The sequence below is a fragment of the Oxalicibacterium faecigallinarum genome (assembly GCF_014635705.1).
Taxonomy (GTDB): domain Bacteria; phylum Pseudomonadota; class Gammaproteobacteria; order Burkholderiales; family Burkholderiaceae_D; genus Oxalicibacterium; species Oxalicibacterium faecigallinarum.
The window spans coordinates 1,885,531-2,057,881 of the sequence record NZ_BMDI01000001.1 but is presented as its reverse complement, the minus strand read 5'-3'; the positions used below and the strand labels follow the sequence as shown (position 1 = coordinate 2,057,881).

Here is a 172,351-nt window from a genome sequence, read left to right as displayed (position 1 = left end):
ATGACGCCGATGATGTCGACGATCTTGTTGGCCGATTCCTTGATCGAGCCCATGGTTTCCACCACTTGCGACACCACGCTGCCACCCTGCACGGCGACTTCCGACGCGGTCATCGCAAGCTGGTTGGACTGCCTTGCATTGTCGGCATTCTGTTTCACGGTCGAGGTCAGCTCTTCCATCGACGATGCGGTTTCTTCCAGTGAACTGGCTTGTTCTTCGGTACGGGATGACAAATCCAGATTGCCGGTCGCGATTTGCGTCGAGGCGGTCGCGATTGTGTCGGTGCCTGTTCGTACTTGCGACACGATGCGTACCAGGCTTTCGTTCATGTTCTTGAGGGCCTGCAGTAGCTGACCGGTTTCATCCCTGCTATTAACGACGATATCGCCGGTCAGATCGCCGCTGGCAACTTTTTCTGCCAGGTTCACGGCCTCGTTCAATGGTCGCGTGATGCTTCGCGTCGCAAAAACACCGAACAGGATACTCAACAGTACGGCGGCAATCGATAATCCGATCAACATCTGCTTGGCATTTGCCGCATCTCCATGCGCCTGCTCACCGGCCTTGATCATCAAATCGCTTTGCACGCCGACCAGTTTGTCGAGATTTTCCATGTAGACGAGTTGCGCAGGACGCAATTCTTCAAACATGAGCTGGGCAGCTTCTTCAAGAAGCCCGCCCTGTACCAGAGTCACAAAGCGATCCTTCAGTGGCACGAACTTGGCGCGCGACTCCAGCAAACCATTCATGTACGTGCGTGCCTGCGGGATTGCTATCGTTTTGTCGAGCGCATCAATAGTGGGACCAATAATGCCCGACAGGCGATTGATGTTATCGAGCTCTGCCCTGACCTGGTCTCGATTGGTCATGAGCAATGCATTCCGCATGCTTCGTGCGGTTTCGTTGAGCGAGTCTTTGATGGTATGCGCTTGCACCGTTTTCGGATAACGGTTGTCGATCAAGGTAGAAATTCCATCGTCGAGCAAGGTGATGCGCGTGAAGGCGATTACCGCCAGAACGATCAGAATGGCGACGACGCAGCCGAAGCTCAATGCCAGACGCTGGCCAATTTTCAGATTTTTCATGATGCTTTTACGGAGGAGAGAAATGGAGTTGGACGTATAAAAATGTACGTCACTGTGACGCGAAACTCTGACCCTGGAAAACACACCCGGTCGTTTCCAGAGGGCAAGTATTCGCATCGTAGGGCCCACGCGCCAAAACACATATCCCATATTTATGGGGTATGACTGAGGAAAAGCACGTAGCAACCCGCGCTGCGCCAGACACTGTTAAGCTGTGCGCCGCAACAGATTCCCTCTTTCGTCACCATGTTCCAGCTTGCCGCACCCGCCACCCATGAAATCGAAATCAAGAAAAGCCGCTTCATCGGCCATCTTGTTCCGGTGACGTCGCGTGCGGAAGCCATGCGCGTTCTCGCCGAGCTACGCAACGCGCATCCGGCTGCTGTGCATTTTTGCTGGGTATTGATCTGCGAAGGCGACTCCGGCCTCGACGATGATGGCGAGCCGTCCGGCACGGCGGCGCGACCCATGTACAACGTGCTCGTACACAAGCAGCTCTCCAATGTACTGGCCGTGGTCGTGCGCTATTGGGGCGGTATCAAACTGGGCGCGGGAGGCCTGACACGCGCGTATGGTCAGGCGATTTCGGAAGCAAGCAAGGACGCCGAGCTGATTCCGGTGGAAGTCATGTGTGAACGCCGTTTCGTGCTGTCGTTTGCCGACGAGTCCACCTTGCGTCGCCTGCTGGAACAAGAAGGGGCCAGCATCCTTGACGCGACCTACGCCAACGCGGTGACACTCACGGCCCGCATCAGGGTGAGGCAGGCCGATGCCTTGTGTGCACAAGCCATCGATCTGCTACGTGGCAATTTGCAGGTCATCAAGGAAAACGCGCCGGACCAGGCCATATAGCCAGGCCGGCGCGCAGTCGTCCTGTACCGCCAATGATCGCGATCAGATCATTTCAAGCGGCTCCGGGCCGTCCGGCGGTGGAAACGCCGCATCCAGCTCTTCCAGATCCTCTGCCGTCAATTCCAGTTTGAGCGCAGCATGGTTTTCGCGCACATGCTCAACGGATGACGCCTTGGGAATCGCAATCACGCCTTGCTGACGCAGCACCCATGCCAGCGCGACCTGTGCCGGTGTGGCGTAGTGACGATCGGCGATTTCCTGCACCTCGGGATAATGCGCAAGCCGTCCCTGCTCGATCGGCGAATAGGCCATCAACGGCAAACCGCGTTGCTGTGCCTGTGGCAGCAAGTCGAACTCAATGCCGCGACGGGTCAGGTTGTACAGCACCTGATTGGTAGCCATCGCCTCACCTCCGGATGCGCGGGCAAGCTCCTGCATGTCGCGCACATCCATATTGCTGACGCCCCAGCGTTTAATCTTGCCGGCATCCTGCAACTGCTCGAATGCAGCAATCGTTTCGGCAAACGGCGTACGACCACGCCAGTGCAAGAGGTACAGATCGATGCAATCGGTGCCCAAACGGCGCAGGCTGCGCTCGCACGCTGCAATCGTGCCATTGCGCGAAGCATTGCTTGGCAATACCTTGCTGACCAAGAAAACTTCATCGCGACGGCCTTGGATGGCTTCGCCAACCAGTTCTTCCGACAAGCCGTCGCCATACATTTCCGCGGTATCGATCAGCGTCATGCCGAGGTCCAATCCTTCGCGCAAGGTCGCAATTTCCGCTGCACGGCGACTTGGATGATCGCCCATGTACCACGTACCTTGACCAAGTACGGGAACAGATTCACCCGAGGGAAGTTTTGTAGTGCGCATGCATATCCTTTCTGAAACGTGCAGGAGGCTGACCATTGCCGGACGACGATTGACTTACAATGACGTCCATCGATCATCAAACGCAGGTCTGCAAGGCCGCCAGTGATCTTCGATTATACGTAATTGTTCTTTTGCTCATGCCTGCATGCGCGACCGCCACCACCATGACCACATCTTCTTCCCCTGTCCCGCTCGTCCCAGACACCGGCACCTTGCGCACCTGCCATCCGGATCAACTGGACTGGCTGCCGTGGGCAATGCCCGGCGCCTACTTCAAACTGCTGCATGCCGATGCAGCCAGCGGCCGTTTTACGCTGATGATCAAGTTTGATGCGGGCGCGGCAGCACCAATCCATCGCCATGTGGGCGCGGTTGAAGGCTACATGCTGGAAGGCGGTTTCCACTATCGCGACGACCCGGAACATCCGTTCAATGCAGGTTGTTATCTGTACGAACACGATGGCGCAGTGCATCAGCCGGTCAGTCCGAACGGTGCGGTCATGTTTGCCGTTTTTCACGGCCCGGTCGAAGGACTCGATGATGCCGGCAACCTGACCGGCCGGGTAGGCTGGAAATGGCATGTCAAAAAATGGAACGAAGCCGGGCATGACTACGTACCCATGAATCTGGATGCTGCATCCTGATGCATCCAGATCGCTGCTCCGCATCGCAAACCGCCAAAACGCCCCATTTCGGCACACTTCAGGCAATACGCACCTTATAATTCCGGGATCATCCAACCCGGGACCGCGCATGCTTCGGACATTTTTGTTCGCGACGGTCATCCAACCTGACTGAATATGCGCCTTTCATCGGAAAAATCCCGGCTGCTGACATGGATCAGCATTCTCCTCATCATCGGTTTCTTGACCACCATTATTGGCAGTTACATTGTCTCGCGCGACACAATCCGTCAGAACGTGGTCGAGCAGGCCTTGCCGCTGACCAGTGACAATATCTATTCCGAAATCCAGAAGGACATTCTGCGGCCAGCCTTTATTTCATCGCTGATGGCCAGTGATACCTTCCTGCGTGACTGGATTCTTGCAGGCGAGGCCGATCAGACACAGATCTCGCGCTATCTGAAAGAGGTCAAGGAAAAGTACGGCATGATCAGCGCCTTCATGGTGTCGGACCGGACCGATCATTATTACTACGCCGATGGCCTGCTGAAAACCGTGCGTGAAGACGAGCATCGCGACGAATGGTATTTCCGCGTACGCAAGATGAAGACCGATTACGAGATCAATGTCGATATCGACATGGCCAATCGCGATGCAATGACCATCTTCATCAACCATCGCGTGCTGGACTACAACGGCAATTTCATCGGTGCGACGGGCGTCGGCCTGACACTCGATACCATGACCGACATCATCGACAGCTATCAGGCGCGTTTTCATCGCAATATCTATTTCACCGATCATGACGGCAAAGTGATGCTGGCCGGTAAATCAATGACAGAGCGTGGCCGGATTACCGACATGCCTGGCGTGGCTTCGATTGCCAGCAGCATTCTCAATCGCGACGTTCGACCGACACAGCTTGAGTACCGCCACAACGGCGAAAGTGTTCTGATGAGTTCGCGCTTCATCCCCGAACTGGACTGGTATCTGCTGGTCGAGCAGAACATCACCGATGACGTCCTGCCGGTGCGTAAAGTGTTTGCGCTGAACATTGCCATCAGCGCCATTGTCTCCATCCTGATTCTCGTACTGACACTGTTTGCCGTGAACCGCTATCAACAGCGGCTGCGACTGATTGCCGGCACCGACTCCCTGACCGGCCTGCTCAATCGGCAGGCGTTCGAACTGGTGTTTCGCCAGGCCATGCTCGATGCCGAACGGCGTGGCAAACCCTTGTGCGCCATTCTGTTCGACATCGATTTCTTCAAAAACGTCAACGACCAACACGGCCACCTGGCTGGCGATCGCGTGTTGCAGCAGATTGCCGACATCACCCGTAATGCGTTGCGCGAGAGCGATATCGTGACCCGCTGGGGTGGTGAGGAATTTTTGATTCTGCTCAAAGATTGTCCGCTTGAGCAGGCGCATACTCTGGCCGAGAAGCTGCGCCAGACGATTGCCGACCACACCTTTGTACTGGATAGCAAAAACGTCAAGCTCAGCATCAGTCTTGGTATTACGCAGTACTCTTCGCGCGAATCCTTGCCGGCGTTTTTTTCTCGTGCCGACAAGGCACTCTACGAAGCCAAGAGCAAGGGCCGCAATCAGGTTGCCGTGTCGTTCAGCGATAGCGAAGACCGGCGTATGTAAAAAACGGCGTGTGCCGGCAATCGTACGGAAACAGCGCTACACTTGATTCTTTGGGCAAGAAGCCCATTTTCATCTCATGAATTTGCACACCACCATGACGTCGAACACGGCGTTGTCTGAAACGCAAATCGCGCAGTTCACACGCGATGGTTTTCTTGTATTTCGCGGCATGGCCGATCAGGCGACATGTGAACACATGCTTGCCGTCGCCACCCGACAATTGCAGGAAGCAGCGCAACCGCTGGAGTTCGAGGCCGAACTTGGTTACGCTGGCGCCCCCTCCTCGCTGGAAGCCGAAGGTGGCCGCACTGTCAGACGCCTGCGTGACGCCTATCATCGTGACGTCTGCTTTCATGACTGGGCAGAAAATCCGCGCATCGTCGACAAGGTGCGTCAGTTGGTCAATGAACCGGTTTGCCTGACGCTTGCCCATCACAACTGCGTGATGACAAAACACCCGCAATACGGCACGGCAACCGGTTGGCACCGCGATATTCGCTACTGGTCTTTCACGCAACCGGATCTGATCTGTGTGTGGCTGGCGCTTGGAGAAGAAACCTCTGACAACGGCGGCTTGCGCTTTATTCCCGGCTCGCATCGTCTGCAGATTCCACGCGATCAGCTGGATGACTTGCTGTTCCTGCGTCCGGAGCATCCTGCGAATCAGGCGCTCTTCGAACAAGGGCAGGCGCTCGAGCTGCATCAAGGCGACGTCGTGTTTTTTCACAGCCTGTTATTTCATGCGGCTGGCGTCAACACGTCGAGCATGGTCAAGAAATCCGTGGCGTTTGCCTATCACGGCTGCAGTAATCAGCCGCTGCCCAACACACGTTCATCCGCATCGGCCGACATTCGCTTATCGAATTAGGCGCTGATGGCAGCAGATACAAAAAAGCCCTTCATTGAAGGGCTTTTTTCCTGTCCGTTATTCCTTAGGTGTACTGGAAGGCTTGCGCGAGGATTCGGGCAGGGATTTCTGCGTTGCGTCGTTATCGTCTCGACGCACCTCCTCCACTCCCGGCATGCCGCGGCGATCGGTATCAATCTGACCGCTTTCGATATCGTCATGTGCCTGTCGCATGTCGTCGCGCGGACCGCTACGTTGACTGTCAAATGATTCGTCATGCTCATGGGGCAGACGCGGCGAAGAACTATTCTCGCCCTTTTCCGGTGTCATGCCCTGACGGTCATCATGATGCCGATCCGTCGACACCTGCGCTTCCGGCATGGCCGTCTGCTCCTGCGGATGTGGGTTCTTTTCCTTGGCACTCATTGCATCCTCCTTCATAAAACGGGTGAGAAGCTGTAGGGAACATTTGGTCTACTGGTGAATAGTAGAACCTCTTGCCTCGCCTTAATTCCCCATTCTTCCCAAGACATGCACGGCAAAGTGGGGTGCCGAACAAAACAGAATCTCACGCATCCTTCACATCATCGCAAGCAAACCCTGCTAGAATCACGTCTGAACTTTGGGGAGTAGCCGTTTCCTGTCTCCCAGGAAAATCTGTATCAACACATTTGGCCCACATGGCCATGGTGCAGATGGTCGCAAGACTTGGCGAGACCATGGATCGAATTGCGACCGGAAGTGGCCGGGGTCGCCGTTTGATCCTTGGTATTCGCAATCCCGGCCCGGAAAGTTTTTACCCCATGGAAGCATTTCTCGTCTCTACTGGCATCGTCGCTCTCGCAGAAATCGGCGACAAAACTCAGCTCCTCGCTTTTCTCCTTGCAGCAAAATTTCGCAAGCCCTTGCCGATCACGCTCGCTATTCTGGCGGCGACACTGTTCAATCACGCCTTCGCCGCGGCGATTGGTACCTGGCTGACCAGCATGCTCGGTCCGGAAACCTTGCGCTGGGTACTCGGCATTTCCTTCATTGTGATGGCGGGATGGATTCTGATTCCGGACAAGATGGACGAAGACGATGCCAGGCTCGCGAAATTCGGCGTGTTTCTGACCACGTTCATCGCCTTCTTTCTCGCAGAAATGGGCGACAAAACGCAGATCGCCACCGTAGCACTGGCGGCGCGTTTTGATTCCTTCCTGTGGGTTGTCGCCGGCACCACATTCGGCATGATGTTGGCCAACACGCCGGCGGTATATCTGGGTGACAGGATCGCCGGCAAGATGCCCGTCAAACTGGTGCACCGGATTGCCGCTGCAATCTTTGCGGTTCTAGGCGTTGCAACCTTGTTGGGTGCAGGCGCACGCTTCGGCTTCTAAAGCCCCTTCATTGTCGTGGTCAGAGCGCAATACGCGCCCTGGCTGCGGCATATTCACGCTTGAAACGATCGACGATATCGGCCACCGGCTCGATGGCGTCGATCAAACCGACGCCCTGCCCCGCACCCCAGATATCCCGCCAGGCCTTGGCGCCGGTGTTGCCGCCCGAACCGAAATCGAGCCTGGATTTATCTGCCGTCGGCAGATTGTCGGGATCGAGTCCCGCATTGACGATCGACTGGCGCAGGTAGTTGCCGTGCACTCCCGTAAACAGATTGCTGTAGATTACGTCGCCCGCGGCTGCATCCACCAAACCCTGCCGATACGCTTCACCGATATTGGCTTCCGGCGTCGCCAGCCAGCGCGAGCCGATATAGGCCAGATCCGCGCCCATCGCCTGTGCTGCCAGAATCGCATCGCCACTCGCGATCGCGCCGGACAGAATCAACGGTCCATCGTAAAACCTGCGCACCTCACCGACCAGCGCGAATGGTGACAAGGTACCGGCATGTCCACCCGCGCCGGTTGCCACCAGAATCAAGCCATCCACCCCGGCTTCCAGCGCCTTTTCTGCATGCCGGATCGAGATCACGTCATGCAGCACAATCCCGCCATAGCTGTGAATCGCATCCAGCATGTCGGCAGGTGGCGCACGCAACGAGGAAATGATGATTGGCACGCGATGCCGTACGCAGACTTCCACGTCATGCGCAAGGCGTTCATTGGATTGATGCACGATCTGGTTGACCGCAATCGGTCCCACGATCGCATCAGGATGTGCCGCCTTGTATGCAGCCAACTCGGTCTGAATATCGGTCAGCCAGATATCCAGCGTCGCCGCCGGACGTGCATTCAGTGCAGGAAAAGAACCAACAATGCCTGCCTTGCATTGCGCCAGCACAAGCTCGGGGCCGCTGGCAATGAACATGGGCGCCGCAATGACAGGCAGCGCCAGATTTTGCAGAACGGCTGGAAGGGTATGCGACATCGATGGTCTCCTCGGCGTTGTCCATTATCACGCCGGAGAGAACATCGACAGTGACGATGATTACAGGAAGCGGTCGAGCATCTTGCGGCTCGGCTTATCCAGCTTGAACAGATCGCGGATCAAGTATTGCACACCATGCGCATCGGCGATCAGCAGCGAGGCATCGCCGATACGACGAATGTCTTCTTCACCTTTCAAAATCAGCGTCGCATCGCCGCGATTGGTGGCAACTTCCCACGTACTTGGCGTAGCAAAGGCCGACACACGTTTGATGCTGCTGATCTCGGGCAGAAACTCCCGGCTTGCAAGCTCTTCGCGGATCAGTTGCTGTGCGTCGAGCGAGGCATCATCCAGACGTTCAAGCCAGACCAGTTCATGGCCTTCCTGACCGACCAGTGCAATCCCTTCTTCGGGTGCCGCAATCGGAAATGCACGCACCGGCACCACGCCTTCATGCACTTGTCCATCGATCTCGCAAAGCAGTTTGCCGAATGCATCACGGCGCAAGGTGAACGGCATCATGCTTCGTCTCCTTTCGGAATACCAAGCAGTTCGGCTTCGGCGGCCTGACGCTGCTGGGCTTGGTACAAGATGTAATAGGCGCCCTGACGTTCGAGCAGTTCGTCATGCGAACCAATCTCGACGATGTGACCGCGATCCATGACGACGATGCGATCGGCACGGCGCAAAGTGGACAGGCGATGCGCAATGGCGATCGTGGTGCGCCCCTTGACCAGATTGTCGAGCGCCTTCTGAATCTCGCGCTCGGTCGTGGTATCGACCGCCGATGTCGCTTCGTCGAGAATCAGAATGTGCGGATCGATCAGCAAGGCACGTGCAATCGAAATGCGCTGACGTTCGCCGCCCGACAAGGTCTGACCACGCTCACCGACCATCGAATCGTAACCGTGCGGCAGACGCAGGATGAATTCATGGGCGTTGGCAGCGCGTGCGGCAGCAATGATTTCGGCACGCGTGGCATCCGGTTTGCCATAGGCAATGTTGTCGGCGATGGTGCCGAAGAACAGGAACGGCTCCTGCAATACCAGACCGATGTTGCGACGATATTCGGGAATCGAAATGGCACGGATATCAACGCCATCGACCATGATGCTGCCTTGCGAGATATCGTAGAAACGGCAGATCAGATTGACCAGCGTGCTCTTGCCCGAGCCGCTGTGACCGACCAGACCGATCATCTCGCCCGGCCTGATATCGAGATCAAGCCCGCGAATCACGGCACGGTTGCCATAACGGAAACCGATATCGCGCATCGTGATGCGTCCTTCGACCTTTTTCATCTTTACCGGATTGGCCGGCTCCGGCACCGACGACACGTGATCCAGGATATCGAAGATACGCTTGGCGCCGGTCGCGGCTTTTTGCGTGACCGAGACGATGCGGCTCATCGAATCGAGACGCGTGTAGAAACGGCTGATGTAGGCGAGAAAAGCCGTCAGCACACCAACGGTGATGCTGCCGCGCGAGACTTGCCAGATACCGAACGCCCACACCACCAGCAAACCGATTTCGGTGAGGAAGGTAACGGTCGGCGTGAATAGCGACCACACCTTGTTGACACGGTCATTGACCAGCAGGTTGTGCTGGTTGGCATCGCGAAAACGTGCGGCTTCGCGCTTCTCTTGCGCAAACGCCTTGACCACACGAATACCGGGAATCGTGTCGGCCAGCACATTGGTCACTTGCGACCAGATGCGGTCGATCTTTTCAAACCCATTGCGCAGCTTGTCTCGCACGACATGAATCATCCATGCGATAAACGGCAGCGGCAGCAATGTGACGAGCGCCAGCCACGGATTGATCGAGACGAGAATTGCTGCCGTCATCGCGATCATCAGGATGTCGGTGAAGAAATCCAGCAGATGCAGCGAGAGGAAGACGCAGATGCGATCGGTTTCTGAACCAATACGCGTCATCAGATCGCCGGTACGCTTACCACCAAAGTATTGCAGTGACAGACGCAGCAAATGCTCGTACGTCGTCGTGCGCAAATCGGCGCCAATGCGCTCCGATACCAGTGCAAGGATGTAGGTCTTGGCCCAGCCCAGGCCCCATGCCACCAACGCAGCAATGAACAAGCCACCGAGATAAAGCGACACCAGCTCCATATCCAGCGGCGCACCGTTCTGATACGGGATCAGCACGTTATCCATCAGCGGCATCGTCATGTACGGCGGCACCAGCGTGGCGGCTGTCGATGCCAGCGTCAGAATAAATCCAAGCAGCAACTGGCCGCGATATGGCTTGGCAAAACGCCATAGTCGAAACAACGATGCGGTGGACGGCGACTGTTCTTCGACATTGCTGATGAAGTCGGCTTCGTCCTCGTCCTTGTCGTCCTGTTCTTCCGAATCGACGGCATTGCCCGCAAGCGCTGCCTGCCGCTTTTCAAACTGGGTGATCAGCAATAGGGCTTCCGGATTGTGGCCGAGGGTATATCGCCAATTTGCCAGTTTTGCCGAGCTGTCATGCAATTCCAGCGTGCCAACACCGGCGTGGTCATGATGGCGCAACGAGAAATCGGGCTGCAACGCCCATTGTTGCCACAAAGCATCATTTCCCGTGCGACCAAACAGGCGCTGACTGGTCAGCACAACTTCGCCCCGGACGAAGCGCAGGTTGCCATCAAGATCGAGCGTCAGCCGCGCCAGCACCGTTTCATCCGGGGCAAGCGCAAGCGAGGAGACAGACGGTAGCGGCGCAGAGGCAGTATTCATGGAAAGACTGTTTTCCTTGGGGCAGACATGCCCGTTCTAGCAAAAATGGCGGCCAGTATAGCCCCAGGTTTTGCACTTGTTGCAGCCATTTCGCCACACTCAAAAATATTCCGTAAACATGTAAACCAATGGCTCGTCTGTGCGTTATTGCACACCTGAGAAGCCGCATTTTCTGTGGCCTCACTTATAAACGTTAAAAAATGAACAATAAAACCATCGATATTCTCGATGTCCTGCATCTGCGGGGACCCAATATCTGGACGTACCGTCCAGCTCTGGAGGCATGGGTAGACATCAACGATCTGGAAGATTTTCCTTCCAACACCATTCCCGGCTTTTACGAACGCCTGACCGCGTTCCTGCCGACGCTGATCGAACACCACTGCGGTGTCGGCGAGCGCGGCGGTTTCCTGATGCGCCTGCGCGAAGGCACCTGGCCCGGCCACATCATGGAACACGTGATGATCGAGCTGCAAAATCTGGCCGGCATGCAAAGCGGTTTTGGCAAGGCACGTGAAACCTGTAAACGGGGCGTTTACAAGGTTGTCGTTCGCGCCCGCCACGAAGAAGTCAGCCGCGCTGCGCTGGTTGCAGCACGTGATCTGGTGATGGCCGCTATTGAAGACAAACCATTCGACGTGCAAGGCACGGTCGATCATTTGCGCGATATTCTGGAATCGGTCGCACTGGGCCCCAGCACCGCCGCCATCGTCGAAGCCGCCGCCGAACGCAAAATTCCTTCGATCCGCCTGTCGTCCGGCAATCTGGTGCAACTCGGCTATGGCGCGCGTCAACGTCGCATCTGGACCGCAGAAACCGATGAAACCAGCGCGATTGCCGAAACCATCTCGCGCGACAAGGAACTGACCAAGACTCTGCTGCAATCCTGCGGCGTGCCCGTACCGGAAGGCAGCATTGTCGATACAGCCAACGCTGCATGGGAGGCCGCGCAGGATATCGGACTACCCGTCGTCGTCAAGCCGCTGGACGGCAACCACGGCCGTGGCGTTTCCATCAATCTGAACACCGAAGCCGAAGTCCGCGCTGCCTTCGAACTGGCCGAGCACGAAAGCAGCGACGTCATCGTCGAGCGTTTCGTCCGCGGAGACGAACATCGCCTGCTGATCGTCGGCGGCAAACTGGTTGCCGCGGCACGTGGCGAAGAAGCCTGGATCACCGGCGACGGCAAATCCACCGTCATGCAACTGATCGAAAGCCAGCTCAACAGCGATCCGCGCCGTGGCAGCAGCGAAGCGCATCCGCTGAATCTGATCCTGACCGATCCGGATGACGATCCACGTCCGGTTCTGCTGCAACTCGAACGTCAGGGCTTTACCACCGAATCCGTACCGAAAGACGGCGAGCGCGTTCTGGTACAGCGCAATGGCAATGTCTCGTGCGACGTCACCGAACTGGTCCACCCAAGCGTCGCCAAGGCTGCTGCGCTGGCTGCCGAGGTTGTTGGCCTGGATATCGCCGGTGTCGATCTTGTGATAGAAGACATCGCGCGTCCGCTCAGCGAACAAAGCGGTGCGATTGTCGAAGTCAACGCGGGCCCTGGCCTGAACATGCATCTGAAACCAGCCGATGGCGAAGCCCGTCCGGTCGGCAAGGCAATCGTCGATCACCTCTTCAAGGAAGATGAAAACGGCCGCATCCCGATCGTCGGCGTCACCGGTTCCAACGACACCACGCTGACCGCACGTCTGGTTGCCTGGCTGCTGCATCTGCAAGGCAGCTATGTCGGCTTGGCTTGCCGCGATGGCCTGTTCTTCCGTCAACGTCAGGTGCACAACCGCCCTTCCGACAACTGGGAACGCAAGCGTCAGGTGCTGCTCAACCGCATGGTTGAAGCCGCGGTCTTCGAAAACGGCGCCAAAACGATCTTGTCCGAAGGTCTGGCTTACGACTGGTGCGATGTCGGCATCGTCACAGATATCGCCGAAGACGACATTCTGCCGTCGTTCTACGTCAACGATGCCGACCAGATGAGCCGCGTGATTCGTACGCAAGTGGACGTCGTACTGCCGAGCGGCACCGCTGTGCTGAATGCAGACGATGCACGCGTTGCCGATCTGGCACCGCTGTGCGACGGCAATGTACTGTTCTTCGGGACGTCGGCACAGTCGCCGGTGCTGGCAGCCTACCGCGCCGAAGGCGGCAATGTCGTTTATCTGGATGGCGATGAAGTCGTCCTGGTTCTGGGTGAGGAACAAACCCGCATCGTGCTGCCGGAAGCCACACTGGAACTGAAACCGGTCGCCCTGCTGGCCGCGATCGCTGCAGCGTGGGCGCTCGGCATCAGCAGCGATCTGATCCGTGCCGGACTCGACACCTTCATGCAACCGGCCGACCATCTGGCCGCCTGATCCAATCGTACTTAAGAATAAAGAGACTACGAGCACCCGCTCAAGTAAAGGAAGAATAAAAAATGGAAATCTCTCGCGTCCGCGCCTTGCGTGGTCCCAATCTCTGGAGTCGCCACACGTCCATCGAAGCCGTGGTGACTTGCCTGCCCGAAGAACAGAACATCGCGCTGCTGGCTGGCTTTGAAGAGCGACTGCGTGCGCGCTTCCCCGAGATCAAGCTGCTCGACACCGCGCGGCCAGGACCGATTTTTTCCATGGCCGATGCACTGGAATCCGCCGCTCTGTGCCTGCAATTGCAAGCCGGCTGCCCGGTCACGTTCAGCCGTACCGTCCAAACCGTGGAAGCCGGTACTTATCAAGTCATCGTCGCCTACACCGAGGAAGCTGTCGGACGTCTTGCCCTCGATCTGGCATTCAAGCTGTGCCAGTCTGCACTCGACGATACCTTGTTCAATCTGGCAACCGCACTGGCTTCGCTGCGCGAACTGGATGAAGACGTCCGTCTTGGCCCGTCAACCGGCTCCATCGTCGATGCGGCCGTCGCACGCGGCATTCCATTCCGTCGCCTGACCGAAGGCAGCATGGTGCAGTTTGGCTGGGGCAGCAAACAACTGCGCATTCAGGCTGCAGAAACCGGCTTTACCAGCGCCATCTCGGAAGCGATCGCGCAAGATAAGGAAATGACCAAGACCTTGTTGGCCGCTGCAGGCGTGCCGGTGCCGGACGGTCGTTCGGTCTCGACCGCTGACGATGCGTGGGCAGCCGCACAGGAAATCGGCGCGCCGGTCGTGATCAAGCCACGCGATGGCAATCAGGGCAAAGGCGTGGCGGTCAACATGAAGACCGAAGAAGAAGTACGTATTGCTTTTGCTGAAGCCTTCGAAATCTGTGAAGACGTCGTGATCGAACGTTATCTGCCAGGGCAGGATTACCGCTTGCTGGTCGTCGGCAAACAACTGGTTGCTGCCGCCCGTCGCTCACCACCGGAAGTCGTCGGCGATGGCGAAAACACGATTGCGCAACTGGTTGCCATCGTTAATCAGGATCCGCTGCGCGGCGATGGTCATGCCACACCGCTGACCAAGATCCGTCTCGACAGCATCGGTATCGCCACGCTGGAAAAGCAGGGCTACACCATCGACAGCATTCCCGCCAAAGGTGTGCCGGTCCTGCTGCGTAACAATGCCAACCTTTCGACTGGCGGCACGGCAACCGATGTGACCGACGACGTCCATCCGGAAATGGCGGCACGCGCGGTCGAAGCGGCACAGATGATCGGCCTCGACATCTGCGGCGTCGACATCGTTTGCGAGTCCGTACTCAAGACCATGGAAGAACAAGGCGGCGGTGTGGTGGAAGTCAATGCCGCGCCCGGCCTGCGCATGCACATCAAGCCATCTTTCGGCAAAGGCCGTCCGGTTGGTGAAGCCATCATTTCGACCATGTTCAAGGAAGGTGACAACGGCCGCATCCCGACCGTTGCGGTTACCGGCACCAATGGCAAAACCACCACTGCACGTCTGGTCGGTCACATCCTGACGGCCAACAAGTATCGCGTCGGCATGACCAGCACCGATGGCGTGTATGTTGAAAACCAGCGCATTGATACCGGCGATTGCAGCGGTCCGCGTAGCGCGCGCAATATTCTCATGCACCCGCAGGTCGACGCAGCCGTGTTTGAAACGGCACGTGGCGGCATCCTGCGCGAAGGCCTGGGTTTTGATCGTTGTGACGTCGCCATCGTCACCAACATCGGCGTTGGCGATCATCTCGGCCTGAACTTCATCACGACCGTCGAGGATCTGGCGGTCGTCAAACGCGTGATCGTACAGAACGTTGCACCAACCGGCATGGCTGTCTTGAATGCCGCTGACCCGATCGTTGCCAACATGGCTGCCAGCAGCCCGGGCCGCGTGACCTTCTTTGCACAAGACGTCAATCAGCCTGTGCTGGCCACGCATCGCGCGCAAGGCAACCGCGTACTGTTCATCGAGAACGGTCACATCGTTGCTGCCGAAGGCAGCTTCGAACATCGCATTCGTCTGGCCGACATTCCGATCACGCACAATGGCTTGATCGGCTTCCAGATCGAAAACGCCATGGCCGCCATCGGTGCGGTCTGGGCACTCGGCATCGACTGGGCCATCGTTGTTGAAGGCCTGCGCACCTTCAACAATGGTGCCGATACCACACCAGGCCGTTTCAATGTCTTTACACACATGGGGGCGACCGTGATTGCCGATTACGGTCACAACCCGGATGCGATTGAAGCGCTGACGCGTGCGGTACAGGCATTGCCCTCCAAACGCCGCTCGGTCGTCATCAGCGGTGCCGGTGATCGTCGGGATGATGACATCCGTCGTCAAACCGAAATTCTCGGCGAAGCGTTCGACGACGTGATTCTGTACGAAGATCAATGCCAGCGCGGCCGTGCCGATGGCGAAGTCGTCAAGCTGCTGCGTGAAGGGCTGGCCAAGGCATCCCGTACGCAATCGATTGACGAGATTCGCGGCGAGATGCTGGCGATCGACACCGCCCTGTCGAAACTGAAGTCCGGTGATCTGTGCCTGATTCTGGTCGATCAGGTGGAAGAAGCGCTGGCGCACATCGCAGCACGTGTCGCGGCTTGATGCACTGATAGGTACAAGCAACCACAGACAAAAGGCGAAACCATAGCGGTTTCGCCTTTTTTACATCAGGGCTTTGAGTTCAATTAGTAGTAGCAAGGTGCCCGGCACCACGGCCCATAAGGCGCACTGCATCGTGCATTGCGGCCACGCATTGACGCATGCAACAAACACGCTTCCAATCACCATCCATGCAATGCACACCAACAAGGGACCCTGTGCCGGTCCGATCAGGGGAACGGACATCCCCAATTGAAACAGGGCCAGAACCAACGCAAGAGCACGACCATATTGACGCAACCAGTCAGCTAGACGTATGCGGTCACCGGCCCGTGTCTCGCTGCCAGCGAACCAGCATGCCACGCTGCTGCACGCCAGAAAAAGAAAGCCGATGGGCGCGGTCATTGCGGCAACTCGCTGTTATCCGTATCGCGTCGCGTCGCAAACCCCAGCAGAATTGCGCATAGCAAGACTGAAACCGCGCCAGCTGCGCTGCTCAGATTGACAGACTTCCACGCGATCAACGCCAGCAATCCGGCGGAGAGCAACCAGCATCCGGATGCAATACGTGGAAACCATATCGATACAGACAACCCCGGCAGCATCACAAAAAATGCGATCAACATGCCGATGCAGCCGATGGCTTTCTGTTGATCACCCACACCGAGATGCGACAAGCGAAATGCTTCGATCATGCAGATCGAGAGTACCCACCAGGATAAACGTCGCGACCAGTCAACCGCCTTGGGCAAGGTCGCCGCAGGGGCTTGCGGTCGGCTGCTCTTTTTCAGCGATCGCGCCTGCAACCGATTCGCCGAGAACACAAGCAACGCAGCCAGCACGCTCAACGCACCAGCCATCTCGATCCCAAGCGGCGCCCCTTGCATCACGCCCGCCACACCCGTGACGATCAGGGATGCGGCCATCATGCCCAGGCCTACCTTCCAGCGTACGATGCTGTCAGAGAGCAAGGCAACGACCACGCTCAGTAACAGCCAGACAGCAAGAACCCACCATGCGCCCATACCATTGCGGGCGGCCAGTAACTCAAACCCGCGTCCAAACATGACCGCCACGATCGCGAGTGCGGCAAAGGCGGGGATCAATGCGGCATGCAAACCCGTCATGATGCGTTCAAACATGCTGCGCTCCCACCACACCGGCACGATTGCGTTGCCTGAGCTTGCGTCGTTCGATCCACAACAGCGTGCCGCTCAGTGACAAGAGTGCCGGGCTTAACCCAATCAGGAAATACAACCACTTCAGCACGATGCCGCCGTAATCGCCAAAATGCAGCGGCTCCATCAAGCCATTGAACTGGCTCCAGAAACCATTCTGCCGCGGATCGTTTTTTTCCTTGAACCTGCCACCCTGATACGTGATGCGCGCATTGCTGAACCACAGATCATCGACCTGACCAAAGAAAGTCACGCTGGCATTCGGCTTGCCCACATCACGCAATGCAATCCGATTTGGCTGCAGGCCAGGCATATCGTGCTGCGCCTGCTTTAACAGCGCACCAACCGACGCCATTTGCATCGGGCGATCCAACGCGTTGTTACGCATCATCATCGCTGCCGGCCGGGCACCGCCACCACCACTGACATAACTGTATGAGCGCTCGAACACCGGCGCCAACCCCAGCCATGCGCCGGTAAAAGCAATCATCAAATGAAAGACAAGTCCCCACACGCCCAGACTTTTATGCAGATCAGAACCCGTCACACGCAGACTCTTGCGCCAGCGTGCCGTAAACAGCTCCTTGAGAATCTTGCGATGAATGACGAAACCCGACACGATCAGGAAGAACATTGCCACGCCAAGAAAACCGACGATCCAGCGTGGCCCGAAAAACAGGAAGACATGGATCATGCGGAAGAACTGGCCTAGTTCGCTATCGACAGGGCCAACAACCTCTCCGGTATCCGCCCGCACCGCAATCTTCATCCGTTCCGGATTGTCAGCGCGCTTGATAAATGCAGTCCATGCCGGATTGATCCCATCGGGATACCACAGGCTTTCGACTTTGCTGCCTGGGTAGTACTCAGCCAGATTGTTGAGTACCAGATCTGGCCCGACCGGTTGTGCTACATGTGGCAAGGCGCGCAAGGACGGATTGGCCCAGAGATCGATTTCGTTTTTGAACACGACCACCGAGCCAGAAAAGCACACGATGAAAAGCAGCAAGCCGGTCACAATCCCCGCCCACGAATGCAGGGCGTAGAGAATGACCAGCGTACGACGCGAAGCAGCCATCAGAAATCGAAGACGGTTTTCAGCATGACCGTGCGCGGGTCGCCAAGAGGAATGACATTGTTGTTGAGTGCGCCTGCGTAATAGTCTTTGTCAAAAAGATTCTTCACATTCAAGAGAACGCGATAGCCATCACCCTGATAGCTAACATTGGCATCAGCAACCGTATAGCCTGGCACTTCGAAAGTTAAACCAAGATTTGTCTTGGAGCTTTCATGTCGCATACCCAATCCTGCACCCCAACGCTGCAATTTGCCAGAAAACTTGTAGTTAGCCCACAGACTCGCTGCACGCTTAGGAACGTTCTGCACGCGGTGTCCAATATTGGCAAGCGTCGTATCCTCCGTGATAACGGCATCGATGATTGAAACCGCACCTTGCAGGCTCCAGCCATTGCGCAGATCGGCAAACACTTCTGCCTCATAACCCTTGCTACGCTGTTCGCCAATTTGTACATAGGCGTTGTTATTGTTTGGGTCAGTTTGCGACACATTTTTTCGCGTCAGATCGTAATACGCCAAACTTCCCTGCAAACGCCCATCATCTGATTGCAGTTTGACGCCTACTTCTGTTTGCTTTCCCTGTTCAGGTTTCAGCAAAGCACCGGCATCGTTCAAATCTGTGTTTGGCAAAAAAGAGGTTGCGTAACCTATGTACGGGGCAACGTTCGGCGTCGCCTTATACATAAGCGCAATGTTACCTGTATTGGCTGTATGCTTTTCTTTTGTTCTAGTGTTTGCAAGGTAATTCTGCAAATCGGTATCGATGCGATCATGGCGCAAGGCTAGATTTACGTTGAGTCGTTCATTGAAATCGATTTGATCGCGCAGATAAAATGCGTCAGACGAAAGCTTAGTATTGCTCAGTGTGCGAGTTAAGCAATTTGTGTATGTAAGGTTTCCGTATGTCGGGTTGTACACATTTAAAGTATTGATGTTACAACGTCTAGTATCGTTATAAAGCGTATCTCGATTGATATCCACGCCAACCATGACGGTATGCTTTGCTCCGCCAAAATCGAAAGTACGCTTCACATTACTGTCCAGCGCCGTAGCGTGCTCCCAGATATCCTGGAAAGTAGCTTGCCTTGGTAACAGTCCGCTCAAAGGCAGTGTTCCATTGATGAAGCCCGCCCTTCCCTGCACGTCCATATCGAGATAACGGAAATTCTGGTTGAACGTCCAGCCGGAATCGAAGCGATGCGTAAGTGCATAGCCGATGGTTTTCTGGGTTGCTTCGTATGGTCCGATGCTTGGATCACCGATATACAAACTGCGGCGAATCGGGCCGTTCGGACTTGGCAAAATCGAGCCTCTCACAGGCAAACCCTGTTGACGTATGTATTCCCGGGTGCCATAAGAAGCCAGTAACGTCAGATCAGTTCTTGCGCCCAGATCCAATGACAGCGATGGTGCAATGTAGCGATTCTTAAAGTAGACAAAGTCGGTCTGATCATCTGAATCAGATGCCATGCCATTGATGCGGAACGCTGCCTTGCCGTTCTCGGAATTCAAGGGACGACCAAAATCGAATGTTCCCTGCCGATAACCGTAGCTACCGACAGTAAAACCAACCTGGTTGAACGCATCGAGGCGCGGACGTTTGCTGACCATATTCACGATGCCGCCCGGCTGCATTTGCCCGAAGTTAATGGACGCCGGTCCTTTGACGATTTCAATCTGTTCAACGCCAGATACTTCCTGCGCGATCCAACTCCCCTGCCCCAGTTTCAGGCCATCTACGTAAATCGACTCCGAAGCACGTTGTCCGCGAATGTTGAAATCATCCCAACCACGACGGCCAAAGCCACCGGATGACACCCCTGCTGTCGTTTGCAGCGCTTCATTCAGTGTTGTGGCTTGTCGTGAGTCGAGCAGTTCACGCGTTAGTACGGTAATCGATTGCGGTGTTTCAAATAGCGGCTTGTCCGACTTTGTGCTGGAAGTCGCTTTTTGCGTCACAAAGCCGGGGACAATCGCCTCGCTAGAAACGTTAATCGCAGGGAGAACATCATCAGTAGCTTGATTGTCTTGCTGCGCAGCCGCAGCAAAAGGAAGCAAGGTAAAACCAACCAAGGTGACACGAACCGCAGTTGCCATCGGGCGCAGCGAAAAAAAAGAGGAAGACATGAAAAGTAACGCTTAACATAAATGAGAAGCGTTATTATTTCATGTCAGGGACGGCATTGCTACTGAAAGATTGGCGTCGCTTGCCTTGCTACGTTATTCAGGCATGCTCGGGAGACGGTGGTATTTCCGGGGGCACACGATCCGGCGGGATCTCAGGTTGATCGGGGCCCGGAGGCGTCACCGGATCTTGCTGCGGCACGGGGATTTCCGGCTCGCGAACCGGCGGATCAATCTCCGGCTTGGGATCAGGAATAACGGGAATCTCTGGTGGAATCGGGGTGGGTGTACTCATGTCAGCTCCTGAAAGTGTATGACCATTGGATCGTCCCCAGTCTGACCCGCCAGCGTCCGACAAAGTTGCGCCTCTGTTTCTTCAAAGCATCAAGCCGGCCGTCTAACCTTTTTTCTTACATCACATCGCAAAGCCATCCTACAGATTGCTCCAGCCTGACTGCGTAGACTGGTTGCCAATGGTCGTCCGCATCGCGGTCGGCATCGCAGAGGAGTGAGGAACATGGAAAAGAGTGATCGCAAGCAAAGCCGCATCAGTAGCCGTCGTCAGGGATCGAGCAATTCTTCCATTCGCCAGACCCTTGCCACTCACGGCACGCAGTTCGCGCATATCACGCTTGGCGTCCGCCATGCAGGCGGTCCGGATTATCGTGATCCGGAAAATCGCTGGGTCAAGTCGGATCATCCGAATATTGCTGCATGACGATTGCAACCTGACCTCGCAACCTCATTTGATAAGACGACTTGTCTGTCGTCCCTTTCAAGGAGATTGCCATGCCACAAGCAACCTGGAGTGCCAAACGCGAAAGACAATTTCAGCATATCAAGTCTGCTCTGAAGAGTCGTGGTGGCTCTCGTGCCAAACATGCTGAGGAAATTGCCGCACGTACGGTCAACAAGGAACGTGCACAACATGGCGAAGCGAAGACCGCTAGCCCATCCACATTGAAAAGTACGCCAGCACCACGCCGTGGCGGATTACGTTCTCACCGTGGCGCTGCAGGCCGCACTTATGCCCAGCTTTATAAGGACGCACAGGCCCGCAATATTCCAGGCCGTTCAACCATGAACAAGGCGCAACTCGAACGTGCCTTGGGCGCAGCCATCAAGCGCACACGATAAATCTAAATCTGGCGGTGTTTGTCGCCTATCCGCTTGCGACACGCACCGCTGCCATTTCTCAATCATCCCATCCCGCGGCGAGCTGCTGCAGGATTGTGTTCAACCTCATTCAAGGAGTGCATCATGCAAACCCTCAAAACCGTGATGAGTCCCCATGTCAAAGTCATCAGTCCTGAAGCGACGATCAGTGAAGCAGCCAAACAAATGCGCGACGGCGGTTTCGGCATGCTGCCCGTGGGCGAAAACGATCGCATGATCGGAGCCATCTCCGACCGCGATCTGACTGTGCGTGCGCTGGCAGAAGGCAAATCAGGCAATACAAAAATACGCGAGATCATGTCGCCCGGCATTGTTTGGGCCTATGAAAGCGACTCAGTGGAAGAAGGCGCCCGCGTGATGTCCGAACATCAGGTTCGCCGTCTGCCCATCGTCAACAGTGAAAAACGATTGGTGGGCATCGTGTCCCTTGGAGACTTCGCCGTCGAAAGTGCCGACCTGCATGCAGTAGGCGCTACCTTGTCGGAGATTTCCGTCCCGGCATTTAAATAGGACACGGGAGTGCAGCACTGCCGGTTCAGCAAGGTTTGCAATGACTAGTCACCGAATACGAGTGTCAGTAAGTACGTTGGTAACGCAGTACTGGCACACCTTGCGGATTCAGTAACACCAGATGGGCGCCTTCAAAACGCCAATGCGTGCTCGCACGTAGCGCCTTTCCATACTCACTGGCAAGCTCCATCTGTGGTTGTGGACAAGCCATTCTGGTGGAGATCCAGCCCTGCGCCGAATGTTCGATGGTGCCGTTGGGCAGAAAGGCAAATCCGCCAGCCATCCGGTTACAACCATCCAGGCCGCTGACTTTGCCCTGTCCGTCGATTGCGAGAAACGGCCGCACTTCTGCTGTCAACGCTCGCGAGCCAAGCATGATCAGATTCCACTGTGTCATGTTGATGCCATCCGGCGGCAACTCAGTGCCGCCGCAACCTTTGTACTTCATGCCATCGAGTTCCATCGCCACGGCATGCGTAAACAGTGCGCCGCTCATGTCATTCTCACAGCGCATGGTCGTCACATTGATCTTCAGGTCCGTACCGCGCAGCTCCCAACCGCTTCGGACATTGGTAATTTCATGCAGGGAGCGCGTCACCGGCGCATGATCCGGCCGCTCAATGACTGCGGTTTGGTCTGTAATGAGAATGTGCCAAAACGGCTCATTACCAGAGGCTTGATAAGGGGATGGGAACATGAGGCTCTCGCGCGGTGCGGCACAGGCGGATAGCAGTAACGTTAATGCAATTAATATTGCGCGCATGAGAATCTCCTCGTTTTGGAATTTGATGAATGCATGATAAAGACCATCCAGATTGAATTTAGTGCCGCAAAGAAAAAGCCGGCTAATGCCGGCTCAGTTTCACACTGCTTTGTTTTATTAGAAGCTGTAACGAACACCAGCAGAAATCAAATTCGCTTTCAGGTAAAGGCCTTCACCTTTAGCGACTTTTCCAAAATTCTCGTATTCCACCACTACTGCAATATTCTTGGAGAAACCGTAAGAAGCGCCAACGCCGAACATTGGCGTTGTACGCGATTCACTAACAGAGTCACCATAACCTGTGTCATGTACTTTTACGCGATTAAATGCAACACCAGCTTTCGCAGTCAAAGCGAATGCATTGCTAAGAGGAAGATTGCCCGTTACTGCCGCGTAAAGAGCGCGTGGCTTTGATTGCACTTCTCCCGACGCTGTGCCATCGTCATATGCGACCTTACCTTTGCCGAAGCTGACATAACCGCCTTCAATGCCGAGATTTTGGTTGAAATTGTATCCGCCGTAGATCTTGTAACCAGTGCTGCTGTCTTTAATAGAACCAGTGGCATCTTCGATACCAACTTTTTGCTTTGCATTACCTACGTTGATACCAACATAGCTAGTTTGTGCCGAAGCCACAACAGGCAAAGCCATCATCGCGCCAACCAATACTGCCAACATCTGTTTCTTCATTTTCTATTCCATTAATTTAAGGCAACGTTGCCGCGCGGAATATTAGTTTTCACATCTCACCCTGCCCATCCCATAAACAAGGGATTTTCTTTTTTTAAGGCTCTATGAATAAAGCGGGAAACCCGCAAGACAGAACAGTGTCTCACTAGCAATAACGCATTTCGCCGTGTTGTTTTCCGGCCGCGTCCCAACCACAATAACAAGCGCGAGAGATGTATGTCAGCCCCTTCCTTTCAATCAGACTGCCCGCTGTTTTTCATCATGAATGCCGGTTCCGGTCGTAACGACAAATCAGAGACACACGACATCATCGAGCGTGTGATGCAGGAAGCGGGGCGACCTCATCGAATCTGTCTGGTCGACGACGCCGGCGATCTGTCTCGGGTTGCGCGGGAAGCTGTAGAAGCAGCCAAAGAATGTGGTGGTGCGGTGGTCGCGGTAGGTGGTGATGGTACGCTCAATGCCGTCGCCAATGCCGTCATCGGCAGCGGTTGCGCTTTCGGCGCGCTGCCACAAGGCACATTCAATTATTTCGGACGTACGCACGGCCTGTCGGAACAGATCGAGGATGCCGTACAAGATCTGTTGCACGCAACGCCGCAGGCTGTCCAGGTTGGCATGCTGAACGACCGCATTTTCCTCGTCAACGCCAGCCTCGGCCTGTATCCGCAGGTGCTTGAAGAACGCGAAACCTATAAACAGCAGTATGGTCGCAGTCGTCTCGTTGCAGCCTGGTCCGGGCTGGCCACAGTCTGTCACGGTTATCGACAATTACGTATCACGCTGGAAGCGCAAGGAAACACGTCCACACTGCGTACGCCGACACTCTTCATCGGCAACAACCGCCTGCAACTCGAACAGATCGGCATTCCCGAATCCGAGTTGATCGAGGATGGTCAATTGGCGGCGATTGCCGTACGACCAGTTGGCACACTCGCCCTGTTGTGGTTGATGGTATGGGGCGCCTTCGGCAAACTGGGTGAAGCGGACAACATCATCAACTTTGGTTTTTCGCGCCTGACGGTCAAACCTTCCAAGCTCTATCACGTGCGTCGCATCAAGGTCGCCATGGATGGCGAAATTGCCTGGATGAACGCGCCGCTGGACTTCCGAGTGTCGCCCGAACCCTTGTATTTGCTGAAAGCGGCAACGCGCCCGCAAGCCGAAGAAAGCGCAAACGCATGACGGTCATCCTGCATATCTCGGATTCGCATTTTGGTACCGAACGCGCACCGGTCGTCGCAGCCTTGCAACGCCTGTCCAGAGAGCAAGCGCCGGATCTCGTCATCCTCTCGGGTGACATCACGCAACGCGCCTTGCGTACCGAGTTTGAAGCGGCGCGTGACTTTATCGACCGACTGAAAGTACCTTCCACGCTGGTTATCCCGGGCAATCACGATATCCCGCTGTTTGATCTGGTGTCGCGCTTTTTTACCCCGTATGGTCGCTATGCACGCTCATTCGGCACCGAACTGGAACCTGTCTACACATCGCTCGACGTGCTCGTCATCGGCGTCAACACCACGCGCCGTTACCGGCATGTACAGGGCGAAGTCTCGCGCGCGCAGCGCGACGATGTCGCAACCAGACTGCGCCGGGCTCAGCCTGCTCAACTACGCATCGTCGTGACCCATCAGCCTGTGCATGTAACCCGACCCGAAGATCGGGAAAACCTGCTGCGCGGGCATGAAGAAGCAATCCGTACCTGGGCGGCGGCCGGTGCCGACCTGATTCTGGGCGGCCACATTCACCGACCATCCATCTCGCCACTGCATGCCAGCATGCCGGACTTGCCGCGTCGCATGTGGGCAGTACAAGCCGGCACTGCGCTGTCTTCCCGCATCCGCTTTGACGCCGGCAACTCGGTCAACATCATCCGCTATCAAGCCAGCCAACCGGCGCATTGTCTGGTGGAGCGCTGGGATTATGCAGACAAGGCTGACGCATTCCGTCTGACGACCGCCGAGCAACTGGCACGCGACACATAATCTGTCGCATCACCGCACAAGGATTGACGGCTTGCGTAGCGGCAAGATATAACGTCGGCATGACACCCGCCCATCGCATCGCCCTCAGTCTGGCATTCATCACGCCTCCCGCATTTGCCGGTAATTACGCGACGTGCATCCTCGATAAGGCACCCGGCACGCCGTACAATGCGGCCGCCAATGCGGTGCATCAGTATTGCATTGCACAATACCCGGATGGCTACAGTGCGGTGGTACATGGCTCAGGCGGAAGCTGGCTCTCTGCTTCTTACAAGAGCGGCGCGGAATGCATTCAGAAGAAAACCGTTGATACGCCGAGCCAGCGTGCCGTCATCATGATCGGCGTGGCCTGCCGTCGTCTGTACGATGGTCAGTCGCAATAATTCATTGATTGCTGACAGGGCTAAGGCAGCCGTTCGACTGCAGGCTTGCAAGATACGTTTGAACTGCCAGGAACAAAACGCGTGCTGATTTGACTGGTGCGGCTGGCTGGAATCGAACCAGCGACCCTTGGCTTCGGAGGCCAATACTCTATCCACTGAGCTACAGCCGCATGGGAGAACGTGCGGAGGCCTGAAGGATACCGTTTTTCAGGCAGGCCGTCCACGTTAGTGCCAGTGCCCACGTTCCCAGATCGATTGTTTTGTGTCTATAATCGGTCAGTTTTGCGAAATCTTGCAGTCGATACTCCTCGGCGAGGTCCCTGACCCGCTTATTTTGATTTCAAAATTATATTGAGGGAACAATGAGCGACGCACATCATGAAGAATCCGCAATCAAAACCCCCAAGCAACTCATCGTGGCCGTCGTAGCCGGCTTTCTGGTTCCGATCGTCTGTATTGTCCTGCTGGTTATCTTTGTCACCAATGACAAACAGGTCGGCGCTGGCTCGGACAATTCTGCCGCTGCCATCGAAAACCGCATCAAACCTGTCGCAGACGATGGCTTTACCCTCAAGGAAGAGAACGCACCGCAAGTTCTGAAAACGGGCGAGGAAGTCTACAAAATGGCGTGCGCCATGTGCCATGCAGCCGGTGTGGCGGGCGCGCCCAAGCTTGGCGATGCCGCCGCGTGGAAAGACCGGATTGCGCAAGGCTATGACACGTTGGTCAAGCATGCGATCGAAGGTATCCGCATGATGCCGGCAAAGGGTGGCCATCCTGAACTGGATGACAAGGAAGTCGCGCTGGCAACTGTCATGATGGCAAACAATGCCGGTGCCAAATTTGCCGTGCCGGCAACCAAACCGGCTGATGCAGCCGCTACTGCACCTGCCGCGCCAGAACAACCCGTTAAACAGTAATCAGGGCACGCATAAGTAAAAAGCCGACTTGAAGTCGGCTTTTTACATTGAGGCGGTGTGAATATGCCGCCGCAACAATCAGTTTTTCTTCTTTTTGGAAAAGAAGTACAAACCCGCTCCCAATGCGGCCACCAACGCCGCGCCGCGCAAAACTGGTTTGAGCACAGAGCGACGGGACAGAAACGTAATGCCGCTCAATACATACGGTGCCATGCGCTGAATTTTGGCCAGCGACAGACCGCCACTCAGATTGATCAGATCGGACACATTGGACAATGCAGAATGCGCTCGCGCGCCCACCAGACTCAGTGCCGTCTTGGCCAATGCCTCACGCCCGAGGTTGGAACGCACGACGTTTCTCGATTGGCCCAAGCCAGCCCTGTAAGCGCGGCATTGGAGAATGAGACGTTCTTTTTGCTGCGCCAGTGTTTCGACCGGCTCAATGGATTCAGGCTTAGACATGCGATTCTCTTCCATTAGGACAGCGCATCATGATCATTGCGCAGTTCTTCCATCGTCGCCGGCATCGAGAACTTGCCTTGCTTGATCAACGACTGGATGTAGAGGAACAGCGCAATCGCCACGACCGTTGCCACCAGTGCCATGATGAGCAAAATCTTCCAGCCTAGCGAAGGCCAACTGAGGTACACGATGAGCGCCGACCAATAGGCCACCGCAAACCATGCAACGATAACGCCCAGTGCGAACAGGATCGCCAGTCGGGCAGCGTTGGCGCGGATCTCGGCCAGCTCCAATGCAGCCAGCTCGACGCGGCTCATCAGCAGACCAAAGGCGTTGCGGATCAGGCCCGCCACGCCACCCATCAGGCCGGAATCGGCGTTCTGAGAACGTGTGGTTTGGCGCTCCATGATAGCTCCAGTTTACTTGCGTGAGATGAGAAAGCCGAACAGCACGCCGACGCCCGCTGCAATGGTGACAGCACGCCATGGGTTTTCATGGACGTAGTCATCGGTCTTGACGGCAATTTCCTTGCCTGTTTCGAGGGCGGCAGTTTGTACTTCGTGTGCTTTCACTACAGCCGTATCCAGCAGTTGCAGGCCGCGTGCACGCAGTTCTTCAGCGCGTTCGCCGGTTGAGCTGGTCGCTTCGCGAAACAATTCCTGCGCGTCTTTCACCAGGGTTTTCATATCGCTGCGCGTGGTTTTCAAGGTAGATGCTTTCATGGATGGCCCCTTTTTTAGAAGCGGTCTTTGTATCCTCAGACGAGGACAAAGCCGGCAGTTGAAATAGAAGATTGCGTATGGATCATTTTGTGACACGTACAGACTTGTTTAGTTGCAATACCCAACTCGCATCGTCTTGCACGTGCTTACACACACGTCATACAGATTTGTAACTAGTTTTACCACACCTTGTTAACAGTTGAACAGGCGCTACCGTACAGAAAGGTGAAATAAATGCGATCAGATCCCTGGTGTGCAATCCGAACAGTGCTCGATGTCATTGACCTGCTTGAGCAGATTTTCCTTCAGATCGCGCAAGGCTGTACGCACCCCTTCCTCGATGACCGGATGATAAAACGGCATATCCAGCATCTGCCCGACTGTCAGTCCGCTCTGGCAGGACCACGCGAGCAGATGGGCGAGATGCTCGGCACGCGGCCCTACCATTTCCGCACCGAGGAAACGATGCGTGCCACGCTCGCCATAGAGTTTCAGCAGTCCGTGATTCTGACGCATGACACGACTGCGGCCCTGATTGTCGAAGGATACCGTCCCGGTCATATAGCTGTTCTGTTCCAGATCACGCGCCGTTTTGCCGACCGATGCAATCTGCGGATCGGTGAAGGCAATGCTCAAGGGCAGACGGCGCAGGCCGTCGGCAACCTCCGGAAAGCGCGCCGCGTTGTCGCCGGCAATCCGGCCTTCATCCGCTGCCTCGTGCAACAAGGGGCGGTCATTGGTGACATCGCCAGCCAGGAAGATCGCACTCTCGCCACATTGCATCGTCAGCGAATCGAATAAGGGAATGCCTTTGTCATCCAGTTGCAAGCCCGTCACTTCCAATCTCAACTGATCCACATTCGGTCGACGGCCGGTCGCAGCCAGCACGAAGCGAAAGCGCTCGGTACGCGTCTTGCCATTCGCGTCGCGTGATTGCAGTTCGACCTCGTCACCAACCAAATGCGTCGACAGGACCTCGGTTTGCATGCGCAAATCGATATCGGCACCGATGCTGTCAATCGCCTTCTGATTGACAGCCTCATCAGCAATCTGCGCCAGCCGGTCGCCACGTCCGAAGACAGCGACGCGCACGCCAAGCCGATGCAAGGCCTGCCCCAGCTCGAGACCGATCACACCGGCACCGATCACAGCAACCGAATCCGGCAGATCTTCCCAGTCAAACACGTCATCATTAACGATCAAATGGGTGCCCAATTCGCGCAAACCGTCGGGAATTGCCGGACGCGAACCGGTGGCAATCACGATCCGCGCTGCCTGCACTTCCACATCGTCACCAACCTGCAGACGATTAGGCGCGAGAAAACGTGCCTGTCCCCGCAGACGGTCTGCTTCCGGAATGCCATCGACACTCTCCAGTACGAATCCGACAAAGCGGTCGCGCTCGGAGCGCACGCGTTGCATCACGGCCTTGCCATCGATCTGCATGTCAGCGACATGGATGCCAAAGCCATCTGCGGTTGCCACTGCGTGAGCAGTTTCTGCCGCAGCGATCAGCAGTTTGCTTGGCATGCAGCCGACACGCGCGCACGTAGTGCCATAGGCACCGCCCTCGATCAGCAGCACATGCTTGTCATGCGTACGTGCGGCGCGATATGCCGACAGCCCGGCACTGCCCGCGCCAATCACGGCAACGTCACACTGGATTACTTTCATGTTGTCTCCTGCCTTCCAGATCATGCTGCGCTACATGCAGCCGGACATCAGTCGTTGACGCGCAACTCGGCAATATCGGCGATGGTGCCGAGCTGAATCGTCACCGGATTGGCCGATGCATTTGCCTGCATCGGCCGCCAAGCAAAACGCCATTCGGCTTCATCCGCATGCGGCCGCTCCTTGGAAAACAGGCGGCCGAGCGGACTGGGCTTGCCATACGAAATCGCTGCGTCAATCCCGGCCCAGTTGGGGAGAATTCGCTGCACCACACGATGTACACGTTCACCAAAACGCTCGGCATCGTGAATCACCAGATAGGCATCGGCAGACTGTTTGCCTTCAAACAGCGCGCCATCCGGCTTTTGCGCCAGGCTCAGGATCAGGTAGGGATGATCGCCAGCAGCATGGGCCGGCAATTGAGGAGGAACCAGTCGAAACTCGCCCGCTGTCAGGGCGCGTTCCAGTTTTTGCCGATCCGAAAAGTAGTACAGTTTCGGCGGACGATTATTATCTATCGTGGTCATATGCGATCCAAAAAAGAAGAGTGATCAAGTGACCAAGTCTGCCCATTTAAGCAGAATATGCGGCAGGCAGCAAACCATCGGCGATCAGGGTCCGGCAGACTGCATGGACAAATAAAAAGCGGCCCGCAGGCCGCTGTGGTTCGATCGAAAAAAGTCGACAAAACCGATTAATAACCGGGACGGCCCGGTTGATTCATACGTGCGCGCTCTTCCATCTCACGCCGCTGTTGATCGATCCGCTCGCTGTTGCTGCGATTCTGTGCATCGATCGAACCACCAGCACCAACACGTGCGCCGGTACCAACCCCTGTTTGACCGCTCATTCCCGGCCGGGCGCTTGTTCCCTGCTGCGTGGTGCCTTGCGTGGATGCATCCACCCCTGCGCCGCCTGTCACCCCTACACCGGAATTGACGCCGGCACGAGAACCAGCAGCACTGCCCGTATTTGCGCCTGCACCGGCACCCACTCCTGTATTCACACCCGCACCGACACCGGTAGAGGGGGCACTACCCGCATTGCCGCTTCCCACACCTGCGCCCGCCCCTGCGCCGACGCCCACGCCAACACCTTGCGCAACGGCAAGCGCCGAGACGGAAGTCAGGGCGATAAAGCAGAATGAACGAATCGTTTTGTACACATGCATGATGGTCTCCTTTCGTCAATGTCGCAGTTGGAGAGCCCTCTCTGCACGCACGTTCCCTCAATCAAACCCGCTATGTGCGAAACATCACGCTGATGACCGACTTGCCTCGTTCTCTGTCAGACAGTCTAGCGATATCGCAAGCGATACCACAGTATGCCGATCCATTCATGCATGGCGTAGCTGCTCTGCACAAGCCAGCCCGTGCGAGGAACAAAGTCACCCGGCAACACTGGCGTCACCGTATAGAAGGCGGTGGGCGCGGGGGTAATCTGCAAACCCTGACGTTCGAATATTTTGACTGCGCGCGGCATATGCATGGCGTCGGTCACCAGCAAGACGCGTCGGACATTTTCCTTCTTCAACATGTCGGCACTCTGACTTGCATTCTCTGCCGTATTGTCTGATTCGCCTTCCAGCCATTTGACCGGCACACCAAAATCTTCGCGCAAACCACGTGCCATGATGACGGCTTCCGATTCCTTCGCACCATCCGGCTGGCCGCCGGTCACCAGGATTGGCAATCCGGTGCCACGATGCAAGGCAGCGGCATAACGCATGCGACGCAAGGTCGGCGACGACGGACTATCCTGATGTCCATACTCGGGGGCGTTGGCCAGACGACCACCACCCAACACGACGATGGCCTGCGCGTCGCCCTGATACGGCAACGGCAATGCAGGATGCCGGTTTTCCAGCGGCGCTGCCAGCAGCATCGCACCCGGACGCGTAGACAGTAACGCCAGCATCAGCAAACTGCCCACCGCAAGTGTCATGCCGAACCGTGGCCAGCGTCGTTGCACAAGCAAACCCAGGCCGCACAGAAGCAGCATGTTGAACGGCGGCAGCAAGACCGCGCCCAGCAACGTATTGATCAGCCAGCTTGTGCTCATAAACGCTCCGGAAGCGAATTGGGGCTTACTCGTTCATCTGTGGTTCGGCAATGGTACGCAACTGGAAACGTCCATCGTTGTTGAACAGCCAGGTTTCAATCACCTCCACACGCCCGCCGCGCAAGAGTGCAGGTGCCGGTTTTGGAAACGGCGCCGTCTGTTTGACCGACGCCAGGGCTGTGGCTTCCGTCACGCGATCCCGGTTGGAACGCATGATCTCGCTACGCACCAGACTGCCGTTCGCGTCCACCACATATTTGACGACCACGACCGAACGCAACAAGGCCTGTGGTCGGCCGATGAAAACCTTGGTGGAGTTGACAGCGACGATGCGATGCGCCAGTGCCAATTTGTATTCGCCCAGCGTATCCGCGGTCGAAGTGCCATCCCGTGTCGTTTCCGGCACGGTCGGCTCCAGCTTGCCTGCACAGCCAGCCAGAACCAGCACGCACAAACCCACTACGCAGCGCCGCAATTGCATGGTGCCCATGATGCCTGTCTCCTTCTTTTTATGCGTGATGCAGGCAGTGTATGCCTGTCACGGCTACTTATTCGAATGCCTGCTTTTGCCTGAATTGTTCGGTTGCAGCAACCAGTGCGGTAGCCGTCCCTGGTTCCATCGCAGCATGGCCTGCATCAGCAATCAGATGCAGTTTTGATCCGGGCCATGCATGATGCAACCGCCAGGCAGAGACGGGAGGACATACCACGTCGTAGCGGCCTTGCACGATAACCGCGGGCAAATGTGCGATGCGACCGATCTGCCTGATCAACTGGTCTTCTTCCATGAAACCATGATGCAGAAAATAATGGGCCTCCAGCCGGCCAATCCCTAAGGCAACACTGTCTTCTTCAAATGCGGACAGCATTTCGGGATGGGGTTGCAGAAATAGGCAGCTTCCCTCATAGCGACTCCAGTCGCGCGCCGCCTGTACCGATTCTTCATGATCCTCGCCAAACAGACGACGCTGGTAAGCCTGCAGCAAATCGCCGCGCTCTTCCAATGGTATGCGCGCTACAAAGGCCTCATGCGCTTCAGGAAAGAATTGCCGCATGCCGTACAGAAACCAGTCTATCTCGTCCTGCGTACAAAGAAAGATACCGCGCAAGACAAAACCCAGACAGCGCCGGGGATGCGCCTGCCCGTAAGCCAGTGCCAGTGTTGCGCCCCATGAACCACCAAACACCAGCCATTGCTCGATGCCCAGCATGGAACGCAGGGATTCGATATCGTCGATCAGCCAAGGAGTGGTGTTGTCGCGCCATTCCCCCAGCGGCGTGGACTTGCCCGCGCCACGCTGATCAAATAACACAATCCGATAGTACGCAGGGTCGAAAAAGCGACGATGCATGGGAGAAATACCCCCGCCCGGTCCGCCGTGCAGAAAGAGCACAGGCACGCCCTGTGGATTTCCACACTCCTCCCAGTAAAGCGTGTGACGCGCGTCAACCGGCAAGATGCCGTGCCGATAAGGCTGCAGCAAAGGAAACAAGGGCGGAACAACAGAATTCATGGCTGCTCTCAAGATGGGATATTGCATTGTACCCAGACCACGCGACGACCAGCGTGGGTTGCCGCACGCGAACTTATCGCATGCACATGCCTCATACCGACATGTTCACCGATGTCCGGCTGTACATGACAGTGCACCGGACACACATGCGTCAACGCGCAATGGGAGTACGACATGCACTTATTGAACGACTGGCTACTGGCCGGTATTCCGCTTGGCAACTGGCTCAACGCCGTCATCATCGCCACCCTCGCTTATCTGGCGATGGATCTCGTGACCCGTTTTTTAACCCGGCGACTGACCGTGCTGTCATCACGTACCAGCAGCCGCATCGATAATATTGCCGCGGATGCACTCTCGCATACCAAGCGCTGGCTCCTCTTTTTACTCGCCATCGTGATCGGTCTCGGCACACTCAGCCTTCCGGAAAAAATCGACCTGCGTCTGAGCCAGCTTGGCGTGATTCTGGTCGGCATCCAGATCGCCATCTGGTTCAACAGTGGCATCTCGGCATGGATGCGCAGCGTCGTCAATCCGGAGACCACCCCGGATCTGCGCAATCGCGCCACGACCACCACGATTGCCTTTCTGGTACGCCTGCTGGTGCTGGTCACCATTTTGCTGGCCGTACTCGCCAATCTGGGTGTCAACATCACCGCTTTCGTAGCCAGCCTTGGCATCGGCGGCGTAGCAGTGGCACTGGCATTGCAGACCATATTGAGCGATCTGTTTGCCTCGCTGTCGATCGCCTTTGACAAACCGTTTGAAGTCGGCGACTTCATCATCGTCGATGAAGTGATGCTCGGCACGGTGGAATACATCGGCATCAAGACCACGCGCCTGCGCAGCCTGGGCGGTGAACAACTGGTGCGTTCAAACGCCGAACTCTTGAAGTCGGTGATCCGTAATTACAAGCGCATGTCTGAACGCCGTGTGGTCTTCAGCTTTGGCATCCGTTACGAAACACCGATCGAACAGGTCGGTGCGCTTGGCGGCGTGATGAAAGAAATCATCACCGGTATCGAGAACACACGCTTTGATCGCGCACATTTCCAGAAATTCGGGCCGAGCAGTCTTGATTTTGAAGTCGTCTACATCGTGCTCAGCAGCGACTTCAACGTGTATATGGACATCCAGCAGAAGATCAATCTGGCGTTGATGCGTGCCTGTGCCGAACGCGACATTCATTTTGCACGCCCCACCACCATCATGCATCTCGGTTCAGAGGTACGCGTATCCACTGCGGAAAATCCGGGTGCAGCGAAAACGGACGAGCTGCCGGAAGGCAGCAAACTGGTGTGAGCGCGCTGGCAACGGCGGTTTAGCGATCCGCTACGACGCGCGCCGCCAGTCGATGGCGGGCGATGTCGAACACCCAGTTGAAACAAAACGCATAGATCATGAAAAAGATCGAGAACGTCACGTCCAGCAGCAGGGCCTCGACAACGGAAATCGACAGCCACCACGCCGTCAACGGCAAGGCAATCGCCATGAAGAAGGCCTCAAATCCCAGCGTATGCACCACCCGCATACGCACCGTGCGTTGCCAGCCGTAGTGATGCTCAACCATTTCGTAGAAGTGGTTGTAGATCATGTTGGAGGCCATGGCGCACAGCGCCAGCAAGACGGCCAGACCGCCGAAGTGCAGCATGTCCATGCCAAACCCGATTGACATCAACGGCACAAGAATAACGAGAGCACACACCTCGAACAGAACGGCGTGGAGAACGCGACGAAGCAGCGTATTAATGACAAAACCCTAGTAAGAACAATAGAGGAACGCCATTATAGGCGGCCAGTCCATTGGCTGCCGACGACAACCCAGGCTGCCCTATTTGCAAAAATGCATCGCATAAAAAAGATTATGCAAATAACGGTGACAATCAAAAGAAACTGCTTTATACTCCTCCCTCTTCAGACATGTTGGCAGTGACATCCAACGAGTTTGACTGGGTTGGCTAACCTGATATGGGTGCTTAGCTCAGTTGGTAGAGCGGCGCCCTTACAAGGCGTAGGTCGGGAGTTCGAGCCTCTCAGCACCCACCACCGGTCAAACAGATATCTGAAAAAAGTTACGTAGTTAGGAGTGGTAGTTCAGTTGGTTAGAATACCGGCCTGTCACGCCGGGGGTCGCGGGTTCGAGCCCCGTCCACTCCGCCAGTTAAAAGAAATGCCCGCGCAAGCGGGCATTTTCATTTTCGGCGCCACATTCATTTATAGAACGCGCTCGGCGGCATGCCAAACTGTCGCCTGAACATGGCTGCAAACGCACTCTGGCTTTTATAGCCGTGATCCAGCGCCACATCCAGAACCTTGGCACCGCCCGCCAGTTGTTCAAGCGCCTGCAACAACCGCGCTTGCCTGCGCCATTCACCCAACCGCATGCCGGTTTCATTCTGGAACAAGCGATGCAAGGTACGTATCGACATATGCAGTCGTGCGGCCCATTCATCCAGCGTGAGGGTCGAATCCGGCGCACGCATCAACGCAACACAGAAACTGCGCAACCGTTTGTCATGCGGCAGAGGCAGGTAAAGCGGCAGAACCGGTACCAGACGCAACTCCTGCAACAACAACTGTGTCAGGTGCCAGTTTCTGCTGCTCTCCTGGTCGTGAAAGTCAGCATCCACCGCAGCCACGATCAACTCGCGCATCAGCGGCGTCACCTCCAGCACACAACTGCGCAACTGCTGATGCGGCACGGCATCAGGCGCGACAAATACCGTGCGCATGTGCACGTCGCCACACATCCGGATCTGATGGATGACATCCGGCTGTAACCACACACCACGCGTGGGCGGCACCACCCATACGCCACCTTCGGCCTCCACACGCATCACGCCGTGAATCGCGTAGAGCAACTGCGCGCAGCGATGACTATGCGGCGCGATGACGTGTTTATCCACATAGTCCACCGCGACTGCACGGATCGGCGAAGCAGGCGTCAGTACGTCTTCAGGTAATTGCATAGGGGCAGAGAATTTGGCAGTTTTACGACAGGTATTGTCATGGTATCGCGAGACGGCCAGTATCACCTGCGCCGATGATGGTGGCGTCAATCAAGGAGTTCTGTATGCCCGCCACATCATTGCTTTACCCGTTTCTCGCGATCCTGCTGTGGGCAGGCAATGTCATCGTTTCGAAGATGGCAGCCTCCGCCATCTCGCCGACCGCCATCACGTTCTATCGACTGATTCTGGCGCTCGCCTTGTTAAGTCCATTTGTCTTGCGACCACTGATCAGAAACTGGGCAAACGTCCGTTCGCATCTCGGCAAAATGTTCGTCAGCGGCTTGCTCGCCATGGCGGTTTTTCAAAGCTTTTCCTATCGCGCGGCGGAGACCACAACCGCCACCAATATGGCGATTGTCACGGCACTGATTCCCATGCTGACCGCCATCCTGAGCGTCGTCATGCTGGGCGAAGCACTGACTGTCGGCATGGCCGTTGGCGGCACGCTGTCCTTTGCCGGCTTGTTGTATCTGGTTGGGAAAGGCGATCCTGCCGCGATTGCCGGCAGTGGCCTGCATATCGGAGACGTGTTGATGCTGCTCTCTGCAACATCCTATGCGCTGTATAGCGTGCTGCTGCGGAAATGGCGCCTGAGCATTCCGGCCTGGCAATCGGTGTACATGCAAGCCGTCGCCGCACTCATCATCATGCTGCCCATGTTTATCATGCTGCCGCAAGGCGCCGCCAACCTGGATGCGCAAACCCTGCCGCTCATCGCCTACGCCGGCATCGGCTCATCCATCTTGCTGTCGTTCTTCTGGATTCTCGGCGTCAAACACCTGGGGCCAAATCGCTGCAGCATTTTCATCAACCTGCTACCGGTGCTGACAGCCTTGATGGCGATTACTTGGCTGGGCGAGGAAATGCATGCCTATCACGTGATTGGCGGAAGTCTGAGTTTGGTGGGAGTGCTGCTGGTGCAAACCGTACATCGTCCGCTTTTCTCACCCCAGCGAAGATTGAATGGTTAAGCATCGATGGAAGTCAGCCTACGTAATACCAGCAATCGGTCAAACGGGGCTCTTCAGGGTATGCCGTATTTCAGGTGAATGATCGGGTAAGGTCGACCTTGCCCATCAAGCGCTGAGCGACCCGTGCGCTTGAAGCCCATTTTTTCGTAGAAACCCAATGCTTGCGGATTCTGCTCATTCACATCCGTTGTCATAGCGGGATGACGCGCAAGACCGTGCCGAACCAGGGCGGCGCCAATGCCTTTTCCCCGGCATGCAGGATCCACAAACAAGGCCTCCATGTGTCCGTTGTCGATGAACATGAAGGCCAAGGGATAATCGTTGGCATCTACCGCCAGCAACAGCGGAACTTGCGGCAGAAAATCGCACACCATCGCGTCAATGGCCTGGCGGTCTTGTTGGGTCAGAAAATGATGGGTGGCATCAACCGCGTGACGCCAGATTTCGATGGTGCGTTCACCATCATCAGGACGTGAAGTTCGAATGGTTATCATCGCTTGATTATGACTGCCGCGAAGGAACTTGTCAGCGTTGGCAGTTATCAAGCCTGTTTTTGCCCGCCTTGTTTGATTGCACAGCGCCTTGTGTGGTGTCTAGACCATGTGTCGAAAGCAGACACTGCTTAAGTCCAAACCAAGCAACTCAGACCAATGCCTTGATCCCCAATATCAGTGCCGCAACGACCATCACCCCCGCAAACATTTTTTGCAAAGGCTGCACCGGCACATGGGGCTGACACACGCGGCCAAATAAAGTGCCTGCCGCTGCCGCCCCGACGAACATCCATCCCGTCATGCCAATCGATGCGGCACCAAGCAACATGGTCACGGCAGAAAAGCCGGACACCAACGCAATCACCATCAATGATGTCGCGACGCTCGCATGCAAGCTCGCATCACTGATGCGGCGCAGGCCCGGCACGATGACAAAACCACCACCTACGCCGAACATGCCGGTCAGCATGCCTGCCGTACTGCCCACACCCGCCAACCAGGACGCACAGCGACGTGTCCAACGGAAGCGCCCCGTATCCGGGTCAAGCAGACAATCGCATTCATCACGTATGACAACATCGCGCGATGCACCGCGAAACATGCGCCACGCAAGATAGATCATCAACATGCTGAACAGGACAACGCTCCAGCGCGCAGGAAGATAATGCATGAGTACGCTGCCAATTGGTGCGCAGGCAATGCCGATGGCTGCAATCCACAGTGCGGCGCGATAGCGGACGATGCCGCGCCGCAAACCATCGAGACTGCCGAGCAAGGCAGCCAAGCCGATTGCAATCAGAGAAATGGGACGTGCATCTGTCAGCGAATAACCCAGCGCCAGCATCAACGCCGGCATCGCCAGTACGCCGCCGCCAGCACCCGTCAGGCCGAGCACCATGCCGACGGCCCCGCCCAATGTCATCGCCATCAACAACATGGAAGGTTCACAGCAGGTCGAGCGGAATTTTCAGATAGCGCACGCCATTGTCTTCCGGCTGCGGCAGATTGCCGGCTCGAATGTTGAGCTGCACGGCTGGCAGCATCAGCACAGGAAAATCAAGCGTGGCATCGCGTGCCTTGCGCATGGCGATGAATTCATTTTCAGCAATGCCATGACGCACGTGGACGTTGCCGGTACGTTGTTCTTCTACAGAACATGACCATGCGGCTTGTCCACGTGTTGATGGTGGATAGTCGTGGCAGAGGTAAAGCTGCGTGGACGCCGGCAAGGCAAGAATGCGCTGGATCGAGCGATACAGTGTGCTTGCATCCCCGCCGGGAAAATCGCAACGCGCCGTACCCACATCCGGCATGAACAAGGTATCGCCAACAAAGACAACATCCTCAACCAGATAGGCGGTATCGGCTGGCGTATGGCCAGGCACATGCCAGGCACGGGCCGGTAATTCACCGATCATGAATTCTTCATCAGGGCCGAACAGATGATCGAAATCGCGGGCGATGCCATAAGGTGTCTTGCGAATGTTATAGACCTGACCAAACAGCATCTGCACATCGCGAATGCGTTCACCAATTGCAATGCGCCCACCGAGCTTGCCGCGCAAGTACGGTGCGGCAGAAACATGGTCGGCATGGGCATGCGTTTCGAGCAGCCATTGCACCTGCAACTGTTGTGATTCGACATACTCGACAATGCGGTCCGCCGAGCTGGTTGCGGTGCGACCGGACCGATTGTCGTAATCAAGTACAGGATCGACGATGGCGCAGGCAGTCCCGATGCCGGCGTGGATCACATGACTGACCGTGGCCGTGACCGGATCAAAAAAGGATGCTACCTGACGCATCATCGTATCTGCACGGATCAATAGGTTTTGTACGCAAGGTACTTGCCGCTCATGACGATTTGTACGCGATCACCATTTGGATCCGGCAGGCGGCTCATGTCCATCTTGAAGTCGATCGCGCTCATGATGCCATCGCCGAATTCTTCATGGATCAGCTCTTTCCAGGTGGTGCCGTAAACCTGTACCAGCTCGTAGAAGCGATAGATGGTTGGATCGGTTGGAACCGACGTTGGCAGCGAGCCGCGGTAAGGCACAACCATCAGCCATTTCTTTTCTTCTTCGGTCAGACCGAAGATGGTAGCGATGATGCCTGCCGCATTGGGGTCAAAGGTCATCTGACCCAGGCAACCAGCAGTAACCCATTCTTTGCTCAAACCGACTTTGGCAGCGATATCCGACCACTTGAGGCCTTTGGCAACTTTGGTGGAAATGATTTTTTCGGTAACTTCGAGGCGACTCATGTTTTGACTCCTGAGGATCTATCTTTGGTTTCAAGGTTATGCAATACGATGCAGGGGAACGGCTGCAGCGACTGCGGGCTTACTTTCGGATTTATTTTCAGACTCACCATCGGCAAGTCCGGGTTCAACGACCGGTGGATGTGCTGGCGCACGTCCGCCGGACAGATGCTTGGAACGCGTCACCAGGAAATCAACCAGGTGATTGCGAATCTTGTAGTACTGCGGATCGTGATGCAGCGTGGCACGCTGACGATCCCGCGGCATGGTGTTGCGCACGATCTCGGCCACACGGGCACGTGGACCATTGCTCATCAGCAGAATCTTGTCGGCCAGCAGCACGGCTTCATCGACGTCGTGCGTGATCATGAAAACCGTCTGCTTGGTCTCGGCACAGATACGCAGCAGCTCATCCTGAATGGTGCCGCGCGTCAGCGCATCGAGCGCACCAAAGGGCTCATCCAGCAACAACATCTTTGGTTCGATGGCAAAGGCACGTGCAATACCCACACGCTGCTTCATGCCGCCAGACAAGGCCGATGGCTTCTTGTCGATCGCGTGGGTCAGGCCAACCAGTTCGACGTACTTTTCGACCTGCTTGTTGACCTTGTCGGCATTCCATTCGGGCCATTTGCTGCGCACCGCAAAAGCGATGTTCTTGCGTACCGTCAGCCATGGCATCAGTGCATGGCCCTGAAACACGACACCGCGCTCCAGACTTGGCCCGGCGACTTCACGTTCATCCATGAAGACGTGGCCTTCGCTGGCACTTTCCAGACCGGCAAGCACATTCAGGATCGTGGTCTTGCCACAGCCGGAGTGACCGATGATGCAGACAAACTCGCCCCGCTGAATCCCGAAGTTGACACTGTCGAACACCGGCTCGGTGCCACCGGGGTACGTCTTTTCCAGTCCTTCGATTTTCAGGAAGGGCTTGTCTTGCTGATTGAATTCAGTCGGCATAAGTCACCACCTTCTGCGCTTTGGCAAACATCAGGTCGAGCAGCATGCCCACCAGACCAATCATCAGAATCGCAAAAATCACGTTAGTCAGAGAAAGGTTGTTCCATTCGTTCCAGACGAAGTACCCGATACCCGTCCCGCCAACCAGCATCTCTGCTGCCACGATCACCAGCCACGCGATCCCCATGCTGATACGCATGCCGGTCAGAATCGTCGGTGCCGCTGCCGGCAGGATCACTTCAAACGCCTTGCGCACCGGATTGACCTCCAGCGTGCGGGCCACATTGAGCCAGTCACGGCGCACACCGGCCACACCGAAGGCGGTGTTGATCAGCATTGGCCAGATCGAACAGATGAAGATCACGAAGATGCCGGACAACGATGCATCCTTGATCGTGTACAGCGCAATCGGCATCCAGGCGAGTGGCGAGATTGGCTTAAGCAACTGGATAAACGGATCAAGCACGCGATAGATCAGCGGACTCATTCCGATCACAAACCCGAGCGGAATCGCGACAATCGCTGCCAGCAAGAAGCCCAGACCGACACGTTGCAGTGAATGCGCAATCTGGATCCCGATCCCTTTATCGTTCGGACCGTTGTCATAGAACGGATCGGACAACTGCGCCACGATGGTGGAACCCATGTCACCCGGTGTCGGGAAGGCAGACTTGGTATACGTTGCCGTTGACACCGGGTCCTTGCCCATCAGCTTGGCGTATTCGATCTGCTCCGGCGTCAGCGTCGGTGCTGCGGTCTTGGTTGGCAAGGTTGCGATATGCCAGACACCAATCACCACCAGCAACACCAGCAGTGAAAGCACCGACGACTTGATCCGTGACAAGGAGGAGGATGTCATGGTCATGCTCGTTTGATCGAGAAGCTGTTCAGATACGCTTGCGGCTTGTCGGCATCAAACTGCTTGCCCATGATGTTGAACTTCGGATAAGCCGAACCAGTCGGGACGTCCTGGCCGAGTTCTTTCATGTACTTCTTCGCATCGGTCAGCAGGAACACCTTCTCGGCGATCTGCTTGTAGTCGACATCGCCCTTGATGTAACCCCAACGCTTCATCTGCGTCAGCATCCACACTGCCATGCTCTGCCATGGCATCGGGTCGAAGTCGGCACGATCCGGTACATTCATCACATTGCCCAGACCATCGGCGAAGCGGCCAGTCAGTACTTGAGCGACAACCGCTTCCGGCTGGTTCAGATAGGCTTGTGGCGAAATCACCTTGGCGATCAGTTCGCGATTCTTGGCCTGGCGCGCCATTGCAGCAGAGGTCAGCACGGCGCGATACAACGCGGCGAAGGTATTTGGATTCTGCTGAATGAATTCGGTCGAGGTACCGAATGCACAGCAAGGATGACCATTCCACAGATCCTTGGTCAGGACGTGGATGAAACCGACTTCCTCGAACACCGCACGCTGGTTGAATGGATCAGGGCCGAGGAAACCATCGATGTTGCCGGCGCGCAGATTGGCCACCATTTCAGCCGGAGGCACCACACGCAGTTGCACATCACGATCCGGATCAAGGCCCGCTTCCGCCAGGTAGTAGCGCAGCAAGAAGTTGTGCATCGAGTATTCAAACGGGATCGCGAACTTGAAACCTTTCCAGTTTTTCGGATCACGATTGTTCTTGTGCTTGAGGCTCATCGTGATGGCCTGGCCATTCACGTTCTGGATCGTTGCCACGTTCATCGGCTGTGCATTGGAGCCCAGACCTTGCGAGATCGCCAGCGGCATCGGCGACAGGAAGTGGGTTGCGTCATATTCGCGGTTCATCATCTTGTCGCGAATCAGTGCCCAGCCTGCGGTTTTCAGCACTTGCACATTCAGGCCCTGCTTGCTGTAGAAACCAAGCGGATGCGCCATGATCAGTGGCGTCGCACAGGTAATCGGAATGAAACCGATTTTCAGATCTTTCTTCTCAAGCGAGCCGCCTTTTTCCTGCGCCATGGCTTGCATGCTCGCAATCGGCAGCACACTGGAGATTGCTGCCATCGCCGTACCTTTGCCAACGGCACGCAGAAAACGGCGACGCACTTCATCTTGCGGGAACAAGGCCTTGACCAGGGTCGCTTCGATGAACTCGTTCGAATACGCTTCGAACTCTGCGGTTTCGCTACGTGCTTTCAGCGTGTCGATCGCAGACTGCGTGCTTGCATCATGTGCTTCCTGCGTGTCATGCTTGCCGCAGCTGCAACCCATGTGAAGCGGTTTGTCGGCGTTGAACGGATCAAAGAAACGGCTCATGGCTTTCTCCCTGTGATTGATGATGTCATCTTAGGAGTCGGCCGCTTTCTGCACTATCGTGCAGGCCGTAGAGTTTACGTAGTGCTGTTACGACAGCGTGTAGTGCTGGCACTACAAAGTCTTCTGCATAACAAAAAAGGACGGCATCGCCGTCCTTTTACATTGAAGCCAAGAGGAGCACGCTCAGTCCGTCATCGACGATTGCCGCATCGCAAAGAGCGCCAATTCCACATCATTGCGCACACCGGTTTTTTCCAGAATGCGTGCGCGATAGGTACTCACCGTATTCGGTGACAGCGATAACTGCGTAGATATCTCGCCAACACTCTGCCCTTGTGACAGCAATTGATAGACCTGATGTTCGCGATTGGATAACAGTTCCTGAATCGGCCGATCACCCTGCTCGATCGGGCCTGCGCCCACGGAGAATGCGAGCAGCTCCGCCACCGATGGCGTGATGAACAAACCGCCTTGCGCCACCTTGCGGATCGCCGCAATCATCTGTTCCGAATCCGCGCTCTTGTTCAGATAACCGGCAGCACCAAGTTTGAGACTGAAGACGGCGTACTGCCGATCCGGATAGGTACTCAGAATCAGCACCGGCAATTTGGGAAATTCGCTCTTGAACTGCTTGAGCATATCGAGCCCGTCACGCTGCGGCATCGCGATATCCAGCAAGACGACATCCACGCCTTGCGTCTTCGGCGTCTTGCCTTCGTTGAGCTCGCGCACCTGACGTATCGCGTCAATGCCATTGCCGGCTTCGCTGACAACATCGATATCATCCGCATCGGCAAGAATCTGGCGGATGCCTTGCCGCACGATCAGATGATCGTCGCAAACGAGAACCTTGATTACGCCCTTGCCCATGCTTATGTCTGCTCCTCTTGAATCATCAATGGCATGACCAGTTTGACGCAGGTGCCCTGCCCCGGCAGGCCGTTGATGGTCAGCTTGCCGCCAAAGTAACCGGCACGTTCACGCATACCAACGACACCATAACTTTGCGGACTGTTGAGTTCTTCCCGTGTCGCGCCCACGCCGTCATCATAAACCTCAATGTACAAGACAGGATCAGGCGGTTGATCGACGAGAATGCGGATCGTGATCGCATCGGCCTGCGCATGACGGGCGATGTTACTGAGGATTTCCTGAAAGATGCGGAAGATCGCCGTCGCCTGCCCACGATCCGGATTGCCGACGCCGCTGGCCACATGCATCTGGATATCCGACGCCACTTCGGCACTCTTGATGAATTCCTGCATCTGCCAGCTCAACGCCGCCCACAAACCCCGATGATCGAGAATGCTCGGACGCAAATCCGTGATGATGCGACCGACGTTGTCGACGGCAGTATCGATCAAGGTTCCCATGTTGTCGCACTTCTGCTGAAGCGGAGGCTTGTCATCGAGACGCTTCTCCAGCCAGTTGACATCCATCTTCAGCGCCACCAGCAGGGAGCCGAGTTCATCATGGATTTCGCGTGCGATGCGTGTGCGTTCGGTTTCACGCACGGTTTCCAGATACGCCGCGAGTTCGCGCAAATCGGCCAGTGCCTGGGTCAGTTCTTCGGTGCGTTCGGCCACGCGACGTTCGAGTTCGTCATTGGCTTGCTTGAGCAGTGACTCTGCCCGTTTGCGTTCGGAAATGTCCTTGATCGTGGCGACGGCACCGAGAATGACTTCGCCCTCTGCCGTGTGTTCAACAATCGGATGCGAGGTGTATTCGGCCTGAAAGGAAGAGCCGTCCTTGCGCCACAGGACTTCATCTTCGATATGACAAGGCAGGCCATGACTGAAGGCGTGGAAGATCGGGCAATGCTCGACCGGATAATGACTGCCATCGTTGTGCGAGTGATGGATCAGGTGATGCATGTTCCGATGCAGCGCTTCATCCGGCGTATAACCGATCATGTCGGCAGCAGCACGATTGATGAAAATGCAGTTGCCCTGCATGTCCACACCGAAAATGCCGTCGCCGGTTGAGGCGAGCAGCAGGTCAAGGCGATCGCGCCATAGTTGCGCACCACGTTCAGCCTGCGACAGATGCTTGTGTGTCTGCAGATCGACCTGAATGCTGGCAGGCGTGGTGGCGCTCATGCTGCACACACCACATCTGTCTGCAAGGTGATCCCGTCAAGATGTCTGAATAGCGTCATTGTCTGTATATCCTTGCTTTCCATTCTTTTCGGGATCACCTTCTGCCCGCTCAATGCGGTGGCGGAATAGTGAAACTGCGTGATCCCGTTTTTACGCGTACCGGCGGGCGTCGACTGACATACGGCTCGGCTGACGCACCGACAATCGTGGCAGCAATCACTGCTGCCTGTCGTGCGATGGGTTCGATATAGCGATGCGTTTCACCATTGATGCTGATGCAGTCACCCAGCGCATGAATATTGTCGACGCTGGTACGCAAAGTATCGGCATGGACGGCGATGCCTTCATCCCACACCAGTCCGGCACTTTGCGCAAGTCTTCCCGGCGTTTGCAAACCGGTTGCCGAAACAACATGATCCACATCGAAAATACGACCGTCCTCTGTCACGACCTGACGGTCATTTCCCTCTGCCAGAACTTGAGCAATACGCATGCCACCAAAGAACTGTAAAGGCAGAGCGCGCCATGCATCCAGTAAGGCTTGTGCCTCGACCGGGCCCGCCGCGGCCTGCAACGGTAGCGCGTGTTGATCCAGCAGCAACACGTGGTAACCAGCCAGCGCAAGATCATTGGCAAGCTCACAACCCACCAGACCGGCACCCGCGATCAGAATACGCTGCGGCGCGTCGACACGGACGTCGCCAATGCAGGCCCGAAAGCGCGCATAGGCTTGCAGGTCGTTGATGCGCCAGCACAAGGCTGCGGGCATGCCTGCCACTGCACGCGGCGTGGCGCCATGCGCCAAAATCAGATGGCCATAGCGCAGAGTACCGCGTGTGGTACGCAAGGCAGACGCATCACGCGTCACGCTGATTGCATGCGTGTGTGGCAGCAGCCGTACGTTCAGACGCGCGGTAGCATCGTTTGCCTGCTCGCGCACCATTGCTTCCATCTTCATGCCTTTTTGCAACGCCACGGACAGCATCGGCTTGTCATAGACATCACCGCTGCAGGCGGCAACCATGGTGATCGGCATGTCTGCATCATGTTCACGCAAGGCACGCGCCATCTGCCAGCCGGCGCAACCGCCGCCAACGATGACGACACCGGCAGCACCGCGACGTCCATACGCAACGGGCGCTGAGGCGGCAATGCGCTGCAAAGGCTTGTCTTCCCAAGGCTCGAAGTCGGCCTTGGTCACGCCACACAATGGACACGACCAGTCATCCGGAATCTCTTCAAAGCGCGTACCCGGTGCCAGTCCGCTATCGGGATCGCCTTCGGCTTCATCATAGATCAAGCCGCAGGCGCGGCAGATGTATTTGCGCCACGGCTCGGTCTTGGCCAGGGCGGCAAGCGTGGTCGCGCTCATGCCGGCAACTCCGGCGCGGACAGACGCGCCATCTCTTTACGCAAATGCTTGAGCGCCGGTGTGACGATGGCGACAAAGTGCGATTCACGCACACGACGCTGCACGGCGGACGACATCAGATATCCACGAGCCCCCTGATGCAGCAAGGCGGATTGCGCGGCACGCAAGGCAATCTCCGATGCATGTGCGCGTACATCGAGCACATCGATCAGATACTGTTTGTCGGTCTCAAAGGGTGTGCGCGCCAAGGCCATCACACGTGCGTTCAGGGCATCGAGCTCTGCCTGCAAGGCATCCGGACGGTCTTCAAGGAACTGATTGACGTGACCGAGTTGCTGCTCGACTTCCCACATCGAATCGATCGCGCCTTGTGCCACACCGATGCCCATGCCGCATTGCAGAATGATGAAAGCGGCACGAATGCGTGCGATGAAAGGACGCACGGGATCGGCAATCATGTTGTGCGCGCCGACAAAGTAATCCGTCAGGCGCACGCCCCAGGTACCGGTGCCTTCCATGCCCGCAAACGAGGGACAATCCCGCAGTTCGGCGTTGGTTGCTGCGCAATCGACAATGAACATCAGTTCGTGTTGCTCTTCACCTTCAACCGCAGCGATCGCACCGAAGTAATGGTCCTTGCCCAGGTTGCTGACCCACGGCAGCGTGCCGTTGACCAGATAGCCGCCATCCGTCTTGCGCGCACGCAGCAGCAAGGGTTCGATGCCTGCAAAGTTCTTCATCGGATTACTGAGGCCGGTACCGCCCAGTGTCTGTCCGTGCAGATGCGCATGCAGCAGCGCGCCCTGCAGCGAAGGATTGCCCGACTCTTCCATGTAAAGACCACACACATCGTGGCACCACATCATGAAGCCGGTTGCGCCGCAGACACGCGAGACTTCGGCAATCGCCTGAATCGCCGCGCCATAGTCGACGCCGCCTGCTGCCATGTGCGCCTTGAAGGCACCCGCTTCGCCCAGCTGCATCAACACCGATTTTGGATAGGTACCAATGCGATCGATATCTTCCACCACGGCAGCGAGCGGACCGGCGGCAACCTGTCGGACGGCGGCCAGCATGGCTTCCTGCCCCGTGGACATTACCGATGATAAAGCGGCGCTCTTCGATTGTTCAAGTACGGCAGACATGACAGCTCCTTCCCGCTCAGTCAGCGAGTGAAATCTCGAACGGGATCGGATTGCGCATCGTGTTGGCAACCGGTGAATAGAAGTTGGCGTGTTGCACGATCTTGTCGAGGTCTTCACGCGAAGCATTGCCCTCGATCAGCACCTTGACGCGAATCGCCTGAAAACCCATGTCAGCCGGTGCCATTTCCGCACCGCCGGCACCCCAGGCTGCCGGATTGCCGATATCGCCCTCGAGGAAAATTTCGAGCTTGCTCAGTGACACCTGACGCTGCGTGGCAACTGCGGTGATACCGACGGCAAGACAACCACCGAGACCCGACAGCACGATCTCGCCCGGTGCCGGCGCGGTGTTCTGGCCGAACAGATGCAGAGGTTCATCAACCACGACCGGATGATGATCGGCCACGTAGCTGAAAGAACGGTACTGACCTTCCATCACGGTATGGACCTTGTTGGTACCGCGGGACTTGGTGTTGTTGCGGCCTTTTTCCGCAAAGGCGAGCAAGCCCTCGCGATCGATCGGACGCAGGCTGGCGGTGACGGTTTTGGTGGATTCTGTTGTGGTGGTCATGCATATCTCCTGATGGATAAAAGAGGAACGGACTACGAGGACCTAACTCTTTTCGCAAGGGATGTGCCACCCGAGTCGTCACCATCAAAAATGCGGGCAGATACGGCGCAAAGCCGCATGGATATTGACGTCATGGGATTTTTTGCCGTCAGGCAAGGACCTGCAATGCAGGTCGCGCTCAGACACTTTGTCGACATTTTGTCGACAAAGTGTCGTGATCGAAGTCGTTACTTCCTAGGTATCGGGATGCAGCTTGCGCCAGCGATAGCCAAACTGACGGGGCGTCAAACCCAGAGACTGGGCTGCACGTGACTGGTTGCCGCCATGGCGCGCCATGGCCTGACGCAAGGTCTCTGCCTCATGGGAAGTGTGCTGCAGATATTCGCGCACCAGCGGCACCTCCGACTCAGCCACTGCCGCGATTGCCGGCAACGGCATCACGGCGCGCGGCAACAGGCGCTGTACCTCTTCCGCGGTGACCAGCGACTGATCCGTCAGCAGCACCAGCCGCTCTATCACATTCGACAGTTCGCGGATATTGCCGGGCCAGCTCTGTTCGGCCAGCACATCCAGCGCCTCGGTCGACAGATGCACATTGCGCTGGTTGGCTTGGTTGTTGCGATTGAGGAAATGCAAGGCCAGCGCGCGAATATCATCGCGCCGCTCGGCCAGTGAAGGCAAATGAATCGGAATCACGTTCAGGCGATAGAACAGATCGCGCCGGAAGCTGCCACGCTCGACTTCGACCGCCAGATCGCGATTGGTCGCCGCGACCAATCGCACATCGATCGGCACTTCACGTTTGCCGCCCAGGCGCACAATCGTGCCTTCCTGCAGCGTGCGCAAGAGTTTGGTCTGCATCGCCAGCGGCATCTCACCAATCTCGTCGAGGAAGATCGTGCCGCCATCGGCCTGTTCGAACCAGCCGGCGCGACTGGTCGCCGCACCGGTGAACGCGCCGCGTTCGTGGCCGAACAACTCGGATTCGAACAACGTGTCCGGAATCGCCGCGCAGTTGACCTTGATGAACGGCGCATCGCGACGCGGACTCGCCATATGCAAGGCACGCGCAAACAATTCCTTGCCGGTACCCGATTCGCCAAGCAGCAATACGCTCGCCGTCGCTTGCGATACCCGCTCCAGCTCATCCAGCGCGCGCAACAAGGCAGGCGAACTGCCAATGATGCCGTAACGTGCAGCAGCAGAATCCAGCGCACGCGACAGCATCAGGTTGCGGGCTTCCAGCTCACGGGTTTTTTCTTCTACCAGGGATTGCAGTTGCAGCAATTGCCCAGCCAGCGTCGCCAACATCTTGAGTAGTGCCAGATCATCCGACAGCAAGGCCTTGCGACGGCGGATGCGATGCACACCCAGCACACCGACCACACGGCGATTCATCTCGATTGGAATCGCTATGTAAGCCACGATCTCTTGCGGCAGCCGCGCGCGCTCGACGGCACGCGCAAGAAACAAGGGCTCGGCATCGATGTTCTGGATCACGGCTGCCTGACCGGTTGCGAGCACGGTACCGGTGATGCCCTCGCCATGGGCGTAGCGACCACGCGCGGCTTCTTCCGGCGTCAGGCCGTAGGCATAGCGAATCGAGGAAGACGGATTGCTTGGCAAGCGCGTCTGGCTGCCGAGTTTTTCAATGCCATCGATCAGCACGATGCGGCCGCGGTTGAGACCAAGCAGTTCGGACAGCAAATGCAGCATTTCCTTGAACACCACTTCCGGCGCCAGACTTTGTCCGACCAGTCGCATGACTTCGCCCAGCAGCACACGTTCCTGCTCGCGCCACGATGGTTCGGAGCGTACAGGCGATGTTGGGCGTGACTTGGCAGGAACGGACATAGTTGGTGTGACAATGCGCAATGATAGACGTGCAGCTTGGCGAAACAGGCAATGCCTCACATCATACGACGAGTCGTCTATTGCCTTGTCAACACGTTGCAGACAAGCAGCAAACGCCCGCCACACGGCGCTTTCCATCTGTCCCTTCTGTTACCATAACGGTCCGGATGCGCACGGCGCACCGCCCTTGCCTGATCACCTGCGCGCTCGCGCAAATCGATTCCGGGCAAAGGACACGTACTGATATGAGTACCGACATGAGCACTGACACCAAAGAATTCATCCGCGAACCCATCCCGCTGCCGGAAAAACCGGGCAAGGTCCTGCTGCACTCGTGCTGCGCACCGTGTTCGGGCGAAGTGATGGAAGCGATGCTGGCCAGCGGTATCGATTACACGATCTTCTTCTACAACCCGAACATCCATCCGGAGAAGGAGTATCTGCTGCGCAAGGAAGAAAACATCCGCTTTGCCGAAAAGCATGGCGTGGATTTTATCGATGCTGATTACGACACCGATAACTGGTTTGCACGTGCCAAGGGCATGGAAGATTCGCCGGAACGTGGCGAGCGTTGCACGATGTGCTTCGATATGCGTTTCGAACGTACCGCGCTGTACGCGCATGAACACGGTTTCCCGGTCATCACCAGCTCGCTCGGCATCTCGCGCTGGAAAGACATGAACCAGATCAACGGTTGCGGCGTGCGCGCGGCAGCCAAGTATCCGGGCATGCTGTACTGGGAATACAACTGGCGCAAAAAAGGCGGCTCGGCACGCATGATCGAAATCTCCAAACGCGAGGATTTCTATCAGCAGGAATACTGTGGTTGCGTCTATTCACTGCGCGATACCAACCGCCACCGCCGTGAAAACGGCCGTGAAAAGATTTCATTCGGCGTGCAATTCTACCGATCCAATCCGGCGAAATAACCGGGCGACGCCGTTCCCGAGCGGAAAACCTGTTTTTCCGACAACCATTACACGACCTTACAACGTCATAAATCTTTGCGCGAGGGTGGCTTGAGCCGCTAAAATTGAGGGCTTTTGGCAACAACTGCCAATAGTTTCCTCAGTGCAATTTTCTCGATGTTGTCGCGCCGTAGCCGGAACCACAAGACATCATGAAAACCTGCGCTGGATCGTGTGCTCACCCCCTTGGCTCCAGCCATGAAATTTAAACGTTCCTTTCTCCCGCGTTCCGCACCTGCTGCGGACAATGATCCTGTTGACGCCGTCCTGATCGGCGGCGGCATCATGAGCACGACGCTGGCAACTTATCTGCAGGAGCTGGAACCGACATGGCATGTCCACCTGTTTGAACGGATGGACAGCGTTGCCATGGAGAGCACCAATGGCTGGAACAATGCCGGCACCGGTCACTCCGGTTTTGCCGAGCTGAACTACACACCTGAACTCGAAGACGGCTCGATCGATACCAAACGCGCCATCGGCATTGCCGAGCAGTTTGAAATCTCGCGCCAGTTCTGGGCGCATCAGGTTGGCGCTGGCCGCCTGCCTTCGCCATCCGACTTCATTCACCCGACCCCGCACATGAGCTTTGTCTGGGGCGAGGCCAACATCAACTATCTGCGCAAACGCCACGCAGCCCTGATCAAGAACCCGCTGTTTTACGGCATGCAGTATTCCGAAGATCCGGAACAGATCCGTCAATGGGCGCCGCTGATGATGGAAGGTCGCGATCCGAATCAACGTATCGCTGCGACCTGGATGCCATTGGGCACTGACGTCAACTTTGGCGAGATCACCTGCCAGCTGATCCATGCGCTGGAGCGCAACGACAATTTTCATCTGCATCTGTGCCACACCGTACGCCGTCTGCGCCAGAATGCCGACAAGACATGGGATGTCACGGTCTACGATCTGAAGACGCGCAAGACGCGCTCGATCACGACGCGTTTTGTTTTCATCGGTGCCGGTGGTGCATCGCTCAAGCTGCTGCAGCTATCCGGCATTCCCGAAGCCAAGAACTACGCGGGCTTTCCGGTGGGTGGCCAGTTCCTTGCATTTGATTCGCCATCGATCGCCGAGCGACACGAAGTCAAGGCATATGGCAAAGCCGCCGCTGGCTCGCCACCAATGTCGGTACCGCATCTGGATGCACGCAAGCTCGATGGCAAGCCGGCCGTCATGTTCGGTCCGTTTGCGCTCAAGAGCTCCAAGTTCCTCAAGGAAGGGTCGCGCTTCGACCTGCTATCGTCGGTCAATCGCCATAACCTCGGCAGCATGCTGCGGGTCGGCAGCAAGAACCTGAACCTCGTCAAATATCTGGCGCAACAGGCGACGCTAACCGATGACGATCGTCATGCCACGTTGCTACAGTATTTCCCGCAAGCGAAGCTGGAAGACTGGAAACTGGTCACCGCCGGACAACGCGTCCAGGTCATCAAACGCGATCCCAAGAACGGCGCCGTGCTGCAGTTCGGTACCGAAGTCGTGATGGCGCAAGACCTGACCATCGCCGCGCTGCTGGGCGCCTCCCCTGGTGCATCGACCGCGCCAGCCATCATGATGGCGCTGCTGGCCAAGGCTTTCCCGCACAAGATGGCGGACGGCTGGGAGTCGCGCATGAAGCAGATCGTGCCGTCCTACGGTCGTACCCTGAACGACAACACCGCGCTGACCAACGAAATCCGTGGCCAGACCAGTCAGGTGCTGCAATTGCCGCATCTGGAAGTACCGGCGGATTTGCAGTCGCAACCCGCTACCGAGTCGGCCATGCCCGATATTGGCGACAAGACCATGCAGGCGATGTAAAGCCCTGCCCAGTGGGTGTTTGTTCCAGCACCCACCTGCAGTCCTTTCCTTACAGAAATTCCCTATCTGTCGCCAAGTCACCAAAGTCACTGGCGATCAAAGGGGCTTTGTACGTTAACTTGCAAGCAGCGCTAGAATGAAGACCCTCGCCGGTCAGCCCGGCGAGGAACAAGGCTTTCCGCAAAACGGTCATAAGCCACCTTCCTTCAACATCAATGGCATACCCTGCTCATGAAAACAATATTTAAAACTCTATTTGGCTTGCTACTGATCCTCGTCATTGCAGCCGCACTTTTCCTCTATTGGCCCCTTTTCCCCAAATCGCATCCTGCAGCAGAGAACGACCAACCCGTCGATGCCGTCATGATTGGCGGCGGTGTCATGAGCACCACGCTCGCGACCTATCTGCAAGAACTGGAACCCGACTGGAAGATCGAGATGTACGAGCGCATGGATGGCGTTGCACTCGAAAGCTCGAATGGCTGGAACAACGCCGGCACCGGTCACTCCGGCTTCGCCGAACTGAACTACACACCGGAACTTCCGGATGGGTCGATCGAAACCAAGCGCGCCGTCAACATTGCCGAACAGTTTGAAGTTTCGCGTCAATTCTTCGCGCATCAGGTCAAGGCCGGTCGTCTTGGCGCGCCGTCCGATTTCATCAACCCGACACCGCACATGAGCTTTGTCTGGGGCGATGACAATATCGCGTATCTGAAGAAGCGCCATGCCGCGCTGATCAAGAATCCGCTGTTCTACGGCATGCAGTATTCCGAAGATGCGCAGCAGATCGCCAAATGGGCACCGCTGATGATGGAAGGTCGTGATCCTGCGCAGAAGATCGCCGCAACCTATATGCCGCTGGGCACCGACGTCAACTTTGGCGTCATCACCAACCAGTTGATCACCTCGCTGCAACGCAGTCCGAACTTCAAGCTGCATCTGAGTCATGAAGTGCGCGGTCTGCATCAGAATGATGACAAGACCTGGAACGTCACCGTCTACGATCTGAAGAACAATACCGAACGCACGATCAAATCCAAGTTCGTCTTCATCGGTGCGGGTGGTGCGTCACTCAAGCTGCTGCAGGCTTCGGGCATTCCCGAATCCAAGGACTATGCCGGCTTCCCGGTTGGCGGCCAGTTCCTCGCGTTCCAGTCACCGGCAATCGCGGACCGGCATGATGTGAAAGCCTACGGCAAGGCCGAAGCCGGCTCGCCACCGATGTCGGTGCCGCATCTGGATGCGCGCAAACTCGACGGCAAGCCTGTCGTGCTGTTTGGACCATTCGCACTGCAGAGCACCAAGTTCCTGAAAGAAGGTTCGTGGTTCGATCTGTTCTCGTCCGTCACGCATGACAACGTCTTCGGCATGCTGCGCGTCGGCAGTGAAAACCTGGATCTCGTCAAATACCTTGCACAACAAGCTGCCTTGTCGGACGACGATCGTCACAAGGAGTTGCTGAAGTACTTCCCGCAAGCCAAACGCGAAGACTGGAAACTCGTGACCGCCGGTCAACGTGTGCAGGTCATCAAGCGTGACAAGGAAAAAGGCGCGATCCTGCAATTCGGTACCGAAGTCGTGACCGACAAGGATGGCACCATCGCTGCCCTGCTCGGCGCATCTCCTGGCGCATCCACCGCGCCGCCGATCATGCTGACCGTGCTGTCGAAAGCCTTCCCGCAAGAGATGGCTGCAAGTTGGGAAACCCGTCTGAAGGACATCATTCCTTCCTACGGTAAAAAGCTCAACGACAGCCCTGCACTGACCAACGAAATCCGTCGCTTTACCAGCGCAACCTTGCATCTGCCGTATCTGGATGTCCCGGGTGCGGGTGAGCCAGAACCGGTCAGCATGCCGGATGAAAAACCAAGCGAAGATCGCGTCAACAAAGCCATGCAGGCACTGTAATCGCTGCCTGTATCAAGCAAAACGGCACTGGGTTTCCAGTGCCGTTTTTTTATGCAGCAACATTCAACTCTCAAACAGACGCTGCTGTTCGGCCGGACGCATCGCCGTCGCATCTTTGGGAGAGAGCGAACCGATACGCACGCCCAGCAGACGAAAACGCCTGTCCAGCGGCACGCGGCGCAGACATTCGCCCGCGGCCTGACGAATCGCAATCGGATCGTCGGTCGGCCACTCGAGTGTGCTGTCGCGCGTGACGATACTGAAGTCGGTGTAGCGCAACTTGATGCCGACGGTACGGCCGACGACATTCTTGCGCACTAGATCGCCGGCGACACGCTCGCACAGATGCGTAAACAAGGCAGACAGTTCTGCACGGTCTTGTCTGGCGTGGAGATCGCGCTCAAAGGTGGTCTCACGGCTGACGGATTTGGGTTCCGAGTAGGTAACGATCTGACGCTCGTCGATGCCTTGCGCTACGCGCATCAGCCATGCGCTGTAGCTGCGACCAAAGTTTTCCTGCAACACGCCGGCATCGCAGGCGGCAAGTTCAGCGATGGTGTGAATATTCAACGTCGCCAGTTTTGCCGCCGCCTTGGGGCCGATCCCATTGATCTTCTTGACCGATAACGGCCAGATGCGCGTCGGAATTTCTGCAGCCGTCAGAATGGTCAACCCGTTGGGCTTCTCAAGATCGGAACAGATCTTGGCCAGCAGTTTGTTGGGCGCTAATCCGATCGAACACGACAACCCCGTAGCCTCATGCACAGCTTGCTTGATGCGCCGGGCAATGCCTTGCGCGTCATCCTTGTATGCATTCAGATCAATATAAATCTCATCAATCCCGCGATTCTCGATTTCCGGTGCAATCGTCGCAACGGCTGACTTGAAAAGACCCGAGTAGTGACGATAAGCCGTGAAATCGGTCGGCAGCAAAACGGCATCGGGTGCCAGCCTGGCCGCCTTCATGATGCCCATCGCAGAAAACACGCCGAGTGCACGTGCTTCATACGTCGATGTCGTCACCACCCCGCGGCCCACATAATCGCGCAGCCGCTTATAGACGCGCGTGCCATCAGGTTGCACTATCGGCGCCGCATCCGAACCACCGCCAATCACGACCGGCTGCCCGCGAAGCTCTGGATACCGCAATAACTCGACCGATGCGTAAAACGCATCCATATCAAGATGTGCAATCAAACTGCCATGCGAGGACATGATGAGAAAAGCGGCTGTCGAAGGAAACGAACAGACGATATTCTACTGTATATAAATACAGCTATCGTGTTTGACATTGACATAAAGCAAAAGGCGGAACCGCCAGAACGATTCCGCCTTCATGCAGGCCCTAGCCTGTTTTGCCTTAACGCGTGGTGCCAGGCACAACCGGGCTGTCCATGGTCGATGGCTTGCCGGTCACCGGATCGATGGCTGGCGTTTGACGCATTTCTTTCAACTCTTCCTTACGGGTTTCGCGTGCGTCTTTTTTCTCGGCTTTGTATTCTTGCTTGGCCGCTTTTTTCTCGGACTTGTATTCGTCCTTGGCTGCTTTCTTTTCTGCCTTGTATTCAGCCTTGGCTTCCTTGTTCGCTATACGTTTTTTAACGTAAGGATCGTTAGTCTGATTCAGGCGCGACTGATCGGTATAAGCCGGATCATTCGGATTCGAAGGTGCAGATGCGGCAGGCACGACGATTTGTGCCGGCGCACTTGCCGGTGCCGATTGCGCGGCAGCGAATTGCGAAAACATGGCGAGGGCCGTACCGGCCAGAATGGTGTTGAGTTTGGTCATATCGACTCCTATTCTTTTGATTTAACCGACGAACGATTCGTACGGCAGTCGGAGCATCACCGAATGACAGCACCCGGCAATGCGCTTTCTTAAAGACCCCCTACAACATCCGGAGTTCAGGAAAGTTGCCGCTCGGCATCATCTATCCGCATCCGTTTGTTCGTTGCCTCACATAATCGATTTGGATGGGCTGCTTTCTTTTCATATCCTTATGCCGTCATCCACATCCCCAGTGACACCACCGCAGCGACCAGCGCCGTCCCTGTGACGATGCTGAGACGACGATAACGTTTTTCACTCTCGATAGCAGCGCGTTCAAACATCATCACGGTTTGCTGCAGCTGCTGGGCCAGCTCCTGAATATTGCCGGCATTCTGAGAGGCCGCGTTCTGCAACTCGCTGATCTGATCCTGCAAAATCAGTTCATCACTATTTGCCGAGGTCTTGTCTACCTTGCGGCTCTTGAACATCGGTTGTGCCGCCGTGATGATGGTGCCGACATGCGGCAGAATCGCCTTGATGGTCGGCAATAGCCATGCATACATGATGAATTCCTTGTTGATGAGTGAATGAAGCTGCATCTGGCATGTCGAAGCAGCATGTCCTGCTCTATTGACCTGTAATCATGACAGACGTTGCATGATGAGTTGTCTTCCGGCTGTCGAGCGTCGTACTTTTCAGTTATAGTGCAGGCACTTTGCTGGCATGCCCTGTGCATGCTTTCCTCACCTCCGCAGATTGAATTTTCCCCATGCTTGATCCTAACGAATTACTGTCGCCGCTCGAAGGCTATATTGTCGAAGACCTGAGTAATGCCGACATCGCTACCACCGGCAAAATTGTCGCCTCCATTCTTGGCGAGCTGGAGGAACCCGTGCTCAAGATGCTATCCGTTGCGGGTGACTCGGCCAATGACATTGCCACCGAATTTTTCCCTGACCCTGACGATGAAAGCACACCGGGCACGCTGATCTTCTGGCCACGCACACGCACCAGCGATACCAACACAAAAGAAGACGCCTTTAATGCCGAGTATTCCCTGCGCCTGGCCGTTTTTCTGTCGGAGCGCGAAGACGAAGACGTGATCTATCCAGCCGGTTTCAGCATGGTGCTCAAGCTGAACGAAAGTGCCTGCGAGCTGGCCAAGGATCTCCCACCCGCAGTGTACGAACGTCTGGAATTTCAGATGAAAGGTGGCAAGCTGCCAGGCGGTTTTGAATTTCTCGATGACAGCGAGCACATTCCTGTATTGCCGAACATGCGCCGCCAGTTTCTGAAAGCGATCACGCGCGCGCATTCGGTCACGGCGAAGAAAAAATCCAAGGAATTTGAATCCGTGATGGCCCATTACATCTGGGATAACACCGAACCGGATGAACACTTCGCGTCCGTATTGTCGACGCTGGCCACCCTGTTTGTCGCACTGCATCACCAGTCGAAACAGTAAGCCGCTCTGCCCAGTAAAAAACCGCGAGGCTGCAAAGCCATCGCGGTTTTTTTATTATCTCGACCTCTCAATGCACGGTCGATGCAGGTTCAGGTTTTTTCTCCTGCACCAAAATCCAGGGTCGCGCGACGACGGCCCACAACATCGCATCTGCAGCCAGCCAGTCACGTGCCTGATCGTCGGTCGCCTTGCAGATGCGCTTTTCATTCAGCCATTGCTCGACCGCCGACTTGTCATCGACGGTAAAGCGCGCCGCCACATCGACCAGGTCAAGCTCATTGCTGACATAGATCACATGACCGCCGGCAAAATAGCGTAGCAGTTCGCTCCAGGCAATCTGCGAGGTTTCCATATTGAGTTTGGCGTGCAGCAGTTGCTGCTCTTTATCGGATGCTTGCATGGTGTTCGGTAAAAAAATTGGCTCAGTAATGCGGTGGTGGTTCGTTGAGCGGTGTTTGCGCAGTCGCTTCGCGCAATTCGACCAGTCGATGTACCAGCGCCGCGCAGAGCGCTTCCAGTTCTTCAATCTTCCGTTGCTGCTCATACACCGTCTTGTTGAGTGTATCGAGCAGGTCTTCATGGCTCGTCAGCTTGAGTTCGATATCGACGATGCGTTCTTCGTTCATGCTTTGGGTTTCTCTGTTTTCTCTGATAACGCATTGGCTTGCCCGCTCAGTTGCGTGGTCAATGCCTGATGCTTTTGCATGGCATCGCGACGGAAATTGCGGGCCGCCGCATGATAAAACGGTTTGGGACAGAACTGTCTTGAAATGAATGAGGCCAGCAGGGTCGTCGCCAGCAGCAGCAATGTGACATCCTGACTGCGCGTCATTTCCATCACGATCACCGCAGCCGTGATCGGCGATTGTGTCGCCGCGGCAAGGAAACCCGCCATCGACAACAACACGATCAGCCGTCCATCCGCCGCACCCGGCAGCAGTGCAGCGATATTGTCGCCGATGCCCGTGCCAATCGCCAGCGACGGCGTAAAAATACCGCCCGGAATACCGGCAAAGTAGGAGAGGATCGTGGCCCCCAGTTTGGCCAGACCAAATAACATGCTCTCAAGCGGTTGCCCGTTCAGCAAGGCGGCGGACTGTTCATAGCCGGTACCATACGTTGCCCCGGCCGTCAGCAAACCCAGAAACGCGACCAGCAAACCGCATAGTGCGGCAAGCCACACCGGATGCCGCTGCGCCCAGCCACGCGCAACCGAGGGCAACCAAACCATTGGTCCTGCCAATAAGGCTTTGGCAAACAGCCCGCCCAGCACGCCATTGAGTACGGCGCACAACAACACAGCCTGCCATGATCCATGCGCCGTGAGCATGGCTTCATCAATATGAAAGTAGGGGTTATTGCCAACCAATGCGAGAGCAATGAAACCGGCGCTCAGCACCGCGGCAATCACCAGCCGATCCCAGCGCACCACGCTACCGCGCCCGAGCTCTTCAATCGCAAACACCACACCGGCCAGCGGCGTATTGAAAGCGGCAGCCAGACCACCGGCAGCGCCCGCGGCAATCAGTGCATCGGGACGAAACCCGACGGCAAAGCGACGCCGCTTTTGCCACCAGTTTCCCCACGCCAGCATCGCCGCGGCACCGACCTGCACCGATGGCCCTTCGCGTCCGATCGAGGCGCCAGCCAGCAGGCCGGCTGCCGTCAGCACGATTTTCCACAAGGATTGCTTTAACGACACCAGCGTGGTCTGTGCCTTGCCTGCCGGCATCGACATCGCGGCAATGACTTGCGGAATACCGCTACCACGCGCTTCCGGCGCATGGCGCAACGTCAGCCAGCGAATGGCGGCAAAGGCGATCGGCAACATCAGCAAGGCACTCCACCCATGCGCGTGCGTGATTTCGCGATTGAAGTGCAGCATGGTTTCAGCCAGCCATGCAAACCCGAGCGAGAACAGCGCGACCACCGCCGCACCACCCAGAAAGACGGCAATGCGCCAGGAATGACGCGAGACGCGACGCGTGTGACGTCCGCGCTTTTTGCGCGGCGTTGATCGTGCTGTTAACGGAGAAGGGGTCGGAGCAGAATCAGTCATCGGTCATGACATGCGACAAGCGGCGTGCAAAAAAGAATCAAAAAGCGACGCATGATCCATGCCATTGCCATGGCCGATCAGGCGACCTTGGGCTTTTGCAGCAAAGCCTTGAGGTTGGCGAGCCGGTTTTGCGGCGTGATGACTTCCTCTTCGGTCGGCACGGCATCGCCTTCATCCAGCTTCATCTCCTTGATAAACCGCGAGACATCGCAATGCACGTATTCACGCGCACGCTTGCGCTTTTTACACCACGTCACATGCAGCGAACGTTGGGCACGCGTGATGCCGACATACATCAGTCGACGCTCTTCCTCGATACGCGCACCGAGCGTGTCAACCGGCGCATCGGGATCGCCCTTGTGCGGCAGGATGCCTTCTTCCACGCCAACCAGAAACACGTGGGGAAATTCCAGCCCCTTGGAGGCATGCAGCGTGGACATGCGCACCGCATCCGGCTCTTCATCCTTGCCTTCGAGCATGGTCATCAGCGCCACCATCTGCGTCAGATCGAGCAGACTGCGCTCATCCTCGGTGCCATCTTTGCCGCCGCTGCCTTTTTCCTTCAACCAGGTCGTGAAATCGATCACGTTTTGCCAGCGTGCCTGCGCCTGCCTGTCGTCAAAGTTATCGTACAGATAGGCTTCGTAATTGATTTCCTTCATCATGTCATCGAGCAGCGATGCGGCATGGCCTTCGCGATGGGCGTGGGCTTCGAGATTGTTGATGAAGGTACAGAACTCGCGCAACGGAGCCAGTTGCCGATCTGCCAGCTTGGCTTCGAGCCCGCCCTTGAAGACAGCCTCGAACAGCGAGCATTGCCATTGTCCGGCAAAAGCGCCCAGTGTCTCCAGCGTCGATTGTCCAACGCCGCGCTTGGGTGTCGTCACCGCGCGGATGAATGCAGGATCATCATCTTCGTTCGCGATCAGTCGCAGGTAGGCAATGATGTCCTTGATTTCGGCTCGATCGAAAAAACTCTGTCCGCCGGAGATCGTGTAGGGGATGCGTTCCTTGCGCAGTGCCTGCTCGATCACGCGCGCCTGATGATTGCCGCGATAGAGGATTGCGTAATCGGAAAATTTGGCGCGTCGCTCGAACTTGTGTGCCGACAGCATGATGGCAACCTGCTCGGCCTCCTGCTCGTCGTCCTGCATGCCAAGCACCTTGACCGGATCGCCAAGGCCATGCTCGGACCACAAGGACTTCTCAAACAGTTTTGGATTGTTGGCAATGACCGAGTTGGCTGCCTGCAGAATGCGTGTACTCGAACGGTAATTCTGCTCGAGCTTGATCACCCGCAGATCGGGAAAGTCGACCTGCAACTGCTTGAGGTTTTCGATCGTCGCACCACGCCAAGCGTAGATCGCCTGATCGTCATCGCCCACGGCCGTAAACATCGGCTTCTTGCCCAGACCCGTGACCAGCAACTTGACCAGCTCGTACTGACAGGTGTTGGTGTCCTGATATTCATCGACCAGCAGATAGCGCAAACGACGCTGCCATTTATCGCGCACCGCTTCATTATTGCGGAACAGCTCGACCGGCAGGCGAATCAGGTCATCGAAATCGACTGCCTGATACGCCGACAGCGTGGCGACGTAACTCGCGTATACGCGTGCTGCTTGCGCCTCGTCTTCATCCTTGGCTTGCCGCAGTGCGGTATCGGGATCGATCAGGCCATTCTTCCACAAGGACATCGCGGTCTGGATACGACGAATCAATTGCTTGTCGGTCGTAACGGCGAGATCCTGCACCAGCGAAAAACAGTCGTCGCTATCCATGATCGAAAAACGATCCTTGAGGCCAAGCTCCTTGGCTTCCTGCCGCAGGATCTTGACGCCCAGCGAGTGAAAGGTACTGACCGTCAGTTGCTTGGCTTGTTTGGGTTCCTTGAGCAGCTTGGCGATGCGCTCCTGCATTTCCAGCGCAGCCTTGTTGGTAAAGGTCAGCGCGGCGATGTTTTTGGGGTCGTAACCGTGCTGCTCGATCAGACTGGCAATCTTGGTCGTGATTACGCGCGTCTTGCCCGAACCGGCGCCAGCCAGCACCAGACACGGCCCATCCATGTAATGGATGGCTTCGCGCTGTGGTGCATTCAGACCATGAGTGGAAGCGTGTGCAGAGGATGACATCGGGGGTGATCAGACGGACAACAAAGGCATAGCAAAAGAAATGCACAAGCGCTTCATTGTATCAGCGCGCCGGCTCGCACCTCATTGCTTGTTGCTCTGTCAATACAACCATGGGCATCAGAAAGCACCAGCGCGTACTGACACGCATTGTTCCCCCGCAGCGACACAGTACAATGTCATCAAACTCTCGACTGTGATCGCACCATGCAATTTGAACATCTGATTGAAATCAACGACCCGCTTAACCCGCTGATTGACACATTGACGCGCGATCAGTTGTGGCGCGGATTAGTCATGCGCGCAGAATCGCCCAAGCTGTTCGTGCCTTGGCTGGATGACTGCACGCTGGAGCCGCGTGACGACACCAGCGTCGCACGCGTGCTGCGTTACAACGATCTGCACGTGCACGACACCGTGACATATGTGCCGCAACAGAGCGTGCATTACAGCGTGCCTGCACAGGGCGATATTCCGGACTCCAGTCTGGTCGTCAGCATTGAAGAACCACAACCGGGCGCGCTGTTTGTCCGCTTTGTGTATGACAGCGGCAAGACCGAAGACGATATGGACGCGTTCTACAACGAGTTCCGCCGTTCGGCCTATCAGGAAGCCGATGTCGACACCATCAAGATCATTCGCCAGCTGGCGGAAGAGGGTCGGCTGGCACCGCCGATGTGATCGAACCGTTAATGGACCCGCCATAAAAAAACGCCGGACATACCGGCGTTTTTCATTTGGTGCCTGTCTTGATTGGCAATCAGTCTGGAACCTTGATCGAGTTCTTGACGGATTTGACCGATTTGGCCTTCTTGGCGGTTTCTTCCGCCAGATACTTCAGCCAGTCATTCTTCACTTCACCAGTCAGAGTGACTTCGCCATCCTTGGCAGCCACGGCGATCTTGCTGCCCTTGAGCTGATCTTCCTTGGCGATCGCGGCTTCCACATCTTTCTTGGTTGCGGCGTCAGCCGGCGATGCCGCCGCAGCTGGTGCAGCGGCCGGTTTCATTTCTTTCTTTTCTTCTTTTGCTGTCGATGCACAACCTGCGAGAAACGATGCAAAGACGGCCAGTGCCAAAGCACGTTGAATCTGCTTCATGATGCTCCTCCAATATTGATGTTGTCTGACTTTGTAGTTTTATTTGTTACGAAGACCAATAGCCTTCGAAAATCAGTATTCCACAGGCGTTGAAAAAAAGGCGAGGCGGCTTTCAAAATATTTGCGCAGCGCACTCGCCTGTCTCTGGCAGGCGTGGCGGGCCTGTCTCCTGGCCGCAACAACTGGCTGGTGCGGTAGCGAACGGACATCATCCGAACCGGGTTTTAAGGTGCGCTGTACGGTTTCATGCATGCAGCCAGACTGCATGTGCATAGATGCATCCCGTTGAAATACCAACGCAAGGAGAGGCAGACATGACAACCATCATCGCCGGGCGCTTCGCCCAGCAAGACGCAGTACAACACGCCATTGCCGCGCTGGAACAGGCTGGTGCGCCGCCCGCGCAGATCACGTCGTTTTACGTCAACCCGGCCGGCCAGCATGATCAATACCCGGTCGGCGGTGACCGCGACGAGTCGCCTGGCGCGGAAGACGTCGACAAGGGCAGCGTCGCAGGCATGGGTGTGGGCGGTGCCGCCGGTGCCGCGGCAGGGGCAGCCACCGCCCCGGCAACCGGTCCTTTAGGTGCAGTCGCTGGCGCTTTAGTGGGCGCTCACATCGGATCCCTGATCGGTTCGCTGTCACAAACGGATGAAGACAAGGACATTCCGCCAGTCCGGCAATCCGGCATGCTGGTTGCCGTCAGCGTGACTGATGCCGAAGAGGAGCGGCGGGCCATTGAAACCTTGCGCGCCGCGGGCGGTACTTGTCTGGAACGGGCACAAGGTCAGATCGTCGATGGCGACTGGATCGATTTTGATCCGCTGTCTTCGCCGGATTTCGTCAGCGCATCGAAGTAAAGGTCCTATCGACTGCGTTATTCGGGAATGAAGCCCGAGCTCGCCAGTCCGGTAATGATCATGTCGATGGCGATGGTGCCGATCAGCAGCGCCGACATCCGGCCGACCAGATCGATGTAGCGATCGGTCATGGCAGCATGACGTTCCTTCAGTTTGTCGTGCAGCACCTTCATGACCACCAGTATCGTGACTGTCAACGCCAGCGTGCCAATAATCACGGCGGCAGCCCCGCCCAGCGGCAAACGCGTGCCGATCACCACCGAGGCACTGACCGTGCCCGGACCGATCATGATCGGCATCGCCACGCTCCCTGCCATCGCACTCGGGTTGTCGCGCATCGCTGTAATCGCATGCGCACCGGAGAATACGTAGCGCAGGCCGATCAGCAGGAAAATGATGCCGCCAAAGATCTGGAACGAGGCAAAGCGCACTTGCAGATAATCGCGGAAGAATGCCTCACCACCCCATGCGAACAGGATGAACACCGTTGCGCTGATCAAGCTGCCACGTACCAGCACACCCGAAAATATCCGCGTCGGCAGCCCGCGAATCAGATCGAGCAGATAGATGCTCATCAGAAACGGGTTGAAGAGCGCAAAGAACAGCGCGAACGAACGCAGATACGGATCTTCCATCAGACTCTCGGACAGACAACGCCATGACGCGACGCGTCACGGCACAAATAAAAACCGGCGCATGCGAGCGCCGGTTGCATACAGGACAGACTCAATCCACATCCAGCGGTTCAGGACTCAAGGGCTGAATCCCTTCACGTGCAGCCACGAACTCCGGCCGTGGCACCAGCCCGTTGATCGGTGACTGCAACTGATTGTCGATACTGTTATAGACAAAGAACACGTTGCTGCGCGGGAACGGCGAGATATTGCTGTTCGAGCCGTGCATCGTATTGCAGTCGAAGAAGATCACCGAGCCAGCCTTGCCCGTACATGACTTGATGCCACCCATATCCGCCAGATAGCGCAGCAGAATTTCATCCGGCACGCCGACTTCCTGCTTCTTCAATGACTTCTTATAGTTTTCATCCGGCGTCTCGCCCATGCACGACACATAGTGCTGGTGCGAACCAGGAATCACCATCAGCGGACCATTGGCTTCGCTGTTATCGGTCAGCAGGATCGAGCAGCTCAAGGCACGCATGGCAGGCATGCCGTCTTCGCTATGCCAGGTTTCAAAATCGGAATGCCAGTAAAACTCTTTGCCATTGAAGCCTGGCTTGTAGTTGATGCGCGATTGATGAATATAGACTTCGCTGCCCAGAATCTCGCGTGCCACGTTCAGCACGCGCGGGTCACGCACGAGATTGGCAAAGATGTCGTTGAGGCGATGCACGTTGAAGATCGAACGCACTTCGCCACTACCCGGCTCGGCAATCACTTCCTTGCGGCCGGCATTGGTGAAGTCTTCGCGCATGTGCTGCATGGCATCAAACAGGAATTCGACTTCGTTCTTGTCAAACAGATCCGGCATCAGCAGAAACCCGTCCTGCTCGTAGGCGGCACGCTGTGTGGCATTTAATCGTGTGACTTGTGGCTCACTGCTTTTGCGGCCGTACACGATCGGATCCTGACGCGCCAGAATCGCGGCGCTCTTGGGTGTCCGTGTGGGGTAAACGTCCTGTGAAAGCATGGTAAGTCTCCTTTACGTTTTGGCGGCAGCGGCGTCGGTAGTGGTGCTTGTTACGGTTTTTTCAGCTGCCTGTTTCTTGAATTCGCTGGCCGAGGCATACACGCCGTGTTCGTCGTGCACCTCGTCGCCGACCAGCGGCGGATTGAACGTACAGATCAGATGCAGATCCGTGTCGTCGGCGCGCAGCCAGTGCTCATCGTGCTTGTCGAGGGCGTACAGCGTACCCGGTTCGATCTTGAACACTTCGCCGCTGCCCACCAATTCGACCGAGCCGGTCCCCTGTACGCAATAGACGCCTTCCAGGTGGTTCTTGTAGTGGATGTGCGTTTTGGTCCCGGCATAGATCACCGTGTGATGCATGGAGAAACCCATGTTGTCGTCTGCCAGCAGCAAACGACGGCTGCACCAGGTCGGCGCCTTGACGTCACGGGATGTATCGAGAATGTCTTTCAGTTTGCGTACGATCATGCGGTCACCTCATTGCTGTTCGCTTCCACCTCATTGGCGGATTTTTCATTGACGGCTTCTGCCACGGCCTGTTCCAGAATGTCGAGACCGGCGAGCATCTTTTCGGATTCGATGGTCAGCGGCATCAGAAGCTTCACGACTTCATCCTGTCCACCGGACGTTTCGATGATCAGACCATTCTGGAAGGCGATGCTGGTGATGCGGTCAGCCAGTGCCGGATCGGCACACGCAATGCCTTGCATCATGCCGCGGCCGCGACGCGTCAGTTGTGCATCCGGATAGCTGGTTACCAGCTTGTCGAGGAAAGCTTCGATCACCTGTCCTTTTTTCTGGACCGAACCCTGAAACTTGTTATCGCTCCAGTAGGTTTCAATCGCCTTGGCCGACGTTACGAACGCAAGGTTGTTACCGCGGAACGTGCCGTTATGCTGACCCGGTTTCCAGATATCGAGCTCCGGCTTCATCAGCAGGATGGCCATTGGCAAACCGTAACCGGACAGCGATTTCGACAAGGTCACGATGTCGGGTTTGATGCCGGCAGGCTCAAAGCTGAAGAAGGTACCGGTACGACCGCAACCCGCCTGAATGTCATCGACGATCAGCAGGATTTCATGACGCTGGCACAGTTGCTCCAGTTTTTTCAGCCAGTTGAAGCCGGCCACATTCAGCCCACCTTCGCCCTGCACGCATTCGACGATCACTGCTGCCGGCAGATCGACGCCGCTGCTGGGATCGACGATCAGCTTGTCGAGCATCGCAATGGTGTCGATGTTCTGACCAAAGTAACCGGCATACGGTGCACGATGTACATCGTTGAGTGCGGTACCGGCGGCATCGCGGAACTTGCGGTTACCCGTTAGCGCCAGCGAACCCAGCGATACGCCGTGAAAGCCGTTGGTAAACGAGATCACGTTTTGACGACCAGTTGCATTGCGCGCCAGTTTGATCGCCGCTTCCACCGCATTGGTACCCGTCGGGCCGGTGAACTGCACCTTGTATTGCAGCTTGCGCGGCTTGAGAATGTGCTCTTCAAACGTCTGCAGGAAGTGCTTCTTGGCGCTGGTTGCCATGTCAAGGCCGTGGACGATGCCGTCTTCGGTCAGATATTCAATGGCCGCCTGCTTCAGGATCGGGTTGTTGTGACCATAGTTCAGCGTGCCGGCACCTGCCAGAAAGTCGATATATTCCTGACCGCTTTCATCGGTCAGCACGGCGTTCTGCGCTTTCGAGAAAATGGTGGGGAAAGAGCGGATGTAGCCGCGAACTTCAGATTCAAGTCGATTAAAAATGCGCATCATGATTCTCCTTGTTGGATGTTTTTGATGGAATGGCGGACGCTGCCACACCGGGGTGCGGCAGCAAGAATTAGGATCAGGAGCGAACCGGCCAGGGCCCGATGCGGTACAACCACTCTTCTTCGTGGTCGCCCTTGCCGAAGTCGCTTGCCGCAAAGTGCAGGCCGGCAGCAATCTCGACACCATAGCGTGTGGCAAAACTGGTAAACAGCTTGCGCGAGGCGATGTTGCTGGGGCTGATGGTCGCTTCGACCGTACGGATTGCCGGATGCGAACCGCTGGCAGACAGACAGCGATCAATCAGGTTATCCAGCATCTGAGACGCCAGTCGCTGGCCTTGCATGGTGGGATCAACCGCAACCTGCCAGACAAACAGGGTGTCCGGTTTGGTTGGCGGGACGTATGCGGTGATGGCACCGACGATGCGTCCATCCACCTCTGCAACCACGCACGTGTCTGCATAATGGTCGCACTGCAACAGGTAGGCGTAGCGCGAATTGAGGTCGAGCGGCGGGCAGTGCGCAATCAGATCATGCAACGCTGCGCCGTCCCGGCGGGCCGGCATACGCAACACGATCTGTCGTGTAGGAGCCGGGGTAAGTACTCGTGCGGTCATGCTTTCTCCTTGTTGAGAAAAAGCGATCCCCGCGACAAAGTTTGCCGCAGTTACACTCATTCAAAAAAAGGAAATCAGAAAAACGCCGTGTACCAGCCAGGCGACTTACCTGCTTGAAACCTTATGCAGGCTCTGCCGGTATTTTGGCTTCCAGCAAAGTAGCAAACTGTTCCAGTGACACAACGAGTGCCTGCCGGTCTGATTCTGGCAATGCACCAAGGGCACTGCCAAACCCGTTGGGCAAGGCCGATGGTGCATTGGCCAAAACGGTCTGACCGGCTGCTGTCACCGCGACAAAAACATTGCGGCGATCGCGCGTGTCACGCTGGCGATGGACCAGCCCTTTTTCTTCCAGACGATCAACGATACCGACGACCGTGCTTGGACTGAGCTGGATAGCGCGCCCGATTGCCTTGAGCGTGCTGGGTCCCATCTGGGCTATTGCAAGAAGTGCCACAAGTTGTGGCGATGTGATGTTGTGGGTGACGGCCAAACGTTTCGAATGGTGCTCAACGCACTGCGCAATCCGGCGAACGCTTTGCAGGATGCGAATCGAGTCATTTACGGCAACAAGTTGAGCGATGTCATTCATGAACGCGAGTGTAGCGATATCTGTTGTTTCTGTGTCGCGCCGCTTCACAACTACCTCACATTTTCCTGTTTTTCTGATGTCCCTGTTTATAAAAGAGCAATTATTATACGTCGGATGTCGATTGATGTCAAATCATTCGAATGCAAATGAATTCGTATGAAATGATTGCAATGCGTTTGAGCGTGTTTTGCCGCGCGACGCCGTTGTCAACGCTGCATGGCGATATGGGGGATCTCGTCTTCCAGATAAATGTCGGATACGCGCGCAAACCCGAAACCGGTGTAAAACCGTTCCAGATGAGCCTGCGCCGAAATGCGTATCCGATGCCTGGGAAATTGCGCCTCGGCCCGGCGAATACCTTCGTTCATCAACGCGCTTCCCCAACCCTGACCACGAACCTCCTCGGCAGTCAGCACACGGCCGATCGCGATTTCGTCGTAATGCGCCCCGGGCGGGATGCAGCGCAGATATGCACGAAGTGTGCGTACGCCATCCACCCTCTGCCATCCGAGCAAATGATGGGCTTCGAGATCCAGTGCATCAATGTCTGGATACAAACAGGTTTGTTCGAGTACAAACACCTGCTGGCGCAGTCGCAGCATTGCGTGTACGGCGCGCCCATCCAGCTCGTCCAGTGGCGCCCATTGCCAGTCGATTGGCGCCATTATTTTGCGCAGCCTTCCAGACCACACGCTTGCAGTTTCAAACTTTCGATGCGCTGCTCGGTATGATCCGCCAGACAGGTGTACTGCAGCAGCGGCCAGATTGATCCGGATGCATCACGTGGGCCAATGCTGGCCAGACAGTCCTTGTCACGGAACTGCACCCATGCACGCTGCGCATTGCGCAGTCGCTGCTTGCCTTTCACGTCCTTGCTGTTCATGGTCACGCGATATTGCTGGTTGAGCGCCTTATCGGCTTGGGCATAGCGATGGCTGGCGCAGATGTTCATCGACAGCTGCGTCTTGTTGCAATCCTTGAGTGCCTCCTGCGTTTCCGCATCCAGTGCCATTGCCGACACGCTCGATAGCATCAAGGCTGCAGTGCAGCTGACGGTTACCAATCGTTTTTTCCACGATGTCATGTTTTTCCTCACTTGCTACGTTGCGATTACAGACAATGGACGTTCGATCCGGCAATCCGTTCCGTCAACCACGTCGCGTCAGATATCAACCGGATCGACTTCCAGTGACCAGCGCGCACGCGTCTTCATGGGACGCAGCGCCGCCATCCAGTCTTTGAGAAATCCCTGCAGCACAGGACGCGACGGACATTCCACCAGCAATTGCGCGCGATCAACGTTTGCCACACGCGTCATCGTCATCGGAATCGGATCATTGACGGTAATGCCATCGTGATCGATGCAGGCCGCTGCCGCATGCAAAAAGTCCAGCGCAGTTTGGAGTTCGCGCGCCTCGGCACGCAACAGCGCCTGGTACATGAACGGTGGAAAATTGGCTTGTCGACGCTCTTCCAGCAACTCGCCTGCAAAGGTATCGTAATCGTGCACGCGGACCGCGGCAAACAAGGGATGGTGCGGAAAGCGCGTCTGGATCAGGACTTCAGCCGGATTACCGCCATCCTTTTGCGCTGCACGACCGGCCCGACCGGCAACCTGCATCAGTTGCGCAAACAGGCGCTCACTCGCACGGTAATCATGCGAAAACAATGCCGTATCCGGGTTGAGCACCCCGACCAGCGTCAGGTTACGGAAATCATGGCCTTTGGCCACCATTTGCGTACCGATCAGGATATCGACCTCACCGCGATGCACGGCATCAAATGCCTGCTGCGCACTGCCCTTGAGTCGCGTGGAATCTGCATCGATACGCATGATGCGCGCGTCCGGAAAAATCCCGTGCAAGGTTTCTTCCACGCGCTGCGTCCCCTGCCCGAGCGGTTTCAGATCCACATTGCCGCAGTCGGGACAGGCATGCGGAATCCGCTGCTCCAGCCCGCAGTGATGGCAGCGCAGGCGACGATCACGTTTATGCAGCACCATGAAGGCACTGCAGCGCGTGCAGTTGCTGATCCATCCGCAGGCATCGCAGTGGATGACCGGTGCATAGCCACGACGATTGAGAAACAGCAGGGATTGCTCACCGCGCTCCAGTCGTTTGCGCACGGCTGCCAGCAGACTGGCACTGATGCCGTCGGTCACGACTTCGCGCGGCGCCTTGCGCTCCAGATCGATCAGACCGACCTTCGGCAAGACCGCATCCTGCACCGCGCGCTCACGGAGTTCCAGCTTGCGATAGCGCCCCGACAGCACGTGCTGCCAGGTCTCCAGTGACGGCGTAGCCGAGCCGAGCACAATCGGGATGTTCAGTTGATGCGCGCGCCACACCGCCAGATCGCGCGCCGAATAGCGCAAACCTTCCTGCTGTTTGTAGGATGGATCGTGCTCTTCATCGACGATGATCATCTTCAGATGCGGCATGGACGACAGGATTGCCAGACGCGTCCCCAGGACGATGCGGGCTTGCCCGTTGTGCGCAGCCAGCCAGTGCAACAAACGCTCGCCTTCGGCCAGACCACTATGCAAGGTGGCCACCATGACCTCCGGAAAGCGCTGTCGCACATTGGCTTCCAGTTGCGGCGTCAGATTGATCTCGGGCACCAGGATCAGCACTTGTGCCGGTATGCCATCCTCTTTTTCACGCGCCAGCACCTGCGCGACGGCATGCAAGTACACTTCAGTCTTGCCACTGCCCGTCACCCCGTACAACAGCGTCGGCACGAATTCTCTGGTATTGGCCAGCGACGTCGCGGCGGTCTGTTGCGCATCGTTCAATCGCGGCGTATCGCCTGCCGTGGCGGTCTGCGCGCTGCCCGCTTTGGCCAGTTTTTTGATGGCCTTGTCGAGCGATACGGTCTTAACCGCACGCAAGTTCTTGGGCAGACCCGGCAAGGCCACCTCGCCCAGCGGCCGCTGATAATACTCGGCAGCGAATCGACACAATGCAATCCATGCCGGGGATAGCGGCGGTAGCTGCATCCGGACTGCAAGCGCCGTCTTGAGCTTGTCGCGTGGCAGATCGCTTTCCGTTTCGATACCAACGATCAGGCCGACCACTTCGCGATGTGCAAACGGCACCAGCACAAGCTGCCCGATCTCCGGACGCTCGCCCTCCTCCGCCTGCCACAGATAGTCGAATGAAATGTCAAGCGGGGAGTCGAGCGCGACTTTAAGGATGCATTCGCTCACAGAGTTAAGGTAAATCCTGAAGAAATGTTCTAACTACACGTTTCATAAGCGCTTTTTTAACTATCCACATTCGCTGTGGATAACTTTGTGTATAAGCTTGACTTGACAGCCCATACAGCAAGGAAACGTGCGGGTTTCAATAAATTGCTCAAAACGAGAGCAGAAATACGTTCTTTTAAAATCAATGACTTACGAAACCATTTTGGACCGAGAAAAAATTTTTTAAAAATTTTTTTACCATCTCGGAACCTTTATTTCGTGTGAATAAGTATGCGTCGCGCATGCAAGTTATTTTTTGCTTTATTGAAATTCTTACAAAGCCATGTCGACATACTCCGACAATCAATTTTCATTATGGAATTGTTTTGCCAGCGGTGCATATTGCAATCGCACACGAACTTGAGCTGAAAACTCAATAGCGACGCTAACTAACGGTTTCATAACCACTTTTTCAGCTGTCCACATCTTCTGTGGATAACTTTGTGAACAACCTTGTGGATTCCCGATATGCAATGCACAACCATGCTTGGATGGTTTTTTGGCAGTGGAAACCTCCAAAAAATATTCTTTTAAAATCAATAAATTACAAAAATCTTCCCAGAGGAGATGTTTAACGGATAGCAATCGTTCTCATTAGGACGAATGCACCATTTTGTGAATAAGCATAGAGCGGACGCGCATAAATGTAGCCTCCATGCAATTTTTACACGCCGAATTTCATCAGTTTGCTTACCCACCATTTGGAAGATCGACGTTTCACGACCTCAAGTAGATTCTTAACAATTGCGCTAAGTTTTCGATTCTTAAGTCATTTTTTGGCTATCCACAAATCTTGTGGATAACTTTGTGGGTAACCCGTCAAAGCCGTCCCCAACCCCTGATTTCATGCGGGTTTCAATAAAATGCCAAAACAAAAAGCAAAAAATTAATCCAATAAAATCAATGGCTTGCAAAATCAGCTTTGTACGATAAACCACATAAGTCGCGCGCAGTGATAGTGCTTACCCACTCCCAGCTTCTGTGCATAAATCGCAGAAGCTTGTGTGAAAAATGTACGTTGCACCGCATCATCGACGCAATACGCTAAAAAACAGTGCATTTTTTCAGGCAACAAATCATGTTTCCATGAAACAATTACACGATCGGTGTACGTCAAGCGACATGAAACGGGCGACTAAGCGTGTGTACGGCCTCTACCAGCGCAGTCACCGCCTCCGGTGGCGTGAATTGCGAGATGCCATGCCCGAGATTAAAGACATGGCCGGAACCCGCCGTGTGCGCGCCGTAGGCCTGGAGTACGTTGGCGACTTCTTGGTGAATCCGCTCCGGTTGTGCAAACAGCACGGTCGGATCCAGATTGCCCTGCAAGGCGACCTGATCGCCCACCTTGGCACGTGCGGTCTTCAGATTGACGGTCCAGTCGAGTCCGACCGCATCCGCACCAATGCCCGCGATTTCTTCCAGCCACAAACCGCCCCCTTTGGTGAACACGATGCTGGGGATACGTCGGCCATCTTTTTCCTTTTGCAAGGCGCGCACGACATCCTGTGTGTATTTGAGCGAGTACTGCTGGTAGATACCATCGGCCAGCGCACCGCCCCAGGTATCAAAAATCATCACAGCCTGTGCGCCGGCATCGATCTGGGCATTGAGGTATGCCGCAACCGTCGCGGCGTTGGTTTCCAGAATGTGCTGCATCAGATCGGGCCGGTTGTACAGCATGGCTTTGACCGTACGGAAATCGTCCGATCCGCCGCCTTCCACCATGTAACAAGCCAGCGTCCACGGACTGCCGGAAAATCCGATCAGTGGCACGCGACCGGACAGCGCCGAGCGAATCTGGGTCACGGCATCAAACACGTATTGCAATGACGACATGTCGGGTACGGCCAATGCCCGGACCTGTTTTTCATCGCGCAAGGGACGCTCGAACTTGGGCCCTTCCCCTTCCACAAAGTACAAGCCCAATCCCATGGCGTCCGGCACGGTCAGAATGTCGGAGAACAGAATGGCCGCATCCAGTGCATAGCGGTCGAGCGGCTGCAAGGTCACTTCGGTTGCGAAGTCCGGATTTTGCGCAAGACCAAGAAACGATCCGGCACGCGCCCGCGTTGCGCGATACTCGGGCAAATAACGACCTGCCTGACGCATCAGCCACAGTGGCGTGTATTCAACGGGTTGGCGTAACAGTGCTCGCAGGAAGGTATCGTTCTGGAGAGGTGCGAAGGTAGGCATCAAGAATGGCGGCGGATGAGTGAACCGCTATTATGACGTGCAAAGGCCCTGTGACAAAACGCAGGGCCTTCTCTTTTCGGCAGAAAGACCGGAAGACGATCCGGTCGATCCTGTCTTTTACCTTGCTTGCCGCCTTTTACTTCACTGCCTGCGCGCGCGGCGTGCGTCCACCCAGGATGAGTTGCAACACAACGGCCACCACGATGTTCAGCGTCAGCGCCAGCAAGCCGGTGTACACCGTATAGCTGGCATCACCGATGACCAGCGTATGAACCGGCTTGATACCGTCTGCAAACGCCATCCAGGTCCCTGCACCCAGACCGACCGCCCAGCCAGCCAGCAAGGCCGGTGCGCGAAACCACTGCAGGAACAGACCGAACACGACGGCAGGAAAAGTCTGCAGAATCCAGACACCGCCAAGCAGTTGCAGATCGAGCGCAAACTTGGTTGGCAGGAACAGAATGAAAACAAGCGCGCCGACCTTGACCAGCAAGGACACGATCTTCGCCACTTTCTGTTCACCAGCATCATCGATCGCCGGATTCACGTAAGGCTTCCAGAAGTTACGCGTGAACAGATTGGATGCACCGATCGACATCACCGCGGCCGGCACCAGGGCACCGATCGCGATCGCCGAAAACGCAAAGCCGCTGAACCAGCTCGGGAACAAGGCATTGAACAAGGCCGGCACCACATCGCTGTTGTTCGTAACCGAGATCCCTGCAGCGTGTGCCATGAAACCGAGCAGCGCAATCAGACCCAGCAGAATCGTGTAGGCAGGCAGGAAGACCGCGTTCTTGCGAATCGTATCCGCGCTCTTGGCCGCAAAGATCCCCGTCAGCGTATGCGGATACATGAATGCCGCCATCGCCGAACCCAGCGCCAGCGTCGCATAAGGCAGGATTTGCTGCGGTTGCAGGAACAGGCCGGTCGCACCGCCTTTGGCGGTGAACGCATCACTCGCCGACGAGAACACCACGCCGTAACCACCCAGCTTCATCGGTACCAGAACGACAGCCACCAGCACCACGATGTAGATCATCAGGTCCTTGACGAAGGCAATCAATGCCGGTGCACGCAAACCAGCCGAGTAGGTGTACAGCGCCAGCACGATAAAGGCAGCGGCGATCGGCAACTCACCCGTCAGACCCAGCGCCTTGATGACGACTTCCATACCGACCAGTTGCAATGCGATGTATGGCATGGTCGCGACGACGCCGGTCAAGGCAATCGCAAATTCCAGCGGACGCGAGTTATAACGACCATAGACAACATCGGCCGCCGTCACGTGTCCATCGCGATGCGCAACTTTCCACAGCTTTGGCATGATCGCAAACACGATCGGATACACGATGATCGTGTAAGGCAGCGCAAAGAAACCATAGGCACCGACGGCATAGACCAGCGCCGGTACCGCAATCACGGTATACGCCGTGTAGAAATCGCCACCGACCAGAAACCAGGTAATCCATGTACCGAAGTTACGACCACCCAAACCCCATTCGTCGAGGTGATCACCCTTGTTGTTCTTGCCGCTCTGCCAGCGCGATGCGGCAAAGCCCAGCACCGTGACCAGCGCGAAGAAGAAAATGAAGACGCCGAGCGCCGTCCAGTTGATATGCCCTTCCATCATTCTTCTCCCTTGCTTTTTTCGTGGCGATACACGATCCAGATGAGAAGAGAGGTCAGCGGCACCCAGGCAAACTGATACCAATAGAAGAAAGGAAAGCCAAACAGCGTCGGCAGTTCATGGTTATAAAAGGGCACCCATAAAAGCCCGATGAATGGGAGTAGTAACAGAATTCGCATGGCGATCTCCTTGGTCCTTTTTTAATCGGGTCACCATGCAGCGGCAGACGACCCATTTTCAAGTTGGACACGCAGGATACAGAGCAAATCCTTACAAGTCGAAATTTTAGGGGAAGATGTTGATATTTAACGTGTATTTAATAAATTTTAAATGAAATTATAATGATGGCGTCAGCTTCGGGTCAGCTTGGGCAGGTAGGGGAATCAGGGTGTTGTCACCAGATCGCCGCGCTCTTCCTCTGCGAGACGGCGAATGTACGAGGCGAACTCTTCATCTTCACCACGCAGCAATTGCGGCAGCAAGTAATAGAAATCCTCACGGCGACACCATTCACGCATGTAGTCATCCCATGAATGCCAGCGTTTTTGCGCGACGCCCGTCAGATCCGGCTCGTAGGCCACGATGTAGGCGCGTTCAAACAAGGCAATCAGCATCTCGAAAATGATCAGCGTACGTTCGCGCTGGTTATCGCTCAGATCATTTCGCGCCTTGGCGCTGCGCAATCGCAGATCCGGATTGTCGAGCACGATCTTGAGAAAGTCGTTATACGCATTCTGCAGCAACTGATAGGCCTCTTCATCCTCGGCATCGCGCTCCTTGCGCTGCTCGTGGAAGAAAAGAAAAATCGCAAAAGGCAGGCCAAGCGTCGCCACGATATAGCTGGAGACTTCCCAGAACGCCGCATCAAGAAGGAACATAAAAGGCACGCAATGAATGAGATAGGAACAGTGTAGCGCTCGCCATCAGCAAAGGCCACGCAAGGATCACGGCAGGCAAAGGCAGGACAGAAATGAAAAATGCAGCCGAATGGCTGCACAGGGAATTGGTGCCGGTATATTTTCGAACCGCCGGCTCCGGTGATGATGAAGCGATTCTAAAAGCAGCAAACAAACCCCACCATCGGCGCATTTCTGATTACGATGTAGGAAAAGCGGCAGTCATCAAGGAGCAGGCATGGAACAGGCGTATGACATTCTGGTCATCGGCGGCGGCATCAACGGTGCTGGCATTGCACGCGATGCCAGCGGGCGCGGCCTGTCGGTAGTGCTATGTGAAAAAGATGCACTGGCCGCACACACGTCCTCGGCCTCGACCAAGCTGATTCATGGCGGTCTGCGCTATCTTGAGCAATATGAATTTGCGCTGGTGCGCAAGGCATTGATCGAACGCGAAGTGTTGATGCGTATCGCACCACACATCATTCACCCGCTGCGCTTTGTCATGCCGCATGATCAGAGGCAGCGTCCGGCATGGTTGATTCGCCTTGGTCTGTTTTTATACGATCACCTCGCCAGACGCGCGTTGCTGCCCGGCTCGGCCGGCATCGATCTGCGCCAGCACCCGACAGGGCACCCGCTCAAACCGGGCTTTGTCAAAGGCTTTGCCTATTCCGATGCATGGGTGGATGACACACGACTGGTTGAGTTGAATGCACTGGATGCCAAAGAACGCGGCGCTACGGTGCTGGCCCACACACGGTGCATCGCGGTCACACGTCGCAAAGATCACTGGCTGGCCGTGTTGCAATCGTCAGACGGGCAGCAGCAAACCGTGCGCGCCAATGCACTTGTCAATGCGGCCGGTCCGTGGGCTGCGCAGTTCCTGCACGACACGGTGCATGGCCGTAGCGGCAAATCGCTGCGCCTCGTCAAAGGCAGTCACATCGTCGTACGCAAACTGTTCGATCACGATTACGCCTATATTTTCCAGAACAGCGACGGTCGCATCGTCTTCGCGATTCCTTATCAACACGATTACACACTTGTCGGCACCACGGATGTCGAATATCGCGGCGATCCCGATCACGTTGCCATCACGCCGGAGGAAACGGATTATCTGTGTACGCTGATCAATCGTTATTTCACCAGGACGATTTCTCCTGCGGATGTCATACACAGTTTTTCCGGCGTACGCCCGCTGGTAAACGACGATGATCACCAGCGCACCACAGCCGCTGCCGTGACGCGGGATTACAAGCTTGAGCTGGAGAAATCCGCAGCGCCTGTTCTCACGGTATTTGGTGGCAAGCTGACGACTTATCGCAAACTTGCAGAAGAAGCCGTCGATCTGCTCGCCCCACTGCTCGGCAATAACCACGCACGCTGGACGGCCCATGCCTGCCTGCCCGGCGGCGATCTGGCCGGGGAAACGCCAAGCAATGCCGCCGTCACCGGCTTCGATCAGTACAGGGAGCGAACCCAGACACGTTATCCATGGTTGCCGCCTGCACTGCTAGAAACCTATCTGCATCGCTACGGTACGCGCATCCATTGTCTGCTTGCTGGCAAGAATTCGCTGGAAGACTTGGGAGAAAAATCAGGAGCAGGCGTATACGAAGCAGAACGTGCATTCAGGCAGCGTTACGAATTCGGGTAGCGCGACACAGAGCACCTTGCTCGCGTCTTGCCATACTCGACACGTCCGAGCGGCCTGACTCGATAAATTGACGCATCGTGCAAGGTTAGCCATGTCAGCAAATGCGTTATCCAAGTCAATACCGTAGCGCTTCTGTCGCTCCACCTTTTTTCAGGTAAATCCTCGGTATTCCTACATCGATTGCATCGGTTTTCTGATTGGCCCTCATTTCTCCACTAACTAAGATGGGAACATGACTTCAAGCAAGGAGAACATGATGGCAAAAGAAACTCTTGATCTGGACAAACTTGCCGACGCCGACCGTCGTCTTGGGACCGGTCATGGCACTGGCGCTTTGGGACCCAGCGATCGTTCGGACAGCGGTAGCGACATGGCGGGGCTGACCGACTTTGATAGTGATACCGATTCCAATGGCACTGGCGAACGTGCCAGCGTCAATATGCGGGAAACCGGTGAAGCCGAAGACATTGACACGGATCGTATTGACATCAATCTGGACGACGATAAGGAAGGTGAGTCTGTCGTTCCCGCTGGCAGAACGAAGCCTGAAGCGGATGTCGAAGTCTGATTGTTTTAGTGGCGCATGAAAAAAGCGGGCACGTGCCCGCTTTTTCTTTTCCAGCCATCCTGACGTCTTAAGCAGCCTTCTGCTCGAGCACATGCACATGATCGCCAACGGTATCGATAGCGATCTTGCGCGGTTTCAGCGCTTCCGGAATTTCACGCTTGAGTTCGATGTTGAGCAAACCGTTGTCAAGCTTGGCACCAACGACACGCACATGGTCGGCAAGCTGGAAGGTGTGCTCAAAGTTGCGCGAGGCGATGCCACGATGCAGGAAATTGCGAGTGCCTTCCTCCTGTGCCTTGCGACCCGTGATCTTCAGCGTATCGCGCTCGGTTTCGATCTCGATTTCAGAACGGTCGAAGCCGGCAACGGCCATGGTGATGCGATATTGGTCTTCGCTGACCAGCTCGATGTTGTAAGGCGGATAGCTGGGCTGGGCATCGCGTTGTGCCTCGTCGAACAGTTGAGCCAGACGGTCGAAACCGATAGCGGAACGATAGAGTGGGGAAAAGTCAAAAGTACGCATGGTTATATCCTTTCAAGTTACAAGCGATAAAGTTGGGCGGACCTCCATTGAGCATCCGCTGAGTCGGATATAAGGCAGGAAAAAACATTTTCAAGAGCTTGAAAAGCACGAAAGCGCAGGCATGGCTGAGTAAGGCGCTCTTGCCGGATTTTCGACGGAAAGCTGCCGTGGACGTGCCATTGATTTTTCGTACGTGCCGGATAAAGGCAGGACTTTTCCATGTTTTGCAGCGAAACCAGTCTGGACGCCGCAAAAAACCTGCATCTTTAAACTTCTTTACACAAAAGCCTATTGCGCGCCGGCATCTGTTCCCGGACAATGCAGATGATAATTGTTTTCATTTGTGAATTATCCGCATCACGCCGGTTTGAGCGGAAAACAAGAATCCACCGTCTTTCTGTTGGCCCATCCCTGTCCTGACGCCGCCCGCTCCCTTGGCTGCAGCACGCACATGGCTCGACGCGCAGTCATTTGTCATTCATCAAGGAGTTTGTCTGATGCAAGTTCGCTATTCCTTTCTGTTAGGCGCTGCCCTGACCACTCCGGTCGTCGCCGCAGACCTCAACGTCAAGGTCGAGATCCCACGCCTGACCGTCGCCGAATATCACCGCCCTTATGTCGCCTTCTGGATCGAGGATGCCAACCAGGGTTTCGTGAAGAATCTGGCCGTCTGGTACGACATCAAGATGAAGAACAAGGAGGGCGAGAAGTGGCTCAAGGACATGCGCCAGTGGTGGCGTAAAAGCGGTCGCGAACTGACCATGCCCGTCGATGGCGTAAGTGGCGCAACGCGCGCTCCGGGTGAGCACACACTGTCGTTCAACGGGGCAAAAACCGGACTCGACAAATTACCTGCAGGCGAATATCAACTGGTCGTGGAAGCCGCACGGGAAGTCGGCGGCCGCGAACTGATCCGCGTCCCGTTCCAGTGGCCGGCCAAATCGGCGCAAACGGCTGAAGCCCAGGGCGAGCACGAGCTTGGCAAAATTTCCCTTCAATTGAAACCCTAAGTCCTGAGGAAGCAAGAATGAAAAAAATGTCCATCCTGCGCACTGCCGCAGTCGCCCTCTCGCTCACCATGGCTGTTCCAATGGCTGCGCATGCACACCGCACCTGGTTGCTGCCATCGTCGACCGTGCTGTCCGGCGAAGCACCGTATGTGACGGTCGATGCAGCCGTTTCGAACGAAGTGTTCTATTTCGATCATCGTCCTTATTCGCTGGAAGGCCTGACCATCACCGATCCCGATGGCAAAACCGTGGATGCCGAGAACAAGGCGACCGGCAAATTCCGTAGCGTATTCGACGTCAAGCTGGCACAGCCCGGCACCTACCGTATCGGCTTTGCAACCGACATGCTGTTTGCGACCTACAAGCAAGGCACCGAAGCCAAACGCTGGCGTGGTACTGCGGCCAACTTCGCCAAGGAAGTGCCTGCCGATGCCAAGGACGTCAACGTCAGCCTGAATCAGAACCGTCTGGAAACCTTTGTCAGTGCCGGCAAACCAACCGCAATCAAGCCAATCGGCAAAGGTCTGGAGCTGGTGCCCGTTACCCATCCGAACGATCTGTTTGCCGGTGAAGCCGCAACCTTCCAGTTCATGGCCGATGGCAAACCGGCAGCAGATATCGAAGTGACCGTGGTGCCAGGCGGTATCCGTTATCGCGATCAACTGAACGAGATCAAGGTTAAAACCGACAAGGACGGCAAGTTCAGCGTCAAATGGCCAACGCCCGGCATGTACTGGCTGAATGCAGGTACCGCACGCGGCCCATCCAGCGAAGTCGGCACGCTCGACAAACCGGTACGCCGCGCCAGCTACACAGCGACTGTCGAAGTGCTGCAACCTTAACGAGGCTGCCCCTCGTGCCCGTCACCCAGTCTGGTGACGGGCATTTTTCTTATTGGTTCGAAATTGACGCGTTCAGGATGCATTCTGTTTCAGGCGAGATTCCTCAAATGAGAACAATTCCTATTTGATGATAGAATAACGCCCGTTATGGAATCCACCGCATCATCGCCGCAAGCGCACCTGCCCAATCAACGCCGAGCCTGGTGGCTCAGGCAGCTCTATCAATGGCACTGGATCAGCGCGGCCATCAGCCTGCTCTGCATGCTGATCTTTTCTGCAACCGGCATCACGCTCAACAATGCCGAGCACATCGAAGCCAGACCCGAAATCAAGATGCGCACCGCGCAACTGCCGGAGAAACTGACCGGTTTGCTGGCCAGCTGGGACAACCCCGACAAGGGCAAGAACCCGGCATTGCCGGTCGTCGTCAGCGACTGGCTCAAACAGAACCTGTCTGCCGACGTACGCCAGCGCGATGTGGACTGGTCACCTGATGAAATCTATATCAGCATGCCGCGCCCCGGTGGCGACAGCTGGCTGCGCATCGACCGCGAAAGCGGCGAAGTCGAATACGAGACGACCACGCGCGGCTGGATTTCCTATCTCAACGATTTGCACAAAGGCCGTCACACGGGACTCGCATGGCGCTGGTTGATCGACTTTTTCGCGGGAGCCTGTCTGCTGTTTGCATTGACTGGTCTGTTCATCCTCAAGATGCATGCGGCCAACCGCCCTTCCACCTGGCCGCTGGTTGGTATCGGCGTTGTATTGCCGATCGTGCTGGCCATGCTGTTCATTCATTGATCCATTACTTCACGACTCTTCCTATGTACAAGCGCACTACCCTGTTGCTCGGCACGGCTTTGACGTCTACTGCGTTTGCCGGCGATCTCGATGTCAAGATTGAAGTTCCTCTTCTGACCGTTGCTGCCTACCACAAGCCTTACGTTGCCATCTGGATCGAAGGTCAGGATCAACGCTTTGTACGCAACCTTGCGGTCTGGCATCAGCTCAAATCAAAGGGCAATGAAGGTGACAAGTATCTGAAGGATTTGCGCCAATGGTGGCGCAAGAGCGGTCGCGATTTGCAAATGCCCGTCGATGGTTTGAGCGGTGCGACACGTGCGCCCGGCACACATACTATTTCGTTCAACGGCACCAAGGCCGGCTTGAATGATTTGCCAGCAGGCGAATACCAACTGGTAGTCGAAGCTGCGCGTGAGGCTGGCGGTCGTGAACTGGTCCGCGTGCCATTCCAGTGGCCGGCCAGATCGGCCAAAACCACGCAAGCCAAAGGCGATGCCGAACTGGGCGAGATTGCGCTCACCGTAAAACCATAAGGAGACACCGACGATGATGAAGCCCTCTTTGCTGCGCATGACCATCGCTGCCGCCGCGCTGTCTTTGACGTTGCCAATGGTCGCACACGCCCATCGCGGCTGGCTGCTGCCATCGAGCACCGTGTTGTCCGGCGCAGAATGGATTGCCGTCGATGCCGGTATATCCAATGATGTGTTTGCATTCAAGCTCGGCCCACTGCCGCTGAACAAGCTGCGCATCATCGGCCCGGATGGCAAGGAGATCGCGCCAGAAAATCTGAGCAGCGGCAAGACACGCAACAGCTTCGAATTCAGGCCATCGGCGCAAGGCACATACAAAGCCAGCGTGACCAATGAAACGCTGGTCGCAACCTACACACAAGGCAAGAACAACAAACGCTGGCGCGGCAAGGCCGAAAACTTTGCCAAGGAAATTCCGGCTGATGCGACCAACGTCAACGTCTCGCTAGCCCAAGCACAGTTTGAAACCTTCATCACTGTCGGCAAACCAAGCGATACAGTGCTGAAGCCAAAGAATGTTGGCCTGGAACTGGTACTGCAATCGGCACCGAATGATCTGTATGCAGGCGACACCACACAGTTTCAATTTCTGATCGATGGCAAACCAGCTGCCAATCTGGATGTGTCTGTCATTCCAGGTGGTGCTCGCTATCGCGACAAGCTCGGTGAAATTCGTACGCGTACCGATGCCAGCGGCAAGTTCAGCGTGACGTGGGCCAATGCCGGCATGTTCTGGCTGAACGCGAGTGAAGATAACGGCGAACTGCAAGTATCGGGGCCAGGATCAGCAGTAGCAATCACGCCATCGCATGCATTGCCAGTCGGCACCATCGACAAGCCAACCCGTCGCGCCAGCTACACGGCAACACTGGAAGTTCTGCAACCGTAACGACATCTCTGCGGCTCGTTGACTATGTCGACGGCCGCAACGTTCTTCCATGCGTCATACCTACGTTCCCATCCTCGATGTTCCGCCCGAGCCACCCGTTCTTGGTACGGTCGTGCAGGCCTTGCAAGGCAACACTATGGGAACAAGCTGGAGCGTCAAGCTGGTCACGCGCGCATCACGAAAGCTGACCGATGTGCAGCAAGCTATCCAGCAGCAACTGGATCTGGTGATTGCGCAGATGAGTACGTGGGAAGCGGGCTCCAACCTGAGTCGCTATAACAACGCACCAGCAGGTTCATGGCACGAGTTGCCGGATGCCTTCTTTCGCGTACTCGATTGTGCTCTGCAAGTCGCGCGCGAAAGCGATGGTGCTTACGACCCGAGCGCCGGCCTGCTCGTCAACCTGTGGGGATTCGGCCCTGAAAATCGCTATGATCAACCCGGCTTTGTATCGCCTGATCAAATAACCCTGAACGATGCGCGCACACTCTGCGGCTGGCAACGTGTCACACTGGATCGCGCACAGCGACGCGTGCAACAACCGGGCGGGCTGTTCCTCGATTTTTCTGCCATTGCAAAAGGATTTGCCGTCGATCTGGTTGCGCAAGCAATCGAATCTCTTGGATTTGAAAACTTTCTTGTTGAAATCGGCGGCGAGTTGCGCGGCCACGGCATCCGTCCTGATGGTCAGCCATGGTGGGTCGTCATTGAGCAACCACCGCATCAACATGGGACGACGGATGAGCATTTGATCGCACTCTACCGCTGCACGATGGCGACCTCCGGCGATTACCGACGTTTCTTCACCCGTGGCACAACCCGCTACGCGCATACCATCAATCCACGCACTGGCGAACCTCTCGTGCATGCACTGGCATCTGTGACCGTTGTTCATCGTGAATGCATGCTGGCCGATGCCTGGTCGACTGCGCTCGGTGTCATGGGTGCCGAAGAGGGATTGGCCTGCGCCAACCGCCTTGGATTGGCTGCGCTGTTTTTGACACGTGACGAAGACGTCCTGCACGAACAATCAAGTCTTGCCATGAAAGCGATGTTGCAGTGAACTGGGATAACAACACGCGACTCGCCGTCGCTCTTCTGTTCGTGATTGGTTATCTGCTGATGTGCGGCGGTATCTGGTGGACACGTCATCGCGCACGCAAACAACGCGCGCTGCTCGCTGCAGGCGATCGGCAATCGTGGCTGATTGCCTATGCGAGTCAGACTGGTTTTGCAGAACAACTGGCACAACGCACCGTTGAGATTTTAAAAACTGCGGGCATCAAGACGCGTCTGGCGGTGCTGTCCGATATCGATGCGAGCGATCTTGAACAAACAGAACGCGCGTTGTTTGTCGTCAGCACTTACGGTGAAGGTGCACCACCCGATAATGGCGTGGCATTCGCCAGCAAGGTCGTGTCATCCGGACAGGCAACGCTCAATCAGCTGCACTTTGGCATGTTGATGCTGGGTGATAGCAGCTATTCGCAGTTCTGTGGCTTCGGCCGGGACCTGACAACCTGGCTCAAGGCGCGTGGCGCACAACCGTTGTTCGACAATGTGACCGTCAACAGCAATGGCGATACCAAGAAATCGCTGCAGGCATGGCAACATGAGCTCAGTCATATCGCCGGCACCAACGACGCGCCGGACTGGGAAGGTCCGACCTATCAACAATGGATCTTGACCGCGCGCCGTGAACTCAATCCGGGCAGTGCCGGCAATCCTGCGTTTCATATCGAGCTGCAACCACCGCATGATGTTGTAGCCGATTGGCAAGCCGGCGATCTGATCCAGGTTCTCGCACCAAGTGATCTGCATAAGCCACGCGATTATTCGATTGCCTCGATCCCATCTGATGGCAGCCTGCATCTGCTGGTACGCCAGGAAAAACATAGCGATGGCACGCTTGGCATTGCATCGGGTTGGCTCACACATACGGCTTCCGTCGGTGCGATCGTCGATATGCGTTTGCGCACCCATGCCAATTTCCGTATTGGCGAAAATCGGGATCGGCCTTTGATACTGATCGGCAATGGCACCGGACTGGCTGGCTTACGCAGTCATCTCAAGGCACGGGCCGCCTCTGGCAAGGCGACACGCAACTGGCTGATCTTTGGTGAACGTCAGGCCGAATATGACTTCTTTCACAAGGAAGACATTTTGCGGTGGCAGGACAGCAACGTACTGGAACAAGCCGATATCGTTTTTTCACGCGATGGTGAGCGCCGTGAATATGTGCAGGATCGCTTGTTAAGCAAAGCGAGTGAAGTACGACGATGGATCGAGGATGGTGCCGCAATCTACATCTGCGGGAGTCTGCAAGGCATGGCCAGTGGTTTGAACGATGCGCTTACAGAGATTCTTGGTGAAGAAACATTGGCGAGATTAACGATGGAAGGTCGTTACCGCCGCGATGTGTATTAAGGCATGATGCAATCACGCCACGCATCAGATCTGCGCCCATTGGCGCAGCAGGTTGTGATAATGACCGGTCAATCCGAGTACCTCTGACGTATCGCCAATCTGCGCTCGCAGTTTTTGAATGTTCTGGTCCAGCTCATACAACATCGTACGCCTGCCATCATCCGGCACCATACTCTGCACCCAGAAAAACGAACAAACCCGCGCACCGCGCGTAACGGGTTCTACCTTGTGCAAGCTGCTCGATGGATAAAGGATCATGTCACCTGCAGGTAATTTTACTTCATGCTCGCCGTAGGTATCTGACACGATCAGCTCACCGCCGTCGTATTCTTCTGGTTCGCACAGGAACAAGGTGCAGGAGAGATCCGTGCGCAAACTCAAAGTCGTCCCCGGAATGGTTCGAACCGATCCATCCACATGGAACCCGTAATGCTCGCCGCCTTCATAGCGATTGAACAGTGGCGGCACATAACGCAACGGCAAGGCTGCGGATACGAACAATGGATTCTTGACGAGTACAGACAGAATTGCATTGCCGATTTCCTTACCGACTGTTGAATGCTCGTCCAGCTGACGATTCTTCTTCACTTGCGCGCCCTGCTGCCCTACCGTGGTTCGTCCATCAATCCAATCGGTGGCATCCAGCGTTGCACGGATTTTTAGTACTTGCTCCAGAGTCAATACACCTGGTATATGAAGCATCATGAATCTGCGCCCGATATTTAATTTCAAATGACAAAAATCCTCGCCGAGTGACGAGGATTTCAGTCGAGGACATAAGTTTAAAACTTTAAGTTTGCTGTCAGCAATGCATTGCGCGTTTCACCTGCACGGTAGCGATAGCCATTGTTGTTGATGGACGTGATATATCGCTTGTCAAACAGATTGTTCATATTGAATTGCAGCGAGAGATTTTTGTTGACCTCGTACGAGACCATGGCATCTGCAACCCAGTAATCTGGAATGACCGTCAAACCCGTTGTTGGCGCAATCACATTGCTGCTGCGAGCCGAAGTATCGACGTAGCGCGCACCACCACCGATGGTAAATCCACCACCCAGTTTATACGTGGCCCAGGACGTGAACGTTACTTTTGGCGAGAACACGATCAGGCCACCCTGATTAGCCGCCGTTCCACGCACGATCTCGGCATCCATAACCGCCAGACCTGCACTCAGATTGAGATTCGGGGTAAGTTGCCCAACCAATCCAAGTTCAACGCCATCTACGCGACGCTTCCCAATTTGTCGAAATATCGCAGGCGTTCCACCGTCTGATACAACCTCGTTCTCGTTTTCAGCACGAAATATCGCTGCGGTAGCGGATACCTTGCTATCAAACAACTCCCACTTTGTACCAATCTCAATATTGGTACCTTTTTGCGGCACCATGGTTGAATTTGCCTGGTTGGTCGCCGTTGCAGATAAGCCGTTGTTTGCACCACCCGGTGGCTGATATGAAACAGAGTAACCCGCATAAACACTGCCGTTTGAAGCCGGCTTGAATACCGCGCCAACTTTCCAACTCAACAAACTATCACTTAGGGACTGATCTGGATTCACCGTCAGGGTATTCGTGGTCGTATTAAAGCTGGCCGAATCGGTTTTCGTTTTGAAACGATCCCAACGAATTCCTGCGTTCAGCATCCATTGTTCGGACAATTTGATCGTGTCAAAGGCGTATAACGCGGCAGTTGTAGTATTACCGTCTGTATACGTTCCGCGATATTGCGGTATCGCTACTGCACGATTGATATCAGGGGAGTACAAACCGGTAGTGCTAGCCACAGTTACTGGCGTTGCTTGATTCTGCCTCTCATAGATCAACTCAAAACCAGCTGACAACGTGTGTTTGATCGAGCCTGTGTCGAGTTCAGTCGTCAGGTTCGTCTGGTTGGTCAGAATTTCATTAACCTGATGACGCCCTTGTCGGGAAGTCGCTACCGTATAAGTGGCAGGGTTATTCGATGGCGTGGTCGCGGAATTAATACCCATCGTTAGCAGATCCTGCTTCGAACGTCCGATACGCGTGGTGTTACGTATCGTCGTTCCAGGTGCAATATCATGCTCTACCTTTGCGGTGAACATATCCACTGTCACATCATCATGGTCGCCATGTACTCCGTAGTAATTCCTTGAGTTTACTGCCGGACCACCTTGCAACGCCCCATATGCATACCCTGGCATGCCAAATGTCGAGATGCCACCATCAGCGATACTATTTTGTTGAATATGCAGGTAGTTCAAGGTGGTACGTGTGGAGGTACCCAAACCAAATGCTAGTGATGGTGCAATACCCCAGCGTTTGTTCTGAACTTCACTACGCCCCGGAACATCGTAATCCTGTGCCATCACGTTTAAACGGAATGCAGAACCGGGCACACCAATGTCAAGCTTGCGATTCAGGTCTACAGTCGCTCTTTGACGATCGTGCGAACCGACGGTCAAACTGCCACTAGCAAAATTTTCATTCTGAGCGTTCTTCGAAACCAGATTCACGTATCCCGAGGAAGCACCACGTCCATTGTCAGAACCGGATGGTCCTTTTACGACCTCAATTTGCTCAAGATTAAAAGTGTCACGAGAGATCGCTCCCAAGTCCCGAATACCGTCGACGAAGATAGCGCCGCTGGTATCGAATCCACGCATAAAAATTGAATCGCCGGTTTGCGTGTTGCCGTTTTCCCCAAGCTGCATAGTAATACCAGGCGTATTGCGTAGTGCTTCACTCAAAGTCGTCGCATTCTGCTGTTGGAAGATTTCTTTCTTGATTACAGCAATGGTTTGCGGTGTATCTACCAATGGTTGGGTAAATTTTGGTGATGCCACAAAGTCCGCTTTGTATGTTTCTGTTTGGCCGCTAACCCTCACTTCGGGCAAAGTAGTATCAGCAGGTGTTTGCTGCGCAAATGTCGCACCAGGAAGGGCCATAATCGCCAATGCAACGGCTGCAGAAGTTGGATTTAAATGTCGCGCGGCTGGATGTTTGCGACTCTTGATATGAGACATGGAGGACTCCTCGATTAATGGATGTTGGCTGGCGACTACTTACCGGCACGACATTCGTCGGGAGGTAACTCGTTAGCTGGCTACTTGATACAAATGGAAACAAATTGATTGTTGCGAATAATATTGATTCTCATTATCTGGGTCAATTTGCATGTGACGGCAGCGCAGTTTTTGTTGTAAAAGCTTGTTAAGGATTCGTTATTAATCGTTCTTATTCAAATCATGGCAGCGCGAATCCCATGCCTTCTTTTATTCAGAATCCGGCGCTTTCTTGGTAGTATCAACTCGTGTGAACAACTAACTCACTCTTGTAACTTTGCCTTCCATGCGCATCCGCACCCGGCTTCTTGTCCTCTTCCTGTCTGTTCTGATTCCCGCCTTCATCACCGCCGGCATTGGCATTTCCTATGTGTTTTCAGAAACACAAGAAGCCAATCGGCAAAGCATGCGCGAAATCGCACAGGCATTGGCTTTGGTTGTGGACAGGGAAATGATGAAGCGGGAGGCCGTGTTGAAAACACTGGCAACCTCGTCCGCTCTCGACGACGGCGACCTGCAGCAGTTTTACCTGCAGGCCAAACGCGTCGCGCCCACGATTGAGTCGTCCATCATGCTGAGCGATCTGCATGGCAACGTGCTCCTCAATACGCGACTGCCCTATCAGGCGAACCGTCGGGATCCGAATCCGCTCATCAAATCGCTGCGCGAGCAGGCAGAACCCGATGAAACGATCATCTCCGATATGTATGAGTCCACCATTACCAAGCGGCTCAGCTTTCTCATCCAGATCCCGGTCAAGCGTGACAACCAGATCATCTATTTTCTGGAGATGAGCGTCTTTGCGAGCGAATTGCAAAGCGTCTTCCAGGAACAACGCTTGCCCAGCACATGGAACGGTTCCATTCTTGATCGCAACGGCATCATCGCGGCACGCAACCGCAATGCGGACAAGTTCGTCGGCAAGAGTGCGCGTACCACGATTGTCCGTTTGATGCAGGAGAGTTACGAAGGCTTCAATAACGACGGACAAGCACTGACGGGCGAAGCCGTAACGGCATTCTTCAGCCGCGCCCCGCGTTCCGAATGGCGCTTTCTTATCAGCGTGCCGCAATCCGAGTTCAAGCGTAGCGCTTACAACGCGATCATGGTTGTAGGTATTCTGTCCCTGCTCTTCTTCGGACTCGCCGTCGCCGCCGCCTTCATTCTTGGCCGCAACGCCACCAAGGCCGTAGAGAAGCTGCAGGAATCCGCCGAGAAACTCGGCAAGGGCGAACCCGTCGTTGTCAGCCGCTCTGGCGTGTACGAGTTCGACGCCGTCAGTCAGGCGATGGCCAAGGCATCCGAGTCACTCAGTCAGACGCATACCGAACTCGAACGACGCGTCAATGAAGCCGTTGCCATGTCCGAGCGCTCCCAGCGTGCCCTGCTGCAAGGACAGAAGTTGGAAGCATTGGGACGGCTCACCGGTGGTATCGCCCATGATTTCAATAACGTGCTGCAAACATTAACTACCGGTCTGCAAATCTGTTTGCTGAACATCAGTGGCGAGCGCGAACGCACCTTGCTGCAATCCTGCCAGCGCGCCGTCACAAGGGGCGTTGAACTTGCGCGCAAGCTCATGGCGTTCGGTCGGGTACAGGATGCACGACTTGAAACATTGAATGTCGGCGAACAGATGCGACAGGCGACGCCGCTACTCACTGGCACGCTGCCAAGCAATATCGAGTTCAGGCTGCATCACGATCACGATCTCTGGCTGGTCACGATCGACCCTTTACAGTTTGAACTGGCCTTGCTGAACCTGACCATCAACGCGCGTGATGCCATGCCGGACGGTGGCACCATCAGCATCGAAGCGTGCAATGAACGTCTGGCGATGAGCGAGCACGAACTGCCAGCCGGCGAGTACGTGCGTATCCGTATCACGGATACAGGCACCGGTATGAGTGAGGAAGTATCTGCGCGCGCCTTTGATCCATTCTTCACGACGAAAAGTATTGGCGAAGGCTCGGGCATGGGCTTACCGCAAGCCTATGGCTTTGCCAAACAAAGCGGTGGTTCCTTGCTACTCGACAGTCGTGAAGGCATGGGTACCAGCTTTACCTTCTATCTGCCTCGCACAAAATTGACGTCCGCGCTGCCCAAACTGGACGCAAACACGGAGCATCCGTATCTGCTCACCGGCTCGCTGCTGTTCGTCGAAGACGATGCGCTCGTCAGAGAGACGATCGTACCCGCACTGTCTCTGGCCGGACTCGATGTACAGGTCGCCAAGTCAGGCGACGAAGCATTGCAAGTCCTCGAGTCCGGGAAGACCTTCGACCTGGTTTTTTCTGATGTTGTCATGCCAGGTACCATCAATGGCATCGATCTCGCGCAGATTGTCCGTGCGCGATTTGCTTCAACGCGTATCGTGCTCGCAACCGGCTATTCCGAACGCCGCGTCAATCTGCCAGATGTGCGCATGCTGGCGAAGCCCTACAGCATGGACGAGCTTGTCGTGGCACTGAGTAGTGAATTGCAGCGCGACAACGATCGCGCCTCCTGACCGTTTTCTCAACGCTTGTCTGTCTCGACGTTTGCTGTCAGACCACCTTCAGCTTGGCGTAATCCGGATTGCCAGCTGGATAGGCAAGATCCAGGCTTTCCAGCGTTTCAAGCACGAGAGAGGCAATCGCCAGATTGCGATGTGTTTTTGAATCAGCGGGAATAACGTACCAGGGTGCATGCGGCGCATTGGTGGCATTGATCGCGTCTGTGTAACACGTGAGGTAATCAGGCCAGTACTGACGCTCTTCAAGATCTTCCGGTCTCAGCTTCCAATGCTTGTCCGGGTCGACGATTCGCTCTTCCAGACGTGCCTTCTGTTCCTTGTTGGAGATATGCAGAAAGCATTTGATGATAACGGTGCCGGTTTCTGCCAGCATGCGCTCAAAGTCACAAATGTGCGCATGACGACGCTTGCACTCTGCCTCATCAATCCACTCATGCACACGCGTAATCAGCACGTCTTCATAATGACTGCGATTGAAGATCGCCAGCTCACCATTACCCGGCACGTGGGGATGAACGCGCCACAAGAAGTCGTGACTCTTTTCTAGTTCCGTTGGCGCCTTGAACGAGGTGCAACTCACGCCAAGCGGATCGATCTGCCCAAACACGCCTCGTACGGTGCCATCTTTTCCGGATGTATCCATACCTTGCAGCACGATCAGAATCTTGTGCTTGCGCTGTGCATAGAGAATGTCTTGCAAGGCCGAGATACGCTGCGCCATCTCCAGCACCGTTTGCTTGTCGGTCGCCTTGTCGCCGCTCGACAAGGGTTTGCGTCCGGCGTCCTCTTCTTTGATTTTGTAGTTCTTAGGCGCACGCAGCAGCTTACGAACGTCCGGCATATTCTTCTCCCGATTACATTCCGATTCTTTAATGGCGTATCGCGTGGTCAATCTTCGTACAGCGGTCTGCCACGACAGCAATGCCGGCCGCACGTACTTTATCGATGGCAACCTCATTCACGATACCAAGCTGCAACCAGAAACCCTTGGCATGGATGGCGATCGTTTCGTCAGCAATCGGCTCGACCTGGTCTGGCTTGCGGAACACGTCCACCAGATCAATCTGCACGCCTTGCTCGGCCAAGGCCGCTGCTGCCAAGGTCAACGTGGCATAGCAATGCTCTCCGAGAATGCTGGTGCCAGCACTGGCCGGATTGATGGGAATAATCCGATAACCATGACGCTGCAAGTACGCCGCCACCTCGTGACTCGGGCGATCCGGTTTGGGGGAAAGTCCAACCACGGCAATGACGCGCGATTCGTTAAGCAGCTTGGTGATGACGTCAGGATGTTGATTGATCATGATGAGAATCTTGAGTGAAAAAACAAAAAGGGCAGCCGTAGCTGCCCTTTATTGTATGCGGAATAGCAATCAGCGTTTTTGACGCAGACGCTGAATCGCTGCCAATTGCGCCACGGCACTGGCCAGTTCGGCCTGTGCCTGTGCGTAATCGATTTGCGAATCCTTGCTAGCCAGTGTTTCTTCAGCCAGTCGTTTTGCTTCTGCTGCCTTGGCTTCATCCAGATCGCCACCACGAATGGCGGTATCGGCGAGAACCGTTACCACTTCGGGTTGCACTTCAAGGATACCGCCCGCGACGAACACGAATTCGTCTTCCGTCTTGCCCGGCACCTTGATGCGTACCGCGCCTGGACGAATGCGAGAGATCAGCGGCGTGTGGCCCGGCAAAATACCGAGTTCGCCTGCTTCACCCGGCAGCGCAACGAATTCCGCCTGACCGGAGAAGATTTCTTCTTCGGCTGAGACGACATCTACGCGCATTGTGTGTGCCATGTGAGAACCTTTTATTTCGTGCAGAAATCGATCCACAGATCGATGCGACTGCCGGTGTGATGAAGTTCATCGCACCGGCTTCAACCATTAGTTGAGTTTTTTCGCTTTTTCGATTGCTTCGTCGATCGTGCCAACCATGTAGAACGCTTGTTCTGGCAGATGATCGAGTTCACCCGATGCGATCATCTGGAAGCCCTTGATCGTATCTTTCAGCGACACGTATTTACCAGGTGCGCCGGTAAAGACTTCCGCAACGTGGAAAGGCTGCGACAGGAAACGTTGCATCTTACGTGCACGTGCCACCAGCAGCTTGTCTTCCGGAGCCAGTTCGTCCATGCCCAAAATCGCGATGATGTCACGCAATTCCTTGTAGCGTTGCAGCGTACGTTGAACCGAACGCGCGGTTTCGTAGTGTTCCTGACCGACAACTTGCGGGTCCAGTTGGCGCGAGCTCGAATCGAGTGGATCGATTGCAGGGTAAATACCTTGCGAAGCAATGTCACGCGACAGAACGACGGTCGAATCCAAGTGCGCAAAGGTGGTTGCTGGCGATGGATCGGTCAAGTCATCCGCAGGAACGTAGACGGCCTGGATCGACGTGATCGAACCGACTTTGGTCGAAGTAATACGCTCTTGCAGCTTACCCATTTCTTCCGCCAGCGTAGGCTGATAACCCACGGCGGAAGGCATACGACCCAGCAGTGCGGAAACTTCGGTACCTGCCAGCGTGAAACGGTAGATGTTGTCAACGAAGAACAGAACGTCACGACCTTCGTCACGGAACGCTTCTGCCATGGTCAGACCGGTCAGCGCGACACGCAGACGATTGCCTGGTGGTTCATTCATCTGGCCGTAAACCATTGCCACTTTGGAGTTGGCCGGGTTTTCCAGATCAACCACTTTAGCGTCCGACATTTCGTGATAGAAGTCGTTACCTTCACGAGTACGTTCACCCACACCAGCAAACACGGACAGACCCGAGTGTGCCTTTGCGATGTTGTTGATCAGTTCCATCATGTTGACGGTCTTGCCCACACCTGCACCGCCGAACAGACCAACTTTACCGCCTTTAGCAAACGGGCAGACCAGGTCAATAACCTTGATGCCGGTTTCCAGCAAATCGGTCGATGGCGACAGTTCATCGTAAGCAGGTGCTTTACGGTGGATCGATGCGGTTTGCTCATGGCTGACCGGACCGCATTCGTCGATCGGGTTACCCAGCACGTCCATAATACGACCCAGCGTTGCCTTACCGACAGGAACCGTGATCGGATGACCCGTGTTGCTGATCGTCATGCCACGGCGCAGGCCGTCGGAGCTACCCAGAGCAATGGTACGGACAATGCCGTCACCGAGCTGCTGCTGAACTTCCAGCGTCAGTTCAGAGCCTTCCATCTTCAAGGCGTCATAAATCTTAGGCATCGCATTGCGCGGGAATTCAACGTCCACCACAGCGCCGATACACTGAACGATTTTGCCATCAGCCATTTTCGTTCCTTCAATAGATAAAATTTAAAATCTGGTTGTTGCAAACAGCATCACTGATGCCGTCTGCAATCACATTAAACCGCTGCCGCACCCGCGACGATTTCGGACAGTTCTTTCGTAATCGCTGCCTGACGCGTCTTGTTGTAGACGAGTTTCAGTTCGCTGATCACGCTGCCGGCATTGTCGGTCGCTGCTTTCATCGCCACCATACGCGCCGATTGCTCGGACGCCAGGTTTTCCGCTACGCCCTGGAATACCAGTGCTTCAACGTAACGCATGAGCAAATCATCGATGACGGTCTGTGCATCCGGCTCGTAGATGTATTCCCACGACATTGCATCGGAACCCTCATCCGCCGTCAGCCGATCTGCCGACAAAGGCAGCAGCTGTTCCATCCGTGGCTCCTGTTTCATCGCATTGATGAATTTGGTGTACACGAGATAGACGGCGTCGAGACGACCTTCTTCGTATGCGTCCAGCAACACCTTGATCGGTCCGATCAGCTTTTCCAGATGCGGCGTATCGCCGATCTGGGTCACTTGCGAAACAACCGGTGCGCCGATTCGGTTCAAGAAGCTCAGCCCCTTGTTACCGATTGCAGCGATTTGCACTTTCTTGCCTTCCGCTTCGAGCTCGCGCAGCTTGGTGGTCACGGCACGCAGGGTGTTCGTGTTCATGCCGCCGCACAGACCCTTGTCGGTCGTGACGATGATAAAACCAACCGTCTTCGACGCATCCGACTTCACGAGGAAAGGATGCGAGTATTCCGGATTGGCTTGCGACAGGTTGGCCGTGATGTTACGGATCTTGTCGCTGTATGGACGGGCCGCCAGCATCCGGTCCTGCGCCTTGCGCATTTTGGATGCCGCGACCATTTCCATCGCCTTGGTGATCTTCTTCGTATTTTCTACGCTCTTGATCTTGCCACGTATCTCTTTGCCTGCAGCCATGAGGGTTTACTCCTTCGCTACAGTCAGATCAAAACGATTTTTTGAAATCGGCAATTGCATCTGCCAATGTCGCTTCGTCGTCTTTCTCGAGCTTCTTGGTGTCTTCGATTTTTTGCAGCAGAGCAGCGTGGCTGGACTTCATGAAGCCATGCAGACCCGACTCAAAACGCAATACATCTTTGACTTCGAGGCTGTCGAAGAAACCCTTGTTGGCGGCAAACAGCGAAACCGCCATCAACGAGATCGACAGGGGTGCGTACTGCGCTTGTTTCAGCAGTTCGGTCACACGTGCGCCGCGGTCCAGCTGTTTGCGGGTTGCTGCGTCGAGGTCCGAAGCGAACTGTGCAAATGCTGCCAGTTCACGGTACTGCGCCAAGTCGGTACGGATACCACCGGACAGGCCTTTGATGACTTTGGTCTGTGCTGCACCACCCACACGCGACACCGAGATACCTGCGTTAATTGCAGGACGGATGCCGGAGTTGAACAGGTTGGTTTCCAGGAAGATCTGACCGTCGGTAATCGAAATCACGTTGGTTGGAACGAATGCGGAAACGTCACCAGCTTGCGTTTCGATGATCGGCAATGCGGTCAACGAACCGGTTTTACCTTTGACTTCACCTTTGGTGAAGGCTTCAACGTAATCAGCGTTGACGCGTGCTGCACGTTCCAGCAGACGGCTGTGGAGATAGAACACGTCGCCAGGGAATGCTTCACGACCTGGTGGACGACGCAGCAGCAGCGAAACCTGACGGTATGCAACCGCTTGTTTCGACAGATCGTCATAGACGATCAGTGCATCTTGACCACGATCACGGAAGTATTCGCCCATGGCGCAACCGGAGTAGGCCGAAACGAACTGCATGGCAGCCGATTCCGAAGCCGACGCGGCGACGACAATGGTGTATTCCATGGCGCCGTTTTGTTCCAGTGCGCGCACGATGTTTTTGATCGACGATGCTTTCTGACCGATTGCAACGTAGATACAGGTAACGCCCTGACCTTTTTGGTTGATGATGGTATCAACAGCAACGGCAGACTTACCGGTTTGACGATCGCCAATGATCAACTCACGCTGACCACGACCGATTGGCACCATGGCGTCGATTGCCTTGATACCGGTTTGCAGTGGTTCGTCAACGGATTGACGTGCAATAACGCCTGGCGCGATCTTTTCGATCGGTGCGGTCAGTTTTGCATTGACAGGACCTTTACCGTCGATTGGCTGACCCAGCGCATTGACCACACGGCCACGCAGTTCAGGACCAATCGGCACTTCCAGAATGCGGCCCGTGCATTTGACGGTATCGCCTTCGGAAATGTGCTCGTATTCACCCAGAATAACGGCACCGACGGAATCACGTTCCAGGTTCAGCGCGAGGCCGAAGGTGTTGCCCGGAAATTCCAGCATTTCACCTTGCATGACTTCCGACAGACCGTGGATGCGGCAGATACCGTCGGACACGGAAATCACCGTACCTTGATTGCGAATCTCAGCGCTGTCGCCGAGCCCTTGAATCCGGCTCTTGATCAGCTCGCTGATTTCAGACGGGTTGAGTTGCATATAAACTCCTAAAATTTTCTCTGTAGCTTGGGCTTGAGGGCACGGACGATCAGGCCGTCAGCGCAACATGCATGTGTTGCAGCTTGGCGCGCACCGAGGTATCGAGCACTTCATCACCGACAACGACGCGCACACCACCGATCAACGTGTTATCCACGGTGACAGATGGATTGAGCTTGCGGCCGAATTTCTTTTCCAGCAAAGCGACCAGATCGGACACCTGCGCCTGCGACAGCTCGAATGCGCTGACGATCTCGGCATCAGCAGCACCTTCTTCCGCATTTTTCAATGCGTGGAACTGTTCAGCGATTTCGGGCAGCAGGGTCAGACGATCATTTTCAATCAGCATGCTGATGAAATTTTTCGCTTCTGCACCAACCGGCGATTTCAGTGCCGCGGTGAACACGGCAGCGATATCAGCATCCGAAACTTTCGGGTTGTTTGCCAGCGCATACACTTCTGGAAGCGCAGCAACCTGACCCATTTCGGTAACCAGAACGGACCAGCCGTTCAGATCAGCAGATTTCGCCACACGGAACAGAGCTTCGGCGTAAGGACGGGCAATCGTTGCGAGTTCTGCCATGATTACAGCTCGGTTTTCAGTTGGTTCAACAGATCGGCGTGAGCCGCAGCATTGACTTCACGTTTCAGGATCTGCTCGGCACCCTTGACTGCCAATGTGGCAACCTGGTCACGCAGTGCTTCACGGACCTGGGTAACTTGCTGATCTGCATCTGCCTTGGCAGCAGCGATAATGCGTGCCGCTTCTTCAGATGCCGTCTTTTTCGCTTCGTCAATGATGCTCTGACCACGTGCTTCAGCATCGCTGATACGCTTTTGGCCAGCTTCCTGTGCTGCGGCGACTTCTGCCTGGGCACGCTTTTCAGCGATAGCCAGATCGGACTTGCCGCGCTCTGCTGCAGCCAAACCATCCGCGATCTTTGCAGCACGCTCATCGAGTGCCTTCATCAGTGGCGGCCACACGAATTTCATCGTGAACAGCGCCAGGACGAAAAAGACCACGAACTGTGCAAACAAGGTTGCATTTAAGTTCACAGTGATTTCCTTCTCAAGAATAACAAGTGCCGAACACGGGGTTCGGCAGAATGAGAATCGACAGTAACGTTAATTACGCGACGAACGGATTTGCGAATGCGAACAGCAGGGCAACACCAACACCGATCAGGAATGCAGCATCGATCAGACCAGCCAGAACGAACATTTTGGTTTGCAGTGCGTTCATCAGCTCTGGTTGACGAGCGGACGATTCCAGGTACTTACCACCCATGATCGCGATACCGATAGAAGCGCCGATAGCACCCAAACCGATGATAAAACCACAAGCCAGTGCAACGAAAGCGACGTCAGTCATGACAATTCCTTCAAAGTTAAAGTTAAAACAAATATAAAAAACGAAACCTACTTACTACAACAATCTTGATCAATGCCCTTCATGCGCCTGGCCGAGATACACCAGCGTCAGCATCATGAAAATGAAAGCCTGCAAGAATACGATAAGGATATGGAAGATTGCCCATATCGAACCGGCGATCACGTGGCCGATAAAACCGAATGCCGTTGCCATACCGCCCAGCAGCGCGATCAGCATGAACACGAGTTCACCTGCATACATGTTGCCGAACAGTCGCATTGCCAGCGAAATGGTTTTCGCTGCGTATTCGATGATGTTCAACAGCACGTTCGCTGGTGCCATCCAGATACCGAATGGTGCAGCAAACAATTCGTGCAGCCAGCCACCGATGCCTTTGATCTTGATGCCGTAGTACAGCATGAGAGCAAACACACCCAGCGCCATGCCCAGCGCGCCATTCAAGTCAGCGGTAGGCAGAATACGGTGGTGATAAAGTGGATCGCCATACTCGGCACCCAGACCCGTCCAAGCAAACACGCGTGGCAGGAAATCAACCGGAATGAAGTCGAGGCAGTTCATCAGCGCGACCCAGACGAAAACCGTCAGAGCCAGCGGCGCGATGAAAGTACGATTGCCGTGAATGATGGATTTGGATTGGTCATCGACCATTTCAACCAGCATTTCCACCGCGGCCTGGAAGCGGGTTGGCACGCCGGAGGTGGCTTTACGTGCAGCCAGATACATCACGAACAAACCGATCACGCCCATCAGGACCGACCAGAAAATCGTGTCGTAGTTGATAATCGAAAAATCGACCACACTATTCTGGTGTGCGTTCGACAGATGTCCGAGGTGATGCTTGATATATTCTGTCGCAGTAGGTGCGTGATCAGCAGCCATTGTCAGTGCCTAAATAATAAGATGATGTAACTTTTCAGTACCACGATGAAGGCAGCGACGAGCGCCAGCACATTGACATCCTGGTAAAAATGAACGACTGCCCACAAGGCAGCAGCCGTTACGCCAAGCTTTACAAATTCCCCGACGAAAAACACGTTGGGGCTGACGGATTTGCTCAGTTGCGCCGCAATATATAAACGCAAGGCAAACAGACCGTTAGGCACCACGCAGCACAAGCCACCCAACAAAGCAGAATAGAACCCTGGAAGACCGGCGATCCATCCTGCGATCGCACTACAGATGACCGTTGCCGCAAATTGCGTAATGACGACGGGCAGCATGGCAGGTCCAGATGTGCAGTCCAGCGGGAAAAAGCGTTCCGCTTACTGAGTTGAAATTAAAACAAACTCTCGCGTTCCGTGAAGCAGCGGGATTATAAGTGCTTTCCAACGACAGCGTCAAACGTTTGCGGTGCAATAAAACGAGATGTTGTCGGCTTATTGCACCGTAACAACGCCGCATCCGGCACGTTGTTCATTTTTATGGTGCAAGCCCTTCCGTGACGGATTAATTTACTTTAAGAAACTATTTGCCACCACGCAAACGCGCGATGAGGTCGTCGAGCGCGTCGAGATTGGCAAAATCCACGGTCAGTTGCCCCTTGTTTTTCGCGCCCAGTTTGATGGCAACGGTGGTAGCCAGTGCGTCGGACAGTTCTTCCTCCAGTCGGGTGATATCGCGCGACTTTTCCTTCTGCCGTGGCTTGGCGCCTGCGTTTTGTTCCACGGTGGTCTTGGTTACCAGTTTTTCGGCATCCCGTACCGACATACGCTTGGCAACGATCTGGTTGGCCAGCGAAATTTGCGTGGCGGAATCAACCGCCAGCAAGGCGCGTGCATGCCCCATATCGATATCGCCGGCCATCAGCATGGTTTGGACTGGTTTGGCCAGATTCAGCAAACGCAGCAGGTTGGAAACCGCACTACGCGAGCGACCGACCGCGTTGGCTGCCTGCTCGTGTGTGAAATTGAAGTCCGCGATCAGGCGATGAATACCTTGTGCCTCTTCCAGGGGATTCAGATCTTCGCGCTGAATATTTTCAATCAGCGCCATGGCTGCCGTGGCTTCGTCGTCAACTTCCTTGATCAGCACCGGCACCTCGGTCAAGCCGGCCAGTTGCGACGCGCGGAAGCGACGTTCACCTGCAATGATTTCGTAACGCTGGCGCGGACCCGATGACGTAATCGGACGAACCAGAATCGGCTGCAGCAGACCTTGCGCCTTGATCGAGGCCGCGAGTTCGTTCAACGCACCTTCATCCATGCGCGTACGAGGCTGATACTTGCCGGCCTGCATATCCGTCACATGCAACGTGGATGGCGCACCGGGAATGGCGGCCACTGCTTCATTGAAATCGCTGCCACCGCCCAGCAAGGCATCGAGGCCGCGTCCCAGCCCCTTTTGTTTTTTTGTTGCCATGGTATTCGTTGTTCCTGTCTGAAAAACGCCGCGCGCCGCATTGCGTTACGCGGCGGATGATGAGTGGGTTACAGCGTCTTGATCCGTTCGATCATCTCGGCACCGAAAGAGATGTAGGCCTGTGCACCTTTGGATACCGGATCGAAATTGATGCCGGGCATGCCGTAAGACGGTGCTTCGGCCAGACGCACATTGCGCGGAATAATGGAACGGAACACCTTGTCACCAAAGTGTTGCTCCAGTTGCAGTGATACCTGCTGCGACAAGGTCATGCGCGGATCGAACATCACCCGCAACAGGCCGATGATCTTGAGATCGGGATTCAGCTTCGCATGGACTTTCTTGATGGTGTTGACCAGATCGGATAAACCTTCCAGCGCATAGTATTCACACTGCATCGGAATGATCACACCGTGCGCAGCGCACAAACCATTCAAAGTCAGCATCGACAAGGCGGGCGGGCAATCGATCAGCATGAAATCATATTCGGCGTCGACCGCGGCCAGCGCATCTTTCAATCGCCGCTCGCGATTGTCGAGTTCGACCATCTCCACTTCTGCACCGGCCAGTTCGCGATTGGCGGGTAACACATCGAACTGTCCTGTTTCCGAGCGTGCACGTGCGGTAGCAACGTCCGCCATGCCAAGCATGACTTCATAGATCGAGGATTGAAGTGCAGCCTTGTTGATGCCCGCACCCATGGTGGCATTACCTTGCGGATCCAGATCGACCAGCAATACACGCTGATTCAGTTTGGCCAGGCCTGCTGCGAGATTGACTGCTGTGGTGGTTTTACCGACACCGCCTTTTTGATTGGCGACACAAAAGATTTTTGCCATGTTCTCGTTCTAATTGGTGATCGATGCGACGCCAGGCCGATCGGAAAAGTATCAGTGGTCCTGCTGTGTCTTCTTCAGTTTGGATGTATCGAAGCCCTGCTCTGTCGCCCGATTCACAATGGCGTCATAGGTCGCATCCGGCAAGACCGGCGACCGCGACAGGACCCACAAGTACTCACGCGAAGGCTCGCCAACAACGGCATAGGAATAATCATCAGCCAGATCAATGATCCAGTAATCGGCCCAGACAAAAGGTATCCAGCCAAGCCAGTCCGGCGCAAAGCGTACTTTCAGACGTGCATTAGTCGCCGGATCGGCCACACGCGCCCGCCCGATCGCCTCGTCGGTGGAAGCATCTTTTTGTTTGCAACGATTGATGACATCGATATCGCCGTCACTTCGCTTGCGATATTGCGCCGTGACGTTTCCTGTGCATTGCTCCTGGAAGCGATTGGGAAAACGTGCAATCTCATACCAGACACCGACATACTTTGCGAGATCGACTTTAGGCACGGTGCGCACTTCCTGCGCACTAACGCCATTCGAAAAACACGCTGCGAGCATTGCACCGATCACCAGAATCCGCTTCATGACGTTTCCCTCTCGATGAAAACCAGATGACGCTCCGCATGTAAACTCGGCACATGCAGAGCACGTACTTCCTTCACTTGCCAACCTGCAGGCAAGCGCGCCACTTCTTCATTCGGTGCCACGCCTTTCAGCGCAATGAATCGTCCGCCGTCTTTCAACAGGTGATGCGACCACGTTACGAAATCATTGAGCTCGGCAAACGCACGCGATGTAATCACATCGAATAATTGTGGTGCCTTCCATTGTTCCACGCGCCCGGTTTGTACCTGTACATTCGACAAACCCAACTCTGCTTTCACTTGCGTCAGAAATGCCGTCTTCTTGTGCACGGTATCGATCATGGTCAGACGCAATGCAGGTTGTGCTTCCTTGGCCCAGATCGCCAGCACGATGCCAGGCAAGCCGCCACCCGCGCCAACGTCCAGCACATACTCTGCACCTTCGAACGCTGTGCACGCAGCGAGCGAATCCAGCAAGTGTTGCACCACCATCTGCGACGGGTCACGTACCGCCGTCAGGTTGTAGACGGCATTCCACTTGATCATCAGAGCAAGATAATCAATCAGCTTTTGCAACTGCTCTGTACTCAGTTGCAACGACAACGCACGCGCACCCTCTTCCAGCTGCGCCATCAGCGCGGTTTGATCCAATGATTTCATGCGGCTGCTTCGGATGGAGGAAGCGCTGCAAATTCCTTGAAGCCACCTTTTTTCAAATGCACGAGCAGCAGCGAAATCGCCGCAGGCGTCACACCAGAAATCCGTGAAGCCTGACCCAGTGTTTCCGGCTTGTGATTACACAGCTTTTGACGCACCTCGAACGACAGGCCTTTGACTTCCATGTAATCAAAAGCCGCCGGCAGTTTCAAATTCTCATAGTGATCATGGCGCTCGACTTCCTTGGCTTGGCGATCAATGTAGCCAGCGTATTTCAACTGAATCTCGACCTGCTCGCGCACCGCTTCATCCGTAATGCCTGGACCGCCCAAGGCTTGCCCATCGATACCCGTCAGCGTAATCAAGGATTCATACGTCACATTTGGGCGACGCAATAGGTCAGCAAGTGCATACTCCCGCTCAATCGCTTTACCCAACACACGTTCTGCTTCTGCTTGCGCAAGAATACGTGGATTAACCCAGGTTGAACGCAAGCGTTCGAGTTCTTTGGCCACGGCTTCGCGTTTGCTTTCAAACGCAGCCCATTGCGCGTCACCGACACAGCCAAGCTTGCGGCCAATTTCCGTCAAGCGCATATCGGCGTTGTCTTCACGCAGACTCAAGCGATACTCGGCACGGCTGGTGAACATGCGATACGGCTCAAGCACACCTTTTGTTATCAAGTCATCAACCAGTACACCCAGATAGGCTTCGTCACGACGCGGTGTCCAAGCATCGCGTTCCTGTACCTGTAATGCCGCGTTGAGTCCGGCCAGCATGCCTTGGGCAGCCGCTTCTTCGTAACCGGTGGTGCCATTGATCTGTCCGGCAAAGAACAACCCTTGAATAACCTTTGTTTCCAACGATGCTTTCAAACCACGTGGATCGAAGTAGTCATATTCAATTGCATAACCAGGACGAAGGATGTGCGCGTTTTCCATGCCGCGCATCGAGCGCACCAGATCCAGCTGCACGTCGAACGGCAAGCTGGTGGAAATGCCGTTTGGATAAAACTCGTTGGTCGTCAGCCCTTCCGGTTCCAGAAAGATCTGGTGCGAATCCTTGCTGGCAAAGCGATGGATCTTGTCTTCAATCGATGGGCAATAACGCGGACCTACACCTTCGATCACGCCGGTGTACATCGGGCTGCGATCCAGTCCGCCACGAATGATGTCATGCGTCTTTTCGTTGGTATGCGTAATCCAGCAAGGCATCTGCTTGGGATGCATCGCGGCATTGCCCATGACGGAAAACACCGGCACCGGATCCAGATCACCCGGTTGTTCTTCCATCACCGAAAAATCAATCGTGCGGCCATCGATACGAGGTGGCGTACCGGTTTTCAGACGTCCTTGCGGCAGCTTCAATTCTTTCAGGCGCGCAGACAAGGAAACGGCTGGCGGGTCACCTGCACGGCCGGCCGAATAGTTATTCATACCGACATGGATTTTCCCATCAAGGAAAGTCCCTGCCGTCAGCACAACTGCCTTGGCTTGAAAACGAATACCTACCTGGGTAACCGCACCAACGACACGATCCCCTTCGACAATCAAGTCATCAACTGCCTGTTGAAACAACCAGAGATTTGGCTGATTTTCGAGACGGGAACGGATCGCCTGCTTATACAACAGCCGGTCGGCTTGGGCTCGGGTCGCACGGACAGCCGGTCCTTTGGACGAATTAAGAATGCGAAACTGGATACCCGCCTCGTCGGTAGCAATGGCCATTGCTCCACCCATCGCATCTACCTCTTTGACCAGGTGTCCTTTCCCAATCCCGCCAATGGATGGATTGCACGACATTTGACCAAGCGTTTCGATATTGTGCGTGAGCAGCAGTGTGGCTTGCCCCATACGTGCAGAAGCCAGCGCGGCCTCCGTACCGGCATGACCACCACCAACAACAATGACATCGAATTGAGTAGGAAAGAGCATGATGCCCCTCGAGGAGACGTTAAACAGAGGCGAGATTATAAAGTCTTTTCGAGATGATTTCCGCCAAGGCGTATGCTTTCATCCAAAAGTACGACACTGTTTCACGTGAAACAGTAACCTATTTCAAAAATGCATCCCAGCCTGTCTTGATAATCAGCGCCGTCACCACGAACAAAAATAGAATACGGACAAAGCCACTGCCGTACTTCACAGCGAGCCGGATACCAATCAAGGAACCTGTCACGTTGCAGATTGCCATCAACAAACCGAGTTGCCAAAGCAAATGGCCGCTATAGCCGAACCATAACAACGCGGAGGAATTGCAGGCGACATTCACAATCTTGGACACTGCAGAAGCACCAAGAAAATCAAAGCCAAAAAACCGGACAAACAAAAAGACCAGAAAGCTGCCTGTACCCGGCCCGAAGAAACCGTCGTAAAAACCGATTGCGCCGCCAATCATGACAGCAACCAACTTCTCGGCACCCCCGGAATGTACCGGCGCATGTGTCTTGCCAAAATCCTTTTTACGAAAGGTATAAATAGCGACAGCAAGCAAAATAAGGGGAAGCAATTTCCGGAAGAAATCGCCCGATACATGCGTAACGGTGTAAGCACCGGCAAAGGAAAGTACAAAGGCAGATAATGCAGCGGGCACCGCCGCGCCCCAATGCACGCGAAATCTTTTTGCATAGCCGTGCGCAGCAGCAGCCGTTCCCCAGACACTGGCTAACTTGTTTGTCCCGAGCAAGGTTGCAGGGGTAGTATTTGGCAAAGCAGAAAATAATGCGGGCACCTGAATCAGCCCGCCGCCACCTACTACCGCATCGATCAATCCAGCCAGAAGTGCCGCCACCCCCAACAATATGTAATCAGTCATACAACAAGCTGATTAGGTTTCACGTGAAACATTCCTCTATCCATCATTTACTTACTTACTTGCTGGTTGGCATTGCAAACTCGGCACCCTTCTCGATCGATGCGGGCCATCTCTGCATAATGGATTTGTAACGTGTATAGAAGCGAATACCCTCTTCGCCATAGGCATGCAAATCCCCAAACATGGAGCGTTTCCATCCACCGAAGGAGTGCCATGCCATGGGAACAGGAATCGGCACATTGACGCCTACCATCCCCACTTCGATACGTCGTGAAAACTCGCGTGCTGTATTACCGTCCGAAGTAAACAAGGCAACACCATTGCCAAATTCATGGCTGTTGATCAGATCAATCGCCGCGCCAAGATCCGGCACATGGACCACACACAAAACAGGGCCAAAGATTTCATCGCTATAAATGGACATGTCTGGCGTCACCTGATCAAACAAACTGCCACCGAGGAAAAAACCTTCTTCATGACCCGGCACCACCAGACCGCGTCCATCTACCAGCAATTTAGCCCCTGCGTCCACGCCTTGCTGAATGTAATTTTCAATTCTGGATTTGTGTGCCGCCGTCACCACGGGCCCCATCTCGGCAGCGGCTTCCATACCATTCTTGATCTTGAGAGCCTTGATGCGTGGAATCAAGGCGTCGATCAAACGATCACCGATCGAACCAACAGCCACCGCAACCGATACCGCCATACAGCGTTCACCCGCCGATCCATAAGCCGCACCCATCAAGGCATCAACAGCCTGATCAAGATTGGCATCCGGCATCACCACCAGATGATTCTTCGCACCACCCAAGGCCTGAACGCGTAGCGGATAACTGCCACGTCTTGCGGTACCCGTTGCATAAATATGCTCGGCAATCGGCGTAGAACCAACAAACGAAACCGCACGCACATCCGAATGAGTCAGCAAGGTATTCACTGCGGTCTTATCACCTTGCAACACATTGAACACGCCGTCCGGCAAGCCCGCTTCTTTCAATAACTCTGCCACCATCAGGGACGGAGATGGGTCACGCTCAGATGGCTTGAGAATAAAAGTATTGCCGGTGGCCAAGGCAACAGGTGCCATCCACATCGGTACCATGAAAGGAAAATTAAACGGGGTAATCCCAACCGTAACGCCTAATGGTTGGCGCAAATTCCAGTTATCGATGCCACCGCCGATATTGTCCGTGAACTGCGTTTTCAGCAGATTGGGAATGCCGCATGCAAACTCCACGACTTCCAGTCCGCGCGTCACCTCTCCTTTTGCATCTGAAAATACCTTACCGTGTTCCCGCGTGATCGCAGCTGCAAGATCATCATGATGACGTTCAATCAACTCTTTGAACTTGAACAAGATGCGGCTGCGTTTGAGTGGCGCGGTATCTGCCCAGGATGGTGCTGCATTTTTTGCAACAGCGACAACTTGTTGCACCGTGCCCTGCTCGGCCAAAATAACTTCAGCAGACGCTTTGCCCGTTGCGGGATTAAATACTGTCTGCTTGCTTCCGCCATCCGTAACGCGTCGACCATCGATAAAATGCCCAATGACAGGAAGCGAATTATTTGACATAGCCATCCTCGATAAGGAATAGAAAAGAGTCCCAAACAGGGCAAACTGGAGGGAGAAAAGGATATCAAGGTTATCACGGTGCCTTGTTTTCGCCATCTGCATTCAGTGCGTCGAACCTGTGGATAACCTTCTGTAAAAAGCGGGGATAGCTTGTGAATACTCATTGGGAAAAGCCGGATCAAAAATTTATGCAGAAACTATCCCTCGCTCATACACGGCTTGTTCAGGTATTTATAAATACGGTAAATGATTGATTTCTATGAGGTTAACTCGCTTATCCACAGAAATATGCCTACGTTAACTACTACTACTATTCATATATACAAACAAAAAAATTAAAAACCAACATCACAGAAGTCACGTACTGACGTACGAAAAACCCGTTTCTTTCTTCGAAAAAGACTGAATGAAAAAATTGAATGACAGTTGAAATAAAAAACCGGCTACAAGAGCCGGCTTAATGAGTTATCAGATTTCTTATTTGGAAGATTTCGCCTTCTTCCCTGGTGGTGGTGCAACAGGCTTTTCCTTTGCCTGCTTCAACAGTACAGCGCACTGACTTTCTTCTTCACTGCCAACACTAATTAATGGCAACAAAGCCGTGATCGGTGCCACGACACCTAGCGCAACCGCACCACCAGCCTTCAACGCGAGCACACCTTTATCGACCCCAACACCAGGGTTTTTAAAGGTACCGTTGACATACAAAGGTGCACGCAAGGACACGATACGCAGCCCTTTACTGACTGGCCGAATGGTCAAATTCAATTGTTCTGTCGCGAGATTGATGTCTCCTGTTACATACATCACTGCATCTTGCGTATCAACAATCAGGGTTCTGGTCTTGACCAACCCGTTTTCAACCGCCAGATCCGTTGCCATGCAGTTCAATTGAACCTGCTTGTCGCCAAACAGGGTGGAAAGAACAATATTCCCTACATTCAGACCGATTTGCTCGAGCAGCAGTTTGCTGATCGTGCCGTCATTGATCAATGCCTTGATTTCGCCATTAGAGCCGGCTAGAAACGACGCAATGGAGTCACCGGTAGCTGAGAGCGAGGTATCCGCATTGACTTCACCAAAGCTTGCCTGCATGGGTTGGAAGGTTGGAAACAATTGCTTCAGTTTCAGACCACGTGCCGATACTTTCGCTTCCGCCTTGATGGTCGGATTGCTGCCGTCCATTTTGATATTGGATGTCAATGTGCCACCAGCCATCCCAAACTTGAGAGGCATCAGTGTCACGACACTGTCTTGCAATTTGAGATGTGTGCTCAGATTATCAATCGGGAGTGCTTCGTCCTTAATAATCTTGCGACCGGTAATTTGAACATCCGCGTCGATACTATTCCAGCGATCGGTCGTAAATTTCTCAACCGGCAATATCTTGTCGCCTGGTTGGGTGGTGCTTACCCCGCGCTCGCGCTTGCTTTCGTTGGAATCGGCACCGATGATCGGACCAAGATCCGCGAAGTTCAGAAGATTGGAAACAACCGTGCCTGACAATAATGGGCGTGGCTGCTTGCCTTCATACGTCAGTGAGCCGCCGATGTCGCTACTGCCCATTTTTCCCTTGAAGTTCTCGTAAGTCCATTTGCCACCCAACTCGTTGGTCGTGCCGATCAATCTGCCTTCTGTTGAATACTCAGGTGTCTTTGGCAACGTTATACCGGTCAAGGGATACAGATCAGCCATGCTGGGACCGGACAACTTCAATCGCATATCAACAGCAGCAAGCTCTTGTGGTTTGGTTACGGTACCGCTCACGGCAATCGACGTCTTGCCAACATTCAGGCTAGCCTGAATAGGAAATGGCTTTTCCACATTCTTCAGCGCCAGCAGCTCACCGACTTTGCCATCACCACTGATACGGGCTCCGTTAAACGAGCCAGAAAGTTTCCAGCCAATCACGTAACGATCATTCTTATCGGGATCAAGCGTATCGATATTCGCCTTGGCATTGATATTCTTGATCTCGTCCTTTAAAGCGATTTCGCCCTTGTAAAACAGCAGGCGCTGCAAATCCAGTGTCCACTCGGAAGGACCGTCATCGCTCTCCTTGAAAGTCCAGTTGTTTCGCCCATCTTTCAATCGCTCAAGAACGACTTTTGGATCGTCCAGTTGCAGGGACGGAATGACGATATTTTTTGCGAGCAAAGGAAAGGGATTAACAGAGAAAACGATGTGCCCCACTTCGGCCATGTTTTCTTTTTGCTTGGACCACTCCGGCTGACCCATGACGACGTCTCGTGCACTCAAGCGAGGAACAGGAACCCAGTCACGCCAGGTGTTCGTCTGCAACATGCCGCGCTGCCAGGTCAGTGACAGATCACCATTGATCGCAAAAGGCCTGCCGGTCGCTTCACTGACCTTGTTATTGATCCACGGTTTCGCCCGGTTCCAGTCAAACGTGATCAGCAGTATCAGCAAGAGAACAATCAGCGTGAACAGGCTGATTCCGCTCCACATTGTTATTTTTTTTGCGCGTGACATGGCCATCTCTCTTTTCTGTTTTTTGCGAGTGGGAATCAATAGGACTCGCCGTTTTCAAAGCGAGTTCCTCTTAGAAAGAGCCGCCTTGCAATGTTTCAGAAAAGAGGGAGAAAAGCTGTCAGACAAATAGCAGAGGCTGAATTGCAACTGTAAGAAAATAGTGCATTCAGAGAACGCGGAAAGGTAATGAGCTATTCGACCAAAAAAATCCCGCTAACGCGGGATTCTCAACGGTACAGATTATTTTGGTTTGACGGTTTTGCTAATGCCCTCGTGCGTGCTCAGACTGAGTTGTTCGCGCAGCCATTTATGCGCCGGATTACGTGCATCGCGCTCATGCCATAACATATCAACATTCACCTCAGGCAAGACAAAAGGAAGCTTTTTGGCAATCAGCGATTGTTCCATGCCAGTCGCCGCAATCAAGTGGTGGGGTAGCACTGTAATCAGATCCGAACTGGCGACCACTTTGCCTGCGGTAAAGAACTGATTCACGGTCAGCAGGATGCGTCGTTCACGGCCAAGTTCATTCAAAGCATCATCCATCAGACCTTTTGCCCGACCTGAAAAACTGACGAGCAGATGATGGGCTTCGCAATACGTGTCCAGCGTCAATTCACCTTTAGCCAAGGGATGATTCTTGCGCATCACGCAAACATATTCACCCGTGTACAGACGTTCATGACGAATTTGCGAAACCGCCGTGTTTTGTCCGCTTGCGAGTTGTGCCGCCACACCTGGAAAGAAACCGATCGCCAGATCGATGTCACCCCGTAACAGCATAGGGCGAGGTTCACGTGTGGTCAGCGGCACCATACGCACGTTCAGGCCCGGCGCATCCCGCTCGATCGCTCGTACCAGAAAGGGCAGCCACAACGCAGCCGTGGCATCCGCCATTGCCATGCGAAACGTCGTATTTGCCCGGGAAACATCAAACGTGTCTGGGGTGACTGCAGCTTCGAGATCCGACAGTGCGCGACGCACAATCGGCCAAAGCTCGACAGCGCGTGACGTTGGTTTGACACCATGTGCCGTGCGGATGACCAATTCATCACCGAGTGTGTCGCGCAATCGCCGCAACGCATTGGACACCGCAGGTTGTGTCATTGCGAGCAAATTTGCTGCGCGCGTCAGATTCTGTTCCGTCATGACTGCATCAAAGACGCGCAGCAGGTTCAGATCCAGTGTCAAAAAACTCATTTATTCAAACCTTAAGAAGGCAAAAAAAGCGGGATTTCGTCATTCATATCATTTATGACAGCTATCCCAAATTGGAATTAGATTTATATCTCTAGTGTACCTATACTGGACTTCATCAACAAACCAAATAGCGTGATTTCAAGGAAGCATCATGTTTAAGTCGTCGATTCAAACTTCTTCTCCGTCCGCATTTACCCTGTATCGCAAGGCAAATCAGGTAGCGCAATCCCGTCCTGAGTTGGCTGCCGAATTGCGTCTACTCGCTGCGTACGGGAAAAAGAAACAGGATAAAAAGCCGCAAGGTGGTAGCAAGGCGCGTTCCACGTCCGCTGCGCAGCAGCGTGCAATGCCGAAACCGGTATTTGCTGCAGAAGTCCGTGTTCCCAGAATTTTCTGTTCGCTGTTCGATAATAAACCGGCATTGGCCTGATCTAGATTAAGGCATAAGCCGCAAAAGTAGTCGCGTGGCTATAGAACGTGATCAAGATAATGGCGGTTAACTAATTTGCAAGCCTGACAACGAAATGAATTTGTAGTGATGAGGTAATTGCCTCTCCTAAACCGTGTCTCCTCCTCCCTCTCAAGGAAGGTTCAAGCCCCAGCGTGCCGACTGCCGCGGGGCTTTTTTTTATTTGTTGTGTTTGGAGCCGATTTTCTCGCTATTTAACGTGATTACCGGACAAGATGCTTGTTTGGGTGCAAAATAGGATCGTGTAGCTTGCTACATGGCACTTCATCCTGTTGTTTTGCCGAGAAGTCGTTATTGATAGGAGTCAAGCACTTGGGTCGCATTATCAAGAACAACTATGCCAATGGCGCCTTGCTGAAAGATCTGATGACCGTCCCGCCGATGACGGCCGAGCAGCACGCGGAAATTATGCGTAAGCGGATTGCACATCGACGCATGGTCGAAGAAGCCAAAGAAATGAAAACGGTGAGTGAAGATCGTTTTGAAGAAGAATAGGCGCGGTAAATCCGCGCCTTTTTATTTCCGACTACGCAGCTCCAATAGGTGAGCAGGAGCTTTTTACAGACGTAAAAAAACCGCATGCTTGCGGCAATGCGGTTTTCTTTGAGTGTATCAGCTGATCAGATCAGTTTGCGTGAACGCACTGCTTCCAGTGCAAACTCACTCAGGCCTTCGCCGTTATGTTCTTCGATATGCGCAAGCAGGGCCCGGCGCATACGTGGATCCCACGAGCGTTTCAGATGACCGATAAATTCATCGATCGACTGATTACGATCACGCATTGCCACAAAAAAGTCGCCAATCTGATTGGCCATCTTGATCAGCGTATCAATGTTATTGCCGCTCATTCCTCTATTCCTTCAGTATAGGTAACTACTATTCAATTATCGTGTTTCAGCCGATGAGGCTTCGCATATACGACGTGGCTGTGATCCCGTACAAATCCGACCAGCGTCACATTGGTATCGTTTGCCATCTTGATGGCAAGACTGGTTGGCGCCGAAATGGCGGCAATCATGCCAATACCCATGGTGGCTGACTTCTGTACCATTTCGTAACTGGCTCGGCTGGTGATTAAAACCGCACCGGCAGAGAAATCCAGTCGTTTGCTCGCCATTGCACCAATCAGCTTATCCAGTGCATTGTGACGACCAACGTCTTCTCGTACCAGAACAACATTGCCACTCAAATCCATCCAGGCTGCAGCGTGTGTCGCGCCCGTGTACTTCTGGAGGCGTTGCTGGGCTCGCATTGCTCGCATGCCGGCGTGAATCTGCGCAGCACTGAACATCGCATTACCCTGCGCAGCTTCAGGATGGCGAATTGCCTGTTCCAGGGTCTCAGCACCGCAAAGTCCACAACCAGTGCGACCGGTCAGATTGCGACGCTTGTCCTTCAATGCCACAAAACGTTCTGTGGCAACTTCCAACTGCACCTGAATGCCGTCACAGCCTGGAACGACTTCACAGTCATACAACTCGGACTTGCTCTGCAAGATACCTTCGCTGAGCGAAAAGCCCAACGCAAAATCTTCCAGATCGTATGGCGAGGCCATCATCACTGCGTGTGAAATGCCGTTGTACTCCAAAGCGACAGGCACTTCTTCAGCAACATCGTCTTCGCAGACAATGTGCTGATCCGCATCCCATTTTTCTACCGGGACGCGGACCAGTGCACTGCGTTCATCGTCGGTAACAGCATTCATCACGCAGTCAACTTACCTTACTTCGTCGCAGCTGCTTCGCGAGGAACCATCTCGGTGGTTGCGAAACGCTCTTGCTGCGTATTGAAGCGGTTGTAGGTACGTTGCCATTCCGAAGGCTGATCCACTGGCGTGATCTGCACGGCCGTCACTTTGTACTCTGGGCAGTTGGTTGCCCAGTCGGACGAGTTGGTCGTGATCACGTTTGCACCCGATTCAGGGAAGTGGAACGTGGTGTACACGACGCCTGGCTGGATACGCTCAGTGATATCAGCGCGCAGAACGGTTTCACCAGCGGACGACTTGATGCCAACCCAGTCGTTCTGCTTGATGCCTTTTTCTGCTGCATCGTCCGGATGGATCTCGAGACGATCTTCGCTGTGCCACATGTTGTTGAAGGTACGACGGGTTTGTGCGCCAACGTTGTACTGCGACAGGATACGACCCGTGGTGAGGATGAACGGGAATTCCTTGCTTGGACGTTCGCCACTGCCGTAGAACTTGGTGTTGATGAAGCGACCTTTGCCACGTACGAATGCATCGATGTGCATGGTTGGCGTGCCTTCTGGTGCTTCGTCGTTGCATGGCCACTGGATGCTGCCACCGAGTTCATCGATGCGCTTGAAGCTCACACCGGTGAAGGTTGGGGTCAATGCAGCGATTTCGTCCATGATTTCACGTGGATGCTTGTAGTTCATTGGGTAACCCAATGCGTTCGACAGCATCTGCGTGACTTCCCAGTCAGCGTAACCAGCTTTAGGCGGCATCACTTTGCGAACGCGCGAGATACGACGTTCAGCATTGGTGAAGGTACCGTCTTTTTCCAGGAACGATGCACCCGGCAGGAAGACGTGCGCGTACTTGGCGGTTTCGTTCAGGAAGATGTCTTGAACGATGACGCACTCCATTGCTTCGAGAGCAGCGGTAACGTGTTGCGTGTTTGGATCGGACTGAACAACGTCCTCACCTTCGCAGTACAGACCCAGGAAGGTGCCTTCCAGCGCAGCGTCAAACATGTTTGGAATACGCAGACCTGGCTCGGATTCCAGTTTGCAGTTCCAGACAGCTTCGAATTCGGCGCGAGCGACGGAATCCGAAACGTGACGGTAGCCTGGCAGTTCGTGTGGGAACGAGCCCATATCGCACGAACCTTGTACGTTGTTCTGACCGCGCAGTGGGTTCACGCCCACGCCTTCGCGGCCCACGTTGCCGGTTGCCATCGCCAGGTTGGCGATACCGATAACGGTGGTCGAACCTTGTGCGTGTTCGGTCACGCCGAGACCGTAGTAGATCGCCGAGTTGTTGGCCGTTGCAAACATGCGGGCAGCGCCACGGATGTCGGCAGCAGGCACGCCGGTGAATGGCTCCAGCGCTTCTGGCGAGTTTTCTTCCAGCGCAACGAATTCTGCCCACTCTTCAAACGACGCAACTTCGCAACGTTCCTTGATGAAGTCTGGCTTGTGCAGATTTTCGGTGATGATCACGTGTGCCAGCGCGTTGACGATTGCCACGTTTGCACCTGGTTTCAGTTTCAGGTGATAGTCAGCCTGGATGTGTGGCGACTTGACCATTTCGGTCGTACGTGGATCAACAACGATCAGTTTTGCGCCCTGGCGCAGACGGCGTTTCATGATCGAAGCGAACACTGGGTGACCAGCGGCCGGGTTGGCGCCGATGATCAGGATACAGTCGGACTTCATGACCGAGTCAAACGTCTGTGTACCAGCCGATTCACCCATCGTCACTTTCAGGCCGTAACCCGTTGGCGAGTGGCAAACACGTGCGCAGGTATCAACGTTGTTGTTACCGAATGCAGCACGAACCAGCTTCTGAACCAGATAGCCTTCTTCGTTGGTGCAGCGCGACGAAACCAGGCCACCAACCGAATCCTTGCCGTATTTAGCCTGGATACGCTTGATTTCCGAAGCAGCGTAGTTGATCGCTTCTTCCCACGAGACTTCTTTCCATGGATCCGTGATTTTGCTGCGGATCATCGGCTTGAGCATACGATCCTTGTGGGTTGCATAGCCCCATGCGAAACGACCCTTAACGCAGGCGTGACCGTGATTTGCACCACCGTTTTCGTTAGGAACCATACGGACGACTTCGTTACCCTTCATCTCGGCCTTGAACGAGCAGCCAACACCGCAGTATGCGCAGGTCGTGACTTTGCTGTGTTCGCCCTGGCCCAGCATGATGACGGTTTTTTCGGTCAGGGTTGCGGTTGGGCATGCGTCAACGCAGGCACCGCAGGAAACGCATTCCGAATCGATGAAGTCTTCCATCTGACCGGCAGAAACGCGGGATTCAAAACCGCGGCTGTCGATCGTCAGCGCAAACGTACCTTGTGTTTCTTCGCAGGCACGGACGCAACGGTTACAGACGATACATTTCGATGCATCGTAGGTGAAGTACGGATTGGACTCGTCTTTTTCCAAACGCAGATGGTTGTTGCCATCGTAGCCGTAACGCACTTCGCGCAGGCCGACGACGCCAGCCATGTCTTGCAGTTCGCAATTGCCGTTGGTTGGGCAGGTCAGGCAGTCCAGCGGGTGATCCGAAATGTACAGTTCCATGACGCCACGGCGGATATCTGCCAGTTTTGGTGTCTGGGTTTTGACTTTCATGCCAGGATCGACCGGCGTCGTGCAAGAAGCCGGATAGCCGCGACGGCCTTCGATTTCAACCAGGCACAGACGGCAGGAGCCGAAGGCTTCCAGGCTGTCGGTTGCGCACAGTTTAGGAACATTGATGCCGAATTCGGCAGCTGCACGCATGACGGATGTGCCACGTGGCACGGTAACGGTCACACCATCGATTTCCAGCGTAACCAAATCGGTGGAGTCGCTTTTTGGCGTACCGTAGTCAATTCCATTGAGTAAGTTCATGTTTCTCTCCAGTCTCTGCTTAAGCTGCAGTTGCCAGCGGTTGATCGCCAAAATCTTCCGGGAAGTGATTCAGAGCAGACAACACCGGAACTGGTGTCATGCTGCCCATTGCACACAGGGACCCGTTGACCATCACATCACACAAATCACGCAGGATGCGGATTTGTTGCGGGCGACTCTGGTTAGCGATGATCTTGTCCATTACTTCTTGTCCACGCGTCGAACCGATACGGCATGGCGTACATTTGCCGCATGATTCAGCTACGCAGAAATGCATGGCGTAGCGCGCTTGTTTTGCCATATCGACGGTGTCGTCAAATGCGACCAGACCACCGTGACCGACGGTCGAATCGACCGCAGCAAAAGCTTCGTAGTCGAATGGCGTATCGAACAGCGATTCTGGCATGTATGCACCCAGCGGGCCGCCAACCTGTACAGCACGGATTGGACGACCGGATTCGGAACCACCACCAAAATCGTACAGCAATTCACGCAGCGTAACACCAAATGCCTTTTCTACCAGGCCGCCGTATTTAACGTTGCCGGCGATTTGCATAGGCAGGGTGCCACGCGAACGGCCCATTCCGTAGTTTTTGTAGAACTCACCACCGCGGGCCAGAATCAATGGTACCGCAGACAGCGAAATGACGTTGTTGATGACCGTTGGCTTGCCAAACAGACCAACCAGCGCTGGCAGCGGTGGTTTCGCACGAACCATGCCGCGCTTGCCTTCGATCGATTCCAGCATCGCCGTTTCTTCGCCGCAGACGTAAGCACCAGCTGCCTTGCGTACTTGCAGGTTGAACGTGAATTTGGAGCCGAGAATGTTTTCGCCCAGATAACCAGCGGCTTTTGCGTTGTCGATGGCTTCGTTCAGGTTGGCGATCGAGTGCGGATATTCCGAACGCACATAGATGTAACCTTCGGTTGCGCCAACAGCGATACCAGCAATCGTCATGCCTTCGATCAGCATGAATGGATCATCTTCCATGACCATGCGGTCGGAGAAGGTGCCCGAATCGCCTTCGTCAGCGTTACAGGCGATGTACTTCTGGTCAGCTTGTGCGCCCAGAACGGTTTTCCATTTGATGCCGGTTGGGAAGGCTGCACCACCGCGACCACGCAGGCCGGAATCGGTCACTTCCTGCACGATGGCAGCCGGTTCCATGGTGATGGCTTTCTTCAGGCCAACATAGCCTTCGTGTGCCAGATAATCTTCCAGCGAAACCGGATCGGTCACACCGACGCGCACGAATTGCAGGCGTTCCTGCTTTTTCAGGTAAGGGATTTCTTCGACCAGGCCCAGAGCCTTGTCGTGCTTACCGCCATTCAGGAAGTCTGCATCAAACAGTGCGGCAACTTCATCAGCCTCGATCGGGCCAAAGCCGATACGGCCGGCATCGGTCGCGACTTCGACCAGTGGCTCGAGCCAGAACATGCCGCGCGAACCATTACGCACGAGCTTGATATCGATGCCGCGTGCCTTGGCTTCCTTGGCGATGGCTTCAGCCGTCTCGTTGGCGCCGAGCGCCAGCGCGGTCGAATCGCGTGGAACAAATACGGTAAAGGTCATTGGACACCTCGCTTGGCCTGGATCAGGCGATTGAATTTTTCCTTGGAAACGCGTGCGTACAGATCGTCATCGATCTGGATCGCAGGACCGCTGGCGCATTGGCCGAGGCAGTACACGGTTTCCAACGAGAAGTTGTTGTCATCGGTCGTGCCGTGGAAATCGCAACCCAGCAGTTCTTTGGCGTGGGAGGCCAGCTCTTCACAACCACGTGCCTGGCAAGCTTCGGCGCGGCAGATCTGCACAACGTGCTTGCCTGCTGGATGTTGGCGGAAGAAGTGGTAATAGGTAATCACGCCGTGTACTTCTGCGCGCGAGACGTTGATGCTTTCTGCAATGACAGGAACAACGCTCGGCGGAATGTAGCCGATGACGTTTTGAATGTCGTGCAGAATCGGCAGCAAGGCGCCAGGCATCGACTTGCGTTTAGCCAGAATACCTTCGATTGCTGCCATATCAAATGTTTGGGTGCTCATACTCACACTCCTCCTTGCGACACAAATGGCTTTGCTGCCTGCCATACGGTCGTGATATCCAACGAGACCATACTGTTTCCTTGTAAAATTTCTTGTCTATATGCTGTTTAGAGCATATAGTTTTGCTGGGGGTATACCTTGCAACACGCGAAAGGTATCACTGCCAGTATGGGAATTCAATATGCTTTTTCGTTCACAAGGGTAAACTCGGCGTAAACGCCACAATTCGCCAATTCAATATGCTTTCTTATGCATATGTAACTGGTTTTCATTCTTGTTTACACAGCCTGTTTACACTGGAAATTCCTCATCATGTTCAAGGTCATCATCAATCCCCACTGGGAGGTGACGCACGATGCCAATGACACGGTCGATACGGCAATCCTCCTTCAATTACTGACGGCGATTCAGCGCACGGGTTCCATTTCCAATGCGGCGCGTTCCGTCGGTCTTTCCTACCGGTATGCCTGGGGCATGTTGCGTAACGTCGAGCAACTTTTTGATACTGCCCTATTGAATACCGATCGCGGACGCGGTACGACATTGACGCCGTTGGCGGAAAAGCTGATCTGGGCCGACCGACGTATCCGGGCCCGCTTGTCGCCCATGCTGGAAAGTCTGGCGTCCGAACTGGAAAACGAAATCGGCAAAACGGTGGTCGGTAAAACGCATCTATTAAGACTGGATGCCAGCCACGGGTTTGCGGTGGATGCATTGCTCAAGCAACTGACGGAAGCCGGTTTGCCGGTCGATCTGCGTTATCGCAACAGTACCGATGCGGTTGCTGCCCTGTCACGTCGCGAATGTGATCTGGCTGGTTTCCACGTGCCGCTTGGCGAGTTTGAAGCCAAGGCTGTCGAGCGCTACACGCAATGGCTGACGCAACGTGAACATTGTCTCGTGCATCTGGCCGTTCGGACGCAAGGTCTGTTTGTCTTGCCGGGCAATCCGAAACAGATCAGTGGCTTGCAGGATCTGAAACGCGAAGGGGTGCGATTCGTCAACCGGCAGGTCGGTTCGGGCACGCGCATGCTCCTGGAGCTGATGCTGGCAGGTGCCAATATTTCACCAAACGAAATTGAAGGCTATCCGAGCAACGAGTTCACGCACTCAGCCGTCGCCGCCTACATCGCCAGTGGCATGGCAGACGTTGGTGTTGGTGTGCAGACGGCGGCAGATCGCTTCAATCTGGATTTCATCCCGCTGGTCAAGGAGCGCTACTTCATGGCTTTGCCGATTGCGATGATGGACGACCCGTTGATCAAGCTGGTCATCACGGTGGTGCAGTCCGACAGCTTCAAACAGGCCATTGATGATCTTGCCGGTTACGACTCCAGTGATACCGGCAAGATCTTGCTGCTGTCCGAAGCCTTTGGACTGAAGGCAGGCAACTGACGTCACTTGCCGTTACTTCAGAATCGCCACGCCTTTGATCTGTGCATACACCCGACAACCTTGCACCAAGTGCATGTTAGCGGCCGACTTGCGTGTGATGCGGGATAACAGGCGTGTGCCATTGGCATCCAATCCGACCATGACTTGCCCACCTGATTCATCCGACAGTTCTTGAACGACTGCAGGAATGACGTTCAGCACACTGGAGTTTTCGTGCGGGGTTAATGCAAGACTGACATCGCGTGCCTGAATACGAATGCGGACCTGCTGACCAATGCGTGCAGTCTGTCGGGGTAACAACAAACTGCCGCCGGAAAATTCCGAACGCGTCAGATGAAACTCCTCATCCTGCTCCACTACCGTTGCTGTGACCAGTGCACTTGCGGCGTCGCCATGTGCCACACGCAGATCCAGTCTTGTCAGCAAATCGGCGGTTGCACCGCTGGCGATGACCTTGCCGTTCTCCAGCAAAATCAAATGGTCAGCCAGTCGCGCGACTTCATCGGGAGAGTGACTGACATAGATCACCGGAATGTCGAGTTCATCATGCAAGCGCTGCAGGTAAGGCATGATCTCTTCCTTGCGCTGGGGATCAAGCGCGGCAAGCGGTTCATCCATCAGCAGAATGCGCGGACTGGTTGCGAGCGCACGTGCAATCGCAACACGCTGGCGCTCACCACCGGACAGACGATCCGGCTTGCGATCCATGAGATGGCCGATGGCCAGCAACTCAACAGCCTGATCGAGTGAGACGCGACGTTCCGCTTCCGGCACGCGATGCATGCCGAACTCAAGATTACGTTTGACGTTCAGATGTGCAAACAGACTTGCTTCCTGAAACACATAACCAAGCGGCCGTTTGTACGTCGGCAAAAAGATGCCTTGCGCATCGTCTTGCCAGACCTGATCCTTGATCGAAAGATACGTCCCTTTGAAACGTTCGATGCCCGTCAATGCGCGCAGGATTGTCGTCTTGCCGGAGCCGGAAGGGCCGAACAAGGCGGTGACACCACGACCGGGAATCGTCAAATCAACATTTAGTGAGAATGCGCCGTAGTTGATATCGAACCTGGCGCGAATGTCGTTGTGCTGATCGCTCACTTGCGCCTCCCGGTTGGATTCAACCAATACAAGGTCATCAGGATGACAAGCGAGAAAATTACCATCGTTGCCGCAAGCGAATGTGCCTGTGCGTATTCCAGCGCTTCGACATGATCGTAAATCTGAACCGAGATCGTGCGTGTCTCGTTCGGAATATTCCCGCCGATCATGAGAATCACACCAAACTCGCCGACGGTATGTGCAAAGCCGATGACGCAGGCTGTCAGATAGCCGGGCTTGGCCAATGGCAGCGTCACATTAAAAAAAGTATCCCAAGGCGAAGCGCGTAAGGTCGCAGCGACTTCCAGCGGACGATCGCCCGTCGCTTCAAATGCATTCTGAATCGGTTGCACGACAAACGGCATTGAATAAAAAACAGAACCAACCACCAGTCCGGTAAAGCTGAACGGAAGCGTGCCGAGACCAAGCGATTGCGTCAACTGACCAATAGGGCCGTTAGGTCCTAGCGTGACGAGGAGATAAAAACCGATCACGGTTGGGGGAAGAACGATGGGCAGTGCGACGAGAGCTCCGATCGGGCCCTTGAGCCACGATCGGGTACGCGCCAGCCACCACGCGATCGGTGTACCGATCACTAACAGAATCAGTGTGGTGAGACTGGCGAGCTTGAAAGTAAGAACAATCGCACCGATGCTTTCATCGGTGAACATCTGGGACCTCTTTGCTGGCTGATTAAACGTCGTAACCGTAAGTGCGGATCAAGGCCTTGACAGGTTCCGATTTCAGATACTTGGCGAATTCGGCAGCCGCCTTGTTGTCCTTGCCTTTGTTCAGAATCACAGCGTCCTGACGAATCGGGTTGTGCAGATTGGCTGGAACCAACCATGCCGAACCGCTCTTCAGCTTGTTGTCCTCAAACACCTGCGACAGCGCGACAAAGCCGAGCTGTGCATTGCCGGTGCTTATGAAGGTAAAGGTCTGGCCAATGCTTTCACCCACAACGAATTTTGGTGCTAGCGTGTCGTACAGGCCCAGCTTCTTCATGGTTTCTTCCGCTGCCAGGCCGTACGGTGCCAGCTTGGGTTGTGCCAGTGCGATTTTGGAGAACGCATTTTTCTTCAGCACGTCGCCCTTGTCATCCACATAGCCTTCCTGCGCTGACCACAGCACCAGCTTGCCGGTAGCGTAGGTGAAACGCGAGCCGGCAACGATGCCATTTTCCTTTTCCAGTTTTGCAGGGGTTTCGTCATCGGCAGCCAGGAACACATCGAACGGTGCGCCGTTCTGGATCTGTGCGTAGAACTTGCCGGTCGAGCCGAACGATGCCGCGACCTTGTGGCCGGTTTCCTTTTCGAAGTTCGCCGCGATGACTTTCATTGGCGCCGTGAAGTTGGCAGCAACGGCAACCTGTACTTCTTCTGCCGAAGCGGAAGCAGCAAAACCGAGGGCCATGAGGCCGATGAGCAAAGACTTGGAAAAAGTTTTCATGGTGAGCTAAAAAAGAAGCGAGTTAAAAAACCTTATGAAGGCACAGCAAGGATGACGTGCGATGCCTTGATCATGGCAGTTGCCTTGCCGCCGACTTTAAGACCGAGTGTCTTGACACTGTCATTCGTGATGATGGCCGCAATCGTTTTGCCACCGGGCAGTTCGATCACGACTTCTGCATTGACCGCGCCCTCCTGACAGCGCGCGATGGTGCCGGTCAGGCTATTGCGTGCGCTGGTCTTGAAATCAGTGTCAACGGTCAAGATGATCCATTGCGCTTTGATCAGCGCGTAAGCTTCACTGCCGATTTCCAAACCAAGGTGGTCGGCACTGTCGTTGGTAATAATGGCGGCGAGCTCATTGCCACCGCCGATATCAAGAATGACTTCCGCATTGACTGCCCCTTTCTTGACGTGCTTGATCGTGCCGAGGAACTGGTTACGTGCGCTGGTTTGCATATCAAATCTCCTGCTCAGTGAGTAGTAACGATCAAAGTCATCCATCATGCTGCTGACGGAGGCTGGCACTGCTGCCCACGCTTCTTCCAGCCGGCGATACGTCGCGACAACGCGCCTTCCGTACTCCGTCAACGACGTTCCGCCTCCGCTGCTTCCGCCCGGCTGACGAATCACCAGCGGCTCTTGCGACATGTTGTTGACCGACTCGACAGCTTGCCAGGCGGCTTTGTAGCTCATGCCCATGGCCGTTGCTGCGGCGGAAATCGATCCCGAAGAATCGATGCGTTCCAGCAGTTCGAGATGGTCCCAACGCTTACCTCGCGGCTTGGAGAGGCCTTCCATCTTGATGGGTGACGATGCCTTACTCATGACAGTCTCTTTATGTGAATTGACTAAAAAGGCCGTTTGCACACGTCGTAATAGTTGCCATCGGTGGCGCAATCATACACGATATTACTTTAAACGACATATCCAGAACGGAATAACGGTTTGCCATTCTATCCGCGTGCGTTTGATCGGTTGGATCAAAACGGGAAACACCATTGCCATCAGGGGCAATCCAAAGAAAAACGCAATCGGCGAATACCATAGCAACACAGCGTTGTCGTTAGTCGTGTTCCCTTCTGTCACCTCAATACGGGAAGAACCATGTTTGTACGTCAGCTTGATTACCTCGTCACACTCGCGCGGGAGAAGCACTTCGCGCGTGCGGCAGAAGTGTGTTGTGTTTCGCAGCCTGCTCTGTCGGCAGCAGTGCGCAATCTGGAAAATGAACTGGGTGTTGCGATCGTGCAGCGTGGTCAGCGTTTTCAGGGATTCACACCAGAAGGCGAACGCATACTGGATTGGGCGCGCCAGACATTGGCGGCGCTGGAAGGTTTGAAACAGGAGGCCTCGCTCTCGCAAGCCAAGCTCAGCGGCACATTGCGTATCGGTGCGATCCCGACCACGATGCCGATCGTTTCTTTATTAACCGGCGCATGTCGTACCGCGCATCCCGAACTGCGCCAGGCCGTGCTGTCCTTAAGCACGGAAGAAATCATGCGACGTCTTGACGCCTTCGAGCTTGATGTCGGCATGACGTATCTGGAGGATCAACGTCTCAATGGCTTCCATGTGCAACCGCTGTATCAAGAGCGTTACATGTTGCTGGCTCGTGATCGTGCGGCGCTCGATGGCAAGACGGAGATCAGTTGGGAAGAGGCAGCGCAATTGCCGATGTGCTTGTTGATGGCACACATGCAGAATCGCCGTATTGTCGACGCGGGTTTTCGTCAGGCCGAAGTCAAACCGAATGTCGTGACGGAAACGGATTCCACTTTCGCGGTCTATTCCCACGTGCGTCACGCGGGTTTGTTCAGCGTGGTGCCACACAGCTTGCTGTGTCTGTATGAATTACGGGATGACATGGTCGCGATTCCGCTGGTTCCTGAGTTAAGCCGAGGCATTGGCCTTATTTCATTGGCACATGACCCGTGTTCGCCCGTGGTCATTGCGGCGCGAAATATTGCCGCACAGATTGATTTGCAAGCACGCTTTGATGCTTACATAACGGGTAGCTATCAACCCATCACAACAAACGATTAGACCGACTATTGCTTCATTCCTAAGATGAACTCGCTCGCACTGATTCCCAGTGCTTGCTTGCAGAAGAAAAAAGAAAAGGTGGATGCACGTTCGCCATTTTCAGATTGCTGCAGCAAATCATTGCACTCATCCTTAGGAGAACAAGCACCATGGCGAAAGTCCTTTGTGTCCTGTACGACGATCCAGTTACAGGCTATCCAAAAACCTATGCACGCGACGAAGTCGCACAACCGTCGATCTATCCAGATGGCCAAACACTGCCAACACCAAAAGGCATCGACTTCACGCCAGGCCATCTGCTGGGCAGCGTATCGGGTGAACTGGGCCTGCGCAAGTATCTGGAATCGAATGGACACACACTGGTTGTCACCTCGAGCAAAGATGGCGATAACAGCGTGCTGGATAAAGAGCTGGTCGATGCAGAGATCATCATCTCGCAACCATTCTGGCCTGCATACATGACCGCTGAGCGTATTGCTCGCGCCAAAAAACTGAAAATGATCGTGACCGCCGGTATCGGTTCGGATCACACCGATCTGCAAGCAGCCAACAAGCACAACATCACCGTTGCTGAAGTTACCTACTGCAACAGCCACTCGGTTGCAGAACACGTTGTGATGATGATTCTGTCGCAAGTACGTAACTACATCCCTTCGTACAACTGGGTCACCAAAGGCGGCTGGAACATCGCTGACTGCGTATCGCGTTCGTACGATCTGGAAGCCATGAGCGTTGGTACCGTTGCTGCTGGTCGTATCGGCCTGCGCGTGCTGCGTCTGTTGAAACCATTCGACGTCAAGCTGCACTACATGGATCGCCATCGCTTGCCAGCCGATGTGGAAAAAGAACTGAACCTGACCTATCACAGCACGCTGAAGAGCCTGACCAGCGCATGTGATGTCGTCACGCTGAACTGTCCACTGCACCCGGAAACGGAACACATGATCAACGAGCAAACGCTGAAGGACTTCAAGCGTGGCGCGTACATCATCAACACCGCACGCGGCAAACTCTGCGATCGTGATGCCATCGTCAAAGCGCTGCAAAGCGGCCAGCTGGCAGGTTACGCAGGCGATGTATGGTTCCCGCAACCACCACCAGCCGATCATCCATGGCGCACCATGCCGCACCACGGCATGACACCGCACATTTCGGGCACCAGTCTGACGGCGCAAGCGCGTTATGCAGCAGGTACGCGCGAGATCCTCGAATGCTACTTCGAAGGTCGTCCAATCCGTGATGAATACCTGATCGTTCAAGGCGGCAAACTGGCTGGTGTCGGTGCGCACTCCTACAGCGACGGTAATGCAACCGGTGGTTCGGAAGAAGCTGCCAAGTTCAAGGCAGTCAAGCAGTAATCCATCGCAGTTGTATCGTTGTCTCCCCGCTCATGAATGGCCGGTCCGGTCTGGTGAGCGGGACCTTTTCCGGTGCACGTCGTGCGCCGGTTTTTTCCATGCTGATGCCGCATGGGACATACCCTTGATACGTGTTACTTCAATGGCAAACGACAAGAAATTCCTCGAAAGCAGCTTGCCGTTGCCGCCGCGCCCCGCGCTGAGCAACGTACTGCTTTCCGGTTTGGGCGGCTTTGTTGCGATTGCCTTGATTGCACTGCTGGCAGATATCACACAGGCCATCCTGATCCTGGGCTCCTTTGGTGCTTCGTGTGTCATTATTTTCTCGTTGCCCGATAGCCCATTGGCGCAGCCTCGTAATGTCGTTGTCGGCCATTTTCTGAGCAGCCTGATTGGCTTGCTCTATCTCAATGTGCTGGGACCACACTGGTGGACGCTCGCACTGGCCGTCGGCACGGCCATCATCGTCATGATGGCAACGCGTACGGTGCACCCGCCCGCTGGGTCCAATCCGGTGATTGTGTTTCTTGGCATGCCGGGCTGGGGATTCCTGTTATTCCCTACTTTGATTGGGGCCATCTGCCTGATTCTGGTGGCAATGGGTTATAACAACGTGATACGCAAGAAAAAATATCCGCTTTACTGGTAATGACGGATGACAACCTCGGAAGGAGGAGAGACATGTCTGCAATTGAATACAAAGGTTATCGTGTCGCTGTGTCTGCAGCCGTACTGGCGGATGGCGATGAGGCCCGTGATGAATGGGGCGGTGCCTACCGGATCTGGATACCGGGCGCGCGTAAGCCGATAGAAGGCACGATCGACGGTAGCGAGCGTTCGGAAGACGAAGCTGCAATCCGCACGCTGCGTATTGCCAAGGTCGCTATTGATGAAGTGCTGTGCCATCCGGTTGAACAGGCACGCGTCAAGCTCAGTACATTGGGTGATCGTTTTACGCTTTGATGGAACATGCAACCGCTTCACGGTACGAGTTCAGGCAGCGGTATCGACATTCTGCCTTGAAGAGCCGGATGGATAACGATGTAAGTAAAGCGCGCAGTCAGGCGAGTGCTTCCTTTGCGGCTTCTTCCGGTGTCAGACCATCGTAAAACAGATCGGTAAACCATTCGATCTGTTCTTCAATGTGATCCTGTGCTTCCTTGCGGCTAGCGCCACCTTTCACCAAAAACCCCTCGACTTCAATGCACCAGTCAAGAATGGCCTGGGTTTCTTCATCGATTTCTTCTTTCTTGGCCATGCCGTCCTCCTGAGCAAATGTGTTTCGCCAGTGTTGCATGAAAGACCGGTACTGTCGATCAGGTGGACACCGGATAACGAGCCAATGCCCGCTCTAACTGATGATGGTGTGATGGTGGCGTGCAATGTAATACGTGAAGTCGGCAAAGGCACGGCATTCAAGATGCGCCTGCGCAGTGGGCAATGATCTTGCGTGACAAACACGCTTTCATTTCCCGCAAACATATAACTCTTGCAACACATCTGTTTAATCCAGGCATCAGTCTTAAAGGCCGATACGCTTAACTCTGGCCTCGTCCGCTCATTGCACGTTATAATTTTCGCCGGATAAAAATAGGTTTTCTAATTTGTTATCAATCGCTTAGCCGATCAAAGCACGCATTCCGGCGATGGTGGTTGCACATGACGTCTCGTCATCTTGAAAAGGAAGAAGAAGTAATGAGCTCGAAATACTGGAAAAATCGCTGGATCGAAGCACTGGTGCAAAACGGTGTGGAACGTAGTGTTGCTGAAAAAGCCTATGTGGAAACCTACAAGGATGAACCGGCAGACTACGCGAAAAGCCCTGAAATCCAGGCATTTCTGATGGCCAAGGTGCCAGCGTCGCAAGCACGTCAGTCGGCCTGATCAGGTCGCCGCGTCGGCCCTTGCCGGCGCACATTGTCTTGCCGCCAGCGGCGGCAAGACACGTTCCCTCCTCTTTTCCTCTCTGTTGCCGACTTAGCCGGCCAGATCCTTCTTGTGTCTGCTCTCGATCTGACGAAGTACGGCCAGGATGAACAGCGCAAATAGCGTGCTCAGAATAGCGGTCGATTCCCGTCCCATGCCAGCCGCGATGCCGATGGCAGCTGTCATCCAGATGCTGGCTGCGGTTGTCAGTCCCTTGATTTCCTGCGCCTGATTGAGTTTGATGATGGCGCCTGCACCGAGAAAGCCGATGCCGGCAATCACGCCCTGCAATACGCGGCTCAGATCGGCTGGCTGGATACCGGCTTCCAGCGGAACAAGCACGAACAATGCAGAGCCCAGGGCAACCAGCATATGGGTGCGCAAGCCGGCAGAAATGCCGCGTGATTCACGTTCGTAGCCAAGCAGGCCTCCGAGCAGCACGGCAACGCTCATGCGGACACAGACGCGCGTGACTTGCGAGGCATCGCTGATATCGGAAAACTCTGCGCGTATGGTTTGCAGCACTTCCAGCCACCATCCCTCCATGGTCTTGCTCTCCTGTTGTTTTTGCTTTGTTGCCTGCTGGTCGTGTCGGATCTAGCGCTGGTTTGGCGAGGTTGACTGCATCGTCGGTTGCGTGCTGTCCGGTGCGGGCATGACGGTATCGAGTTTCGGCGCAGGCGGCGCCTGCGGTTTGTCACAGCCGCTGAGAATGATGAGCAAAAGAAATGGGGCAAGCAGAATGCGGACGAGCGTCATGGCGACCTCCATCGTGTGAGTGCGTGCAGCGATTGTAGTGAGCGATACGTGTGCTCAACCGTGCTATTTCCAACATAGCAGCGCATTCGCATGATGCAAGAAGGCGGGGGCGTTGCGGCTCGGTCGTAGCAATCTGATGGCGTCCTGCCGGAAGTCGGGTTTCACGCTATGCTTGACAACATGTATGACTAATCCCGCGTGCATGTGACAACGTCCATCCAACGTCAATCACAGGCCGCCATCGCTGCGATGAAACAACTCAAAGATATTCCGTTGTCGGTTCTGGATCTGGCTCCGATTCTGGTGGACGGCACGCCGGCCGATGCCTTCCATCGTTCGCTTGATCTGGCACAGAACGTCGAGCGGCTTGGCTATAACCGCTTCTGGCTGGCCGAGCATCACAGCATGCCCGGTATTGCCAGCGCTGCAACCTCGGTCGTGATCGGTTATGTGGCAGGCGGTACCTCGACCATCCGCGTTGGTTCGGGCGGCATCATGCTGCCCAATCATCCGCCCATGCTGATTGCCGAACAATTCGGTACGCTGGAATCGCTCTACCCGGGACGGATTGATCTAGGTCTGGGACGAGCACCCGGCTCCAATCAGGCGACCGCGCGTGCCTTGCGACGTGATATTGGCGATGACGGTAGCGAGTTTCCACGCCAGCTCAACGAATTGCGTGCGTTCCTGCAACCGGCGGCGGCGCATGCACAGGTGCGTGCCGTGCCGGGAGAAGGCTTGAATATTCCGATCTGGCTGCTTGGCTCCAGCGGCTATAGCGCGCAATTGGCCGGTCATCTGGGTTTGCCGTTTGCGTTTGCTGGTCAGTTTGCGCCGGATTACATGCTGACTGCCTTGCAGTTGTATCGCCATACTTTCCAGCCTTCGGCCGTGCTCGACAAACCATATGCGATGGTCGGCGTCAATGTGTTCGCCGCAGAAAGCGAAGAGCAGGCGCAATATCTGGCGACGTCACAGCAGCAGATGCATCTGAGTCTGGTACGTGGCACGCCAGGCAAATTGCCGCCACCGATCCGCACGATGGAAAACCACTGGTTGCCGCATGAGCAAATTTCGGTGGAATCGATGCTGCGGGCGTCCATCATTGGCGACAAGGATATTGTTCGTTCCGGCTTACAGACCTTCCTTGAAACCACACAGGCCGACGAGATCATCATCAACACCATGATTTACGATCACGGTGCACGCGTGCGTTCGTATGAAATCGTCGCCGATGTCTGGCATGCCTGATCACGACCTCGCTTTTGCCTTCCATCATGTCGACTGCCCTCTACAACACACAGGAAGTTCTGCATCTGCTGAAGATTGAGCAGATCGCCCCCGATCGCTTTATCGGGCAAAGTCACTTCATGGGCAGCCCGAACGTCTTTGGCGGGCAAGCCTTGGGACAGGCGCTGTATGCGGCCGGATTGACGGTGCCGGAACGTCGTCCGCATTCCCTGCATGCGTTGTTCATTTTGCCGGGGGATCATCGCTTGCCGATCGAATACGAAGTCGAGCGCGTGCGTGATGGCGGCACCTTCAGTACCCGACGCGTGGTCGCAACGCAGGAAGGACGTCGCATGTTTGTGATGTCGGCCTCGTTCCAGACGACAGAAGATGGCTTGTCACATCAGAAGGCAGCGCCGCCCCGTCATGATCCGCATACCGTGCCGTCCACGCTCGCGCAATGGCATGACAGCAGCATCAAAACGGGTAGTCCGTTCAACCCCGCACCGGTTGACTTTCGGATCGATCGCGACGCGGTGGCAAAGAGTGCGAATGGCAATCCGGCCTTGAAGCAAGTCTGGACGCGTGCGCCGCAGATTGATGACGATGCGCCTCTGTTGCACGAAAGCCTGTTTGCCTATACGTCGGATTACGGATTGCTGTGGACAGCGCTGCAGCCGCATGATGTTCGCATCACCGATCCGCGCCTGCAGATCGCCAGCCTCGATCACACGATCTGGTTTCATCGTCCGTTCCGCATGGATGACTGGTTGCTGTTTTCAATTGAAAGTCCGAATGCCTCTGGGGGACGAGGCTTGTGCATCGCACACGTCTATACCCAGGATGGCACGCTGGTCGCCACGATCACGCAGGAAGGATTGATCCGTCTGCGCGAAAAACGCGCGGGGGCTTAGCGGTTATCAAACCGGATTGAACGGGCGTGCGCTGCGCGCGCTCAAGATTTTTCCGCTTGCGTGGCGGGCATGATCACCACAACCGCCTCCACAGTCTGCGCAGGCGCATCTTCCCCGGCGGTCGTCAACGTGACGGCAGGTGCGGCAAGCACCTGCAAATGTGCAGGATGACGCCGATCCAGCCACCACACCAACAGCGGCAGCATGAAGAAGCCACCCGGTGCAACAAACAGGACCATGTAAGGACTCAGCTCCACCAGCTTGCGCACGTGTACACGGATACGGCGACGATCAAGTTCGGTCCAGCGATAGCCATTGCGCTGTTTCATCAGCAAGGGCAACAATCCACGCACCTCGTGCATCTCGCGCCACAGGCGAAGTCGCTCGCGGGTTTGCATCGCCCACAGCAGATGTGCCGAATGACGCATAAAGCGCCACGGAACGATGAGGGGAGCGAGGAAACGATGCTGCACGATGGTGTCTCGGTTGTAAGCCTTTTGGATTGATTCTACGCCCGCGCATAGCAAGGCTCTATGCTTATTTTTGAATAAATCAATTAGCCGCAACAAATGAGAATGATTATTCTTTGACTCATTGGACTTCGCAAAATCAAGGAGCAGTCATTATGGTTACCGCAGCAAGAACAGTCAGTCAGGTTGGCATGCATATGGGTGTGGCGTTTGCCGTGATGTACGCCTTCACCGGTTCGCTCGCATTGGGTGGGGTGGCGGCCGTGGTGGAGCCAATCTGCAATGTCGCCTTGTTGCCCTTGCACGACAAATTGTGGGAGCGCATTCGTGCACGCGTTGCAGCACGGCAGGAAGTACGTGCTGCAACCCAGGGTGACGCGTCGCTTTCCTCTTCAACCATGCAGGCCTGATAAGGCGCATACACGTTCGCTGCGTCTGGCGGATAATGCAGGCTGGTTTGTCACCGACAAATCACCTCTTTCCAACAATGACAATGCAGCGGAGTGGTAGATGAAGATTGCGATTCTCGACGACTATCAGGATGTCGTGCGTCGACTTGATTGTTTCTCCATGCTCGACGGGCATGAGGTCAAAGTCTTTACCAATAGTGCGCGCGGTGCCGGACAACTGGCCATTCGCCTTGCACCGTTCGATGCACTGGTACTGATTCGTGAACGTACACCGCTTGCACGTGCCCTGCTTACCCGTTTGCCGAATCTCAAACTGATCGCCCAGACCGGCAAGGTGTCCGGCCACATCGATCTGGTGACCGCGGCCGAATGTGGCATCACGATTACCGAAGGCGTGGGTGATCCTACCGCACCGGCCGAACTGACCTGGGCACTGATCATGAGTGCCATGCGCAAGCTGCCGCATTACATCAACAATCTGAAGGATGGCCTGTGGCAGACCGCATCCATGTCATGGGAGAAGAATACTCTGGGGCGCAGCCTCAAGGGGCGCACGCTGGCAATCTGGGGGTACGGGCGCATCGGCCGGCAGGTCGCCGCGTACGGCAAGGCATTCGGTATGGATGTGTTGATCTGGGGCAGTGAAAGCAGTCAGGCCGCTGCCGTACAGGACGGCATGCGCGTTGCCGACTCGCGCGAAGCATTCTTCGCAGAAGCAGGCGTCCTGAGTCTGCATCTGCGTCTGAATGACCATACGCGCGGCATCGTCACGGCAGAGGATCTGGCGCGCATGAAAGCCGATGCCATCTTTGTCAACACCAGTCGTGCCGAGCTGGTTGCGCCGGATGCGCTGGTGTCTGCCTTGCAGAATGGACATCCGGGCTTTGCTGCGCTCGATGTATTCGAGAGCGAGCCTTTATTGCCCGCCTCCCCGTTGCTGCGGATGGAAAACGTGATTGCGACACCGCATCTGGGTTATGTGGAAAAGGATAGCTATGAGCTGTACTTCCGTAGCGCCTTCCAGAACATTCTCGATTACACGGCAGGCTCACCAAAGAATGTGCTGAAGCCATGACGATCCGGTTACTCAGTGTGAATGTGGCGACTGTCGGCAGTTTGCTGGTCAATGACACAGAGGAAGGTTTTCGTCGTATCCCGAGCGCATACGACAAGCGTGCCGTTGCCGGTGCAGTACAGATTACGCGTACCGGGCTGACTGGGGACGAGCAGGCCAATCGTGATGTACATGGCGGCATCGACAAGGCGGTTTATGCCTATCCCGTGGAGCATTATCCCTACTGGCAGGAACAGCGCCGCATGCATCTGCAACGCGATGATGTCATGCCGCATGGTGCATTCGCAGAAAACCTGACGATTGCGGGTTTGCTGGAAGATCAGGTCTGGATTGGTGATCGCCTGCAGATTGGAGAGGCGCTGCTGGAAGTCACCGAGCCGCGTGAGCCCTGCTTCAAGTTCACCATACGCATGGGTTTTGGCAAGGCTGCCAAGCTGATGCTGCACAGTGGCTATACGGGTTTTTATCTGAAGGTATTGCAGGAAGGTCGTGTGGCCGCCAACGATGCGATCACTCTGATTCCTGGTCCGCGTGAGGAAACGGTCGCGACGTTCAACGCACGGCGTCGGATGGGGCGCCAGCCGGACCTTTTTTAGCATCCGTTTTTGTCTTCGGCAGCAGCGTAGCCGTGGTCGAAGCCAGATGGGTGGCAACCCATAATTTTGCCCAGCCTGGCGGCCATGGCAAGGGTGGTCCTGCATAAGGCGGTACGCCGCGCCGGATCGGAATGATGGGCAGCGAATCGGGAATCGGTCCGTCGTGCTTGTCCCAGCCCAGCGAGAAAGTGTAATCGGGCAGCAGTGCCTCACACACCGTTTCAAACCATAGCGTGTGATCCTCATCACGACCGAGTGCTTGTGCCAGTCCCGTCGGATCAAACTGCGCCAGTGTGCTGGCCAGCTCTTCGGTTGTTTCACCGGGCGAATCGCCCCAACCCATCACCGGATTGAAGATGTAATCGGCTCCCGAGCCATACCAGCCTTCGCGCCACGGACGTTCCATCCAGTTGCGCGGACCGGCAAACAAGTGCCAGCGCCAGTGCAGACCGGACGGTTTGGGCCAGCTGTACAGATACAGGCGCTGATAGCCGGCGCGATGCAGTTGCCGCACCATTCCCATCAGTCGCGCATGCGGCATCGGATCGGGTGGCGTGCGGCGAAACAGAATCGGTTCACCATCGGCATGCTGCACTTCATCCGTTGACAGATTCAGATCCAGCGCCCGCATCTCGTTACCAAACCGTGCGGAAATCCACCCGGTCAGCAAATTGACGGCCGTAATTACGCCATAACCGCGATGGCGATGAAAGATGACGGTGCCGGGAGCAATCGGTTTCATGAATCAACAAATGGGGAATGCAAAGCGACTGATAGTGTAAGCGATTTGTCGTTGCCGGTTGCAAGGCTGAAATCGCTCGCCCTAATTTGGTGCGCTAAAAATCTGAGTGTGCATGGGCAAACCAAAACAACGCAAGAAGGTTACAGAAAACAGGCTAAGTGTGTCTTTTTACGACAGAAATTGATATTTCCATAAGGAAATCAATGGCCTGTTCCTTGCTAATTCCTACTGTAAGCGACGCGTGGTTTACGATGCTGCACTTCCAAGACAAATGCCACGCTGCACCAAAATAACCCTCTTGGAGAAAACGCCATGACCAATCATACCGACCTCCAAATCGATACCTTCTTACCGTATATGCGCGACGTCAGCCGTTGCGAACAGTCCTTGCGGGAACTCAACACCATGTGGCGGATGATCGAAGCCTCCGCCAAGATGAACTGCCCGGTCGAAGCCAAGGCCATCCTGCCGACCATGGCCGCCACGCGCGCCGGCTTCAACCGGCTGGAAGAAGAACTGGTGACCAGTCTGGTCAGCGAAAAAGTCGGCAGTGTACTCGACGAAATCGGTACCAAGGCACAGTACGTCATCGATATCGTCGTGCGTAACCTGTTCGAACGAACGGCCGATGTCGGCTTTCTGGCGACGGATAAGGAGTTGTGTACCTTTGTCGCCGGTCTGCATGAAAACGACGACATGATTCGTGCGCGTCTGCGCGCCTATCGCAACAAGTACACGGTTTACGACGAAATCATTCTGCTTGATACGGCCGGGAACGTGCTGGTGCAGATTGATGAGTCAACGCCGATCGAAGGTACGACCGACTCGCTGCTGGCAGAGACGCTGGCATCCGATACCTATGTCGAAACCTTCCGCGCGACGGATTTACGTCCGGGCAAGAAGGAGGCGCTGATCTATTCACGCCGCATGCATCATCCGGATACCAATGCCGTGGTCGGTGTGCTGTGCCTGTGCTTCAACTTTGAGCACGAGATGGCCGGTATTTTCCAGTCGCATCGGGATCCGGCCTTGCGCTCCAACATGCTGCTGCTGGATGGCCGCAATCGTGTGATCGCCAGTGCGGACCCGCTCTGGATTCCACCAGGTGCCGCGGTGCCGGTCAATCGTGCCGCCAGCCCGCAACTGATGGTCTATGGCGGTCGTGAGTATCTGGTGCGCACCTTCTCCTCGGCAGGTTACCAGGGCTATCCGGGGCCAACCGGGTGGCAGGGTCAGGTCATGATTCCGGTTGAACTGGGATTCTCAGGCAAGATATCGAATGCGCTGACCAAGCTCGATGAGAGAACGGCTGAAGGCCTGTTGTCGCATGCACAGTCATTCTGCCCGCCGCTGTTTGAAATCATGCAAGCGGCAGAAACCATTCGTCGCGTGGTCTGGAACGGTCAGGTCATGACGGCTGGCCAGAACGGCGAGCTGCTCAAACTCAAGACGATTCTGGAACAGATCAGTGAAACCGGCGCTCGGAGCAATGAACTGTTTGCGCAGTCGATCCGTGATCTGTACGAAACGGTATTGTCGGCCAATCTGAGTGATGCCGAATTTGTTTCACACCTGATGGTCGATCTGCTGGATCGCAACTTGTACGAGCGCTCGGATGATTGCCGCTGGTGGGCGCTGACGCCGGAACTGCAAAGCGCGCTGGCCGATCCGCACAAATCGCCGGAGACGCTGGCACGTCTGAACGAAATCCTCGGTTATATCAATTCGCTCTACACCGTCTACACCCGCATCTTCATCTATGACGACGATGGTGTGATTATCGCCAGTACCGACTTCAAGGAAGATGGTCTGGATGTGGTGGGTTCGATGATCGATGAAGAAACGCTGATGCGTGTACGGGGCTTGTCCAATGATCAGCAGTACACCGTCACCCCATTCGAGCCGACAACGCTGTATGGCAATCGTCCGACATACGTGTATCACGCGGCGATCCGTCATCCGGATAACGAGATGCGCATCGTTGGCGGTATCGGCATCGTGTTCGATTCCGAGCCTGAGTTTGCCGCCATGCTCAAAGGCGCGATCGGCGACAAATCGGATGTGAGCGCCCTGTTTGTTGATCGCACGGGCCGCATTATCTCCAGCACGGATGCAACGCGTCCGGTCGGTGATGTTCTCGAGATCGATCCGGCACTGCTGGCCATGAAGAATGGCGAAAGCGCATCGCGCATCGTGATTCACGACGGGCATTACGCGACACTGGGTGCAACGGTTTCGCATGGTTACCGCGAATTCAAGACGTCGGATGGCTACGTGGAAGATGTGATTGCCGTGGTCTACAAGCAGTTTGGTGAAGAACGCCAGCAATCGGCCAACAGCAAGGCCGTCAACACCACGCTCGAGGTGGATCTTGGCGCGCCACCGGGACGCGAATTTGCGACCTTCTTCGTCGATGGTTCGCTGTTCGCACTGGAAGCCGAATATGTTTCCGAAGCCTTGCCGGCATCAGAAGTTTCGCCAATGTCGATGGGCAGTCGTCCGGAACGCATCGGTATCATGGCATTGCGTCACGAAGACGAAGGCAAGCGCTTCGTCTGGGTCTTCGATCTGGGCCATCTGATGCGTGGCTACGAGTCCGAGATCAACAGTGCCAGCCAGGTGGTGATCGTCAAGCGCGGCAACAAGAGCATCGGTTTGCTGGTGAGCGAGTTGCATGGCGTGCCGGAATTCCAGGCATCGCAGATCACGCCAACGCCACTTGCTGCGCCCGACACCGGCATGCTGGTCACCCACGTCATTCAGGCCAATCGCGGTGAGCTGCTGATCCAGGCAGTCAACATCGATCATTTGTTTGCAGTATTGAACAATGAAGAAATTCCGATCGATGCATCCATGAAAATGGCGGCCTGAATCTGCTGAAGAGGTCAAGGCAGGGAACAAACACAGCGGCTGCAGGACAAATGTTCTGCAGCCGCTTTCTTATGCTGTTCTGCTTATGTGCTGATAAGTAAAGGTTTCTTTCGCGTGCCATAAACTCGCGCTATGATGTAACAATTCAATCTTCACTCCAACGTGTGATCTCATGGCTCTGCGTATCATTGCGACAGGTGGCACCTTCGACAAACATTATGATGAATTGTCAGGCAAGCTGACGTTCGGCAATGGTCACTTGCCAGAGATCATTCGACGCGCGCGTATTACGGTGCCGATCCAGCTGGAGCAACTGCCTTTCCTCGATTCGCTGGATATGCACGACGCCGATCGGCAGCGCATCTCTGCCTCATGCTTGCGTGCCGATGAAAAGAGCATTGTGGTCGTGCACGGCACCGACACGATGAAGGAAACCGCGGCAGTGCTGGGTGCTGCCCAATTACGCAAAACGATTGTGCTGACTGGCGCGATGATTCCTTATGAGGTGCAGCATTCCGATGCGCTGTTCAATTTCGGATTTGCCTGCGGCATTGCACAAGCGTTACCGCATGGCGTGTACATCGCCATGAATGCCAAGATCTTCACGTGGGACAACGTACGGAAGAATCGTGTGGAAGGCGTGTTTGAAACGACCTGAAACCATTTCCCGTCAACAGACGGCCGCGCAAGCGGCCGTTTTGCATGCAAGGACGTGTGCAAAAAAAAGCCCGTCGACCGTTACCGGTGACGGGCAAACTCCATGATTCGTCGTTTTGCGACAGTCTAGAAGATCAATGTGACCGCCGTATGACGTATATGCAATGCGCCGGACGTCGGATACTTCAGGGAAAACTTCATGCAGATAGCAACCGATGCTGAAAGCAGCGTGCCTAAATCTCTCGTAACCGGGCAAGTCGCACGTGTGCGATTGCTGACGGGATTGTTGCAGGGCGTCTTGCTGTATGCGATGTACTACGCAACCAAGCATGCGATCTGGCCGGTGACCAATGCCTATTTCTCGGCGCCGCTCGCATTGTGCCTGTTGTTCGTTCCCATCTTGTTTACTTCCGCGATCGGCCATCTGGATCGCAGTCGTTTGTGGAAATGGATATTGGCCGCGACAGTGATTTGTATTGCGCTGGGGCTGCACGATGCCTGGCGCATGGATTATGTTGGCAACGGGTTGACCGATACCAGCAATCCAAGCAAGTTTGTACTGTCAGGCTTGCTGATTGTTCTGACGGCAGGCGGACTCTTTATTGCACATGCGCTGGTCATGGCTGCTGCGGAAGACGCAAAGCGCATTGCGCGTTATTACACTTATTTTGAAGTCGCCTGGAAGCTGGCGATACAAGTCATGTTCTCGCTTCTGTTTGTTGGTGTGCTTTGGCTGATTCTCTGGCTGGGGGCATCGCTCTTCATGCTGGTCAAGCTGTCTTTTCTGCGCAGCCTGCTGGATCAGCCATGGTTTGTGATTCCGATGCTGACGTTTGCGTTTTCGACGGCCTTGCATGTCACGGATGTGCGGCCACGTATTGTGCAAGGCATTCGCGGATTATTGCTGACATTAATGTCCTGGCTGTTGCCGATCAGTGTACTGATCGTTGGCGGATTTCTGATGTCTTTGCCCTTTGCAGGATTGGAGCCGTTATGGGCGACACGGCACGCCAGCTCGGTGCTACTGGGTGCGACAGCTTTGCTGGTCGTATTGATCAACGCTGCCTTCCAGAACGGGCGCGTTGCGCCGGAAACGGCACGCGTACTGAAAATGGGTGCACGTCTTGCCTGCGTCGCCCTGTTGCCGCTGATGGTGATCGCAATCCATGCGGTCAGCTTGCGTGTGCAGCAGTATGGATGGACCGTGGATCGTATCAAGGCGGTGGCCTGCCTGATGGTCGGTACATGCTATGCGATCGGCTATCTGTGGGCGGCGTGTGAGCGAGGGCAGTGGCTGTCACGAATTGCCCATACGAATATCATCGCTGCCTTTATCGTCGTGTTCCTGCTGTTTGCATTGTTCTCGCCGATTGCCGATCCGGCACGCTTGTCCGTTCACAGTCAGATGGCACGGCTGGATGCCGGCAAGACACCGGTTGCAGATTTCGATTTTCACTATCTGCGCTTTGAAGGCGTGCGTTATGGAAATGCTGCGCTACAAGAGCTCAAGTCACGCACGCAAGGCGCTGATGCAGAGCTGCTACGTCACGGCGCGGAAGCTGCGCTTGCCAAAACCAACAAATGGGATCGCACAGACAATCGACGACTTGCCGACGATCAATCACGGTCACGCAATATCCGTGTATTGCCTTCCGGCCAGAATTTGCCGGCGGATTTTCTCGGATCGAACTGGGATACCAGCGGCAATGCCTACCTGGTGCCGGATTGCCTGCGGTACGCCAATGCGCAATGTGTTGCGCATCTGATTGACATGGACGCGGATGGCGTTGCGGAAATTCTGGTGGAGGGGGAAAAGAACGTCTCCCGTCTATTCCTGTTCAAGAAAGAGAAAAGCGGACTCTGGCGCTCTGTCGGCATGGTAGAGATTGGCTACGGGTGTGAAGACACGCTGCAGTCTTTGCAAGATGGCCGCTATCAGGTGATACCGCCTGAATTCAACGATCTGCAAGTGGATGGCCGGCGCTTGCGGTTCCAGCCATGGTTTGAGAGTCGTTCGGCTTGCAAGCAATGAAAGACGGTAAAAAAATCATCTGAATCATTTCATTTGATTTTGTACTAGAATCAAAATCAGACAGTCCATCCGCGACTGGAAAAAAATTATTCGGGAGGAAACGACAGAACTCTGGCGTCTGCAGGTGATCCAACAAAGGACTTCATCCAGAAGCGTAAGCAAACAAAATGAGGAGAAAACAATGGAAAAAGCATTGAAAGCATGTCCATTCTGCGGTGGCAAGGCAGAACTGAAGCAAGCCCATTATCTCGAATCAGAATTGCCTTACAGCTACGTGCATTGCATGAATAATGAATGCGCGCTGCATCACAACACCGCCCACTTCAGTGGCGAAAGTGAGCAAAAGAACGCACAGAACGCTGTGACTGCATGGAATCAGCGAGAACAGATTCCTGTCCCGCACTGATGCTTGCCGCATCGTGACAAATAAAAACGGCCTGAATCATCAGGCCGTTTTTGCTTCTCAGGTCAGCTTGTTCAGGTGCTGACTCCCCTCCTCCCGTTTTGCCCTGCGCGACGCGACTTAGCGCGATTCCGCGACAATAATTGTTTTGTGTCCTGGCAGATCGTCGCTGTGCACGGCCGCTGCGCACAGAAAACTTACCGCGGCGGCGGCAGAGATCAGGCCGATAGTTGAAAATTTGCGCATGGGATTTCTCCGGTTCAAATCTGTATGTCGTGGGCGGTGTGCCGATGATCAGAATGTTAGGCAAACCGACGCCGGGCGGATATCAGAACCCTCCCCATCTTGTTGTCAGAAAAGAGGAGATTGTCGGTTGTATGCGACAGTCGAAAAAAAGAGCCCGCAAGTAGCGGGCTCTTTTAACGAAATGCTGATGACGCAACCATGTGTTGCGCATCTCTGCCTGATCAGATCATGAGGATGGCAGCGACGATGCCGAGCAGAATGCCCCATTTCACCAGATAGTAAAGCGGCTTGTTGTAGGCCTTGAGCTTTTTGCCGTTGGCGCGGATCTGGTAGATGTTTTTGAAGGCGCGATTGACGCCACCAGTCTTGTCCTGCATGTCGTTGGGTGCTGCCGTTGCCGACATCACGGTATTGCTGAACCAGTGATTGACGGCTTGTGCCCAGCCCCATTTCATTTTTCGTTCGAGATCGCAAAACAGGATGATGCGATTCTTGTCGCTATTGTTGGCAGCCCAGTGGATGTAGGTTTCGTCAAAGATCACGGCTTCGCCATCGCGCCAGCTGTAATCGATGCCATCCACGTTGATAAAGCAGCGATCGTCATTTGGCGTCACCAGCCCGAGGTGATAGCGCAGCGAGCCGGCGTAGGGGTCGCGATGCTTGCCCAGATCGGCGCCCGGTGGCAATTGCGCGAACATGGCGGCCTTGACGCTGGGAATCGAATCCAGAATCGCGGTGGTGCGTGGGCAGCGTTGGACAGCCGACGGATGGCTATCGCCGTACCATTTGAGATAAAAGCGTGTCCAGCCACGACGGAAGAAGGAGTTGAAGCCGGCATCATCCATCTTTTCGGATGCCTTGATTGCCCCTTCGCTCTGCAACGCGAGTGCTTCGTCACGAATGATTTCCCAGTTGTCGGCCAGTGTTTTGAGTTCAGGATAGCTGTTGACGTCGTGGTAAGGACGGTCCGGCAGGCTTGAAAACAGTGTCATGAACGCGTTGATCGGCGCCATGAAAGTCGAGTGGTCGGTCGACTGGCGTAGCCATTTGTGGCGTACCTTGCCGCGGTAGTGGGTGTACATCACGCTGGCAAGAAACAGCGTGATCAGTGTCCATTTGATCATGTCTGATTGGAACAAAATGTTGAAGAGCAGATTGTACTCAACTGCCATCAATGCTGCTTGCGCGCGTGCGCGGAAAACCTTGTCAGATGCGCATGTGCGCCACCTTGTGCAGAAATGGGCAAGAAAACGCGAGGATGAGGCAAGTGCGCTCAATCATCGGCAATTAGAATTTTTGCATTGCTGATTGATGTCCCGGGAACCGCCCTCAGTTACAGGACTCTGCAGTGATGTTGTTTTCACTTTGATACTGCCTCACATGCGCAAATTTCTTGTAATCACGACGGGCATTGCGCTTGTCGTGGCTTTCTTTCTGACCATGAACGCTTCCGCGACGATCGATTACACCGCTTCTCCACAGTTTCAGAACGGCAAATTCCGCAATGTCAAAGACGGCAAACGTCCGACCTGGCAGGAAACCCCCGGACTCTGGTGGCGTTTTTTGTTTGGCAAGAATGAAGGAACCGAACCCAGTGCGCCACTTGATGTGGTCCCCATTGTGCCCCAGCAATGGCGTGATGCGGACAGCGGTACGATCTGGCGCCTCGGGCATTCCACCATCCTGATGAAGTTCGACGGCAGGTTCTGGCTGACCGATCCGGTTTTCTCCGAGCGTGCGTCGCCGGTGCAGTGGATGGGACCCAAACGTTTCCACCGGCCGCCGATTGATCTGGCCGACATGCCGCCGCTGGATGTCGTCATCATCTCGCATGACCATTACGATCATCTCGACAAGGCGAGCGTGCTGGCCCTGGCCGAACGTACCCGTCAGTTTGTCACGGCCCTAGGGGTAGGCGATCTGTTGATCGAATGGGGTGTGCCGGCAAACAAGGTACGGCAGCTCGACTGGTGGCAGTCGCTGAATGAAGACGGCATCACGGTCACGGCAACACCGGCGCAGCATTTCTCTGGCCGCAGTCTGTTTTCGGGTAATGCAACACTCTGGGCGTCGTGGGTAATTGCAACGCCGCAGTACAAACTGTTCTTCAGCGGTGATACGGGTTACTTCGATGGTTTCAGGGAAATCGGTGAGCGCTTTGGCCCGTTTGATCTGACCATGCTGGAGGCCGGCGCCTACGATCCGATGTGGGCCGGGGTGCACATGCTGCCAGAACAGGTCTTGCAGGCGCATCAGGATCTGGGCGGCAAATGGATGATGCCAATTCATAACAGCACCTTCCCCCTGGCATTTCATCCGTGGCGTGAGCCGTTGGAGCGGGTGTTTGCTGGTGCGGCAGAAAGGAACATTGCGTTGAGTACGCCCCGTGTTGGCGAGCCATTGCAACTGGACAAGATCGAGACGTTTACGCCCTGGTGGAGGGACGCGGACAACTGACCCCGATGGAGTCGGTTGTCCGAGATAGCGAAAGGATGCTGATCAGGCGATGCTGTCCAGAATCTGGTTCAGCGTTTTGCTTGGCCGCATGGCAGCGCTGGTCTTGGCGGTATCCGGATGATAGTAGCCGCCGATATCAACCGGTTTGCCTTGCGCTGCCTTCAACTCCGCAACGATGGTGGCTTCGTTATCAGTCAGTGCCTTGGCCGGTGCGGCAAACTGTGAGGCCAGTTCCGTATCCTCTGTTTGCGCGGCCAGTGCCTGCGCCCAGTACAAGGCCAGATAGAAGTGACTGCCTCGGTTATCGAGTCCGCCAACCGCACGTGCTGGCGACTTGTCGGTATCAAGGAACTTGCCGGTCGCGTTGTCCAGTGCCTTGGCCAGCACCAGCGCTTTCTTGTTACCCGTCACATCGCCCAGATGTTCGAGCGAAGCTGCCAGTGCCATGAATTCACCGAGCGAATCCCAGCGCAAAAAGTCTTCTTCCACAAACTGTTGCACGTGCTTCGGTGCAGAACCGCCGGCACCGGTTTCAAACAGTCCGCCACCTGCCATCAACGGCACGATGGACAGCATCTTGGCACTGGTGCCCAGCTCCATGATCGGGAACAGATCGGTCAGATAATCACGCAGTACATTGCCGGTGACCGAGATCGTGTCCTGACCCTTGCGGATGCGTTCGAGCGAAAACTTGATTGCATCGACCGGTGCAAGGATGCGCAGATCCAGACCGTTCGTATCGTGATCCTTCAGATAGCACTCGACCTTGGCGATCAGTTGCGCATCATGCGCGCGGTTTTTGTCGAGCCAGAAGACAGCGGGCGTGTTGCTGGCGCGTGCGCGATTGACGGCGAGCTTGACCCAGTCCTGAATCGACGCATCTTTGGTCTGGCACATACGGAACAGATCGCCTACTTCGACATTCTGCTCGAGCAGCACCTTGCCGCTGGCATCGCTGACGCGCACCACGCCATCCGCCTGAATCTGGAACGTTTTGTCGTGCGAGCCGTATTCTTCGGCAGCTTGCGCCATCAGACCGACGTTGGGCACGGTGCCCATCGTCACCGGATCGAATGCACCGTTCTTTTTGCAGTCATCGATCACGGCCTGATAGATCGCGGCGTAGCAACGATCAGGGATCACAGCCTTGGTATCCTGCAGTTTGCCTTCGGCATTCCACATGCGGCCCGAATCACGAATCATCGCCGGCATCGATGCATCGACGATCACATCGCTTGGGACGTGCAGATTGGTGATGCCTTTATCGGAATTGACCATCGCCAGTTGCGCGCGCGAAGTGTAAGCAGCTTGAATATCGGCTTCGATCGCCGCTTGCTGATCCGCAGGCAAGGTCTTGATGCGTGCATACAGATCGCCAATGCCATTGTTGGGATCAAAACCGATCTGCTTGAGCACCTCGGCATGCTTGCTCAACACATCCTTATAGAACACCGACACGACATTACCAAACAGAATCGGGTCGGAGACCTTCATCATCGTGGCTTTCAAATGCACCGAGAACAAGACGCCTTGTACCCGTGCATCGTTGACTTGTGCTTCGATGAAGTCGCGCAATGCCTTGCGGCTCAACACGGCGGCATCGATGACTTCACCTGCTTTCACGGCAGTCTTCTCTTTCAGGACCGTGGTGGTGCCATCCTTGCCGACCAGTTCGATCTTGACGTTGCCGGCTTCGGCAATCAGTGCAGATTTTTCGCTGCCGTAAAAATCACCCTTATCCATGTGGGCGACATGCGATTTGGAATCGGCGCTCCACGCGCCCATCTTGTGCGGATGTTTGCGTGCGTAGTTCTTGACCGACAATGGCGCGCGACGATCCGAGTTGCCTTCGCGCAGAACAGGATTGACCGCACTGCCCTTGATCTTGTCGTAGCGGGCCTTGATGTCTTTTTCCTGGTCGGTCCTGGCTTCGTCCGGATACGAGGGCAGCTTGTAACCCTGCTCCTGCAATTCCTTGATTGCGGCTTTCAGTTGCGGCACCGAAGCGCTGATGTTCGGCAGTTTGATGATGTTGGCTTCGGGTTTGGTTGCCAGTTCCCCCAGTTCGGCCAGTGCCGGGCCGATTTTCTGGCCTTCTTCCAGAAACTCCGGGAAGGCGGCGATGATGCGGCCAGCCAGCGAAATATCGCGGGTTTCGACCGCGATGCCGGACGAACGCGCAAAGGCATCGACGATAGGCAGCAGCGAGTAGGTTGCCAGCGCAGGCGCTTCGTCGGTCAGGGTATAGATGATCTTGGAGGAAGTGGTCATGGACTCTTGGCAAAAGTGCTATGCACCGCGTGCGACGCGGCATGCATAAATGTTATTGTGAGAAAAGCATGTCGGCTATTGTCGCTCAAAAGCACCCCTCTCCGCAAAGCGTGCCAGCCCGCTTGGGGCCGTCAGTTGAAAGAATCTGCCTTGACCTTAGGCAATTCAGCGACTATCAAGGTGATGGAAATTATCAATTTCCCAAGCTTCCATTCAGCGGCTAACTTGAAAAGCGCTTCGCTGACCAACAGGTAGTAACGGTTCTTGTCGCACACGGTTCTCTTGAGTGAAGGCCTTATGCATACAAATACGTTCTCTTCTCCCGACCCTCTCATCACGCCCGAGCACAACAGCGTGCACGACGCGGCCATCAAGCTGTTGCGGCAGGCCGCCATCGAAGTCAATGGCAGTAATCCGTGGGATATGCAATTGCATGCGCCGGATGTGTTGCAGCGCGGCATGGCGCAGGCCAACCTCGGCCTGGGCGAGGCCTATATGGACGGCGACTGGGATGCCGAGCGGCTGGATGAATTTTTTGCACGTCTGCTTGGCACACGACTGACCGATAACATCCGGCCTTTGCGCCTGCTCGGTCATGTGCTGATGGCCAAGCTGTTCAATCTGCAAAACATTGAGCGCGCCAAGAAAGTCGGTGAAGTGCATTACGACCTCGGCAACGATTTTTATGCGCAAATGCTGGACTCACGGATGACGTACACCTGCGCATACTGGGAACATGCCACCAATCTGGAGCAGGCGCAGGAAGCCAAGCTCGATATGGTGTGTCGCAAACTGCAACTGCAGACCGGCATGCGCTTGCTGGATATTGGTTGCGGCTGGGGAAGCCTGCTTGCCTTTGCTGCCGAAAAATATGGCGTCGAAGGTGTGGGCGTCAGCATTTCCAAGGAACAGATTGCCTTCGCAGCGCAGCGTTATGCGCATCTGCCGATCGATTTCCGCCTGCAAGACTATCGTGAACTTGACGAGCGCTTCGATGCGGTTGCCAGCCTTGGCATGTTCGAACACGTCGGTCATAAAAACTTCCGCACCTATATGGAAGTCGCGCACCGTTCGCTCGATCAGGGCGGGTTGTTCCTGCTGCACACGATTGGCAAGAACTCGCGCCGCACGCCGCCTGATCCGTGGATCGACAAATACATTTTCCCAAATGGCGATCTGCCATCGATTGGCCAGATTGGTGATGCGGCCGAAAATCTGTTTGTGGTGGAAGACCTGCACAACTTTGGCAGCGATTACGACAAGACGCTGATGGCCTGGTTTGCAAATTTTGATCGTGCGTGGCCTGCGTTTGCGGAGCAACTGGGCGAACGCTTTTACCGGATGTGGAAGTACTACCTGCTGTCGTGTGCCGGTGCGTTTCGCGCGCGGGATATCCAGTTATGGCAACTGGTGCTGTCCAAGGACGGTGTGCGTGGTGGCTATCGTCGTCCTTCTTTGTAGTGAAACGAAGCGAACAGGCGTGCCTCGCTTTTGAAAGGAGAAAATATGACGTTTGGAAATAATACGCCGGCAAATGGCCCGAGCAAAACCGGCAATCCGTCCGGTGGCGGCAGAGGAAATAATCCCCCTGCCAAAGGCAAATAACAAAAAGGCGACGATATCGTCGCCTTTTTTAAGCGCATCATTTTCCGATGCAGAATCGACTGAAGATCACCCCCAGCAAATCATCCGGTGTGAACTCGCCAGTAATACTCGACAGGCGATCCTGCGCCAGTCGCAATTCTTCAGCAAACAGATCGAGCGCCGGATCGCTCACTTCGCTATCGTGCGCAGCGTGCTGGGCGGCGATATCGAGATGTTCTTCTGCCGCTTTCAGCGCAACCAGATGACGTTCGCGTGCGAGATAAAGCGACTCGCTGGTTTGCTGCCAGCCGATTAGGCGCAGCAACTCATTGCGTAGTAGATCCATGCCTGCCAGTTCCGATGCGGACAGATAGATGTGTGTTGCATCCGGCAGTTGATCGACGGAGGGTTTGTGGCCTGACAGATCGATCTTGTTCCAGATGCGGATAACGGGAATGCCGCTCGGGAAGCGCGCGGTGATTTCCTCATCTTCCCTGGTCGGGCCGCGCGCAGCATCTAGCATATGGACAATGACATCGGCTTTTTGCACTGCCGCCCAGGTGCGTTCGATGCCGATGCGTTCGACTTCATCGCTGGCTTGCGCTTCGGTGCGAATGCCGGCGGTGTCGATGATGTTGATCGGGATGCCTTCGATCTGAATGGTCTCGATCACCTTGTCGCGTGTAGTGCCGGCAATCGGCGTGACGATCGCAACGTCGTTACCGGCCAGTGCGTTGAGCAGTGATGATTTGCCGACGTTCGGCTGACCGGCCAGCACGATATTCAATCCCTCGCGCAGCAAGGCGCCTTGCGCGGCCTGACGGAATACTTGTTGCAGTGCTGCGCGAATGCGTGTGAGCTGACCACGTGCATCCGACTGCTCCAGAAAATCAATTTCCTCTTCCGGAAAATCCAGCGTGGCTTCGACCAGCATGCGCAGATTGGTGATCTTGTCGACGAGGTCCTGTACCGCATGCGAGAACGCACCCGACAGCGATTGCGAGGCCGAGCGTGCTGCGGCTTCGGTCGATGCTTCGATCAGATCGGCAACCGCTTCAGCCTGTGCCAGATCAAGCTTGTCATTCAGGAAGGCGCGATGTGTGAATTCGCCCGGTTGCGCCAGACGCAAACCGATACCGGCACCGGCTTCCAAACAGCGCGCCAGCAGCATTTGCAGCACGACCGGACCGCCATGTCCTTGCAACTCCAGCACATCCTCACCCGTGTAGGAATGCGGTGCCTTGAAATGAATCGCCAGACCCTGATCGATCACGCTGCCATCGGCGTGGACAAAATCCAGATAGGTCGCATGACGCGGCTGCAACGATTTGCCTTTGGTGGCGCAAACGGCATCGATGATGGCGGCAACATTTTTGCCCGAGATGCGGACAACGCCAATGCCGCCGCGACCGGGTGCGGTGGCGATGGCGGCGATGGGTGCGGAATCGAAATTCATGGTGTGGTTTTATCGTTATCGGTGAGCGTCAGTATCAGGCAACAGCATAAACGAAGTGCGCGTAAAAAAGCCCGTGAGTGCGTTCGCAAGTCACGGGCTTTTGAGAAGCGCGTCTTACACGCTTTGCTTGAGTCATCAGGTCGTCGGTGCACCGATCTTTCTGGTGATCGTCCATTGCTGCGCAATCGACAACACGTTATTGACAACCCAGTACAGCACCAGACCAGCCGGGAAGAAGAAGAACATGATCGAGAAGATGATCGGCATCCACATCATCAGCTTGGCTTGTACCGGATCTGGTGGCGTCGGGTTCAGCTTGGTCTGGATGAACATCGACACGGCCATCAGGATTGGCAGAATACCGATGGTCAGATGGAAGCCGAAGATGTTGTACGAACCGAACAAGGTATCCGGTGCGGCCAGATCGGCAACCCACAGCCATGGCGCATTACGCATTTCCACGCTGGCCAGCAAGACCCAGTACAGCGAAATGAAGACCGGGATCTGAATCAGGATCGGCATACAGCCGCCGAGCGGATTGATCTTTTCTTTCTTGTACAGCTCCATCATCGCCGCATTCATCTTTTGCGGTTCAGCTTTGTACTTGGTACGGATCTCGGTCATTTTTGGTGTAACCAGTTTCATCTTCGCCATGCTGCGATAGCTGGCAGCCGACAGCGGGAAGAAGATCAGCTTGATCAGCACGGTCAGCGCGATGATGGTCCAGCCCCAGTTGCCGAGGATGGCATGAATGTGTTCCATGGCCCAGAAGATGGGGCGTGCAATGATCGTCAGCCAGCCATAGTCCTTGACCAGATCGAAGCCAGGCGCCACGTCATCCAGACGCGAGGATTCTTGCGGGCCGGAGAACAGCGTGGCGTCGAGCGACTTGGTTTCGCCCGGTGCGATGGTGCCAACAGGCACGACTGTGCCGACGGCATACAGATCGGTTGCCAGTTTCTTGGTGAAGTAATCACGTGGCTCGTCGGTCTTCGGTACGAAAGCCGAAACGAAGTAATGCTGCACCATCGCGATCCAGCCATCGCTGGCTTTCTTGATGTGCTCGTCCTTGCCCTTTTCGATCGAATCGAAGGTGACCTTCTGGAATTTCTCGGCATTGCTATAAACGGCAGGGCCGGTAAAGGTGCTGTAGAACATCGACTCTGCCAGTTTGCCGCCATCGCGTACCAGTTGCATGTAGACCGACGGCGCGATCGGTGCATTGGTGTTGTTGACGATGTCGTGCTTGATGTCGATGCGATAGTCATTACGGGTGAAGGTATAGGTCTTCACCAGCTTGACGCCTTGCTGCTCGGCCTCCATCACCAGTTGCACCTGATTGCCGTCACCCAGTTCGCGCGTGCCTGGTGCAACCTTGAACAGCGAACGATGGTTTGGATACTCGCCGCCGGTCAGGCCGGTCTGGCCCAGATAGGTGCGAGGTGCCACGCTGTCGAACAGAACGATGTTCTTGTCGCTGTGTTCGCTTTCCTTGTGTTGCAGCAGTTCGAGGCGACGGATTTCACCGCCAATGGTGTCGATGTCTGCTTTGACCAGATCGGTCGTGACCGTGATGATTTCGCTCTTGGCTGGTGCCTGGCCGCCCGGAATCGCCTGATTGGCAGGGACAGGGCCCGAAACGGTTGGCGGGACATCCGATGTCGGCTTGTCTGCATTGCCTTCAGCGGCGGTAGCAGTTTGCGGTGTTTTGCCCGCGTTACCGAAGAAGATCGAGTCCTTGCCGGTATAACGGTTGTAGTTGTCCCACAGCATCAGCAGCGAAAACGAAAATATTACCCAGAGGACGGTACGTTTGATATCCATAAGTCTCTTAATCAGTAATCAGGAATGGCGGCAACCGCAAGCAGTTGATTTGGATGAGGACGATTTCTTGGGAACCGGATCGACGCCGCCCGCATGCCACGGATGACATTTACACAGACGGCATGCTGCCAGCAGGCTCCCTTTCAGAGCGCCATGTTCCTCGATCGCTTCGGCGGCGTAACTTGAGCAGCTTGGATAAAAGCGGCAGTTTTGTCCGAGGAAAGGGCTGATGCACAGTTGATACCCGCGCACCAGTAATAACAGAATCTTTTTCATTCGCCCGCTCCCGAGCGATGTGCCGGTTTGCATTGCGATGCGAACAGACGCGTCAATTCTTCCCGCAATACCCGCTTCAGGCTGGCGCTGGTGGCCGGACCTTGTTTGGTATTGACAGGTTGCGACAGGCGAACGATGCAATCGATCGACGGCAATGCCGTCTGGCGAAACAATTCGCGTGTCACACGCTTGATCGTATTGCGTGTCACGGCACGAGGAGCGAGGCGTTTGGCGGCGACGACGCCCAGACGTGCATGCGGCAGATCGGTCTTGCGTGTGTACAGGACGAAGTGAGCGGTCCGATACACGGGGCGCAAACGAAAAACGGATGAAAATTCATCCGTTTTAACGATCCGCCGATCGCGTGCAAAGTCGAGCGAACGATCGCCGGTCACGCCATTCGCTTATACAGCGAGGCGCTTGCGGCCTTTGGCGCGACGTGCGTTGAGCACAGCGCGGCCACCGCGAGTAGCCATGCGAACACGGAAGCCGTGGGTGCGCTTGCGGCGAACGACGGAAGGTTGGTAAGTACGTTTCATTTGTGGTCTCGCTAATCAGCAATATTTAAAATCAGAAATCACGCGCCCCATATCGCCGGAAGAAAAAAGCACTTCTTTGGCAGCTGGCGCATGCGCTGAACCCTCTGGGCGACAACACAACGGACCAACATCGTGGGTAGTGAACCCTGAATTAGACAGCACTTTCCCCTTGCCTGTCAATTACTTAGCACCGTTCTGGCGCAGGCTTTTGTGCATAAATAAGTCGCCCGCCTGTGGATAACTTTGCCCGACGGGGGTAGAATAGGCGCTCCGTGTGGCGGCAGCCGGGTCTCAAAACAGGGACTTTTCGGCCTGCAAATAGACCATCCAAGGGGCGCCGGACCACCCTTCGCATAATAAAGATCAAGTAGACCTTCATGGAAAATTTCTGGCAGACCTGCTCCGCCCAGCTCGAACGGGAATTGACGCCTCAACAATATAGTGCGTGGATCAAACCGCTGGCGCCGCTCGATTACGAAGACGGCACCTTGCGCATCGCAGCCCCCAATCGCTTCAAGCTGGATTGGGTCAAAACCCAGTTCGCCAGCCGTATCACGACCCTCGCCGCAGAATTCTGGAATGCGCCAATCGATGTGCAGTTCGTGCTTGATCCGCGTCTGGCGACGGCGCGTCGTCCAAGTGCTGCACCTGCCAACAACGCGCCGACCGGTCAGACGGATGACATCCCCGCCAATGTCTTGGAACCGATTCCATCCTCGCCGGCGGAAGCAACACCGCGCCGCGATCAGAGCCGTATCAATACCGCGCTGACCTTCGACAGTTTTGTGACCGGTAAGGCCAACCAGCTGGCGCGCGCGGCCGCCATCCAGGTCGCCAACAATCCGGGCAGTTCGTATAACCCGCTGTTCTTATATGGTGGTGTGGGCCTTGGTAAAACCCACCTGATCCATGCCATCGGTAATCAGATCCTGCAAGACAATCCAGACGTCAAAATCCGCTATATCCATGCAGAACAATACGTTCGCGACGTAGTGACTGCTTACCAACGCAAAGGATTTGATGACTTCAAGCGCTATTACCATTCGCTTGATTTGTTGCTGATCGACGACATCCAGTTCTTTGGCGGCAAGAGCCGCACCCAGGAAGAATTCTTCTACGCATTCGAAGCGTTAATTGCCGCAAAGAAACAAATCATTATCACCAGCGATACCTATCCCAAGGAAATCACCGGCATGGATGACCGCCTGATTTCCCGTTTTGACTCCGGTTTGACGGTTGCCGTCGAGCCGCCGGAGCTGGAAATGCGAGTGGCGATCCTGCTCAAAAAGGCGGTTCAGGAAGGGGTCACCATGTCCGATGACGTGGCCTTTTTTGTCGCCAAGCACCTGCGATCCAACGTCCGCGAGCTCGAAGGCGCACTGCGCAAGATTCTTGCTTACTCCCGTTTCCACGGCAAAGACATCACGATCGAAGTTGTCAAGGATGCATTAAAAGATCTGTTGTCGGTGCAAAACCGCCAGATCTCGGTCGAGAACATTCAAAAGACAGTGGCCGACTTTTTCAATATAAAAGTTGCCGATATGTACTCGAAAAAGCGTCCGGCCAACATTGCCCGACCACGCCAGATCGCGATGTATCTTGCCAAGGAATTAACGCAAAAGAGTCTGCCGGAAATCGGCGAACTGTTTGGCGGACGTGATCACACGACGGTGTTGCATGCCGTCCGCAAGATCGCTGCAGATCGTGCCAAAAGTCCGGAATGCAACCACGAGCTGCACGTGCTGGAGCAGACCCTGAAGGGATAAATGTGCTGCCTACGTGCCTGTGGATAACTTTGTGGAAATCCATGGGATAAGTGGTGGATAGTCCGTGGATAAGTTGCCACAGTCAGAATCAGCAGTAGAAAATCGCGACCAGAGGGTCGCATGTCAGATGTTTCTGTCAAAATACAGGGTGTTGCCGCCTTGCCCATAGCCAGAGAGCGAGTACGGATCGCCGCAAGCGTGAAGTGTTTTCTGACAAGGCGGTCGTGATCGGTCGGCGCCCGTTGCCGGTGTCGGTTACAGCAAGGTTGTACGTGCGGGATGATGTTGCTGCATGCCGCATTCGCGCATTTGTTTAACTATCTATCGATAAGGATCCAACTATGCAATTGGTTAAGACCCAACGCGACGCGCTGCTTCGTCCGTTGCAGATTGTGAGTGGTATTGTCGAGCGTCGGCACACTTTGCCGATTCTGGCCAATATCCTCATTCGCAAGGATGGCGAGCGCGTTTCTTTCCTGTCGACCGACATTGAAGTGCAGATCACCACGCATGCACAAGTCGGCAATGGCAATGACATTGCATCGACCACGGTTGCGGCACGCAAGCTGCTCGACATTTTGCGCGCCCTGCCGGATTCGGGCGATGTGTCGCTCACGCTGGCAAACAAGCGCATGAGCGTGCAGTCGGGCAAGTCGCGCTTTGCATTGCAGACATTGGCTGCGGAAGAATTCCCTACCGTCGCACAAGCCGAGCAATACAACGCCAAAGTCACCCTGCCGCAAAAGACGCTCAAGCATCTTTTCAACATGGTGCACTTCTCGATGGCGCAGCAAGACATCCGTTACTACCTCAATGGCCTGTTGCTGGTGGTCGATGGCAAGAACGTCATCGCAGTGGCCACCGACGGTCACCGTCTGGCGTTTTGCCAGGTTGAGACCGATCAGGAATTCCCGCGTCAGGAAGTCATCATCCCGCGCAAGACCATCATCGAGCTGCAACGTCTGCTGGAAGAAACCGATCAAACCGTCGATCTGGAAATCGCCAACAATCAGGTCAAGCTGACCTTCAGCGATATCGAACTGATCTCCAAGCTGGTCGAAGGCAAGTTCCCGGACTACACCCGCGTGATTCCAAAAGGGTATAAAAATAACTTCACGATCGGTCGCGATCAGTTGCTGCGCTCGCTGCAACGTGCTGCCATCATGACCTCGGACAAGTTCAAGGGCGTGCGTTGCATCATGAGCCCGGGCAGCATGAAGATCAGTTCCACCAATGCCGATCAGGAAGAGGCTGTGGAAGAGATCGAAATCGATTACGGCGGAGATAGCGTCGATATCGGCTTCAATGTCACCTATCTGCTCGACGTTCTCAACAATCTCAAGAGCGACAACATCAATATCGCCCTCGGCGATGCCAACTCGTCGGCACTGATCACGGTGCCTGACAATCCGGACTTCAAGTACGTCGTCATGCCTATGCGTATTTAAAGGCTGAAATTAAGCATTCATCGGGGTTGCAGGCTTGGTTTGGCGGCTCCGATGAGGTAAAATTTGCCTTTAAAAACAGCAATTTGGCCCCAATTAATCTCGGTACCCAAATCCCTGTTTTCCGGTCTTTTTCGCTAGTGCGGAAATCCGGGTTGCAGTATCAGCGAAGTAGCAAATTTTCATCGCAAGTCATTTCGTTATCAGGTGAGGTCCAAGCCAGCCAGCGTGATTCGCGCAAGCAAGCACTTTCTCCTTTCCCACTGAAGATGGCTCGTCTGTATTGCCGTTGCGGCAACCAGGACGCCGCCTTCTTTTGTTGATAGCGAATACTCCGTAACCGATAAGTAAAGGCAGCCATGTCCGCGATCCCGAACGACAACATCCCTCCGGCACAGTCCGCGCAATACGGCGCATCCTCGATCCAGATTCTTGAAGGTCTGGAAGCGGTGCGCAAGCGCCCGGGCATGTACATCGGCGATACCTCGGACGGCACCGGCCTGCACCACTGCGTGTTCGAAGTGCTGGACAACTCCATCGACGAAGCGCTGGCCGGTCACTGCAGCGAAATCCACGTCACCATCCATTCCGACAATTCGATCTCGGTCGTCGATAACGGCCGCGGTATTCCAACCGGCGTGAAGTGGGATGACAAGCACGAGCCAAAACGCAGTGCGGCAGAAATCGTCATGACCGAACTGCACGCAGGCGGCAAGTTCGATCAAAACGCGTACAAGGTGTCCGGCGGTCTGCACGGCGTGGGTGTCTCGTGCGTCAACGGCTTGTCCAAGAAACTGCAACTCACGATCCGTCGCGATGGCAAAGTCCATCAGATGGAATTCGCACGCGGCATCCCGCAAAACCGCGAGATCGAAACCATCGACGGCCAGCTCGTCTCGCCGATCAAAGTCATCGGTGACACCGACAAGCGCGGTACCGAAGTCCACTTCTGGGCCGATGAAGAAATCTTTACCCATGTGGAATTCCATTACGACATTCTGGCCAAGCGCATTCGCGAACTGTCCTTCCTCAACAACGGCGTGCACATCAAGCTGACCGATCAGCGCACCGGCAAGGAAGAAGACTTCGCGTTTGAAGGCGGCACGCGCGGCTTTGTCGAATACATCAACAAAGCCAAGAGCGTCTTGCACCCAACCATCTTCCAGGCGGTGGGCGAGCGCATGTCCGATCAGAACACCAACATCACCGTGGACGTCTCCATGCAATGGAACGACGCCTACAACGAGCAAGTGCTCTGCTTTACCAACAACATTCCGCAACGTGACGGCGGCACACACCTGACCGGTTTGCGTGCAGCGATGACGCGCGTCATCAACAAATACATCGAAGAAAACGACCTCGCCAAAAAAGCCAAGGTCGAAGTCGCTGGCGATGACATGCGCGAAGGTCTGACCTGCGTGCTGTCGGTCAAAGTGCCGGAGCCAAAATTCAGCTCACAAACCAAGGACAAACTGGTATCGAGCGAAGTGCGTGGGCCGGTGGAAGAGATCGTCGCCAAGACGCTGACCGACTACCTGCAGGAACGTCCAAACGACGCCAAGATCATCTGCGGCAAGATCGTCGAAGCAGCACGTGCGCGCGAGGCAGCACGCAAAGCGCGTGAACTGACACGCCGCAAAGGCGTGATGGATGGCCTGGGCCTGTCGGCAAAACTGGCCGACTGCCAGGAAAAAGACCCCGCGCTGTGCGAACTCTATATCGTCGAGGGTGACTCCGCAGGCGGCTCGGCCAAGCAAGGCCGCGACCGCAAGTTCCAGGCGATTCTGCCGTTGCGCGGCAAGGTGCTCAACGTCGAAAAAGCCCGCTTTGAAAAAATGCTGTCGAGCGAACAGATCACCACGCTGATCGCCACACTCGGCACCAGCATCGGTGCGGACGAATTCAATATCGAAAAGCTGCGTTATCACCGTATCATCATCATGACCGATGCGGACGTTGACGGCGCACACATCCGTACCCTGCTGCTCACACTGCTGTATCGCCAGATGCCGCAACTGGTCGAGCGCGGCCACGTCTACATTGCGCAACCGCCGTTGTACAAGGTCAAGCACGGCAAGGACGAACGCTATCTGAAGGATGATCTGGAAGAAGCTGTCTACATGATGCAGGTTGCACTCAACGACGCCGTGCTGATCCCATCAGAAGGCGCGCAACCAATCAGCGGCGATGCCTTGTCCGAACTGGTTCGTCAGTACAACACCGCCAACGCCATCATCAACCGCCTGACCCGCGTGATCGATGGTGCCGCACTCACCGCCATCATGACCGGTGTGACGCTCGACCTCAGCTCCAGAGACGCTGCAGAGCAATCCGCTGCGCGCCTGCAAGCCGGCATCAACGAGCCAAGCGTGAAGGTTGAAGTCATTCATGATGAGCTGGCTGACAAGTTCGCTCTGCGCTTCAACCGCATGTACCACGGCAACGTCAAAGTCACCGGCTTCGATGCCGACTTTGTCGCCGGCCCTGACTACGCTGTCTTGTCCAATGCTGCAGCCACCTTCAAAGGCCTGATCGGCCCGGGTGCGATGGTGCAACGTGGTGCCGGCGACAAAGCCAAAGTCAGCGCCATCAATGACTTCCACCAAGCCATGGCATGGTTGCGCAGCGAAGCAGAACGCAACGTCGGCAAGCAGCGCTACAAAGGTCTGGGTGAGATGAACCCGGAACAACTGTGGGAAACAACCATGGACCCGAACGTACGTCGTCTGCTCAAAGTGCAGATCGAAGATGCGATTGCAGCCGATCAGATTTTCACGACGCTGATGGGTGATGATGTTGAACCACGTCGCGCATTCATTGAATCGAATGCGCTGGCGGCGGGGAATATTGATATTTAAATAAATTCGTTTGTAGGTTCTCAGAATACCTGCAATTATTCTCACTATTTGCAATGCAAGTCTTGAGGTATGAGAGCACATTTTGTAATGTGCCCACATTCGTTGAACCAAAAATAAAGCCCTGCATTGCAGGGCTTTTTACATTCTAGTCACATCAGGAATAAAGACGGCCCGCTCCTACCGTCTGATTACTCAACCCCCAGTTGATATAGGAGAAGAGTGGGCGCTTGTGTGTGGGCTGCCAACAGCCATTAAGGGTAAAGCGGAGCGCCGAGGCTAATATACCTCGCGACTGCGCTTCGCGTCTAGCTCTTTCCCAAGATTGAATTTATCGCCCCATGCCGTAAACCATTGATCATTAGACGACTGAACAGATGCAAGGCTAACTGCATCAAGACCAAAAATCTTTCCGATTTCTTCTTTAGTTTCGGCCGTGATGTAAGGGCAAACAATGAGATCGAGCAACATGATTAGGGTCTCAGCATCATCGGGACAGTGAGCCTTCATATACTCGGTTTTGGCGACAAGGTGTGTTTCAACAAATGTTTTCAACTTGGTATAACGAACTTTTCCCTTGATATAGGACAGTAGTATTGTGATCGAGAAGTGGCTCATGAAGCCACTAGGACGAACATACTCTCCAGTGTTGGCTTCCGTTTTGATTAAGAAATGACGGAGGAGGACTGATTCGGGAAGCCAGTATTCTCGACCTATTTGCGAAAGACTAATAAGAAGATAGAGACTTTCCACTTCTCGATGAATACTCATCGTCGTTTTTTCGAGCTGCTGCATGACGTTATCGTGGACGTACTTAAACAGCAAATGCTTCAGCTCATAAGGCATTACCTGAGCATGTAGAAAGTTTACAGAGATAGTAATCATCCGACAGAGCCGGATTGTGTGATTGATCTTTGGACTTGCCGAATACGCGAAAAAAGCAAATTCCATGATCGCGAGCAAGGCGTTCGAAAGGCGCTTACGGTCACGATCTGATTTATCGCTCGAAATATATGCTTTGAACAGCTTTTCAATTCTACTTTCAACTATAGCGAAAGTGTAATTCAGTAAATCGCCATAGGTTACGTTGGACTCCTTAAGTGCGGATTTGTACCTGACAATCAATCGATTCGCGTTTATAACGCAAACAAGATGTTGTTTAGGAGGAGTAGGTGGGGCGGTTGAAGCCTCCTCCTCACACACCGGATCGATCTCTTCATTCAAAAGACTTGAGATGCGCTCTTTGGCGATCGTAATCTCGGTGATGATCGGCTTTTGGTAGTGCTTAATTTTCGCGGTGTTGATACTCAGTTTTTTGGACTTGAGGATTTCTTGAAGAGTCTCGAAGATCTTTAACTGGGTGGTTTCCATATTATAGAAAACAAAGAAATCATCTACGTACCGGAAAATCTCATAATCGACTTTATGAATCAGATTATCTCTATCGGCCAATTTTTGAAGGAGTTCAGCGTCGACAGATTGCAAAATAATTTCGGCGAAAATTCTAGAAAATTCTGGTCCAATAACGATACCGTTGGTTTCCTTATGGTTTAGATTTTGCATAAGCGCATCGAATCGCCCAGCAAAAGTATTTTTCGATTCCTCCAGACCGAACTTCGTCTGATCTTTTCCCAAAATTGCCCAGGGAAGTGAGTGTGTGTAGATGCTGTCAAAGCATTTGTTTACATCAATCTGAACCAAAGCATCGTATTTTTTCTCGCTACGATGATACTCGTGCGATTCAAAAAACCGATGAATATTTCGATACTTACGGTAAACGAAATAGGAACCGATTTGCTCGTACTCACGATCTTCCTCTTCCACGCCAGTAGCGGCATCCATGCGCTCGTCGTGAAGCCTATCCTTGAAGTAGACATAGCGCGAAACTGATACAGGCCGACGTATGGAAAACTCACTGGCGGAGGTGTGATAAATGATCAGTGCGCTGTGAGTCGCATAGAAGCTCGCAACTTCTACCTGATTGCGAGGATGCACAACACTTAGCGTGCGCCCATCGAGATTGTGAGCGACACGGAAATTGAACGGAATGGTTGCCATCTCGCATCTGCGAAGAGGTACGGAGCGGCGTTCTCTCTTCTTGCCCCATTCAATTACGACATCGGTGGAAATTGGGGTGCCAGATTTAATGCCGAAAAGTAAACGCATTGTTTCATCAAGAGCACTCGTTTCACAATTCCAGTGCAATTTGCCCTTTTCGATTTCCACGCCATTGTTTCTTAAAAAGCGATAGAAACCACGATTGGAAAATGTCGGAGGTACCTCGAAAGGTAGCATGTCCGTTAATACGGATCGTTGTTTTCTATGAGTGAGAGAGACCCGCCGCTTAGCCATGTTTCCATGCCTTTACGATCATCTGAAGTTCTCTAGTGCTGAAATTATGATATCGACGTTGCTCAAAGCCAGTGGTGAATTTCAAGTGTTTCAATTGTTTTTGTAGGCTGCTTCGCTTGAGTTCTGCAATACGTATTTTTAGGCGTCTATCAAGACGCTTGAAACTAGTTAAGTCAGTCACAATTGAATTATTGAAGTAAATACCGGTGACAGCGGATGACTTACTATTAGAGAGCCGTGTGTTACCCGTCAAAAATTTTATTCGGCCGACTAATTTTCTATATGCGCCCTTGGGATCGACGGGGCGTTCTCGCCAATACTCCGCGAAAGTTGCTTTCATTCGCGCATCATATTTCACTACCTTCGCTGCGCTAGGGCTAAGCGCAATCCCAGCGGGCGTGAGATGAAAACGATAACCTAGATACTCGAACTTCTTCGGGCTGCTATCGGCCAGTTTGAGCTCCCTTGTCTTAGCTGTGTTGTGTGTGAGTCCCTCATCGGTCAAGATCTTGATAATCAGATCTTTATACGACCCTAAGTCCTTACCGATTGGCGGTCGTGCGAAGACGGCTACGATGTCATCAACAAACCGACAATACAAGACCAGGCCAGCGATTTTTCTGATCGAGTTGTCAATCCGCCTTAGATACAGTTCCGCTAAATAAGCGCTGATGCCAACCCCTCTGGGAATCCCAGTTGTGGAGCCGGAAAGTGCACCGTAGGAATTGAGAATTTGTTTGACATACTTCTTTGATGCTGGACTTAACAACTGATCGCGATCAATTTTTTCGACTAAACGCTCACGATCAATATTTTCATAAAATGAGGCGATATCGGTGCGCACAAAAATGGTCTTGAATGCTGCCGCTTATCTGTTTAAAGGTGTGAGAGCAGGCTGGATCGAAGCCTGCTGCCCACCTAGGCAGACCCGGACGGGACGATCACTATCACTACCATTTTTCATTGACCTCGCTGCATGCGATTGTCGGATGTGGGCACTGATGAATTCGCATCTTGCAGAAAGGAAGATGGAATGCGCTTCGTCCCTACATCGGCGGTCACCGTCGAAAAACTCAAGCAACTCGCCAAGAAAACCAAGGCGAAATTCAAAATAAAACACGCTGAGGCTTTGGATCGCGTTGCACGCGGTGCTGGCTACAATCATTGGCATCATGTTTTGCTATGTGCAGAAGAGTCGTTACGTCGACCGGATGGACAACTACCGCTTTTGAAAGAGTGTGAAGCTATCGTAGCTGCTGCGCAAAACGGCGAAGGAAGGCTGGTGGTTACTGGTCCGGAAGTATTGGATCGCCCGCTTATCCTATTCTCCACACCAGATGCTGACGCTTGGATCCTTGAACCAAATGAAGACAGAGCTATATGCTTGTTATGGCGTGGACAGAAGTTTGAACCAGAAATCCGTGATCACGGACGTGAAGTTCAGATTGCATGGGATGGTACTTTTGACCTTGCTGGCGATGCTTTCCTAGTAGATGTTGATCTTCCTGCAGTCGGGCAGCGCCTGATATACGGCTATCCATTACGAAAGTTAAGGGATGCACTCCATCATGCGAAGACCGTTGAAAGACTTACTGATGATCTCTTCTTCGATCGAGACACCGTCCCATTAACAGAACAGTTAATCGAAGAACTAGTAGTCATCGGGTGGGATCGAGACAGGTTGGAAGAGTATGCGAGAGAGGGAGCTGAGTATTCACCTCAACGCAATAGCTTCCTTACTCAAGTTATGACGGGTTAGAAGTCGAAGCTAGTTTTTATATCAGGATGTCTTAGGCAGTGGGATGCTAAGATTTTTGTAGGCTATGAAAAGTGAAAGCAGGGCGAACTCTTAACAAGTTGGCCCTGCTCTCGTCCCGCCCCTATCCCAATTTAGCTAAGCACTTTTCAGTTACGGGAAACGGCACCGTATCCTAGTCGGCAGAGCCGACAGGTGGTTGGCTACCAAAATTTTTCTCCTAATGCGTTGCAGTAGCAAAAGGCTAATCCACAAGGCCTGGCAAAAGCCGGAGAAACCAAGAAAGCCACGAATGGCATGTTTAAACGACCTTGGCGTGGCCGTAACGCTACAGGGTTGGTATCTAAGACTATCAGTATCCGACGTGTTCCTCAACACCTTCCAATGGATACCCGTGCTCAAGGAGTGATTTTCGGACGAGCATTTGAAGCATGAGATATTCCGCTGCTAGCAACTGATATTTGTCCTGGTTTTCACTTCTTTCTAAAGATTCGCAGTACTCCAGCAATTCATCAACCTTAAAATGCCCCACCACTTTCGTAACGAAGATATTCGTTTCTGGAAATTGCGTTTGAAATTCATCCACAAGAAGTCTTGATTGCATCAGGACACAAAATTCTCCGCGGCCTAACGCGTGCACAACCAGCTTACGAGTTGAAGTGATCTTCCTCCCACGCTGACGGCACGAGCAGGAAGTTGACTCCTTGTGACACTGGGGGCAAAAACTCTTGTTTCTGAAAGGGAAAGAAAAGATCACCTCGCCTTCCACCTTGATTAGATGAGGACGGTAGTCGCCTGACTCTTCCTTGAAGGAATGATAAATTCTAAAAGCTTTTCTACGTAATCTAGGGCCATAAATCTCAAGCAACTTTGTAAGCTGATTTTCTTTAGCTTGAGCAGCGCCGCTTTTCCAACTACTTACGATGGATTGTTGCGTCCGGCAAGCTTCAGCAATCTGCTTTTGGGTCCACCCATCGCGCAGAGCCATGCCGATTAATTGTTTGGTGTAGCGATATTTTTTATTATTTTCCATGTTGAAAAAAGAAGGCGGGTATAACGCCGCCTTCACTACTTAATTACGGGCTCTTGATCTTCTCACGCGCAACTTTTTGGGCGTGTTCTTGAAGTTGCTTACTTCGATTTCCTTGGTTTTTATCTAGGGTCTGATTGGTACCAGGCGTACCTTTGTTTTTGTTTCCGATATCTGCATCATGGTTTGGCATAGCAACCTCTCTATAAAGTGATTTAAGAGCAGTCATTTTGCTAAATCATGTCGTCGGGCGCTATTGATATTACGGCGATATTTTTATGATAAACGAAGATATTTCATCGCCAGAGATACTTCTCGAGTAAAAGAAGGAGGTCCGACTGGTTTTGCGGTGTCAAATAGCATTCTAGCGACAAGATTTTAAGTGACGCCATCTGCTGATAGTGGAGTTTGAATAGCGCATGCTTCTAAACGGAACAATTCATTTATAAGCATGAATTCATTTAATTGCTCATCGCCGTTATTTGTAGGTTCACGATGCATGCGAGCGTTTCGAAATGCCATAAACACAGACGTAAATAAACCGGCTCTCCCCTTAATTTCGCCATCGTCCGGCACATCCCACGTTAAAACTGGTGCGTCACCCAAAAAAGCTCGAGAGAAAAGCTTTGCTCCACTTTCTGAGATTTCTGTTCGTATGCGAATAACATCTTCCAAGCGACGGTATGCGGCCATAATTGCACGGTCCTCATCCTCATGAAAAGAAACCGCTAAATCTATAATCCGCTCATCGATTAATCGATAGGGGACCGCAAGTGGATAGTGGCGTACTAACTGATGATTAGGCGGTGTCAGATGGATATTCACGTCATACATGTAGTCGTACCACTTTTGCGGTCTAACAGGCTGCGTGTTTTCTAGCCATTCAAGATCACTACTCAGTAGGCATGAAAACTCAATCCGATGCATGAAGTCAGCAGAGATTTTGTATTCTTCAATTTCTACTTTATGGCGATAAAGCAAGGCAAGTGCAACGGCCAAGCCGCGAGACCCCTCTCCCGAATACCCGGAAGCAAATCCCGCTTTAATTACATATGTATCTTCAAACTGATCTTTTAATACAAAGGCATGTTCGGTGTCAGAAGTTACCAAGGACGCCTTCTCAATCACAACGCCGCCTTGAATTAGTCGCGTAAGTGCCTGCAAACAGGATTCCGTAATTCCATGAAGTCCATGATATTGGGTCCCCGCTAAGTCTGTACTAACAAGTCGCTGCTTCATCTTAATTCGTCTAATTGTTGGGCATATCATGAGCATGCTGAGTACTCATGTACGCACGTGATTAATGGGAGCGGGATTTGCAGAGATAAGCTTCAACGCTGGTAGAAGTATCGTGCCAAATGGCCTAAATTAATTGTGTAATGACAATTTTTTATTTACATTTGGCTCTTTGAATATGTTGAGCGAGTGTAATAGAGATGGCAGAAGTCACCAAAAGACGTACGGGCGAGTTTCTACGAAAGCTGTTTGAGATTCTCATACAAGCGCCAGATGGGCTCCCTGCTCAAGACGCGATCGCCGAATTATCTAATCGAGTCACATTGACTGATTACGAGGCCGGCAGCTACGAGTCTGGTGGCCGCCGATTCGACAAAATTGTCCGGTTCGCGACCATTGACTGCGTCAAAGCAGGCTGGCTTTTAAAGCATAAAGGCAATTGGTCAGTGACTGAAGAGGGTATTGCTGCTCTCAAACGAATGCCTGATCCAGAGGATTTCTATCGTACGGCAGTTAAGCTCTATTACAAATGGAAGCAGGCTCAGCAGGGTGCGATAAGCGAATCGACAGATAGTGCTCCAGACGTTGAGAACGCACCAGAAAAAGAAACCAGCATTACATTCGAGCACGCAGAAGAACAAGCTTGGAATGAAATCGAAAAGTATCTCCTCGCGATGAATCCTTTCGATTTCCAAGACTTGGTAGCGGATCTTTTGAAAGCGATGAGTTACCACGTTTCTTGGGTATCTCCCCCTGGCAAAGACGGCGGCGTTGATATTTTGGCTTATACCGATCCGCTTGGCACTCGTCCACCCAGAATCAAAGTGCAAGTCAAACGCGTCAGTCAAAAGATAACGAGTGATACGTTAAGAGCTTTTATCTCGCTGATCGGTAATGAAGACGTTGGGCTTTTTGTATCTACGGGAGGCTTTACCAAAGACGCGGAAGATCTAGCTCGAGTACAGGAAACGAGAAAGATCACATTAATCGATATGAATAAGCTAATCGACCTTTGGATCGAGTTCTACGGAAAACTAGATGATGGTGCACGCCGTCGCCTACCGCTTACTCCAATATATTTTCTGACTCCTCAAACCTAGCGATTGATAAAAATGGAGTCGATAACTCGAGAGCAGTTATACGATCTGGTATGGTCTGAGCCCATGCTGAAAGTGGCGAAACGCTTTGACGTTTCCTCCAGCTACATGGCCAGGGTATGTACTAACTTGAATGTGCCTAGACCCGCCAGAGGCTATTGGGCCAAGTTGGCAGTCGGCAAGGTAATGCCTAAGCGCCCTCTTCCCGAAGCAAGTCCTATACATGATCAAGTGTGGCGTAAAGATGGCATAGGCACGAGAGTTCCTCTAAGCCGTCTACCTAAAGCGCCAGTACCACGGCTCCGACATATCCCACCAATTCACGATAAGAAAAAGACTCACGAACTTATCGTTGGGGCGAAGGAACACTTCGAGTCAGGCAGGCTGTCTTACCAAGCCGATTATCTGAAGCCAGCTAAAAGACTTTTGGTCGATCTGGCAGTAACAAAGCCAGGACTTGATAAAGCCCTATCGTTTGCCAACGAACTTTTCTTGGAGCTGGAGAGGAGAAGTCATCGCGTCGTTATCGCTTCTGTTGAAGAGCGATTTCATCGAGAGCAAGTAGATGAGCGTGAAGATCAAGCAGGGTTAAAGTCCTTTAATAACCTCTGGACACCGGGCCGCAGCACAGTGGTTTACGTCGATTCCGTTGCTATTGGTCTCACCGTTATCGAGATGTCAGAAGAGGTAGACGTTCGATATGTGAAAGGTGAATATATCCGTGAGTCGGAATATGTATTTCCAAAAGGTCGGAGAAATTGGAGTGAACATACTTGGACAACTAAGAAGCACTTCTCAAGTGGGAGGCTATGCTTACAAGTCTATTCCCCATACTGGCTGGCGAAATGGAACAGAGCTTGGCGAGAGACCAAGAATAATGATCTTGTAGGACGAATCCCAAGCATCGTAAAAGAACTCGAAAAGGCCGCCACAGAAATTGCAAAGTTGGTAGATGAGGGGCAGCGTAAGGAGGAGTTGGAGCGACAGCGACGAGAACTGGAATGGGCAGAGTATGAACGTAGAGAATCGGAGCGTAAGTATGTTCAAGCTCTAAAAGACAGTAAAGAAGAGCTCCTAAAAATCATTAACAAGTGGACGGAAGAAAAGCATACTGAGAACTTTCTGAATGAAGTCCAGCTTCGTTGTGAAGAGTTAGGCGTGGAAGAGCGTAAGCCGCTATTAGAAAAACTAGAGCTAGCAAGAAAATCTCTTCAGGGTTCAAGTGCCCTCAAGATGCTAGCCAAATGGAGAGCTCCACTCGAAAGAAAGTAACTACAGAAATTACGTGAAGATCGACGCTGGGTTAAATGCATGCTCTTTCGTTTGTGATTCAGTACTCGCTATTTAATCTTACTTCCAATCTTTCACTTCTATGGATATCTATGAGCCACTACCGTCGCGTAGCTATTGAGACCTTTCGGAATCCTGGAGAATCTTCGTCTAAATCACTTCGTGCCCGTCCGTTACTTGGCCAAGGGTTAGATGTTGGAATGAGAGTGGAGTGCTCTTCGAAAATGAGAGACAGTCATCCTCCTGGAACCGTGTTCATCATCCAAGCAAGGGTTACAGACCGAGAAGGAGGTTCCTCATTTCTCTATACCCGCTTTGATTGGCCCTACGAAGTCATAAGTCGCGAGAAGGCGCAAGCGTGTATTGCCAGTGGTGAGCTAGGTTAGCACTCTCTAATTCTAATAAATATTTAGAGTCTTACTTCCGCTAGTAAGAGTTGAGTAGATTGCTGCTTACTATTAGTAATCGTAACTAAAGGACATCTTTCCTATGCTCTTAAGCATAAATACAAAAACCAAATACGCCGAACGACGCCGTACGAAAAGACTGCAGTCCTTTGGTTTTGATGAGCTCGCTCTACAGGCTGTTTTCTTTAGAACTCTTGATCGGTTGTTTCCCGATGATAAGCTGATCCTTTTGACTCAGTCTCGCGCTTGGCAGGAAGAGCCGGATTTGATGGCGATTGATAAGGATGGCAATCTCTTTATATTTGAGCTTAAAGTCTGGGAGTCTCGAAGTGACAATCTCCTGCAAGTACTTCGCTATGGGCAGCTATTTGGTAATGCAAAGTATGCGGACCTAGATTCCTGGTACAGAAAGTTTAATGGTGATTCGCAATCCCTTGAAGCCGTTCATGCGTCTAGGTTCGGTGTGTCGTTGCCAAGAGAAGCCTTTAATACAAAGCAGACTTTTGTAGTCATAACCAATGGTTTAGATCGTAGAACGCGAGAAGCGGCGCGTTACTGGCGCTCATGCGGGCTTGATGTGCGGCCTTGGGTTTACCGTGTGTATGACGGTGCACCAGAAGAAATGCTGCTGGAAATGTCAGCGTTTAGAGTGGGAGATAATCCTTACGAGGATTTGGCAGAAGGCTACTACATACTCAACACTAATATCAGTAACACGCAGGAAGATCATGATGACATGGTTGCGAATGGTAAAGCAGCTGCGTACTTCGATCCATGGAAATTCAAAATAGAACGGCTTGTAAGAGGCGATGTTGTTTTCTTATACCAATCAGGGGTGGGTATAGTTGGAGTGGGTGAGGCGGATGGCCAGCTCCAAAAACAAGCATATCAAGGCGATCCTAAGCATAAGGATGAGGAATATTTTATGATGCTCAACCGCTTTGAGCGAGTGTCTCCTCCATTGACTGCCGCTGAAATTAAATCAATTACTGGAATCAATCATAGGTTTATGAGCACAATGTTTGGACTTGACGCCGAGAGTGGTAAAGCAGTGCGTAAATTTCTGTATGAGAAACGTCGTGACGGCTAGTCTTATGTATTGTGAGAATTAGATAGGTTTTTTTCATCTATTCTGAGAATTTCTTGGGATCAATTCTCAGAATAGATGGGTAAACTCTTTGATTCTCATAAAGCGTGATTCCATGTATTTTGAGAACCTACATCGTTTTTGCCGGATGTCAAAGTTAATACAAAAAAGCGACCTTGAAGGTCGCTTTTTTAATGATTTGTTGAATGTTGTTTTGCACCGCGAACTGACCCATGTATAGGCCACAACAATCCCATTTACTGAAGTGAGTGTGGAGAATGAAGTGATCGGTGGCATTACTTCGAATCATTCGACGCTGGCACCTACGTGACCAGGTTTCATTGAGAGAGATCGCAAGACGATTAAGGATCTCTAGAAACACCGTCAGACGCAACTTAAGGGTTGAATCAGTAGAGTCCACCTACGGTAGCAGGCAATCCGGAACATTGCTCGATCCCTATGCACTCAAGTTATGAACTTGGTTGAAGACCGAGGCGGCGAAGTCATGCAAACAAAAAAGGGCGTTGAAGCAAATGCACATTGATTTGTATGCACTGGGGTATGAGCGCTCTTACGATCGAGTAGCTGTCTTTGCTAGGCAGTGGAAAGTGGATCAATTCGAGATGGTCAATTCAGCGAATAAATATCTACACTAAGAAAACTAGCTAATTTTTGTATAAATTAAATACATATTAATGCAGTACATATTAAGTATTAAAAACTGTATTTTTAAATATATATACGGTATCTTATGAGCATGCCTAGAGGAAAGCCAAAACTGAAAACAGCAACGATGACACTTCGCGTGGAGCCCGAAGTAAAGGTTGTTGCTGAGCTTGCTGCGCAACGGGAGCGGCGCAGTGTAACTAGCCTTATTGAGGTACTGATATTGGCGCACGGTGAATCTCTTGGTATCGAATCACAACAGCCAAGCAAGCAGGGGCCATTGAATGACGCTTAACGAATCAGCCACCATGGCTGGCCCCACATTGGGGGCGCAATATGCAGGTGTGCGTCGACCCGAGATTGACTTGGGTAAGTCGATGCAGCGAGTGGCGAAATGGTCGATTGGTAATGCGGACACCAAAAATGCGCTAATCCAAGGAGACAACATTAAAGCGTTATCCTTGCTAGCTGATAACCATCCGGCGAGCGTGAAGTGTGCCTATCTAGATCCTCCCTATAACAATGGAGAGAGTTATCAACACTACTTCGATAATATGGGTCATGAGGAGTGGCTTGAGTCGGTGACCGCGCGCTTAAAGCAAATAAAGACGCTCCTTCGTGAAGATGGAAGTGCTTGGATATCTATTGATGATTCTGAGCTGCACTACCTGAAAGTTGCGGCAGACGGTGTTTTTGGTCGAACCAATTTTGTGGGCACGATTATTTGGGAGCGCCGAACCACTAGAGAAAACAGGAAAGTTTTTTCTCGCAATCACGAATACCTTCTGGTTTACGCGAAGAAGCTTAGCGTCTGGGAAAAGCAGCGAAACTCGTTACCGCTGACTGAAGAAGTTAAAAGCCGGTATAAAAATCCGGATAACGATTCGAGGGGAGCGTGGCAGTCTGTAAGTGCAAACGTCCAAGAAGGACATGCTACTGCGCAGCAGTACTACGATGTCGTAGGACCAAATGGAAAAATCCATCGTCCTCCAAAGGGTCGATGCTGGATTTATTCTCAGCAAAGAATGCAGGAAGAAATTGATGCTAACAACATTTGGTTTGGGACGGATGGGGGAGCTGTTCCTCGTGTAAAACAGTTTCTCCATCAGAGAAAAGTTGGCCTCACCCCAGAAACGCTTTGGTATGCGAAGGATGTTGGAACAACTAGCAGTGCAAAAAAACACTTACTTGACCTCTTTCAAGAAAAGCAACTATTCGATACCCCGAAACCAGAACAATTGATCCAGCGAGTCCTCGCAATAGCAACGAATCCAGGCGACATTGTGCTAGACCCCTATCTTGGTTCAGGGACGACAGCGGCCGTTGCCCATAAGATGAATCGTGTCTATTGGGGAGTAGAAATTGGTGATCATATCAAGACACATTGTGTCGCTAGACTTAAGCAGGTAATTGCAGGAGAACAGGGTGGCATTTCAGAAGAGCTTGGCTGGCAGGGCGGGGGAGGCTTTGCTTTTTTCAGAGTTTGAAAGCTCAGCGGATGTAGCAATTGGCGCTTACCGCCCAATCTATTACTTAGGCTGTAAAGCGGCGTTCACAGATGCCATTAAATCTGCAGTTGACGCAGTCTCTCCAGCGGGCGGTACCGTGCTTGATCTCTTTGCGGGAACGGGTGCTGTTGCATATCGGTTTGCAGATGATAGAGACGTGATTACTGTCGATGTTCAGGAGTATTCGCGCGTTCTATGCTCTGCGGCACTTCGAACCGCGAAGCTATCTTCTAGTTTGATAGACGATATATGCGCCCAAGTTCAAGCGGAAAAGTCCAAGGCCTTGTCGTGGTTTGCGCCAATGGCGGCTTTTGAGGCGTCGGCTATCTTTGATGCACATTATGGGAATTTTGATGCGCTGATTGAGCTCCTTGAGTCTCCCCCGTTGATTGCGTTTGAGGACAAAGAGCAAAAACTGCCGCACTCGAATCTCGGAGAGGCTATTAAAGAAACTATCTCTAGGCTCGAGTCTACCGGACTTGAATTGTCAGAGTGCACAACCATTAGTAGAAATTTTGGCGGCGTATACTTTTCCTTTGATCAAGCCCTAAGTCTAGATGCCATGATTTCCGTCGCGCATAGGATCGGAAGGGCAACGCAAGACACTTTAATCGCTACTGCGCTTAGTACTGCAAGCAGTCTTGTGAATACCGTAGGAAAGCATTTTGCGCAGCCGATTCAGCCGAGAAATAAAAGTGGCATCGTTAAACCTGGTCTGGCGAAGAGCGTTTCGCGCGATCGATCATTAGATGCACTGGAAACATACCGGGCATGGCTTGAGAAATATTCTGCGTTGCCAACTAGGAACCGTGCTCATCAGGCAATTCGTACGGATTTCGCTGAAGCTTTAAGGCTTTATGGCCCTCAGTGTTCGGTGGTATACGCTGACCCACCCTATACACGTGACCACTACAGTCGTTTCTATCATGTACTAGAAACAATGTGCCTTAGGGATAATCCTAAGGTATCGAGGGTCGTCAAAGACGGGCGTTCTGTGATTAGCAGAGGTGTCTATCGAGAAGACCGACACCAATCCCCATTTTCTATCAGGTCAACTGCGCCAAAAGCATTTGAGACTTTGTTTAAGACGGCACGTGATCTAAGTCTTCCAGTGGTGCTGTCCTATTCGCCCCATGAAGAGGGGGACGGAACACATCCGCGCGTAGTTTCGATGGGAAACATAATCGAGCTTGCGCAAAAGTACTATCCCCATGTCGAGATCGACGCAATTGATGGGGTTACACACAATCAACTCAATAGAAATGGCCTAAAACTTAAAAAACGTGAGCAGGCCGAGGTTATTTTGAAATGCTTTACCTAGCCTGCTTATGGTTCTGCCGTGGGAAGGCTGATAGGTAGTAGATCAATTGGCGCATCATCCCACGCGTCTCTGAGGAGATCGGGCGAGACATAGCTTTCTTTCATAAGGCGGCGCCCAGCGAGAGGATGAGGGCCAAAGAGTAAACGGACCTTCTTGTAAGCAGGCTGATTCGTGATTGGCCGAAGGATGGTGTAACGGAATGAGCGTTCGTCCAATTTGGCGGCTATTAAGATCATGCGCTCATCATTAGGTCCTACCTCATACTGTCCCTTAGACTCCGGTAGCTCCAATCGGTAGTTGTTGCTGGCGGCATTGTAAAAAAGCCAGACTTTTTTAACGGCGTGTAGAGTCCCATCGAGTTCCACGTACTGGGTAAAGATGAATTTGTCAGTTCCGTCATGCCCAAAAAAATGACGATGCGCTGTCTGGCCAATATCTCCTTGTCCGCCACGAGTGCTTGGCAACTCCCTGATTAGAATTTCTTGCTGTTGTAGCGCCGGAGCGGCTACTGCAAGGGCCTTGGCAGCGTGCTTGGGCGCAGCGGCCTTGGGTTGTGCTGGTGCCTTGAGGCCATTGTTGTAGCGAACACGTGCATTCGCCATCGCTTTTTCAAGAACGCGAGGATCATCTAATGAGCAGAGAGTCTCAGCCTTTGCTTGAGCCTGCAACCAGTCGGAAATTTCTTTTTCAACTGCAAGAGCTGTTTCACCCTCAAGGGATTGGGTGCTGAAGGCCTCCCAATTGGCAGCTTGACCTCCAGGTTTCTGTCCGAGACCGCGCTCCGTTAAGTTACCAGAGCCGGTGATCAACGAAAATTTTTCTTCGCCGTAAAACCATGAGAACTTCGGATGAAAGGTACATGGAGCTTGGCTGTGAAGAAAAACTTGAGCTTTCAATGCAGGTTGATACTGTGTAACAAGGGCCGAGAGCTGCAGTAATGCCTCTGCGTTTGTGATGGCATCAATACCAACTATCAAGTGAAATGGGCGTTTGCCTCCAAGCATGGCGGCAATGTTGGGAAGACTAAAAAATGTCTCGATGCCTCCTTTGGAGGCAAACGCAAAGACTCCCCCTCCTCGCTCAGCGACTCGTGAGCAAGTATTAATCGCGTCTAGAAGGCCGGCTGAGCCAGGCCGTTGAAAAACAAATGTCATAATGGCGAGAGTCAAAAGAATTAAGTGTAACTTGCGCAAGAATCATCGCCTCTAAAGCGTAAATTTTTGACTCAGCGCGTAGTCCTCGGTGCAAAAAAATGGTTAGTAACAGTCTTTTTGGAAGCGACTTAAAGTCGCAGATTTTACTCGCTACAAGTCCCCGGCGTCGCCAAATCCAACTTAGCAACAGCCGCCTTACCCTTCTCCTCTTCAATCAACTCAAGACCTGCACCACCAACAAATGCGCCAAGCTTGATGTATTGGCGGATGAAGTAGTTACGTCCTTCTTCTGTGAAGAGCGAAAGATCGTTTGGTGAGAATTCGGATTCGGTAGAGATCTTGTGATCCTTGTTGCCAGCGACTTCTGTCTTGAAGAAAACGTCTGGTGCGCTTTCCCCGATGCACTTGCCATCGACCCAGATATCCTTCTTGAGTGCCTTGCCGACAAAGCTGTCGCGATAGATATAAAGGCCGGAGTTACCCGCACTTGGCTTCGCGAATTCTTTTGCTTTTTGTGATGCCTCTTTGCTTTCCATTTGTACCGATGCACAACCAGTGAATAACACGGACGTCAGTACAACCAACGACAACTTTTTATACATTTTCTCTCCCAACTATTTTTATGGAACGAGGATCATAAGAGAAATTTTTGTTGTGTTGAGGAAAAAATTTTAGCCTTCCCATATTCATGGGATATGAGATTCCTACTCACATTCGC

At 54.4% G+C, this 172,351-nt stretch carries 173 protein-coding genes, 3 tRNA genes, 1 pseudogene and 1 riboswitch; of the genes and pseudogenes, 65 read left to right on the top strand and 112 right to left on the bottom strand.

What is annotated here, in order from left to right; translation table 11 throughout:
* The coding region (locus tag IEV29_RS09890; protein ID WP_188381013.1) for an MCP four helix bundle domain-containing protein at positions 1-1,085 on the bottom strand (1,085 nt) is incomplete at its 3' end.
* Positions 1,086-1,331: 246 nt separating this feature from the next.
* Here IEV29_RS09890 and IEV29_RS09885 point away from each other — a divergent pair.
* Positions 1,332-1,937 carry an IMPACT family protein gene (locus IEV29_RS09885; protein ID WP_188381012.1) on the top strand — a complete coding sequence of 202 codons (606 nt, stop codon included), beginning with the start codon at positions 1,332-1,334 and terminating at the stop codon, positions 1,935-1,937.
* A gap of 42 nt (positions 1,938-1,979) precedes the next feature.
* On the opposite strand, the gene IEV29_RS09880 is transcribed toward IEV29_RS09885, so the two are convergent.
* On the bottom strand, positions 1,980-2,813 hold the full coding sequence (locus IEV29_RS09880; protein ID WP_188381011.1) for an aldo/keto reductase: 834 nt from the start codon (positions 2,811-2,813) through the stop codon (positions 1,980-1,982).
* Positions 2,814-2,977: 164 nt separating this feature from the next.
* Between IEV29_RS09880 and IEV29_RS09875 the strand changes: the two genes are divergently transcribed.
* From IEV29_RS09875 to IEV29_RS09865, 3 genes are all read left to right on the top strand, one after another.
* Complete coding sequence (locus IEV29_RS09875; RefSeq protein WP_188381010.1) at positions 2,978-3,457, top strand: 2,4'-dihydroxyacetophenone dioxygenase family protein; 480 nt, start codon at positions 2,978-2,980, stop codon at positions 3,455-3,457.
* A gap of 156 nt (positions 3,458-3,613) precedes the next feature.
* Positions 3,614-5,089, top strand: a complete 1,476-nt coding sequence (locus IEV29_RS09870) for a sensor domain-containing diguanylate cyclase (RefSeq protein ID WP_188381009.1) — start codon at positions 3,614-3,616, stop codon at positions 5,087-5,089.
* Positions 5,090-5,165: 76 nt separating this feature from the next.
* On the top strand, positions 5,166-5,957 hold the full coding sequence (locus tag IEV29_RS09865) for a phytanoyl-CoA dioxygenase family protein (RefSeq protein WP_229726304.1): 792 nt from the start codon (positions 5,166-5,168) through the stop codon (positions 5,955-5,957).
* Positions 5,958-6,014: 57 nt separating this feature from the next.
* On the opposite strand, the gene IEV29_RS09860 is transcribed toward IEV29_RS09865, so the two are convergent.
* Positions 6,015-6,362 (bottom strand): hypothetical protein, encoded by a 348-nt coding sequence (locus tag IEV29_RS09860; RefSeq protein WP_188381008.1) that lies wholly within the window; start codon positions 6,360-6,362, stop codon positions 6,015-6,017.
* Between the two features lie 186 nt (positions 6,363-6,548).
* Positions 6,549-6,721: riboswitch (yybP-ykoY riboswitch) on the top strand.
* Between the two features lie 18 nt (positions 6,722-6,739).
* Here IEV29_RS09860 and IEV29_RS09855 point away from each other — a divergent pair.
* The gene (locus IEV29_RS09855) at positions 6,740-7,315 is read left to right on the top strand and encodes a TMEM165/GDT1 family protein (protein ID WP_188381148.1); all 576 of its coding nucleotides are present in this window, start codon (positions 6,740-6,742) and stop codon (positions 7,313-7,315) included.
* A gap of 19 nt (positions 7,316-7,334) precedes the next feature.
* Here IEV29_RS09855 and IEV29_RS09850 read toward each other — a convergent pair whose 3' ends face one another.
* From IEV29_RS09850 to IEV29_RS09840, 3 genes are read right to left on the bottom strand one after another with little or no spacing between them, the layout of a single operon-like run.
* Positions 7,335-8,303 carry an NAD(P)H-dependent flavin oxidoreductase gene (locus IEV29_RS09850; protein WP_188381007.1) on the bottom strand — a complete coding sequence of 323 codons (969 nt, stop codon included), beginning with the start codon at positions 8,301-8,303 and terminating at the stop codon, positions 7,335-7,337.
* Positions 8,304-8,363: 60 nt separating this feature from the next.
* Entirely contained in the window at positions 8,364-8,825 is a 462-nt protein-coding gene (locus IEV29_RS09845) for a cyanophycin metabolism-associated DUF1854 family protein (RefSeq protein WP_188381006.1), read from the bottom strand.
* The gene (locus IEV29_RS09840; RefSeq protein WP_188381005.1) at positions 8,822-11,041 is read right to left on the bottom strand and encodes a cyanophycin metabolism-associated ABC transporter; all 2,220 of its coding nucleotides are present in this window, start codon (positions 11,039-11,041) and stop codon (positions 8,822-8,824) included. The genes IEV29_RS09845 and IEV29_RS09840 overlap by 4 nt, the downstream gene beginning before the upstream one ends.
* Before the next feature lie 200 nt (positions 11,042-11,241).
* On the opposite strand from IEV29_RS09840, the gene IEV29_RS09835 reads away from it, so the two are divergent.
* Together IEV29_RS09835 and cphA are read left to right on the top strand one after the other, a co-directional pair.
* The gene (locus IEV29_RS09835) at positions 11,242-13,410 is read left to right on the top strand and encodes a cyanophycin synthetase (RefSeq protein ID WP_188381004.1); all 2,169 of its coding nucleotides are present in this window, start codon (positions 11,242-11,244) and stop codon (positions 13,408-13,410) included.
* 62 nt (positions 13,411-13,472) lie between these two features.
* Complete coding sequence (cphA, locus tag IEV29_RS09830) at positions 13,473-16,040, top strand: cyanophycin synthetase (RefSeq protein WP_188381003.1); 2,568 nt, start codon at positions 13,473-13,475, stop codon at positions 16,038-16,040.
* Positions 16,041-16,100: 60 nt separating this feature from the next.
* On the opposite strand, the gene IEV29_RS09825 is transcribed toward cphA, so the two are convergent.
* The 5 genes from IEV29_RS09825 to IEV29_RS09805 all read right to left on the bottom strand — a co-directional run bounded on the left by IEV29_RS09825 (position 16,101) and on the right by IEV29_RS09805 (position 20,711).
* A complete protein-coding gene (locus IEV29_RS09825) occupies positions 16,101-16,442 on the bottom strand; it encodes a hypothetical protein (RefSeq protein WP_188381002.1) in 342 nt (113 codons plus the stop codon).
* A complete protein-coding gene (locus IEV29_RS09820; protein ID WP_188381001.1) occupies positions 16,439-17,179 on the bottom strand; it encodes a hypothetical protein in 741 nt (246 codons plus the stop codon). Before IEV29_RS09820 ends, IEV29_RS09825 begins: the two co-directional genes overlap by 4 nt.
* Positions 17,172-18,293 carry a PepSY-associated TM helix domain-containing protein gene (locus IEV29_RS09815; RefSeq protein WP_188381000.1) on the bottom strand — a complete coding sequence of 374 codons (1,122 nt, stop codon included), beginning with the start codon at positions 18,291-18,293 and terminating at the stop codon, positions 17,172-17,174. Before IEV29_RS09815 ends, IEV29_RS09820 begins: the two co-directional genes overlap by 8 nt.
* Positions 18,293-20,419: a TonB-dependent siderophore receptor gene (locus IEV29_RS09810; protein WP_188380999.1), complete on the bottom strand. Its 2,127-nt coding sequence runs from the start codon at positions 20,417-20,419 to the stop codon at positions 18,293-18,295. The genes IEV29_RS09815 and IEV29_RS09810 overlap by 1 nt, the downstream gene beginning before the upstream one ends.
* 97 nt (positions 20,420-20,516) lie before the next feature.
* Entirely contained in the window at positions 20,517-20,711 is a 195-nt protein-coding gene (locus IEV29_RS09805) for a hypothetical protein (RefSeq protein ID WP_188380998.1), read from the bottom strand.
* Positions 20,712-20,933: 222 nt separating this feature from the next.
* On the opposite strand from IEV29_RS09805, the gene IEV29_RS09800 reads away from it, so the two are divergent.
* From IEV29_RS09800 to IEV29_RS09790, 3 genes are all read left to right on the top strand, one after another.
* A complete protein-coding gene (locus tag IEV29_RS09800; protein WP_188380997.1) occupies positions 20,934-21,134 on the top strand; it encodes a hypothetical protein in 201 nt (66 codons plus the stop codon).
* 71 nt (positions 21,135-21,205) lie between these two features.
* A complete protein-coding gene (locus tag IEV29_RS09795) occupies positions 21,206-21,553 on the top strand; it encodes a plasmid stabilization protein (RefSeq protein ID WP_188380996.1) in 348 nt (115 codons plus the stop codon).
* Between the two features lie 123 nt (positions 21,554-21,676).
* Positions 21,677-22,102 (top strand): CBS domain-containing protein, encoded by a 426-nt coding sequence (locus IEV29_RS09790; protein ID WP_188380995.1) that lies wholly within the window; start codon positions 21,677-21,679, stop codon positions 22,100-22,102.
* A 64-nt stretch (positions 22,103-22,166) separates the two neighbouring features.
* Here the strand turns inward: IEV29_RS09790 and IEV29_RS09785 are convergent, their stop codons facing one another.
* Complete coding sequence (locus IEV29_RS09785) at positions 22,167-22,865, bottom strand: META domain-containing protein (protein WP_188380994.1); 699 nt, start codon at positions 22,863-22,865, stop codon at positions 22,167-22,169.
* 117 nt (positions 22,866-22,982) lie between these two features.
* Complete coding sequence (locus IEV29_RS09780; protein ID WP_188380993.1) at positions 22,983-23,555, bottom strand: outer membrane beta-barrel protein; 573 nt, start codon at positions 23,553-23,555, stop codon at positions 22,983-22,985.
* 261 nt (positions 23,556-23,816) lie between these two features.
* On the opposite strand from IEV29_RS09780, the gene IEV29_RS09775 reads away from it, so the two are divergent.
* Genes IEV29_RS09775 through IEV29_RS09765 form a run of 3 tightly spaced genes read left to right on the top strand, consistent with a single transcriptional unit; the run spans position 23,817 to position 25,926 of the window.
* A complete protein-coding gene (locus tag IEV29_RS09775; RefSeq protein ID WP_188380992.1) occupies positions 23,817-24,740 on the top strand; it encodes a diacylglycerol/lipid kinase family protein in 924 nt (307 codons plus the stop codon).
* On the top strand, positions 24,737-25,543 hold the full coding sequence (locus IEV29_RS09770) for a metallophosphoesterase family protein (protein ID WP_188380991.1): 807 nt from the start codon (positions 24,737-24,739) through the stop codon (positions 25,541-25,543). The genes IEV29_RS09775 and IEV29_RS09770 overlap by 4 nt, the downstream gene beginning before the upstream one ends.
* A 59-nt stretch (positions 25,544-25,602) precedes the next feature.
* A complete protein-coding gene (locus tag IEV29_RS09765; protein ID WP_188380990.1) occupies positions 25,603-25,926 on the top strand; it encodes a hypothetical protein in 324 nt (107 codons plus the stop codon).
* 94 nt (positions 25,927-26,020) lie between these two features.
* Here IEV29_RS09765 and IEV29_RS09760 read toward each other — a convergent pair.
* Positions 26,021-26,096, bottom strand: a tRNA-Arg gene (locus IEV29_RS09760).
* A gap of 192 nt (positions 26,097-26,288) precedes the next feature.
* Here IEV29_RS09760 and IEV29_RS09755 point away from each other — a divergent pair.
* The gene (locus IEV29_RS09755; RefSeq protein ID WP_188380989.1) at positions 26,289-26,846 is read left to right on the top strand and encodes a c-type cytochrome; all 558 of its coding nucleotides are present in this window, start codon (positions 26,289-26,291) and stop codon (positions 26,844-26,846) included.
* A 78-nt stretch (positions 26,847-26,924) separates the two neighbouring features.
* Here the strand turns inward: IEV29_RS09755 and IEV29_RS09750 are convergent, their stop codons facing one another.
* From IEV29_RS09750 to pip, 9 genes are all read right to left on the bottom strand, one after another.
* Positions 26,925-27,308, bottom strand: coding sequence for a hypothetical protein (locus tag IEV29_RS09750; protein ID WP_188380988.1), 384 nt, complete (start codon positions 27,306-27,308; stop codon positions 26,925-26,927).
* Between the two features lie 14 nt (positions 27,309-27,322).
* Complete coding sequence (locus tag IEV29_RS09745; protein WP_188380987.1) at positions 27,323-27,715, bottom strand: phage holin family protein; 393 nt, start codon at positions 27,713-27,715, stop codon at positions 27,323-27,325.
* A 12-nt stretch (positions 27,716-27,727) separates the two neighbouring features.
* Positions 27,728-28,030 (bottom strand): ElaB/YgaM/YqjD family protein, encoded by a 303-nt coding sequence (locus IEV29_RS09740; RefSeq protein WP_188380986.1) that lies wholly within the window; start codon positions 28,028-28,030, stop codon positions 27,728-27,730.
* Positions 28,031-28,270: 240 nt separating this feature from the next.
* Complete coding sequence (locus IEV29_RS09735; RefSeq protein WP_188380985.1) at positions 28,271-29,704, bottom strand: dihydrolipoyl dehydrogenase; 1,434 nt, start codon at positions 29,702-29,704, stop codon at positions 28,271-28,273.
* Positions 29,705-29,751: 47 nt separating this feature from the next.
* On the bottom strand, positions 29,752-30,228 hold the full coding sequence (locus IEV29_RS09730) for a hypothetical protein (RefSeq protein WP_188380984.1): 477 nt from the start codon (positions 30,226-30,228) through the stop codon (positions 29,752-29,754).
* Between the two features lie 167 nt (positions 30,229-30,395).
* Positions 30,396-30,872, bottom strand: coding sequence for a hypothetical protein (locus IEV29_RS16295; RefSeq protein ID WP_188381154.1), 477 nt, complete (start codon positions 30,870-30,872; stop codon positions 30,396-30,398).
* Positions 30,873-30,997: 125 nt separating this feature from the next.
* Complete coding sequence (locus IEV29_RS09720) at positions 30,998-31,762, bottom strand: YdcF family protein (protein WP_188380983.1); 765 nt, start codon at positions 31,760-31,762, stop codon at positions 30,998-31,000.
* Positions 31,763-31,787: 25 nt separating this feature from the next.
* A complete protein-coding gene (locus IEV29_RS09715) occupies positions 31,788-32,252 on the bottom strand; it encodes a TonB family protein (protein ID WP_229726302.1) in 465 nt (154 codons plus the stop codon).
* Between the two features lie 58 nt (positions 32,253-32,310).
* Positions 32,311-33,276, bottom strand: a complete 966-nt coding sequence (gene pip / locus IEV29_RS09710) for a prolyl aminopeptidase (protein WP_188380982.1) — start codon at positions 33,274-33,276, stop codon at positions 32,311-32,313.
* Positions 33,277-33,450: 174 nt separating this feature from the next.
* On the opposite strand from pip, the gene IEV29_RS09705 reads away from it, so the two are divergent.
* Positions 33,451-34,578, top strand: coding sequence for a mechanosensitive ion channel family protein (locus tag IEV29_RS09705; RefSeq protein ID WP_188380981.1), 1,128 nt, complete (start codon positions 33,451-33,453; stop codon positions 34,576-34,578).
* Positions 34,579-34,597: 19 nt separating this feature from the next.
* Here the strand turns inward: IEV29_RS09705 and IEV29_RS09700 are convergent, their stop codons facing one another.
* On the bottom strand, positions 34,598-35,017 hold the full coding sequence (locus IEV29_RS09700; protein ID WP_268234307.1) for a PACE efflux transporter: 420 nt from the start codon (positions 35,015-35,017) through the stop codon (positions 34,598-34,600).
* Between the two features lie 229 nt (positions 35,018-35,246).
* On the opposite strand from IEV29_RS09700, the gene IEV29_RS09695 reads away from it, so the two are divergent.
* A tRNA-Val gene (locus IEV29_RS09695) sits at positions 35,247-35,322 on the top strand.
* A 37-nt stretch (positions 35,323-35,359) separates the two neighbouring features.
* Positions 35,360-35,436, top strand: a tRNA-Asp gene (locus tag IEV29_RS09690).
* Between the two features lie 50 nt (positions 35,437-35,486).
* Here the strand turns inward: IEV29_RS09690 and IEV29_RS09685 are convergent.
* Positions 35,487-36,245, bottom strand: coding sequence for an AraC family transcriptional regulator (locus IEV29_RS09685; RefSeq protein WP_188380980.1), 759 nt, complete (start codon positions 36,243-36,245; stop codon positions 35,487-35,489).
* Positions 36,246-36,349: 104 nt separating this feature from the next.
* Between IEV29_RS09685 and IEV29_RS09680 the strand changes: the two genes are divergently transcribed.
* The gene (locus IEV29_RS09680) at positions 36,350-37,258 is read left to right on the top strand and encodes a DMT family transporter (protein WP_188380979.1); all 909 of its coding nucleotides are present in this window, start codon (positions 36,350-36,352) and stop codon (positions 37,256-37,258) included.
* A gap of 53 nt (positions 37,259-37,311) precedes the next feature.
* Here IEV29_RS09680 and IEV29_RS09675 read toward each other — a convergent pair whose 3' ends face one another.
* From IEV29_RS09675 to IEV29_RS09615, 13 genes are all read right to left on the bottom strand, one after another.
* Positions 37,312-37,752 carry an acetyltransferase gene (locus IEV29_RS09675; protein ID WP_188381145.1) on the bottom strand — a complete coding sequence of 147 codons (441 nt, stop codon included), beginning with the start codon at positions 37,750-37,752 and terminating at the stop codon, positions 37,312-37,314.
* Positions 37,753-37,900: 148 nt separating this feature from the next.
* Entirely contained in the window at positions 37,901-38,689 is a 789-nt protein-coding gene (locus IEV29_RS09670) for a sulfite exporter TauE/SafE family protein (RefSeq protein ID WP_188380978.1), read from the bottom strand.
* Between the two features lie 7 nt (positions 38,690-38,696).
* The gene (locus IEV29_RS09665) at positions 38,697-39,560 is read right to left on the bottom strand and encodes an MBL fold metallo-hydrolase (RefSeq protein ID WP_188380977.1); all 864 of its coding nucleotides are present in this window, start codon (positions 39,558-39,560) and stop codon (positions 38,697-38,699) included.
* A gap of 14 nt (positions 39,561-39,574) precedes the next feature.
* A complete protein-coding gene (gene cynS / locus IEV29_RS09660; protein ID WP_188380976.1) occupies positions 39,575-40,018 on the bottom strand; it encodes a cyanase in 444 nt (147 codons plus the stop codon).
* A gap of 36 nt (positions 40,019-40,054) precedes the next feature.
* Positions 40,055-40,978, bottom strand: coding sequence for an ABC transporter ATP-binding protein (locus IEV29_RS09655; RefSeq protein WP_188380975.1), 924 nt, complete (start codon positions 40,976-40,978; stop codon positions 40,055-40,057).
* Complete coding sequence (ntrB, locus tag IEV29_RS09650) at positions 40,968-41,837, bottom strand: nitrate ABC transporter permease (RefSeq protein WP_188380974.1); 870 nt, start codon at positions 41,835-41,837, stop codon at positions 40,968-40,970. The genes IEV29_RS09655 and ntrB overlap by 11 nt, the downstream gene beginning before the upstream one ends.
* A 2-nt stretch (positions 41,838-41,839) precedes the next feature.
* On the bottom strand, positions 41,840-43,240 hold the full coding sequence (locus IEV29_RS09645; RefSeq protein WP_188380973.1) for a CmpA/NrtA family ABC transporter substrate-binding protein: 1,401 nt from the start codon (positions 43,238-43,240) through the stop codon (positions 41,840-41,842).
* A gap of 183 nt (positions 43,241-43,423) precedes the next feature.
* Entirely contained in the window at positions 43,424-44,110 is a 687-nt protein-coding gene (locus IEV29_RS09640; protein WP_188380972.1) for a response regulator, read from the bottom strand.
* Between the two features lie 2 nt (positions 44,111-44,112).
* Positions 44,113-45,339, bottom strand: coding sequence for a PAS domain-containing sensor histidine kinase (locus tag IEV29_RS09635; RefSeq protein ID WP_188380971.1), 1,227 nt, complete (start codon positions 45,337-45,339; stop codon positions 44,113-44,115).
* 109 nt (positions 45,340-45,448) lie between these two features.
* Entirely contained in the window at positions 45,449-46,711 is a 1,263-nt protein-coding gene (gene rd, locus IEV29_RS09630) for a rubredoxin (RefSeq protein ID WP_188380970.1), read from the bottom strand.
* A complete protein-coding gene (locus IEV29_RS09625) occupies positions 46,708-47,808 on the bottom strand; it encodes an acyl-CoA dehydrogenase family protein (RefSeq protein ID WP_308632721.1) in 1,101 nt (366 codons plus the stop codon). The genes rd and IEV29_RS09625 overlap by 4 nt, the downstream gene beginning before the upstream one ends.
* Positions 47,809-47,872: 64 nt before the next feature.
* Positions 47,873-48,427, bottom strand: coding sequence for an OsmC family protein (locus IEV29_RS09620; protein WP_188380968.1), 555 nt, complete (start codon positions 48,425-48,427; stop codon positions 47,873-47,875).
* A 234-nt stretch (positions 48,428-48,661) separates the two neighbouring features.
* On the bottom strand, positions 48,662-50,281 hold the full coding sequence (locus tag IEV29_RS09615) for a sigma-54 interaction domain-containing protein (RefSeq protein ID WP_188380967.1): 1,620 nt from the start codon (positions 50,279-50,281) through the stop codon (positions 48,662-48,664).
* Positions 50,282-50,538: 257 nt separating this feature from the next.
* On the opposite strand from IEV29_RS09615, the gene IEV29_RS09610 reads away from it, so the two are divergent.
* The 3 genes from IEV29_RS09610 (at position 50,539) to mqo (IEV29_RS09600) (ending at position 54,966) form a co-directional block, all read left to right on the top strand.
* Entirely contained in the window at positions 50,539-51,210 is a 672-nt protein-coding gene (locus IEV29_RS09610; RefSeq protein ID WP_188380966.1) for an epoxyqueuosine reductase QueH, read from the top strand.
* Between the two features lie 237 nt (positions 51,211-51,447).
* Positions 51,448-53,055, top strand: coding sequence for a malate dehydrogenase (quinone) (gene mqo, locus IEV29_RS09605; protein WP_188380965.1), 1,608 nt, complete (start codon positions 51,448-51,450; stop codon positions 53,053-53,055).
* A gap of 231 nt (positions 53,056-53,286) precedes the next feature.
* Complete coding sequence (gene mqo / locus IEV29_RS09600) at positions 53,287-54,966, top strand: malate dehydrogenase (quinone) (protein WP_188380964.1); 1,680 nt, start codon at positions 53,287-53,289, stop codon at positions 54,964-54,966.
* Positions 54,967-55,029: 63 nt separating this feature from the next.
* Here the strand turns inward: mqo (IEV29_RS09600) and dinB are convergent, their stop codons facing one another.
* From dinB to IEV29_RS09585, 3 genes are all read right to left on the bottom strand, one after another.
* Positions 55,030-56,181, bottom strand: a complete 1,152-nt coding sequence (dinB, locus tag IEV29_RS09595) for a DNA polymerase IV (protein ID WP_188380963.1) — start codon at positions 56,179-56,181, stop codon at positions 55,030-55,032.
* Positions 56,182-56,326: 145 nt separating this feature from the next.
* Positions 56,327-56,755: a hypothetical protein gene (locus tag IEV29_RS09590; RefSeq protein WP_188380962.1), complete on the bottom strand. Its 429-nt coding sequence runs from the start codon at positions 56,753-56,755 to the stop codon at positions 56,327-56,329.
* A 209-nt stretch (positions 56,756-56,964) separates the two neighbouring features.
* Positions 56,965-57,336 (bottom strand): hypothetical protein, encoded by a 372-nt coding sequence (locus tag IEV29_RS09585; RefSeq protein ID WP_229726300.1) that lies wholly within the window; start codon positions 57,334-57,336, stop codon positions 56,965-56,967.
* 170 nt (positions 57,337-57,506) lie between these two features.
* Here IEV29_RS09585 and IEV29_RS09580 point away from each other — a divergent pair, with 170 nt between their 5' ends.
* Complete coding sequence (locus tag IEV29_RS09580; protein ID WP_188380961.1) at positions 57,507-58,202, top strand: hypothetical protein; 696 nt, start codon at positions 57,507-57,509, stop codon at positions 58,200-58,202.
* Between the two features lie 67 nt (positions 58,203-58,269).
* Here the strand turns inward: IEV29_RS09580 and IEV29_RS09575 are convergent, their stop codons facing one another.
* From IEV29_RS09575 to IEV29_RS09560, 4 genes are all read right to left on the bottom strand, one after another.
* A complete protein-coding gene (locus IEV29_RS09575) occupies positions 58,270-58,602 on the bottom strand; it encodes a DUF2288 domain-containing protein (RefSeq protein WP_188380960.1) in 333 nt (110 codons plus the stop codon).
* Between the two features lie 22 nt (positions 58,603-58,624).
* A complete protein-coding gene (locus tag IEV29_RS09570; protein WP_188380959.1) occupies positions 58,625-58,828 on the bottom strand; it encodes a SlyX family protein in 204 nt (67 codons plus the stop codon).
* Positions 58,825-60,261: a chloride channel protein gene (locus IEV29_RS09565; protein WP_188380958.1), complete on the bottom strand. Its 1,437-nt coding sequence runs from the start codon at positions 60,259-60,261 to the stop codon at positions 58,825-58,827. The genes IEV29_RS09570 and IEV29_RS09565 overlap by 4 nt, the downstream gene beginning before the upstream one ends.
* A 77-nt stretch (positions 60,262-60,338) precedes the next feature.
* Complete coding sequence (locus IEV29_RS09560; RefSeq protein ID WP_188380957.1) at positions 60,339-62,393, bottom strand: UvrD-helicase domain-containing protein; 2,055 nt, start codon at positions 62,391-62,393, stop codon at positions 60,339-60,341.
* A 204-nt stretch (positions 62,394-62,597) separates the two neighbouring features.
* Between IEV29_RS09560 and IEV29_RS09555 the strand changes: the two genes are divergently transcribed.
* Complete coding sequence (locus IEV29_RS09555; protein ID WP_188380956.1) at positions 62,598-63,071, top strand: SRPBCC family protein; 474 nt, start codon at positions 62,598-62,600, stop codon at positions 63,069-63,071.
* A 79-nt stretch (positions 63,072-63,150) separates the two neighbouring features.
* Here the strand turns inward: IEV29_RS09555 and IEV29_RS09550 are convergent, their stop codons facing one another.
* Entirely contained in the window at positions 63,151-63,489 is a 339-nt protein-coding gene (locus IEV29_RS09550) for a BON domain-containing protein (RefSeq protein ID WP_188380955.1), read from the bottom strand.
* A 314-nt stretch (positions 63,490-63,803) separates the two neighbouring features.
* Here IEV29_RS09550 and IEV29_RS09545 point away from each other — a divergent pair, with 314 nt between their 5' ends.
* Positions 63,804-64,349: a hypothetical protein gene (locus IEV29_RS09545; RefSeq protein ID WP_188380954.1), complete on the top strand. Its 546-nt coding sequence runs from the start codon at positions 63,804-63,806 to the stop codon at positions 64,347-64,349.
* Positions 64,350-64,366: 17 nt separating this feature from the next.
* On the opposite strand, the gene IEV29_RS09540 is transcribed toward IEV29_RS09545, so the two are convergent.
* From IEV29_RS09540 to IEV29_RS09475, 14 genes are all read right to left on the bottom strand, one after another.
* On the bottom strand, positions 64,367-64,984 hold the full coding sequence (locus IEV29_RS09540; protein ID WP_188380953.1) for a MarC family protein: 618 nt from the start codon (positions 64,982-64,984) through the stop codon (positions 64,367-64,369).
* A 91-nt stretch (positions 64,985-65,075) separates the two neighbouring features.
* Positions 65,076-65,996 carry an ectoine hydroxylase gene (gene thpD / locus IEV29_RS09535; protein ID WP_188380952.1) on the bottom strand — a complete coding sequence of 307 codons (921 nt, stop codon included), beginning with the start codon at positions 65,994-65,996 and terminating at the stop codon, positions 65,076-65,078.
* 12 nt (positions 65,997-66,008) lie between these two features.
* Entirely contained in the window at positions 66,009-66,464 is a 456-nt protein-coding gene (locus IEV29_RS09530) for an ectoine synthase (RefSeq protein ID WP_188380951.1), read from the bottom strand.
* A complete protein-coding gene (ectB, locus tag IEV29_RS09525) occupies positions 66,461-67,765 on the bottom strand; it encodes a diaminobutyrate--2-oxoglutarate transaminase (RefSeq protein ID WP_229726339.1) in 1,305 nt (434 codons plus the stop codon). Before ectB ends, IEV29_RS09530 begins: the two co-directional genes overlap by 4 nt.
* A gap of 70 nt (positions 67,766-67,835) precedes the next feature.
* Complete coding sequence (gene ectA, locus IEV29_RS09520) at positions 67,836-68,375, bottom strand: diaminobutyrate acetyltransferase (RefSeq protein WP_188380949.1); 540 nt, start codon at positions 68,373-68,375, stop codon at positions 67,836-67,838.
* A gap of 121 nt (positions 68,376-68,496) precedes the next feature.
* Positions 68,497-68,967: a MarR family winged helix-turn-helix transcriptional regulator gene (locus IEV29_RS09515; RefSeq protein WP_188380948.1), complete on the bottom strand. Its 471-nt coding sequence runs from the start codon at positions 68,965-68,967 to the stop codon at positions 68,497-68,499.
* A gap of 206 nt (positions 68,968-69,173) precedes the next feature.
* Complete coding sequence (locus IEV29_RS09510; protein ID WP_188380947.1) at positions 69,174-69,632, bottom strand: GNAT family N-acetyltransferase; 459 nt, start codon at positions 69,630-69,632, stop codon at positions 69,174-69,176.
* Positions 69,632-70,051: a lysozyme inhibitor LprI family protein gene (locus tag IEV29_RS09505; protein WP_188380946.1), complete on the bottom strand. Its 420-nt coding sequence runs from the start codon at positions 70,049-70,051 to the stop codon at positions 69,632-69,634. The genes IEV29_RS09510 and IEV29_RS09505 overlap by 1 nt, the downstream gene beginning before the upstream one ends.
* Before the next feature lie 78 nt (positions 70,052-70,129).
* On the bottom strand, positions 70,130-72,175 hold the full coding sequence (locus IEV29_RS09500) for a primosomal protein N' (RefSeq protein WP_188380945.1): 2,046 nt from the start codon (positions 72,173-72,175) through the stop codon (positions 70,130-70,132).
* A 342-nt stretch (positions 72,176-72,517) separates the two neighbouring features.
* Entirely contained in the window at positions 72,518-72,799 is a 282-nt protein-coding gene (locus IEV29_RS09495; RefSeq protein WP_188380944.1) for a hypothetical protein, read from the bottom strand.
* Between the two features lie 528 nt (positions 72,800-73,327).
* Entirely contained in the window at positions 73,328-74,410 is a 1,083-nt protein-coding gene (hemE, locus tag IEV29_RS09490) for a uroporphyrinogen decarboxylase (protein WP_188380943.1), read from the bottom strand.
* Between the two features lie 136 nt (positions 74,411-74,546).
* Positions 74,547-76,040, bottom strand: a complete 1,494-nt coding sequence (gene mctP / locus IEV29_RS09485; RefSeq protein ID WP_188380942.1) for a monocarboxylate uptake permease MctP — start codon at positions 76,038-76,040, stop codon at positions 74,547-74,549.
* The gene (locus tag IEV29_RS09480; protein WP_188380941.1) at positions 76,040-76,219 is read right to left on the bottom strand and encodes a DUF3311 domain-containing protein; all 180 of its coding nucleotides are present in this window, start codon (positions 76,217-76,219) and stop codon (positions 76,040-76,042) included. Before IEV29_RS09480 ends, mctP begins: the two co-directional genes overlap by 1 nt.
* A 204-nt stretch (positions 76,220-76,423) precedes the next feature.
* Positions 76,424-76,918 (bottom strand): hypothetical protein, encoded by a 495-nt coding sequence (locus tag IEV29_RS09475; RefSeq protein ID WP_188380940.1) that lies wholly within the window; start codon positions 76,916-76,918, stop codon positions 76,424-76,426.
* 92 nt (positions 76,919-77,010) lie between these two features.
* Here IEV29_RS09475 and IEV29_RS09470 point away from each other — a divergent pair, with 92 nt between their 5' ends.
* The 3 genes from IEV29_RS09470 (at position 77,011) to IEV29_RS09460 (ending at position 79,164) form a co-directional block, all read left to right on the top strand.
* Positions 77,011-77,265, top strand: coding sequence for a hypothetical protein (locus tag IEV29_RS09470; RefSeq protein ID WP_188380939.1), 255 nt, complete (start codon positions 77,011-77,013; stop codon positions 77,263-77,265).
* Complete coding sequence (glpD, locus tag IEV29_RS09465) at positions 77,175-78,596, top strand: glycerol-3-phosphate dehydrogenase (RefSeq protein WP_188380938.1); 1,422 nt, start codon at positions 77,175-77,177, stop codon at positions 78,594-78,596. The genes IEV29_RS09470 and glpD overlap by 91 nt, the downstream gene beginning before the upstream one ends.
* Before the next feature lie 256 nt (positions 78,597-78,852).
* Complete coding sequence (locus tag IEV29_RS09460) at positions 78,853-79,164, top strand: hypothetical protein (RefSeq protein WP_188380937.1); 312 nt, start codon at positions 78,853-78,855, stop codon at positions 79,162-79,164.
* Between the two features lie 67 nt (positions 79,165-79,231).
* Here IEV29_RS09460 and IEV29_RS09455 read toward each other — a convergent pair whose 3' ends face one another.
* Complete coding sequence (locus IEV29_RS09455) at positions 79,232-79,687, bottom strand: Hsp20 family protein (RefSeq protein ID WP_188380936.1); 456 nt, start codon at positions 79,685-79,687, stop codon at positions 79,232-79,234.
* Positions 79,688-80,184: 497 nt separating this feature from the next.
* On the opposite strand from IEV29_RS09455, the gene IEV29_RS09450 reads away from it, so the two are divergent.
* The 7 genes from IEV29_RS09450 to IEV29_RS09420 all read left to right on the top strand — a co-directional run bounded on the left by IEV29_RS09450 (position 80,185) and on the right by IEV29_RS09420 (position 86,195).
* On the top strand, positions 80,185-80,697 hold the full coding sequence (locus IEV29_RS09450) for a DUF2271 domain-containing protein (RefSeq protein WP_188380935.1): 513 nt from the start codon (positions 80,185-80,187) through the stop codon (positions 80,695-80,697).
* Between the two features lie 17 nt (positions 80,698-80,714).
* A complete protein-coding gene (locus IEV29_RS09445; protein WP_188380934.1) occupies positions 80,715-81,539 on the top strand; it encodes a DUF4198 domain-containing protein in 825 nt (274 codons plus the stop codon).
* Between the two features lie 147 nt (positions 81,540-81,686).
* Entirely contained in the window at positions 81,687-82,343 is a 657-nt protein-coding gene (locus tag IEV29_RS09440; protein WP_188380933.1) for a PepSY-associated TM helix domain-containing protein, read from the top strand.
* 23 nt (positions 82,344-82,366) lie between these two features.
* Positions 82,367-82,879, top strand: a complete 513-nt coding sequence (locus IEV29_RS09435; protein ID WP_188380932.1) for a DUF2271 domain-containing protein — start codon at positions 82,367-82,369, stop codon at positions 82,877-82,879.
* A 13-nt stretch (positions 82,880-82,892) separates the two neighbouring features.
* Positions 82,893-83,768 carry a DUF4198 domain-containing protein gene (locus IEV29_RS09430; RefSeq protein WP_188380931.1) on the top strand — a complete coding sequence of 292 codons (876 nt, stop codon included), beginning with the start codon at positions 82,893-82,895 and terminating at the stop codon, positions 83,766-83,768.
* 49 nt (positions 83,769-83,817) lie between these two features.
* Positions 83,818-84,831: an FAD:protein FMN transferase gene (locus tag IEV29_RS09425; RefSeq protein WP_188380930.1), complete on the top strand. Its 1,014-nt coding sequence runs from the start codon at positions 83,818-83,820 to the stop codon at positions 84,829-84,831.
* Entirely contained in the window at positions 84,828-86,195 is a 1,368-nt protein-coding gene (locus IEV29_RS09420; protein WP_229726299.1) for a sulfite reductase subunit alpha, read from the top strand. The genes IEV29_RS09425 and IEV29_RS09420 overlap by 4 nt, the downstream gene beginning before the upstream one ends.
* Positions 86,196-86,219: 24 nt before the next feature.
* Here the strand turns inward: IEV29_RS09420 and IEV29_RS09415 are convergent, their stop codons facing one another.
* Both IEV29_RS09415 and IEV29_RS09410 read right to left on the bottom strand, forming a co-directional pair.
* Complete coding sequence (locus IEV29_RS09415; protein ID WP_188380929.1) at positions 86,220-86,900, bottom strand: Fe2+-dependent dioxygenase; 681 nt, start codon at positions 86,898-86,900, stop codon at positions 86,220-86,222.
* 77 nt (positions 86,901-86,977) lie between these two features.
* The gene (locus IEV29_RS09410; protein ID WP_188380928.1) at positions 86,978-89,203 is read right to left on the bottom strand and encodes a catecholate siderophore receptor Fiu; all 2,226 of its coding nucleotides are present in this window, start codon (positions 89,201-89,203) and stop codon (positions 86,978-86,980) included.
* Positions 89,204-89,528: 325 nt separating this feature from the next.
* Between IEV29_RS09410 and IEV29_RS09405 the strand changes: the two genes are divergently transcribed.
* On the top strand, positions 89,529-91,751 hold the full coding sequence (locus IEV29_RS09405) for a hybrid sensor histidine kinase/response regulator (protein ID WP_188380927.1): 2,223 nt from the start codon (positions 89,529-89,531) through the stop codon (positions 91,749-91,751).
* Between the two features lie 37 nt (positions 91,752-91,788).
* Here the strand turns inward: IEV29_RS09405 and IEV29_RS09400 are convergent, their stop codons facing one another.
* The 20 genes from IEV29_RS09400 to IEV29_RS09305 all read right to left on the bottom strand — a co-directional run bounded on the left by IEV29_RS09400 (position 91,789) and on the right by IEV29_RS09305 (position 111,472).
* Positions 91,789-92,598 (bottom strand): PPK2 family polyphosphate kinase, encoded by an 810-nt coding sequence (locus IEV29_RS09400; RefSeq protein WP_188380926.1) that lies wholly within the window; start codon positions 92,596-92,598, stop codon positions 91,789-91,791.
* 28 nt (positions 92,599-92,626) lie between these two features.
* On the bottom strand, positions 92,627-93,061 hold the full coding sequence (locus IEV29_RS09395) for a CoA-binding protein (protein ID WP_188380925.1): 435 nt from the start codon (positions 93,059-93,061) through the stop codon (positions 92,627-92,629).
* A gap of 69 nt (positions 93,062-93,130) precedes the next feature.
* Positions 93,131-93,553, bottom strand: coding sequence for a F0F1 ATP synthase subunit epsilon (locus tag IEV29_RS09390; RefSeq protein WP_188380924.1), 423 nt, complete (start codon positions 93,551-93,553; stop codon positions 93,131-93,133).
* Between the two features lie 87 nt (positions 93,554-93,640).
* Entirely contained in the window at positions 93,641-95,041 is a 1,401-nt protein-coding gene (atpD, locus tag IEV29_RS09385; protein WP_188380923.1) for a F0F1 ATP synthase subunit beta, read from the bottom strand.
* A gap of 74 nt (positions 95,042-95,115) precedes the next feature.
* Entirely contained in the window at positions 95,116-95,991 is an 876-nt protein-coding gene (gene atpG / locus IEV29_RS09380) for a F0F1 ATP synthase subunit gamma (RefSeq protein ID WP_188380922.1), read from the bottom strand.
* 28 nt (positions 95,992-96,019) lie between these two features.
* Positions 96,020-97,555 (bottom strand): F0F1 ATP synthase subunit alpha, encoded by a 1,536-nt coding sequence (gene atpA / locus IEV29_RS09375; protein ID WP_188380921.1) that lies wholly within the window; start codon positions 97,553-97,555, stop codon positions 96,020-96,022.
* Positions 97,556-97,604: 49 nt separating this feature from the next.
* Complete coding sequence (locus IEV29_RS09370) at positions 97,605-98,138, bottom strand: F0F1 ATP synthase subunit delta (RefSeq protein ID WP_188380920.1); 534 nt, start codon at positions 98,136-98,138, stop codon at positions 97,605-97,607.
* Positions 98,139-98,140: 2 nt separating this feature from the next.
* Positions 98,141-98,611, bottom strand: a complete 471-nt coding sequence (locus tag IEV29_RS09365) for a F0F1 ATP synthase subunit B (RefSeq protein ID WP_188380919.1) — start codon at positions 98,609-98,611, stop codon at positions 98,141-98,143.
* 73 nt (positions 98,612-98,684) lie between these two features.
* Complete coding sequence (gene atpE / locus IEV29_RS09360) at positions 98,685-98,927, bottom strand: F0F1 ATP synthase subunit C (protein ID WP_188380918.1); 243 nt, start codon at positions 98,925-98,927, stop codon at positions 98,685-98,687.
* A 69-nt stretch (positions 98,928-98,996) separates the two neighbouring features.
* On the bottom strand, positions 98,997-99,833 hold the full coding sequence (gene atpB, locus IEV29_RS09355; protein ID WP_188381142.1) for a F0F1 ATP synthase subunit A: 837 nt from the start codon (positions 99,831-99,833) through the stop codon (positions 98,997-98,999).
* The gene (locus IEV29_RS09350) at positions 99,830-100,168 is read right to left on the bottom strand and encodes an ATP synthase subunit I (RefSeq protein ID WP_188380917.1); all 339 of its coding nucleotides are present in this window, start codon (positions 100,166-100,168) and stop codon (positions 99,830-99,832) included. Before IEV29_RS09350 ends, atpB begins: the two co-directional genes overlap by 4 nt.
* Positions 100,169-100,412: 244 nt before the next feature.
* Entirely contained in the window at positions 100,413-101,306 is an 894-nt protein-coding gene (locus tag IEV29_RS09345; RefSeq protein WP_188380916.1) for a ParB/RepB/Spo0J family partition protein, read from the bottom strand.
* Positions 101,307-101,374: 68 nt separating this feature from the next.
* Positions 101,375-102,145 (bottom strand): ParA family protein, encoded by a 771-nt coding sequence (locus IEV29_RS09340; protein ID WP_188380915.1) that lies wholly within the window; start codon positions 102,143-102,145, stop codon positions 101,375-101,377.
* A gap of 51 nt (positions 102,146-102,196) precedes the next feature.
* Positions 102,197-102,736, bottom strand: coding sequence for a lipocalin family protein (locus tag IEV29_RS09335; RefSeq protein WP_188380914.1), 540 nt, complete (start codon positions 102,734-102,736; stop codon positions 102,197-102,199).
* Positions 102,733-103,395, bottom strand: coding sequence for a 16S rRNA (guanine(527)-N(7))-methyltransferase RsmG (rsmG, locus tag IEV29_RS09330; RefSeq protein WP_188380913.1), 663 nt, complete (start codon positions 103,393-103,395; stop codon positions 102,733-102,735). Before rsmG ends, IEV29_RS09335 begins: the two co-directional genes overlap by 4 nt.
* A complete protein-coding gene (gene mnmG / locus IEV29_RS09325) occupies positions 103,392-105,326 on the bottom strand; it encodes a tRNA uridine-5-carboxymethylaminomethyl(34) synthesis enzyme MnmG (protein ID WP_188380912.1) in 1,935 nt (644 codons plus the stop codon). Before mnmG ends, rsmG begins: the two co-directional genes overlap by 4 nt.
* A gap of 118 nt (positions 105,327-105,444) precedes the next feature.
* The gene (locus IEV29_RS09320) at positions 105,445-106,206 is read right to left on the bottom strand and encodes a sulfite exporter TauE/SafE family protein (RefSeq protein ID WP_188380911.1); all 762 of its coding nucleotides are present in this window, start codon (positions 106,204-106,206) and stop codon (positions 105,445-105,447) included.
* Between the two features lie 55 nt (positions 106,207-106,261).
* The gene (locus IEV29_RS09315) at positions 106,262-107,779 is read right to left on the bottom strand and encodes a CoA-acylating methylmalonate-semialdehyde dehydrogenase (RefSeq protein ID WP_188380910.1); all 1,518 of its coding nucleotides are present in this window, start codon (positions 107,777-107,779) and stop codon (positions 106,262-106,264) included.
* A gap of 477 nt (positions 107,780-108,256) precedes the next feature.
* Positions 108,257-110,272: an AsmA family protein gene (locus IEV29_RS09310; protein WP_188380909.1), complete on the bottom strand. Its 2,016-nt coding sequence runs from the start codon at positions 110,270-110,272 to the stop codon at positions 108,257-108,259.
* Positions 110,273-110,512: 240 nt separating this feature from the next.
* A complete protein-coding gene (locus IEV29_RS09305; protein WP_188380908.1) occupies positions 110,513-111,472 on the bottom strand; it encodes a LysR family transcriptional regulator in 960 nt (319 codons plus the stop codon).
* Positions 111,473-111,623: 151 nt separating this feature from the next.
* On the opposite strand from IEV29_RS09305, the gene IEV29_RS09300 reads away from it, so the two are divergent.
* Positions 111,624-111,902 carry a hypothetical protein gene (locus tag IEV29_RS09300; protein ID WP_188380907.1) on the top strand — a complete coding sequence of 93 codons (279 nt, stop codon included), beginning with the start codon at positions 111,624-111,626 and terminating at the stop codon, positions 111,900-111,902.
* 351 nt (positions 111,903-112,253) lie between these two features.
* Positions 112,254-112,436, top strand: a complete 183-nt coding sequence (locus IEV29_RS09295; protein WP_188381153.1) for a hypothetical protein — start codon at positions 112,254-112,256, stop codon at positions 112,434-112,436.
* 125 nt (positions 112,437-112,561) lie between these two features.
* Here IEV29_RS09295 and IEV29_RS09290 read toward each other — a convergent pair whose 3' ends face one another.
* The 5 genes from IEV29_RS09290 to IEV29_RS09270 are packed head-to-tail and all read right to left on the bottom strand — an operon-like array spanning position 112,562 to position 118,577.
* Positions 112,562-112,789 carry a formate dehydrogenase subunit delta gene (locus IEV29_RS09290; RefSeq protein WP_188380906.1) on the bottom strand — a complete coding sequence of 76 codons (228 nt, stop codon included), beginning with the start codon at positions 112,787-112,789 and terminating at the stop codon, positions 112,562-112,564.
* Positions 112,790-112,821: 32 nt separating this feature from the next.
* On the bottom strand, positions 112,822-113,646 hold the full coding sequence (gene fdhD, locus IEV29_RS09285; protein ID WP_188380905.1) for a formate dehydrogenase accessory sulfurtransferase FdhD: 825 nt from the start codon (positions 113,644-113,646) through the stop codon (positions 112,822-112,824).
* 17 nt (positions 113,647-113,663) lie between these two features.
* Positions 113,664-116,531, bottom strand: coding sequence for a formate dehydrogenase subunit alpha (fdhF, locus tag IEV29_RS09280; RefSeq protein WP_188380904.1), 2,868 nt, complete (start codon positions 116,529-116,531; stop codon positions 113,664-113,666).
* 19 nt (positions 116,532-116,550) lie between these two features.
* Positions 116,551-118,104: a formate dehydrogenase beta subunit gene (locus IEV29_RS09275; RefSeq protein WP_188380903.1), complete on the bottom strand. Its 1,554-nt coding sequence runs from the start codon at positions 118,102-118,104 to the stop codon at positions 116,551-116,553.
* A complete protein-coding gene (locus IEV29_RS09270; RefSeq protein ID WP_188380902.1) occupies positions 118,101-118,577 on the bottom strand; it encodes a formate dehydrogenase subunit gamma in 477 nt (158 codons plus the stop codon). The genes IEV29_RS09275 and IEV29_RS09270 overlap by 4 nt, the downstream gene beginning before the upstream one ends.
* Before the next feature lie 312 nt (positions 118,578-118,889).
* Here IEV29_RS09270 and IEV29_RS09265 point away from each other — a divergent pair, with 312 nt between their 5' ends.
* Entirely contained in the window at positions 118,890-119,972 is a 1,083-nt protein-coding gene (locus tag IEV29_RS09265) for a substrate-binding domain-containing protein (protein WP_188380901.1), read from the top strand.
* 12 nt (positions 119,973-119,984) lie between these two features.
* Here the strand turns inward: IEV29_RS09265 and modC are convergent, their stop codons facing one another.
* Genes modC through IEV29_RS09245 form a run of 4 tightly spaced genes read right to left on the bottom strand, consistent with a single transcriptional unit; the run spans position 119,985 to position 123,349 of the window.
* Positions 119,985-121,073, bottom strand: a complete 1,089-nt coding sequence (gene modC, locus IEV29_RS09260) for a molybdenum ABC transporter ATP-binding protein (protein ID WP_188380900.1) — start codon at positions 121,071-121,073, stop codon at positions 119,985-119,987.
* The gene (gene modB / locus IEV29_RS09255) at positions 121,070-121,744 is read right to left on the bottom strand and encodes a molybdate ABC transporter permease subunit (protein ID WP_188380899.1); all 675 of its coding nucleotides are present in this window, start codon (positions 121,742-121,744) and stop codon (positions 121,070-121,072) included. The genes modC and modB overlap by 4 nt, the downstream gene beginning before the upstream one ends.
* A gap of 22 nt (positions 121,745-121,766) precedes the next feature.
* Positions 121,767-122,522 carry a molybdate ABC transporter substrate-binding protein gene (gene modA / locus IEV29_RS09250; protein WP_188380898.1) on the bottom strand — a complete coding sequence of 252 codons (756 nt, stop codon included), beginning with the start codon at positions 122,520-122,522 and terminating at the stop codon, positions 121,767-121,769.
* Between the two features lie 32 nt (positions 122,523-122,554).
* A complete protein-coding gene (locus IEV29_RS09245; protein ID WP_188380897.1) occupies positions 122,555-123,349 on the bottom strand; it encodes a TOBE domain-containing protein in 795 nt (264 codons plus the stop codon).
* Between the two features lie 279 nt (positions 123,350-123,628).
* Here IEV29_RS09245 and IEV29_RS09240 point away from each other — a divergent pair, with 279 nt between their 5' ends.
* From IEV29_RS09240 to IEV29_RS09225, 4 genes are all read left to right on the top strand, one after another.
* Positions 123,629-124,567 (top strand): LysR family transcriptional regulator, encoded by a 939-nt coding sequence (locus IEV29_RS09240; protein WP_188380896.1) that lies wholly within the window; start codon positions 123,629-123,631, stop codon positions 124,565-124,567.
* A 149-nt stretch (positions 124,568-124,716) separates the two neighbouring features.
* Positions 124,717-125,925: an NAD-dependent formate dehydrogenase gene (locus IEV29_RS09235; protein ID WP_188380895.1), complete on the top strand. Its 1,209-nt coding sequence runs from the start codon at positions 124,717-124,719 to the stop codon at positions 125,923-125,925.
* Between the two features lie 142 nt (positions 125,926-126,067).
* The gene (locus tag IEV29_RS09230; protein WP_188380894.1) at positions 126,068-126,574 is read left to right on the top strand and encodes an HPP family protein; all 507 of its coding nucleotides are present in this window, start codon (positions 126,068-126,070) and stop codon (positions 126,572-126,574) included.
* A 32-nt stretch (positions 126,575-126,606) separates the two neighbouring features.
* A complete protein-coding gene (locus IEV29_RS09225; RefSeq protein ID WP_188380893.1) occupies positions 126,607-126,888 on the top strand; it encodes a hypothetical protein in 282 nt (93 codons plus the stop codon).
* A gap of 97 nt (positions 126,889-126,985) precedes the next feature.
* On the opposite strand, the gene IEV29_RS09220 is transcribed toward IEV29_RS09225, so the two are convergent.
* Complete coding sequence (locus IEV29_RS09220; RefSeq protein ID WP_188380892.1) at positions 126,986-127,183, bottom strand: hypothetical protein; 198 nt, start codon at positions 127,181-127,183, stop codon at positions 126,986-126,988.
* Between the two features lie 401 nt (positions 127,184-127,584).
* Between IEV29_RS09220 and IEV29_RS09215 the strand changes: the two genes are divergently transcribed.
* Complete coding sequence (locus IEV29_RS09215) at positions 127,585-127,809, top strand: hypothetical protein (protein ID WP_188380891.1); 225 nt, start codon at positions 127,585-127,587, stop codon at positions 127,807-127,809.
* Between the two features lie 93 nt (positions 127,810-127,902).
* On the opposite strand, the gene IEV29_RS09210 is transcribed toward IEV29_RS09215, so the two are convergent.
* Positions 127,903-128,397 carry an MgtC/SapB family protein gene (locus IEV29_RS09210; RefSeq protein ID WP_188380890.1) on the bottom strand — a complete coding sequence of 165 codons (495 nt, stop codon included), beginning with the start codon at positions 128,395-128,397 and terminating at the stop codon, positions 127,903-127,905.
* 51 nt (positions 128,398-128,448) lie between these two features.
* Positions 128,449-128,610 (bottom strand): hypothetical protein, encoded by a 162-nt coding sequence (locus IEV29_RS09205; RefSeq protein WP_188380889.1) that lies wholly within the window; start codon positions 128,608-128,610, stop codon positions 128,449-128,451.
* A 249-nt stretch (positions 128,611-128,859) separates the two neighbouring features.
* Between IEV29_RS09205 and IEV29_RS09200 the strand changes: the two genes are divergently transcribed.
* The gene (locus tag IEV29_RS09200; protein ID WP_188380888.1) at positions 128,860-129,861 is read left to right on the top strand and encodes an LLM class flavin-dependent oxidoreductase; all 1,002 of its coding nucleotides are present in this window, start codon (positions 128,860-128,862) and stop codon (positions 129,859-129,861) included.
* 26 nt (positions 129,862-129,887) lie between these two features.
* Positions 129,888-130,754 (top strand): acyl-CoA thioesterase, encoded by an 867-nt coding sequence (locus IEV29_RS09195; RefSeq protein WP_229726298.1) that lies wholly within the window; start codon positions 129,888-129,890, stop codon positions 130,752-130,754.
* 41 nt (positions 130,755-130,795) lie between these two features.
* Here the strand turns inward: IEV29_RS09195 and IEV29_RS09190 are convergent, their stop codons facing one another.
* Positions 130,796-131,227: a hypothetical protein gene (locus IEV29_RS09190; protein ID WP_188380887.1), complete on the bottom strand. Its 432-nt coding sequence runs from the start codon at positions 131,225-131,227 to the stop codon at positions 130,796-130,798.
* Between the two features lie 152 nt (positions 131,228-131,379).
* Between IEV29_RS09190 and IEV29_RS09185 the strand changes: the two genes are divergently transcribed.
* The 3 genes from IEV29_RS09185 to IEV29_RS09175 all read left to right on the top strand — a co-directional run bounded on the left by IEV29_RS09185 (position 131,380) and on the right by IEV29_RS09175 (position 133,305).
* Positions 131,380-131,634 (top strand): DUF2061 domain-containing protein, encoded by a 255-nt coding sequence (locus IEV29_RS09185; protein WP_188380886.1) that lies wholly within the window; start codon positions 131,380-131,382, stop codon positions 131,632-131,634.
* A gap of 100 nt (positions 131,635-131,734) precedes the next feature.
* A complete protein-coding gene (locus tag IEV29_RS09180; RefSeq protein ID WP_188380885.1) occupies positions 131,735-132,709 on the top strand; it encodes a D-2-hydroxyacid dehydrogenase family protein in 975 nt (324 codons plus the stop codon).
* Positions 132,706-133,305 carry an MOSC domain-containing protein gene (locus IEV29_RS09175; RefSeq protein ID WP_188380884.1) on the top strand — a complete coding sequence of 200 codons (600 nt, stop codon included), beginning with the start codon at positions 132,706-132,708 and terminating at the stop codon, positions 133,303-133,305. Before IEV29_RS09180 ends, IEV29_RS09175 begins: the two co-directional genes overlap by 4 nt.
* Here IEV29_RS09175 and IEV29_RS09170 read toward each other — a convergent pair.
* The gene (locus IEV29_RS09170; RefSeq protein ID WP_188380883.1) at positions 133,262-134,047 is read right to left on the bottom strand and encodes an L-asparaginase; all 786 of its coding nucleotides are present in this window, start codon (positions 134,045-134,047) and stop codon (positions 133,262-133,264) included. The two genes, IEV29_RS09175 and IEV29_RS09170, sit on opposite strands and share 44 nt — an antisense overlap.
* 312 nt (positions 134,048-134,359) lie before the next feature.
* Here IEV29_RS09170 and IEV29_RS09165 point away from each other — a divergent pair, with 312 nt between their 5' ends.
* The 4 genes from IEV29_RS09165 to IEV29_RS09150 all read left to right on the top strand — a co-directional run bounded on the left by IEV29_RS09165 (position 134,360) and on the right by IEV29_RS09150 (position 140,013).
* Positions 134,360-136,918: a chemotaxis protein CheW gene (locus IEV29_RS09165; RefSeq protein WP_188380882.1), complete on the top strand. Its 2,559-nt coding sequence runs from the start codon at positions 134,360-134,362 to the stop codon at positions 136,916-136,918.
* A 172-nt stretch (positions 136,919-137,090) separates the two neighbouring features.
* On the top strand, positions 137,091-137,576 hold the full coding sequence (locus IEV29_RS09160; RefSeq protein ID WP_188380881.1) for an asparaginase domain-containing protein: 486 nt from the start codon (positions 137,091-137,093) through the stop codon (positions 137,574-137,576).
* A 198-nt stretch (positions 137,577-137,774) separates the two neighbouring features.
* A complete protein-coding gene (locus IEV29_RS09155; RefSeq protein WP_188380880.1) occupies positions 137,775-139,607 on the top strand; it encodes a DUF4153 domain-containing protein in 1,833 nt (610 codons plus the stop codon).
* Between the two features lie 181 nt (positions 139,608-139,788).
* Complete coding sequence (locus IEV29_RS09150; RefSeq protein WP_188380879.1) at positions 139,789-140,013, top strand: Lar family restriction alleviation protein; 225 nt, start codon at positions 139,789-139,791, stop codon at positions 140,011-140,013.
* Positions 140,014-140,130: 117 nt separating this feature from the next.
* Here the strand turns inward: IEV29_RS09150 and IEV29_RS16285 are convergent, their stop codons facing one another.
* Both IEV29_RS16285 and lpxO read right to left on the bottom strand, forming a co-directional pair.
* Positions 140,131-140,256 (bottom strand): hypothetical protein, encoded by a 126-nt coding sequence (locus tag IEV29_RS16285; RefSeq protein ID WP_268234297.1) that lies wholly within the window; start codon positions 140,254-140,256, stop codon positions 140,131-140,133.
* A gap of 221 nt (positions 140,257-140,477) precedes the next feature.
* Complete coding sequence (gene lpxO, locus IEV29_RS09145) at positions 140,478-141,377, bottom strand: lipid A hydroxylase LpxO (RefSeq protein ID WP_229726338.1); 900 nt, start codon at positions 141,375-141,377, stop codon at positions 140,478-140,480.
* Position 141,378: 1 nt separating this feature from the next.
* Here lpxO and IEV29_RS09140 point away from each other — a divergent pair, with 1 nt between their 5' ends.
* Both IEV29_RS09140 and IEV29_RS09135 read left to right on the top strand, forming a co-directional pair.
* Positions 141,379-141,564, top strand: coding sequence for a hypothetical protein (locus tag IEV29_RS09140; RefSeq protein WP_188380877.1), 186 nt, complete (start codon positions 141,379-141,381; stop codon positions 141,562-141,564).
* A 72-nt stretch (positions 141,565-141,636) separates the two neighbouring features.
* Complete coding sequence (locus IEV29_RS09135; protein WP_188380876.1) at positions 141,637-142,713, top strand: MBL fold metallo-hydrolase; 1,077 nt, start codon at positions 141,637-141,639, stop codon at positions 142,711-142,713.
* A 42-nt stretch (positions 142,714-142,755) separates the two neighbouring features.
* Here the strand turns inward: IEV29_RS09135 and IEV29_RS09130 are convergent, their stop codons facing one another.
* Positions 142,756-144,984 carry an NADP-dependent isocitrate dehydrogenase gene (locus IEV29_RS09130; protein WP_188380875.1) on the bottom strand — a complete coding sequence of 743 codons (2,229 nt, stop codon included), beginning with the start codon at positions 144,982-144,984 and terminating at the stop codon, positions 142,756-142,758.
* A 297-nt stretch (positions 144,985-145,281) separates the two neighbouring features.
* Between IEV29_RS09130 and cfa the strand changes: the two genes are divergently transcribed.
* On the top strand, positions 145,282-146,445 hold the full coding sequence (cfa, locus tag IEV29_RS09125; RefSeq protein ID WP_188380874.1) for a cyclopropane fatty acyl phospholipid synthase: 1,164 nt from the start codon (positions 145,282-145,284) through the stop codon (positions 146,443-146,445).
* A 181-nt stretch (positions 146,446-146,626) separates the two neighbouring features.
* Here cfa and mnmE read toward each other — a convergent pair whose 3' ends face one another.
* The 5 genes from mnmE to rpmH all read right to left on the bottom strand — a co-directional run bounded on the left by mnmE (position 146,627) and on the right by rpmH (position 150,663).
* Positions 146,627-148,024, bottom strand: coding sequence for a tRNA uridine-5-carboxymethylaminomethyl(34) synthesis GTPase MnmE (mnmE, locus tag IEV29_RS09120; protein ID WP_188380873.1), 1,398 nt, complete (start codon positions 148,022-148,024; stop codon positions 146,627-146,629).
* A gap of 135 nt (positions 148,025-148,159) precedes the next feature.
* Positions 148,160-149,848: a membrane protein insertase YidC gene (yidC, locus tag IEV29_RS09115; protein ID WP_188380872.1), complete on the bottom strand. Its 1,689-nt coding sequence runs from the start codon at positions 149,846-149,848 to the stop codon at positions 148,160-148,162.
* 18 nt (positions 149,849-149,866) lie between these two features.
* Entirely contained in the window at positions 149,867-150,124 is a 258-nt protein-coding gene (gene yidD, locus IEV29_RS09110) for a membrane protein insertion efficiency factor YidD (RefSeq protein ID WP_188380871.1), read from the bottom strand.
* Positions 150,121-150,519, bottom strand: a complete 399-nt coding sequence (gene rnpA, locus IEV29_RS09105; RefSeq protein WP_188380870.1) for a ribonuclease P protein component — start codon at positions 150,517-150,519, stop codon at positions 150,121-150,123. The genes yidD and rnpA overlap by 4 nt, the downstream gene beginning before the upstream one ends.
* A gap of 9 nt (positions 150,520-150,528) precedes the next feature.
* Positions 150,529-150,663, bottom strand: a complete 135-nt coding sequence (gene rpmH, locus IEV29_RS09100; RefSeq protein ID WP_040041456.1) for a 50S ribosomal protein L34 — start codon at positions 150,661-150,663, stop codon at positions 150,529-150,531.
* A gap of 377 nt (positions 150,664-151,040) precedes the next feature.
* Here rpmH and dnaA point away from each other — a divergent pair, with 377 nt between their 5' ends.
* From dnaA to gyrB, 3 genes are all read left to right on the top strand, one after another.
* Entirely contained in the window at positions 151,041-152,429 is a 1,389-nt protein-coding gene (gene dnaA, locus IEV29_RS09095; protein WP_188380869.1) for a chromosomal replication initiator protein DnaA, read from the top strand.
* A gap of 341 nt (positions 152,430-152,770) precedes the next feature.
* Positions 152,771-153,877, top strand: a complete 1,107-nt coding sequence (dnaN, locus tag IEV29_RS09090) for a DNA polymerase III subunit beta (RefSeq protein WP_188380868.1) — start codon at positions 152,771-152,773, stop codon at positions 153,875-153,877.
* 356 nt (positions 153,878-154,233) lie between these two features.
* Positions 154,234-156,732, top strand: a complete 2,499-nt coding sequence (gyrB, locus tag IEV29_RS09085; protein ID WP_188380867.1) for a DNA topoisomerase (ATP-hydrolyzing) subunit B — start codon at positions 154,234-154,236, stop codon at positions 156,730-156,732.
* Between the two features lie 276 nt (positions 156,733-157,008).
* On the opposite strand, the gene drt3b is transcribed toward gyrB, so the two are convergent.
* Complete coding sequence (drt3b, locus tag IEV29_RS09080) at positions 157,009-159,081, bottom strand: antiviral reverse transcriptase Drt3b (protein WP_308632718.1); 2,073 nt, start codon at positions 159,079-159,081, stop codon at positions 157,009-157,011.
* Positions 159,074-159,931, bottom strand: coding sequence for an antiviral reverse transcriptase Drt3a (gene drt3a / locus IEV29_RS09075; RefSeq protein ID WP_188381140.1), 858 nt, complete (start codon positions 159,929-159,931; stop codon positions 159,074-159,076). The genes drt3b and drt3a overlap by 8 nt, the downstream gene beginning before the upstream one ends.
* Before the next feature lie 183 nt (positions 159,932-160,114).
* On the opposite strand from drt3a, the gene IEV29_RS09070 reads away from it, so the two are divergent.
* Positions 160,115-160,840 (top strand): hypothetical protein, encoded by a 726-nt coding sequence (locus tag IEV29_RS09070; RefSeq protein ID WP_188380865.1) that lies wholly within the window; start codon positions 160,115-160,117, stop codon positions 160,838-160,840.
* Positions 160,841-161,189: 349 nt separating this feature from the next.
* Here the strand turns inward: IEV29_RS09070 and IEV29_RS09065 are convergent, their stop codons facing one another.
* The 3 genes from IEV29_RS09065 to IEV29_RS09055 form a co-directional block, all read right to left on the bottom strand.
* Positions 161,190-161,870, bottom strand: a complete 681-nt coding sequence (locus IEV29_RS09065) for a helix-turn-helix domain-containing protein (RefSeq protein ID WP_188380864.1) — start codon at positions 161,868-161,870, stop codon at positions 161,190-161,192.
* Positions 161,871-161,913: 43 nt separating this feature from the next.
* Positions 161,914-162,096, bottom strand: a complete 183-nt coding sequence (locus IEV29_RS09060; RefSeq protein WP_188381152.1) for a hypothetical protein — start codon at positions 162,094-162,096, stop codon at positions 161,914-161,916.
* 149 nt (positions 162,097-162,245) lie between these two features.
* A complete protein-coding gene (locus IEV29_RS09055) occupies positions 162,246-163,106 on the bottom strand; it encodes a TIGR02391 family protein (protein ID WP_188380863.1) in 861 nt (286 codons plus the stop codon).
* A gap of 197 nt (positions 163,107-163,303) precedes the next feature.
* On the opposite strand from IEV29_RS09055, the gene IEV29_RS09050 reads away from it, so the two are divergent.
* The 6 genes and pseudogenes from IEV29_RS09050 (at position 163,304) to IEV29_RS09030 (ending at position 170,479) form a co-directional block, all read left to right on the top strand.
* The gene (locus tag IEV29_RS09050) at positions 163,304-164,203 is read left to right on the top strand and encodes a restriction endonuclease (protein ID WP_188380862.1); all 900 of its coding nucleotides are present in this window, start codon (positions 163,304-163,306) and stop codon (positions 164,201-164,203) included.
* A gap of 63 nt (positions 164,204-164,266) precedes the next feature.
* Positions 164,267-165,472, top strand: coding sequence for a hypothetical protein (locus tag IEV29_RS09045; protein ID WP_229726296.1), 1,206 nt, complete (start codon positions 164,267-164,269; stop codon positions 165,470-165,472).
* A gap of 507 nt (positions 165,473-165,979) precedes the next feature.
* Positions 165,980-166,987, top strand: coding sequence for a PDDEXK family nuclease (locus IEV29_RS09040; protein ID WP_188380860.1), 1,008 nt, complete (start codon positions 165,980-165,982; stop codon positions 166,985-166,987).
* Between the two features lie 287 nt (positions 166,988-167,274).
* Positions 167,275-167,592, top strand: a pseudogene (locus IEV29_RS16185) (IS21 family transposase); the annotation flags it as partial.
* A gap of 342 nt (positions 167,593-167,934) precedes the next feature.
* Positions 167,935-169,137 (top strand): site-specific DNA-methyltransferase, encoded by a 1,203-nt coding sequence (locus IEV29_RS09035; RefSeq protein ID WP_229726295.1) that lies wholly within the window; start codon positions 167,935-167,937, stop codon positions 169,135-169,137.
* Positions 169,076-170,479, top strand: a complete 1,404-nt coding sequence (locus IEV29_RS09030) for a DNA adenine methylase (RefSeq protein ID WP_188380859.1) — start codon at positions 169,076-169,078, stop codon at positions 170,477-170,479. Before IEV29_RS09035 ends, IEV29_RS09030 begins: the two co-directional genes overlap by 62 nt.
* Before the next feature lie 5 nt (positions 170,480-170,484).
* Here the strand turns inward: IEV29_RS09030 and IEV29_RS09025 are convergent, their stop codons facing one another.
* Positions 170,485-171,672, bottom strand: coding sequence for a phospholipase D family protein (locus IEV29_RS09025; protein WP_188380858.1), 1,188 nt, complete (start codon positions 171,670-171,672; stop codon positions 170,485-170,487).
* 104 nt (positions 171,673-171,776) lie between these two features.
* Positions 171,777-172,169, bottom strand: a complete 393-nt coding sequence (locus IEV29_RS09020) for a DUF2846 domain-containing protein (RefSeq protein ID WP_229726294.1) — start codon at positions 172,167-172,169, stop codon at positions 171,777-171,779.
* Positions 172,170-172,351 lie beyond the last annotated feature (182 nt).

Excerpts from the sequence above, each read along its gene's own strand:
- IEV29_RS09885 (WP_188381012.1), top strand. The coding sequence starts at position 1,332 with ATGTTCCAGCTTGCCGCACCCGCCACCCATGAAATCGAAATCAAGAAA.
- IEV29_RS09880 (WP_188381011.1), bottom strand. The coding sequence starts at position 2,813 with ATGCGCACTACAAAACTTCCCTCGGGTGAATCTGTTCCCGTACTTGGT.
- IEV29_RS09875 (WP_188381010.1), top strand. The coding sequence starts at position 2,978 with ATGACCACATCTTCTTCCCCTGTCCCGCTCGTCCCAGACACCGGCACC.
- IEV29_RS09870 (WP_188381009.1), top strand. The coding sequence starts at position 3,614 with ATGCGCCTTTCATCGGAAAAATCCCGGCTGCTGACATGGATCAGCATT.
- IEV29_RS09865 (WP_229726304.1), top strand. The coding sequence starts at position 5,166 with ATGAATTTGCACACCACCATGACGTCGAACACGGCGTTGTCTGAAACG.
- IEV29_RS09860 (WP_188381008.1), bottom strand. The coding sequence starts at position 6,362 with ATGAGTGCCAAGGAAAAGAACCCACATCCGCAGGAGCAGACGGCCATG.
- IEV29_RS09855 (WP_188381148.1), top strand. The coding sequence starts at position 6,740 with ATGGAAGCATTTCTCGTCTCTACTGGCATCGTCGCTCTCGCAGAAATC.
- IEV29_RS09850 (WP_188381007.1), bottom strand. The coding sequence starts at position 8,303 with ATGTCGCATACCCTTCCAGCCGTTCTGCAAAATCTGGCGCTGCCTGTC.
- IEV29_RS09845 (WP_188381006.1), bottom strand. The coding sequence starts at position 8,825 with ATGATGCCGTTCACCTTGCGCCGTGATGCATTCGGCAAACTGCTTTGC.
- IEV29_RS09840 (WP_188381005.1), bottom strand. The coding sequence starts at position 11,041 with ATGAATACTGCCTCTGCGCCGCTACCGTCTGTCTCCTCGCTTGCGCTT.
- IEV29_RS09835 (WP_188381004.1), top strand. The coding sequence starts at position 11,242 with ATGAACAATAAAACCATCGATATTCTCGATGTCCTGCATCTGCGGGGA.
- cphA (WP_188381003.1), top strand. The coding sequence starts at position 13,473 with ATGGAAATCTCTCGCGTCCGCGCCTTGCGTGGTCCCAATCTCTGGAGT.
- IEV29_RS09825 (WP_188381002.1), bottom strand. The coding sequence starts at position 16,442 with ATGACCGCGCCCATCGGCTTTCTTTTTCTGGCGTGCAGCAGCGTGGCA.
- IEV29_RS09820 (WP_188381001.1), bottom strand. The coding sequence starts at position 17,179 with ATGTTTGAACGCATCATGACGGGTTTGCATGCCGCATTGATCCCCGCC.
- IEV29_RS09815 (WP_188381000.1), bottom strand. The coding sequence starts at position 18,293 with ATGGCTGCTTCGCGTCGTACGCTGGTCATTCTCTACGCCCTGCATTCG.
- IEV29_RS09810 (WP_188380999.1), bottom strand. The coding sequence starts at position 20,419 with ATGTCTTCCTCTTTTTTTTCGCTGCGCCCGATGGCAACTGCGGTTCGT.
- IEV29_RS09805 (WP_188380998.1), bottom strand. The coding sequence starts at position 20,711 with ATGAGTACACCCACCCCGATTCCACCAGAGATTCCCGTTATTCCTGAT.
- IEV29_RS09800 (WP_188380997.1), top strand. The coding sequence starts at position 20,934 with ATGGAAAAGAGTGATCGCAAGCAAAGCCGCATCAGTAGCCGTCGTCAG.
- IEV29_RS09795 (WP_188380996.1), top strand. The coding sequence starts at position 21,206 with ATGCCACAAGCAACCTGGAGTGCCAAACGCGAAAGACAATTTCAGCAT.
- IEV29_RS09790 (WP_188380995.1), top strand. The coding sequence starts at position 21,677 with ATGCAAACCCTCAAAACCGTGATGAGTCCCCATGTCAAAGTCATCAGT.
- IEV29_RS09785 (WP_188380994.1), bottom strand. The coding sequence starts at position 22,865 with ATGCGCGCAATATTAATTGCATTAACGTTACTGCTATCCGCCTGTGCC.
- IEV29_RS09780 (WP_188380993.1), bottom strand. The coding sequence starts at position 23,555 with ATGAAGAAACAGATGTTGGCAGTATTGGTTGGCGCGATGATGGCTTTG.
- IEV29_RS09775 (WP_188380992.1), top strand. The coding sequence starts at position 23,817 with ATGAATGCCGGTTCCGGTCGTAACGACAAATCAGAGACACACGACATC.
- IEV29_RS09770 (WP_188380991.1), top strand. The coding sequence starts at position 24,737 with ATGACGGTCATCCTGCATATCTCGGATTCGCATTTTGGTACCGAACGC.
- IEV29_RS09765 (WP_188380990.1), top strand. The coding sequence starts at position 25,603 with ATGACACCCGCCCATCGCATCGCCCTCAGTCTGGCATTCATCACGCCT.
- IEV29_RS09755 (WP_188380989.1), top strand. The coding sequence starts at position 26,289 with ATGAGCGACGCACATCATGAAGAATCCGCAATCAAAACCCCCAAGCAA.
- IEV29_RS09750 (WP_188380988.1), bottom strand. The coding sequence starts at position 27,308 with ATGTCTAAGCCTGAATCCATTGAGCCGGTCGAAACACTGGCGCAGCAA.
- IEV29_RS09745 (WP_188380987.1), bottom strand. The coding sequence starts at position 27,715 with ATGGAGCGCCAAACCACACGTTCTCAGAACGCCGATTCCGGCCTGATG.
- IEV29_RS09740 (WP_188380986.1), bottom strand. The coding sequence starts at position 28,030 with ATGAAAGCATCTACCTTGAAAACCACGCGCAGCGATATGAAAACCCTG.
- IEV29_RS09735 (WP_188380985.1), bottom strand. The coding sequence starts at position 29,704 with ATGAAAGTAATCCAGTGTGACGTTGCCGTGATTGGCGCGGGCAGTGCC.
- IEV29_RS09730 (WP_188380984.1), bottom strand. The coding sequence starts at position 30,228 with ATGACCACGATAGATAATAATCGTCCGCCGAAACTGTACTACTTTTCG.
- IEV29_RS16295 (WP_188381154.1), bottom strand. The coding sequence starts at position 30,872 with ATGCATGTGTACAAAACGATTCGTTCATTCTGCTTTATCGCCCTGACT.
- IEV29_RS09720 (WP_188380983.1), bottom strand. The coding sequence starts at position 31,762 with ATGAGCACAAGCTGGCTGATCAATACGTTGCTGGGCGCGGTCTTGCTG.
- IEV29_RS09715 (WP_229726302.1), bottom strand. The coding sequence starts at position 32,252 with ATGGGCACCATGCAATTGCGGCGCTGCGTAGTGGGTTTGTGCGTGCTG.
- pip (WP_188380982.1), bottom strand. The coding sequence starts at position 33,276 with ATGAATTCTGTTGTTCCGCCCTTGTTTCCTTTGCTGCAGCCTTATCGG.
- IEV29_RS09705 (WP_188380981.1), top strand. The coding sequence starts at position 33,451 with ATGCACTTATTGAACGACTGGCTACTGGCCGGTATTCCGCTTGGCAAC.
- IEV29_RS09685 (WP_188380980.1), bottom strand. The coding sequence starts at position 36,245 with ATGCAATTACCTGAAGACGTACTGACGCCTGCTTCGCCGATCCGTGCA.
- IEV29_RS09680 (WP_188380979.1), top strand. The coding sequence starts at position 36,350 with ATGCCCGCCACATCATTGCTTTACCCGTTTCTCGCGATCCTGCTGTGG.
- IEV29_RS09675 (WP_188381145.1), bottom strand. The coding sequence starts at position 37,752 with ATGATAACCATTCGAACTTCACGTCCTGATGATGGTGAACGCACCATC.
- IEV29_RS09670 (WP_188380978.1), bottom strand. The coding sequence starts at position 38,689 with ATGTTGTTGATGGCGATGACATTGGGCGGGGCCGTCGGCATGGTGCTC.
- IEV29_RS09665 (WP_188380977.1), bottom strand. The coding sequence starts at position 39,560 with ATGATGCGTCAGGTAGCATCCTTTTTTGATCCGGTCACGGCCACGGTC.
- cynS (WP_188380976.1), bottom strand. The coding sequence starts at position 40,018 with ATGAGTCGCCTCGAAGTTACCGAAAAAATCATTTCCACCAAAGTTGCC.
- IEV29_RS09655 (WP_188380975.1), bottom strand. The coding sequence starts at position 40,978 with ATGCCGACTGAATTCAATCAGCAAGACAAGCCCTTCCTGAAAATCGAA.
- ntrB (WP_188380974.1), bottom strand. The coding sequence starts at position 41,837 with ATGACATCCTCCTCCTTGTCACGGATCAAGTCGTCGGTGCTTTCACTG.
- IEV29_RS09645 (WP_188380973.1), bottom strand. The coding sequence starts at position 43,240 with ATGAGCCGTTTCTTTGATCCGTTCAACGCCGACAAACCGCTTCACATG.
- IEV29_RS09640 (WP_188380972.1), bottom strand. The coding sequence starts at position 44,110 with ATGGGCAAGGGCGTAATCAAGGTTCTCGTTTGCGACGATCATCTGATC.
- IEV29_RS09635 (WP_188380971.1), bottom strand. The coding sequence starts at position 45,339 with ATGAGCGCCACCACGCCTGCCAGCATTCAGGTCGATCTGCAGACACAC.
- rd (WP_188380970.1), bottom strand. The coding sequence starts at position 46,711 with ATGAGCGCGACCACGCTTGCCGCCCTGGCCAAGACCGAGCCGTGGCGC.
- IEV29_RS09625 (WP_308632721.1), bottom strand. The coding sequence starts at position 47,808 with ATGTCCACGGGGCAGGAAGCCATGCTGGCCGCCGTCCGACAGGTTGCC.
- IEV29_RS09620 (WP_188380968.1), bottom strand. The coding sequence starts at position 48,427 with ATGACCACCACAACAGAATCCACCAAAACCGTCACCGCCAGCCTGCGT.
- IEV29_RS09615 (WP_188380967.1), bottom strand. The coding sequence starts at position 50,281 with ATGTCCGTTCCTGCCAAGTCACGCCCAACATCGCCTGTACGCTCCGAA.
- IEV29_RS09610 (WP_188380966.1), top strand. The coding sequence starts at position 50,539 with ATGAGCACTGACACCAAAGAATTCATCCGCGAACCCATCCCGCTGCCG.
- mqo (WP_188380965.1), top strand. The coding sequence starts at position 51,448 with ATGAAATTTAAACGTTCCTTTCTCCCGCGTTCCGCACCTGCTGCGGAC.
- mqo (WP_188380964.1), top strand. The coding sequence starts at position 53,287 with ATGAAAACAATATTTAAAACTCTATTTGGCTTGCTACTGATCCTCGTC.
- dinB (WP_188380963.1), bottom strand. The coding sequence starts at position 56,181 with ATGTCCTCGCATGGCAGTTTGATTGCACATCTTGATATGGATGCGTTT.
- IEV29_RS09590 (WP_188380962.1), bottom strand. The coding sequence starts at position 56,755 with ATGACCAAACTCAACACCATTCTGGCCGGTACGGCCCTCGCCATGTTT.
- IEV29_RS09585 (WP_229726300.1), bottom strand. The coding sequence starts at position 57,336 with ATGCAGCTTCATTCACTCATCAACAAGGAATTCATCATGTATGCATGG.
- IEV29_RS09580 (WP_188380961.1), top strand. The coding sequence starts at position 57,507 with ATGCTTGATCCTAACGAATTACTGTCGCCGCTCGAAGGCTATATTGTC.
- IEV29_RS09575 (WP_188380960.1), bottom strand. The coding sequence starts at position 58,602 with ATGCAAGCATCCGATAAAGAGCAGCAACTGCTGCACGCCAAACTCAAT.
- IEV29_RS09570 (WP_188380959.1), bottom strand. The coding sequence starts at position 58,828 with ATGAACGAAGAACGCATCGTCGATATCGAACTCAAGCTGACGAGCCAT.
- IEV29_RS09565 (WP_188380958.1), bottom strand. The coding sequence starts at position 60,261 with ATGACTGATTCTGCTCCGACCCCTTCTCCGTTAACAGCACGATCAACG.
- IEV29_RS09560 (WP_188380957.1), bottom strand. The coding sequence starts at position 62,393 with ATGTCATCCTCTGCACACGCTTCCACTCATGGTCTGAATGCACCACAG.
- IEV29_RS09555 (WP_188380956.1), top strand. The coding sequence starts at position 62,598 with ATGCAATTTGAACATCTGATTGAAATCAACGACCCGCTTAACCCGCTG.
- IEV29_RS09550 (WP_188380955.1), bottom strand. The coding sequence starts at position 63,489 with ATGAAGCAGATTCAACGTGCTTTGGCACTGGCCGTCTTTGCATCGTTT.
- IEV29_RS09545 (WP_188380954.1), top strand. The coding sequence starts at position 63,804 with ATGACAACCATCATCGCCGGGCGCTTCGCCCAGCAAGACGCAGTACAA.
- IEV29_RS09540 (WP_188380953.1), bottom strand. The coding sequence starts at position 64,984 with ATGGAAGATCCGTATCTGCGTTCGTTCGCGCTGTTCTTTGCGCTCTTC.
- thpD (WP_188380952.1), bottom strand. The coding sequence starts at position 65,996 with ATGCTTTCACAGGACGTTTACCCCACACGGACACCCAAGAGCGCCGCG.
- IEV29_RS09530 (WP_188380951.1), bottom strand. The coding sequence starts at position 66,464 with ATGATCGTACGCAAACTGAAAGACATTCTCGATACATCCCGTGACGTC.
- ectA (WP_188380949.1), bottom strand. The coding sequence starts at position 68,375 with ATGACCGCACGAGTACTTACCCCGGCTCCTACACGACAGATCGTGTTG.
- IEV29_RS09515 (WP_188380948.1), bottom strand. The coding sequence starts at position 68,967 with ATGAATGACATCGCTCAACTTGTTGCCGTAAATGACTCGATTCGCATC.
- IEV29_RS09510 (WP_188380947.1), bottom strand. The coding sequence starts at position 69,632 with ATGGCGCCAATCGACTGGCAATGGGCGCCACTGGACGAGCTGGATGGG.
- IEV29_RS09505 (WP_188380946.1), bottom strand. The coding sequence starts at position 70,051 with ATGACATCGTGGAAAAAACGATTGGTAACCGTCAGCTGCACTGCAGCC.
- hemE (WP_188380943.1), bottom strand. The coding sequence starts at position 74,410 with ATGCCTACCTTCGCACCTCTCCAGAACGATACCTTCCTGCGAGCACTG.
- mctP (WP_188380942.1), bottom strand. The coding sequence starts at position 76,040 with ATGGAAGGGCATATCAACTGGACGGCGCTCGGCGTCTTCATTTTCTTC.
- IEV29_RS09480 (WP_188380941.1), bottom strand. The coding sequence starts at position 76,219 with ATGCGAATTCTGTTACTACTCCCATTCATCGGGCTTTTATGGGTGCCC.
- IEV29_RS09475 (WP_188380940.1), bottom strand. The coding sequence starts at position 76,918 with ATGTTCCTTCTTGATGCGGCGTTCTGGGAAGTCTCCAGCTATATCGTG.
- IEV29_RS09470 (WP_188380939.1), top strand. The coding sequence starts at position 77,011 with ATGAAAAATGCAGCCGAATGGCTGCACAGGGAATTGGTGCCGGTATAT.
- glpD (WP_188380938.1), top strand. The coding sequence starts at position 77,175 with ATGGAACAGGCGTATGACATTCTGGTCATCGGCGGCGGCATCAACGGT.
- IEV29_RS09460 (WP_188380937.1), top strand. The coding sequence starts at position 78,853 with ATGGCAAAAGAAACTCTTGATCTGGACAAACTTGCCGACGCCGACCGT.
- IEV29_RS09455 (WP_188380936.1), bottom strand. The coding sequence starts at position 79,687 with ATGCGTACTTTTGACTTTTCCCCACTCTATCGTTCCGCTATCGGTTTC.
- IEV29_RS09450 (WP_188380935.1), top strand. The coding sequence starts at position 80,185 with ATGCAAGTTCGCTATTCCTTTCTGTTAGGCGCTGCCCTGACCACTCCG.
- IEV29_RS09445 (WP_188380934.1), top strand. The coding sequence starts at position 80,715 with ATGAAAAAAATGTCCATCCTGCGCACTGCCGCAGTCGCCCTCTCGCTC.
- IEV29_RS09440 (WP_188380933.1), top strand. The coding sequence starts at position 81,687 with ATGGAATCCACCGCATCATCGCCGCAAGCGCACCTGCCCAATCAACGC.
- IEV29_RS09435 (WP_188380932.1), top strand. The coding sequence starts at position 82,367 with ATGTACAAGCGCACTACCCTGTTGCTCGGCACGGCTTTGACGTCTACT.
- IEV29_RS09430 (WP_188380931.1), top strand. The coding sequence starts at position 82,893 with ATGATGAAGCCCTCTTTGCTGCGCATGACCATCGCTGCCGCCGCGCTG.
- IEV29_RS09425 (WP_188380930.1), top strand. The coding sequence starts at position 83,818 with ATGCGTCATACCTACGTTCCCATCCTCGATGTTCCGCCCGAGCCACCC.
- IEV29_RS09415 (WP_188380929.1), bottom strand. The coding sequence starts at position 86,900 with ATGATGCTTCATATACCAGGTGTATTGACTCTGGAGCAAGTACTAAAA.
- IEV29_RS09410 (WP_188380928.1), bottom strand. The coding sequence starts at position 89,203 with ATGTCTCATATCAAGAGTCGCAAACATCCAGCCGCGCGACATTTAAAT.
- IEV29_RS09405 (WP_188380927.1), top strand. The coding sequence starts at position 89,529 with ATGCGCATCCGCACCCGGCTTCTTGTCCTCTTCCTGTCTGTTCTGATT.
- IEV29_RS09400 (WP_188380926.1), bottom strand. The coding sequence starts at position 92,598 with ATGCCGGACGTTCGTAAGCTGCTGCGTGCGCCTAAGAACTACAAAATC.
- IEV29_RS09395 (WP_188380925.1), bottom strand. The coding sequence starts at position 93,061 with ATGATCAATCAACATCCTGACGTCATCACCAAGCTGCTTAACGAATCG.
- IEV29_RS09390 (WP_188380924.1), bottom strand. The coding sequence starts at position 93,553 with ATGGCACACACAATGCGCGTAGATGTCGTCTCAGCCGAAGAAGAAATC.
- atpD (WP_188380923.1), bottom strand. The coding sequence starts at position 95,041 with ATGGCTGATGGCAAAATCGTTCAGTGTATCGGCGCTGTGGTGGACGTT.
- atpG (WP_188380922.1), bottom strand. The coding sequence starts at position 95,991 with ATGGCTGCAGGCAAAGAGATACGTGGCAAGATCAAGAGCGTAGAAAAT.
- atpA (WP_188380921.1), bottom strand. The coding sequence starts at position 97,555 with ATGCAACTCAACCCGTCTGAAATCAGCGAGCTGATCAAGAGCCGGATT.
- IEV29_RS09370 (WP_188380920.1), bottom strand. The coding sequence starts at position 98,138 with ATGGCAGAACTCGCAACGATTGCCCGTCCTTACGCCGAAGCTCTGTTC.
- atpE (WP_188380918.1), bottom strand. The coding sequence starts at position 98,927 with ATGACTGACGTCGCTTTCGTTGCACTGGCTTGTGGTTTTATCATCGGT.
- IEV29_RS09350 (WP_188380917.1), bottom strand. The coding sequence starts at position 100,168 with ATGCTGCCCGTCGTCATTACGCAATTTGCGGCAACGGTCATCTGTAGT.
- IEV29_RS09345 (WP_188380916.1), bottom strand. The coding sequence starts at position 101,306 with ATGGCAACAAAAAAACAAAAGGGGCTGGGACGCGGCCTCGATGCCTTG.
- IEV29_RS09340 (WP_188380915.1), bottom strand. The coding sequence starts at position 102,145 with ATGGCAAAAATCTTTTGTGTCGCCAATCAAAAAGGCGGTGTCGGTAAA.
- IEV29_RS09335 (WP_188380914.1), bottom strand. The coding sequence starts at position 102,736 with ATGAAGCGGATTCTGGTGATCGGTGCAATGCTCGCAGCGTGTTTTTCG.
- rsmG (WP_188380913.1), bottom strand. The coding sequence starts at position 103,395 with ATGAAATCATTGGATCAAACCGCGCTGATGGCGCAGCTGGAAGAGGGT.
- mnmG (WP_188380912.1), bottom strand. The coding sequence starts at position 105,326 with ATGCTCTTTCCTACTCAATTCGATGTCATTGTTGTTGGTGGTGGTCAT.
- IEV29_RS09320 (WP_188380911.1), bottom strand. The coding sequence starts at position 106,206 with ATGACTGATTACATATTGTTGGGGGTGGCGGCACTTCTGGCTGGATTG.
- IEV29_RS09315 (WP_188380910.1), bottom strand. The coding sequence starts at position 107,779 with ATGTCAAATAATTCGCTTCCTGTCATTGGGCATTTTATCGATGGTCGA.
- IEV29_RS09310 (WP_188380909.1), bottom strand. The coding sequence starts at position 110,272 with ATGTCACGCGCAAAAAAAATAACAATGTGGAGCGGAATCAGCCTGTTC.
- IEV29_RS09305 (WP_188380908.1), bottom strand. The coding sequence starts at position 111,472 with ATGAGTTTTTTGACACTGGATCTGAACCTGCTGCGCGTCTTTGATGCA.
- IEV29_RS09300 (WP_188380907.1), top strand. The coding sequence starts at position 111,624 with ATGTTTAAGTCGTCGATTCAAACTTCTTCTCCGTCCGCATTTACCCTG.
- IEV29_RS09290 (WP_188380906.1), bottom strand. The coding sequence starts at position 112,789 with ATGAGCGGCAATAACATTGATACGCTGATCAAGATGGCCAATCAGATT.
- fdhD (WP_188380905.1), bottom strand. The coding sequence starts at position 113,646 with ATGAATGCTGTTACCGACGATGAACGCAGTGCACTGGTCCGCGTCCCG.
- fdhF (WP_188380904.1), bottom strand. The coding sequence starts at position 116,531 with ATGAACTTACTCAATGGAATTGACTACGGTACGCCAAAAAGCGACTCC.
- IEV29_RS09275 (WP_188380903.1), bottom strand. The coding sequence starts at position 118,104 with ATGACCTTTACCGTATTTGTTCCACGCGATTCGACCGCGCTGGCGCTC.
- IEV29_RS09270 (WP_188380902.1), bottom strand. The coding sequence starts at position 118,577 with ATGAGCACCCAAACATTTGATATGGCAGCAATCGAAGGTATTCTGGCT.
- IEV29_RS09265 (WP_188380901.1), top strand. The coding sequence starts at position 118,890 with ATGTTCAAGGTCATCATCAATCCCCACTGGGAGGTGACGCACGATGCC.
- modB (WP_188380899.1), bottom strand. The coding sequence starts at position 121,744 with ATGTTCACCGATGAAAGCATCGGTGCGATTGTTCTTACTTTCAAGCTC.
- modA (WP_188380898.1), bottom strand. The coding sequence starts at position 122,522 with ATGAAAACTTTTTCCAAGTCTTTGCTCATCGGCCTCATGGCCCTCGGT.
- IEV29_RS09245 (WP_188380897.1), bottom strand. The coding sequence starts at position 123,349 with ATGAGTAAGGCATCGTCACCCATCAAGATGGAAGGCCTCTCCAAGCCG.
- IEV29_RS09240 (WP_188380896.1), top strand. The coding sequence starts at position 123,629 with ATGTTTGTACGTCAGCTTGATTACCTCGTCACACTCGCGCGGGAGAAG.
- IEV29_RS09235 (WP_188380895.1), top strand. The coding sequence starts at position 124,717 with ATGGCGAAAGTCCTTTGTGTCCTGTACGACGATCCAGTTACAGGCTAT.
- IEV29_RS09230 (WP_188380894.1), top strand. The coding sequence starts at position 126,068 with ATGGCAAACGACAAGAAATTCCTCGAAAGCAGCTTGCCGTTGCCGCCG.
- IEV29_RS09225 (WP_188380893.1), top strand. The coding sequence starts at position 126,607 with ATGTCTGCAATTGAATACAAAGGTTATCGTGTCGCTGTGTCTGCAGCC.
- IEV29_RS09220 (WP_188380892.1), bottom strand. The coding sequence starts at position 127,183 with ATGGCCAAGAAAGAAGAAATCGATGAAGAAACCCAGGCCATTCTTGAC.
- IEV29_RS09215 (WP_188380891.1), top strand. The coding sequence starts at position 127,585 with ATGACGTCTCGTCATCTTGAAAAGGAAGAAGAAGTAATGAGCTCGAAA.
- IEV29_RS09210 (WP_188380890.1), bottom strand. The coding sequence starts at position 128,397 with ATGGAGGGATGGTGGCTGGAAGTGCTGCAAACCATACGCGCAGAGTTT.
- IEV29_RS09205 (WP_188380889.1), bottom strand. The coding sequence starts at position 128,610 with ATGACGCTCGTCCGCATTCTGCTTGCCCCATTTCTTTTGCTCATCATT.
- IEV29_RS09200 (WP_188380888.1), top strand. The coding sequence starts at position 128,860 with ATGAAACAACTCAAAGATATTCCGTTGTCGGTTCTGGATCTGGCTCCG.
- IEV29_RS09195 (WP_229726298.1), top strand. The coding sequence starts at position 129,888 with ATGTCGACTGCCCTCTACAACACACAGGAAGTTCTGCATCTGCTGAAG.
- IEV29_RS09185 (WP_188380886.1), top strand. The coding sequence starts at position 131,380 with ATGGTTACCGCAGCAAGAACAGTCAGTCAGGTTGGCATGCATATGGGT.
- IEV29_RS09180 (WP_188380885.1), top strand. The coding sequence starts at position 131,735 with ATGAAGATTGCGATTCTCGACGACTATCAGGATGTCGTGCGTCGACTT.
- IEV29_RS09175 (WP_188380884.1), top strand. The coding sequence starts at position 132,706 with ATGACGATCCGGTTACTCAGTGTGAATGTGGCGACTGTCGGCAGTTTG.
- IEV29_RS09170 (WP_188380883.1), bottom strand. The coding sequence starts at position 134,047 with ATGAAACCGATTGCTCCCGGCACCGTCATCTTTCATCGCCATCGCGGT.
- IEV29_RS09165 (WP_188380882.1), top strand. The coding sequence starts at position 134,360 with ATGACCAATCATACCGACCTCCAAATCGATACCTTCTTACCGTATATG.
- IEV29_RS09160 (WP_188380881.1), top strand. The coding sequence starts at position 137,091 with ATGGCTCTGCGTATCATTGCGACAGGTGGCACCTTCGACAAACATTAT.
- IEV29_RS09155 (WP_188380880.1), top strand. The coding sequence starts at position 137,775 with ATGCAGATAGCAACCGATGCTGAAAGCAGCGTGCCTAAATCTCTCGTA.
- IEV29_RS09150 (WP_188380879.1), top strand. The coding sequence starts at position 139,789 with ATGGAAAAAGCATTGAAAGCATGTCCATTCTGCGGTGGCAAGGCAGAA.
- IEV29_RS16285 (WP_268234297.1), bottom strand. The coding sequence starts at position 140,256 with ATGCGCAAATTTTCAACTATCGGCCTGATCTCTGCCGCCGCCGCGGTA.
- IEV29_RS09140 (WP_188380877.1), top strand. The coding sequence starts at position 141,379 with ATGTCTGATTGGAACAAAATGTTGAAGAGCAGATTGTACTCAACTGCC.
- IEV29_RS09135 (WP_188380876.1), top strand. The coding sequence starts at position 141,637 with ATGCGCAAATTTCTTGTAATCACGACGGGCATTGCGCTTGTCGTGGCT.
- IEV29_RS09130 (WP_188380875.1), bottom strand. The coding sequence starts at position 144,984 with ATGACCACTTCCTCCAAGATCATCTATACCCTGACCGACGAAGCGCCT.
- cfa (WP_188380874.1), top strand. The coding sequence starts at position 145,282 with ATGCATACAAATACGTTCTCTTCTCCCGACCCTCTCATCACGCCCGAG.
- mnmE (WP_188380873.1), bottom strand. The coding sequence starts at position 148,024 with ATGAATTTCGATTCCGCACCCATCGCCGCCATCGCCACCGCACCCGGT.
- yidC (WP_188380872.1), bottom strand. The coding sequence starts at position 149,848 with ATGGATATCAAACGTACCGTCCTCTGGGTAATATTTTCGTTTTCGCTG.
- yidD (WP_188380871.1), bottom strand. The coding sequence starts at position 150,124 with ATGAAAAAGATTCTGTTATTACTGGTGCGCGGGTATCAACTGTGCATC.
- rpmH (WP_040041456.1), bottom strand. The coding sequence starts at position 150,663 with ATGAAACGTACTTACCAACCTTCCGTCGTTCGCCGCAAGCGCACCCAC.
- dnaA (WP_188380869.1), top strand. The coding sequence starts at position 151,041 with ATGGAAAATTTCTGGCAGACCTGCTCCGCCCAGCTCGAACGGGAATTG.
- dnaN (WP_188380868.1), top strand. The coding sequence starts at position 152,771 with ATGCAATTGGTTAAGACCCAACGCGACGCGCTGCTTCGTCCGTTGCAG.
- gyrB (WP_188380867.1), top strand. The coding sequence starts at position 154,234 with ATGTCCGCGATCCCGAACGACAACATCCCTCCGGCACAGTCCGCGCAA.
- drt3b (WP_308632718.1), bottom strand. The coding sequence starts at position 159,081 with ATGGCTAAGCGGCGGGTCTCTCTCACTCATAGAAAACAACGATCCGTA.
- IEV29_RS09070 (WP_188380865.1), top strand. The coding sequence starts at position 160,115 with ATGCGCTTCGTCCCTACATCGGCGGTCACCGTCGAAAAACTCAAGCAA.
- IEV29_RS09065 (WP_188380864.1), bottom strand. The coding sequence starts at position 161,870 with ATGGAAAATAATAAAAAATATCGCTACACCAAACAATTAATCGGCATG.
- IEV29_RS09060 (WP_188381152.1), bottom strand. The coding sequence starts at position 162,096 with ATGACTGCTCTTAAATCACTTTATAGAGAGGTTGCTATGCCAAACCAT.
- IEV29_RS09055 (WP_188380863.1), bottom strand. The coding sequence starts at position 163,106 with ATGAAGCAGCGACTTGTTAGTACAGACTTAGCGGGGACCCAATATCAT.
- IEV29_RS09050 (WP_188380862.1), top strand. The coding sequence starts at position 163,304 with ATGGCAGAAGTCACCAAAAGACGTACGGGCGAGTTTCTACGAAAGCTG.
- IEV29_RS09045 (WP_229726296.1), top strand. The coding sequence starts at position 164,267 with ATGCTGAAAGTGGCGAAACGCTTTGACGTTTCCTCCAGCTACATGGCC.
- IEV29_RS09040 (WP_188380860.1), top strand. The coding sequence starts at position 165,980 with ATGCTCTTAAGCATAAATACAAAAACCAAATACGCCGAACGACGCCGT.
- IEV29_RS09035 (WP_229726295.1), top strand. The coding sequence starts at position 167,935 with ATGACGCTTAACGAATCAGCCACCATGGCTGGCCCCACATTGGGGGCG.
- IEV29_RS09020 (WP_229726294.1), bottom strand. The coding sequence starts at position 172,169 with ATGGAAAGCAAAGAGGCATCACAAAAAGCAAAAGAATTCGCGAAGCCA.